164 protein-coding genes, 2 tRNA genes, 1 other RNA gene and 3 pseudogenes are annotated in these 182447 nt (G+C 64.3%); 79 read left to right on the top strand and 91 right to left on the bottom strand.

Annotated features, from left to right (window positions below; all coding sequences use genetic code 11):
• Positions 1 to 18 precede the first annotated feature (18 nt).
• The 3 genes from ACOQFP_RS14095 to ACOQFP_RS14085 all read right to left on the bottom strand — a co-directional run bounded on the left by ACOQFP_RS14095 (position 19) and on the right by ACOQFP_RS14085 (position 2188).
• Positions 19 to 1176, bottom strand: a complete 1158-nt coding sequence (locus ACOQFP_RS14095) for a hypothetical protein (protein ID WP_421584667.1) — start codon at positions 1174 to 1176, stop codon at positions 19 to 21.
• Between the two features lie 16 nt (positions 1177 to 1192).
• Positions 1193 to 1600 carry a DUF302 domain-containing protein gene (locus ACOQFP_RS14090; RefSeq protein WP_206491132.1) on the bottom strand — a complete coding sequence of 136 codons (408 nt, stop codon included), beginning with the start codon at positions 1598 to 1600 and terminating at the stop codon, positions 1193 to 1195.
• Between the two features lie 75 nt (positions 1601 to 1675).
• A complete protein-coding gene (locus ACOQFP_RS14085) occupies positions 1676 to 2188 on the bottom strand; it encodes a hypothetical protein (RefSeq protein ID WP_421584666.1) in 513 nt (170 codons plus the stop codon).
• Between the two features lie 106 nt (positions 2189 to 2294).
• Here ACOQFP_RS14085 and ACOQFP_RS14080 point away from each other — a divergent pair, with 106 nt between their 5' ends.
• A complete protein-coding gene (locus ACOQFP_RS14080) occupies positions 2295 to 3023 on the top strand; it encodes a DsbA family protein (protein ID WP_421584665.1) in 729 nt (242 codons plus the stop codon).
• Positions 3024 to 3034: 11 nt separating this feature from the next.
• Positions 3035 to 3907, top strand: coding sequence for a cytochrome c biogenesis CcdA family protein (locus ACOQFP_RS14075; RefSeq protein WP_206491129.1), 873 nt, complete (start codon positions 3035 to 3037; stop codon positions 3905 to 3907).
• A 37-nt stretch (positions 3908 to 3944) separates the two neighbouring features.
• Here ACOQFP_RS14075 and ACOQFP_RS14070 read toward each other — a convergent pair whose 3' ends face one another.
• From ACOQFP_RS14070 to ACOQFP_RS14055, 4 genes are all read right to left on the bottom strand, one after another.
• On the bottom strand, positions 3945 to 4292 hold the full coding sequence (locus tag ACOQFP_RS14070; protein WP_421584664.1) for a DsrE family protein: 348 nt from the start codon (positions 4290 to 4292) through the stop codon (positions 3945 to 3947).
• The gene (locus ACOQFP_RS14065) at positions 4289 to 4906 is read right to left on the bottom strand and encodes a class I SAM-dependent methyltransferase (RefSeq protein ID WP_421584663.1); all 618 of its coding nucleotides are present in this window, start codon (positions 4904 to 4906) and stop codon (positions 4289 to 4291) included. The genes ACOQFP_RS14070 and ACOQFP_RS14065 overlap by 4 nt, the downstream gene beginning before the upstream one ends.
• A gap of 241 nt (positions 4907 to 5147) precedes the next feature.
• Complete coding sequence (locus ACOQFP_RS14060) at positions 5148 to 5711, bottom strand: DUF6924 domain-containing protein (RefSeq protein WP_421584662.1); 564 nt, start codon at positions 5709 to 5711, stop codon at positions 5148 to 5150.
• Positions 5712 to 5756: 45 nt separating this feature from the next.
• Positions 5757 to 6740, bottom strand: coding sequence for a sugar-binding transcriptional regulator (locus ACOQFP_RS14055; protein WP_206491125.1), 984 nt, complete (start codon positions 6738 to 6740; stop codon positions 5757 to 5759).
• Between the two features lie 121 nt (positions 6741 to 6861).
• Between ACOQFP_RS14055 and ACOQFP_RS14050 the strand changes: the two genes are divergently transcribed.
• From ACOQFP_RS14050 to ACOQFP_RS14040, 3 genes are read left to right on the top strand one after another with little or no spacing between them, the layout of a single operon-like run.
• Positions 6862 to 7716 carry an MIP/aquaporin family protein gene (locus ACOQFP_RS14050; RefSeq protein WP_206491124.1) on the top strand — a complete coding sequence of 285 codons (855 nt, stop codon included), beginning with the start codon at positions 6862 to 6864 and terminating at the stop codon, positions 7714 to 7716.
• A complete protein-coding gene (glpK, locus tag ACOQFP_RS14045; protein WP_421584661.1) occupies positions 7713 to 9230 on the top strand; it encodes a glycerol kinase GlpK in 1518 nt (505 codons plus the stop codon). The genes ACOQFP_RS14050 and glpK overlap by 4 nt, the downstream gene beginning before the upstream one ends.
• Complete coding sequence (locus ACOQFP_RS14040) at positions 9227 to 10933, top strand: glycerol-3-phosphate dehydrogenase/oxidase (protein ID WP_421584660.1); 1707 nt, start codon at positions 9227 to 9229, stop codon at positions 10931 to 10933. Before glpK ends, ACOQFP_RS14040 begins: the two co-directional genes overlap by 4 nt.
• Positions 10934 to 10937: 4 nt before the next feature.
• Here ACOQFP_RS14040 and ACOQFP_RS14035 read toward each other — a convergent pair whose 3' ends face one another.
• Positions 10938 to 11498, bottom strand: coding sequence for a TetR family transcriptional regulator (locus ACOQFP_RS14035; protein WP_341243500.1), 561 nt, complete (start codon positions 11496 to 11498; stop codon positions 10938 to 10940).
• Between the two features lie 106 nt (positions 11499 to 11604).
• Between ACOQFP_RS14035 and ACOQFP_RS14030 the strand changes: the two genes are divergently transcribed.
• Positions 11605 to 13071 (top strand): FAD-dependent oxidoreductase, encoded by a 1467-nt coding sequence (locus tag ACOQFP_RS14030; protein WP_421584659.1) that lies wholly within the window; start codon positions 11605 to 11607, stop codon positions 13069 to 13071.
• Here the strand turns inward: ACOQFP_RS14030 and glgX are convergent.
• The gene (glgX, locus tag ACOQFP_RS14025) at positions 13002 to 15044 is read right to left on the bottom strand and encodes a glycogen debranching protein GlgX (protein ID WP_421584658.1); all 2043 of its coding nucleotides are present in this window, start codon (positions 15042 to 15044) and stop codon (positions 13002 to 13004) included. The genes ACOQFP_RS14030 and glgX overlap by 70 nt on opposite strands.
• Before the next feature lie 123 nt (positions 15045 to 15167).
• Here glgX and ACOQFP_RS14020 point away from each other — a divergent pair, with 123 nt between their 5' ends.
• Complete coding sequence (locus tag ACOQFP_RS14020; protein WP_421584657.1) at positions 15168 to 17549, top strand: ATP-binding protein; 2382 nt, start codon at positions 15168 to 15170, stop codon at positions 17547 to 17549.
• Here ACOQFP_RS14020 and ACOQFP_RS14015 read toward each other — a convergent pair.
• Positions 17543 to 17920, bottom strand: coding sequence for a DUF5313 family protein (locus tag ACOQFP_RS14015; protein WP_206491117.1), 378 nt, complete (start codon positions 17918 to 17920; stop codon positions 17543 to 17545). The genes ACOQFP_RS14020 and ACOQFP_RS14015 overlap by 7 nt on opposite strands.
• Positions 17917 to 18369 (bottom strand): MarR family winged helix-turn-helix transcriptional regulator, encoded by a 453-nt coding sequence (locus ACOQFP_RS14010; RefSeq protein ID WP_421584656.1) that lies wholly within the window; start codon positions 18367 to 18369, stop codon positions 17917 to 17919. Before ACOQFP_RS14010 ends, ACOQFP_RS14015 begins: the two co-directional genes overlap by 4 nt.
• Before the next feature lie 219 nt (positions 18370 to 18588).
• Between ACOQFP_RS14010 and ACOQFP_RS14005 the strand changes: the two genes are divergently transcribed.
• A complete protein-coding gene (locus ACOQFP_RS14005) occupies positions 18589 to 19596 on the top strand; it encodes an alpha/beta hydrolase (protein WP_421584655.1) in 1008 nt (335 codons plus the stop codon).
• Between the two features lie 8 nt (positions 19597 to 19604).
• Here the strand turns inward: ACOQFP_RS14005 and ACOQFP_RS14000 are convergent, their stop codons facing one another.
• Positions 19605 to 20981: a VOC family protein gene (locus tag ACOQFP_RS14000; protein ID WP_341243505.1), complete on the bottom strand. Its 1377-nt coding sequence runs from the start codon at positions 20979 to 20981 to the stop codon at positions 19605 to 19607.
• 197 nt (positions 20982 to 21178) lie between these two features.
• Between ACOQFP_RS14000 and styD the strand changes: the two genes are divergently transcribed.
• The 7 genes from styD to ACOQFP_RS13965 all read left to right on the top strand — a co-directional run bounded on the left by styD (position 21179) and on the right by ACOQFP_RS13965 (position 29175).
• Positions 21179 to 22663: a phenylacetaldehyde dehydrogenase StyD gene (gene styD / locus ACOQFP_RS13995; RefSeq protein WP_421584654.1), complete on the top strand. Its 1485-nt coding sequence runs from the start codon at positions 21179 to 21181 to the stop codon at positions 22661 to 22663.
• Positions 22664 to 22833: 170 nt separating this feature from the next.
• Entirely contained in the window at positions 22834 to 23403 is a 570-nt protein-coding gene (locus tag ACOQFP_RS13990) for a TetR/AcrR family transcriptional regulator (protein WP_421584672.1), read from the top strand.
• 88 nt (positions 23404 to 23491) lie between these two features.
• Positions 23492 to 25441, top strand: coding sequence for a primary-amine oxidase (locus ACOQFP_RS13985; protein WP_421584653.1), 1950 nt, complete (start codon positions 23492 to 23494; stop codon positions 25439 to 25441).
• Positions 25431 to 26864, top strand: a complete 1434-nt coding sequence (locus ACOQFP_RS13980; protein WP_341243493.1) for an APC family permease — start codon at positions 25431 to 25433, stop codon at positions 26862 to 26864. Before ACOQFP_RS13985 ends, ACOQFP_RS13980 begins: the two co-directional genes overlap by 11 nt.
• Positions 26865 to 26869: 5 nt before the next feature.
• Positions 26870 to 27370, top strand: a complete 501-nt coding sequence (locus ACOQFP_RS13975) for a hypothetical protein (protein ID WP_421584652.1) — start codon at positions 26870 to 26872, stop codon at positions 27368 to 27370.
• Between the two features lie 22 nt (positions 27371 to 27392).
• Positions 27393 to 27521 carry a hypothetical protein gene (locus ACOQFP_RS13970; protein ID WP_274610986.1) on the top strand — a complete coding sequence of 43 codons (129 nt, stop codon included), beginning with the start codon at positions 27393 to 27395 and terminating at the stop codon, positions 27519 to 27521.
• 136 nt (positions 27522 to 27657) lie between these two features.
• Entirely contained in the window at positions 27658 to 29175 is a 1518-nt protein-coding gene (locus ACOQFP_RS13965; protein ID WP_421584651.1) for a GMC family oxidoreductase, read from the top strand.
• 39 nt (positions 29176 to 29214) lie between these two features.
• On the opposite strand, the gene ACOQFP_RS13960 is transcribed toward ACOQFP_RS13965, so the two are convergent.
• From ACOQFP_RS13960 to ACOQFP_RS13910, 11 genes are all read right to left on the bottom strand, one after another.
• Positions 29215 to 30120 carry a helix-turn-helix domain-containing protein gene (locus tag ACOQFP_RS13960; RefSeq protein WP_206491109.1) on the bottom strand — a complete coding sequence of 302 codons (906 nt, stop codon included), beginning with the start codon at positions 30118 to 30120 and terminating at the stop codon, positions 29215 to 29217.
• A 1-nt stretch (position 30121) separates the two neighbouring features.
• Entirely contained in the window at positions 30122 to 31429 is a 1308-nt protein-coding gene (gene paaK / locus ACOQFP_RS13955; RefSeq protein WP_341243490.1) for a phenylacetate--CoA ligase PaaK, read from the bottom strand.
• A 19-nt stretch (positions 31430 to 31448) separates the two neighbouring features.
• Positions 31449 to 32543, bottom strand: a complete 1095-nt coding sequence (gene paaE, locus ACOQFP_RS13950; protein WP_206491107.1) for a 1,2-phenylacetyl-CoA epoxidase subunit PaaE — start codon at positions 32541 to 32543, stop codon at positions 31449 to 31451.
• Positions 32543 to 33052: a 1,2-phenylacetyl-CoA epoxidase subunit PaaD gene (gene paaD, locus ACOQFP_RS13945; protein ID WP_206491429.1), complete on the bottom strand. Its 510-nt coding sequence runs from the start codon at positions 33050 to 33052 to the stop codon at positions 32543 to 32545. The genes paaE and paaD overlap by 1 nt, the downstream gene beginning before the upstream one ends.
• On the bottom strand, positions 33046 to 33963 hold the full coding sequence (gene paaC, locus ACOQFP_RS13940; protein ID WP_206491106.1) for a 1,2-phenylacetyl-CoA epoxidase subunit PaaC: 918 nt from the start codon (positions 33961 to 33963) through the stop codon (positions 33046 to 33048). Before paaC ends, paaD begins: the two co-directional genes overlap by 7 nt.
• Positions 33964 to 33990: 27 nt before the next feature.
• On the bottom strand, positions 33991 to 34368 hold the full coding sequence (paaB, locus tag ACOQFP_RS13935) for a 1,2-phenylacetyl-CoA epoxidase subunit PaaB (protein WP_206491105.1): 378 nt from the start codon (positions 34366 to 34368) through the stop codon (positions 33991 to 33993).
• A complete protein-coding gene (gene paaA / locus ACOQFP_RS13930) occupies positions 34365 to 35327 on the bottom strand; it encodes a 1,2-phenylacetyl-CoA epoxidase subunit PaaA (RefSeq protein WP_421584650.1) in 963 nt (320 codons plus the stop codon). Before paaA ends, paaB begins: the two co-directional genes overlap by 4 nt.
• A gap of 129 nt (positions 35328 to 35456) precedes the next feature.
• On the bottom strand, positions 35457 to 36227 hold the full coding sequence (locus ACOQFP_RS13925; protein WP_421584649.1) for an enoyl-CoA hydratase-related protein: 771 nt from the start codon (positions 36225 to 36227) through the stop codon (positions 35457 to 35459).
• Complete coding sequence (locus ACOQFP_RS13920) at positions 36224 to 37108, bottom strand: 3-hydroxyacyl-CoA dehydrogenase family protein (RefSeq protein WP_341243488.1); 885 nt, start codon at positions 37106 to 37108, stop codon at positions 36224 to 36226. The genes ACOQFP_RS13925 and ACOQFP_RS13920 overlap by 4 nt, the downstream gene beginning before the upstream one ends.
• The gene (locus tag ACOQFP_RS13915) at positions 37105 to 37827 is read right to left on the bottom strand and encodes an enoyl-CoA hydratase/isomerase family protein (protein WP_206491102.1); all 723 of its coding nucleotides are present in this window, start codon (positions 37825 to 37827) and stop codon (positions 37105 to 37107) included. The genes ACOQFP_RS13920 and ACOQFP_RS13915 overlap by 4 nt, the downstream gene beginning before the upstream one ends.
• A complete protein-coding gene (locus ACOQFP_RS13910; protein ID WP_421584648.1) occupies positions 37824 to 39023 on the bottom strand; it encodes a thiolase family protein in 1200 nt (399 codons plus the stop codon). Before ACOQFP_RS13910 ends, ACOQFP_RS13915 begins: the two co-directional genes overlap by 4 nt.
• 110 nt (positions 39024 to 39133) lie before the next feature.
• Here ACOQFP_RS13910 and ACOQFP_RS13905 point away from each other — a divergent pair, with 110 nt between their 5' ends.
• From ACOQFP_RS13905 to ACOQFP_RS13885, 5 genes are all read left to right on the top strand, one after another.
• Positions 39134 to 39745, top strand: a complete 612-nt coding sequence (locus ACOQFP_RS13905; RefSeq protein ID WP_032380646.1) for a TetR/AcrR family transcriptional regulator — start codon at positions 39134 to 39136, stop codon at positions 39743 to 39745.
• Positions 39746 to 39821: 76 nt separating this feature from the next.
• Entirely contained in the window at positions 39822 to 41849 is a 2028-nt protein-coding gene (gene paaZ, locus ACOQFP_RS13900) for a phenylacetic acid degradation bifunctional protein PaaZ (protein ID WP_421584647.1), read from the top strand.
• Entirely contained in the window at positions 41846 to 42163 is a 318-nt protein-coding gene (locus ACOQFP_RS13895) for an EthD family reductase (RefSeq protein WP_421584646.1), read from the top strand. Before paaZ ends, ACOQFP_RS13895 begins: the two co-directional genes overlap by 4 nt.
• Positions 42160 to 42555 (top strand): hydroxyphenylacetyl-CoA thioesterase PaaI, encoded by a 396-nt coding sequence (paaI, locus tag ACOQFP_RS13890; RefSeq protein WP_421584645.1) that lies wholly within the window; start codon positions 42160 to 42162, stop codon positions 42553 to 42555. The genes ACOQFP_RS13895 and paaI overlap by 4 nt, the downstream gene beginning before the upstream one ends.
• Positions 42556 to 42585: 30 nt before the next feature.
• Complete coding sequence (locus ACOQFP_RS13885) at positions 42586 to 43695, top strand: PucR family transcriptional regulator (protein WP_421584644.1); 1110 nt, start codon at positions 42586 to 42588, stop codon at positions 43693 to 43695.
• Here the strand turns inward: ACOQFP_RS13885 and ACOQFP_RS13880 are convergent.
• Positions 43679 to 45088, bottom strand: coding sequence for an FAD-binding oxidoreductase (locus ACOQFP_RS13880; RefSeq protein WP_421584643.1), 1410 nt, complete (start codon positions 45086 to 45088; stop codon positions 43679 to 43681). The two genes, ACOQFP_RS13885 and ACOQFP_RS13880, sit on opposite strands and share 17 nt — an antisense overlap.
• 299 nt (positions 45089 to 45387) lie before the next feature.
• Between ACOQFP_RS13880 and ACOQFP_RS13875 the strand changes: the two genes are divergently transcribed.
• Both ACOQFP_RS13875 and ACOQFP_RS13870 read left to right on the top strand, forming a co-directional pair.
• Positions 45388 to 46689: an MFS transporter gene (locus tag ACOQFP_RS13875; protein ID WP_206491091.1), complete on the top strand. Its 1302-nt coding sequence runs from the start codon at positions 45388 to 45390 to the stop codon at positions 46687 to 46689.
• Between the two features lie 315 nt (positions 46690 to 47004).
• Positions 47005 to 47832 carry a hypothetical protein gene (locus tag ACOQFP_RS13870; protein ID WP_421584642.1) on the top strand — a complete coding sequence of 276 codons (828 nt, stop codon included), beginning with the start codon at positions 47005 to 47007 and terminating at the stop codon, positions 47830 to 47832.
• Positions 47833 to 47844: 12 nt separating this feature from the next.
• Here the strand turns inward: ACOQFP_RS13870 and ACOQFP_RS13865 are convergent, their stop codons facing one another.
• Complete coding sequence (locus tag ACOQFP_RS13865; RefSeq protein ID WP_206491090.1) at positions 47845 to 49014, bottom strand: GGDEF domain-containing protein; 1170 nt, start codon at positions 49012 to 49014, stop codon at positions 47845 to 47847.
• Positions 49015 to 49093: 79 nt separating this feature from the next.
• Positions 49094 to 50122 (bottom strand): Rv1355c family protein, encoded by a 1029-nt coding sequence (locus tag ACOQFP_RS13860; protein WP_341243485.1) that lies wholly within the window; start codon positions 50120 to 50122, stop codon positions 49094 to 49096.
• Between the two features lie 320 nt (positions 50123 to 50442).
• On the opposite strand from ACOQFP_RS13860, the gene ACOQFP_RS13855 reads away from it, so the two are divergent.
• The gene (locus ACOQFP_RS13855; protein ID WP_421584641.1) at positions 50443 to 51687 is read left to right on the top strand and encodes an EAL domain-containing protein; all 1245 of its coding nucleotides are present in this window, start codon (positions 50443 to 50445) and stop codon (positions 51685 to 51687) included.
• Between the two features lie 52 nt (positions 51688 to 51739).
• Here the strand turns inward: ACOQFP_RS13855 and lpdA are convergent, their stop codons facing one another.
• From lpdA to ACOQFP_RS13835, 4 genes are read right to left on the bottom strand one after another with little or no spacing between them, the layout of a single operon-like run.
• On the bottom strand, positions 51740 to 53107 hold the full coding sequence (gene lpdA, locus ACOQFP_RS13850; protein WP_421584640.1) for a dihydrolipoyl dehydrogenase: 1368 nt from the start codon (positions 53105 to 53107) through the stop codon (positions 51740 to 51742).
• The gene (locus ACOQFP_RS13845) at positions 53104 to 54363 is read right to left on the bottom strand and encodes a dihydrolipoamide acetyltransferase family protein (protein ID WP_421584639.1); all 1260 of its coding nucleotides are present in this window, start codon (positions 54361 to 54363) and stop codon (positions 53104 to 53106) included. Before ACOQFP_RS13845 ends, lpdA begins: the two co-directional genes overlap by 4 nt.
• Positions 54360 to 55364 carry an alpha-ketoacid dehydrogenase subunit beta gene (locus ACOQFP_RS13840; protein ID WP_421584638.1) on the bottom strand — a complete coding sequence of 335 codons (1005 nt, stop codon included), beginning with the start codon at positions 55362 to 55364 and terminating at the stop codon, positions 54360 to 54362. The genes ACOQFP_RS13845 and ACOQFP_RS13840 overlap by 4 nt, the downstream gene beginning before the upstream one ends.
• Positions 55361 to 56476, bottom strand: coding sequence for a thiamine pyrophosphate-dependent dehydrogenase E1 component subunit alpha (locus ACOQFP_RS13835; protein WP_421584637.1), 1116 nt, complete (start codon positions 56474 to 56476; stop codon positions 55361 to 55363). Before ACOQFP_RS13835 ends, ACOQFP_RS13840 begins: the two co-directional genes overlap by 4 nt.
• Before the next feature lie 159 nt (positions 56477 to 56635).
• Here ACOQFP_RS13835 and ACOQFP_RS13830 point away from each other — a divergent pair, with 159 nt between their 5' ends.
• Positions 56636 to 57100, top strand: coding sequence for an Lrp/AsnC family transcriptional regulator (locus ACOQFP_RS13830; RefSeq protein ID WP_206491080.1), 465 nt, complete (start codon positions 56636 to 56638; stop codon positions 57098 to 57100).
• 5 nt (positions 57101 to 57105) lie between these two features.
• On the opposite strand, the gene hppD is transcribed toward ACOQFP_RS13830, so the two are convergent.
• Positions 57106 to 58311: a 4-hydroxyphenylpyruvate dioxygenase gene (gene hppD, locus ACOQFP_RS13825; RefSeq protein WP_421584636.1), complete on the bottom strand. Its 1206-nt coding sequence runs from the start codon at positions 58309 to 58311 to the stop codon at positions 57106 to 57108.
• Positions 58312 to 58475: 164 nt separating this feature from the next.
• Here hppD and ACOQFP_RS13820 point away from each other — a divergent pair, with 164 nt between their 5' ends.
• The gene (locus ACOQFP_RS13820) at positions 58476 to 58988 is read left to right on the top strand and encodes an Lrp/AsnC family transcriptional regulator (protein ID WP_341245107.1); all 513 of its coding nucleotides are present in this window, start codon (positions 58476 to 58478) and stop codon (positions 58986 to 58988) included.
• Here the strand turns inward: ACOQFP_RS13820 and fahA are convergent.
• From fahA to ACOQFP_RS13805, 3 genes are read right to left on the bottom strand one after another with little or no spacing between them, the layout of a single operon-like run.
• Complete coding sequence (fahA, locus tag ACOQFP_RS13815; protein ID WP_421584635.1) at positions 58967 to 60160, bottom strand: fumarylacetoacetase; 1194 nt, start codon at positions 60158 to 60160, stop codon at positions 58967 to 58969. The two genes, ACOQFP_RS13820 and fahA, sit on opposite strands and share 22 nt — an antisense overlap.
• Before the next feature lie 19 nt (positions 60161 to 60179).
• A complete protein-coding gene (locus ACOQFP_RS13810; RefSeq protein WP_421584634.1) occupies positions 60180 to 61019 on the bottom strand; it encodes a hypothetical protein in 840 nt (279 codons plus the stop codon).
• Positions 60965 to 62158: a homogentisate 1,2-dioxygenase gene (locus ACOQFP_RS13805; RefSeq protein ID WP_421584633.1), complete on the bottom strand. Its 1194-nt coding sequence runs from the start codon at positions 62156 to 62158 to the stop codon at positions 60965 to 60967. The genes ACOQFP_RS13810 and ACOQFP_RS13805 overlap by 55 nt, the downstream gene beginning before the upstream one ends.
• A gap of 144 nt (positions 62159 to 62302) precedes the next feature.
• Here ACOQFP_RS13805 and ACOQFP_RS13800 point away from each other — a divergent pair, with 144 nt between their 5' ends.
• From ACOQFP_RS13800 to ACOQFP_RS13780, 5 genes are all read left to right on the top strand, one after another.
• Positions 62303 to 62512, top strand: a complete 210-nt coding sequence (locus tag ACOQFP_RS13800; protein WP_341245062.1) for a hypothetical protein — start codon at positions 62303 to 62305, stop codon at positions 62510 to 62512.
• 291 nt (positions 62513 to 62803) lie between these two features.
• Entirely contained in the window at positions 62804 to 63685 is an 882-nt protein-coding gene (locus tag ACOQFP_RS13795) for a dioxygenase (RefSeq protein ID WP_421584632.1), read from the top strand.
• A 257-nt stretch (positions 63686 to 63942) separates the two neighbouring features.
• A complete protein-coding gene (locus ACOQFP_RS13790; RefSeq protein WP_421584671.1) occupies positions 63943 to 65310 on the top strand; it encodes a lipase family protein in 1368 nt (455 codons plus the stop codon).
• Between the two features lie 54 nt (positions 65311 to 65364).
• Positions 65365 to 66006, top strand: a complete 642-nt coding sequence (locus ACOQFP_RS13785) for a TetR/AcrR family transcriptional regulator (RefSeq protein WP_421584631.1) — start codon at positions 65365 to 65367, stop codon at positions 66004 to 66006.
• 31 nt (positions 66007 to 66037) lie between these two features.
• A complete protein-coding gene (locus tag ACOQFP_RS13780; RefSeq protein ID WP_421584630.1) occupies positions 66038 to 67156 on the top strand; it encodes a CaiB/BaiF CoA transferase family protein in 1119 nt (372 codons plus the stop codon).
• Here ACOQFP_RS13780 and ACOQFP_RS13775 read toward each other — a convergent pair.
• Together ACOQFP_RS13775 and ACOQFP_RS13770 are read right to left on the bottom strand one after the other, a co-directional pair.
• Positions 67153 to 67884: an SIMPL domain-containing protein gene (locus ACOQFP_RS13775; RefSeq protein ID WP_421584629.1), complete on the bottom strand. Its 732-nt coding sequence runs from the start codon at positions 67882 to 67884 to the stop codon at positions 67153 to 67155. The two genes, ACOQFP_RS13780 and ACOQFP_RS13775, sit on opposite strands and share 4 nt — an antisense overlap.
• A gap of 38 nt (positions 67885 to 67922) precedes the next feature.
• On the bottom strand, positions 67923 to 68477 hold the full coding sequence (locus ACOQFP_RS13770) for a YceI family protein (RefSeq protein ID WP_421584628.1): 555 nt from the start codon (positions 68475 to 68477) through the stop codon (positions 67923 to 67925).
• A 65-nt stretch (positions 68478 to 68542) separates the two neighbouring features.
• Here ACOQFP_RS13770 and ACOQFP_RS13765 point away from each other — a divergent pair, with 65 nt between their 5' ends.
• Positions 68543 to 70204, top strand: a complete 1662-nt coding sequence (locus ACOQFP_RS13765) for a dihydroxyacetone kinase family protein (protein WP_421584627.1) — start codon at positions 68543 to 68545, stop codon at positions 70202 to 70204.
• On the opposite strand, the gene ACOQFP_RS13760 is transcribed toward ACOQFP_RS13765, so the two are convergent.
• From ACOQFP_RS13760 to ACOQFP_RS13740, 5 genes are all read right to left on the bottom strand, one after another.
• Positions 70188 to 70673: a GAF domain-containing protein gene (locus ACOQFP_RS13760; RefSeq protein WP_421584626.1), complete on the bottom strand. Its 486-nt coding sequence runs from the start codon at positions 70671 to 70673 to the stop codon at positions 70188 to 70190. The genes ACOQFP_RS13765 and ACOQFP_RS13760 overlap by 17 nt on opposite strands.
• The gene (locus ACOQFP_RS13755; protein WP_421584625.1) at positions 70649 to 71338 is read right to left on the bottom strand and encodes a DUF998 domain-containing protein; all 690 of its coding nucleotides are present in this window, start codon (positions 71336 to 71338) and stop codon (positions 70649 to 70651) included. The genes ACOQFP_RS13760 and ACOQFP_RS13755 overlap by 25 nt, the downstream gene beginning before the upstream one ends.
• Before the next feature lie 9 nt (positions 71339 to 71347).
• On the bottom strand, positions 71348 to 72397 hold the full coding sequence (locus ACOQFP_RS13750; RefSeq protein ID WP_421584624.1) for a hypothetical protein: 1050 nt from the start codon (positions 72395 to 72397) through the stop codon (positions 71348 to 71350).
• A 67-nt stretch (positions 72398 to 72464) separates the two neighbouring features.
• Positions 72465 to 72881, bottom strand: a complete 417-nt coding sequence (locus tag ACOQFP_RS13745; protein ID WP_421584623.1) for a very short patch repair endonuclease — start codon at positions 72879 to 72881, stop codon at positions 72465 to 72467.
• Positions 72878 to 74026 carry a DNA cytosine methyltransferase gene (locus tag ACOQFP_RS13740; RefSeq protein ID WP_421584670.1) on the bottom strand — a complete coding sequence of 383 codons (1149 nt, stop codon included), beginning with the start codon at positions 74024 to 74026 and terminating at the stop codon, positions 72878 to 72880. Before ACOQFP_RS13740 ends, ACOQFP_RS13745 begins: the two co-directional genes overlap by 4 nt.
• A gap of 255 nt (positions 74027 to 74281) precedes the next feature.
• Here ACOQFP_RS13740 and ACOQFP_RS13735 point away from each other — a divergent pair, with 255 nt between their 5' ends.
• Positions 74282 to 76075, top strand: a complete 1794-nt coding sequence (locus tag ACOQFP_RS13735) for an ABC transporter ATP-binding protein (RefSeq protein WP_421584622.1) — start codon at positions 74282 to 74284, stop codon at positions 76073 to 76075.
• Positions 76068 to 77891, top strand: coding sequence for an ABC transporter ATP-binding protein (locus ACOQFP_RS13730; protein ID WP_421584621.1), 1824 nt, complete (start codon positions 76068 to 76070; stop codon positions 77889 to 77891). Before ACOQFP_RS13735 ends, ACOQFP_RS13730 begins: the two co-directional genes overlap by 8 nt.
• A gap of 9 nt (positions 77892 to 77900) precedes the next feature.
• Here ACOQFP_RS13730 and ACOQFP_RS13725 read toward each other — a convergent pair whose 3' ends face one another.
• Positions 77901 to 78242: a hypothetical protein gene (locus ACOQFP_RS13725; RefSeq protein ID WP_206491053.1), complete on the bottom strand. Its 342-nt coding sequence runs from the start codon at positions 78240 to 78242 to the stop codon at positions 77901 to 77903.
• A gap of 188 nt (positions 78243 to 78430) precedes the next feature.
• Here ACOQFP_RS13725 and ACOQFP_RS13720 point away from each other — a divergent pair.
• A pseudogene (locus ACOQFP_RS13720) lies at positions 78431 to 78946 on the top strand (putative glycolipid-binding domain-containing protein).
• Here ACOQFP_RS13720 and ACOQFP_RS13715 read toward each other — a convergent pair.
• Positions 78919 to 79896 (bottom strand): prephenate dehydrogenase, encoded by a 978-nt coding sequence (locus ACOQFP_RS13715; protein WP_206491420.1) that lies wholly within the window; start codon positions 79894 to 79896, stop codon positions 78919 to 78921. The pseudogene ACOQFP_RS13720 and the gene ACOQFP_RS13715 overlap by 28 nt on opposite strands.
• A 56-nt stretch (positions 79897 to 79952) precedes the next feature.
• Here ACOQFP_RS13715 and ACOQFP_RS13710 point away from each other — a divergent pair, with 56 nt between their 5' ends.
• The 3 genes from ACOQFP_RS13710 to ACOQFP_RS13700 all read left to right on the top strand — a co-directional run bounded on the left by ACOQFP_RS13710 (position 79953) and on the right by ACOQFP_RS13700 (position 81119).
• Complete coding sequence (locus ACOQFP_RS13710) at positions 79953 to 80492, top strand: tRNA adenosine deaminase-associated protein (RefSeq protein ID WP_341245170.1); 540 nt, start codon at positions 79953 to 79955, stop codon at positions 80490 to 80492.
• Positions 80493 to 80495: 3 nt separating this feature from the next.
• Complete coding sequence (locus tag ACOQFP_RS13705) at positions 80496 to 80951, top strand: nucleoside deaminase (protein WP_206491047.1); 456 nt, start codon at positions 80496 to 80498, stop codon at positions 80949 to 80951.
• Between the two features lie 77 nt (positions 80952 to 81028).
• Positions 81029 to 81119 (top strand) — tRNA-Ser (locus tag ACOQFP_RS13700).
• A gap of 275 nt (positions 81120 to 81394) precedes the next feature.
• On the opposite strand, the gene ACOQFP_RS13695 is transcribed toward ACOQFP_RS13700, so the two are convergent.
• The 3 genes from ACOQFP_RS13695 to ACOQFP_RS13685 are packed head-to-tail and all read right to left on the bottom strand — an operon-like array spanning position 81395 to position 83791.
• On the bottom strand, positions 81395 to 81847 hold the full coding sequence (locus ACOQFP_RS13695) for a hypothetical protein (protein ID WP_421584620.1): 453 nt from the start codon (positions 81845 to 81847) through the stop codon (positions 81395 to 81397).
• A 22-nt stretch (positions 81848 to 81869) separates the two neighbouring features.
• On the bottom strand, positions 81870 to 82802 hold the full coding sequence (locus ACOQFP_RS13690) for an alpha/beta hydrolase family protein (RefSeq protein WP_421584619.1): 933 nt from the start codon (positions 82800 to 82802) through the stop codon (positions 81870 to 81872).
• A complete protein-coding gene (locus tag ACOQFP_RS13685; protein ID WP_421584618.1) occupies positions 82781 to 83791 on the bottom strand; it encodes a PHP domain-containing protein in 1011 nt (336 codons plus the stop codon). The genes ACOQFP_RS13690 and ACOQFP_RS13685 overlap by 22 nt, the downstream gene beginning before the upstream one ends.
• Before the next feature lie 108 nt (positions 83792 to 83899).
• Between ACOQFP_RS13685 and ACOQFP_RS13680 the strand changes: the two genes are divergently transcribed.
• Entirely contained in the window at positions 83900 to 84589 is a 690-nt protein-coding gene (locus ACOQFP_RS13680) for a YceI family protein (protein WP_206491043.1), read from the top strand.
• Between the two features lie 151 nt (positions 84590 to 84740).
• Here ACOQFP_RS13680 and ACOQFP_RS13675 read toward each other — a convergent pair whose 3' ends face one another.
• From ACOQFP_RS13675 to ACOQFP_RS13665, 3 genes are read right to left on the bottom strand one after another with little or no spacing between them, the layout of a single operon-like run.
• Positions 84741 to 84989 carry a hypothetical protein gene (locus ACOQFP_RS13675; RefSeq protein ID WP_206491041.1) on the bottom strand — a complete coding sequence of 83 codons (249 nt, stop codon included), beginning with the start codon at positions 84987 to 84989 and terminating at the stop codon, positions 84741 to 84743.
• A 9-nt stretch (positions 84990 to 84998) separates the two neighbouring features.
• Positions 84999 to 86348 (bottom strand): TRAP transporter large permease subunit, encoded by a 1350-nt coding sequence (locus ACOQFP_RS13670; protein WP_341244969.1) that lies wholly within the window; start codon positions 86346 to 86348, stop codon positions 84999 to 85001.
• Entirely contained in the window at positions 86348 to 87712 is a 1365-nt protein-coding gene (locus tag ACOQFP_RS13665) for an NAD(P)-binding domain-containing protein (RefSeq protein ID WP_421584617.1), read from the bottom strand. The genes ACOQFP_RS13670 and ACOQFP_RS13665 overlap by 1 nt, the downstream gene beginning before the upstream one ends.
• Positions 87713 to 87886: 174 nt before the next feature.
• Between ACOQFP_RS13665 and ACOQFP_RS13660 the strand changes: the two genes are divergently transcribed.
• Complete coding sequence (locus tag ACOQFP_RS13660) at positions 87887 to 88636, top strand: IclR family transcriptional regulator (RefSeq protein ID WP_341244971.1); 750 nt, start codon at positions 87887 to 87889, stop codon at positions 88634 to 88636.
• A gap of 116 nt (positions 88637 to 88752) precedes the next feature.
• Here the strand turns inward: ACOQFP_RS13660 and ACOQFP_RS13655 are convergent, their stop codons facing one another.
• Positions 88753 to 89673, bottom strand: coding sequence for a sterol desaturase family protein (locus tag ACOQFP_RS13655; protein WP_421584616.1), 921 nt, complete (start codon positions 89671 to 89673; stop codon positions 88753 to 88755).
• 197 nt (positions 89674 to 89870) lie between these two features.
• Here ACOQFP_RS13655 and ACOQFP_RS13650 point away from each other — a divergent pair, with 197 nt between their 5' ends.
• From ACOQFP_RS13650 to tgt, 6 genes and pseudogenes are all read left to right on the top strand, one after another.
• Positions 89871 to 90329 (top strand): RrF2 family transcriptional regulator, encoded by a 459-nt coding sequence (locus ACOQFP_RS13650; protein WP_421584615.1) that lies wholly within the window; start codon positions 89871 to 89873, stop codon positions 90327 to 90329.
• Between the two features lie 123 nt (positions 90330 to 90452).
• Positions 90453 to 91028, top strand: a pseudogene (locus tag ACOQFP_RS13645) (TetR family transcriptional regulator); the annotation flags it as partial.
• A gap of 143 nt (positions 91029 to 91171) precedes the next feature.
• Entirely contained in the window at positions 91172 to 93475 is a 2304-nt protein-coding gene (locus tag ACOQFP_RS13640; protein ID WP_421584614.1) for an MMPL family transporter, read from the top strand.
• Between the two features lie 79 nt (positions 93476 to 93554).
• Complete coding sequence (locus ACOQFP_RS13635) at positions 93555 to 95288, top strand: ABC transporter ATP-binding protein (protein WP_206491031.1); 1734 nt, start codon at positions 93555 to 93557, stop codon at positions 95286 to 95288.
• 8 nt (positions 95289 to 95296) lie between these two features.
• Positions 95297 to 97237, top strand: coding sequence for an ABC transporter ATP-binding protein (locus ACOQFP_RS13630; RefSeq protein ID WP_421584669.1), 1941 nt, complete (start codon positions 95297 to 95299; stop codon positions 97235 to 97237).
• 48 nt (positions 97238 to 97285) lie between these two features.
• Entirely contained in the window at positions 97286 to 98524 is a 1239-nt protein-coding gene (tgt, locus tag ACOQFP_RS13625) for a tRNA guanosine(34) transglycosylase Tgt (RefSeq protein ID WP_421584613.1), read from the top strand.
• Here the strand turns inward: tgt and ACOQFP_RS13620 are convergent.
• Entirely contained in the window at positions 98478 to 99134 is a 657-nt protein-coding gene (locus ACOQFP_RS13620; protein WP_421584668.1) for a pyridoxamine 5'-phosphate oxidase family protein, read from the bottom strand. The two genes, tgt and ACOQFP_RS13620, sit on opposite strands and share 47 nt — an antisense overlap.
• A gap of 167 nt (positions 99135 to 99301) precedes the next feature.
• Here ACOQFP_RS13620 and ACOQFP_RS13615 point away from each other — a divergent pair, with 167 nt between their 5' ends.
• From ACOQFP_RS13615 to ACOQFP_RS13605, 3 genes are all read left to right on the top strand, one after another.
• Positions 99302 to 103681, top strand: a complete 4380-nt coding sequence (locus tag ACOQFP_RS13615) for an amino acid adenylation domain-containing protein (RefSeq protein WP_421584612.1) — start codon at positions 99302 to 99304, stop codon at positions 103679 to 103681.
• A gap of 68 nt (positions 103682 to 103749) precedes the next feature.
• The gene (locus tag ACOQFP_RS13610; protein WP_206491026.1) at positions 103750 to 104226 is read left to right on the top strand and encodes a DUF2231 domain-containing protein; all 477 of its coding nucleotides are present in this window, start codon (positions 103750 to 103752) and stop codon (positions 104224 to 104226) included.
• Positions 104219 to 104938, top strand: a complete 720-nt coding sequence (locus ACOQFP_RS13605; protein ID WP_421584611.1) for a VIT1/CCC1 transporter family protein — start codon at positions 104219 to 104221, stop codon at positions 104936 to 104938. The genes ACOQFP_RS13610 and ACOQFP_RS13605 overlap by 8 nt, the downstream gene beginning before the upstream one ends.
• 9 nt (positions 104939 to 104947) lie before the next feature.
• Here the strand turns inward: ACOQFP_RS13605 and ACOQFP_RS13600 are convergent, their stop codons facing one another.
• A complete protein-coding gene (locus ACOQFP_RS13600; protein WP_421584610.1) occupies positions 104948 to 105829 on the bottom strand; it encodes a M56 family metallopeptidase in 882 nt (293 codons plus the stop codon).
• Entirely contained in the window at positions 105826 to 106203 is a 378-nt protein-coding gene (locus tag ACOQFP_RS13595; protein ID WP_206491021.1) for a BlaI/MecI/CopY family transcriptional regulator, read from the bottom strand. The genes ACOQFP_RS13600 and ACOQFP_RS13595 overlap by 4 nt, the downstream gene beginning before the upstream one ends.
• A gap of 112 nt (positions 106204 to 106315) precedes the next feature.
• Between ACOQFP_RS13595 and ACOQFP_RS13590 the strand changes: the two genes are divergently transcribed.
• Positions 106316 to 107527 (top strand): aminotransferase class V-fold PLP-dependent enzyme, encoded by a 1212-nt coding sequence (locus tag ACOQFP_RS13590; protein WP_341244784.1) that lies wholly within the window; start codon positions 106316 to 106318, stop codon positions 107525 to 107527.
• 72 nt (positions 107528 to 107599) lie between these two features.
• On the opposite strand, the gene ACOQFP_RS13585 is transcribed toward ACOQFP_RS13590, so the two are convergent.
• From ACOQFP_RS13585 to ACOQFP_RS13535, 11 genes and pseudogenes are all read right to left on the bottom strand, one after another.
• On the bottom strand, positions 107600 to 108343 hold the full coding sequence (locus ACOQFP_RS13585; protein ID WP_206491018.1) for a queuosine precursor transporter: 744 nt from the start codon (positions 108341 to 108343) through the stop codon (positions 107600 to 107602).
• Between the two features lie 92 nt (positions 108344 to 108435).
• Entirely contained in the window at positions 108436 to 109248 is an 813-nt protein-coding gene (locus ACOQFP_RS13580) for a hypothetical protein (protein ID WP_341244785.1), read from the bottom strand.
• 98 nt (positions 109249 to 109346) lie between these two features.
• Positions 109347 to 110207: a tRNA glutamyl-Q(34) synthetase GluQRS gene (gene gluQRS, locus ACOQFP_RS13575; protein ID WP_421584609.1), complete on the bottom strand. Its 861-nt coding sequence runs from the start codon at positions 110205 to 110207 to the stop codon at positions 109347 to 109349.
• Between the two features lie 181 nt (positions 110208 to 110388).
• Complete coding sequence (locus ACOQFP_RS13570) at positions 110389 to 111924, bottom strand: SLC13 family permease (RefSeq protein WP_206491016.1); 1536 nt, start codon at positions 111922 to 111924, stop codon at positions 110389 to 110391.
• 738 nt (positions 111925 to 112662) lie between these two features.
• Positions 112663 to 113607, bottom strand: coding sequence for a phosphoglycerate dehydrogenase (locus ACOQFP_RS13565; protein ID WP_341244382.1), 945 nt, complete (start codon positions 113605 to 113607; stop codon positions 112663 to 112665).
• A 228-nt stretch (positions 113608 to 113835) separates the two neighbouring features.
• Positions 113836 to 114531 (bottom strand): GntR family transcriptional regulator, encoded by a 696-nt coding sequence (locus ACOQFP_RS13560; protein WP_206491013.1) that lies wholly within the window; start codon positions 114529 to 114531, stop codon positions 113836 to 113838.
• 231 nt (positions 114532 to 114762) lie between these two features.
• Positions 114763 to 114873, bottom strand: a pseudogene (locus tag ACOQFP_RS13555) (S-(hydroxymethyl)mycothiol dehydrogenase); the annotation flags it as partial.
• Positions 114874 to 114917: 44 nt separating this feature from the next.
• Entirely contained in the window at positions 114918 to 115913 is a 996-nt protein-coding gene (locus ACOQFP_RS13550) for an ABC transporter ATP-binding protein (protein WP_421584608.1), read from the bottom strand.
• 32 nt (positions 115914 to 115945) lie between these two features.
• Positions 115946 to 116734 (bottom strand): ABC transporter permease, encoded by a 789-nt coding sequence (locus ACOQFP_RS13545; RefSeq protein ID WP_241257126.1) that lies wholly within the window; start codon positions 116732 to 116734, stop codon positions 115946 to 115948.
• Positions 116731 to 117516, bottom strand: a complete 786-nt coding sequence (locus ACOQFP_RS13540; protein WP_421584607.1) for an ABC transporter permease subunit — start codon at positions 117514 to 117516, stop codon at positions 116731 to 116733. The genes ACOQFP_RS13545 and ACOQFP_RS13540 overlap by 4 nt, the downstream gene beginning before the upstream one ends.
• 50 nt (positions 117517 to 117566) lie before the next feature.
• Positions 117567 to 118802, bottom strand: a complete 1236-nt coding sequence (locus ACOQFP_RS13535) for an ABC transporter substrate-binding protein (protein ID WP_341244385.1) — start codon at positions 118800 to 118802, stop codon at positions 117567 to 117569.
• A gap of 142 nt (positions 118803 to 118944) precedes the next feature.
• On the opposite strand from ACOQFP_RS13535, the gene ACOQFP_RS13530 reads away from it, so the two are divergent.
• Positions 118945 to 119613 (top strand): VTT domain-containing protein, encoded by a 669-nt coding sequence (locus tag ACOQFP_RS13530; RefSeq protein WP_341244386.1) that lies wholly within the window; start codon positions 118945 to 118947, stop codon positions 119611 to 119613.
• Positions 119610 to 120221 carry a CDP-alcohol phosphatidyltransferase family protein gene (locus ACOQFP_RS13525; protein ID WP_341244387.1) on the top strand — a complete coding sequence of 204 codons (612 nt, stop codon included), beginning with the start codon at positions 119610 to 119612 and terminating at the stop codon, positions 120219 to 120221. Before ACOQFP_RS13530 ends, ACOQFP_RS13525 begins: the two co-directional genes overlap by 4 nt.
• On the opposite strand, the gene ACOQFP_RS13520 is transcribed toward ACOQFP_RS13525, so the two are convergent.
• Complete coding sequence (locus tag ACOQFP_RS13520; RefSeq protein ID WP_421584606.1) at positions 120193 to 121659, bottom strand: dihydrolipoyl dehydrogenase family protein; 1467 nt, start codon at positions 121657 to 121659, stop codon at positions 120193 to 120195. The two genes, ACOQFP_RS13525 and ACOQFP_RS13520, sit on opposite strands and share 29 nt — an antisense overlap.
• 36 nt (positions 121660 to 121695) lie before the next feature.
• Between ACOQFP_RS13520 and ACOQFP_RS13515 the strand changes: the two genes are divergently transcribed.
• On the top strand, positions 121696 to 122322 hold the full coding sequence (locus ACOQFP_RS13515; protein WP_421584605.1) for a class I SAM-dependent methyltransferase: 627 nt from the start codon (positions 121696 to 121698) through the stop codon (positions 122320 to 122322).
• Between the two features lie 246 nt (positions 122323 to 122568).
• On the opposite strand, the gene ACOQFP_RS13510 is transcribed toward ACOQFP_RS13515, so the two are convergent.
• Together ACOQFP_RS13510 and ACOQFP_RS13505 are read right to left on the bottom strand one after the other, a co-directional pair.
• Complete coding sequence (locus tag ACOQFP_RS13510; RefSeq protein WP_421584604.1) at positions 122569 to 124419, bottom strand: UvrD-helicase domain-containing protein; 1851 nt, start codon at positions 124417 to 124419, stop codon at positions 122569 to 122571.
• Positions 124420 to 124790: 371 nt separating this feature from the next.
• Complete coding sequence (locus ACOQFP_RS13505; protein ID WP_421584603.1) at positions 124791 to 125591, bottom strand: hypothetical protein; 801 nt, start codon at positions 125589 to 125591, stop codon at positions 124791 to 124793.
• A gap of 555 nt (positions 125592 to 126146) precedes the next feature.
• Between ACOQFP_RS13505 and arr the strand changes: the two genes are divergently transcribed.
• From arr to ACOQFP_RS13490, 3 genes are read left to right on the top strand one after another with little or no spacing between them, the layout of a single operon-like run.
• Positions 126147 to 126584 carry an NAD(+)--rifampin ADP-ribosyltransferase gene (arr, locus tag ACOQFP_RS13500; protein ID WP_421584602.1) on the top strand — a complete coding sequence of 146 codons (438 nt, stop codon included), beginning with the start codon at positions 126147 to 126149 and terminating at the stop codon, positions 126582 to 126584.
• Between the two features lie 47 nt (positions 126585 to 126631).
• A complete protein-coding gene (locus tag ACOQFP_RS13495; protein ID WP_421584601.1) occupies positions 126632 to 127498 on the top strand; it encodes an alpha/beta fold hydrolase in 867 nt (288 codons plus the stop codon).
• Between the two features lie 44 nt (positions 127499 to 127542).
• Positions 127543 to 128160 (top strand): dihydrofolate reductase family protein, encoded by a 618-nt coding sequence (locus tag ACOQFP_RS13490; RefSeq protein ID WP_421584600.1) that lies wholly within the window; start codon positions 127543 to 127545, stop codon positions 128158 to 128160.
• A 14-nt stretch (positions 128161 to 128174) separates the two neighbouring features.
• Here the strand turns inward: ACOQFP_RS13490 and ACOQFP_RS13485 are convergent, their stop codons facing one another.
• Positions 128175 to 128897 carry a hypothetical protein gene (locus tag ACOQFP_RS13485; RefSeq protein ID WP_421584599.1) on the bottom strand — a complete coding sequence of 241 codons (723 nt, stop codon included), beginning with the start codon at positions 128895 to 128897 and terminating at the stop codon, positions 128175 to 128177.
• Between the two features lie 73 nt (positions 128898 to 128970).
• Positions 128971 to 129879: a LysR family transcriptional regulator gene (locus ACOQFP_RS13480; RefSeq protein WP_421584598.1), complete on the bottom strand. Its 909-nt coding sequence runs from the start codon at positions 129877 to 129879 to the stop codon at positions 128971 to 128973.
• Positions 129880 to 130016: 137 nt separating this feature from the next.
• Here ACOQFP_RS13480 and ACOQFP_RS13475 point away from each other — a divergent pair, with 137 nt between their 5' ends.
• Both ACOQFP_RS13475 and ACOQFP_RS13470 read left to right on the top strand, forming a co-directional pair.
• The gene (locus ACOQFP_RS13475; protein ID WP_421584597.1) at positions 130017 to 131435 is read left to right on the top strand and encodes an MFS transporter; all 1419 of its coding nucleotides are present in this window, start codon (positions 130017 to 130019) and stop codon (positions 131433 to 131435) included.
• On the top strand, positions 131432 to 132178 hold the full coding sequence (locus ACOQFP_RS13470; protein WP_421584596.1) for a 3-hydroxybutyrate dehydrogenase: 747 nt from the start codon (positions 131432 to 131434) through the stop codon (positions 132176 to 132178). Before ACOQFP_RS13475 ends, ACOQFP_RS13470 begins: the two co-directional genes overlap by 4 nt.
• Positions 132179 to 132421: 243 nt before the next feature.
• Here the strand turns inward: ACOQFP_RS13470 and ACOQFP_RS13465 are convergent.
• Positions 132422 to 132509 (bottom strand) — tRNA-Ser (locus tag ACOQFP_RS13465).
• A 95-nt stretch (positions 132510 to 132604) separates the two neighbouring features.
• Between ACOQFP_RS13465 and ffs the strand changes: the two genes are divergently transcribed.
• Positions 132605 to 132699, top strand: an RNA gene (ffs, locus tag ACOQFP_RS13460) — signal recognition particle sRNA small type.
• Positions 132700 to 132752: 53 nt separating this feature from the next.
• On the top strand, positions 132753 to 134039 hold the full coding sequence (locus tag ACOQFP_RS13455; protein ID WP_421584595.1) for an aminotransferase class I/II-fold pyridoxal phosphate-dependent enzyme: 1287 nt from the start codon (positions 132753 to 132755) through the stop codon (positions 134037 to 134039).
• A gap of 53 nt (positions 134040 to 134092) precedes the next feature.
• Here the strand turns inward: ACOQFP_RS13455 and ACOQFP_RS13450 are convergent, their stop codons facing one another.
• Positions 134093 to 135610 (bottom strand): MFS transporter, encoded by a 1518-nt coding sequence (locus ACOQFP_RS13450; protein ID WP_421584594.1) that lies wholly within the window; start codon positions 135608 to 135610, stop codon positions 134093 to 134095.
• A 105-nt stretch (positions 135611 to 135715) separates the two neighbouring features.
• Here ACOQFP_RS13450 and ACOQFP_RS13445 point away from each other — a divergent pair, with 105 nt between their 5' ends.
• Both ACOQFP_RS13445 and ACOQFP_RS13440 read left to right on the top strand, forming a co-directional pair.
• The gene (locus tag ACOQFP_RS13445) at positions 135716 to 136387 is read left to right on the top strand and encodes a TetR/AcrR family transcriptional regulator (RefSeq protein ID WP_341244666.1); all 672 of its coding nucleotides are present in this window, start codon (positions 135716 to 135718) and stop codon (positions 136385 to 136387) included.
• A gap of 122 nt (positions 136388 to 136509) precedes the next feature.
• Positions 136510 to 137805, top strand: coding sequence for a lipase family protein (locus tag ACOQFP_RS13440; RefSeq protein WP_421584593.1), 1296 nt, complete (start codon positions 136510 to 136512; stop codon positions 137803 to 137805).
• 24 nt (positions 137806 to 137829) lie between these two features.
• On the opposite strand, the gene ACOQFP_RS13435 is transcribed toward ACOQFP_RS13440, so the two are convergent.
• Positions 137830 to 138159 (bottom strand): YnfA family protein, encoded by a 330-nt coding sequence (locus tag ACOQFP_RS13435; protein WP_206490987.1) that lies wholly within the window; start codon positions 138157 to 138159, stop codon positions 137830 to 137832.
• A 100-nt stretch (positions 138160 to 138259) separates the two neighbouring features.
• On the opposite strand from ACOQFP_RS13435, the gene phoU reads away from it, so the two are divergent.
• From phoU to ACOQFP_RS13420, 3 genes are all read left to right on the top strand, one after another.
• Positions 138260 to 138913 carry a phosphate signaling complex protein PhoU gene (gene phoU, locus ACOQFP_RS13430; RefSeq protein ID WP_206490986.1) on the top strand — a complete coding sequence of 218 codons (654 nt, stop codon included), beginning with the start codon at positions 138260 to 138262 and terminating at the stop codon, positions 138911 to 138913.
• A gap of 37 nt (positions 138914 to 138950) precedes the next feature.
• A complete protein-coding gene (locus ACOQFP_RS13425; protein WP_341244667.1) occupies positions 138951 to 139754 on the top strand; it encodes a transglutaminase family protein in 804 nt (267 codons plus the stop codon).
• A 322-nt stretch (positions 139755 to 140076) separates the two neighbouring features.
• The gene (locus tag ACOQFP_RS13420) at positions 140077 to 142800 is read left to right on the top strand and encodes a helix-turn-helix transcriptional regulator (protein WP_421584592.1); all 2724 of its coding nucleotides are present in this window, start codon (positions 140077 to 140079) and stop codon (positions 142798 to 142800) included.
• 764 nt (positions 142801 to 143564) lie between these two features.
• Here the strand turns inward: ACOQFP_RS13420 and ACOQFP_RS13415 are convergent.
• Positions 143565 to 144635: a hypothetical protein gene (locus ACOQFP_RS13415; RefSeq protein ID WP_421584591.1), complete on the bottom strand. Its 1071-nt coding sequence runs from the start codon at positions 144633 to 144635 to the stop codon at positions 143565 to 143567.
• Between the two features lie 324 nt (positions 144636 to 144959).
• Positions 144960 to 145544, bottom strand: coding sequence for a DUF6461 domain-containing protein (locus tag ACOQFP_RS13410; protein ID WP_274610996.1), 585 nt, complete (start codon positions 145542 to 145544; stop codon positions 144960 to 144962).
• A gap of 109 nt (positions 145545 to 145653) precedes the next feature.
• Between ACOQFP_RS13410 and ACOQFP_RS13405 the strand changes: the two genes are divergently transcribed.
• The 3 genes from ACOQFP_RS13405 (at position 145654) to ACOQFP_RS13395 (ending at position 151022) form a co-directional block, all read left to right on the top strand.
• On the top strand, positions 145654 to 146229 hold the full coding sequence (locus ACOQFP_RS13405; RefSeq protein ID WP_421584590.1) for an HhH-GPD-type base excision DNA repair protein: 576 nt from the start codon (positions 145654 to 145656) through the stop codon (positions 146227 to 146229).
• A 52-nt stretch (positions 146230 to 146281) separates the two neighbouring features.
• Positions 146282 to 148675, top strand: a complete 2394-nt coding sequence (locus ACOQFP_RS13400; protein ID WP_421584589.1) for a helicase-associated domain-containing protein — start codon at positions 146282 to 146284, stop codon at positions 148673 to 148675.
• Between the two features lie 61 nt (positions 148676 to 148736).
• Positions 148737 to 151022: a DNA polymerase III subunit gamma and tau gene (locus tag ACOQFP_RS13395; RefSeq protein WP_421584588.1), complete on the top strand. Its 2286-nt coding sequence runs from the start codon at positions 148737 to 148739 to the stop codon at positions 151020 to 151022.
• A gap of 12 nt (positions 151023 to 151034) precedes the next feature.
• Here ACOQFP_RS13395 and ACOQFP_RS13390 read toward each other — a convergent pair whose 3' ends face one another.
• Entirely contained in the window at positions 151035 to 151271 is a 237-nt protein-coding gene (locus ACOQFP_RS13390) for a hypothetical protein (RefSeq protein ID WP_206490975.1), read from the bottom strand.
• A gap of 234 nt (positions 151272 to 151505) precedes the next feature.
• On the opposite strand from ACOQFP_RS13390, the gene ACOQFP_RS13385 reads away from it, so the two are divergent.
• Positions 151506 to 152717, top strand: a complete 1212-nt coding sequence (locus ACOQFP_RS13385) for an acetyl-CoA C-acetyltransferase (RefSeq protein ID WP_421584587.1) — start codon at positions 151506 to 151508, stop codon at positions 152715 to 152717.
• 9 nt (positions 152718 to 152726) lie between these two features.
• Positions 152727 to 154862, top strand: a complete 2136-nt coding sequence (locus ACOQFP_RS13380) for a 3-hydroxyacyl-CoA dehydrogenase NAD-binding domain-containing protein (protein ID WP_421584586.1) — start codon at positions 152727 to 152729, stop codon at positions 154860 to 154862.
• A gap of 42 nt (positions 154863 to 154904) precedes the next feature.
• Here the strand turns inward: ACOQFP_RS13380 and ACOQFP_RS13375 are convergent, their stop codons facing one another.
• Genes ACOQFP_RS13375 through mihF form a run of 4 tightly spaced genes read right to left on the bottom strand, consistent with a single transcriptional unit; the run spans position 154905 to position 157620 of the window.
• Positions 154905 to 155576, bottom strand: coding sequence for a GntR family transcriptional regulator (locus ACOQFP_RS13375; protein ID WP_421584585.1), 672 nt, complete (start codon positions 155574 to 155576; stop codon positions 154905 to 154907).
• A 13-nt stretch (positions 155577 to 155589) separates the two neighbouring features.
• A complete protein-coding gene (locus ACOQFP_RS13370) occupies positions 155590 to 156762 on the bottom strand; it encodes a cation:proton antiporter (RefSeq protein WP_206490967.1) in 1173 nt (390 codons plus the stop codon).
• A gap of 19 nt (positions 156763 to 156781) precedes the next feature.
• On the bottom strand, positions 156782 to 157264 hold the full coding sequence (locus ACOQFP_RS13365) for a cation:proton antiporter regulatory subunit (RefSeq protein WP_206490966.1): 483 nt from the start codon (positions 157262 to 157264) through the stop codon (positions 156782 to 156784).
• A 41-nt stretch (positions 157265 to 157305) separates the two neighbouring features.
• A complete protein-coding gene (gene mihF / locus ACOQFP_RS13360) occupies positions 157306 to 157620 on the bottom strand; it encodes an integration host factor, actinobacterial type (protein WP_008712632.1) in 315 nt (104 codons plus the stop codon).
• Between the two features lie 304 nt (positions 157621 to 157924).
• Here mihF and ACOQFP_RS13355 point away from each other — a divergent pair, with 304 nt between their 5' ends.
• On the top strand, positions 157925 to 158980 hold the full coding sequence (locus ACOQFP_RS13355) for a serine aminopeptidase domain-containing protein (protein WP_421584584.1): 1056 nt from the start codon (positions 157925 to 157927) through the stop codon (positions 158978 to 158980).
• On the opposite strand, the gene ACOQFP_RS13350 is transcribed toward ACOQFP_RS13355, so the two are convergent.
• The 5 genes from ACOQFP_RS13350 to ACOQFP_RS13330 all read right to left on the bottom strand — a co-directional run bounded on the left by ACOQFP_RS13350 (position 158936) and on the right by ACOQFP_RS13330 (position 164846).
• A complete protein-coding gene (locus ACOQFP_RS13350; RefSeq protein ID WP_421584583.1) occupies positions 158936 to 159874 on the bottom strand; it encodes an oxygenase MpaB family protein in 939 nt (312 codons plus the stop codon). The two genes, ACOQFP_RS13355 and ACOQFP_RS13350, sit on opposite strands and share 45 nt — an antisense overlap.
• 2 nt (positions 159875 to 159876) lie before the next feature.
• Positions 159877 to 161376, bottom strand: a complete 1500-nt coding sequence (locus ACOQFP_RS13345; RefSeq protein WP_421584582.1) for an aldehyde dehydrogenase family protein — start codon at positions 161374 to 161376, stop codon at positions 159877 to 159879.
• Positions 161377 to 161568: 192 nt separating this feature from the next.
• Entirely contained in the window at positions 161569 to 163935 is a 2367-nt protein-coding gene (locus tag ACOQFP_RS13340; protein WP_206490961.1) for an FdhF/YdeP family oxidoreductase, read from the bottom strand.
• 48 nt (positions 163936 to 163983) lie between these two features.
• On the bottom strand, positions 163984 to 164244 hold the full coding sequence (locus ACOQFP_RS13335) for an acyl-CoA-binding protein (protein ID WP_206490960.1): 261 nt from the start codon (positions 164242 to 164244) through the stop codon (positions 163984 to 163986).
• Between the two features lie 29 nt (positions 164245 to 164273).
• On the bottom strand, positions 164274 to 164846 hold the full coding sequence (locus ACOQFP_RS13330; RefSeq protein ID WP_421584581.1) for a TetR/AcrR family transcriptional regulator: 573 nt from the start codon (positions 164844 to 164846) through the stop codon (positions 164274 to 164276).
• Positions 164847 to 164869: 23 nt separating this feature from the next.
• Between ACOQFP_RS13330 and ACOQFP_RS13325 the strand changes: the two genes are divergently transcribed.
• Together ACOQFP_RS13325 and ACOQFP_RS13320 are read left to right on the top strand one after the other, a co-directional pair.
• Positions 164870 to 165802 (top strand): oxygenase MpaB family protein, encoded by a 933-nt coding sequence (locus ACOQFP_RS13325; RefSeq protein ID WP_341244402.1) that lies wholly within the window; start codon positions 164870 to 164872, stop codon positions 165800 to 165802.
• Between the two features lie 29 nt (positions 165803 to 165831).
• Positions 165832 to 166614 carry an alpha/beta fold hydrolase gene (locus tag ACOQFP_RS13320; protein ID WP_341244401.1) on the top strand — a complete coding sequence of 261 codons (783 nt, stop codon included), beginning with the start codon at positions 165832 to 165834 and terminating at the stop codon, positions 166612 to 166614.
• Between the two features lie 16 nt (positions 166615 to 166630).
• Here ACOQFP_RS13320 and ACOQFP_RS13315 read toward each other — a convergent pair whose 3' ends face one another.
• Both ACOQFP_RS13315 and ACOQFP_RS13310 read right to left on the bottom strand, forming a co-directional pair.
• A complete protein-coding gene (locus ACOQFP_RS13315) occupies positions 166631 to 167947 on the bottom strand; it encodes a class I SAM-dependent methyltransferase (protein WP_421584580.1) in 1317 nt (438 codons plus the stop codon).
• Positions 167944 to 169389 carry an FAD-binding oxidoreductase gene (locus ACOQFP_RS13310; protein ID WP_206490951.1) on the bottom strand — a complete coding sequence of 482 codons (1446 nt, stop codon included), beginning with the start codon at positions 169387 to 169389 and terminating at the stop codon, positions 167944 to 167946. The genes ACOQFP_RS13315 and ACOQFP_RS13310 overlap by 4 nt, the downstream gene beginning before the upstream one ends.
• 259 nt (positions 169390 to 169648) lie before the next feature.
• Between ACOQFP_RS13310 and ACOQFP_RS13305 the strand changes: the two genes are divergently transcribed.
• From ACOQFP_RS13305 to ACOQFP_RS13290, 4 genes are all read left to right on the top strand, one after another.
• Positions 169649 to 170083: an SRPBCC family protein gene (locus ACOQFP_RS13305; protein ID WP_421584579.1), complete on the top strand. Its 435-nt coding sequence runs from the start codon at positions 169649 to 169651 to the stop codon at positions 170081 to 170083.
• A gap of 92 nt (positions 170084 to 170175) precedes the next feature.
• Entirely contained in the window at positions 170176 to 170511 is a 336-nt protein-coding gene (locus ACOQFP_RS13300) for a YbaB/EbfC family nucleoid-associated protein (protein WP_206491410.1), read from the top strand.
• Between the two features lie 3 nt (positions 170512 to 170514).
• Positions 170515 to 171123, top strand: coding sequence for a recombination mediator RecR (gene recR / locus ACOQFP_RS13295; RefSeq protein WP_206490948.1), 609 nt, complete (start codon positions 170515 to 170517; stop codon positions 171121 to 171123).
• A gap of 126 nt (positions 171124 to 171249) precedes the next feature.
• Positions 171250 to 172272 carry a hypothetical protein gene (locus tag ACOQFP_RS13290; RefSeq protein WP_421584578.1) on the top strand — a complete coding sequence of 341 codons (1023 nt, stop codon included), beginning with the start codon at positions 171250 to 171252 and terminating at the stop codon, positions 172270 to 172272.
• An 18-nt stretch (positions 172273 to 172290) separates the two neighbouring features.
• Here ACOQFP_RS13290 and ACOQFP_RS13285 read toward each other — a convergent pair whose 3' ends face one another.
• From ACOQFP_RS13285 to ACOQFP_RS13275, 3 genes are all read right to left on the bottom strand, one after another.
• Entirely contained in the window at positions 172291 to 173001 is a 711-nt protein-coding gene (locus ACOQFP_RS13285) for a type 1 glutamine amidotransferase (protein ID WP_421584577.1), read from the bottom strand.
• Entirely contained in the window at positions 172994 to 174256 is a 1263-nt protein-coding gene (locus tag ACOQFP_RS13280) for a MurT ligase domain-containing protein (RefSeq protein ID WP_421584576.1), read from the bottom strand. Before ACOQFP_RS13280 ends, ACOQFP_RS13285 begins: the two co-directional genes overlap by 8 nt.
• A gap of 85 nt (positions 174257 to 174341) precedes the next feature.
• Positions 174342 to 175238: an EamA family transporter gene (locus ACOQFP_RS13275; protein ID WP_421584575.1), complete on the bottom strand. Its 897-nt coding sequence runs from the start codon at positions 175236 to 175238 to the stop codon at positions 174342 to 174344.
• 72 nt (positions 175239 to 175310) lie between these two features.
• Here ACOQFP_RS13275 and ACOQFP_RS13270 point away from each other — a divergent pair, with 72 nt between their 5' ends.
• A complete protein-coding gene (locus ACOQFP_RS13270; protein ID WP_421584574.1) occupies positions 175311 to 176222 on the top strand; it encodes a LysR family transcriptional regulator in 912 nt (303 codons plus the stop codon).
• Positions 176223 to 176318: 96 nt separating this feature from the next.
• Here ACOQFP_RS13270 and leuA read toward each other — a convergent pair whose 3' ends face one another.
• Positions 176319 to 178130 carry a 2-isopropylmalate synthase gene (leuA, locus tag ACOQFP_RS13265; protein WP_206490937.1) on the bottom strand — a complete coding sequence of 604 codons (1812 nt, stop codon included), beginning with the start codon at positions 178128 to 178130 and terminating at the stop codon, positions 176319 to 176321.
• A gap of 151 nt (positions 178131 to 178281) precedes the next feature.
• A complete protein-coding gene (locus ACOQFP_RS13260; protein ID WP_421584573.1) occupies positions 178282 to 179970 on the bottom strand; it encodes an FUSC family protein in 1689 nt (562 codons plus the stop codon).
• Between the two features lie 158 nt (positions 179971 to 180128).
• On the opposite strand from ACOQFP_RS13260, the gene ACOQFP_RS13255 reads away from it, so the two are divergent.
• Both ACOQFP_RS13255 and ACOQFP_RS13250 read left to right on the top strand, forming a co-directional pair.
• Complete coding sequence (locus ACOQFP_RS13255; protein ID WP_206490933.1) at positions 180129 to 181394, top strand: aspartate kinase; 1266 nt, start codon at positions 180129 to 180131, stop codon at positions 181392 to 181394.
• A gap of 2 nt (positions 181395 to 181396) precedes the next feature.
• Entirely contained in the window at positions 181397 to 182419 is a 1023-nt protein-coding gene (locus ACOQFP_RS13250) for an aspartate-semialdehyde dehydrogenase (RefSeq protein ID WP_421584572.1), read from the top strand.
• Positions 182420 to 182447: the final 28 nt, after the last annotated feature.

The raw sequence follows: 182447 nt of genomic DNA, 5'->3' as shown, positions 1-182447 counted from the left end.
GGTGCGCGGGCGGGCAGCTCAGAAATGGGGGATCACCTTGAACGCGGTGTACCCGTCGCTGCTCTGGGCCAATGCGACACCGTTCGAGGTCACTGCTGTCGGTGCGGCACTCGGTGATGTGCCGGTGACGCGGCCGGAGGTCGCATCGATGGCAGTCACCCCCGAGTCCGACGCGCCGTAGACGACGCCGCCGACCAGAGCGAAGCGGTCGGCACCAGGAAATTGATCGGCGGTGAAACCTCGGGTGCCATACTGCTCGAACAGGACAGCAATTCCGTCGTCGGTGAGGTCTGCGGTGGTGATCATCGTCGCCCCGCTACTGCTGTCGGCGGTTACCACCATCGGACTGCGACTACCGCTGATCCATCGGAGCTCGGCATCAGAGAGTCGATAGACCGCCTGGATCGGTTCGGGACGGGTCGGGATCGTCCATGCCACGACCACTGCATTGCCGGCGGTAGCGACGAATCGTGCGCTCCCGGGAACCGCTGCGGGGGGCGGGGTGAGAGTGTCGGTGGACCAGGCGGTGTTGCCGGTATCGACGGTCACGACACGCGCTGTGTCGTCGTAGACCGTGACCGCATATCCACCGGATTCGGACACCGCACCCGACAGGTCGGTCCGGTGTCCGTCGGTTGCCGAGATGGCGGCTACGGCCGAGGGCATTGCTGTCTGCGAGCAGTCGGCGTCGATCAGCAGTCCGGACCCGGTCAGGCAGCCCGCAGCGGAGACCGGACCCCACACGAGGTCGCCGGTGCGGGTATCGCGGGCGGTCATCGTGGCCGGTGACCCCGAACCGGAATCATCGATGTCCTCGGTGATCAACAGCTCACGATTGTCCGTGCCGGTCACCATGAACTCGTCGCGATCGGCGGGTACGTCCACGCCGAACCGTGGTGTGCCGGTGTCATCGAGTACCTGCACCCGGTGCGAACCGGATGCGTCCGAGGAATCGACGACTCCGACGAACCCGTCCTCGACGATGTGAGGTTGCGACAGGAACGGGATCGACCACAGGGCCGTTTCTCCGAAGCCCGGCGGCGGCGCGGACGGCGACGACGCGTGCGCCGCCGGATCGGTGCCCGTGGCGTCTCGAGCAGGCGAGGAACTGCACCCCGACACCAGCGCGACGGCGCACAGTGCAACGGTCCCGATCACCGCCCCCGCTCTGCCCATACGGTGCGCACCCACTCTATGCGGTGGTGCTGTCTCCACCGAGTGCCATGACCGCGCTCTGCAGCAGTGCAGTGGCCCGATCGGCGACCTCGGCTAGGCCCGCTCCATCCGACAGCCCCACCATCACCTGGGGGTTCATCGCTTCGACGATGGTGCTGCTGCCGTCGGCTCGCACCACCACGTTGCACGGCAGCATCAACCCCACCTGCCGATCGGTGTCGATCGCAGCCTTCGCTAACTGCGGATTGCACGCTCCGAGAATGACGTAGCGTTCGATGTCGGCGTCGATCTTGCTCTTCAACGTCGACTGCATGTCGATTTCGGTGAGCACTCCGAACCCCTGTTCGGCGAGTGCCTCACGGGTTGCGTCCACGGTTTCCTCGAACGGCATGTCCACTCGGGTACCGATGGCCAATTCGGTCATGGTTCGTTCGGTTCCTTTCGATCGGTTCGGGTGTCGGTCACTCGATGGTCGGTGCGCGGGTGGGCAAGTGCTCAGTCATACTGCGCAGGATGCGGAGGTGCAGTCGCGTTTGCGCCATCGGACGATCACCGCTGCTGTCAGCATCGCCAGGGACACCCCGGCGAGGATGGGTTGTATCGGTGCCCACAACCCCAGTGCACCCGAGGTGCCGAGTGCAAGTAGTACCAGCTTGTTGCACACCGGACACCCGACGGCGAAGAAGGTCAGTACGACACCGAGAGCGGCGGGTGTGCCGGTCCGCTCGACCCGCGCGGGTTTGTCGATCCCGAACCACAGTGCGGTCAACAGGGCAGTGGCCAGCAGAACCGGAAGCTCCCACGCCCGCACTGGCACCTCACGGCCGAAGACCGGCGTGTCGATGATGTCGGTGGGAATACCCACCACCAACACCGTGACCGCACCGGCGACGGTGCCGCGCAGCACCCGCGTACCCCAACCCCGGAATCGATCGGACTCTGCGATCATGCCGTCATCGGAACGGTCGGCAGCATCGACGTCGAGACGGTCGGAGGTTGCGGGCTCTGTCATCGGCGGGGATCTCCTACGAGTTGTAGTTGAGTGAGTAGGGTGACACCGTGAGGTTATACCCATATGGGTATCGCTGCCAGTATCGCAGACTGCCGAAAGGTATTGCATGACTTCGACATCTCGCTCCACTCGCCGACGAGACATCGTGCTCCTGGCCATCGCCGTGGTGGTGGCGGCCGTGCTCGTGGGAGCTCTCGTGCTCGGAACGACAGGTGACGGCGAGCAATCGGAGGCGGCACCGGACGCCGGGTCGAGCAGCGCGAGCGGCCCGCCGGTGATGGGACCGCTCGGCGATCTGGCGCATCGTGTGACCGATGATCCGATGGCCCTCGGCGACGTCGACGCCCCGGTGGTGATGATCGCCTTCTCGGATTTCCGGTGTCCGTTCTGCGCCCAGTTCAGCCGGGAAACCGAGCCGCAGCTGATCGACCGATACGTCGATACCGGCACCCTGCGCATCGAATGGCGAGATCTACCCATCTTCGGGCAACAATCATTCGATGCTGCCCGGGCCGGACGCGCCGCCGCCGCCCAGGGCAAGTTCTGGGAGTTCACCCGCGCCGTCTACGCCGATGCCCCCGAGACCGGTCACGCGGACCTGACACTGGAGGCACTGCAGAGCTACGCGCAACAGGCCGGGGTACCGGATCTGGCTCGGTTCACCGCCGACGCCACCGGCACCGCATTCGATGCCGCGATCACCGCCGACTCCACCGAAGCGCAGTCGCTGGGTATCCCGGCCACTCCGGCGTTCTCGGTCAACGGTGATCCGGTTCTGGGCGCGCAACCGTTCTCGGAATTCGTCGATCTGATCGACACCGCGGCCGGCGCGTAGGGCGGCCCGCGATGTCGCAGATAGGACTTCTCGGAGCATTTCTCGGCGGGCTCCTGGCACTTCTCAGTCCATGCTCGGCCCTGCTGCTCCCTTCCTTCTTCGCATACGCCTTCGACGGGGCCGGCAAGCTCGCCGGCCGCACCGGGATCTTCTACCTCGGGCTGGCAGCGGTCCTGGTGCCCCTCGGCGCCGGGGTCGGTGCCATCGGCTCGGCGATCACCCGGTATCGCGAGGTCACCACCATGATCGGCGGCCTGGTCATCATCGCCCTCGGGGTGATGATCATCGTCGGTCGCGGCTTCGCGCTGGGGTCCGCTCAGAGAGCAGCCGCGCGCATCGACGTCTCCTCCACCGGATCGGTGTTCGCCCTCGGCGCGGTCTACGGACTCGCAGGGTTCTGCTCGGGACCCCTGCTCGGCGCGGTCCTGACCGTTGCCGTCGCTGGCGGTCAGGCCGCATACGGCGGAGTTCTCATGGCACTCTACGCAGCGGGGATGGTGATCCCCCTGTTCGTGCTGGCGCTGGTCTGGGACCGATTCTCGCTCGGATCACGAACGTGGCTGCGCGGCAAGGAAATCAGCATAGGACCACTGAAGACGCATACGACTTCCCTGATATCGGGGGTACTTTTCATCGGTATCGGAGCGCTATTCCTGCTCACAGAGGGCACAGCGAACCTCGGCGGGGTCATGGGGGTCGACAGTCAGTACTCGCTGCAGGTCTGGATCAGCGATGTGGCCGACGCGGTGCCGAACACCGCAGTGCTTCTGATCGCAGTGCTGCTGATCATCGCAGTCCTGACGGTGCGCATCGTCCGTGGTCGAGGCCGCGATACCGGAGCCGAGTCCTCCGAGCTCGATGAACGCGAGAACCGAACGCTCTGAGACGGTGTGCACGCGACACTGGAGTAGGGATGTGATGTCAGGCGTAGAGCTGTGACCACCCATCTCGCTGACGTCGAGCGAGATGGAGTACTGCAGCGGGAACCACTTCGACACCCATCAGAAGATCGTCGTCACCGAGCCCTCTGCCCTCCAGACTGTTTCGGCATGCTTTCACCGAGATGGAGGCCGAATCGATCAACGCCCGCATCTCCAGGGAAATATCCGAACAACGCAGGGCCGCATCGAGACCCGGTCCGGAACACACGACCTCGAGCATCACCGGCTCGGTCGCAGCATCGAGAAGGTTGTGGATCGCCCGCACCACGGCGGTGGGTGTGGTGTTGACGGCGAACATCACACGCAAGGGAGTCGGATGATCGGTCACGTAAGAGTTCCGTTCTTCAGATCACGGTGAGCTGCGGTGCCCCACGGCTGTGCATGGAGAAGAACATCGATGGCCCGACCCTCGCCGAAAGGGCGGACCAGATGTTCCAACTCGTGGACCTGCAGTCCGCTCGCGGCGCGGGCCAGGTCGTCGATGGCGGGCAGGATCGTCGGATCCGGCGGGCCCCCGACTCCGTGAGTGAAGTTCTCGAGCGCATGACCGAGATACAATAGCCGCCCACCCGGCGCGAGCCAACTTCCTGCACCGGCAATGACGGCAACCAACTCGTCGACCGGTAGATGCAAGAAGCCGATGGCCACCAGATCCACCGTGCCGGGCGGCTCCCAGGCCCGCACGTCGGCAACGGTATAGTCGATCGACCGGTCCTCCCCGCCGCTGCGTGCGAGTTCGATTGCCACAGAAGAAAAATCGACAGCATTCACTGTCCAGCCCGCGTCGGCCAACCATCGAGCGTGGCGCCCGTCCCCGCACCCCAGATCGACCGCCCGGCCAGGGGGCAGGTCCGCAAACCGCGCAGACAGGGCAGCCGCCGGGGCCGACCCCCACGGATGTTCGACGCTGCTGTAGCGCGCATCCCAGTCCGACGAGTTCACTGATTCACGCCTTTCCACTGGTGACCACCGCAGGGTTTGTAAGACCCGACGCGTCGACGAAACTGCGACTCACTTCACTGTACCCCGGGGGGTAACGTTGGGTACGTGCAGGCGCACTCGAAAAGCAAGCAGTCGACGGCGCAGAGGTATTCAGCTCCGGAGAACGAGCGGTACCGGTCTACAGCAAACACGGATCGACTCAGCTGGGCACGTTCACCATCTCGTGATACGACCAGACGGGCTACCGATCGGTAGCCCGTCTGCTGACTCCTAGCAATGCAAACGGAACAAGGGAGTCCGGGTCGATCCAAGCAGACCAGTAGTCGCCACGGACAGGGAAGCTGAACAGCAGCGCGGAGCCGCCCTGACGGGTGCGCGCTATGGTCTCTTCGAGACCTACGACGTTCGACAGTCCGTAGCCCTCACTGTTCGCTTCGAGATAGTCGGCAGAAGTCCGCAGATCGACGACATAGGTCGCAGTAGTTGTCTCCTGCCCGCGCGCTCCTTCGAGGTCGCCGATGAATGATGTCAGAATCGGTTCTGGCAGTTGGGAAGCCGGCGCGGCAGCCAAAAGTTCCTCGATCGTCAACGTCCGCTCACTCGGTTGCGATGGCAGCCCACGGAACACTCCGTCCGCATCAGCATTTTCGACGTAGTCGATGAAGCCCAAATTGGCGATCGACAGATTGTTCTCGACGGAGGCGAGCTGTTCGGGGATCACCCAGAAACTGGTCGGCTCGTCGTCTTCCGCCTCATGAAGAAAAGAGTGACACGAGAATCGGGCGAGCGCAGAGGGGGGTCCCATGTGCACGAAACTTCGTAGTGGGCTACGAAGTTCCGCTCACATCGGTCAGCCGCGCGAGCGAAGGATCAACTGGGCTGCGCTGATGTCGTCGATGACGAGGTCGGTGATCAATCCGCCGCGCAGCGCGGCGGTGAGGGCATCGAGTTTGGATGCTCCGGCGACGATGCACACTCGGCGCGGTACCGCCTTGAGTCGGTCCAGGCTGGGCCCACTCGATCTGTCGTTCAACGCAATTCGGTCGTGGCTGCCGTCCGAGCGTAGGAATACGGTGGCGATGTCCCCGACGACGCCGTCGCGTTGGAGCTCGGCCTGATCCTCGCGCTCGAGATAGCCCGCGCTGTAGACGTGGCTCGGGACCGCACTGCTCATGACGCCGATGCTGAACACCGCCAGGTTCATGCGATTCTGCAGTTCGAGGACTCGTTTGATGCTGCGCTCGCGCCAGAGGTGTCGACGGGTTTCCGGGTAGTCGAAGAATGCAGGCACCGGAAAGCCCTGTGCCGCAGCCCCGTAGGCGTCGGCGAATGTTCTGATGATGTCGGTTGCATAGGATACTCCGGTGGTGCGGGTGTTGGCCGCACCGTTGAGCTGGACCACGGTCGAGTTGTGGGTGCGCTTGGGCGCGAGCTTGCGGCTGACCGCGCTGACCGTGGTTCCCCATGCCACGCCCATCACCATGTCCGAGTCGAAGAACCCCGTCAGCAATCGCCCGGCGAACGTGGCGACGCGATCGAGGCGCCCCAACTCGTCGACGGTTTCCGAGACGGGGACCACGTGTGCACGAATGTCGTACAGATCGGCGAACGCGCGCTCGATTCGTGGTGCCTGACCGAGCGGTGTCGAGATCTTGATTTCGACCAGTCCCGAGGCCCGGGCGAAGGTGATCAATCGTGAGACTGTCGAACGAGATACTCCCAGCTCACGACCGATCGCCGCCATCGTCATGTCCTGGAAGTAGTACAGGCGGGCAGCTTGGGTGGCGTGGCCGGTCCGTAGATCGGATTCGGGAGCGAGCTGGGGGTCTGTCACCGGGATCAGTGTACGACCGATTTGCACATATGTGCATCAGCTGTGCAACACAGTGCAGGACGTCTACCGTGGGAAACTGCACGCAATGTGGCGTGCATCACCAATTGTGTGGAGGCTGGAAATGGCACATAAGGAACCGGAATGGGGATTGCCGGCGCACATGGCCGCCGAGTTCGCCGGAACCATGATTCTCATTCTGTTCGGCGTCGGCGTCGTCGCTCAGGTCGTCTCGGGTGGTGAAGCCGGCAGTCTCGGCGGCCACGACTCGATCGCGTGGGCGTGGGGACTGGGCGTGATGTTCGGCATCTACGTTGCCGGTCGAATCACCGGTGCCCATCTCAATCCCGCAGTGACGATCGCGTTCGCGCTCTTCCGTGGGTTCAGCTGGAAGATGGTTGCTCCGTACGTTCTGGCGCAGACCGCAGGCGCGTTCGTGGCTGCGCTGCTGGTGCGCTGGAACTACAACGACATGATCAACGCCATCGATCCCGGGCACACCACCGCCACCCAGACGATCTTCTCGACGCTTCCTGGTAACGGAACTCTGCCGGTGAGCGTGTCCTCCGCCCTGCTCGATCAGATCATCGGCACCGCGATCCTGCTGTTCCTCATTGTGGCAGTGACCGATTCGCTCGGCACCGCACCGATGGCCAACATGGCTCCGCTCATCGTCGGACTCATCGTGGTGGCCATCGGCTTCGCGTGGGCGACCAATGCCGGATATGCCATCAATCCGGCCCGAGATTTCGGACCTCGCCTGGCGTCGTACATCACCGGATACGGTGGAGCGTGGCGAGATCAATACGGCGGCCTGTACTTCTGGGTCCCGATCGTCGGACCTCTCGTAGGCGGACCGATAGGAGTGCTCTTGTACGACCTGCTCATCGGAAAGAACCTTCGTAAACAAGAAGGTGCGACGCCAGAGCCGCCCTCTCGACTCCCAGCCGACACTCAGACCACAGGAGACAAGTCATGACCGAGACCGCAGGGAAGTACATCGCCGCGATCGATCAGGGAACGACGTCCTCGCGCTGCATGATCTTCGATCACGCGGGGACCGTCGTCGCGGTCGATCAGAAGGAACACAAGCAGATATTTCCCCAGGCCGGATGGGTCGAGCACGACGCGTCGGAGATTTGGGACAACGTGCGCGCAGTCGCCGCAGGCGCGATGGCGGCAGCGGATCTGACGCGCGAGGACATCGCTGCAGTCGGCATCACCAATCAGCGCGAGACCACGCTGGTGTGGGACAGGGCGACCGGCAAGCCGATCTACAACGCCATCGTCTGGCAGGACACCCGTACCGACCGCATCGCCACCGCCCTCGGCGGCGGCGACGCCAACAAGTACACCGCCAAGACCGGTCTGCCGCTGGCCACCTACTTCTCCGGCCCCAAGATCAAGTGGATCCTCGACAACGTCGATGGAGCCCGCGCCAAAGCCGAAGCGGGAGAACTGTGCTTCGGCAACATGGACACCTGGGTGCTGTGGAACATGACCGGCGGCACCGACGGTGGACTGCACTACACCGATCCGACCAATGCCTCGCGAACATTGCTGATGGATCTGGACACCCTGCAGTGGGACGAGGGCATCTGCGCCGACATGGACATTCCGATGTCGATGATGCCCGAGATCCGTTCCAGCTCCGAGGTGTACGGCAACGGCCGCGAGCGGGGGCCGTTCCGTGGAGTGCCGATCGCCGGCATCCTCGGCGATCAGCAGGCAGCCACCTTCGGTCAGGCTTGTCTGTCTCCCGGTGAAGCCAAGAATACCTACGGCACCGGCAATTTCGTGCTGCTCAACACCGGTACCGAGAAGGTCATGAGCAAGAACGGCCTGTTGACCACAGTCTGCTACAAGATCGGCGACCAGCCGACGGTGTACGCACTGGAAGGTTCCATCGCCGTGACGGGCTCGCTGGTGCAGTGGCTGCGTGACAACCTCGGCATGATCTCCTCGGCGGCCGATATCGAAACCGACGCGCGATCGGTGGACGACAACGGCGGTGCCTACTTCGTGCCGGCATTCTCCGGTCTGTTCGCCCCGCACTGGCGCGCCGATGCTCGCGGTGCCATCGTCGGGTTGACGCGTTTCGTCAACAAGGGCCACCTCGCCCGCGCGGTTCTCGAAGCCACCGCGTACCAGACGCGTGAGGTGATCGAGGCGATGAACGCCGATTCCGGTGTCGATCTCGAGGTACTCAAGGTCGACGGCGGCATGGTGGTCAACGAGCTGCTGATGCAGTTCCAGTCCGACATCTTGAACGTCGACGTGGTGCGTCCCGTGGTGGCCGAGACCACCGCACTCGGTGCGGCGTACGCAGCCGGCCTTGCCGTCGGCTTCTGGGCGAGCGAGGACGACATCCGGCAGAACTGGGCCGAGGACAAGACCTGGACGCCGTCGATGGACGAAGACCAGCGGGCCAAGCTCTACGCCGGTTGGAAGAAGGCAGTAACACGTACTCTCGATTGGGTTGATGAGGAATGACTTACAGCACAACGGCTTTGAGTCCGACAGCGCGTGCGGACGCGCTGGCGCGGATGGAGTCGGAAGAGCTGGATATCTTGGTGATCGGCGGCGGCGTCGTCGGTGCAGGAACTGCCTTGGACGCGGTGACACGTGGGTTGAAAGTGGGCTTGCTCGAAGCGAGGGACTACGCGGCCGGCACATCGAGTCGCTCGAGCAAGCTCTTCCACGGCGGATTGCGCTACCTCGAACAGTTCAACTTCGCGCTGGTGTTCGAGGCGCTCAAGGAGCGATCATTGGTGTTGAACACGTTGTGTCCGCACCTCGCTCGGCCGGTTCCGTTCATCTATCCGCTCGAGAAGGCGATCGACCGCCCGTACGTGGGGCTCGGCATCGGCGTCTACGACGTCATGGGTGCCGGACGCGGCGTTCCGAGTCACCACAAGCACCTCGGTAAGAAGAAGACCCTCGAGTCCTTTCCCTCCGGAAAGCGCTCGGCGATCCGCGGTGCGGTGAAGTTCTACGAGGGGCAGGTCGACGACGCTCGGCACACCATGATGCTCGCTCGTACCGCGGCGGCCTACGGTGCCTCGTGTGCCAACAGCACTCGTGTCACGGGCTTCCTCCGGGAGGACGACAAGGTGGTCGGCGTCGTGGCGAGCGATCTCGAAACCGGTCGGTCCTTCGAGGTGCGCGCCAAGCAGGTCATCAACGCCGCAGGTGTGTGGACCGACGAGGTGCAGCAGATGGTCGGTGGCCGTGGACAATTCCAGGTTCGCGCATCCAAGGGCGTGCACCTGGTGGTGCCACGCAATCGCATCAACAGTGCCACCGGCATCATCACCCGTACCGAGAAGAGTCTGCTGTTCGTCATCCCGTGGGGCAGCCACTGGATCATCGGCACCACCGATACCGACTGGAAGCTCGATCTGGCCCACCCGGCGGCGAGCCAGAGCGATATCGACTACATCCTGGGGCATGTGAACAAGCTGCTGGCCGATCCGTTGGACCGGACCGACGTCGTCGGTGTGTACGCCGGGCTGCGTCCGCTGCTGTTCGGCGAATCCGATTCCACCAGCACGCTCTCCCGTGAACACGCGGTGTCCAGCCCGGTGCGAGGACTGACGGTCATCGCCGGTGGCAAGTACACCACCTACCGCGTGATGGCCAAGGACGCAGTCGATTCCGCGGTACACGGCCTCGAACGCACGGTACCGAAGTGTGTCACCGAGGAAATCCCCCTCGTCGGAGCAGACGGCTACCTCGGCGCGTTCAACTCCCGCGCGCTGACGGCCGAACGCACCGGCATGCGCGTCTCCCGCGTCGAGCATCTGCTCGGTCGGTACGGCACTCTGATGGGTGAACTGCTGGACTTGATCGAGGCCGATCCGGAGCTCGGCAAGCCGCTCGAGAGCGCACCGGAGTACCTGCGCGTCGAGGCGGTCTACGCCGCAAGTCACGAGGGCGCGCAGCATCTCGAAGACATCCTGACCCGTCGTACCCGCATCTCCATCGAGGTCCCGGACCGCGGTGAGGCAGCGGCCGAGGAAGTGGCGCATCTCGTCGCACCGATCCTCGGCTGGGACGGCCAGCATGTCGCCGAGGAGATCGAACACTATCGCCTTCGCGTTCTGGCAGAACGGGATTCGCAGCAGCAGCCCGATGACGATACTGCCGATGCGGCACGGCTCGGGGCACCGGACGTACGAGCCGGAGTGAGCTGACTTCTCAGTCGAGTGGTTCGGTGAGGTAGCGGATCAGGGTCGGCCCTACCCACCGGACCAGTTGCTCGTGGCTCATGCCGACCAGGGGAGGCACTTCGAGCACGTAGCGGGCGAAGGCCAGACCGAGTACCTGGGATCCGACGAGCGCGGCGCGCTCGTCATGTCGGTCCACTGCCACCGCGGACAGTGCAGGGGCGACCTGTGTGTGGAACACCTGCTGCATCGCCGCTGCCGCCGCGGCGTTGGTGGCTGCGGCACGGAGCAGAGCGAGGAATGTCCCGTCCTGCTCCCACGTCTGGAAGAACGTGGGCATCAACGTATGTGCGAGATCCTCGGGCGCGATGCCCGACAGGTCGGGAATATCGAGGACGAAGGTGGCTGCTTCGGCGAACAGTGATTCCTTGGTGCCGAAGTAGCGAACGACCATTGCGGCGTCCACGCCTGCTGTTCCCGCGACCGAGCGCATGGTGGTTCGGTCGTAGCCGTCGACAGCGAATTGAGCCCGAGCGGCGTCGAGAATGCGCGCCCGGGTGGCGGCTGCGGATCGAGGTTGGCGTTCGCTCATCCCCGTAGCCTAAGTCAACGCCTGTTGACCACCGAGCGCGGTGGGTCTATCGTCGGAAGTCAACAGCCGTTGACTTGGAACGCTCGGACCGCAGCAGGAGGTCGTCATGAATCATTCGGACGTGATCGTCGTCGGTGCAGGGCCTGCGGGCTGCATGCTGGCGGGCGAACTCGCACGCGCCGGCCGCTCGGTGATCGTGCTCGACAAACACGCTGCGCCGTCGCCGTTGTCGCGGGCCTTCGGAGTGCACGCCCGCACGCTCGAGGTCCTCGACAGCCGCGGTCTGGCCGAGGATCTGCTGTCGACCGGGGCGCACGCCCCGGGATTGACATTGTGGAACGGGCTCGGCCTCGATCTCGGGGTACTGCCATCCGAGTTCCCGTTTCTGCTGGTCACGCCGCAGAGCAATGTGGACGCGCGACTCGAGCAGTACGCCCGAGAATCAGGTGCCGACATCCGACGCGGGGTAACGGTCACCGGTCTGAGCCAGAACGCCGACGCAGTCGTGGTGCGTGGGCACGCAGCGGACGGCGTCGAGCAGCAATGGACGGCGTCGTACGCGGCCGGAGCCGACGGGGTGCACAGTCTGGTCCGCGAGGCGATAGGCCTCGATTTTCCCGGTAAGGAATTGCTGCGGTCGATCATGCTCGCGGACGTCCGGTTGACCGATCCACCCAATGGTCTGATCAACATCGGTGCGGGCAAGGACTGCTTCGCTTTTGTCGCACCCTTCGGCGACGGGTGGTTCCGCGTGATCGCGTGGGACCGAAGCGAGGATGCGGACGAGCATGCTCCCGTCGATCGATCGCGGCTTCGGGAGGTCTTGCGGCGCGCGGTCGGAACCGATTACGGCTGGACCGACGTGCGGTGGAGTTCGCGCTTCTCCTGCGACGAGCGGCAGGTTCGACGCTATCGCGTGGGTCGGGTCTTCCTTGCAGGCGATGCGGCGCACGTGCATTCGCCTGCCGGCGGGCAAGGCATGAACACCGGAATCCAGGACGCGATGAATCTCGGTTGGAAACTGGCCGCCGTTCTCGGTGGTGCCGACGAACAGATCCTCGACACCTATCACGACGAGCGGCATCCGGTGGGCGAGAAGGTGCTGCGCAGCAGCGGGGCAACGATCCGAATGTTGCTGTTGCGTTCGGTGATCGCACAGACCGTGCGCAACCTGGTGTCCGCTCGGGTGCTCCGCAGCAAGCATGCGGTCCGTGCGATCGCGGGCATGTTCTCAGGGGTGGGGATCTCGTACCCGCACGCACTCGGTGAGCACGCACTGGTGGGGACCCGTGCGGTGGGAATCCCATTGGACCGGAGCACGGTCACCGAGCAGCTGAGGGAGCACGGGTTTGTGCTGATCGGCGAAAAGGACTGCGCACGAGAAGATATCGCGCACCGAACCGACAACGGCCCAGCCGTTCTCGTCCGGCCCGACGGCTACATCGCGTGGGCCGGACGCTCCGAGTCCGGTCAGTGGCAGCAGGTACTCGAACGGTGGACCGGTCAGCCCTGCAACAACGTGAACGAATGCTCTCGAATCAGGATGGACGGGCCACCGGCCTCGTACGCCTGATCCGGGTCGCTCGATGTAGCCAGGGTCCACGTTCCTTCGGGCAGAGTGAAGTCCACAGTCGCGGGTGAAGCATTGACCATCCAGGCGAACGACGCATCCTCGTCACCGGCGCGCATCAGGACCAGAATGCTCTGCGCGTTACCGTCGGACCAATCCTCGTCGGAGAGCTTCGCGCCGTCGGCGCGGTAGAAGTCGACGGTGTCGGGGCGGGCACCCTCCTCCTGGGAATCGCTGTCGTGCCGAAACCAGGTTGGACGCAGGGCCGGGTGCTCGGTGCGCAGCGCGGTGAGATGGGCGGTGAAGTCGATGAGGTCCTGATCTGCCGAGGCCCAGTCGAACCAGGAGACCTCGTTGTCCTGGCAATAGGCGTTGTTGTTGCCGTTCTGCGTTCGGCCGAGCTCGTCGCCGCCGAGGATCATCGGCACTCCGGCCGAGAGCAGCAGCGTCGCAAGGTGATTGCGTTGCTGGCGTGCCCGCAGTGCGTTGATGTCCTTGTCGTCGGTCGGCCCTTCCGCTCCGCATCCCCACGAGCGATTGTCGGATTCGCCGTCCTGACTGTCCTCGCCGTTTGGCTCGTTGTGCTTGTCGTCGTAGGAGTTCAAGTCCGCCAACGTGAAACCGTCGTGGGTAGTGATGAAGTTGACGCTGGCCAAGGTGGGTCGGCGAGTGCTCTCGTAGACGTCGGGGCTACCGGTGACGCGCTGAGCCAGGGCGGACAACGCCCCGCTTTCCCCACGCCAGAAGTCACGGACGTCGTCGCGGAATTTGCCGTTCCATTCCGACCAACGGGCCGGGAATCCGCCGACCTGGTAACCCTGGGTGTCCCACGGCTCGGCGATGAGCTTGACCGGGGCGAGCGTCGGATCCTGGTGCACCAAGGACAGAAAAGCGCTGTGCACGTCCAGATCCGAGTCCTGCCGAGTCAACGTGCTGGCGAGGTCGAAGCGGAAGCCGTCCACGTGCATCTCGGTCACCCAGTACCGCAGTGAATCCAGCACGAGTGCCAGGGCTGCGGGGTGTCCGACATTGAGACTGTTGCCGGTGCCGGTGGTGTCGTAGTACGCACTCCGGTCCTCGTCGACCAGACGGTAGTGCGATCCGTTGTCGATTCCCTTGAGCGAGAGCGTCGGTCCGAGGTGATTGCCCTCGGCGGTGTGGTTGTAGACCACGTCGAGGATGACCTCGATGCCGTTGTCGTGCATGGCTTTGACCAGTGCCTTGAACTCGTCCACCTGGCCACCGGTGTCGCCGCTGCTGCTGTACTCGTTGTGCGGGGCGAAGAAGCCGATGGAGTTGTAGCCCCAGTAGTTCCGGCGGCCCTCTTCGAGCAGATGCGAATCCTGAACGAACTGGTGGATCGGCAGTAGTTCCACTGCCGTGACGCCGATTCGCTTCAGGTGCGCAATCGAGGCGGGGTGTGCCAGCCCGGCGTAGGTGCCGCGAATATCCTCGGGTACCTCGGGATTGGTGGCGGTGAATCCCTTGACGTGCACCTCGTAGACGACCGTCTTGTCCAACGGCGTGCGCGGTGACTCGTCACCGGACCAATCGAAGTTCGATTGCACCGCAACGGAGTACGGCATGTACGGTGCCGAGTCCTCGTCGTTGCGGGTCTCCGGCTCCTCGTGCAGATGCGAGAAGACCGCCTCGTTCCACTCGACCTGACCGGTGATGGCGGTGGCGTACGGGTCGAGCAGCAGTTTGGCCGAGTTGTGCCGTAGCCCCGACGCGGGGTCCCACGGGCCGTCGACGCGAAGACCGTACCGGACTCCGGGCGTCAGGTCCGGAACCAGATCGTGGAAGACATGACCGGTGCGCAGCGTCAATGGTGTTGTACTGCGCTCTGTTCCGTCATCGTCGAGCACGACGACGGATACCGCATCTGCAGTTTCGGAGTAGACGGCGACGTTGGCACCGTCGTCCGACAGACGCGAGACGCCCAGGGGGTAGGGGAGACTTGATGATGAGGGCATGCACGCCCCATTACCCCCGGGAGGGTCGAGCGAAACGCCTGCGTACCGGGCATTCGGCTAAGATCGACGGCGATATCGCGCCCGTCGAGAAACGTGCGGCCGCACGCTACGAAGGGTGAGGCGATGGGTTTCGAACGACCTGGCGACAGCTCGGTCCGACTGGACGAGCTGTTTCGGGGTGACAATGCCACCGATGCTCGGTTTCGTGAACTGGACTGGACGGCGAACGATCTTGGACCGGTGGAGGTATGGCCGCAGGAGTTGGTGACGGCGGTACGTACCGTGATGCCCTCCACGATCCCGATGCTGCTCTGGTGGGGCCCGAGCCTGATTCAGATCTTCAATCACTCGTACACCGACTTTCTCGGCGACAAGTTCCCGGAGGCCGCCGGACAGCGGGCCAGTGAGTGCTGGTCCGCGGTGTGGGACTACGTCGGTGGTCTGTGTGCGCAGGTGGTGAAGGGTCGCGAGCCCGTGCACGGCGTTCGGCAGATGTTCGTCCTGGACCGATTCGGTTACCCCGAGGAGACGTACTGGACCTTTTCGTACAGCCCGATCTTCGGATCGGGCCGCACCGTACTCGGAGTCTTCGTCGCCACCACCGAGGTCACGATGCAGGTCATCGGTGAGCGCCGCATGCAGGCTCTGCTCGCCCTCGGATCGTTGACCGGCGACGACACCGATGGCCCTGTCGGCATCTGTCGCGCTGCGGTCGAGGCATTGGGTGAGGAAGCTCGCGAGTTCCCACTCGTGGCCGCCTATCTTCGACGTGATCTCGCCGATGACGGAGAACTCGACCACATAGCTACCGCTGGTGCGCGCGGCTGCGAGGGAGCGATCTGGGACCTCGACGCCGTCGCCGAGGTCTCGGACGGGCGGGCCATCCGTACCACCGTCGACGTCGACGGAACGGTCGCGAAGGCGGTGATCGTGCCGCTGACGCTGGCAGGGCGCACTCGACCCATCGGGGCCCTGCTGATCGGACTCGACGCACTGAGGGCTCGAGACGACTCGGCCACCCCGTTCTTCGTCGCCGTGGCCGAGCGGGTATCGACGGCACTGACCGCGTCGTATGCCTTCGAGATGGAACGGCGACGCGTCGCGGCGCTGGCCGAGGCCGACGAGGCCAAGACACGGTTGCTCGAGAACGTCGGACACGAGTTCCGGACCCCGCTCACCCTGCTGGCCGGCCCGCTGGAAACGCTGCGCGCAAGTACCACCTCGTCCCTGTCCGATTCCGACAAGGACTCCCTCGATGTCGTCCATCGTGCGGCGACCCGGCTCCGGCGCCTGGTCGACGATCTGCTCGACGTCGTCAGCGCAGACGCCGGCCAACTGCGCGCGCGCCTCGAACCCACCGACCTGAGCGCAGTCACGCGAGACTGCGCTTCGATGTTCTCTGCCGTCGCCTCGGTGCAGGGTCTCGAACTGGACATCGACGCAGCAGAGGACGTCGTCGTTCTCACCGATGGTGAGATGTGGTCGAAGGTCGTGTTCAACCTGCTCGCGAACGCCGTCAAATACACCCCGGCCGGGCGCATCTGCGTTCGCCTCGCCGCCGAAGAGCAGACGATTCGCTTGGTCGTGACCGATACCGGCTTGGGCATCCCCGCCGAGGACCTGCCCCGAATCTTCGATCGGTTCCACCGGGTCGAACGCTCCGGTGCGCACAGCATCGAGGGCTCGGGAATCGGACTTGCACTCGTGTCGAATCTGGTCACCGCCTTGAGCGGGCGCATCGAGGTCGACAGTGAGGAAGGTTTCGGCAGTACCTTCACTGTCGTTGTGCCGCGTCGGCCCGTCGAGGCGAGCGTGCCCGTCGCGCGACCGGTCGTTGGTGCGGACTCGGTGTCGGCGATGTTCTCCTCGATCGAAGCGGCCGAGGTCAGCACCGACCGAGCGGACATTCTGCTCGTCGAGGACAACATCGACATGCGCAACTACCTGGTTCGGCTGCTGATCGACGAAGGCTGGACCGTCACCACGGCGGGTGATGTGGACACTGCCCTCGATCGGGCCCGGGAGATGACACCGGGCCTCGTGCTCAGCGATGTGATGCTTCCCGGTCGTAGCGGCCTGGAACTGGTGCACGAGATCCGCCGCGATGCCGACGTGCAACGCGTGCCGGTGATCTTGCTGACCGCCCGAGCGGGAACGGACTTCGTGCTCGAAGGACTGGGCCGCGGTGCCGACGACTACGTCGTCAAACCATTTCACGACCGCGAGCTGGTGGCTCGTGTACGAGTGCATCTCGAGCTTTCTCGGATGCGCGAGCAGTTGATCGAGGAAAGCGGCAACCAAGCCGCAACACTGCGCACCGCGCTCGACACCCGCGGATCGATCGGCCGCGCAGTCGGAATCCTGATGTCGGTCTACCGCATCGATGCCGATGCCGCATTTGCCAAACTGACCGAATTGTCGCAGAACACCAATCGCAAGACCCGTGATCTGGCGACGATGATCGCCGAGGACTTCGTGGCGGGGCTCAACCGAGACAGTCAGTGATTGCGGCGATAGTTCTCGCGCTCGCGTTCCATTTCGGCCATCTTCTTCTCACTTCTCAGATCACCAGGAAGGCCGTGGATCTCGAGTCGTCGGGCGCGGTTCTGATCCATGTACGCGACGGTGTAGAACAGCGCGAGCAGCACGCTGAGCAGCACCATCGAGGCGCGTAGCCAAATTGCCCCTGGAAACAGAACGAAGAATCCGATGAAGATCGGCAGGAACGGAATCATCGACCGCAGGATGTGACGCGGCGTTGCTCCCGGCCCGACGAGATCGCGTCGGACCCACTCCCGCATCGAGTCGGGCAGTGCGCGTCCGAGAACCGCGTAGCCCAGCCACTGTCGAAGGGACGGCCGCGAGCGTGCGTTCATGACAGGGCTCCTGCTGCGATGGCGGCGTCGTTGACGCGGGTGAGAACCCGGCGAAGATCCTCGAGTTCGGTGAGCGAAGTGCCGAGCCGTTCGACGACGGCGGGTGGAATCGTCTCGGCCCTCGTGCGTAGCGCGGCTCCGGCAGGAGTGAGCGAGACGAGAAGGACGCGCTCGTCCTCGGCGCTGCGCTTGCGGGCCAGGAGACCCATCGATTCCAGTCGCTTGAGGAGTGGGGAAAGAGTGGGGGAGTCGAGTTGGAGTGTCGATCCGATGGCTTTGACCGACATCGGCGACTCGCCCCACAGTGCCAGCATCACCAGATATTGCGGATGCGTGAGCCCCATCGGCTCGAGGAGTGGGCGATACACCGCCAGGACCGCGCGGTTGGCGACAGCGAGTGCAAAGCAGACCTGCCGATCGAGGGCGAGTGGATCGTCGATATCGGACATGACGAACAGGCTATCAGATTCAGTTAGTGCACGAATGGTTAGTGGGCTAAGAGAATAGCTGGATGCGTCACCGAGCCTCGAAAAGCGCTGTAAAACAAGGCAAATACTCGATTCCGGCAATGTCGCAGAGTTCCGGTCGGTCTACTTCGGTGAACTTCGCTTCTGACGTTCTATCCCGTCCGAAGGTGTGCGATGCTCCGTGTCGATCGGCTGTTTTCAATGACAAAGTCCGAGAGGATCCTCATGCGTCGTCGACGTATCTTCATTCCGTTCGTCGTCGCCGCGGTGCTGTCGATGTCCACGACATCGATCGGCGTGGCCTCTGCCGATCCTGTCGAGGCTGCCGCGCGCATCGTCGATACCGCGATCGCGTCCGACACCCTGCGCACCGTGAGCGTGGACTCGCCTGCCATGGGCGGGATCGTCGAGGTGCAGGTACTGACACCGCCGGTCGACACCGGGTCGCGTCCGACGTTGTACATGCTCAGCGGCATCGGCGAAGAGGACCCGCACAACAGCATGTGGCTGCGTAAAGGCGGGGCGGCCGAGTTCTTCGCCGATAAGAACGTCAACGTAGTGCTGCCGCTGGCAGGTCCCGGCAGTTTCTACACCGATTGGCAGCGCGACGATCCGACGCTCGGCAGATACAAGTGGGAGACGTTCTTGACCCAGGAACTCCCACCGTTGATCGACGCAACGTTCGACGGCAACGGACGCAACGCGATCGCCGGACTGTCGATGGGCGCGCAGTCGGCCATGATGTTGGCCGTACGTCACCCGGATCTGTACTCCGGCGTGGCGTCGTACAGCGGGTGCTTCTCATCCTCGGACCCGATGGGCCAGGCGAATATCCGATCGATCATCGCCGCCTTCGGCGGAAACGCCGACAACATGTGGGGCGGGCCGCTCGATCCGGACTGGGTCGCACACGATTCGGTGGTCAATGCCGAACGTCTCCGCGGCACCGCGGTGTACGTGTCGGTGGGGACGGGTGCTCCGGGTCCACACGAGAGTTTCGACAGCGCAGCGGCTCTGGACATCGTCGTGGTCGGAGGTCTCATCGAGGTCGGCGCGAACTACTGCACCCACCGCCTGGCCGAACGGCTCGGCCAGCTGAACATTCCGGCGACCTTCGACTTCACCCGGACCGGAACCCATTCGTGGCCGTACTGGGTGGAGCAGCTGCCCAAGAGTTGGCCGACCCTGGCGGGATCGCTCGGTCTCTGAGCGACTGGTCAGCCGTTCCACGGGCAGGCCAGCGGTGCGGCGAGGCCGAGCTGCTTCTCCAGCTGCGTCACCGAGTCCTGTCGAATTCGCCCGTAGATCGTGTACGGATCGTGCAGCGTTCGGCCCAGCACACCAGCCATCGCGTCGGCGTCGAACGAGGTGGCTGCGTTCTCGGAGTTGCGGGTGCCGTCGGATTCGAGATTGGATCGAAAGATCCCGGCAGCAGACTTGGGCAGGAAGTCCTCGTACACGATCGGATCGGCGGCGACGACTCCCGATTCGACCAGCTCGACCAGTCCGAATGCGCGATCGGCGGACGACGGCGCGAGTCCGGTGGGACGAAAGCTGAAGTAGGCAAGGTCTTCGGTGAGCCAGTCGGCCTCGTTCTCGGGCACCAGTGAGCTCCACAGCCGACTCCGACCATCCGGTGTCCGGTCGCCCACCCGTTCCAGGTAGGCGTCGTAGCGACTGCGGCCGAGCACGGTAGCGGCCGCACCTCGCGCTTCGACCTCGCCGAACCGGACCCGCAGATGGCCCGATTCGAGGCGACCGTCCGCGTCGACGAACATCCGCTGTTCGTTCAATGCTCGAAACGACGTCTGGCGCAGAAGCAATCCCGCCCCCGAGGTGCGCGGCGGGCCCTGAATGGTGTCGATCATCGCCACCCCGCGCTCTTCCATCCGGCGATGCAGCAGGTCGATGTCGAGCACCCGTGGTGTCAAATGATTGATGTGCGTGGAGCCGACACCGCCGATATCGGCGGCGACGGCAGAGACCGACTCGAGTTCGCGGTACCACGCCCTGTCGATGGGGTCGCCGGACAGTGCGAACGACGAGGTGGCCAGGTCGAGAAAAGTCGTGGCGTCCTCCGCAGCGAGTCCGCCCTCACGCTCCGCCTGCGCGGCCAGGTCCAGTAGCAGGGGAGGGAACAGTGTTCTGCGTTCGAGGAACTCGGTGAGCCGGGCACCGAGATCCTCGTCGAAGAAGCGCCGGTCGGACGCCACCAGCATCGAGGTGAAGACCCGAAAGGGATTGATCGCGAGCTCGTCCTGGTCGAGAGGACGAAACGCCGTGGACACCACCGGAATCGAACTCGACGCTGCATCGCGCAGATCGTAGAAGCCCACCGGGTACATACCCATTGCACCGAAAATCGTTGCCACCTGCGACATCTCGCGCGCGTTTCCGACACGAATCGCGCCGTGGCGCTCAGCGGTGACGCGTTCGATCGAACCGAAGCGTTCGGCATCGGCTCCGGTCGCTCGCATCGTCTCGGCATTGATCGACGCCGTGACGTCCAGCAGCGTGGTGTAGGCGGGCACTTCCTGCCCGTACAAGGTGGAGAGCCGAACGGCGAACTCTGCGCGCAGTTGCAGCGGTGTCATGTTCACCGTTCCATTCTGCGCCTGTCGGCACCGGCCGGGAACCCCTCGGCTCCTGTGCGTGACGCGTGCAGCGGTAGTGCGCATCTACGTCAGAATGTGTGCGCGATCACACAAGACGGGCATGTTCGGCAGAGCGCAGTCTTGAGCAGACATGCCAGAGGTGCCGGTCACGGCACCCGAGAAGGAGCACGAGTTATATGACTGCAATCGAGGAATCCGTTTCGGCATCGCTGCCGACCGACACCGCCACCGAGCTCTACATCGCGGGACACTGGCGCGCCGCATCCGACCGAGGCACCTTCACCGATATCAACCCCACCACCGAACAGCCCCTGGCGGAGATCGCTGCAGCGACGGCTTCGGACGTGGACGAGGCGGTGCGTGCAGCCCGTGCGCAACTCGGCGGTCAGTGGGGTGCAACGCCGGGAGCGGTCCGTGGACAGCTACTGAACCGAGTGGCCGATCTCATCGAGCGAGACGGCGACCTTCTCGCTCGGCTGGAGGCTCTCGACATCGGCAAGCCGGTGGGGCAGCCGTCGATGCTCGATATCCCCAATGCTGCAGCCACTTTCCGGCACTTCGCAGGGTGGGCCGACAAGATCACCGGAAGCTCCATCCCCACCGCGGGATACTTCGGTCAGGCGACGCATTCCTACACCGTTCGTGAACCCGTCGGCGTGATCGGCATGATCGTCCCCTGGAACACCCCGCTGATGATTGCGGCATGGAAGCTCGCGCCTGCGCTGGCCGCCGGCAACACCGTGGTCGTCAAGCCGCCGGAGGACGCGCCGCTGTCCATCCTGCATCTCGCGCGACTGATCGGCGAGGCAGGTGTGCCCGACGGAGTCGTCAACGTCCTGCCTGGGCTGGGTGAGGTGACCGGTGATGCGTTGGTCGGCCATCCCGACGTCGACAAGATCAGCTTCACCGGCAGCCCCCGGGTCGGCCGGATGATCGCCAAGAAGGCTGCCGACACGTTCAAGCGAACCACGCTCGAGCTCGGCGGCAAGTCTCCACAGATCATTCTCGAGGACGCGGACCTCGAGGCGGCGATCAACGGAACCGCGATGGGCCTGTTCTTCAACCAGGGCCAGGTCTGTGCGGCAGGCACCCGAGTGTTGGTGCACCGCTCGCTGTACTCGCAGGTGGTCGACGGTTTGGCCGCCGCGGCGTCGGCGCAGGTTCTGGGAGATCCGTTCGATCCGTCGACGACGATGGGCGCACTGGTCAATGCCACGCAGCGAGACAGTGTTCTGGGGTACATCCAGGCCGGACGCGATGGCGGGGCGCGAGTGGCAGCCGGGGGCGGCCGACCGGACGGGCCAGGCTACTTCGTCGAGCCGACGATCTTCGCCGATGCCGACAACGGCATGAAGATCGCCCAGGAAGAGATATTCGGACCTGTCGGCACCGTCATTGCCTTCGATACGGCAGACGAAGCGATCGCCATCGCGAACGACACCGTCTACGGGTTGGCCGCGAGCATCTGGACCCGTGATGTTTCGCGGGCGCATACCCTCGCAGCTCGGGTGCGCTCCGGTGCCGTATGGGTGAACGGGTGGGCGGCAATCGATCCCGCACTCCCGTGGGGCGGGATGAAGTCCAGTGGCACCGGTCGCGAACTCGGGTGGGCCGGAATCGAGGCCAACACCGAGGAGAAGGTCGTCACCGTCGTCCTCTAGCGCCGGGTTACACGGTGTTTACCGGCGGGCACGCGATCGGTAACGAGAAGGTCGCAAGATTTAGTTCAACGGACGTAGAAGAACGTCCGAACGAATCGGAAGGCGATGATGACGATGCCTGAACCCTAGGTCCGAGCAGCAGCCGCTACCGTAGGGCTGTGCCGAAGCTCGTGGATCACGATGAACGCCGCCGCGCAATCACTGCGGCAACCTGGCGCTTGATCGCCGCCAAGGGGATCGATGCCGCGAACATGCGGGACATCGCCACCGAGGCGGGATACACCAACGGCGCGCTGAGCCACTACTTCGCCGGCAAGGACGAGATTCTCCGAACGGCATTCGAGCACGTCTTCGAGGCAACGAATCGAAGAATCGAGGAGGCGCTCGGTGAGGCAACGGGATTGGATGCTCTCCGGATCTTCTGCCGAGAAGTGATGCCGACGACCGAGGAGACTCTGCTCGAGGCGAGAATCGCAGTCTCACTCTGGCAGCGCGCGATGTACGACCAGCACATGGACGACACCAACCATCGATCCCTGGTGTCGTGGCGCACCAGGATGGCGGAGTTTCTCGAGCAGGCTCGCGCGGAAGGCGATGCCGGCGATTTCGATGTCGATCTTGCCGTCGAAATGTTGCTCAACATGATGATGGGCATGCAGATTCTCGGCGTGCTCACCCCCGACGACACCACTGCCGACCGGCAGTTCGAGATGCTCGACAGGTTCATCGCTCAGCTGTAGCCCACCCGAAGGCCCGGGGGTTGCCCGCCTCCCGCATGCCTTCGTTATTCAACATTCGTAGAACCAACACCCGATCCGAGGAACGCCCATGCCAACCCTCACGCCCCACGCAATCGACCACGCCTTGTCGCTGCCCACCGAAGACGAGATCGCACAGGTTCGCGAGATCGTCGACGCCGCCGGACTCGTCACCACCACAACCAGATTCGTCTACGTCGGACTGGAAGAACCGGACAAGGCCGAGCTGTACGTCGCCGAACCGACCACCCGACGTACGTTCCGAGTGCTGCTGCACGACATCTCGACACCCGATGCCGTCGACCTGCGAGTGTCCATCGACGACCGTCAGGTGATCGGCTCCACCCGCCTCGACGCGGTCCGTGACGGCCAGATGCCGGTGCTGGACGAGGAATTCGAGCTCGTCGAAAATGTCCTCTCCACCGACCCGGACTGGCTCGCCGCCTTGGCCGCCCGCGGACTGGACGTGGCCGATGTTCGCGTGGCACCCCTGTCGGCAGGCGTGTTCGACTACCCGGGTGAGCACGGCCGACGCATCCTGCGCGGCCTGGCCTTTCGGCAGGACTACCCGACCGATCACGCGTGGGCCCATCCCATCGACGGGCTGGTCGCCTTCGTGGACGTGATGAACCGAACGGTGGACAAGGTGGTGGACCTGGGAGTGGTTCCCATCCCGGAGGAGTCCGGCAACTTCGACGATCTGTCCGTCACCGGTCCGCTGCGCACCACACAGAAGGCGATCGAGATCACCCAACCCGACGGACCGAGCTTCACCGTTCGAGGCAATCACGTCGACTGGGAGAAATGGTCGTTCCGAGTCGGTTTCGATGTGCGTGAGGGCCTGGTGTTGCACCAGATCGGGTTCGAGGACAACGGTAGGACTCGGCCGATCATCCACCGCGCCTCGATCGCCGAAATGGTGGTCCCCTACGGAGACCCGTCACCGGTACGGTCCTGGCAGAACTACTTCGACACCGGCGAATATCTGGTGGGACGGTACGCCAATGCACTCGAACTCGGATGCGACTGCGTCGGAGACATCACCTACTTCGACGCCGTGATCGCCGACGAATTCGGCAACCCGAAAACTCTGCGCAACGCCGTGTGCATGCACGAAGAAGACTTCGGAGTGCTGTGGAAGCACACGGACCTGTGGTCGGGCTCGTCCGAGACCCGACGCCAGCGTCGACTCGTGATCTCCTTCTTCACCACCATCGGCAACTACGATTACGGCTTCTTCTGGTACCTGTACCTCGACGGCACCATCGAATTCGAGGTCAAGGCAACAGGAATCGTCTTCACCTCGGGACATCCCGGCGGCGACTACCCCTACGCGACGGAGATCGCGCCCGGCCTCGGGGCTCCGTGCCACCAACATCTGTTCAGTGCACGACTGGACATGATGCTCGACGGCAGCGGCAACTCGGTCGAGGAGATCGAGACCCGCCGAGTGCCGATGGGGCCGGACAATCTGCACGGCAATGCCTTTGCGCTGCAACACACCCCGCTCACCACCGAATCCGAGGCGCAGCGTGTCGCGGACGGCACGGTCGGCCGCGTCTGGCACGTCACCAACCCGAACTCGATGAGTCGGCTCGGAAAGCCCGTCGGATACACGCTGCACCCCGAAGGTCAGCCGCTGCTGTTGGCGGACGACAACTCGTCGATCGCCCGCCGAGCAACGTTCGCCACCAAGCATCTCTGGGTGACGCAGTTCGACCGGAACGAACGCTATGCCGCAGGCGATTTCGTGAACCAGCATCATGGCGGAGCCGGGCTGCCGGCATTCGTCGCCTCGGACCGCAGCCTCGTCGACGAGGACATCGTGCTCTGGCACACTTTCGGGCTCACCCACTTCCCTCGACCGGAGGACTGGCCGATAATGCCGGTGGACTACACCGGGTTCAAGCTCAAGCCTGCAGGATTCTTCGACCGCAACCCAACCCTCGATGTACCCAGGACGACGTCGACCCACTGCGCCTCCTCGAGCTGCGAGAGCGGTGAGACCGATGTCCGCTGACCGATCGAAGGCAAAGGCCGGTGCTCTACGTGGATCCATCGGAGTCGTCGGCATCGTGTTTCTGGTCATCGCCGCTGCGGCGCCGCTGACCGCCATCGGCGGAGCCCTGCCGGTGATGATCGCGACCGGCAACGGAGCGGGCGCTCCGCTCGCCTACATCGTCGCGGCCATCGTCCTGCTGATCTTCAGCGTGGGCTACGCGGCCATGAGTCGCCACATGGTCGACACCGGCGCGTTCTACGCCTACGTCGAGAAAGGGCTGGGCACAACGATGGGCCTCGGTGCCGCGGGTCTGGCGCTGTTGACCTACACCGCCATTCAGGCCGGCATCTACGGCCTCGCCGCATCGACCGTCGACAGCCTGGTCGTGAAATACGGTGGGCCCGATCTGCCGTGGTGGCTGTGGGCGCTCGGCCTCGTCGCGATCGTGGCGCTGCTCGGCTACCGCAGCATCGATCTCGGTGCCAAGGTGCTCGGCGTGCTGCTGGTACTCGAGATCGGCATCATCGTGATCCTGTCGATCGCAGTGTTCGCCAAGGGCGGCGCTGCCGGTATCGACGTCGAATCGTTCACTCCCTCGGCCTTCTTCAGCGGATCGCCCGGAATAGCCCTGATGTTCGCCATCGCATCGTTCATCGGATTCGAAGCCACTGCGATCTACGGTGAGGAAGCGCGCAACCCCACGCGAACCGTGCCGATCGCAACATACGCCGCAGTCGTGACCATCGGGCTGGTGTACGCGGTGTCGAGCTGGGCCGTGGTGCTCGCCTTCGGCAGCGCCTCCGTCGCGCAGGCGGCCGCCGACGACACAGCGGGATTGACCTTTGCCGCTGCCGCCCAGTACTTGGGCCCGATGTCGGCGGACATCATGGAAATCATGTTGGTCACCAGTCTGTTCGCCGCCCTGCTCGCGTTCCACAACGCAATCGGTCGGTACGTGTTCGCACTCGCCCGCAAAGGCGTCGCCCCGTCGATGTTGGCGCGAACCCACTCCAGGCACGGCTCCCCGCACATGGGATCGCTGTTCCAGACCGTCTCGGCAGCAGTGGTTCTCGTGATCTTCGCAGTAGCAGGAGCGGACCCGGTGTTGCAGCTGTTCACCTGGATGTCCGGACTGGCCACCGTGAGCATCCTGGTTCTGATGATCCTGACCGGCGGTGCGATCATCGCGTTCTTCCGTCGATCGAACGTGGACAAGCGCACCTGGCACACCGTGGTTGCCCCGGCGCTGGGAACCGTCGGACTGGTGGCGATCCTCGCCCTCGTGCTGGACAACTTCACGCTGCTCATCGGCGGTTCCGGAGTGCTCGCCGCCCTGCTGTTGATCGTTGTCGTGGCGTTCTTCGCCGGAGGTACCGCAATAGCGAAGGTGACCGGACGCAGAACCGTCGACAGCCGCCGCGATCTCGAGCCGACAGGCTGATACCGGTGGTCATGACGGTACTGATGGCGCTCGGTGCAGTGGGTGCTGTCCTGCCACTGCTCGGACGTCGCGACCACGGTGGGCGGGTTCGGTGGGCTCACCTGGTCATGGCCATCGTCATGGCCGCCATGGTGGTATTCGGCATGGATGCGACCATCGCGATTCCGGCGAGTGTCGCGCTCGTCGTCGCGGCTCTGTATGTGACCGGCGAGAATTCGCTGCGGTCTCCGCCGCGTCGGTCCGGTCCGTGCGTCGTCGACCTGACCTGCATGGCCGTCCTGCTGTTGCTCGTGCCCTCGATCCATACCCATTCGGCAGCCGAGGCAGGTGCCGCGAATGCGGTGCATCGCCACGGGGTAGGTCTCGACCCGGGGCTCGTCGTACCGGTTCTGCTGGTCGCATGGATCGGTCTGACTCTCAGCATGTTTCACCGAAGCCGCTCGGGACGCCGGGCCACGGCCGGTTCCCTTCTCATGATCATCGGGATGGCGCCCGCCGTATTCTGAAGTCACTACCCAGGAGACAACAATGACTACAGCCGACATCGTCTATCGCAACGGCACCGTGTTCGTCGTGGACCCGGACTTCACGATCGCAAGTGCTCTCGCAATTGCCGACGGCATGATTCTGGCCGCCGACCGTGGTCGGGGGTGTTGAGGTCTTCCGCGCCGCCACCGGGCTCGGCCACTGAGCGAGGGCGCATCTGACCCAGAATGTGTGCGCGCAGCGACATGTTTGTGCCCACCGATTCGGTCACTGTTGTGGCAACGGTCACAACAGAAAGAGGTAGCGCATGTCGACTGACTACGTCGTAGTGGGAGCAGGCTCAGCGGGAAGCGTCATCACGCGGCGGCTGCTCGATGCCGGGCACACCGTCCATGTCCTCGAGGCAGGTCCCGTCGATACCGACCCGGCGATTCACTCACCTCAGGGCTGGCCGACACTGCTGGGCGGGCCGCAGGACTGGGGATTGTTCACCACTGCGCAGAAGCATGCCAACGATCGCCGGATCTTCTGGCCCCGCGGGCGCGTACTCGGAGGCAGCTCGTCCCTCAACGGAATGATCTACGTGCGAGGACATTCCAGCGATTACGACGGCTGGGCGTCCGCGACCGGTGATCTCGGATGGGCCTGGGATAACGTCCTGCCGCTGTTCAAGCGTTCGGAGTCCCATGAGCTCGGTGCCAACGAGTTCCACGGCGGCGACGGGCCGCTGCCGGTGTCGATCATGGGCACCCCGCACCCGCTGGCAGCGGCCTTCGTCGATGCGGCCGTCGAGCGCGGCCACAAGCTGATCGACGACTTCAATGCCGACGAGATGGTCGGTGCAGGCTACAACCACACCACCACCCGCGACGGTGAGCGGATGAGTGCCTGGAAGAGCTTCGTCGGGCCGGTGTCGGACAACCCCGATCTGACCGTCACCACCGGAGCTCTCGTGCATCGGGTGGTGCTCGAGAACGGACGCGCGGTCGGAATCGAATACAGCTGCGGTTCGGTGCTCGAGCGGGCGTTCGCCGATCACGAAGTGATTCTGTGCGGCGGTGCCCTCGGATCTCCGAAGGCATTGCTGCTCAGTGGAATCGGGCCAGCGGCGCACCTGGCCGAACTCGGAATCGACACGGTCGTCGACCTGCCAGGTGTGGGCGAGAATCTGCACGACCACTTGCTGCTCAGCAATATCTACGAGTCGATCGAACCCCTCCCCGCGGGGACGAACAATCTGCTCGAGGCACAGCTGTACGCCCGCAGCACCGGCTGGGCCGGCGCAGCCCCCGATCTGCAGCCACTGTTCATGCACATCCCGTACCCGGCCGACGGGTACCCGGTGCCCGAGAACGGCTACACGATCGCGCCCGGCATCGTCGCTCCGCGCTCGCGCGGCACGCTCCGGTTGGCGTCCTCGGACCCGAGCGAGCTACCGCTGGCGGACCCGAACATCCTGGCCGATCCGTACGATCTCGAAGCGATGGTCGACGCCGTGGAGATCTGCCGCGAGATCGGTGCCTCCGACGCGTTCGCGCCGTGGCGTAAGTCCGAGGTGGTCCCGGGACCGAGCGCTCGCACTCGCGACGATCTGCGGGCCTACGTTCGGCAGACCGCCGGTACGTATCACCACCAGGTCGGTACCTGCAAGATGGGGGCGGACTCGGATGCCGATGCTGTTGTGGGAGCTGATCTTCGGGTACGCGGCGTCGCCGGGCTGCGGGTCGCGGACGCGTCGATCATGCCCACCGTGCCCTCGGGAAACACCAACGCACCGTCCATCATGGTCGGGGAGCGGGCCTCCGATCTGATCCTGGGACGCTAGCCCGAACAGGTGTGGCGGCGGGGTACGCGGTCCCCGCCGTCACCCGGCCCGGTACTCGCGAGGAGGCACACCGTACGCCTCCTTGAACAGTTTCGAGAAGTTCGAGGAATCGATCAAACCGTGACGCGCACAGATGGTTCCGATGCTGTCGCCGGCGAAGCGGGGGTCCCGCAGATCGCGGTGGCATCGATCCAATCGCCTGGATCTGATCCAGCCCGCTACCGTGCGACCGTCGGACTCGAAGAGTTTCTGCAGGTAGCGCGTCGAAATATGCAGGCGCGCAGCGAGAGACGCCGTGGACAGTGAGGGATCGGACAGGTGCGACTCGACGAGGGCCTTGGCCTCGATCAGCAGGGTCGAGCCTCGAGCCTCGTGCGGCGCTGCGTCGTCGAGCGCGGCACCGAGGAGGTCGAGTACAGCGTGCTCGAGCATCGGCGTGGTGGGCAGAGTGCCGTCGAGAGCGTTACGGCGCAGGGTGTGCAGAAACGGCGAGACCAACGCGCCCACTCCCTGGGCACCTTCGATGCGCCGCGCCGCCACGGTCGTCAACTCGCGGGCGTCGATGCGCAGTTCTCGACGCGGGAACATCACGACGAACATCTCGAAATCGCCGGAGAAATGCAGTTCGTACGGCGCGCTGGTGTCGTACACGGCGAAGTCGCCCGGATTCAACACGGCCTCACGATCGTTCTGTACGAGGGTGCCGGAGCCCGTCAGCTGTAGGCCCACCTTGATCAGTCCGGGGTCGGATCGCCGGATGGTCGCGCGGGTGCGCCTGACGTCGACCTCTCGGCCGGTCACCTCACTGAGCTGCAGGGTCCCCAGCGTCGACGACACCAGCGTGCCTTCGAACGACGACGGCCCGGTGGACACAGCGTCGAGTGGCACGAACGCCATCGAGACGTTCTCGCGCCATTGCTCGAAACTCTGTGCCACCGGGCTCATGTCATACGGCTGGGCGGTTGTCGATCAGCCTGCGGGCTTTGCCGATGGAACGCTCCAGCGCAGCCGGTGCGAGGACATCGACCGCAACGGACACGCCGATGCGATCCTTGACCAGCTTCTTCAGCGTCGCCGCTGCTGGTGCATGGCTGTCGAGTGACGCCTCGGGACGGGCTTCGACCAGAACCGTCATCGAGTCCATGCGCCCGGCGCGTTCGAGCACACACTGGAACTGCGGTGCCAGAGCGGGGACGGTCAGAATCAGCTCCTCGATCTGCGTCGGGAAGAGGTTGACGCCGCGCAGAATGATCATGTCGTCGGTGCGGCCGGTGACCTTCTGCATCCGACGCATTGTGCGGGCGGTTCCTGGCAGCAGCCGGGTCAGATCGCGGGTGCGGTAGCGGATGATCGGCATCGCCTCTTTGGACAGGGACGTGAACACCAACTCACCCTCCTCACCATCGGGCAGCACTTCGCCGGTCACCGGGTCGATGACCTCCGGGTAGAAATGATCCTCCCAAATGTGGAGCCCGTCCTTGGTTTCGACGCATTCCATCGCCACACCCGGTCCCATCACCTCGGACAGGCCGTAGATGTCCACGGCGTCCATGTCCAAGGTCTTCTCGATCTCCTTGCGCATCTCCTCGGTCCACGGCTCCGCGCCGAAGACACCGGTGCGCAGTGAGGTCTTCGCCGGATCGATGCCCTTGGCGACCATCGCGTCGACGATCGTGAGCATGTAGGACGGAGTGACCATGATGGCGTCGGGCTCGAAGTCCTCGATCAGCTGGATCTGCCGATCGGTCATGCCGCCCGACATGGGGATGACCGTGCATCCGAGACGTTCCGCGCCGTAATGCGCCCCGAGTCCGCCGGTGAACAGTCCGTATCCGTAGGCCACGTGCACCTTGTCCGATGGCTTGACGCCGGCTGCGCGAAGGCTGCGCGCGACGAGGTCCGCCCAATTGCCGATGTCGTTCGCGGTGTAGCCGACGACGGTGGGACGACCGGTCGTGCCCGAGGACGCGTGAATGCGCGAGACCTGGTTCTGCGGAACTGCGAACATGCCGAACGGATAGTTCTCGCGCAGATCGGCCTTGGCGGTGAACGGGAACTTCGCGAGATCCGACAGGTCCTTCAGATCGGTCGGATGTACCCCGGCAGCGTCGAAGGCCTTCTTGTAGTGCGCGACGTTGTCGTAGGCGTGCTGCAGAGACCACTGCAGTCGTTGCAACTGGAGAGTGGAGATCCGATCTCGCGACGCGAATTCGATGTCGGGGGTGTCTGTGGGGGCGGACAGCACACTGGTCATGATTGCTCTCTCGTATCTCTCAGGCGTCGAAGTCGACGGTGACGGTGTCGCTGACGGGGAAGGTCTGGCAGGTGAGCACGAAGCCGGCGTCGACTTCGTTTGCTTCGAGCGCGTAATTGCGACGCATGTCGGCCTCGCCGGAGGTGACCTTCGCCCGGCACGTGCCACACACTCCGCCCTTGCATGCGAACGGCAGATCCGAGCGCAGCTGTTCGGCCGAATCGAGGATCGACTCGTCCTGAGGTAGTGCACCTTTCACCTCGCGGCCGTCGAGGATGATCGTGACCTCACTGCTCGGGCCGGTGATACCCGGCTCACGGTGCTTCTCCTGAGGCGGGGGTACGTCGTCGACGTAGAACAGCTCCGCGTGGATGCTGGCCTTGTCCACGCCCAGGTCCCCGAGAACCTGCTGGGCATCGGTGACCATTCCGAACGGGCCGCACAGCCAGAAATGATCGATGTCCGGGGTCGCGACGACGGTGTCGAGAATCTCGCGTAGTCGTTCGGCGTCGAGTCTGCCGCTGAACAGTTCGACCTCGCGAGGCTCCCTGGACAGCACATGGATGACGTCCAATCTGCTGCCGTATCGGTCCTTCAGATCGGCGATCTCCTCGGCGAACATCACCGTTCGAGTCCGCCGATTTCCGTAGAGCAGAACAACTTCGGCGTCCGGGTTGGCGAGGACCGAGGCCGCGATCGACAGCATCGGGGTGATGCCCGAGCCCGCGGCGATCAGGACGTGCCTGCCTGCCTCGGTGGGATCGGCGTGAAACGAGCCGGTCGGGCCCTGGACGTCGATACGGTCACCGGCCTTGACGTCGTGGACCAGCCAGGACGAGAACAATCCGCCGGATACTTCCCGGACACCCACACGAGGGCGCGTGCCGACCGGTGCGCAGATGGAGTACGAGCGACGGTGCTCGACGCCGTCGACGGTGCGGCTGAGCATCAGCGATTGGCCGGGCTTGAAGTCGAACTCCGCGCGCAGTTCCTCGGGCACCTCGAAGGTGACGGCCACGGCGTCGTCACACAGCGACTCGACGTCTGCGACCGTCAGCGTGTGAAAGGGCTTGTTCCGCAGTTTTTTCTGCGCGGGCTCGGCAGTGACGGTCATCAGATTTCCTTCACGTGGTCGAAGGGCTCGAGGCAATCGTCGCACCGGTATTGGGCCTTGCACAGCGTCGCGCCGAATTCGGATGTCAGACGGGTATCGGTGGAACCGCACAGCGGGCAGGTGAGCTGCCGCGGCTTGACGGTGAGGGTGAGGGGAACCGGCCCGGACGCGCGGGACGGCGCCGGACCAGGGGTGGAATAGCCGGTCTCGCGGAGCTTGCGTAGGCCGTCTTCGGAAATCCAGTCGGTGCTCCACGGGGGAGACAGGCTGGTGACGATCTCGACGTCCGGGTAGCCGTGGTCGATGAGCTTGTGCTCGATGTCGTCGCGCATCGTGGCCATCGCCGGGCAACCCGAGTACGTCGGGGTGATGGTGACGAGCACGCTTCCGTCCTCGCGGACTTCGACGTCACGCAGCACGCCGAGATCGTCGAGGGTGAGCAGCGGCATCTCGGGATCGAGCACGGTGGCGGCGATCTCTCGTGCCGTTCGTTGCAGTGTGGTCACCAGACTCCCTCCGGATGCGCCCTGGCCACGACCTGCATCTCGGCGATCAGTGGTCCGAATGCTTCGGTGTGGATGCCGCGTCGTCCACCGCGGCCGCCGATCGTGCCGACCGACCTGCCCTCGGGTGCTTCGAGTTCTGCGGCGTGTAATACCTGTGCCAGAACGGAATCGAATTCTTCGCGGACTTCGCGCGGATCGACGGCGACACCGACCTTCGCGAGTGCGATCTCCTCGTCCGTGGGGAGGAACAGCTCGCCGATGTACGGCCAGATCCGCGACACGGCCTCACGGACACGTCGCTTCGATTCGTCGGTGCCGCAACCGAGGGTGACGACCCAACGGGCCGCGTAGTCACGGTGGTAGGTCAGCTCTTTGACACCCTTGTTCGCAACTGCGGCGAGAACGGGATCGCGGGACTCGGTCAGACGAGCGAACACGGCCAGACGCCACGTCGAGAACACCAGCAGGCGAACCTGCGATTTCGCGAAGTCGCCGTTGTCGAGCTCGGTGAGCCGTACGTTGCGGAAGTCTGCCTCGTCTCGGAAGAACGCCAGCGCGTCCTCCGACGGTGCGGGCGAGGTATCCGAGACGAACGGCACGGTCGTGCGATCCGCAGCAGCGGCACGCGCCAGCAGCAGCCGTGCCTGCCCGAGCAGGTCGAGGCCGACGTTGGCCAGAGCCACTTCCTCTTCGAGTTCCGGCGCGCGCGTGCTCCACTCGGCCAAGCGCTGCGAGCTGATCAGCGCATCGTCGCCCAGCATGAGGCAGTACGCGGCAAGGGCTTCGAGGTCGACGTCATCGGGGACGGTGGTGTCCACACCTGCGAGCGGGTCGTCGAAACTCGTCCCGAATGCCCACTGCCCGTGCGAATCCTCGTCGACGAGGCCTTCGTAAGCGTTGTCGTGATCAGTCATCAGTGCTTGTCCTCTGGGAAGTGGGTCTTACATGTGGGGGACGTTGTCGGGGATCTCGTAGAACGTCGGGTGGCGATAGACCTTGTCGCCGCTCGGCGCGAAGAACGGATCCTTTTCCGACGGCGACGATGCGACGATCGTGTTGGACGGGACGACCCAGATGCTGACGCCTTCGTTGCGACGGGTGTAGACGTCGCGCGCGTGCCGCAGTGCCATGTGGTCGTCGGCTGCGTGGAGTGAGCCGACGTGTACATGGTTCAGGCCGCGCTTGCCCCTGAGAAATACCTCGTACAAGGGCCAATCTGCTTTGACTGCTTCCCTTTTCGGCTCGACCGGGACGTTCTCGGTGGGGACTGCGCCGTGGCCGCCTTCGGCGGTGCTCGGGTACTTTTCTTGGCTCCTCATGATGCTGCGTTCCTCTGTGTTTGCTGACGGGCGGCGAATGCGGTCGCGGCCTCGCGGACCCATGCTCCGCCGTCGTGGGCTGCTCGACGGTTCGCGATGCGTTCGACGTTGGCGGCACCGTTACCCTTGATCACCTGCATGAACTCGGACCAGTCGGGCTCGCCGAAATCATGCGCCTTGCGTTCTTCGTTCCACTTCAGGTCCGGGTCGGGAAAGGTGACGCCCAGCGCCTTCGCCTGCGGGATGGACATGTCGACGAAGCGTTGGCGCAGTTCGTCGTTGGTGTGCCGCTTGATGCCCCACTTCATGGACTGCTCGGTGTTGGGTGACTCGTCGTCGGGCGGGCCGAACATCATCAGAGCCGGCCACCACCACCGGTTCACCGATTCCTGAACCATGGCACGCTGTTCGTCGGTGCCGCGCATCATGGTCGCCAGCAGTTCGTATCCTTGGCGCTGGTGGAACGACTCTTCTTTGCAGACGCGGATCATCGCTCGCGCGTACGGACCGAAGCTGCTGCGACACAAGGGAACTTGATTGCAGATCGCGGCACCGTCGACCAGCCAGCCGATGGTGCCGACATCGGCGTACGTCAGGGTGGGGTAGTTGAAGATCGAGGAGTACTTCTGTTTGCCCTCGATGAGCTTGACCGTCAGGTCGGCGCGGTCTGCTCCGAGTGTCTCCGCGGCAGAGTAGAGGTAGAGGCCGTGACCGGCTTCGTCCTGCACCTTGGCCATCAGGATCGCCTTGCGTCGCAACGACGGTGCGCGGGTGAGCCAATTGCCCTCGGGTTGCATGCCGATGATCTCGGAGTGCGCGTGCTGAGCGATCTGGCGAATGAGCGACTTGCGGTAGCCCTCGGGCATCCAGTCTCGCGGCTCGATGCGCTGTTCGCGGGCGACGGTCTCGTCGAACTCGTCCTGCAGCGTCTCGGTCGACAAGGTGGTTGACGTGGTCATAAGTCCTACTTTCATTACCGAATGATCGGTTGGTAACCAGTATGCATCGAAGTGACGCCCGGCACAAGTGCGGCGAGAGCGGCTGCGCCGCACGTGCGCGGAAATTCGTAGCAGGGGTCGAACTTCCGCTCACATGCCGACGAAGGAGGCTCTCTTTTTGGACAGGAACGCGTCGACGGCAGCCTTGTGGTCCTGCGTCTGGCCCAGTTCGGTTTGTGCCTGTGCCTCGCGGTCCAAGGCGTCGGACAGTCCGGATCGAGCGATCAGCGACTTGACCTGCTTGTAGGCCTGTGTCGGTCCGGCTGCGAGTGACGCGGCCAGTGTGCGCGCGGTCGCGAGTACCTCATCGTCCTCTACGACGCGATGCACCAGACCCCAGTCGAGGGCCTGCGCCGCGGTGACCCGGTCGCCGAGCAGCATCAGACCCGCGGCCCGGCTCGATCCCAGTGCCTCTACCAACGTGTAGCTCAATCCCGAGTCGCTGGCCAGGGCGATGCCGGTGAACGCCGTCGCGAAGGAGGACTTGGTGCCCGCGACTCGGATGTCTCCGGCGAGTGCGATCCCCAGACCTGCGCCGACGCATGCACCGGGGATGGCCACGACGATCGGCACCTCGAGGGCAGCGAGCCCTCGGATGACCGGGTTGTAATGCTCGCCGACGGTATCCATCGCTGTGGCCGGGTCGGCCTCCAGTGCAGTGACGTGCTCGCCGAGATCCTGCCCGACGCAGAAGTTCTTGCCCTCTGCGGTGATGAGCACCGCGCGCATACCCGGTGCAGCGGCGCTCTGGACCGCCTCCGCCAATGCGAGCTTCGTCGCGACGTCGAGGGCGTTGTGAGCCTCGGGGCGCGCGAGGGTGATGGTCGCGAGGCCGCCGGTGATGTCGAACCGTACCGTCATGCGTTCGTCCAATCGTGAAAGCCGCGGCCGGACTTGCGTCCGATATCGCCGCGAGCAACCATCTCTCGCAGCAGTTGCGGGGGAGTGAACCTGTCGCCGAGGGTCGACGCCAGGTGTTCGGCGATCGCGAGCCGGACGTCCAAGCCCACGAGGTCGGTGGACCGGAGCGGCCCCATCGGATGTTTGTAGCCGAGCTCCATGGCCCGGTCGATGGATTCGGCGTCGGCGACGCCCTCCTCCAACATTCGAATGGCTTCGAGACCGAGGCAGACGCCGAGGCGTGAGGTAGCAAAACCGGGGGAGTCGTTGACGAGCACCTCGGTCTTGCCGAGCAGCGACACCCACGTCCGTACTCGCTCGACCACGTCGGCGGAGGTGGCCGGGGCGCGCACGATCTCGACGAGCGTCGACGCCGGTACCGGGTTGAAGAAGTGCATGCCGATGAAGCGGCTCGGATCGCTCAGTGCTGCACCGAGTTCGGCGATGGAGATCGAGCTCGTGTTCGACGCGATGACGGTATCGGGCCCGGCGATCGTGTCGACGAGAGCGAGCACCTCGACCTTGAGCGACGGGATCTCGGGCACCGCCTCGACGATCAGATCCAGTTCGGCAGGCAGCTCCGCGGGCCCGGCGACGGTGGAGACCCGCGCGAGAATCGCAGCGGGGTCCTCGCTGAGTTTGCCGCGCTCGTGCGCCCGGTCGAGTCCGGTCGAGACCCGGCCGAGAGCGGCCTGCCGGTCACCCGATTCGGCGATGACGACGGTGGAACCGAGGGCCGCGAAGACCTGCGCGATACCCGCGCCCATGCGACCACCACCGACGACGGCCACCTGATCGGGTCGCTCCGCGGGCTCCACTCCTGCGTTCGAGGGAACTGTCATTTTCTCTTCTCCAGAAATGCCGTCATCCGGCGTTGTTTGTCTTCGGTCTCGAACAGCACGGCCTGGGCGATGTCGTCGGCCCAGGGGTGTGAACCGGGCGCATCGACAATCTTCTTCGTCAGGGTCAACGCCAAGGGGGCCTGTCTCGCAATACGATCCGCGAGGGCATGCGCGGCGGCGAGCGGCTCGTCGACGATCTCGAGCACCAGACCCGCGCGCAGAGCTGCGTTGGCGTCGAGCGTTCGGCCACCGAGCAGTACTTGCTTGGCCACCGATGCTCCCACCAGCGTCGGCAGCCGGTAGCTGGCTCCCGCGGCCGCCATGATGCCCAGTCCCGGTTCGGGATTGCCGAACACCGCCGAGGGTGACGCGATGCGAATATCGCACGCATAGGACAGTTCGGCTCCGCCGCCGAGGGCGTAGCCGCTGACGGCTGCGATGGTGGGCAGGGGCAGTGCGGCGAAGCGATCGAACAGATTTCTGTTGATGCCGCGCAATGCGTCCTCGCGGGTACGGGCCCGCAACTGGTTGATGTCGGCACCGCCGGCGAAGTGCTCACCCGCCCCGGTCAGGACCACGATCCTGGGATCCTGCTCGACGAGCGCGCACACCTGGTGTAGCTCACCGATCATCTCGGCGTCGATGGCATTGCGCTGCTTCTCCCGTGCCAACGTCACGGTGACGCGATCCGTCGATTCCTCGACGACAAGCGTGTTCACGGTGCCTCGATCAGCATCGACACGCCCTGGCCGACGCCGACACACAGCGTCGCGAGGCCGCGGGACGCGTTCTCACGTTCCATCCGGCCCAGCAGCGTCAGCAGAATTCGAGCACCGGACGAACCGAGAGGGTGGCCGAGGGCGATGGCACCGCCGTCGGCATTGACGATGTCCTCGTCGAGTTTCAGCTGGCGGATGACGCCGAGGGACTGTGCGGCGAAGGCCTCGTTGAGTTCGACGGCACCGAGGTCCTCGACCGACCACCCGGCGCGCGTGAGCGCCTTCTGTGTGGAGGGCACCGGCCCGAGCCCCATGATGTGCGGCGCGATGCCGGCGCTCGCGCTGGTGACGATGCGGCCGCGAACCTCGAGGCCGTACTTGCGCACGGCTTCCTCCGAGGCCACCACCAGCGCTGATGCGCCGTCGGTGAACGGTGACGACGTTCCGGCGGTGACGATGCCGTCCTTGCGGAAGACGGTCTTCAAGGTGCCGAGCTTGTCGAGTGTGGTTCCGCGTCGCGGAGTCTCGTCCTCGGTGACCTCACCGTTCTTGGTGCTGACGGGCACGATCTCGTCGGCGAAGCGTCCCGCATCCTGAGCGGCGATGGCACGCTGCTGGCTGCGGAAGGCGAAGGCGTCGGATTCCGCTCGGGTGATTCCCTCACTGAACGCGACCTCTTCGGCGGTTTCGCCCATCGACAGCGTGATCTTGGGATCGGTCCCTGCGTCGTGCGAGGCGAAGCTCGGATTGGTGAATCGCCAGCCGAGCGCCGTATCGAAGACCTCTCCCGGCTTTGCCCAGGCAGTTCCCGGCTTGGCCATGACCCAGGGCGCTCGGGTCATCGATTCGACGCCGCCGGCGACGATGACCTCGGCCTCGCCGCTGCGAATGGTGCTGGCAGCGTTCGCCACTGCTGTCAGTCCGCTCGCGCACAGGCGGTTGACGGTGTAGCCGGGCACCGTGTTCGGCAGTCCCGCGAGCAGGACGGCCATCCTGGCCACGTCCCGATTGTCCTCGCCTGCCTGGTTCGCGGCACCCAGAATCACCTCGTCGATGCGATCGGCGGGAACACCTGCTCGCCGGACGGCTTCGGCGACGACGAGCCCGGCGAGATCGTCGGGGCGTACTGACGCCAGGGCTCCGCCGTAGCGTCCGTGCGGGGTGCGTGCTCCGGCCACGAGAAATACTTCGCCCACTGGTGACTCCTTCGTATCGTTGTGTTATTAGTAACCGAACATTCGGTCGTTTGGCAAGACCTGCCGCGCTCGGTGCTGTGGATTCGGCCGTCGACTGCGAAGATGTGGCAATGACAACCGCACGCGCGCCGCGCAAGACCGGACAACCAGGGCGACCGGGATACGACCTGGATTCTCTCTTGGCAGTGGCGGTCAAGGTCTTCAACGACCGTGGATACGACGGCACCAGCATGGAGGTTCTGGCCAAGCGGCTCGGCATCACCAAGTCCTCGATCTACCACCACGTCTCCGGCAAGTCGGAGCTGCTCGAACTCGCGCTCTCGCGTGCGCTCAATGCGCTGTTCGCCGTGACGACCGAGGATCGGGCCACGACCGGGCGATACATCGACCGACTCGAATACCTGGTGCGACGAAGCGTGGACATCCTGTGCGCCGAGCTGCCCTACGTGACGCTGCTGCTTCGCGTGCGGGGCAACACCGACGTCGAGCGTCGGGCACTCGCTCGCAGGCGCGAATTCGATTCCTTCGTCACCGGCCTGGTGGTGGCTGCAGCCGAGGAAGGCGATCTCCGCCCAGGAGTCGACCCGGCACTGGCCTCCAAGCTGGTCTTCGGCACGGTCAACTCGCTGATCGAGTGGTATCGCCCGCGTACCGGCGGATCCGTCGAGGAATTGGCCGACGCCGTGGTTGCGCTGACCTTCGACGGTCTGCGCCGAACCTAGAAGAGTGAGTCTTGACATCTCGGCCTCCGGCGACGATGGTAATTACCGACCGAACGTACGGTGATATGGAGGCGTTGTGAGCAGACTTCTGGAGAGCTATGCCCAGGGCACGTGGTATTCCGCGACCGACGACGGAGTGCCACTGCTGAGCGCCGTCGACGGCAGCGAGATCGCCCGGGTGTCATCCAGTGGGCTCGACGTGGCGGGCATGATCGACTACGCCAGAACCGTCGGCGGTCCGGCGCTTGCCGCACTGACGTTCCACGAACGCGCAGCGCTGCTCAAACAGGTGGGCCTGACGCTGATGGCAGGCAAAGAGGAGTTCTACCAACTGTCCCGGCACACCGGAGCCACCGCGCGCGATTCCGGCGTCGACATCGACGGCGGCTTCGGCACCGTGTTGAGCTATGCGAGCAAGGCCCGGCGCGAACTCCCCAACGACACGGTCTATCTCGACGGCGCAATCGAACCTCTCGGCAAGAAGGGGACGTTCCTCGGTCAGCACATCTACACCTCACGCCGCGGCGTCGCCGTACAGATCAACGCCTTCAACTTCCCCGTGTGGGGCTTCCTCGAGAAGCTGGCCCCCGCGTTCATCGCCGGAGTTCCGTCGATCATCAAGCCTGCCAGCCAAACTGCGTATCTGACCGAGTTGGTGTTCCGCCGGATCATCGAGTCGGGACTGTTGCCCGAAGGCTCGCTGCAACTGATCTGCGGGAGCGCCCGCGATGTGCTCGATCATCTCGGGGGCCAGGACTCGGTGGCGTTCACCGGATCGGCCGATACAGCGGCAATGCTGCGCTCGCACCCCGCGGTGGTGGGCGACGGCGTGCATTTCACTGCGGAGGCGGATTCCCTCAACGCATCGATCCTGGGTTCCGATGTGGCACCGAGCGACCCGGAGTTCGAGCTGTTCGTCAAAGGCGTCTTCACCGAGATGACGTCCAAGGCCGGTCAGAAGTGCACGGCGATCCGACGCGTCCTGGTGCCGCAGAACTCCGTGGAGCAGGTCATCGAGGCGCTGACGGCGAAGCTGGAGAAGGTCGTCGTCGGTGATCCGAACGACGAAGGCGTCACGATGGGCGCGTTGGCGAGCATCGAGCAACGCGACGAGGTGCTCAAATCCATTCGTGGACTGACCAAGTCCGCTTCGGTGATCTTCGGCGACCCCGAGTCGGTCGACCAGAGAGCCGGGGCGTTCATGGCACCGGTTCTACTGAAGGCAGGCGACAAGGCTGCGAACGAACCACACGACATCGAGGCCTTCGGCCCCGTCTCCACCGTCATCGGCTACGGCGACACCGCAGAACTGTTCGATCTCGTTGCCCGCGGCAAGGGTTCACTGGTTGCGTCCTTGGTGACCAAGGACTCGGCGCTCGCCCGCGAGATAGTCCTGGGCTGCGCGCCGTACCACGGTCGAATCCTGGTGCTCAACGCCGAGAACGCCAAGGAATCCACCGGTCACGGATCGCCCCTTCCCGTGCTGGTGCACGGAGGGCCGGGACGGGCAGGCGGCGGCGAGGAACTCGGTGGCATCCGCGGCGTTCTGCATCACATGCAACGCACCGCCGTTCAGGGAACACCGGACGTTCTGACGGCCGTGGGCAACAAGTGGGTGGCGGGCTCCGCGCGCATCACCGGAGATGTACATCCATTCCGCAAGAACCTCGGCGAGCTCAAGATCGGCGACACCATCGTCGGCGGGCCGCGGCAGGTCACTCGTGCCGATATCGATCACTTCGCGGAGTTCACCGGCGACACCTTCTATGCGCACACCGATCCGGAAGCAGCGGCCGCAAACCCACTGTTCGGCGGCATCGTCGCACACGGCTACCTGGTGGTCTCCCTGGCCGCAGGGCTGTTCGTCGACCCGGCACCGGGCCCTGTTCTGGCGAACTTCGGAGTCGACAGCCTGCGCTTCCTGACGCCGGTCAAGGCCGAGGATTCGCTGACCGTCACGTTGACCGCGAAGCTGATCACGCCGAGACAGAGCGCCGACTACGGTGAAGTGCGTTGGGACGCAGTGGTTGTGAACCAGAACGACGAACCGGTCGCCACGTACGACGTATTGACTCTCGTGGCCAAGCCCGAGGCTGCGTCATGAGTATCCGAGTAGCCGTCTGTTACGGGTTGCCACAGGACACGGCCGCATTCGATCAGCACTACGCCGAGGTGCACGTACCACTCGCGCGTGCCGTGCCCGGTCTGATCGATTTCACCTGGGGCACTCTCGACTCACTCGACGACTCATCACCGCCGTACTACGCGATCGCCAGCCTGTACTTCGAGGACGAGGCTTCACTGCAGATCGGATTGGCTTCGCCCGAGATGAAGGCCGCAGGCAAGGACCTGCGTAACTTCGCCTCCGGCGGCGTCACGATGTTCACCCAGCACGAGCGATCGGTGTTGCAGCCATGACCGATTCGGCGATCGCACGAGCGCTGTTCGAGGTCGATGCCGCGTCGCGCAAGCTCGGTATCGAACTGATCGAGCTGTCACCGGGGCACGCGAGAATGTCGATGGTCGTCACCGAGGACATGGTCAACGGTTACGCCATCACCCACGGTGGTTACGTTTTCCTGTTGGCAGACACGACTTTTGCGATGGCATGCAACTCGCACGAGGACTCGGCCGTGGCGGCACGCTGCGATATCCGCTACCTCCGGCCGACGAAGACCGGCGACGTGCTGATCGCGGATGCCGTCGAGCGCGCCCGGTTCGGACGCAACGGCATCTACGACGTCTCGATCACGTGCCGGGGCGAGCAGATCGCCGAGTTTCGGGGCGATAGTCGCACGATTGCGCGTTAGCGGGCCAGCGCGCGGAAGTACGGTGAACCGGTGACGACCTCGGACCTCTCGGCTCTGGCGGATGCGACCGCCACGGCTGCGGGCGGCGCGGTGGCGGTGATGGACCCTCGGGGCTACGTGGTGGCGTACTCGTCCGTTCCTGGACAGCCGATCGACGATGTGCGACGCGACGGCATCCTGGGCAAACAGGTCCCGGCCGAATACATGGTGCACCACATCGATCCGGACTTCCGACGAAGCTCGACGGTGCATGCGGTCGACATTCCCGGGGTGCTGCCGCGTCTGGCGATCGCCGTTTCCTCGGACGGTGACTACCTCGGCTCGATCTGGAGCATCGCGTCCGGTGTCGGCCCCGGCCCACCCGATCCGCGGTCGGTGGCGGCATTGACTCGTGCGGCAGCCGCCGCAGTTCCGTTGCTGGCCCGGCATCATCGGGACGGTGCCGACAATCCACGGGTGCGCGCTCTGTTGACCGATCCCGAGGTCGTCACTGCGCCCGGCGCTCGCTACCTGGTGCTGGCAGCGAGGGTGGATTCGCCACAGCCGCAGGCACTTCTGGTGCAACTCGCCGGTCTGTTGGAACTCACGTTCGGCACTGCCACGGACTCCGGGTGCCTGGTCGAGGACGGCAGAGTGCTCCTGGTGCTGGAATCGGAGGACACCCTTGCCTTCGCCGCGGAGGCGGAGGAGGTTCGACGACGGGCGTCGGCGGCCTTCGGTGTGTCCGTGACCTGTGCGATCGGCGGGCCGCAGGACAGACCGTCGGCGGCGCGCAGTCACGCAGACTGGACTCTCGACGTGATCGAGGATGGCTCGCAGACAACGACTTTCGAATGCAGCCGGGTGCCGATCACCTTGCGGCGGGCCCGCGATGCGCTCTCGGACGTGGCACTGGCGTTGCCTGCGGTGGAGCGGTTGCTTGCCTGCGATGCGTCGGAGGGTACCGAATACGCCGCAACGGTGTTGGCGCTGTTGACGCACGAATCCAATGTCGCCGCTGCCGCTGCGTCACTGTATCTGCACCCCAATACTTTCCGCTACCGGCTGCGGCGTACCAAGGAGCTGTTCGGGCTCGATCTCGACGATGCGGACACCCGGTTGCTGGTGTGGTTGTCGCTGCGGCTCAGGACCGCGCGGTGAGCATCTTTCCTGGATTGAGCAGGTAGTGCGGATCCAGTAGCTCCTTGATCCCGCGTTGTAGTTCCGCGGCAACGGAATCGAGTTCGCTCTCGAGGAGATCGCGTTTGAGTAGGCCGACGCCGTGCTCACCGGTGATGGTCCCGCCGAGTGCGAGGGCGAAGGCTGCGATCTCGTCGAACGCCTGGCCGGCGTCCGCCGACGAGGCCGGATCCGCTGGGTCGACGATCACGGTGGGATGAATGTTGCCGTCTCCCGCGTGACCGACGACACCGATGACGAGACCGAGGCGTTCGGCAATCCGCCCCACCTCGTCGATCATCGAGGCGAGATGCGAGATGGGAACGGACACATCGTCGACCAGCGGCGAGCCGAGGCGTTCGAGTGCCGGGTACGCCAATCGACGGGCTTGGACGAGCTGCTCGGACTCTATCTCGTCCTCGGCGACTGCTACGTCCACGGCACCGGATTCGGTGCAGTGCGCGGCGATTTCTTCGAGCTCGCGCACGGCGGCCGGGCCGGCATCGGATTGGGCTATCAGGACGGCTGCGGCGTCGGTGCCGAAGTCCATGCGCGCGTACGCGTCGATCGCGGCAACTGTGGTGCGATCCAACAGCTCGAACAAGCTCGGGGTGATGCCCGCGGCCCGGATCCGGGCCACTGCCTCTCCTGCTGCGGCCGTCGAGGGGAAGGTCGCTGCCATCGTCAAGGGGGTCGCGGCCGGAAAGTCGAGTCCCACTGTGGCTTCGGTGATGATGCCGAGCGTGCCCTCGGATCCGACGAACAGCTCGGCCAGCGAGAGGCCGGCTACGCCTTTGACGGTTCGTCGACCGAGGAAGGTGGCGCGGCCGTCGGCGAGTACGACGCGTAGTCCGCGCACGAATCGTGCTGTGACTCCGTATTTCACACAGCACAGGCCACCGGCGTTGGTTGCGATGTTGCCGCCGATGGTCGAGGTCTCCCAGCTGGACGGATCGGGAAGGTACGTCAGACCATGCTGGCGGGCGGCGTCTTTGAGTTCCTTGTTGGTGACCCCGGGTTGTACGACGGCGATGCGATCGACCGGATCGAGCTCGATGATCTTGTTCATGCGCCGGGTATTGAGGACCAGGGCTCCGGCACTGGCATTCGCGGCTCCGGCCAGACCGGTCAATGCACCCTGTGGCACAACGGGAATGCGATGTGCCGAGGCGATTTTCATCATTGCTCGTACGTCCGACTCCGTGGTCGGCAGGACTGCCGCCAGCGGGAGAGTCGACTCGCACAGGGCCGCGGCGTCGCGGCGGTAGCCGGCCAGGACGTCCGGGTCGGTCACCACGGCACCGTTGCCCAGTGCACGCGTCAGCTCGTCCATGATCGGTGAGTCGAGTACGAGCGTCGACCTCGGTGCAGTCATGAGTTCGAGTATGGCGGGGCACCATTGGATGTGTCTGCGTCGTTTACGACGAACTCGAGAGCATCGATCGGTAGTTTCCGACGAAAGTGTGTTCGCCGCGTTGCTCGGACCGTCTACGCCTTGACAAAGACGGTGGCGGCGGTCACAGTGATTACCGACCGAATGGACGGTGCGTTTCCTCCGGCTTTTCGGACGTCGAAACTCCCGAGTATTCACACGTCGGACCCCTGTCCCGCACCACTGTCAACATGTCCCTCGGCGCACTGAGCGCCGAAGCCCGAACGAAACGAGACAAGTCGATGTCAACACAGGTCGAGACGCCCATCGGCGTATCGCGCGAGCATCGCCGTGCCGCGATGGCCAGCATGGTGGGAACCACGGTCGAGTGGTACGACTTCTTCATCTACGCGCAGGCAGCGTCGCTGATCTTCGCCCAATTGTTCTTCGCGCCCATGGGGTCGTCCGGGCAGTTGGTCGCCTATGTCACCATCGGTATCAGCTTCGTCTTCCGTCCCCTCGGTGCCATCGTCGCGGGCTACTTCGGTGACAAGATCGGGCGCAAGAAGGTGCTCATCGCAACCTTGACGATCATGGGCGCTGCCACCGTGGGCATGGGACTGCTACCCACCTATGCGACCATCGGGATCTGGGCCCCGATCATCCTGATCCTGCTGAGAATCCTGCAGGGCTTCTCGACCGGCGGCGAGTGGGGTGGCGCGGCATTGATGGCCGTCGAGCACGCTCCCAAGGGAAAGCGCGGAATCTATGGTGCGGCAACCCAAATGGGTGTTCCGCTCGGCATGCTCATCGCGGTCGGAACGCTGGCGCTGTGCACCGGGTTGCTCAGCGAGGAACAGTTCGAGGCCTGGGGCTGGCGCATCCCGTTCCTGATCAGCTTCGTGCTGATCCTCGTCGGCTTCTACATCAGACGCCGCGTCGAAGAGACACCGGTGTTCAAGGAGCTCGCAGAACGCAAGGAGCGCAACCACACTCCCGTCCGGTCCCTGTGGCGCACCAACAAGAAGCAGGTCATGCTCGCCGCGCTGTCGTTCATCGGCACCAACGGCAACGGCTACATCATCGTCGGCGGCTTCATCGTGGCGTATTCGACGCGCGAACACGGGCTGGCCCGAGTCGACGTCTTGGTCGCCAGTTTGTTCGCGGCCGTCGTCTGGGGCATCTTCACCCTGCTCGGCGCGCATCTGTCCGATCGCCACTCTCGGACCACCATCATGAACGCCGGAAACGCGGCAATGGTGTTGTGCGCCATCCCGTTCTTCCTGCTCGTCGACACCGGTGAGTTGCACTGGATCTACGTGGCCCTAGGGCTCTTCGCCGTCGGACTCGGGCTGTCGTACGGCCCCCAGCCGGCCCTGTACGCCGAAATGTTCCCCGCAGCAGTGCGCTTCAGCGGTGCGTCCATCGGCTATGCGATCGGCACCGTGCTCGGTGGGGCTTTCGTGCCGACCATCTCCGAGGCGCTGTTCAACGGAACAGGCACCTCGATGTCGATCTCGATCTACCTGATGATCCTGGCGGGTGTCTCCTTCGTGGCGACCTCGCGTATCGCCAACCGCAGAGACGAGGACCTCAGCGTCTGACATCGGTACCCCACAGCCCCCGAAGCCCCCGCGGTGTCGGGGGCTCTCGGCGTTTCGGGTCGAGTGAGGGCGGTTGATCAACGGTGCACCCACCACGCGCATGTGACAAGTAACAGGTCACGGCGTCAGGCGGTGCGCTTGTTCGGTGATCCTTCATAGCAGTGTGGGTAGTAAGTGAATCAAAGTATGTTTTGAATGATCTTCTGGTCCGTAGGGTTGTTTTCTGAACACAATTAGTTTGACGATTGTCCAGGAACCACCCACGCGCTCGAGACGGCCCCAGAAGGGCGTCGAGCATCACCCAGGAGCTCACCTATGCCGACCCCCCTCCGCCCCAGCACGCCCTCGACGCGGACGCTCGACAACACAGGCAGCACGGTCTACACCCGTAGCGCTCCGATCCTTCGGCCGAGCTCACCGAAGGAGCGGGTAGGCCTTGTTCGGTCCCAACGGCGAGCACTCGACTGGGGGCACCGGTCGACGCTCTGCGCAGATGGCGCACTGACGTTGATTGCTGCGACGCCGTCGGGTTCGCCCGAACTGTGGTCCCGCTACGTAGCGGGAGCATGGGAGTCCTACTCACGCCACGGCGTCACCGTTGCGCTCGACATGGACGAGGTTGCTTCGGGTGCCACGACAACCCTGTTCTACGTCGTTCTCGATGCGGCAGGCACGATGCTCGGCGGCGTTCGAGCTCAGGGTCCGTACGCGATGATCGAGCAATCGCACGTCCTGACCGAGTGGAAAGACTCACCCGGACTGCCGATGGTCACCGAGCTGCTGCAGTCTCGGCTCCACCACGGAATCGTGGAAATGAAAAGCGCCTGGGTCGATGCAGGAGCCGCTGGGCGCACGGTGTCGTCCGTCCTCGCCCGGACAGCACTGCCGACGATCGAATTGACCGGAAGCAGGTACCTGTTCGCCAGCGCGGCCGATCACGTGCTGCGACTGTGGGAGAGCTCCGGTGGGCAGATCGACCACGACATCCCCGCCGCTGCGTACCCGAGCGAGCAGTATCGGACCGTCATGATGTGGTGGGACCGGGCCACCCTGGCGCACACCGCCAGTGAAGAGGTGTGGCAGTCGATGGTCGTCGAGGCGCGCTCACTGTGCGGCGATCGCAGCGTCCCGTTCGTGGCGTAGCGGTAGGCGCGATTACTGCAGCTGACGGTTCTCCGCCGGTCCGCCCTGCGCGGTGCCCTGCCATCTGATCGTCAGAGTGCCCGCGTGGCAGGCGCGGTCTCGACCATCGGTCTTGGCTCGGTACAGCGCGGCATCGGCTGCGCGGACGACGGCGTCGAGCACCTCGTCGAGACCACCGGATTCGGTCGACGCGACGCCTGCGGTGGGTAGCGCGCTGTTGCCGGACACTGCAGCCTGCACGTCCACGGTCACCGTTCCGATGCTCACGGTGACCGTGCAATCGGACCGGACCCGGTCGAGGATCTGCCGGGAAAGCTCCTGATCCTCCCGGTGGGTGGCGAGGATCAAGAACTCTTCGCCACCGGTTCGAGCGACGACCGCGTCGGATACGCTCACCACCGCGTGGACAGCGCACGCGAGGGTGTCGGCCACCGCCGCGAGCGTTCGGTCGCCCGCGGTATGACCGGCAGTGTCGTTGACGGCCTTGAAGTAGTCGACATCGACCACCAATGCAGTCAACGGTTCTCTTCGCACGAAGGACTCGTGCAGCAGGGTCTGGGCGTGGGAGAGCAAACCGCGGCGGTTGACCAGACCGGTCAACGGGTCCGTGTCGGCCAGCTGTTGCAGTTTTTCGTTGACCGACGACAGGGTTCGACGCAAGCCGCCGATGAGTGCGACCGGCACCAGCACCGTCGTCGTGGCCGCACCGATGGCAACGGCGGTGACCGCCCACCCGGAGGAGCCGACACTGACCACCGACAGAATCGTGGCCATCGCGACCGAGATCGCCGACAGGCCGGCGGTCACCCGTGGCGGCGAGCTCGATGCTGCGATGGCCGGAACGATGGCCAGCATCGAGGTGACTGCGCGCGTGCCGGCCGGATCAGCGATCAAGTAGGCGCTGACGGCGACTCCGGCCATGCCGCCGAATCCCAGGACTGCGAATTGCCGTTCACTCAACCGCCCCACCTTGGCGGCGAAGACCACGGTGATTGCGGTGAACGTCAGCACCGCGGCGAGGATCGGAAGAGCGTTCGGCCGCAGAAACGTCGGAGACAGCACGGCAATGGCCAACAGTGGCGCAGCGCCCGTGGCACTGGCGATGACCGCGGCGGTGCGGGTATCGAGCCGTGTGGGTCGGTAGTTCGCACGCCGACGAGTCGACTGGTCGAGCACGTTCATCGGTTGATTCCTCGAATCAGGGTCGGGCGAACCCCCTCACACAGTAGCTGTCGGTGCCTGTCGGTCGGTGTGCGCCCGCTCATCCCTCTGCATGGCCTGCCACCGGGTCGAGTCCAGTGCTCACCAACCCGTCCAGATCGATTCGTCGTCGACCGGATGGCAGTGGTTCACCTCGGCCGAAGGTCCGCACGGCCGCCGTGACGGCCGCCCCGCCGAGCGCGACGTCTCCGCCGAGCTGCGGCCAGGTAGAAATCGTGCGACCGATTTCCGGCAACGATGCCGTCATTCGCGCGGTCAGTTTGCTCGGGTCGAGCAGCGTGGCGGCAATCGTGCTCTTCTGCTCGATGCTCATTCCGGCGACATCCGCCGTGTCCAGTTCTCCGAGCAGTCCGTGAAATACCGGCCGGTCGGGCTCGAGATCGAAGCGTTCGACATCGAGGACGCCTCCATCGCTGGTTTCCATCACCACCGGGATTCCCCGAGCGCGAGCATGGTGGCGGACCAGCAGTTTGGTATCGATGGAGTCGCATTCCTCCACGACGAGATCGAGCCCGTCCAGGAAGCTGTCGAGTGTGTCCGCTCGCACTCCGTCGGCGAAGACCTGCACATTCAGATAGGGGTCGAGTTCGGCGATCCGTCTGGCCGCCACGACTGCCTTGTTCACACCCAGGTCGAGTACCGAGGCCGGGACGCGGTTGAGGTTCGACAGATCGAGCTCGTCGAAGTCGGCCAGACGCAATTCGCCGCACAGTCCTTCCAGTGCGAGGGTGTGCGCGACTGCGTGACCGACGCTCAGCCCGACAATTCCGATGCGCAGCCCCCTGAGTCGAGCCTGCTCTTCGATGGTGATCTTGTTTCGGTTGCGGTCCAGTCGCAGCCGATCGAAACCCCGTGGGCCGAGGACGCGTACCAGGGTCCGGTGCCAGGGGTAGTACACCCAGCGCGGTGGTTCCTCGCCGGCGTCTGCGGCGGTGGGAAGTAGTTGCCGAAGCGAGAGCAGCTGGTCTGCAGTCGTGTCGAGCACATCAATGGTGGGGTCGTCGAACAATCCACGGACGATCGAGTCCTGATCATGCCGGGATGGGTCGAACACCGTGTGCTCTGCCATTGCTGTGCACTCCACATCTTTTGGATTGTCGGCGACGGACGCGCCGCGAGCTTCCTGCAGTCGGTGGTGACACCGGACAGCTTCACGTTACTGATCGCTGCCGAATTCTGCGGCCGCCCGGCAGCGACGGCCGCGCCGGGGAACGAACGAGGCCGATCAGGGGCTCGACCAACAGTGGGGCAGGGCGTGATCCGTGCCCTCCGGCGGCCGGGCTGTATCGGAACTATGCATGCGCAGGCGGGTCTGCTGTGGCACAGTCCGCGTATGACGGGAAGCCTCGGCGCGTGTGCAGCCTCGGAGAGGAGAACGTGGGGTGACAGTTGAGTGGCGACAGCGGCTTCGATGAGCGTTTCAGCTCGCTGACCTCAGTTTTTCAACCCATCGTCGACCTGAGGTCCGGGCTGGTCGTTGCACACGAGGCTCTCACCAGGTGGCCTGCTTTTCCGGATACCTCGCCCGAGCGGATCTTCGAGATCGCTCGTGACCTGGGTGTGGCCGAGGAGCTCGATCGCGCGTGCATAGCGGCGGCGACGACAGCGGCGACGCAGGTCTCTCCCTTCGACCAGCCGCCGCGGACGTTGTTCGTCAACGTCGAGGCCGAAGCAATGTCGTCCGAGCACTCGTCGACTTCGACCCGACGCCTCGGCGAACTGCTTCGCGCAGGTGGCCCCCGCATTCGGCCTGTCGCAGAATTTGCCGAACGCTCATTGCTCACCGACCCAGCACGATTGTTGCGATCGGCCGACCAACTGCGACGCAGCGGCATCATCATCGCTCTCGACGACGTCGGTGCCGACCCCGATTCGATGGTGGTGCTGCCCCTACTCTCGCCCGAGGTGATCAAACTCGACAGATCGTTGCTCGACGACGATCTATCCGGCGACAGACTCACAACCCTGCTCGCCGTGCTCGCGTACGCGAGCCGGTTCGACGTCGCGCTCATCGCCGAGGGTATCGAAACCGAAAGGCAGAAAGACAAAGCGATCGCATGGGGTGCCGCGTACGGACAGGGGTTTCACCTCGGTCGGCCCGCCCCGCTCGATGCCTCCCCGACGGCGTTCTTTCCCGTGCAACCGCGCCCGTCCGTACAGACATCGCTGGCCGATATTCTCGACGAACGCGCTACCGACGCGACGTCGATCTCGCTGCTCGCGGAACTGTCCGAGCACCTGCTCGACTTCGCGCTGACCACCACCGAAACCCTGACGATCGTCATCGCATTCCGAGACCCCCACTTGTGCCCAGCCGAGATGGCGCGAACGTTGCAGCAGCTCGCGGGCAAACATCCGTACGTCAAAGCACTGGACGCGCCTCGCGAACTGTTCACTGCCACCGACGGGGTGCGTCACGCTGAACTGGTTCAACCGTCCGAGCGAATCGGTGCCATCGCTGTCATCGGCCAGCGGTTCTACTGTGCGCTGGTGGCACGTCCGCTCGACACCGAGGACACCACGTCACCGTTGAGCCAGTGGATGTACTACTTCGCTGTCGATCCAGCCGAAGTCTGCGATGCCGCACACACATTGATCGTGCACAGTAGGAGCCCCAACCGTCCGCCTCCCTGATCGGCGGCGACGACACATGTTCGGGCAGCTTTCCGCTGTGTTCGAGCAGCTTTCAGCTGTGGGCGTGCAAGGGTCGTCCCGACAGCGCCATCATTGCTTCACCGAGTGCCTCGTTCTGGGTGGGGTGGGCGTGCACGAAGCCGGCGACCTCGGACGGTAGAGCTTCCCAGGCCACCGCGAGTTGGGCTTCGCCGATCAATTCGCCCACGCGGTCGCCGACGAGGTGAACCCCGACGACAGGACCGTCGTCGCGTGCACGAATCACTTTGACACCACCCGCGGTGGCCAGAATGCGGCTCTTGCCGTTGCCGCCGAGGTCGTAGACCACCGACGTCACCCTGCCGAACTTCTCCTCTGCGGCCTTCTCGGTGAGTCCCACCGAGGCCACCTCGGGGTGCGAATAGGTCACGCGCGGAACGAGATCGCCGTCGATGCGCACGGGCGCGAGTCCGGCGATGTGCTCGGCGACGAACATGCCGTGCTGGAAACCGCGATGAGCCAACTGATATCCGGCCACGATATCGCCGACGGCATAGACGCCGTCGGCGGTGGTGAGCAGATTGTCGTCCACGGTGACGAAGCCCCGTTCGGTGGCGATGCCCTGCTCGGCCAGACCGAGACCGTCGGTGCGAGGTCCACGACCGACGGCTACCAGCACGACATCGGCTGAGAGGGTGTCGCCGGATGACAGTGCCACCGAGACGTCCTCGGCAGATTCGGTGACGGTCTCGACCTTGGTGCCGGTACGAATGTCGATGCCGCGCTTGCGTAGTGCCTTGGTGAGCTGCTTCGAAGACCATTCGTCCTCACCCGGCACGATGCGATCGAGGGCCTCGACCACCGTGACCTCGGCGCCGAAAGAGGACCAGATACTGGCGAATTCGATGCCGATGACCCCGCCGCCCAGCACGACGACCGACTCCGGAACTCGGTCCAGCGACAGTGCGCTGTCACTGGTGAGCACACGGGGTCCCAGTTCGATACCCGCGATGGTGCGTGAATACGACCCGGTGGCGAGAACCAGCGAGCCACCGGTGATGCGTCGACCGTCGACCTCGACGGTGCGAGGGCCGACGACATGACCACTGCCGGAAACGATCTCGATGCCAGGCCGCTTCAACAGCCCGTGCAGTCCAGAGTAGAGGCCAGCGACCACGGTGCTCTTGTAGTCGAGCACCGCAGGCATATCCACACCGGTCAACGAAGCGGTGACGCCGACATGCGCCGCACCGCGCACCGCGTCGGCCACCTCGGCGGTGTGCAGCAGCGCCTTGGTGGGGATACATCCGCGATGCAGGCACGTTCCGCCGAGCTTGTCCTCCTCGACCAACGCAACCGACAGACCGAGCTGTTCGGCACGCAGTGCGCACGAGTAGCCACCCGATCCGCCGCCGAGGACGAGGACGTCGACATCGCTCATCGGACGGATCCCAATGCCACGACCGGGTTCTCGACGAAGTCGGCGACAGTGCGGAGGAAACCGCCTGCAACTCCTCCGTCGCAGACTCGGTGATCGAACGCCAAGGACAACTGCGCCACCTTGCGCACGGCCAATTGGCCGTCGACCACCCACGGGCGGTCGATGATGCGTCCGATGCCCAGGATCGCGGCCTCGGGATGGTTGATGATCGCGGCCGAGCCGTCGACCCCGAACACGCCGTAGTTGTTGAGGGTGAACGTTCCGCCGCTCAGCCTGGCTGCAGGGAGAGAACCGGTTCGGGCGAGTTCGGTCAACTCGCCCAGCCGCTCGGCGAGTTCCTTCAGATCGGCCTTGTCGGCCTGCGGCACAACAGGAACCATCAGTCCGCGATCGGTCTGCGCTGCAATGCCGAGTCCGACGTTCTCGTAGCGCAGGATCTCGCCGGCTGCGGTGTCGACCGTGCTGTTGAGCTCCGGGAACTTCGCCAACGCGATCATGGTGAGCTTTGCCAGCACCGCCAACAGCGTCACCTTGACTCCCTCGATGGACGCATCGAGATCGCGTCGGGCCTGCAGCAGAGCCGTCGCGTCGACGTCCACCCAGACGGTGGCCTCGGGAATCTCCGCGCGACTACGAGAAAGCTTGTCTGCGATCGCCTTACGAACACCGGTGATCGGGATTCGGGTAACGCCATCGGTCGTGGGAACGCCGGTGGCGAGTGCTCGCTCCACGTCAGCGCGAGTGATGACTCCGTGACTTCCCGCGGTAGCGATACTGCCCAGATCGAGCCCACCCTGCAACGCCATGTTTCGAACGATGGGGGAGAGCACCTTCGGTGCATGTGAGTGGAAATTCGTAGCCTGGGTCGAGTTTCCGCTCACCTGCGGCGGAGCCGCAGTCCGCTTGCGACGTCCGGTGGGACCGTGTCCGGTGCCGTAGCCGATGAGCACGTTCCCGGAGCCGGCGCGTTCTTCCTCGCGGTATTGCTCATGGGCAGCGGACACATCGGCGACGGCACCGCCGGTAATGCTGATCAGGGGAGCGCCGACGGCGAGTGAGGTGCCCTCGTCCGCATGCAGTTCGCCGACAACACCCTCGAACGGGCAGGGCACCTCGACGGACGCTTTCGCGGTCTCGACTTCGACGACGACCTGATCGATGGTGACGGTGTCGCCGGGCTCGACCTTCCACTCCACGATCTCGGCCTCGGTCAGTCCTTCACCGAGGTCAGGGAGCAGGAATACCTGCATGCTCATGCCGTGACCGCCTTGCTCAGATCGGGTGCGTCGTTCCACTGCAGTCGGTCCATCGCGTCGAGAATCCGGTCGGCGGAGGGCAGGTGGAAGTGCTCGAGTTTCGGTGCGGGGTAGGGGATGTCGAGTCCGGTCACCCGCAGTACCGGGGCGTGCAGGTGGTGGAAGCAACGTTCGGACACGCGTGAGGCGATCTCGGCGGCGACGCCGGCGAAGCCCTGCGCCTCTTGGACCACGATGCAGCGCCCCGTCTTACGGACCGAGGCCGCGACGGTCTCGTCGTCGAACGGATTGAGCGATCGCAGATCGATCACCTCGATGCTGCGGCCGTCCTCGGCCGCGAATTCTGCGGCCTGCATGGCCACCGACACCGTCGGGCCGTAGGCGAGAAGTGTGACGTCGGTACCGGCACGGCGCACGACGGCGGTGCCGATCGGCTCGGTCTTGGTCAGCTCGATGTCGTCCTTGGAGAAGTACAGCCGCTTCGGTTCGAGGAAGATCACCGGATCGGGGTCGGCGATGGCGTCGCGCATCATCGAGTACGCGTCGGCGACGGTGGCCGGGGAGACGACCTTCAGCCCCGGGGTGTGGGTGTAGTAGGCCTCGGAGGAATCGCAGTGGTGCTCGACGCCGCCGATGCCGCCGGCGAACGGAATACGAATGACCATCGGTGCGGTGAGCGAGCCGCGAGTTCTGTTGCGCAGCTTGGCCACATGGGAGACGATCTGCTCGAAAGCCGGGTACGCGAAGGCGTCGAACTGCATCTCGACCACGGGCTTGTAGCCCGACATCGCCATCCCGATCGCGAATCCGATGATGCCCGACTCGGCGAGTGGGGTGTCGAAGCAGCGATCGTCACCGAAGTCTCGGGTCAGTCCGTCGGTGACACGGAAGACGCCGCCGAGCGTGCCGACGTCCTCGCCGAACACGACGACCTTCTGGTCCTCGGTCAACGCGTCGCGCAGGGCGGCGTTGAGTGCTCCGGCCATGGTCATCGTGGTCATGACAGTTCTCCTGCAGCGATCTCGGCGGCGACCTGATTGCGTTGTTCGATCAGGCCGGGGGTGGGGGAGGAGTAGACGAACCGGAACAGATCGTCATGGTCGACGTCCTGCTCGACGTTCATTCCGGTGCGCAGCGCCGCAGCATCGGCGTCGGCGGAGGCGATCATCTGCTCGCGGAGTTCGTCGGTGAGCACTCCCTGGGCTTCGAGATAGGTATCGAGGCGGGAGAGGGGATCGCGGGCAAGCCAGCCCTGGACCTCGTCGGCTTTGCGGTAGCGACTGGCGTCGTCTGCGTTGGTGTGGGCGTCGATGCGGTAGGTGTGTGCCTCGACGACCACCGGTCCCTTGCCTGCGCGGACGTATTTCACTGCCTCGTCCATCACGGTCATCATTGCGATCGGGTCGTTGCCGTCGACCTGCTCGCTCCCGATGCCGTAGCCGACCCCCTTGTGCGACAGCGATGGTGCAGCACTCTGACGAGTCAGGGGCACGCTGATCGCGAAGCCGTTGTTCTGGACCAGGAAGATGACCGGTGCGCGGAACACTGCGGCGAAGTTCAGGGCCTCGTGGAAGTCGCCCTCACTGGTGGCTCCGTCTCCGCAGAACGCGAGCGCGATGGTGTCTCGACCCTGCTTTGCCTCGGCGTAGGCGAATCCCGTTGCGTGCAGCAATTGTGTTGCCAGAGGCGTGCATTGGGGTGCCACCCGATATGCAGTCGGGTCGTACCCACAGTGCCAGTAGCCGGCGAGCATGCCGAGCAGCTCCACCTGGTCGACGCCTCGCGCGGACAGCGCCATCGAGTCGCGGTACGTGGGGAACATCCAGTCCTGTTCGCCCAAGCACAGCGCTGCCGCGATCTGGCAGGCCTCCTGGCCGCGTGAGGACGGGTAGACGGCGAGCCGACCCTGTTTGGTCAATGCCGTTGCCTGTTGGTCGAATCGGCGGCCGTGGACCATCGATCGGTACATCTCGAGCAGGCGATCGTTCGACGGGTGCGCGTAGCGGGCGGCGCTGTCGACGCCGGTCCCGTCGGGTGCGAGATATTGCACGGGACTCTCGGCAGGCATGAATTGTCGGTAGGACGTTGCCGGGACCTTCTCGACGGTCGTCATGGGGGCACTCTCCTGAGATCGGCTTGTACGGCGATTCTGGCCGATTCGGTGAGGAAGTGGTCCGATGGTCGTAGAATTGCAGACATATGGCTGTCGATCTCCGTGTCGTAGCGGAATTTGTCCGATCGATGCAGGTAACTACCGGGTTGGAGCGGACGAATGGACGACCCCTCGCGACGGGTGCACCTGGACGACACGGATCGCCGTATCCTCGCCGAGCTCACCGCGGACGGTCGGGTATCGATGCGGGTGCTGGCGGAGCGGCTGAATCTCTCACGTGCCCATACCTATACGCGGGTCGATCGACTGAAGGATGCTGGTGTGATCGAGCGATTCACCGTGCAGGTCGACCATGCGGCATCCGGACTCGGTACCTCGGCTTTCATCGCGTTGTCCATCCGCCAGGATTCCTGGCGGACCGTCTCCGAGGGTCTGCGAGCGATGGAATTCGTCGACCATTTCAGTTTGCTGGGCGGCGATTTCGACGTGCTGGTGCTCATTCGGACCCCCGACAACGAGAGTTTGCGGCTAGTGGTGCTGGAGGGCTTGCAGTCGATCGACGGAGTCCGGGCGACGCGCACGTGGCTGATCTTCGACGAGGACCGAGGTGGTCTTGTTCGGTAGCCCGGTCAGAAGTTGCCGCGCGCGTCCTGCTCGCGCTCGATGGCCTCGAACAGTGCCTTGAAGTTGCCGATGCCGAAGCCGAGCGAGCCGTGCCGTTCGATCAGCTCGAAGAACACCGTCGGGCGATCGACCAGAGGCTTGGTGAAGATCTGCAGTAGATAACCGTCCTCGTCCCGGTCGACGAGAATTCCACGCTTCTGCAGCTCGTCGATCGGTACCCGAACGTTGCCGATGCGGGCCCGCAGTTCCGGGGCCTCGTAATACGAGTCGGGGGTGGCCAGAAATTCGACGCCCGCTGCGCGCAGGGCATCGACCGAGGACAGGATGTCGTTGGTGGCCAGCGCCAGATGCTGTGCGCCCGGCCCGCGGTAGAAGTCGAGGTACTCGTCGATCTGCGATCGCTTCTTGGCGACGGCCGGTTCGTTCAGTGGAAACTTCACCCGGTGGTTGCCGTTGGAGACGACCTTGCTCATCAACGCCGAGTAATCGGTGGCGATATCGGCCCCGACGAACTCGGCCATGTTCGTAAATCCCATGACGCGGTGATAGAAGTCCACCCACTCGTCCATCTTGCCCAGCTCGACGTTGCCGACCACGTGATCGAGGGCCTGGAAGATGCGCTTGGGATCGCCTTCCTGCCGTCGCAGGGTCGAGGTCCGCGGCACGTAGCCGGGCAGGTACGCGCCGGTGTATCCGGATCGGTCGACCAGAGTGTGGCGGGTGTCGCCGTAGGTGGCGATGGTCGCCGTCCGTACCGTGCCGTGCTCGTCGGTGCTGTCGGTGGGTTCGCACAGAACGCGCGCGCCCTGGGCTCGCGCATGTTCGATGCATCGGTCCACATCGGGGACGGCGAGCGATATGTCGATGACGCCGTCACCGTGGAGCGAGTGGTGGGCCACCAGATCGCTGTCCGGGTCGACGGCTCCCTTGATGACGAAACGCACTGCGCCCGATTCGAGTACGTAGGCGTGGTGGTCGCGTTGGCCGGTCGTCGGGCCGGAATAAGCAACGAGTTCCATGCCGAATGCGGACTGGAAGAAGTGCGAGGTCTGTGTCGCGTTGCCCACCGCCCATACGATGGCGTCCCAACCGCTGACCGGAAACGGGTCGCGCGTGTCGTCGTACTCGATGAGACCGACGAGCTGACGCAATTGCTCGGCGTCGAGATCGGCCGAACGCTCGGCGTCGTGGAGGATGTTGTCTCCGCTCATGAGGTCTCCTGTGGGAATCCGGGTGTGGGCGAACTGGCCCGCTGAGCCCAACATCGAGGCGACGGGCTGTCAATCGACGCTGTGTCTGCTAGTCCAGCTGTACAGATCGCGCAGGTACTGACGGGTTTTGCTCTACGATCGGTAGAGAAAATGAGAGGTGCACGATGGAATTCACTCTCGACCAATTGGACCGAGCGATGCTCGCCGCGCTGCACGAGAACTCGAGAATCGGGGTGCTCGAGCTGTCGCGAACGCTGGGTGTTGCGCGTGCGACGGTGACTGCTCGGCTACAACGACTGGAGGGCAGCGGGGTCATCAGGGGCTACCGTCCTCGAATCGGTTTGGCTGCAGCCGGTTACGGAGTCCAGGCGTTCGTCACATTGGAGATCGCCCAGGGAGCGCTCGGTGACGTCGTCGCCGTCCTGGAGCAGATACCCGGGGTGCTGGAGGCGTTCGCGACGACCGGGGCCGGAGATGTGCTGTGTCGGGTCGCCGCGGCGTCTCATGACGATCTTCAGCGAACGCTGATCGTCCTCAACCAATCTCGTACGGTCGCACGATCGACCAGTGTGGTGGTGCTCTCGGAATTGGTCGAGTTTCGAGCGATGCCGTTGCTCGATACCGCCGAGTCCGAAGGAACGCCCAAGGCACCGGCCTATCGACGAACGCGCGAGTAGCTTTCTCGGGCCTGCACGATTCGGCCGCGCACCTCGCCGAAGCCGATGCGAGAGCCATGAGGTCCCGGCGCACTCGCAGCGATGACCACATCGTCGCCGTCCTCGAGGAAAGTTCGGGTCTGCGCGCCGAGCCGCACGGGTTCCGATCCGCCCCAGGTCAATTCGATGAACGCACCCCGCTGATCCTTGGCGGGTCCCGAGATCGTCCCCGATGCGAACAGATCACCCGTTCGCGATGACGCGCCGTTGACGGTCTCGTGGGCCAGCATCTGGGCGGGCGACCAGTACATCGCACGGTAGGGCGGACGGGATACGACGTGACCGTTCCAAGACACTGTCAGGTCGATATCGAGTGCCCAGGAACGAGACTCGCGCAGGTACTCGAGCGGCTCGGGGTCTTGCACCGGCGTCGACACCCGCGCGTGCTCCAACGCCAGCAGGGGGACGACCCAGGGTGAAATGGAGGTGGCGAAGCTCTTGCCGAGGTTGGGTCCCAATGGCACGTACTCCCAGGCCTGGATGTCGCGAGCCGACCAGTCGTTGACGATGACGGCACCGAACACGTGCTCGGAGAACTGATCCGGCGAGATGGGACCATCAGACGGAACACCGACGACGAAGCCCATCTCGGCTTCGATGTCCAGTCGTCGACTCGGCCCGAACGTGGGCGACGGCTCGTCGGGAGCCTTACGTTGACCGTGAGGCCGGGTAATGTCGGTGCCGGAGACGACAACCGTGCCTGCCCGTCCGTGATACGCGACGGGCAGGTGCTTCCAATTCGGTAGCAGCGGTTCGGCATCGGGCCGGAAGAGTCGGCCAATATTGGACGCGTGGTGCTCGGAGGCGTAGAAGTCCACGTAGTCGGCCACCTCGAACGGCAGGTGCATCGTGACGTCGGAGACGGACACGATTGCTTCCGCGGGGGTCTGGCCACCGATGAGCATGTCGGTGATCGATTCGCGGACCTCGACCCAGCGGCTTCGTCCTCGGGCCATGAACGTATTGAGGCTCGGCGAAGAAAATTCTGGATCGCCCAGCGCTACGGAAAGATCGATCACGGTCTCGCCATAGCGGACTCCGACGCGAGGAGCCGTGCCCGGCGTGCTGAAGATGCCTAACGGGAGGTTGTCGATTCCGAACTGCGAGTCGGCGGGAAGGTCGATGTGCGTCACGAACGGCGCTCCTTGTAGGTCACAGGGGCGGGACGAGTCCGAGGCGGACGAGATCGTCCAGGGGTCGGCGGATGCTGCAGGCACCGAAGGAGGCGAATGCCCGCTGGCCCTCGATCCCGGCGACGAGCCCGGCGAGGGTATCGGCGTCTCGGATCGCCAGTATCTTCTCGAGCTCGCCGACGCGAGCGCCGCTGTGTGCGGCCTGCGCCGCGAGCACCACGTTGAGGAAGCCATGTTGCTCGAACCCGTTGTGCGGATCGGTGTTACGGGCAGCCTGGTTCAGGCCGGCGGTGGCTTTGAAGTGGACCTCGCGCTGCGCCGCCTCGTAGATGGACGCGGCGAGTTCCTGTTCGCTCGGATACAGGTCTGCGGCGACGCCGCCGGTGCTGAACGCGGCGCGATACCCGAACTCGTCGACGGCGTCGAAGATCGCGTCCCGTCTGGAGTCCCGGGGAATTTCGACGTAGATGTCGATGTCCGCAGTGATGGTGCGCAGGGCGTCGATGTTCGTGCCTTCGGGCACTGCCACGTCGACGGCAACAACGGTCACCCCGGGGGTCCGATCGGCGACCCGCAGGCCTGCCGCCACGCTGCCCGGGCCCGCAGGTGCGGTCAACGCCACGTTCATTCGAGTACCGAGGACGAGCTCGCTCACCCGGTTCATCGGAACGACCAACGGGCCGACGAGGTCTGCGAAAGCGCTGGCCCGGTACTCGAGATGTTGTGCCGCAGCAACATCGAGTGGCGCATTGCCGGGAGGGAAGACAGCGGCGTCGTCGAACAGGCGATGGTAGAACGGCGGGATCATCGAGTCGGCCCCCGGCCGGCCCAGGTCCACGCGTACCCGGTGTCCTCGCACGCGAGCGCTCCTTCGCCGAGTTCGAGCGGTCGGAACGTATCGACCATGACGGCCAATTCATCGAAGAACTCGGCACCGATGCTGCGTTCGTAAGCACCGGGTTGCGGGCCGTGAGCGTGACCACCGGGATGCACCGAAATCGACCCCTGGCCGATCCCGGAACCCTTGCGGGCCTCGTAGTCACCGCCTACGTAGAACATGATCTCGTCGGAGTCGACGTTCGAGTGGTAGTACGGCACCGGAATTGCCAGCGGGTGGTAGTCGACCTTGCGCGGAACGAAATTGCAGATCACGAAATTGGCCCCTTCGAACGCCTGGTGTGCGGGCGGTGGTTGATGCACCCGGCCGGTGATCGGTTCGTAGTCGGAGATGTTGAACGTGTACGGGTATAGGCAGCCGTCCCACCCCACCACGTCGAACGGGTGCTGCGGGTAGACGTATCGGGTTCCGACGATGTCCGTCGAACCACGATGTTTGACAAGCACTTCCACGTCGGTTCCCTCGCCGAGCAGAGGCTCGGTGGGGCCGTGCAGATCGCGTTCGCAGTACGGGGCGTTCTCGAGCAACTGGCCGTACTTCGACAGAAACCGCGTCGGCGGCGCGATGTGACTGTTGGCCTCGATGGCATAGGCACGCAGCGCGGTGTCGGGAATCCAGCGGTGCGTCGTGGCGCGTGGAATGAGAACGTAGTCGCCCTGCTGTGCCTGTAGAGTGCCGAACACTGTTTCCACTGTGGCAGAGCCGGACTCGATATAGACCATCTCATCGCCGATCGAATTGCGATACAGCGGCGAGGTTTTCGCTGCGACCACGTAGGACAGTCTGACGTCGGCGTTGCCGAGAACGAGGCGTCGGCCGGTGACGACATCGGTGTCCGCCACCGCGGATTCGGGAAACAGCTCGTGCAACTTCAGGTGCCGCGGCACGAGCGGATGGTTGGGCGTTGTCGATTGATCGGGGAGTTCCCAGACCGTGGCATCGACGATGGCCGACGGTATCTGGCGGTGGTACAGCAGAGACGAGTCCGAAGAGAATCCCTCTTCGCCCATCAGCTCCTCGAAATAGAGGTTGCCGTCGGGAGTTCGGTGCTGGGTGTGTCGCTTCGGCGGAACCGATCCGAGCTGCCGGTAGTAGGCCACGCATCCTCCCGTTCGCTGCTGTTCGACTCGTCGGGGTACGGGCGAGCATCAGGGCAACTCTAGTCACGAGTCCTTCGATCGGTACCTGGATCGAAGTCCACACCGCACGGCTCGGTCCATCCCGGCGTGGTCCATGATGGACCCATGAGCTCGAAGAACCTGTTCGGTGGCCGACGGACCCTGCTGATCGTCGCAGCGGTGGTCGTCGTGATCGCACTCGTCGCTGCCGCCGCGACGTTGATCGTTCGCGCCGTCCTCGGGCCACCTGAGGGCGAGAACAAGTTCGAGATTCAGGGGTACTCGACTGTTCAGCTCGAGCCCCAGGTCAGCGACCTCGCGCTCGCCACCGGCTAGTCGACTCCGCGGCGACACGCGGGTCGTGCGTCTGCTGACGGTGTCGGCCGCTGCGCGCGAAGGTGCGGAGCGTGGCGGCGGATACCTCGTGTTCGGGTACCTGCTCGAAACGGCCTGATGGCACTGACGTGAGTGTCCACAATTCGCTCCCACGAACGGGAAAAGGCTTTTCGGCACGAATAGTGGACGCTGAGGTCACCGGCGATCGAGGTCTACCTGCGAGGTGGCGTTGTCATGAATTGACTGGAGTGCTAAGTTGAAGATTCAACTTAAGCGCTCGAAGGACCCGCCATGACATCCGTGATCAACCCGCCCAGAGCGGGCGCAGCGTTCGACGCGTTTCTCGCCGACCTCGCACCCGCGAGCCGATCGCAGCAGGTGTGGGCCCCGAGTGATGGTCCGATGCCCGCGCTGTACATCAGCCATGGCGCACCACCGGTCTTCGACGACGCACTCTGGATGAACGAACTCTTCACGTGGTCGCAGTCGATGCCCAAGCCCACGGCGATCCTCATCGTCAGCGCGCACTGGGAGCAGGCCCCGCTGAGCTTGTCGGCATCGGCGGCCGCGACCCCGCTGGTCTACGACTTCGGCGGATTCGCTCAGCGCTACTTCTCGATGGAATACCGGACGCCCGACGCGCAGTCACTGGCCACGCGGGTTGCCGCGGCACTACCGGCGTCGGAGAGCCTGCACCGACACGCCAATCGCGGCCTCGACCACGGAGCCTGGGTTCCCCTGAAGGTGATGTATCCGTATGCCGACGTCCCTGTTCTGCAGCTGAGCCTGCCGACGCACGCTCCCGAGCGTCTGATGGCGATCGGCGCTGCGTTGAAGGAACTTCGAGCCGAGGGAGTGTTGGTCATCGGTTCGGGGTTCATGACTCATGGACTGCGGTTCCTCTCGCGGGAGAACTTCGACACCAACACCGTGCCGACCTGGTCGGAGGACTTCGATCTGTGGGCCGCCGACGCACTGTCCCGCGGTGATGTCGCGACTCTGTCGGATTTCCGCAATCTCGCACCGGGAATGCCGTACGCCCACCCGACTGTCGAACACTTCACGCCGCTGTTCGTCACCCTCGGTGCCGCCGAGAACCCGGAGGCACCGGTGACCGCTGCCATCTCCGGCTTTCGATTCGGTTTGGCGAAGCGGTCTTTCGCAGTCGCCTGACCTCTCAGGGGAGGCGGGAGCGATCCGAGGGAACGTGGGATCGGTTCACTTCTGGATTCTTTTCGATTGGGGATTGTTATCCACGCCACTTCGCTCTACAGTTCTGAGCACCATCTCGGACATCGGTGTCCAAGATGGGCGGATGCGCTCTACCAACCGTCGCCGGGCGCGCGTCCAGTGGATTCCGTCGTCCGGCGCGAAGGAGTACACCCGTGTCTTCTGCCCGATCTTGGACGCTGCGTACAGCGATCAGCGTGATGACCGCCGCAGCGGCTTTCGCCGTCATGACGACGCCCGCTGCTGCTGCACCCGATTCGCCCGAGGTGGAAATCCAGCCACCTCTTGCACCGTTCACGTGGCCGAAAATTCCGGAGTTCGACACCGATTTCTACCTTCCGCCCGACGACGTGGTGGCCGCGGCCGCGCCGGGCCAGATCATTGCCGCACGGCCCGTCGAGCTGGCCACCCTCAACGTCATCCCCACCCAGGTCGATGCCTGGCAGCTGTCGTTCCGGTCCAACAACGGCCGCGATGAGCCGATCGCTGCGGTGACCACGGTCATCAAGCCCCGTGGCGTGGCCACGGCTCCGCGGCCGCTGCTCTCCATCCAGTTGGCCGAGGATTCGCTCGCGGCATACTGTGCGCCCTCGTACGCCATGCGAGCGGGAGCCATTCCCTGGCCGGTGACCGGCGCGGTGACCTCGGGGGCACAATTTCTCGAAGTGCAGGCAGCGCTGGCCCAAGGGTGGGCGGTGTCGGTGCCCGATCATCAGGGTCCGAACAACTCGTTCGCTGCAGGCCCGGTGGCCGGTCGGATCACACTCGACGGCATCCGAGCGGCCGAGAACTTCGCTCCGATGCAGCTCGCCGGGGAGGCCACCCGGGTCGGTATGAGCGGCTACTCCGGCGGCGCGATCGCCACCGGGCATGCAGCCGAACTGGCCGAAAGCTACGCCCCCGAGCTCGATATCGTCGGCGTCACCGAGGGCGGCACGCCAGCTGAGCTCGGGGCACTGGTCGACAACGCCAACAACACCCTCGGCTCGGGAATCGTCGCGGCAGGGATCATCGGTGCAAGTCGCGAGGATCCCGAGTTGGCCGAGTTCATCGACGCACATATCGATCCGCTCGGCCGGGCATTGTTCGCGGCCAAGGACAATCTCTGTGTCGGGTACAGCTCGGCGCTGCTCCCGTTCGTCAACCTGAAGGGCTTTCTCCATACCGAGGGCGACCCGATCCAGCAACCAGTGGTGAAGAAGGCTCTATCTGCGATGCAGCTCGGCGGCACCACTCCGAACATGCCGCTCTACGTCTACCATTCCAACCCGGATTGGTTGGTGCCGATCGGACCGGTCAACGCGATGGTCGACTCGTATTGCAGCCGACCAGGTGCCGATGTGACCTACACCCGTGACCATTTCAGCGAACACATCACCCTCGAGCTGATCGCCTTTCCGAGCGCGGTGCTGTGGATGCGCGACCGCTTCGCCGGCGTCCCGGTCGAACCCGGTTGCCGAACCAACGACGTCGGCTCGATGGCACTCGACACGCGTGCACACCCGCTCTTCGTCGACGCCGTCGGCGAGATAATCGCCGGGCTGTTCGGCAAGCCGATCGGGGCGTGACCGACGCGAGAGGCGTCAGGGCGGCGGACGGTTCGTCGGCGGTAGACTCCGCCGGTGACCGACGCCGATGACCAAGGCCGCATCTACGCCGGACAATCGTCGGCCGCGCGCAAAGCCGATCGGCGCGCACGGTTCCTCCAGGCCGGGATCGAGGTCATCGGAGTACGTGGCTACGCAGGCACGTCGGTGGCGGATATCTGCACCGCGGCCGGTCTCGCGCGTAGTCAGTTCTACAGCGAGTTCGCCAACCGTGAGGCGCTGCTCGTCGACGTGTACGACCTGATTCAGGACGATGCGCTGGCTGCAGTCGTCGCGGCCCTCGACGGTCACGTCGATCGAGATCGGCGCGCGCTCGTCGCCGCCGCCATGACAGCCTTGGTCGGATCGATAGGTGGTGACCCGCGGCGCGCGCGGATTTCGTATCTGGAGATGCTGGGTGTCAGCGACGCCGTGGAACAGCACCGCACGCGCCGCCGTGCGCAGTGGGTGGAGTTCTTCGAGGCCACCCTGCGTGCGGAAATCGGGCTCGACTTCGTTCCCCCTGGCGGATACCGTTTGGCCGCAACGGCATTCCTCGGGGCACTCACCGAGATCGTCTCCGACTGGTCCCGCACGGCTCCGCCTCGCCCACCGATCGAGCTCATCGTCGAGACGATGGTCGCCGTCCTGGGAGCGTTCGTTCCCGACCTGAACTGAACCGCGGCCTGTCGACCAATACAGTGGACCGATGACAGCTGCCACCGGTCCACTGGAAGGACTCGTCGTCGCGGATTTCTCTCGCGTACTCGCAGGCCCGTACGCGACGATGATGCTCGGCGACATGGGTGCCGAGGTGATCAAGATCGAGCGTCCCGGACGAGGCGACGACACTCGGTCGTGGGCACCGCCGTACGACTCGGGCGGCACCGCAACATATTTCAACTCCGTCAATCGGAACAAGACCTCGAGGTTCATCGACCTGCAGTCGGACAGCGGTGCAGCTGAGGCCCGCGAGATCATTGCCGGCGCAGACATTCTCATCGAGAATTTCCGGGCCGGTGCCATGGACCGATTGGGATTGGGCTATTCGACTCTGACGCAGCAGAATCCCAGTCTGATCTATTGCTCGATCACCGGTTTCGGTACCGGCGGGGGCGCGGCACTTCCCGGCTACGATCTGGTGGTCCAGGCGGTCGGCGGTCTGATGAGTGTCACCGGCCCCGACGCCTCCACCCCGACCAAAGTGGGTGTGGCGATGGTCGACATCGTTACCGGTCTTCACGCGCTGAGCGGAGTCCTTGCGGCACTGCATCATCGATCGCAGACCGGTGCGGGTCAGCAGGTGCACACCTCACTGATGGCCTCGGTGCTGTCCGCCTTGAGCAACCAGTCGGCGGCCTTCCTGGGGGCGGGCGTGGTGCCGGCTCCCATGGGCAACAAGCATCCCTCGCTCGTGCCGTACGAGGTGTTCGAAACTGCCGACCGCCCGTTGGCACTGGCGGTGGGAAACGACCGGCAGTTTCGGGCGTTGGTCGAGGTGCTCGACGAGCCGAACCTGGCCGAGGACGAGCGCTTTTCTTCCAACTCCGCTCGCGTCGAACATCGAGATCAGCTGGTCGACATTCTGACCTCGGCGTTGCGCAGACGCACCGCGGACGACTGGTATCGAGCGCTGATGGACCGGAACGTTCCCGCCGGGCCGGTCAACTCCGTCGAAGAGGCCTTCGCGTTCGCGGAGTCACTCGGACTCGGGCCACGGGTCGAGGTGCCAGGAGCAGCCGCAGACGGCGTCCGAAACCCGGTGGATTTCTCAGCCACCCCGGTGAACTACCGCATGCCGCCTCCCCGGCTCGAGGGCCGACACTAGTTCAACGCCCATCGCACCGACACCGACACCGACACGGTCTGCTGCCCCGGTTCGATGGGCACCGCCATACTCGCCGCACCCGCAGAATCACGGAAGGACGTCGGCTGCTCCTGCCCGGTGATCGACTCGGTGATCGACACGACGTCGCCGAGTTCGCCGCCCGCGAGGCCGGCATACTGCTCGGCGCGATCTCTGGCATCGGCGAACGCCCTGGAACGAGCATCGGCGATCAGCTCGGAGTCGTCGTCGATCCTGAACGAGACCCCGGAGATCCGGGTCGCATTTCCGCCTGCCGAGGTGGCATCGCCCAGCACCGCAGACGCCTTCGACAGGTCGCGAACCGTGACCTGCAGGGTATTGGTGGCCTGATATCCGGATATCGTCGAGTCACCGCCCGGGAGCGCACCCGAGTACTGCGGATCGATCGAGACCTGCTGAGTCTGGATATCCGCGCGGTCGACGCCCGCTGCGACCACCGCGTCCGTGACGCTTGTAGCGGCCGCGTTCGCTTCTTCGATGGCGGCAGTGACATCCTCGGCCGAGACCTGGACACCGATCCGCGCCGTCAGGGTATCGGGCGCACCCTGGACTTCTCCCACGCCGTTGACGTTCACTCCGACAGATCCATCAGAGGACGTGGTTGCCGGACTGCTGCAGCCCGCGATCAACACCACCGCCAGCGCCAGGGTCGATGTGTACGATCCGAGCTTCCATCGATTTCGACTCACCGCCGTAGTGTCCACCATGGCAGGAAAATTGGAAAGGCTCAGGGCCGCACTCGATATTCGGCATCGAATGTCACGATCACCTCGTCCGCCACCTTCATGGCCCCGAACATCTGCGAGTACGGAGTGATCTCGTAGTCCGATTGACGCACAGCAGTTTCGGACCGGATGTGCCACCGATCGCCGTGATCGGCGACGGTGACATCCACGGCGACCTGCCTGGAAACCCCGTGAATCTCCACCGTGCCTGCCAGCCGAAACCCGGAGTCCACGGCAGTGATCTCCTCCGAACGGAACTGAATTCTCGGATAGCGATCTGCGTCGAAGCTTTTGAGCGCGTTGGCTTTCGCCACGACCTTCTCGGGGCCGAGTAGGGGCGTCAGTCCGCCCTCGCCGTGCACCACATCGAGCGAGGCCACCTCGGCGGTCAACGCGACCGTGGTCGGTGCGTCCCCGGACCACTCGACGGTGGCAGTCCAGGAGGTCACCGCAATCGTGAGCCGATGCCCCATTCTGGATGCCTTTCCCACGACATCGGTCCGAACGGCCAGCTGTCCGCCGTCCGCTGCGTCGAGCGTCCAGGATTCGGTACTCATATCCCGACTGTATCGGTCAGGCAGAACCGACGGAGGAACGCGCAGCAGGGCATTACTGTGGAGGCATGTTCTCCAATTCCCCTCGAACATTCGTCGCCGACGCACTGCGCGGCTTCGTCGCCGCCACCGACGACATCGCCTGGCATGCCGACCCAGGGTTCCTCACTCGCCGCTATCGCATCTCCGACGGTCAGGTCGCCCTGCTGTCCGGCGGTGGATCGGGTCACGAGCCGATGCACGCGGGCTTCATCGGGAGCGGCATGCTCACCGGAGCATGCCCCGGTCTGGTGTTCACCTCGCCCAATGCGCTTCAGGTGCACGAGGCATCCAAGGCGGTGGACTCCGGCGGCGGCGTGGTGCACATCGTGAAGAACTACACCGGCGACGTGATGAACTTCCGAATCGCCCGAGAATTGTTGGAGGAGGACGGCATTGTCGCCGATGTGATTCTCGTCGATGACGACGTCGCGAGCGAGAGCGAGGACGGCCCGGGTCGACGCGGAACAGCGGCCACCATCGTCGTCGAAAAGGTCTGTGGCGCAGCAGCAGAACGCGGCGACGATCTGAAAGCGGTGGTAGCACTCGGGCGTCGAACCGCGGAGAACGCGCGCAGCATGGCCGTCGCACTGAACCCGCCGACCCTGCCGGGTGCGGACGGTCCGTCGTTCGAATTGCCCTCGGACGAAATCGAACTGGGTATCGGGATCCATGGCGAGCGCGGTACCGACCGTGTGGCCGAGCTGCCTGCCCAGGAGATCGTCGCGAAGCTCGCCGAGCCCATCGTCGACTCGCTCGGGTTGAGCTCGGGTGAGTCGGTGATCGCCGTCGTCAACGGACTCGGCGCAACTCATCCGCTCGAGCTGCACCTGCTGTTCGGTGAGTTGTCGGAATATCTCTCGGGCAAAGGGATCGAGATCACCCGGTCGCTCGTCGGCAGTTTCGTTACCGCGCTGAACATGGGCGGAGCCTCGATCACGCTCGTGCGCGCAGACGAGGAGATGCTCGAACTCTGGGATGCGCCCACCGATGCGCCCGGTTGGCCCAATGCATCGAGCCGCGGAGCGAAGCCGGTAGGCGAGCGGGGAGGCTTCGGGCCGACGTACACCCCGGCCGATACCGGCGACAGATCGGCCTTCGTCTCGGAGTGGATCGGGACCTGGGCGCAGCGGGTACTCGACGAAGAACCTGCCCTGACCGAACTGGACCGGAAGGCAGGCGACGGCGACTTCGGAACCAACATGGTGGCCGCTCTCGGGCAGCTCGATCTGGATTCGTTGAAAGAAAGCTATTCGGCAGCAACAGTATTCGAGGCCGTCAGCGAGGCATACCTCGGCCACTCGGGCGGTACGTCCGGGGCTCTGTTCGGCATCTGGTTCCGGCAGTTCTATCGTGCATTCCTCGACGCCGAACCCGATACCGCGGCCATCGCTGCAGCAGCGCGCGCCGGAATGGACAGCATCACCGAACTCGGCGGTGCTCGCGTCGGCGACAAGACGATGGTCGACGCCATCGCCCCGGCCGTCGATGCGCTCGAAAAGGACGGCGGCACCCTGCAGTCAGCAGCAGATGCGGCGAAGACCGGAGCCGAATCGACGAAGGACATCACCGCCAACCGTGGCCGAGCCAGCTACGTCGGTGAGGCCGCGCGAGGCGTCGTGGACCCGGGGGCCCTGGTGATGGCCTGGTTCTTCGAGGCCGCAGCAGGTGCGGCTAGCCGAGCGAGTTGACGAAGACCGCGGCGATCGCTTCGAGGCCGGCCTGATCCTCGGCGTCGAAGCGATCCGTCACGGGGCTGTCGAGGTCGAACACCCCGATCAACCTCTCGCCCTGGTACAGCGGTACGACCACCTCGGAGCGGGTGCTGGCATCGCAGGCGATGTGGCCGGGGAAGTCGTGCACATCGGCGACGCGTTGGGTCTCACCGGTGGTGGCGGCCGCGCCGCAGACCCCTGCGCTCAGGGCGATGCGGACGCACGCAGGCTGGCCCTGAAACGGCCCGACCACGAGCTCGGTGCCGTCGTACAGGTAGAAGCCGACCCAATTGACCTCGGGCAGAGCGTGATACACCAACGCGGACAGATTGGCGGCATTGGCGACGAGATCGGACTCCTCGAACACCAGGCCGCGGGCCTGCTCGGTGAGCTGGCGGTACTGCTCTACCTTGGATCCGGTCAGTTCGGTCGCGGTGAAGGCCATGCGCCGAGTCTAAGCGCACATCCCAGCACCACCAGGTACGCCGACATCCCGCCCACCTGAACGCGTTGAGCGATGCCGAGGCTGTACTCGCCGGGGAGATTGTCCGCGATCATCAGCCACGCCGTCGCCAGCGTTGTCACCACCAGGACAGCGATGCCGAGGGTGTGAAGCAGAGGATAGATCCGGTACCGGAACGCGGCGAGCGTGAACGCGATCATGACGGTGAAGATGGCGAACACCGCGATAGTGCTGGTGAGGGCGTGCAGGTGATGCAATTGAGGAAACAGCCCGCTCGGTTCGATAGGGCAGCTCGGATCATCGGCCGCGACGCAGTCGATGGGGAGTTTCGCGTCGGCGATGGTGGAGGCACCGAAGATGCCCGACGCCACCCAGCCGGTGACGAGAAGCCGTCGACGCGGGGTGGAGAGAAAGCCGAGGACCGCGGCGACAATCATCAGTGAACCCGTCACGACGTCCGCGGTGGAGAACAGTTCGCGGTACGGCTGATCGCGGGCGTCGAGTTCGCTGAGGAACGATCGGGTCGGGTCGAGCCCGGTATCGAGGAAGAATTCGGCCACCCACGCGGAGTACAGCAGTCCGGCGAGGATCACAGACACCGCCGTCAGCACTCGGCGGACATCCACACCGTCGGTTTTCGCGCGCACCGACCAAGGCTAGCCAGTGAGTAGATCGGCAGCGGACACCGCCAGCACCACCGCCGAGTCGCAGTCGTCGGTCAGGACGGACAGCGTGGGAACCGTGCGGGCATAGCGCGCAGCGATGTCGTCCTTGTCGGGCAAGCCGAGCACGGGGTTTCCCAGCACGATGTCCGCGAAGCACGTCGAATCCGAGCCGCGTGTCTCCACGGTGTAGCCGCCCTGCCGGACGGGCACGCGGCCCGCCGAACGTGCGTCGCTGTCGACGTAGCCGAGCTCGATGTGGAGCATCGCCAGGTTGTCCTCGAACGTCGACGACGACGCCATGAAATGGCAACGGTACGGATCCGACCCTGGTCTCCACCGGTCCACCGTCCAGGTTGCGGGCAAGTGCTCGAGCACGGCGCACAAGTCCTTCGAGGCCAGCGCAATGTTGTACTTGGAATCGGCGCGCAGTGGTGGATCGTCCAGTAGACCGAGAGCGGTCTCGGCGATGGACCTCGCTGCGGCGCATGCATCCCCCACCCGGCGGGAGACCTCGATCGAGGCGTAGCTACGACCGGACGCGGCGAGGAAACCGTCCATGGTCGCCGTCGTGGCTCCGTCGAATTTCTCGCGGAGCGCAAAGCTGATACCGCACGCCCCTTGCTTGGAGTCGTCGAGGTACGCCTCGACGCCTCCGATCGTCGTCTGTCCGGCGTCCGGGTCCTCGGACGGTGGCCGATGTGTGTTCAGATCGATCGTGACGGAGTCGGTTGCGCTCGATTTCGGGGTGGTCAGGCTGGCGGAGCACGAGCTCAGGTAGCCGTCGGGGCGCAGTTGCACCACCGTGCCGAGGGCAGCGAGATCAGCCTCGACCAGAAAGCCGCAGGGATCGAGACTGCGCACGAAGTCCGCGGAGTCGGCCAGATATCGGTCCGTCTCGGACATCTCGAACCCGTACCTGTTCGATGTGGTCGGGGACGAACCGACGGCGGGTGACGCAGTGCCGAGCACTACCGCCGCGCAGCCGCTCGCCGATACCGCCACCGTCAGCGCCATCGCCGTAAGTCGCCATCTTCTGCCCATCGTCTTGTGTCCCCCCACTCGAATCGACCGATCATCGGGTTGGACGCGCGGGGGGTTGCTCTCGGTTTCACTCGGCAGCGAGTTCGTCGACGACTCGGCCCGCGGCGACGGCGGGATCCTCATGTTCCCAGATCCGAATCACCCGCCAACCCGCGTCGATCAATCGCCGGTCCGTGTCGCGATCGCGGGCGACATTGGCAGCCAATTTCTCGGCCCACCACTGCGCGTTGTTGCGGGGCTTCGTGGCGTGGACGGGGCAACTGTGCCAGAAGCAGCCGTCGACGTAGACCGCAATTTTGCGCCGGGGGAACACCAGATCTGCTCGACGCCTCATGCCCTTCACCGGAGCGCGGTCGACGAAATATCGCAGACCACGCCGGTGCAGTGCTTGTCGCAGCGCCACTTCGGGCTTGGTGTCGCGGCGTTTCTGCTTACTGAGCCGAGCGCTGGTCTCGGCGTCGGTGACGGGGCGATCTGCGCTCACACCGATACCCGCTCCGCGTACCCACCCATGCGCTCGAGGTGGGCGTCGAGGTCATCGAGGAATCCGGGCACAAAACGCAGATTGCCTGCTCGAGCACGCTTGAGAAACCCTGCCGTTGCGCGTGCCGAGAGCAGCGCCGAGTCGTCCAGGAAATCGACCAGATTCTCGGCGGGTTCGTGCACCGGCATGGTCGAGACCGGGACCCGGAAACTGCAGCGGTCACGACCCCAGGCTGCGGTGGGCCATGCTTGACCAGGAATCAAGGCCACGTCTTTCGAGTCGTCGTAGGGCTGCGGGTCGTCCAGCGCTCGCGCGGCCCACGACGCCATCCGCACGCTGACGGCGTTGCCGACGAGTTTCCAGCGGTGCCCGGCGCGTACGCCGGGTTGCTGCAGAGCGGGGAGCGTCCAGTCCGGATCGAATCCCTGCAGGCGCTCGGCCCCGACGATGCCGGGGGTGACGATCTCACCCGAGGGCAAGCGCACGGCCGGGGGACTGGCGATGCCGAGCGAGGATCCACCCTTGAGGGTGGGTATCGCGTTGACGGCCCAGCCGAGACCTCGGATGCCCTCGGTCCAGTAGAACCCGCACGGTTGCGTTGTCGGATCGCCATCGGGCAGTGGGCCTGCGTCCTGCGAGAACAACACCTCGCGGGGATCGTCGGTGCGCGAGGCCAACATCACCACGCGCTGTCGCCGCTGTGGCAACCCGAACGCACGGGCGTCGACGACGCGGTAGGCCCACATGTAACCGAGGTCCTCGAGCGCGTCGGTGATGTGCCGCATGGCCGCTCCGCGGCCGAGCTGCAACATGAACGGCACGTTCTCCATCAACAGCCAGCGCGGACCCCGCCTGCGGGTGACCAGTCGGAACACCTCGTCGACCAGACCGGATCGGGCACCGGTGATGCCAGCGGTGCGTCCGGCCTGGGAGAGGTCCTGGCAGGGAAAACCCGCTGCGACCAGTTCCGTGCCCGCGGGCAGGCTGCGCAGAGTGCTGACATCGGTGTGCAGCGGCACGTTCGGCATGCGCGCGGTGAGGACCCGTTGCGCTCCCGGATCGATCTCGCACAGCAGCTCGGTCGACCAACCCGCCTTGGCCAACCCCAGCTCGAGCCCGCCGATCCCGGCGAACAACCCGACCATCGACCGTGCGCTCACGTGTGCCCTTCCCTTGCTCGACGGTCTCACGGTACTCGAGAGTCGGTGCCCTCGGCGTCCACTGCTGCCGTTCGCACAAGGGCTTCCGAACGCGGGCACCCATGTGTGGGCACTCACCGCGGTCGGCCTTGACCTCGACCATGCTCGAGGTTTCACACTGGAATGCGCGGGACCGAAAATCGGTTGGAAACTGAGCCTGTGTAATGAAATCATCCGGGCACAGCAAAAGGAGAACAACACGTGTCCACGGGTGTGCTAGATCCCGAAGTCCGATCTGCTGATCAGCCGAACCCGAAAATGGTGCGCCCGCCCACATCACTGCAGCGATTCGCTCCGTTCCTGGCCCCATACAAATTGTTCTACATCGGTTCCATCGTGGTCTCGCTCATCGCGACCCTGACCGGTCTGGTCATTCCGCTGGTGATGCAGCGCGTCATCGACGGCCCCATCACCGACCGGAATTTCGCTGCGGTCTGGTGGCCCGCCATGCTGATCCTGCTGTTGGGCACCATCGATGCGGCCGGTATCTGGGTGCGCAGGTATTTGGTGTCCAGGCCGTCGAGTCAGTTCGAGATATCAGCGCGCGCAACAGTATTCGACAAGTTGCAGCGACTGTCGGTATCGGCTCACGAAAGTTGGGAGTCGGGCCAGCTGCTCTCGCGTGCCATCGCCGATCTCGGTTCGCTGCGCCGGTTCATGGCGTTCATCGGCCCGTTCATCATCATCAACACCGTGACACTCGTCGTGGGGATCGGTGTACTGCTCGTCCAGTCCTGGCAATTGGGACTGATCATGCTGGTGACATCGGTGCCGCTGGTGATCGCCTGCACCAAGTTCGAGACGCTCTATCGCGTCGTGGCTCGTGACGCCCAGGATCAGGCAGGTGATGTGACGACCACGGTCGAGGAGTCCATCCAAGGCATTCGAGTGTTGAAAGCCTTCGGACGAAGTGCGCATCTGGGCACACAGTTTCTTCGTCAGGCCCGCACCCTGCGCGGCACCGAGCTGAAAAAGGTTCGCTACCTTGCGATCATCTGGACCGTGATCGTCGGACTGCAACCGGTGACCATCGGCGCGATCCTGGCGGTAGGAACCTACTCGATCGTGCAGGGCACCATGTCGGTCGGCACACTCGTCGCGGCCATCGCCATCGTCACATTTCTGCTGTGGCCGATCGAATCGTTCGGCTACCTGCTGGCCGAGCTGAACAACGCACGCACGGCGGCGGATCGGTACTGGGAGATCATCGATACCCCGGAGACAGTGACCGATCCGGAAAATCCCGTCGAATTGCCCGAGACCATTCGTGGCCGAGTGCACTTCGATCGCGTCGGATTCACCTTTCCCGACGCGTCCGCGCCGCTGCTCACCGGTGTCAGCTTCGTCGTCGAACCGGGGGAGACCGTCGCCCTCGTCGGCAAGACCGGTAGTGGAAAGACTGCGCTGACCAACCTCGTACCCCGATTGTTCGACGCCACCGAGGGCACCATCTCGATCGACGGCATCGATGTGGCCTCGATGCGGTTGGCCGACTTGCGGTCCATTGTTTCGGTCGCCTTCGAGGATCCGGTGTTGTTCTCCGCCAGTGCGCGCGAGAACATCGCGCTCGGTTCCCCCGGCGCATCCGATGCCGAGGTGGCCGAGGCGTTGGAGATCGCGCACGCAACGGATTTCGTCGAGCAGTTGCCGTGGGGACTGGCCACCCGTATCGGCGAGCAGGGTATGAGCCTGTCCGGTGGTCAACGGCAGCGCCTCGCCTTGGCGCGGGCAGTGCTGGGCAAGCCGCGGGTGTTGGTACTCGACGACCCGCTGTCCGCGCTCGACGTGGACACCGAAGCACGAGTGCAGAAGCAGTTGCGGCGCGTACTGGCGCATTCGACGACAGTGCTGGTGGCACACCGGCCGTCGACCGCTGCGTTGGCCGACCGTGTGCTGTATCTCGAGAACGGAACGATCGTGGAGCAAGGAACGCACGAGGGTCTGCTGGCGTCGTCGCCGCGGTACCGCGAGGTGATGGGGTCGGTTCATGAGTGAGCAGACCTCCATCGAGGATTGGCGCGGTGTCGGCGGCGAGGACTCCGATGTCGACGCAACCGGAAACCTGGTGCTGGCAGGCCGATCTCGTCGCTTGCTGGCCTCGCTGGTGCGCCCGTACAAGAAGCAGGCGCTGCTGTCGTTGCTGATCATTATGGTCGACAACATCACCTATGTCGCCGGCCCGCTGTTCATCGCCTATGCGTTGGACAACGGCGTCGGTGCTGCGGGACAGGGAGATTGGGGTCCCCTGCTGTGGGCGGTGGGCGGCTACACCGGCTTCGGTCTGCTCGGGATGTTCACCACCTACGCATTTCTCACCGTGTCCGGTCGGCTGAGCCAGAACATTCTCTACGACCTTCGGGGGCGGGTGTTCGACCACGCCCAGAAGCTCAGCCTGTCGTTCCACGAGAACTACACCTCGGGACGGTTGATCTCCCGACTGACCAGCGACGTCGAATCTCTACAGACTCTGCTCGAGAGTGCGCTCAACGACGCCCTGACGGCCATCCTGTCGATGGTGTCGATTGCGATCATCCTGGTGTATCTCGATGTGCCGATGGCGTTGATCGTGCTGGCCGGCTTCGTCCCGCTGGTGCTCGTCACCCGCTGGTCCCAGCGGCGTCAACGCCAGGGATACCGTCGAACACGGGTGGCGATCGCCCGCGTGGTGGTCCATTTCGTCGAGTCGATGGGCGGAATCCGCGCCGTGCAGGTCTTCCGCCGTGAAGGCCGAAACGACGCGATCCTGGGCGCCGAGGATTCGGAGTATCGAGACGCCACCACCGCGGCACTACGGGGCATGGCCAGCTACACCGGAATCGTGCGGTGGATAGGCAACCTCACACTTGCGATCATCCTCGTGTTCGGCAGCTGGCGAGTGATCAACGGACACATGGATATCGGTGTGCTGGCGGCCTACGTGCTGTATCTACGGCGGTTCTACGGCCCGCTCGACGAGCTGGCGATGGTGTTCAACGCCTACCAGTCCGCCGCGGCTGCACTGGAGAAGATCTCCGGCGTGCTCGAGGAAGAACCATCGGTTGCGGCCGCGACAGACCCGGTGCCGATCGGAACAGCGAAGGGCGACATCACGTTCGACGGCGTGCACTTCGCCTACGGCCCCGAACGCGTCGTGCTGCCCGAGTTCTCCCTGCACGTGCCGGCAGGTCAGGTGGTAGCGATGGTCGGAGCCACCGGCGCAGGCAAGTCGACGCTGGCGAAGCTGTTGGCACGCTTCTACGATCCGACCGACGGTGCAGTGCGGCTCGACGGCATCGATATGCGCGAGATCGGCGACGAGGACCTGCGTCGCAACGTCGTCATGGTGACGCAGGAGTCGTTCCTGTTTTCCGGATCGGTGGCAGACAACATCCGATTGGGACGCCCCACGGCTACCGATGCGGAGGTACGTGCTGCCGCCGAAGCCGTCGGACTGACCGAGTTCATCGCCTCGTTGCCGGACGGTATCGATACCGACGTACGCAAGCGTGGTGGCAGATTGTCCGCCGGGCAAAGACAATTGGTCGCCTTTGCGCGGGTGTTCCTCGCCGCGCCGTCGGTGATCGTGCTGGACGAGGCCACCTCCAGCCTGGACATTCCGGGCGAGCGGCTGGTGCAACGCGCACTGGAGACGATCCTGCAGGGACGAACAGCGCTGATCATCGCGCATCGGCTCTCCACGGTGGCCATTGCCGATCGTGTGCTCGTCATGGCCGACGGTCACATCGTGGAGGACGGAACCCCCGAAGACCTCATCGCGGGGGATGGACGCTTCGCACACCTGCAACAGGCGTGGGAGGACTCGCTGGTCTGATTTTCACTGCTAGGTCCAGGGCGTGATGGGCGGCTTGACCCACATGATCTTCTCGTCGGAGTGCCGGGGCGTCGCGCCGTCGTGACTGGGATGCTCGGCCGCCCACGCGGACTTCCGGTCGAGCAACTCGGCCACGATCGTCCACGTTTCCATCGTGCTCGGTGGGTGCAGATCGGCGGCGCGCGCCAGTTTTCGGCGGACGGCGTCGGTGAGTTCGAGGAGCTCGCCGCCGCTGATGCCGCGATCCCAGACGTAGCGCGCCAGAGCCGTCGCCTTGTCCTGTCGACTCTTCGCGGCCTGTTCGGAGTGGGCGAAATCGAACTGCCCGCCGCCCGAGTGCTCTGTTGTCACGGGTATCACTGTAGTAAACGCGGGTAAAAGGCACGTCCGCTTGTTCTTCGGCGGGGCTTGTCGCATACCGTAGGTGGGTGATCACTCCAGCATCGGGTGCCGAGCATGCCTCCGTCCCCGCGTCTGACGCCGCCGACGCGAAAACCTGGCCCTCGATCCTGACGTGGCGAGCCCACGATGTTCCTCGTATGGAGTCCGTGCGCGTCCAGCTCTCCGGCAACCGGATCAAGGCAGCCGGACGCATCATCGGTGCCGAGTGCGCCGACCATCCCGCATTCAGTGCCTCCTACGACCTGGTGACCGACGAGTACGGCGTCACCAAACGGCTCTCGGTCCGCACCTCGCTGTCCTCCGGCGACCGGTAGGCATCGGTCAGCCGAGACGACGAGGGCTACTGGATGGTGGAGAACAGCAGCAGCCATCAACGTTCGACCTACAGCGGCGCGCTCGACGTGGACATGGTTCTGAGCCCGTTCTTCAACACACTTCCGATCCGCCGATTCGGTCTGCACACTCAGGTCCAGGACGTCGAGGTGCCGACCGTATACGTCAATCTGCTCGACCTGAGCATTCAAGAAGCCACCCTGACCTACAGCAGTGGTGCCGACGGCATCTACGTCATCTCGCCGGTCTCCACGGCGTCGGTGAAGGTCGATTCGGACGGTTTCGTCCTCGACTACCCGGCGTTGGCCGAACGGATCTGACGCACGACGCCACCGCGTCGACCCGCGTCCCGCATCTTCTCCCGCCACCCCGGCTCGCCCGGGGTGATGCCGGCGATCTCGAATCGCTCGTGCTGCTCGTACTGCAGGCGAGCGGCGTGACCGGCGTCGACCAGTGCTTTCGTCGAGGCCTCGTCCAGTTCCGCGCGGGCCGCCGACAGCGTGTCCATCGCCTCGTCGAGCGCGGTTCGTAGCGCGGCCGCATTGCCCTCGGTCATCGCGCGGACCAGATTCGGCGAGGACGACGCCACCCGAGTGCCGTCCCGGAACGAGCCCGCAGCCAGGCCCAATGCCAACGGTCCGCCGGCAGCCCCCACGATCGCGAGGGTCTCGGCCAGCAGATGCGGCAGGTGCGAGATCCTGGCGACCGCACGATCGTGTTCGTCGCTTCCAGCAGGCACCACCACCGAACCACAGTCGAGGGCGAGCCGCGCCACCTCGACCCACACCTCGGCGTCGACTCCTGCGTCCGTTCCCACCACCCACACCGCGTCGACGAACAAGGAGGGATCGGTGGCCGACCAACCCGAGGAGCTGGTCCCGGCCATCGGGTGCCCGCCGACGTAGCGTGCCTGCAATCCGCGCGCTTCGACCGCAGCAGCCACCTCGGCCTTGACGCTGACGACATCGGTGAGCGCAGCTGCGGGCGCATGCTCGCAGACAGCAGCCAGAACCGAGTCGACGGCAGGCATCGGGACGGCGATCACGATCAACGCATCCTCGGCTGCTGCCCTGCTCAGAGCCGCTGCCAGGTCGGTTCCGACGTCGTATCCATCGGCGGCAGCGCCCGCGATCGCCTCGGCCGATCTGTTCCACCCCCACACCGGACGACCGGCGCGATGGGCTGCCCGCAGAATCGACCCACCGATCAATCCGAGACCGAGAACGCACACAGACGAAGAAGTCACCCGACCAGATTGGCACAGGTACATGGCGTCCATGGGAGGTGACTTCGAATACCGGCCCCAACCGGACTACCGTTGCGCGCATGGCCGCACAGCGCGCGAAAGACAATCGTGCATCCGCATCGGAGTACGACGACCTCGAGGGATTCGGCGTCGCAGTTGTCCGAGAGGACGGCAAGTGGACCGTGACGCCACTGTCCGACGACGCCCTGACCAGTCTGTCGGCGGCAGAGACCGAACTGCGTGAACTCCGCAGCTCGGGGGCAGTGTTCGGACTGCTCGACGTGGACGAGGAATTCTTCGTGATCCTGCGTCCCGCACCGTCCGGCACTCGACTACTGCTGTCCGACGCGGTCGCCGCCGTCGACTACGAAATTGCCGCGGACGTCCTCGACGCCCTCAACATCGAAATCCCCGACCTCGACCCCGACGAACTCGACGACGTCGAACCCTACGAGGAAGGCGATCTCGCCCTACTCGCCGATCTCGGGCTACCCGAGGCCCTCCTGGGCATCATCGTCGCCGAAACCGACGACTATCCCGACGAGCAACTGCAGGCAATCGCCGAACGCCTGGGCTTCGAGGACGAGTTCTCCGCAGCGGTGAACAAGCTGCGGCGCTGACCGATGGCAGTGCCCGACGCCGACATGATCCGAGCAGCACTCTCGGCCGCGGCGCAGGCATCGGATGCCGATGTACCCGTCGGTGCCGTCGTGTTCGACGGCACGGGACGTGAGATCGCCCGGGCCTGCAACGCGCGGGAGGCGTCGGGCGACCCCACCGCGCACGCGGAAGTGCTCGCCTTGCGTCGCGCGGCCGCGGTACACGGTGACGGCTGGCGACTCGAAGACTGCACTCTGGCCGTCACGCTCGAACCCTGCACGATGTGCGCGGGAGCGTTGGTGCTGGCCCGGGTCTCGGCCGTGGTGTTCGGGGCCTGGGAACCCAAGACCGGAGCCGTCGGCTCGCTGTGGGACGTCGTGCGCGACCGAAGACTCACGCACCGGCCGCAGGTACGCGGTGGAGTGTTGGAAGCCGAGTGCGCGGAGCTGCTCACTCGATTCTTCGCGCGCCAGCGCTGACGAGCTTCTTCTCAGGTGAATAGTGCACCTGAGCAGGCGATTTAGCCTCAGGCGCTCATTCCGGTACAGTCTTCTGCGGTGGCGTGTCCGAGCGGCCTAAGGAGCACGCCTCGAAAGCGTGTGACGGGTAATCCCCGTCCGAGGGTTCAAATCCCTCCGCCACCGCCACAGCTCCCCACCTGCTCACGCAGGTGGGGAGCTTTTTTTGCGCCGGTGCCGGTGCTGGCTCCCGGTCGTCGCTCCAGGGGTCCGGCCCTGGCCCCGGTTTCGGCCCCGGCTCCGGTCCCGGGTTCGCCGCAAACGCGCGCGCATTCGTTGGACGCGCGCGGATTCGCGTCGGATTCGGGCCTATTTCGCGCGCACCTGGCGAACGCGCGCGCGTTTGTCGGGGCTCGGGCGCAGATGCGGCCACCGAGACACCCCGTGCGTAGCGACTCGGATGCTCAGCACTGCCCCGCGCCGGCGGCATCGAGGCCGCGCAGAATTTCGTTCTGATCACTCGGCGGTACGGAGCTCCAACTGGGTGAGTTGGTCATTTCGTTGCGCAGACCCTCGACCGAGGTGGCACGGTCGGACATTCCGGTTTGTTCGAGTGCATCGATCGACGGCAGAAACTGGGTGCAGGTCTGCTGGTAGAGCGCTTCGCCGGTGACGCCCGAGGTCGGATCGGTCGGGGCGGCGGGCTCGGTGGCCTGCGCCTCGGGTGACGCAGTGTCGGCCTCCGGCGCGGGCGCGTCGACCGTGGTGGTGGATTCGGCCGCGGTGGCCTCCGAGGTCGTGGTGGAAGTAGCGGCAGGAGTGGTCGACGGTGGCTCGGTCGACGAGCTTTCGCTGCAGCCTGCAGCCGAGACGGCCACGATCAGTCCGAACAGTCCAGCGGCGATTCTTCGTTTCATCGCAACTGTGTACCACCTTCGGTCAGAGCAGAGTCTGCGCCCGCCCGGAGATGGTGCTCAGCGCTGTCGCCCAGGCGAGGTTCTTCGGGTCGAGGAACGATCCGTGACCGGCTCCCGGCAACACGACGAGTTCGGTGTCGGTGCTGCCCGCCTTGGTTGCTGCGTCGACGTAGACCCGGCTCTGGTTCACCGAGACCGTCTGATCGGCGTCACCGTGCAGCGCTGTCAATGGGACGTCGAGGGGGAGGTATTCGATGGGGGACGCGATCTTGTAGCGGCCGGGTACCTCGTTCGGCATGCCGCCGAGGAACGCGGGCACGAACTTGTCGTGACCGAGGGTGGCGGCCCGCTTCATGTCGAAGACACCGGCCATGATGGTGGCACTGCGTGGCTTGATGGTCGGTTCTGCTCCGGGCGCGTCGACGGGCATGAGGTGTCGAGCGGCCACCCATGCCGCGAGTTGTCCACCGGCGGAATGCCCCGCGAGGTGGACCCGGTCGAGATCGAGCCGCCCGCCTGCTGCGTCCTGTACGACGGTGGCCAGGGCCTCGGTGGCGTCGTCGACGTCCGAGAGGGTGTTGGCCCAGTTGTTCGGCCCGCGTCGGTATTCGACGTTCCACACGGCGATGCCTTCGTTCGCGATGGCCGCTGCCATCTGCTGGAAGTACGACAGGTCGAGGCTTTCCTGCCATCCGCCGCCGTGAATCATCACCACCACCGGGAGCGAGTCGGCGGTGTTGTCGGGAAGGTAGAGGTCGCCGATGTTGTCCGGCTCGAATCCGTACTTCAACCGGACTGGATCGCCGACGGGTCCCGATACTGGTTGCAGCGCAGCCGAATACGTTTCGGCGGTACTCGGCGAGGAATCGATGTCGGTGGAGGTGCAGCCCACCAGCGCGACCGTCAATAGGCCGGAGAGGAAGTGGCGACGGTTCACGTGCGGTGAGCCGTCCATGCGAGCAGTTCATCGAGCGACCAGGTGTTGATGACGCGCTCTGCGGGCACGCCGCGGGCTTCGGCGCGAACGCAGCCGTACCCCTGCCAGTCGAGCTGGCCGGGCGCGTGCGCGTCGGTGTCGATGGAGAACAGGCAGTCTCGTTCGAGGGCGATGTCGATCAGCCGTTCGGGCGGATCCTGCCGTTCGGGCCTTGCGTTGATTTCCACGGCAGTGCCGAACTGGCGGCAGCCCTCGAACACCACGGGTGCGTCGAACGTCGACTCGGGTCTGGTGCCGCGTCCGCCTTCGACGAGCCGTCCGGTGCAGTGGCCGAGGATGTCGACGTGCGGGTTGGCGATGGCGGTGACCATGCGTTTGGTCATCGCCACGGAGTCGGCGCGCAGATTGGAGTGCACGCTTGCCACCACCACATCGAGCTCGGCGAGCAGGCCCTCGTCCTGGTCGAGCGATCCGTCGTCGAGGATGTCGACCTCGATGCCGGTGAGGATGCGGAACGGTGCCAGTTGCTCGTTGAGTTCGGCGACGATGTCGAGTTGTGCGCGCAGGCGCTCGGCGGTGAGGCCGTTCGCGACTTTCAGGCGCGGGGAATGGTCGGTCAGCGCGCAGTACTCGTGACCGAGACTGGCTGCGGTGCGCATCATCTCCTCGATCGGGCTGCCGCCGTCGGACCAGTTGGAATGCGTGTGCAGATCACCCTTCAATGCGGCGCGGAGGTCGTTGTTACCGATGGGCTCCGCGGCGCGGCGCTGCTCGCTGAGATAGTCCGGGACGTCCTGGGTGAGCGCTTGGCGGATGATCAGTGAGGTCTTCGCGCCGATGCCGGGCAACGAGGCCCAGCTGTTTGCCTTCTCGTGCTCTGATCGTTGTGTAGCACTGAGGGATTCGACGACATCCGCGGCCCGACGGTATGCCTTGACGCGGTGGGTGTCCGAGCGAGAGCGTTCGAGCCAGTATCCGATCTCTCGAAGTGCGTCCACCGGATCCATGAGTTCCATTGTGCCTGGCGACACCGACAGGCGTGCACGCGGGAAACGGACAAAACTCTCAGGGAGTTGCCAGGCGCCAGCTTGAAGCTGAAACTAGTATCGAAACTCATGAGTAAGAAATGGTGGATAACAGGCGTAACGGTCATCGTTCTGGTGGCGCTCGGGCTGTACTTCGGCCCCAAGATCTATGCCTCGTTCGAAGGCGACGACGCCCCCGCGGCGACGGTGTCCACCTCCGGTGCCGAAGCGGCAACGGTCGAGTCCATCGACGGACGATGGATCGTCACCCCTGGCGACGACGCCAACACCACGGCCGCGGGCTATACCGTCGACGAGCTTCTCAACGGCTCCGACGTGACGGTCGTCGGATCGACGACCGAGGTCGCGGGCAACGTGACCATCGCCGACGACACCCTGACCGACGGACAGATCGTGGTTCTGACGAACTCGATCAGCACGGACAGCGACCGTCGCGACAGTCAGTTCCGCGGAAACATCCTCGACACCGCCACATATCCGACGGCGACCTTCTCGATCGACTCACCGATCGACCTGTCCTCGCTGCCCAAGGACGGCACCACCGGAACCGTCACGGCCGAAGGCACATTGACTCTCAAGGATCAGACCCGTCCGGTGTCGGTCGAGATGGAGGTGCTCTTGTCCGGGGACACACTCATCACCTCGGGTTCCATTCCGACGACCTGGTCCGACTACGAGATCGAGCCGCCGTCACTCGGTTTCGTCACGGTCGATCCGTCGGGAACCATCGACTTTCTGGTGAATCTGAGCCGGCAGTAGCCGGTTCTCGTCCGGACGCAGGCGTCCATCCGGGCGGTCCGAGTAGGTATCCGACATCTGGACCCTCCATGACTGCGATGAAGGGTCCAGGTGTTGACACTCCCGACGGGCGCGGTGGTCCGTGGTGGGGGCGATCGATCGGCAGCAGGTGTCAATCTGCCTCGTCTTCGATCACCGTTTTCCCTTGGAAATTGAAGACGCAGAAGCCGAGCACACCTGCGACGACGGCGGTCACGATGGCGGGACGGAGCAGAGTATCCGAAGCGGATGCAATCCACATTCCCCGCGCGAAGAAGAGACCGGCGATCTGCGCCAGGACCAGGGTGAACGCCAGCCCCAGGAAGGCGGTCATCGCGACGGCGTACAGGCTGGTGAAGGTTCTGTTCAGTGTGTTGCGCATGCAGAGCTCCTACGTGATCGGTATCGGGATGATGCCCAAGGCGACGAGAACACCGAGCGCGGTGATGGGCAGGACGTAATAGATGATGAGTGGAACGAAGGTGCTCTCGGGTTTGGCGCCGGTGATACCGCAGGCAACGAAGATCGACCCCGAGGCCGGCGGAGAGGCCCCCTCGGTGGACGCGAAAATCAACAGCGCGATCACCGCCAACAGTGGGTTGACACCAGCCCCGACCAGGGTGACGAGGGAGACCTGCCCGACAGCGGAGAGTGTTGCGGTCGATGACAACGGTCCGGCCACCAAGACCACCAGGGCTCCCACGAGCGTCACCAGCAACCAGACCGGAATGTCCAGCCCGCTCACGATGGAATCGACATCCTCCGCCAAACCCAGCCGATCGAGCACTTCGCTCGCGGAGATGGCGAAGTACAGCAGGACCCCGATGGTGAAGAAATGCGGGACGCTGCCGGCCATGAACTCGGCCCAACCCCGCAGAGTTCGGGGTAGTTCGCGCCATGCGACGATGGCGCTGATAGCGATGATCAGCACCGGGATCCAGACGATCAGGGAGATCTCATCGAGGGACTCTCCGTAGTTTCCGGATGCGACGAGTGCGTCCGACAGCGGACCGACGGTGAGGAAGATCGGAATCAGGGCCCCGAGAATGATCAACATCGAAGGCCATCCGGTGGCCAGAGCGGCCCGCAACGTGTTGCTGTCGTGGTCGGCCTCGCGGTGGACGCCGTCGCGGCGGACGAACCACAAGGTCAGAGCAACCCGCCAGAGAACCTGATACAGACCTGCAACGAGCAGCGCCACGTAGACCTGACTTGTGGTCACCATGGTTCCGGCGAAACCGATCATGATGATCATGGAGGCGCTCGGCGGAACCGCCGCACCCAGGCCCGCGTTGCCGGCTATCACCGTGGCTGCTCGGGATTGCTTCCAGCCCGACCTGACCATCCAGGGTCCGGTGATCGAGCCGGAGGCGGCAGCGTTGCCCGTGTTGGATCCCCCGGCGAGTGCGCCCATCAATCCAGAGGCGACGACGTCGACGAAGGCGGGGCCACCGCGAACGCGACCCAGCGCTCCGGAGAGAATGCTCACCAGCTTGTCGATGACTCCCACACGCTCGACGAAGTACGTCATGAACACGAAGCCGGCAGCGGCGTAGAGAACCTCGGACTCCGTTGCGTCGACCATGGACTCCACGGCCACGGCAGGTGCGTCGAGGCCTGCGAACGGCAGGGTGGAGAGGAATCCGAGGATCATCGCCTCGCCCATGTTGCGTTTGACCACCACGTTCCACACCACGATGACCGTGATGAAAACCGCCAGGGCGATCAGTGCGGTGGGCATCAGGACTTCCCCTCTTTGCGTGCTCGAAGAATGTCGCCGCGGCGTCGCTCTTCCTCGGCCAACACGGCCTGACCTCGTCGCAACACGGCTTCGACCTCAGCAGATGGCACCACGATCACACCATCGGCATCGGCGACGACGTAGTCCCCGGGCATGCACGCCACACCTCCGATGGAGATCGGCACCTCGGTGCGACCGGGCCCGTCCTTGTACGGTCCTGCCGGAGAGATGCCGCCGGCCCACACAGGGAAACCGATCTTGGCCAGCTCGGTAGCGTCGCGAACCGCACCGTCGGTGATGAACGCACGAATCCCCTTGGAGATGGCACGCTCAGCGATGAGCTCACCCATCAGGGCACGCTCGATGTGGCCGCCCGCGGCCACCACCAAAATGTCGCCGGGCCGGGCAACATCGAGTGCCCGGTGCACCGCTGCGTTGTCGCCTGGTCTCGTCCACACAGTGAGTGCACGACCGGCTACTGGGGGGCTGTCCCAGACCTGCTTGACTTTCGCATCCAGCAAACCCAATCGGTCACCGGCATCGCCAAGTGCGGCAGTCGGAACTTCCGCGAGTCGATTCGTCAGGTCCTCGGCATCGGTCCTGGCTGCGCGTAGGTGGTACTCCCGAGCCGCGCTTGTCACCGGCCATGCAGACTCTGCACCGGGCAGGTTCGACAAGCTGTCCGAGAGTTCCTTCCCGCGACGAGCTGCATGGAGCATCGTTCCTGATCGCAGCCGGTCGACTCCGGAGGTGCCGTCGGTCAATGTCGCGGAGATCTGCTGCTGCATCCACTCTGGATCACCCACCAGGTCGGCGGCGTCCATGGACTCACTGATCAGACCGCCGAGCCCTTTCATGAAGACGCTGCGCAGGAGCTTGCGCCGCGATGCTGCTCCGAGCTCTGCACCGACCACCAGTGGAGAACCTCCCAGGAGCGTGAACCGACGGTGGGCCTCCTCGGCCGCAGGCCCGGCCAGCAGTACCTCGACCTTCTCCCCGAAACTTCTGACCGACCCGATGACTGCCCCATCGACGACCTCCACACCTGGATTCGGTCGCTCCGAGATCGCGTCTCGAACCTGTTCCTTGAGTCTGGGTGAGCCGGAGTTGAGGTCGATGTAGACCGTGTCGTTCTGCAGGTGAGGAGCCGCTTCGGCCGCTGCCGACGCGGCATGCGCAGCCGTGGTCAGACTCAGTACGACCTCTGCGCCCGTCACGGCGTCCGCGATGGACGTGCATCGAACGACGCTTGCGTCGATGTGGATATCGGCAGGGTCGAACCCCGAGACCTCATGGCCTTGCCCGGCGAAGCCCTCGGCAAAGATTTTGCCCGCTTCGCCGAGTCCGAGAACTGCAACCTTCATTTGAGAGCTCCTATCGCTCAATGCAACGAACTATCACTGGGTGAGTGTCGAAGATCATCATAGTGTTCCGAGTCACTGTGATGTCAACCACGTGATTGCCCACGCACTGTCGGACTCGCGGGGTGAGGGTTTCTTGCACAATGGGAGGTGCGTACGGCGACGGAGGAGCAATTCATGGCGGAAAGCAACAATCGAGGCAGAACCGTCGAGCGATCGTTGGACATCGTCGACTACGTGAGCACCGTGCGGAGCCCGGTGAAACTGAGCCAGATATCCAGGCAGACCGGCCTTCATCTGGCGACTACGCAACGGTTGGCGGCCACGCTCGTCCAGCGGGGGTATCTGAGAGCGTCCGAAGCGGGCTATACCGTGGGCCCATCGGTGCTCTCGCTGGCACGCGCTTTCACTCTCCAAGACCGGCTGAGCGCTGCATCGTTCCCGGTCCTGCAAAGTCTGACCGAGACCACAGGATTGACGTCCTCGATCTATGTACGCACGGGCGATACGCGCGTGCTCACCTGCCGGGTCGAAGCGCCGCACCCGATGCGTTATCAGCTCCCGATCGGACACCGTCTCGAGCTCACCCGCGGCGGCGGAAAGATCTTCTTGGCCTACCTGTCGAGCGAAGAGCTCGATGGCCTGTTACCCGTGGACTCCAACGAGGACTTGGCGGACGGACGTGCTCAGTCCCGCGACGAGCTGGTTCGAGAGCTTCAGGAAATCAGGCACCACGGCTATCATCTGAGCCTGTCCGAACGCCAACTCGGCACCGTCAGCCTCACTGCCCCGATTCGTACGTCCGACGGAGACCTCCCCGGTGCCATCAACATCGTTGCCCACGACGACACGCTTTCGGAGGAGCAGATGATGAACCTTCGTCCCCAACTGATGTCTGCGGCTCGATCCATAGGCGAACACATGTAGCGTCCGGTGCCGACGAGTTCACGACGTGTGCGCCAACGCTTTCGAGTGAGGTCGGGGCATGAGAAACCCACCCGTGGAGGTGCTCTTGCCCGGGGACACGCTCGTCGCCTCGGGAACTATGGACTTTGTGGTCGATCTGAGCCAGCAGTAGCCGGTTCTCGTCCGGCCGCGGGCGTCCATCCGGGTGGTCCGAGGAGGTATCCGACGCGTTCTTTCCACGAGTGCGATGCCGCGACATCCCGTGCGATGTTGCGGTATTCGTGTGTCTGAAGGGTCCAGATGTTGAACGTGTCGACGGGTTTGGTGAGTCCGTAGTTCGGCCGCTCGACCTCCTCGGCGTAAGTGCCGAACAGACGATCCCAGATGATGAGGATGCCGCCGTAGTTCTTGTCGAGATATTGCGGATCGCGACCGTGATGGACGCGGTGATGCGAAGGCGTGTTGAAGACGAACTCGAACGCACGCGGAAGCCTGTCGATGCGCTCGGTGTGCACCCAGAATTGGTAGACGAGGTTGATCGAGAACCCGACGAACACCATCCACGGCGGAATCCCCAGCAGGGGGAGCGGTAGCCACATGATGATCTCGCCGCTGTTGTTCCATTTCTGGCGCAGCGCGGCAGCGAAGTTGAAATACTCGCTCGAATGGTGGGACTGGTGTGTGGCCCAGATCAGCCGGGTGCGGTGTGCGATGCGGTGGTATCCGTAGAACAACAGGTCGACGCCCAGGATCAGGATCACCCAGGTGTACCAGGCGTCGGCGGGAAGATGCCACGGTGCGACGTAGACGTAGAGGGCCGTGTAGGCCACCAGTCCGAGCGTCTTCCAGAGCGTGGTGGTCGCGATGGACACCAGGCCCATGCTCAGGCTCGAGCGCGCATCCCTGGCGGAATAACTGCCGCGTTCGCCGTCCTCGAGCTTCGCGGCGGCGATCCACTCGATCGCCAGCAGTAGCGCGAACGCGGGGATGGCCAACGCAACGGGGTCACGCAGCGGTTCCGGCAGTGCGTTCCAAGCCGAACTGATCCACTCGTTCATCGAACCCCCGAATAAGCGTGACATGTAAAGGTGAACTGTAACGCAAAATTGGTGATTCTAGGATCGCTGAGTGTCGATTCGTCGTCGTTCGGATGCGGACCTTCCCGCATGTGCCTCCGTGTTGGCTGCTGTGCACGAGATCGACGGCTATCCGGCAGCCGCTCGCTAATTTCCTATCGAAATGATAGGAATCGAGCGTGCACATCACGGCCAAGGCGGACTATGCAGTGCGGACGCTCGTCGAACTCGCCGCCGTCGATGGGGGAGGGCCTGCGAAGGCGGAGGCCCTCGCCGTGGCTCAGGGGATTCCACACAAGTTTCTCGAGTCGGTGCTCTCGGATCTGCGTCGCGCGGACCTGGTGCGCAGTAGAAGGGGACCCGACGGCGGCTACTGGCTGGCGCGGGACGCGTCGGACATTTCGGTTGCCGATGTGATGAGGGCTATCGATGGACCGTTGGCATCGGTGCGTGGGCAACGGCCCGAGGATGCGGAGTATTCCGGTCCGGCGGAACCATTGACGCGGGTGTGGTTGGCGGTCCGTGCCAATCTGCGTTCGGTCCTCGAATCGGTGTCGCTGGCGGACATCGTCGACGATGATCTGCCGAACTTCGTCAACGAGCTGATCAGCGAACCGGCCGCATGGGCTCGTCGATGAGCTGAGTCACCCCGTACCGTCAGGTGTGACGAGGTCCACAAACTTGCACACTGCTGCAAACTTGCAGAAACGTGCAAGTTCCGTACGTTGGTAACCGTGACTTCCACGCCCGGCCTTCGCGACATGAAGAAGGCAGCCACCCGCGACGCCCTCGGCCAGGCCGCGGTACGTCTCGGCAAGGAACACGGCTTCGACGCAGTCACCGCCGACGCCATCGCGCACGAGGCGGGAGTCTCCACGCGCACGTTCCACAACTACTTCTCCAACAAAGAAGAAGCTGTTCTGCATCACATCGAAGTCTCCGCCCTCGAATGGTTCGAGCTCCTACGATCCAGGCCGTCGACGGAGCCCATCTGGGACTCGTTGCGGCACATAGCAATCAACCTCGTCGTCGACCCGGGACGAGACCTAGGCGACACCTTCGCCGCAGCCCGGCTGGTCGAAGCCAACCCCGCACTCATGGCCCGCAAGCTCGAAATGCACCAGTCACTGACCCGCAAACTGGGCGAAGCCATCGCCGAACGAACCGGCACCGACATCGAAACCGACCTCTACCCGAACCTGCTCCAGATGGCCGTCGGCGGAGCGGTCACAGCAGCACTGAGCATCTGGATGAACGACTCGGCCGGACAAGGACCGACGCCCAAAGCCCTCGTCGAGGACGCCTTCGACCAACTCCGCGCCGGCCTACCCGAACCACAGCGTCATTCCGCAGGCTCCACTCCTGCGTTATCCGGTCGTTCCGCAGGCTCCACTCCTGCATTATCCGGTCATTCCGCAGGCTCCACTCCTGCCCCCGAATCTCCCACCCACTCGCCCGAACACAACCGAGGAGCTTGACTGTGGCCACCTACCTCTACCGAATCGGACGATTCGCGTATCGACGCAAAGGCGTAGTCCTCGGACTGTGGCTGGCGATACTGATTCTTGCCGGAGTGGGCGCAGCCACGCTGTCCGGTCCCACCGCCAACTCGTTCTCCATTCCGGGAACACCCGCGCAGGCCGCGCTGGATCTGCAGGCCGAGCGCTTCGGCAGTGCGCAAGACCCATTGACCGCAGTCAGTGCCGAATACGTCTTCCAGGCCCCCGACGGCCAATCGCTCGACACCCCTGCATACATCTCGGCCATGAATGCAACCATCGCCGAGATCGAAAAGGTCGACGCCGCCAAGCCGGCCGAAGGCGCTCCCGCACTGGCGAACCCGGTTGCGGCCAACCAGTCGATCATCGAGCGCTACACCAACGCCGCCGCGGAGGCAGGAACCCCGGCAGACGAGGTGGCAGCCGATGCCGCGGCCACATCGCCACTGAGCCCCGACGGCAACGTCGGCACGGTGACCGTGCCGATCAACGTCGAACTTGCCGATGTCACCGACCAGATCCGCACCCAACTCGACGAAGCGGCCCAGCCCGCACGTGACGCAGGCCTGAAGGTGATCCTCGGCGGAAACGTCGCCCAGGAGAACCCGTCGCCCGGTGGCAGTTCGGAGATCGTGGGCCTCGCCGTCGCGGCAATCGTCCTTCTCATCATGTTCGGCTCCGCAGCCGCGGCCAGCTTGCCGTTGATCACGGCAATAGTCGGTATCGGCATCTCGAGTCTGGCCATCACCACAGCATCCGGATTCGCCAGCCTCACCTCGTTCACCCCGATCCTGGCGATCATGATCGGGCTCGCCGTCGCGATCGACTACTCCCTGTTCATTCTGGCGCGGTATCGACACGAACTCACGCTCACCCACAATCGCGAGGAAGCCGTGGGTCGCGCCGTCGGCACCGCCGGTTCTGCTGTCGTGTTCGCCGGTGCCACCGTCCTCATCGCGCTCGTCGCCCTGCGGGTCGTCGGTATCCCATTCCTGTCGCAGATGGGTCTTGCTGCCGGCTTCGCGGTGTTCGTCGCCGTATTGATCGCGCTGACGTTCCTGCCTGCCATGCTCGGCCTGTACAAAGGCAAGGCCTTCGCAGGCAAGGTCAAATTCGTCAACACCACCGACCCGGAGGACCCGCACGCCGCTCCCACCAACGGTCTGCGATGGGCTCGATTCCTGGTCAAGAAGCCCGCGCTGGGACTCATCGGCGGAATCGTTCTACTCGGCGTCATCGCGGGCCCGACCACCGGGCTCTCCCTCGCCCTTCCGTCCATCGCCACCGCAGACCCGTCCACGGCTGCTCGCCAGGCCTACGACGTCACCGAGAAGGCATTCGGGCCGGGACGCAACGGGCCACTGCTCGTCATCGCGGACGCATCAGGCGTCGCCGAGGCCGATCGCACTGCATCCTTCGGCAAGGTCGTCGACACCATCACACAGCAATCCGACGTCACGAATGCTCAGATCGTGGCCGTCAACCAGGCGGGCGACACAGCCCAGATTCTCGTCACCCCGTCGAGCACACCCAACAGCGACCAGACCAAAGCGCTCGTGGCCAATCTCCGCGATGCGGAGAGCGGATTGCAGCAAAGCGCCGGCGTCTCCTACGGAGTGACCGGCGAGACCGCGATCGGAATCGACATCTCCGAGCGGTTGCAGAGCGCGCTGGTTCCGTACCTGGCTGTGGTGGTCGGCTTGGCGTTCGTGCTGCTGATGCTGGTGTTCCGCTCGATTCTGGTTCCGCTGACGGCAACGCTCGGCTTCCTGCTCAGCGTGCTCGCAACGTTCGGCGCCACGGTGTTCATCTTCCAAGAGGGTGGGCTGGGCCTCGTCTCCAACCCACAGCCGATCGTCAGCTTCATGCCGATCTTCCTCATCGGTGTCGTGTTCGGTCTCGCAATGGACTACCAGGTGTTCCTGGTCTCGCGTATGCGTGAGGAGTTCGTACACGGGGCTGCCGCCAAGGACGCCGTCGTCAACGGCTTCAAGTACGGAGCACGTGTGGTCACCTCGGCCGCAGTCATCATGATCTCGGTGTTCGCCGCGTTCATGGCCGAGCCGGACTCGTTCATCAAGTCCATCGGATTCGCGCTCGCGGCGGCCGTCTTCTTCGACGCGTTCGTCGTGCGGATGGTGCTGATTCCATCGGTGATGGCACTGCTGGGCGACAAGGCCTGGTGGCTGCCGAAGTGGCTGGACAAGATCCTTCCCAACGTCGACATCGAAGGTGCCAAGTTGAAGACGGCTCCGGAGAAGGACTCGGGAGCCGAAGGGGTCTGACCGGTCGGCCGAAGATTACCCGCAACACTCGAAAAACGGAGAGACTGTCATCCATGTGTACGAGTAATCTTCGGCCGTCATGCTGATCCCGCTGTTACGCACGTATCTGGCTCCCTACAAGGTGCCGATCGTCGCGTTGATTCTGCTCCAACTCGTCGCCACGCTGGCGGCACTGTATTTGCCCAGCCTCAACGCCGACATCATCGACAAAGGTGTGACCACCGGGGACACCGGCTACATCCTCTCCGCCGGATCCTTGATGTTGATGGTCTCGGCGGTACAGATCGTCAGCTCGGTAGGTGCAGTGTTCATCGGTGCCCGCACCGCGATGGGAGTCGGACGTGACCTGCGCGGTGCCGTCCTGCATCGCGTCGGGACTTTCTCGGCGCGGGAGGTCGGCCAGTTCGGCGCACCGTCGCTGATCACTCGCAACACCAATGACGTTCAGCAGGTGCAGTTGCTGATCGTCATGGGATTCACCATCGTGGTGATGGCCCCGATCATGTGCGTCGGCGGCATCGTGATGTCGCTGCGCGAGGATCTCGGGTTGTCCTGGGTATTGCTGATCGCTGTGCCCGGGCTCGCGATCTCGATGGGCCTGATCATCGTCAAGATGGTTCCCGCCTTCCGCTCGATGCAGAAGCGCATCGATGCCGTCAACCGTGTTCTGCGTGAACAGATCACCGGAATCCGAGTGGTGCGGGCATTCGTCCGAGAGAAGTTCGAGATCGACCGATTCGGAGCCGCGAACACCGCACTGACCGAAACTGCACTGCGCGTGGGACGACTGATGGCTCTGATGTTTCCGACGGTCATGCTCATCAGCAACGTCACCAGCGTTGCCGTCATCTGGTTCGGCGGCCACGCGATCGACGAGGGCACGATGCAGATCGGCTCTCTCACTGCGCTTCTGAGCTACATCATGCTGATCCTCATGTCGGTGATGATGGCGTCGTTCATCGCGATGATGGTGCCCCGCGCTTCGGTGTGTGCCGACCGCATCAGCGAGGTACTCGCCACCGAATCCTCCGTGGTATTGCCCGCCCAGCCCAAGACGTTCGCGTCCTCGCCGGGAACGGTCGAGCTCGTGAACGCCGAATTCTCCTTCCCCGGAGCCGAGTTTCCAGTGCTCAGTGGAGTGCATCTGCGGGCCGAGGCGGGCAAGGTCACTGCCATCATCGGTGGCACCGGATCGGGAAAGTCCACCCTGGTCAACCTGATTCCCCGGCTCATCGACGTCACCGGCGGCGAGGTCCGCGTCGGCGGTGTCGACATTCGTGAACTCGATCTGGATCTGCTGCGATCGGAAATCGGGCTGATTCCACAGAGGCCGTATCTGTTCTCCGGAACCATCGCGAGCAATCTTCGATACGGCAAAGCCGACGCCACCGACGCGGAACTGTGGGAAGCACTCGAGATCGCCCAGGGAGCCGATTTCGTCCGGGCCATGCCCGAAGGGCTGGAAACACCAGTCGCCCAGGGTGGTACGACGGTCTCCGGTGGTCAGCGGCAACGCCTCGCCATCGCCCGCGCGCTGGTGCGCAGACCCAGCATCTACCTGTTCGACGATTCGTTCTCCGCGCTGGACCTGACCACCGACTCGAGGCTGCGAGCGGCCCTGAAGCCGGTGACGCGAGATGCGTGCATGATCGTTGTTGCCCAACGCGTTTCGACCATCATCGACGCCGATCAGATTCTGGTTCTCGACGACGGAAAGCCGGTAGGTGTGGGTACCCACGACCGATTGATGACCGAGTGCCCCACCTATGCCGAGATCGTCGACTCGCAGCGCGCCGTGGCAGGTGCCCTGTGACCGCGCAGGTGGAGAAGACCGAGGAGAAACAGGACGCACCCGTAGCCAAGGCGGTCGTGCCCGGTACCAAGGCTCGCGATTTCAAGGGCTCGTTCAAACGACTGCTCGGCCTGCTCGCTCCCGAGCGCGTACTGCTGTCGGTGATGCTCGCCTTCGGGATCGCCAGCACCGTGCTGACCGTCGCGGCGCCCAGCGTGCTCGGGCACGCAACGAACTTGATCTTCAACGGCGTCGTGGGTCGTAGCCTCGAGCCCGGTCAGACGAAAGAGCAAGCGATCGAAGGGCTTCGGGCAGCCGGAAACGACTCCGTTGCCGATCTGGTGTCCGGTATGAACCTCACCCCGGGTGCCGGTATCGATTTCGGTGCCGTCGGAACTGTTCTGATGTGGGTCCTCGCCCTGTACGTGCTCTCGTCGTTGCTGGCCTGGGCGCAGGGCTACATCCTCAACATCGCGTTGCAGCGTCGAATCCTGCTGCTGCGGGCCAGCGTCGAAGCCAAAGTGCATCGGCTGCCGCTGAAGTACTTCGACAACAACGCCCGCGGGGAGACGCTCAGTCGCGTCACCAACGACATCGACAACGTCTCGACCAGCCTGCAGCAGACGCTCAGCCAGTTGATCACCGGAATCCTCACCGTGCTGGGCATCCTCGGAGTGATGATCTGGATCTCGCCGCTGCTGGCACTCGTTGCGGTGCTGACCATTCCGGCGTCGTTCGCGGTCACGGCCGTCATCGCGAAACGGTCGCAACCGCACTTCGTCGCGCAGTGGAAGCACACCGGCAAACTGAACGCCCAGATCGAGGAGACCTACACCGGACACGAGCTCGTCAAGGCCTTCGGCCGTCAGGCAGAGGTGGAACGCGAATTCGGAGAGCGCAACGAGAAGCTGTTCCAGTCGAGCTTCCGGGCCCAGTTCATCTCGGGAATGATCATGCCCGTCATCATGTTCCTCGGAAACATCAACTACGTCGTCATCGCCGTCGTCGGCGGACTGCGCGTGGCCTCGGGAACACTCACTCTCGGTGAGGTTCAGGCCTTCATCCAGTACTCGCGTCAGTTCACCCAGCCTCTCACCCAGGTGGGTTCCATGGTGAACCTGATCCAGTCCGGTGTCGCCTCCGTCGAGCGCATCTTCGAAGTGCTCGATGCAGAGGAGGAGGAAGCCGATCCGGTCGATGCGGTGCGGCCGTCCGAGCGCCGAGGACGCGTCGAGTTCGAGAACGTCTCCTTCGGTTACTCCGCAGATCGTCCACTGATCGAAAATCTGTCGCTCGTCGCCGATCCGGGGCACCTGGTCGCGATCGTCGGCCCGACCGGCGCAGGCAAGACCACCCTGGTCAACCTCATCATGCGGTTCTACGAGATCGATGCGGGCCGAATCACTCTCGACGGCGTCGACACCACGCGAATGACCCGCGAGGAGTTGCGCGCCCGAACTGGGATGGTGCTGCAGGACACCTGGCTGTTCGGTGGGACGATTCGCGACAACATTGCATACGGCGATCCGAGCGCAAGCGAGGAGGAAATCCTCGAGGCTGCACGGGTGAGCTACGTCGACAAATTCGTGCACTCGCTGCCCGATGGGTACGACACCGTCATCGACGAGGAGGGCAACAATGTCAGCGCGGGTGAGAAGCAACTCATCACCATCGCCCGCGCCTTCCTGGCCAAGCCTCTGATCCTCATCCTCGACGAGGCAACCAGTTCGGTCGACACCCGTACCGAGCTGTTGGTCCAGAAGGCCACCGCGAAGCTGCGCAGTGACCGCACCAGTTTCGTCATCGCGCACCGACTGTCGACCATCCGTGACGCGGACACCATCCTGGTGATGGAGAACGGCAGCATCGTCGAGCAGGGAAGCCACGAGCAGTTGCTCGAGGCCAAGGGCGCGTACTTCCGATTGAATGCGGCTGGAGCGGCTTCGCCGCATGTGAGTGGAACCTCGTAGCAGGCTACGAATTTCCGCTCACAAGCGGCGAAGCCGCATACTGACACGGTGAGTTTTTCCAGCTTCGGCTTCGATATCGGCACCCGCCTCGACGGTGCGCTCGGGCGCACCGGCACCATCACCACCCCGCACGGGGACATCGCCACCCCGGCGTTCATCGCGGTCGGGACCAAGGCGACCGTCAAGGCGGTGCTGCCCGAGGCGATGAAAGACCTCGGCGTACAGGCGGTCCTCGCCAATGCGTATCACCTGTACCTACAGCCGGGCTCGGACGTCGTCGACGAGGCCGGTGGACTGGGCAAGTTCATGAACTGGGACGGGCCGACGTTCACCGACAGCGGAGGGTTTCAGGTGATGTCTCTCGGTGTCGGGTTCAAGAAGGTCATCTCCATGGACGCCACCCGGGTCCAGTCCGACGACGTCATCGCCGAGGGCAAAGAGCGCCTCGCCCACGTCGACGACGACGGTGTGACGTTCAAGTCCCATCTCGACGGCTCGATGCACCGATTCACCCCCGAGGTGTCGATGCAGATTCAGCACCGGCTCGGTGCCGACATCATGTTCGCGTTCGACGAGCTGACCACGCTGATGAATACCCGTGGCTACCAAGAGATGTCGGTCGACCGTACGCAGGCGTGGGCGAAGCGGTGCGTGCTCGAGCACGAACGGCTCACCGTCGAGCGTGCCGACAAGCCGTACCAGGCCTTGTTCGGGGTGGTGCAGGGCGCACAGTACGAGGATCTCCGACGCAAGGCTGCCCGTGATCTCGAAACCATCACCGGCGAAACCGGCCGTGGCTTCGACGGCTACGGGATCGGCGGCGCACTCGAGAAGCAGAATCTCGGCACCATCACCCGCTGGGTGAACGAGGAACTGCCCGAAGACAAGCCGCGGCACATGCTCGGCATCAGCGAGCCGGACGATTTCTTCACTGCCATCGAGAACGGAGCCGACACCTTCGACTGCGTCAATCCCTCACGGGTGGCACGCAATGCGGCGATCTACGTACCCTCGGGCCGCTTCAACATCAACACCGCCAAACATCGTCGCGATTTCACCCCGATCGACGACAGCTGCGACTGCTACACGTGCGCGCACTACACCAAGGCTTATATCCATCACCTGTTCAAGGCCAAGGAGATGCTGGCGTCGACTCTGTGCACCATCCACAACGAGCGATTCACGGTCAAGCTGGTCGACGACATTCGCGCATCGATCGAGCAGGGGCGCTTCGCGGAGTTCAAGTCGGAGTTTCTGGGCCGCTTCTATGCCCCGAAGACTGCGTGAGCCGCGCTTCGAGCTCGGAAATCCGTTGCAGTAGTTCCTGTTCCCGCTCTGCGGCCTTGCGTTGGTAGACCTGTGAGAGCTCCGCGAGGTAGTCGGCGTCGTAGCGGGGAATGATGCTGCGGGTGCAGTTCCAGTCGAAAGCCTCGACTGCGATGACGACACTGCGCTCGCAGGTTGCGCCTACGGTGGACTCTCCGAGGTCTTTGAGCCGATCGAGCAACTGCGGATCGTCGGCTGCCTCTACGGTGTGCGCGCGGCCGTAGAGCTTGAGGCGTTGACGCAGAGGATAATTCACCAGAAGCAATGCGACGCGGTCGTCGTGATCGAGATTGGCTGCCGTCAGGTATTGATGGTTGCCTGCAAAATCCGCGAAGCCCAGCGTGCGGTCATCGAGCACCTGCAGGAACCCCTTCGGGCCACTTCGATACTGAATGTAGGGCCAGCCGGTCTCGGCGACGGTGGCGATCTGAAACTGATCCACGCCGCGAATCAGGGCCTTCTCGCGGGTATCGAGGGGCGTCGGGCCGTCATCGGCTCGCTCGGTCTGGGAGCCGTAGGCGGTGTAGCTGCCCTCGGCCCTCTGTCGCGCGATCGCAGCAGGACCGAACATCAGATGGTGATAATGGTTGCTCGCCGGCACGAGCTCACGATACGACACGGCATGCCCGACTCCGCCCGAGATCGGCGGCCGACGCTCGAGGCAACGGCATGCCGTTGGAGCCAGGTAGCCTGGTACTACTGGGTATGTAGTAATAGGACCGCCGTGGGGGGACCACCATGTTCGAGGACGCGTTGCCTGTGAGTTCATCCCAGGCCGATATCTGGGTTGCGCAGCAGTTCATGCCGCAGGTCCCCTTCACCATTGCGTACTACGTCGACGTCGTCGGCTCCGTCGACGTCGATGTCCTGGCCGAGTGCGGAAGTAGGGCGCACCGCGAATTCTCCTCCTCGACGCTGCGTATCCACCAAGTCGACGGCACCCCCGTGCAACAGTTCGTGCCACACGAGACCGAGGCGGTCGACACCCTCGACTTCCGTGACCGCGAGCATCCGGCCGATGCGGCCACCCAGTGGATGAACGAGGACTGCCGAACCCCCTTCTCCATGGATGGGCAACTCGTGCGTCTGCGTATCCTGCGCGTCGCCGAGGATCGCGTGTTCTGGTACACCAGGGCCCATCACATCGCCCTCGACGGATACGCCTCGATGAAGGTGCTCGAGCGCGCGGCCGCCCTGTATGCCGCCGTGCGCGACGGCGTCGAGCCACCGCAGATCGATCCGACCAGCCCTGAGGCTCTTCTCGCCGAAGACGAGCGGTATCGCAGCTCCAGCCGCGCCCGACGCGACCAGGCTCACTGGGAGTCCACCGACCTGGGATATACCGAGTCGCTGGGTCGGTCGACTCAGCCGGCATCGGTGCCCATCGTCGTCGGCGAGGATCGATCGATCGCCCTCACCGCACCGGGCGCGGCCCGACACGCGACCTCGACGGTGGTGATCGCAGCGTTCGCGGCGTATCTCGCACGCATCAACGACACCGATGACGTGGATCTGTCGTTGCCGGTCTCGGCACGTCCGACAGCGGTGCTACGCCGAGCCGGGTCCTCGTTGTCCAATGTCGTGCCGCTGCGACTGCCGGGCGTCGGTTCGGCAACGGTGAACAGCGCGGTGAAGGCAACGGAAGTGGCGATCGGCGGGGTGCTTCGGCATCAGCGCAGCAGGCCGCCCGCTTCGACGAGCGGAAATGCACTGCATGCAGGCCGGTTCGGTCCGACGATCAACGTGATGATGTTCGCCAACACCGTGACGATCGGCGAGTTCGACGGAGAAATCGACATTCTGACCACGGGGCCGGTATCGGACCTTGCCGTCAACATCTACCCCGGCCGGAGCGGAGCGCGGCCGCGCATCGATTTCGAGGCCAACCCGGCCGTGTACACACGCGACGACCTCGCTCGCCATCACGATCGGTTCCTGCACTTCCTCGATCGATTCTCCGAAGCCGGACGCGGCGATACTGCGGTGGCAGAGCTCGATCTGTTCCTGCCGGACGAACCGCGTACGGTGCCTGCATCGGTGGGAGTGACCGTCACGGAGCGGGGATCGCTGAACGAGGTGTTCGATGCGGCCGTCGTGCAGCACGGCAACCGAGTTGCCGTTCACGATGCCGAGGTCGCGGTGACCTACCAGGAGTTGGCCGCGAAGGTCGACGCACTGGCGGGCACGTTGCGGCAGCGAGGAATCGGCGTCGAGGATCCGGTCGCGGTGCGCGTCGGCCGATCCGTGGCCGGGATAGTCGCGTTCTGGGCGATCGCACGAGTGGGCGCGGTCTACATCCCTATCGACCCGAACCACCCCCGTGAGCGCGCGCTGTACATGCTGAGCGACTCCGCACCGGTCCTGGGATTGTGCTCTGCAGGAGACGAACTGGGTGACCTGGAGTGGCTGCACCTCGAGGACGTGGCCGACGCGGGCGCCCCGAACCACCCTGCGATATCGGCACCGCATCGGGCGGCATATGTCATCTACACCTCCGGATCCACGGGCACGCCCAAAGGGGTCGTCGTCACCCACGACGGAATCGATGCTCTGGTGCAACAGATTCGGAGCAGCTACCACCTGCAGGCACAGTCGCGGGTCTGTCATCTCGCCTCGCCGGGATTCGATACCGCGGTGGTGGAGGTGCTCGCCGCTGCGACGGCGGGTGCAGCCGTGGTGCTCGCGCCGGCCGGTAGCTACGGCGGCACCGAGCTGACCGAACTTGTTGCCCAGCAGTCTGTTACGCATCTGTTGATCACCCCCTCGGCGTTGGCGACGATGGATCCCGCTGCGCTCGGTGGTGTCGGCACCATCATCATCGGCGGTGAGGCCGCCCCGCAAGACACCGTCGACCGGTGGTCGCAGGGCCGCCGACTCCTCAACGCCTACGGACCCACCGAAACGACCTGCAGCGTCACGATGACCGCCCCGCTGCACCAGGGCGGCAACGCCGGAATCGGTCGCGCGATGGTAGGCGCGGTGATTCACCTGCTCGATCGTGCTCTGCGGCCGGTCCCGGTGGGAGCAGTGGGAGAAATCTACATCGAGACCCCCGGCGTTGCCCGTGGCTACCTCGGCCGCACCGCCGATACTGCGGCTCGCTTCGTCGCACACCCTTTCGGCAGCAGCGGGCTTCGGATCTTCCGCAGCGGGGATCGGGCGCGGATACGCGCAGACGGAACGCTGGAATTTCTGGGCCGCACCGACGATCAGGTCAAGATCCGCGGAAATCGCGTCGAACTGGGGGAGGTCGACGCAGCGCTGCGCGCTCATCCCGAGGTCCGCGCGGCGTCCTCGTCCCTGCGCCGCAGTCGCACCGGCGATCTGCGCATCGACGGGTACGTCGTTCCCGCGCACATCGACACGGTGCTCGACACAGAGCAGATCCGCAACGATCTCAGGGATCGGTTGCCGGCCCATATGGTGCCCTCGACCATCTCGGTTCTGGACGAGATTCCGCTGACCATCAACCGGAAGATCGATCGCGCCGCGCTTCCTGCTCCTGACCTGTCCAGCCCGCCCGCAGGTCCTCGCACCGAACCGTCCGGTGCCACCCAGCAGATGGTGGCGGCAGCGTTCGCTCGCGTGCTGGGAACGGATGAGATCGATTGCGCCAGATCGTTCTTCGATCTCGGCGGTGACTCGTTGGCGGCGACAAGGGTTGTCGCGTCGCTGCGTTCGGACCACGCGGTGGATATCGGTGTGCGAGACCTCGCGCAGGCCCCGTCCGTTCAGGCCCTGGCGGCACGGATCGACGAACGGAGCCTTCTGGGGGCGCACCGGAATTCGCGTCCCGAGAGTGGGATGGCGGCCGGAGCCGAGGTAGTTCCGCTCGCTCCACAGCAGCGCTACATCGATCGAAGCGCACGGTTGCCGCTGTACAACCTGCCGTTCACGGTCTCGATTGTCGGGGCGTTCGATCTCGAGGCAGCATCGCAGGCCCTGGTCGATCTGATCGATCGGCACCGTACGTTGCGTACCCGCTACCCGGATGTCGACGGTGTTCCGGTGCAGGTGCTCGAGGTGGATCCCGTTGTGGCGGCACCGAATCTGAGCGTTGTCGATACAGGTGATGTCACGATGGCGCAGGTCCTCGAGCAACCCTTCGATGTGCGTACCGAGTTCCCGATCCGAGCTCGGCTGTTCGCTGTTGCCTCGAATCAGTACGTGCTCGCGTGCGCCGTTCACCACAGTGCGGCGGACGGCTGGTCGTTGGGGCTGTTGGCATCGGACTTCGTGCTGGCGTATCACGCCAGAACGGTGGGGGAGGCACCGTCGTGGTCCGAATTGCCGCTGCAGTACGCCGATTACAGCGTCTGGGCTGCCGAGCGGGACAGCACTGAAGCACTGGATTTCTGGCGCGCAGAATTGACCGGTGTGCCCGGCGATACCGAGCTGCCGCTCGACCACGAGCGCGGGGCGCAGTGGGATCACACGGGCGCCCGCACTGTAGTGCGCCTCGACCGGTCGACCGGTGCAGCGATGGATCATCTCGCGCAGCGTTGTGGGACAGGGCGGTTCACGGTACTGCGTGCAGCCTTGTTGATTCTGCTTGCGGAGCAGACGGAGGCCACCGATATCGTCATCGGAACTCCGGTTGCCGGTCGCGACGATCCGAGGCTCGAACAACTCGTCGGTACCTTCACCAACACCGTGGCGATTCGGACCGACATCGCAGCCGCGACGACCGTCGAGGACGTCGTGCGGTTGGCTCGCGCGAGTGAACTGCGGGCTTTCGATCACGCATCGGTGCCGTTCGAGGCGGTCGCCGCGGATCTCGCTCCCGAGTCGCAGAATTCGCGGCACCCGATCTTCCAGGTGGCGCTGTCGCTGGACGTGTTCACGGCCGCGAGCTTCGACCTCGGTGACGCTCACTTCGAGGTCGCGCCGAGGCCGATCGATATCGCCAAGTGCGATCTCCACGTGCACGTCACCGAACACCGAGACAGGGAAGGCAAGCCTACCGAGACCGGTATCGACATCGTCTATCCCACAACACTGTTCGAACCGAGCACCGTTGCCGCGTTCGGGCATCGCATGGAGCAGATCGTGCACGCGATGGTCGCAGCACCTGAGGTGCCGTGGCGGAATTCGGCTGCGTGGGAACCATCGGCGTAACTACTACACGATGTGTAGCATGGCCGATGCGTGATGTGCACGCGACTTCGAATCCAGCGGGAGAACGCATGTCCACCATCAACGGCCTTCCGGCCCACATCCTTCTGGTCCATTTCATCGTGGTGCTGGCACCACTGACAGCGATCCTGGCCATCGCGGCCAGTATCTGGTCCGGAGTGCGCACCAGGCTCGTCTGGCTCATCGCGGCCCTGGCGCTGATCACCGTCGTGTTGACGCCGCTGACGACCGACGCCGGTGAGTGGTTGGAAAAACGCGTCCCCAAGACCGAAGCAGTCGAGCAGCACACCGAGATCGGTGATTCGATGGTCTACTTCTCCATCGGTCTCGTGGTCGTCGCCGCCCTGCTCGTGTTCGTGCATCTGCGTGAGCGTCGCGGCAACCCGCCCGTCCGGTGGCAGTCGATTGGGGTGGTGGTGTTGGCAGTGCTGATCGGAGCGGCCACAATCATCCAGGTGTACAGAATTGGAGAGTCCGGCGCACGTGCGGCCTGGGACGACGTGTCGGCAACGGCCCACCATGAGTGATGTCGAGTCGAGCCTGCACGATCACGAACCCCACGGAGATCTGTCAGGTCGGCTGAACTGGCTGCGGGCCGGGGTGTTGGGTGCCAACGACGGCATCGTCTCCACCGCCGGTCTGGTCGTCGGTGTCGCCGCCGTCACCACCGACCGCGGTTCGCTGTTCGCGGCCGGCCTCGCGGGGCTCGTGGCGGGTGCGGTGTCGATGGCACTCGGCGAGTACGTCTCGGTGAGTACCCAGCGCGATGCCGAGCGTTCGCTGTTGATCAAGGAACGTCGAGAGCTCGAAGAGCAACCCGAGGAGGAACTGGCCGAGCTCGCGGCACTGTACGAGGCCAAAGGTCTGTCGGCCGACACCGCCCAGATCGTCGCTCGCGAACTCACCGACCACGATCCGTTTGCCGCACACGTGGACATCGAGTTGGGGATCGACCCGGATGCGTTGACCAATCCGTGGCAGGCGGCAGGCTCGTCCGCGGTGTCGTTCGTCAGCGGTGCGTTGCTGCCGCTGCTGTCGATTCTGCTGCTACCCGCTTCGCTGCGCGTTCCCGTGACGTTCGTCGTGGTTCTGCTGGCGCTGGCACTGACCGGAAGCATCAGCGCGCGTCTCGGCGGCGCGCCGAGTCGGCCGGCGATGACCCGCGTCGTCATCGGTGGCGCCATCGCGATGGCCGTTACGTACGCGATCGGCCATCTGGCGGGTGTCGCGGGTCTCTGATCGGGAGGATCAGCGAAAGATCGACGTGGGAGTTTCGCCGAACTCCGGTGCCACCACGTCCTGAACGACGTCGAACAACGCCGTGGAGATCACGGTGAAGGCGAGGATCAACACCAGCCCGGCCGCGAGGATCCCGCGGTCGGGGCGACGGTGTGGTGGTTCGCTGAGCGCTTGCACGCGACGCACCACGTCACCTCCGGTACTGGCGAGCACCCGCGATTCCCGGTCGAGATGGGCACGCAACAGAGCCGTTCTGGCAACGGCAGACAACGTGTCCTGACGGCCCAGTGCCGCCGCGCTCTCGTCTGCCTGCCGCTCGGCTGCATGCCGCACGGTCGCGGTGACCGGACGCAGAATCGGATCGAAATACGATGCGATCTCGCACATCTGGATCCACACGCTGTGACGGTGCCTCAGGTGGGCACGCTCGTGTTCGATCACTGCGCGAAGTTCGTTGTCCGACAGTGCCTCCACCAGACTGGTGGTGATCACGACGGCTCCGCCGCCGGACGGAACGGCGAAGGCATCGGGAACCTCGGTCTCGACCACGACGATGCCCCCGGTCGCTCGCGCCTCGGTACCGAACTCCGACGCGATGGACGCGCCCACCGCGACGCGTCGAACATGGCGAGCCACCTCGACCGAACGCCACAGGATCCACCCGCAGACGGCAACACCCAACGACACCCGGACGATCTCGCCCGATGCCAGCAGGACTGCCGCGAGCGCAGCCGCGGACGCTGCCACCGAGAAGGCAGTGACCGTCGACAGAATCGGCAGCAGAACCACGGCAGTGGAGGGATTGAGGCGGCGATCGATTCGAGAGGTTCCCCATCCCAGCAGCAGTGACAGCACCCACGGCAGCACGGCAATGATCACGAGCAGCGTCATCGATGCGGCTCGGTCGATTGTGTTTTCGCCAGCAACTCCCGCAGCGTGGCCTCGTCCTCTGGGTCGAGTGAGGCAACGAAGCTGGCCAGGACATCGGCGCGCTCGGCTCTGGCCCCGAGTTCGGTGCGCATTCGCATCGCGGCTCGAAGCGCCGGGATGTCGCGAACGGGGGCGTTGAGGCTGTAGACGAAAGACCGCCCTCGCCGCTCGCGATCGACCAGACCTTTGCCGTGCAGACGCACCAGCGCTGTCATGACCGTGGTGTGGGCTAGATCGGATCCGAGAAGCTCGCGGGCCTGTGCCACCGCCAGTTCCGTGTGCTCACCGAGCAACCCGAGGATCGACTCCTCCAACTGTCCGGACGCTCTACGCACTTCGATTCCTCACTCGATCCGACTACTTCGAGGATAGGCCACGAAGACTACGCCGTCGCACAGGAGCGCGAGGCATGCTGAAGAGGTATTCGAGAGAACGGAAAGCCGGACGATGACAGACAGCGCACTCGAGCTCGACAACGCAGATCCGCTCCGCAGCTACCGCGAGAAGTTTCTCGGTAGTGACGACCCGTCGATCACTGCGTACCTCGACGGCAACTCGCTGGGCCGACCGACCAAGGCCGGCGTCGAACGTATCAACGCCTTCATGACGCAGGACTGGGGCGGACGCCTCATTCGCGGCTGGGACGAACAGTGGTTCGATCTGCCCGTCACCATCGGCGACGCACTGGCGGACGCGACGCTCGGAGCCGCCCCGGGGCAGACGACGATCGGCGATTCGACGACGGTACTGCTCTACAAGCTCGCGCGTGCGGCCATCGACATGCGGCCGGGCCGCACCGAGATCGTCATCGATCGGGACAACTTCCCGACCGATCGATACCTGCTCGAAGGCATTGCAGCGGAGAAGAACATGACCCTGCGGTGGATCGAGACGGACCGCCGCGGTGGCGTCACGCCGGAACAACTCGCGGAGGTGGTGGGCGAGAACACTGCACTGGTGGTCATCACCCACGTCGCCTACCGATCCGGTTTCCTCGTCGATGTGGCCGAGGCGACACGCATCGCGCATGCGGCAGGCGCGCTGTTGCTGGTGGACGTGTGTCACTCGGTTGGTTCCGTGCCGCTCGAACTCGATTCTTGGGGAGTGGATCTGGCCGTCGGCTGCACCTACAAGTACCTCAACGGCGGCCCCGGTTCGCCGGCTTTCGCATACGTGCGCGGCGACCTTCTGGGCGATTTCGTCCAGCCGATCTGGGGGTGGATGGGCCGGGCCGATCCGTTCGAGATGGCGCAGGGCTACGTTCCGTCGCAGGGGATTCGACGCGTCATCAGTGGGACACCGTCGGTGTTCGGCATGATCGCGATGCAGGACACCATCGAGATGATCGCGGAGGTGGGGATGGACGCGATACGCGCGAAGTCCGTTGCGCTCACCGAATACGCCCTCGAACTCGTACGCGAGATGCTGGTTCCGCTCGGGGTGGAGATCGCCTCACCGGAGGATTCGGCGAGGCGCGGCGGTCATGTCACCATCGATCATCCGGACTTCAAGGCGATCACCGCTCGTCTGTGGGAGCAGGGGGTCATTCCGGATTTCCGAGCGCCACAGGGCATTCGCCTGGGCTTGAGTCCGTTGAGCACCTCGTACCGCGAGGTGTATCTGGGTATCGAGGCGATCCGCGACGAGCTCCGGGCGTGATACCGCGGGAGTGTTTCGCCTCGCCCCGGACCGCCTCGACTGTCGGGACGGTCCGGGATCGTGCTCGCAGGTCTAGCTGTCGATGTACGACGGCTCGCGCTTCTTGATGTACGAGATGACGCGGTACGTGATCGGCATGACGATGACCTCGGCCAGGGTCTTCCAGAGGAATCCGACGATGACGTAGTTGACGAAATCCGCCCAGGTGCTGATGCCGATGACTCCGGCCGCGATGGAGCAGAAGATCAGGGTGTCGAAGAATTCGCCGACGATGGTCGAGCCGATCAGGCGCGCCCACAGGTGCTTTTCCTTGGTGCGTTCCTTGATCTTGACCAGGACGACGGAGTTGAGGAGCTGCCCGACGGTATAGCCGGCGAGACCGGCGAGAACGAGTCGCGGCACCACGCCGACGACGCTCTCGAGGGCGGCCTGGTTCTCGTAGAACGAGGCGGCGGGAAGTTCGATGGCGATCCAGAAGCACACGGAGGTGAGCAGCAGGGATCCGAAACCGAGGTAGATCGCGCGGCGCGTGGCTTTGAAGCCGTACACCTCGCTGAGCACATCGCCGAGGATGTAGGCGAGAGGAAACAGGAAGAATGCGCCGTCGGTGTTGATAGGCAGGATCTGGAACGGTCCGAGTGTGAGGTCGGACGAGGCGAAGAAGGCGACACCTTTGCTGGCGGCCACGTTCGAGATCAGCAGCGTCGCGACGAAGAGCGCGACGATGGTGGGGTAGTAACCCCGGCTGATGTGAGCGAACGTGGCCTGCCCAGACTCTGGGCCGCCGTCTGGGGCGGTGTGTTGGGTAGTAGTCACCTCCCGATCCAAGCACCGACCGGGCGATGGGCGCGAATCCCCGGTGAGGGATGCGCGCCCATCGAGGCGGATCTCAGGTCAGCAGGTAGAGATCAGGCGACGTGTCCGTTCACGGTGACGCGGTAGGCGTAGGTGCCGGCGATGGCCGTGATCGGAACGGTGACCAGCAGACCGATGCCGATCAGCAAGAGGCCGACAATGTTGATTCCGACCAGGGCGAGCGCGAGAACGAAGAGGGTTCCGGCATTCGACGCGATCGCCTGAGCGCTCGCCTTGATTGCGGGGATCGGCTCGTCGCCGCGGTCGATGACGAACTGGAAAGTCCACCACGTGAAGAACGTGATGATGATGCCGGGGATGATCAGCAGGACGAAGCCGATGCCGGTTGCGATGCCGACGAGGACGCCTGCGATGACGACGGATGCGACATTGCCGAACTGGAAGAACGATCCGAACGCGGGCTTGACTCCGTCCACCTCGTGCAGAGCGCCGCGGACGAGAGCCGCCTGAATGAGCAGTGATACGACGCCGATGATGGCACCGAAGATCAAGCTGACGAAGAAGCTGTCCGAGCGCAACACGAAGCGCAGGACGGCCTGGATGATCGCGGCGACGATGAGGATACCGACCCATACGAGGGCGTTCTGCCAGAATTTCTGCCAGCCGTAGCTGATGGCCGATCCCACGGACAACTGCGTGGGCATCGGCGAATTACCGTACGCCGGCGGTGGCGGTGGGTAGTTGCCCTGTGGGGGTGGTGGGTAGTTGCCGGGTGGCGGGTAGTTGCCCTGCGGGGGTGGCGGGTAGTTGCCCTGCTGGGGTGGTGGGTAGTTGCCCTGGGCAGGTGGGGGATAACCGCCGGGGTTCTGGGGATCTTTGTCGGGTTCGTAGCCGCCTGTGGTCATGAAATTCGTCTCCCTCGAGCGCAGTTGTACCGGTCACTGTACGGCTCCATTGTCCCCGAAGGGCGATGTGTCGCATTGCAACGTGATCTCGATCTGGGTCACGCGGCCGCGGGATCGAACACCCAGGGCTCGCGCGGCACCAGCGTGGGCTTCCACTGTTCGAGCAATTCCTCGGAGTCCTTCGCCTCGGGCCGGCCCAGTGAAGCGGTGATGAGTGCCCACGCATCGGGGCGTTCACGAAGTGTCACCGCGCCGTCGCGTTTGGCCAGACGCCTGCCTTCGACATTGAGCGCGAGGGGCACGTGGATGTACGTGGCAGGGGTGAGGCCGAGGAGCTGGGCGAGGTATCCCTGCCGCGGGGCGGAGGTGAGCAGGTCGTCACCGCGCACGATCTGGTCGACGCCTTGCGCGCCGTCGTCGACGACGACAGCGAGGTTGTAGGCGGGCACACCGTCGGATCGGCGAAGAACGAAATCGTCGACCTGGCCCCGAAAAAGACCATGCAGCTGGTCTACGATCGTGAATTCGGTTACCTGCGAACGCAATCGGATGGCCGGTGGGCGGTCCTTCGAGGCCCTCTCGGCAGCGGTCAGGTTTCGGCACGTTCCGGGATAGGCACCGTCGGGAGAGTGCGGTGCGGATGCGGCCTGCAGAATTTCTCGGCGCGTACAAAAGCATTCGTATGTCATCCCGGCTGCAGTGAGCGCGCGGACCTGGCCGTCGTAGATTTCCTGCCGCTCGGATTGCCGCACGATTGGCCCGTCCCAGTCGATCCCGATGGCGGCGAGGTCCTCGAGTTGACGTTGCTCCGAGCCGGGTTTCACGCGGTCGAGATCCTCGATCCGCATCAGAAACCGGCGGTCGGTGGAGCGGGCGAAGAGCCACGCCAACAGTGCCGTTCGTAGATTGCCGAGATGTAGATCGCCGGAGGGACTGGGAGCGAAACGTCCGGCGGGCATGAGTGCAGTGTAGTTTTCGCGTTCGGTGAGGTGCACACGACCGGTCCGCGGTCTCGATACGAGAAGGCCCGATGCCGAATTTCGCTGTTCGGCATCGGGCCTGTGCCAGGCGAAGCGCCCGGCCTTTCTCGTCGGTGGACGAACTGGGATCCCCGGTTCGCCTATCTATTCACTCGTTCGATCACTGAAACCCGGCCGGCGCGAAGAACAGGTCGATTCCCCAAATATGTGGCAGGTACAGGAATGTCGCTGCCACGATGAGGAAGAGGGCCACGAGGTTGAGCCAGAAACCGATCCGGATCATGTCCATGATGGCTATCTTTCCGGTTCCGAACATGACCGCATTCGGCGGTGTGCCCACAGGCAACATGAAGGCGCAGTTCGCTGCCATCGCGGTCGGCACCATCAACGCGTAGGGGTGGACCCCCAACGCCAATCCGAATGCGGCCATCACCGGAAGGATCATGGTCGCTGTTGCGGTGTTCGAGGTGATCTCGGTCAGGAAGAGTACGAGTGCTGCTGCAACGAGCACGGTCAGAACGATATTGGCACCTTCGAGTACCAGGAGTTGGTCGCCGATCCACTCCGAGAGGCCCGTCTGGACGAACCCCGCAGCGATTGCCAGGCCTCCGCCGAACAGCAGCAGAATTCCCCACGGGATCTTCTTGGAATCTTCCCATTCCAGGATTCGGGACTGATCGCCGCGTGCAGTCGGGATTGTGAACAGGAGGATTGCCGCTACGACGGCAATCAGCCCATCGCTGATTCCCGGCAGGAGGTCATCCCACAAGAACCCTCGAGATATCCACATGAACGCAGTGCCGACGAAAACTGCCAGAACAGCTTTTTCCTCGGGGGAGAGTCGGCCGAGTGCTGCCTTTTCGTCGAGAATGACTTCTTTTCCGCCCGGGAGTTCCGAGAAGCCGAAGCGGAACTTGACGAAGGTCAGGTAGAACCAGGCAAAAGCGAGGAGGACGATGACGATCGGTACGCCGAAGAGCATCCACTGTCCGAAGGAGATGGTCTGACCGAAGAGTTCTCCCGAGACCGCAGCGAGTACAGCCAAAGGCGGGGTACCGATGAGCGTCCCGAGACCGCCGATGGTCGCGGCGTAGCCGATGCAGAAGATGATGCATTTCTCGAACTTGGGGACTTCTTCGAGGTGTTCACCGTTCTTGAGGGCCTGCGAAGCCTGGTAGGCGACGGCGAGCCCGACCGGAATCATCATCATCGTTGCCGCGGTATTGGAGACCCACATCGACAGGAACGCCGTGGACACCATGAACCCGAGGATGATTCGTCGTGGACTGGTGCCGATCAGCGAAACGATGGTCAAGGCGATGCGTTTGTGGAGGTTCCACTTCTCCATCGCGATGGCAAGCGAGAAGCCGCCCAGGAACAGGAAGATGATGTCGTTGCCGTACGCCGAGACGACCGTGCTTCCATCGAGTGCACCGGTGAGCGGAAGCAATACGATGGGCAGTAGCGAGGTGACCGGGATGGGCACGACCTCGGTTATCCACCATGTCGCGATCCACAGGGTGGATGCCAGGACAGCGACGCCTTCGGGAGAGAGCCCGTCCGACTCGAAGAACAGCAGTGTCAATACGAACAACACCGGGCCCAGAGCCAGGCCGACCAGTCGGGCGGGGGTGTAGCCACCGGGCGGACCGTTGTTCGGCTCTCGGTCCTCCGGCTTCTGATCGGGCCTCAGCACCGATGTCGAAGATCTTCTTTTCGATTGTGCGTCAACAGGTTCGGGAGAGGGAGAGGGTGATCCCCGTCCGATGGTTGACATCGCGAATCTCTTGATCTGCCTATGGGACTCCCACAGTTCGTCCCAGATTCGTTTAGCAGCGTACGTCGACATGTCTCACCTTCTGTGTGGTTGCCATAGATCAGCGAAGAACGGTGCGCGGTACGTCGAACACGGTTCCTCGATGTAGTGCCGAAATACTCTGCGGGTCAGTTGTGCTGTCCCTTCGACGCATTGCCGGATTCGGTATATCGCCGTCGTGTCGTGATGCTCGTTCGTGGGTAAGGCGAAGCCCACCAACGGTTTTCCGTCGACCATTCTGTAGATGACCGCTGTGGAGACGGCCGCTGCGGTGATGATCGCCGCAGCGGACTCGGGATCGGTCGTGTGCACGTCGCCGGGTGTGGTTGCTCACCGGTGACTCGCTGTGAATGGTGACGGTCGAGACGAAGCTCATCGGTGTTCGTCTACCTCCTTTGGGTCTGACCGCGGCCTTATAAGGTATTTGAACCCTACAGATGGGTGATGGGGGGCACAAGTGGAGCGCTGCTGTGACCGCTGCGACCACCGCGCCGCGTCGGCAACGGTGCGATCCACCGTGTTGCCGTCATCCTGGGTAACGGCTATCCGCACAGAGGTCGTCCCCGAGAGCGTGCATGCTCTCGGGGACGATGCGGCGGGGATTACCGGGCGGTACGACTACGGTGCGTTGACCGCGCCAAGGGGTTGACCGCCCTCCAGCACCGCCACGATGTCGCGAGCGGCGGCGACACTGGCCTCGGCCCGAGCTTCTCGGGTCTGTCCCGCGAGATGAGACAACGTGACGACATTGGACATGCTCAGGAGCGGATTGTCGACCGCGACGGGTTCGCGTGCGAACACATCCAACCCGGCTCCGGCGATCCGGCCGCCTCGTAGCGCATCGATGAGTGCGAGTTCGTCGACCAGCGAGCCGCGGGCCGTGTTGACAAGATATGCAGAGGATTTCATCGCAGCGAGGGCTGGCCCGTCGATGATCGGCGAGCCGTCGGACTGCGCGCGTGCGTGCAGGGTCACGAAGTCGGACCGGGCGAGTAGGTCGTTTCGATCGACGTAGTCGACGCCCGAGCCGGACGTCGGGTGCCCGGTCGACACGAGAACGGACATGCCGAACGCCGCCCCCAGCTGCGCTACCGCTTGCCCGCTCGCCCCGAATCCGATGATTCCCAGGGTGGCACCGCGAAGTTCACGGGTGTCGTGTCGAGGCCAGGTGCCCTTCCGGACTCCATCGAGGGTCTCTCCGATTCGCTTGGCGCACATGAGTAAGAGCGTCATCGTCATTTCTGCGACCGCATTCTTGTTCGCACCGGGAGTGTTGCATACGACGATGCCTCTAGCGGTGGCGGCATCGACGTCGACCGAGTCGTACCCGACGCCGCTGCGCGCGATCACGCGGAGCGCTCGAGCGGTGTCGAGCATCTGCGCCGTAACGGGTTCGCCTGCGATCAGCGCCCCATCTGCCGAGCGCAGCAGGTCGGCCATCTCGCCCTCAGGGCGTCGACCGGTGGCCGGGCTGTGCACGGTGCGATGACCGGCGGCACGGAGCAGATCGTCCACCTGGTCGCCGGGCTCGAGGTAGTCGGTGGTGATGAGGATCGTTCCCACTCTCGCGGTTCCTCCTTCGACTGATCTGATGGGAGGTGTTTCGTTGTCGAACCTACAGTGAATCACCATCGGTCCCCGGGACGCCGGGAAGGATCAGTGCAGTTCGGGAAGAAATCGCAGCACGCGGGCCGTGTCCTCGAAACCGATACCTGGTGTTTCGGTGAGGCCGACACGATCGTTCCCGTCCACCGCGATCCACGTCCTCACGCAGGAGGATGTGCACCTCTTTCAGGCCGAATGCTGTCGCCCCTTACGTTCGCGGTCCTCCAACGCAGCGATTGCTGCGGAAGTGAAGCTCTCGACGATGTGCCGGCGAGTCAACGCTCCCGCCGCGCGGGCATCCTGCGCCACAACGAGTTCGAGCATCCGGAAATGCTCCTCGTGGTCGATGGAGCGTGGTTGCGCGCCGGATGGCAGCTCCAGGCCGATGCGTCTGTATCGGTCCGATTTGTCCCACAGATCATCCAGCATGCGGATCAGCACATCGTTGTGCGATGCGACGTACAGCGCACGGTGGAAGTTTCGGTGGGCCACCAACTCGTCCTCACCCCACGTCTGGGTCACCGGCAGAAGGCGCTCTGCGGCCGCTCGCATGTTCGCCACGTCTTGGTCGGTACGCCGTGCTGCGGCCAACTCGACAGCAGTCGGATCCAACGACAAGCGGACCTCGAAGAGCTGACGCGCCTCGCTCGTGCTCATCGGGGCGATCCGTACGTTCTTGTGATTGTCGAGCTCTATCAGTCCCTCACTACTGAGTCTGCGCACGGCTTCGCGAATCGGGGTGATGCTCATGTTCAACCGGTCGGCAAGCTCGTACTGAGCCAGCTTCGACCCCGCATCGAGGGTTCCCAGCAGAATCGACCTGCGCAACTCGACGTAGGCAACCTCGCCCTTGCTGGAAAAGACACTCGTTGGGGTGACCATCGCCGAAACCGCCTCTCCACCGATGTGACAGCAGCTCACCCGAGCTACCGGAACCACGTTGTTCAGACTGCACTACTTTGCCACTATTTCGGGAAACTCGAAAAGCCCCTGCTCCCGAGGGCCTGCCCGTGACGTCTGTTGTCCGCGGGCGATCCGGTCCGCGAGGTGGGGTGACTCGGGCCCGGTGGTGGTGACTTCAACGATGGTGGTGGCTCGGGGTTCTTGGGCCCAGGTGAGTTCGGTGCCGTCGGAGAGGGCCATTTTCTGTGAGGCGTTGTGGGTGTCGAAGCAATACCAGGGTCGACCGCGTTCACAGGCGCGGCATTCTCCGCCGACGGCGCGCGCCTGGTTGTGCGCTCCTGGGTTCGTAGCTCAAGCCTGCGGTCTCAACCCGTGACGACAGAGCGCGCCCCACCCGGAATGTCCAACCCGACGGCATCGCCCATCCGGACCACAGATCCTGCCGCCAACTCCACCTTCACCGCCAGCGAGCCCACCGTCACCTCGGCGACACTTCGAAATCCGGTGGGCCGTAGATCAGAGACAACTCCGCGAATCCCGTTGTCGTTCAATGTGATCAGCTCATGGCGTAGTAGCAGCACCGCAGGCCCGGCGGGCAGAGACACTCCCTCGACCTCCATCTCCCCGAGCTCGGAGCGATGCATCCGAACCCCGTCCCACGTGCCCTCGATTTCGTTCATTCCGCCCATCAGACGCGAAACCGCCAGCGTGCTCGGACGTGTGTAGGCCACTGCGATAGCGGAGTGATGCTCCAATCGGCCGTCGATGAGCACGGCCACCGAATCGGCCAGCACAGCAGCTTCCTGCTGATCATGGGTGACGAGCAGCAGAGTCTGATCGAGAGTCGCATGCAATTCGCGGACGAGATCGTGCATCTCGGAGCGCAACACCGGGTCCAGTGCACTGAAGGGCTCGTCCAACAGCAATACTTTCGGGGAGCCGGCGAGGGAACGCGCCAACGCGACCCGCTGGGCCTGACCGCCCGATACCTCGGACACCGCTCGGCTCCCGATATCACCGAGATGGACGAGGTCGAGATACTCCCTGGCACGTTCGCGGGACCGCTTTCGACTCTCCCCAGCAGCGCGGTAGGCGAAGCCGATGTTGTCCAGTACCGACATGTGGGGGAACAACATCGGGCGCTGGAAGACCATCCCCACCCCGCGGTTCTCGGCCGCAACGTCGTTGATCTCACGGCCGTCGATCCGCACGGTGCCCGCACTCGGGGAATCCAGTCCGGCAATGAGCCGTAGTGCGGTGCTCTTACCCGATCCAGATGGCCCGAGTATTGCCGTACACGAACCCGGTGGGACGGTGAGGTCCACTGCGTCCAGAGCGGCAACCGATTGACCGTCGTGCACTTTCGTGAGTCTGTGGACGGACAGCTCGACGCTCATCGGCCGGCCCCACGACGCAGCCGAGCGAGCATGACCACCAACACCAACGGCGGCACCACGGCCGCCACCGACAGCGCAGCCACCACCGAATCGTTTCCGGTTCCCGCAGCGAACGAGGCGACGAGAATGGGCACGGTGACCAGTCTGCCTCCTCCTATCAGCAACGTGATCACGTAATCGCTCCACGCCACGAGGAACGCGAGCAATGCCGCTCCCGCCAACGCCGGAGCCAGCAGTGGAATGCGAATTCGCCGCAGGATCAGCGCGGGCGAGGCACCGAGGGTGCGCGCCTCCTCCTCGTAGCCGATGTCGTACGCGCCGAACGCCACTCGCATCAGATACGTCGTGTACGGAACAGCTGCGACGGTCAGCAGCGCGATGACCGCCACCGTGCTCGGAACGTGCGATCGCAGTACCAGGACATCGAGTCCGAGCGCCACGGCGAACGGAGGCAGCGCCAGCGGCGCGAGAAGGATCCCGGTTACGACGGTGGGGAAGCGGACAGCACCGCGCACGAGGGCGTGAGCAGCCAACGCGCCCAGCGGCGTCGCGATGGCAGCGACGGCGAGGGCGAGCAGGGTCGACCGGATGAACGCGTCGACGCCACCGGCGTCGAGGGCGCTGCGGAATCCGTCGAAACCCCATGTCCGGGGAAACGAGTCGGGAAACGACCAGCGATTGCTGATGGCCCACAATGCAATCGGAACCAGGGGCAACAGGAACCACAGGACCAGAATGGACCTGCCGACGGCCGGAAGTACCCGGTTCACCTCCACCTTGTTCATTTCCACGCTGCCGATCGGCGCAGATAGTGCAGGGCCACTGCAGTCACGACGACCGTCAGCGCGGTGGCGACCGTTGCGGCCGCGGCTGCTTGTGGGCGCGTTTCGAGATCGATCGAGGTGAAGAGGCGAATCGCCATGACCGACAACGGCTCCGGATACGGTCGGCCCAGAATGCGGGCCACCTCGTAGGATCCGACGGTGTACGCGAACGCGATGGCCGCCGAGGCGATCAGCGCAGGCCGAGCCAGTGGCAGCGTGACCAGTCGCAGCCGCATCCACCGGCCCGCCCCGAGGGTGGCGGCCGTCTCGTCGAATGCTGCGACTCGGGTGGCCAGTGTTCCTGCCACGACGACGGCCACGAATGCCGATTCCTTCCACGAGTATTCGGCAACAACGGCAATCCACCACCGCCCACCGACCAGCGCTGGCCAACCGCCGTCGGTCATGCCGAGCAGGCGGGGCAACATCCCCGAATCCGCCAACAGCAACGCCATCGCCGCCGCACCGATCAGGTGCGGGACCGTGATGGTCAACCCGGCGGCCACCAGTGCCGTGCGCCGACCGGACAGTGCGGTCAGGGCTACCACGAGCCCGATCACCGTGGCCAACGCCGTCGAGACAGCCGCGATGGACAGCGTCAGCGCCACCGATCGCCACAGGTCGCCGCCCAACGCGGAGTGGGCGTCGGTGGACAGCTCGGGAGTTCCGACCAGCGGCATCAAACCCAGGCTCTGAAGTACGACGGTTCCCAGGCCGCCGCCGACGACGAGCACAACCAGCACGACGGCGGGTAGCACCGCCGCGGTGCCTCGAGAATTCGTCCCGGCCGAGTTCACTGCCCGGCGAGCACGCTTCGACGCCAACCCTCATCGAGCGGGGTGACCCATTCCGCGGACAGTTCGGGATGGGCGTTCGCGGAGATCACCTCGTATGACGGGACGACCGGCGAGGAGGGAAGTTGCTCGAACTTCGCCCGATCCTCCGGCGTCAGACGCGCGATGTCCAAGGCGGTGAACTGGCCCCACACGGCGGGCTCCGATTTGGCGAGTTGCTGCTCGGGCGAGAGAGCGAGGTTGGCCACCACCTGCGCCGCTGCGGACTTCCCCGAGGTCGACGGTATGGCGAGGAAACTCGCATTCCCGACGGTTCCCTCGTCGAGAGTCAGGACGCGGGTCTCCGGCGGGTAGGTGCCGTCGGCGACGAGTTGGGTGAGGGTGGCGGGCCCGTAGGTCATGGTCATGTCGATCTGACCGCCTGCGTAGAGGTCGTCGAGTTCGGAGGAGGACTGCGGATACGTCGTACCTTCGCGCCACAGTGACGGCGCGAGCGTGTTCAGCCGCTCGAACAGGGCCGGGGCGAGTCGATCGTAGGACTGCTGATCGAACTGTGCGGGCACCTGGTCGACGCCGCCCGATACGCTCACCAGCGCCTCACGCACGAACACCGATCCGGTGAAGTCCGGGGGAGCGGGGTAGGTGAAGCGGCCGGGGTTGGCTTGCGCCCACTCGAGCACGCCGTCGAATGTTCTGGGCGGATCTGCGATGGCGGCCGCGTTGTAGACCAACGTGAACTGCGCCTTGTGCCACGGCGATTCGCAATTGTCGACCGGGGTACCGAAGTCGTTGCTCAGCAGGGGATCTGCCGGGTCGGTCCACTGCATGTTCGGCAGCTTCTGGGTCCATCCGCACAGCCACGCGCCGGCCTGCTTACCGGTGCCGAAGTTCGCGCCGTTGACCCACACCAGGTCCACGTCGCCGTCGGTGACACCGGCCTGCCGCTCGGACAGGATGCGATTGACGGCATCGGTGGTCGACTCCACCGGGACCCGGCGCAGCGTGACCCCCTCCGCCGCGGCCGCGGGGGCGAGCACATCGTCGACGTAGGCGTTGCCCTGCTCGTCGCCGCCGTACATCCACAGCGAGACCGTCTGCCCCTGCGCCTGCTCCTGGATCTCGCTCCAGGACAGGTCCTCGGCGCGCGGAGCCTCCGATGATGGTGCCGCGCACGCGGTGAGAAACAACCCTGCGCTCGCTGCAATCGCCACTGCACGCCGTACTGAGCGAATCACCGTGTGCCCTCCAGATCAACCGAGGCAGCCGTCGTCGACGCTGCCCTCACCACCGTAATCGGTCGAATGCGACAACCGCTGAACACGCGGGCACAACGGCGGTGTGCACAATGGACCGTGACCGTCGGACGAGAGGCACACCGTGACGCAGGACCGCCCGACGCGTAGTCGTCGCGGCACCACTTTGAAACTGCTCGGGGTCGCCGCGGTTGTCATCACCGTGGTGATCGTGGTCGGCACCGTCGATTTACCCGATCCGTCGTTCATCCGCGATCGAGTGTCCTCGGCCGGTCCCTGGGGCATTGCATTGTTCGTGGTGCTCTATGCAGTCCTGTCGGCCACGCCGTTCCCCGCCAGTACGTTGACCATCGCGTCGGGGTTGCTGTTCGGGCTGGCGGTGGGGGCAACCGTCGTGGTGTTCGCCGCAACGATGGGGGCCTATCTCGGGTATTGGGGAGCGCGAGCGTTGGGACGCGGCCAAGTAGCCCGCACCGAATGGGACAAGCTGCGCAGGCTCGACGCCATGCTCGGACGACGTGGGTTGCTCTCGGTGCTGCTCGTGCGTCTGGTGCCGCTGCCGTTCTCGCTGGTCAACTACGCGGCCGGAGTCAGTGCGGTGGGTCAGCGTGACTACGTGGTGGGAACCATGATCGGGATCGTGCCCGCGACGGTCGCCTACACCGCGCTCGGTGCCTACGGGACCTCTCCGTTGTCGTGGCCGTTCGCCATCGCTCTGATCGCGGTACTGGCGATCGCGGCCGGTTCGGCGCTGTTGGCGCGCCGCTTGGGACTGACCGGAGCTGCAGAATGATCGACAGTTTTCTGCGCCGCCACCTCGAAGGCCCGCTCGATCGCTGTGCCCGAGCCCTCGACCGCCCCGCGATCACACCGGACCGGATCACCGCAGCAGGACTTGTACTCGGCCTCGGTAGCGCACTGGCAGCTGGCCTGCAGTTCTGGGCGCTCGCGTTGGTGTTGTGGATCGTCTCCCGCATCGCCGACGGCCTGGACGGGCCATTGGCGCGCAGGCGAAAGACAACAGCGGGGGCAGGCGGATTCTTCGACATCACCGCCGATTTCGTGGTCTACGGCACCACGGTGGTGGGCGTTGCAGTGGGTGCCTCGGCCGGCTACGACGCCCCGTGGTGGCCGTTCCTGCTGGTGTTGTTGGCGTACTACATCAACGGCACCGCGTTTCTCGCGTTCTCCTCCATCGCCGAGCGCAACGGCCGCACCATCGACGACGGCCGCTCGCTCTCCTTCCTCGGCGGTATGGCCGAGGGTGCCGAAACCATTGCGGTGCACAGTCTCTGGTTGTTACTGCCGGGAATCTCGTGGCAGATCGCGGTGGTCTGGGCGGCAGTGGTCGCGGTGAGCTCCGGTCAACGGATCATCGCCGGGTATCGCGCGCTTTCCTGAGAATCCAGGTGCCGCGCACCGTCGCCAGTGCGGCCAGTGCTCGCGAAATGACGGGAGAACCCAACTGTGCCTTCACATCCGCTATCGCCGCGTTCCACGGACCATCGTTGTACGTCGGATACGGATGGGTGGCCCCGGCGAGATCGCGGGTACGCAGCCCCTGCTCGACGGCGATGATCAGCTCCCCGATCGTCTCGCCCGCTCGAGGCCCCACCACGCACGCCCCGAGGATGCGACGCTTGCCGTCGAGTACCAGCGTCGTCGATCCGTCGGTAGCCCCCTCGGTGACGGCACGATCGAGGTGTCGGTGGTCGAGCGTCTGCAGACGGAGCCCCCGCTGCCGTGCAGTGCGTACATCGATTCCGGCCGAGGCGATTTCCGGATCGGTGAAGATCACCCGCGGAGTTCCCGTCGTACTGACCTTGCGGCCGAGACCGAGTGCCGCATTGCTCGCGGCCAGACTGCCGTGCACACCGGCAGTGTGGGTGAACTGCGGATGGCCGGTGAGATCTCCGGCCGCCCAGATGCGGGGATTGGTGGTGCGCAGATGCTCGTCGACCCGCACGAATCCGTTGTCGTCCAACCCCACACCGGCCGATTCCAGGCCCAAAGACGCGGTGCGTGGAGTCCGTCCGGCGGCGACGAGCACCCGATCGAACCCGAGTTCGACGCCCGTATCGGTGACGGCCGAGCCGTCCTCGATCCGCACGACGGCGGCGGAAGTCAGTACTCGCACGCCCTCGTTCGTGAGCACTCGAGTCAGTATCGCCGTCGCCGACGCGTCCTCGCGGGGCGCGATGGTCGCCGAACGTCCGACCAGCGTGACTTCGGATCCCAGGCGCGAGAATGCCTGCGCCATTTCGCAACCCACCGATCCGGCACCGACGATCAGCAGTCGCTGCGGCAGGTCCTTCAGATCCCACACGGTATCGCTGGTCAGGTAGTCCACGTGCTCGATGCCCTCGATCGCGGGCACCGTGGGATGCGCTCCGGTGGTCACGATCGCCTGCCCGAAGCGGAGCGTCCGCGTCCCGACCAGCACCGTGTTCGGCCCGGTGAACACTGCGTCCGCGTCGATCACCTGCACTCCGGCCTCGGCGAGGGCCTCCGGCGAATCGACCGGAGCGATCTCGGCGATCGCACTGTGCACGTGCTGCATCACGCGCGCGAAATCCACGCGCGGTGGGTCGGTGTCGATCCCGAAACGGGACGCCGATCGAACCGTCGCTGCCACCGAGGCAGCCCCGAGCAGTGCCTTGGAGGGCACGCATCCGGTCCACAGACAGTCGCCGCCGGTGCGTTCGCGTTCGACGAGAACAACCTCGCGCCCGAATCCGGCTGCGGTCTTCGCTGCCACGATGCCTGCGGTGCCGCCGCCCACGACGACCACGTCGGCGTAGTTCTCGGGCACACTCGAAGACGAACGACGGATTCCCATACCTCCCACTATGCCCGCGCCCTGGAGAGACTCGAGATGAGACGACCGACCAAGTACACCTTCTCGGCGCGCCTGTACGACATGATCTCCTTCGAGTGGCCGGTGTATCGCGCCGGACGGGAGGCGGCGTTCGAGTTGCTGAATCTGCCTGCTGGAAGCCATGTTCTGGACCTCGGCTGCGGCACGGGCCTGAACTTCGCGGGGTTGCAGCGGATGGTCGGTCCGATCGGGTCGATCACCGGAATCGACGCCAGCCCGCAGATGCTCGAACAGGCCCGACAGAGAGCCGACCGGGCCGGCTGGAACAACGTCACGCTCGTCGCAGCCGACGCCACCGCCCTCGCCAGCGCGGATCTGGGCAAGCGCGCCCCGTTCGATGCGGCCCTGAGCACCTACGCGCTGTCGCTGATGACGCCGTGGCAGGCGGCCCTCGACTCGATGATCGCGGCGACGCGAGTGGGCGGAGTGGTGGCCGTCGTCGACATGCAGCGGCCCGTCGGACGGGCGGCGGTGTGGACCCCGCTGGCCAAGCTTGCGTGTCGACTCGGAGGGGCGGACATCGAGGCCCATCCGTGGACGGCGATGACTCCACGACTCCAGCCGCTGAACTCCGCTTCGGTGCGGGGCGGGCACATCCAGGTTCGAGTCGGGACTGTCAGTTAATAATATTGTCAAGATTGGGCACTCACGGATCTCACACGTCTGCTTCGCTTGCATCGCTCGGGGCAGTTCCGAGACATTGGCTGTGTTGGGCATTCCCAGTGAGGCGGAGCCGACACTGGCTCGAACCGCAGTTTACGCCGTCGAGATCCTCAACGCCCATGACGAACCGGCGTTCGGTGGGGCGAGCGGATAGTAAGCCAGCAACCAAATTTGTGTGGGTGTGGGTAGAGCCGAGACGTCAAAGCCTTATGCGAGGCTGCCCTGTTCGCTTTCGGTGAAGCCATTTGCGGATGCTCTGATTAGGACTTCTGGTGACCCACCGTCATCCTCATTCACAAAGATCCTGACATCCTGTTGTGCGCGACTGATGGCCAGGTAGAGGAGTGAAAGAATCCGAGAGCGCTCGTTAGCTGTGGAAAGTGCCGAACTGAAGTCCGGAATCCCGGCGACTAAAACCGTGTCGAATTGCAAACCCGCTAGATACTCGGCCGGACCGACGACAACTCCTTTGCGTCGGTACCCTAGCCCCTCGATGTCGGACTTACCTGTGATGGAGGAAACATGATACTTGGCGGACTTCCCGATATCTGAAGCTAGCTCGCTGAACCGTTGCCATTGGCGCCCATCCACGACTGCGATTGCGACCCGGCCATTCATGTAGACCTCTTGCACCGCGCGGTAGACGTCGGTCTCTTCCGCGGACCTAGTGGCTGACGTCATAACTTTAGGGAGGGGGCCTGCGTCTTGCGATGACTCAACTTTAGAAAAGTCTATATCCCATTCATGGTCCAACCCGTACGTGGGAAATTCATGGTGAATGTGCTTGACTAGCTGTAGGATTTGAGGCGAGAATCTATGAACAGTCGTCAACTCAAAATTCGCTACTTCACCTAACTCATCTTCATTTTGGACCGCAGATGCAGACATGGTGTCGTCAGCTGCGATTCCGATAAATGCCTCTGAAGGGGATTGTCTCGGGTCGAGAGCCATAAATATTCTCGGGTAGCTAGCGACGTCACGCGTGAGATAGTGTAAGACCTGCCTTTCCAGTGGGTTAAAGAGATGAAATTCGTCGACAAAGACCAAGTCGTAGCCATCTGACTTCCGTGATCTGTTCCAAGCGTGAGTCTCAAGATGGCTCAAGAAGTCAGCCAATACTTGATCGGCCGTGACCAGTGAGCGAGCTTCTAGGCTTTCCATGTATTTTGTGTAGAGATGAAAGACAACCCTCATGTCGGGTTTGGTAGTTATTGGAAGCATCCATTGAGCGCGCTGGATTTGAGAGTATCTAAGTTCTGAGCCCGCCCCCGGGAATATAGCGGCGGCACCGATGACGGAGCCGAATTCGATTAGAAGGTCCCATGCGAGCGCTTTTCGATCGGTCTCTAGCTCTGAGTCAAAGCGGTCACGAAGACCACTGCTGACAGTGGCGCGGTAGGTAACCCAATCACCCTGAATAAATTCATCTAGAAGGTCGAAGATTTCGTCGAGTTGAGCCTGTTTACCGCTCAGGCTGTCGTCGCCGACGACGCTGTAGCCGCGACTGTCGTTCACGTAACCTGGAGCAATGCTTCGAGCAATTTCCAGCAGAGGGAACACCTCTATTTCCGTCAGGTAGTTTACCCCCATAGCATCAATCGAATCTGAAATCTGCGACGCTAAGGCCCAGCTGTGCGTAACGATAATAGCTCTGAAGGGTTCTGCTTTATCTCGATATAAGAGCGCCTCGCGGACGGCCTTGAGTGTAATGGCAAGGGTTTTTCCGGACCCGGCTGGACCACGAAGCCGTATGGATTTGTCTGTTGGGGCGTTGATGAACGCTTTTTGATCGGTGCTTATCGAATCCAGCCAACGCTCGTAAGACTGGGGCTTGTTCGTCCCCTCGTTCAGCGGTGGTAGCCGTATTTCGACGTCTGCAGGTTCGGGCCGTTTACTCTCCGCGAAGTGGCGTTTCGCTGCTTCAATGCCTTCATTCCATGCGCTGTCGACAAATTTTACTTTTTCGATCGGGGGTTCACCGAACGATGCTAGATCTGTCTTGCTGTCTGAAGTCGTCGTTCTCCAGAAGGTGACGTCGGCTGCGTCGTTGGGTGACACCTCGGCGATCCATCTCACGGAGCCTGTGGTCCTGCCGGGCACAGCGAAGAATGCAACTAGGTTATGGAATTTGAACTGATGCCACCCCCGGGGCAGGGATAATGGTGTGGTGCGGGCCCGTTCGGAAAACGATGCAACCCGACTGAGAACATCGCGTCTGAATTCTCTCAAGTTGTCAGGTACGAAGGGGTCGTCCGCAAATTCTTCGCGAATGAAAATTACTCGCTGGGTTTGAGGAACGTCGCCGGCGCCTGTCAGGACGTCAACTTCTGGTGTCGAGTGCAGATGCAATATTGGTGACGTATCAACCGAATCGGATGCAAGTCCACTTGCTAGCTCGCGCAACGCACGTACGGTAGTCACTAGAGGTTTCATTGAAATTCTTCCCCGATCATGTCGGCGTGCATGTCGCGTACCTGCTCGTATTCGTCCGGCAGTCCTATTGCTGTAAAGACTTGTGCAAAACGCTGGATCAGCGAATGTGCAAAGCGGTCTTGCAGTTTAGAGATTCTGCGATATTTTATAGGAGACCTTGTTGGTCCAGTTGCAATATCCTGTTGCCAGACTTGTTCAAGATGGCGTAGATATGCGAAATATCCTTCAAAGTGATCACGTGAAAACGAACTGACGAAAAGAGCATCGCCGGGCGGGTTTGAATAGGCGCTGCGGATGGGGGACATCACACGCTGAATCGCTTTTTCGCGTTTAGGTGGATTCGGACCGGTGGTCTGTGCATCAATCAATGCGCCAATGGCCGAATTTAGGTCGGTCGCGTCCGAGTAGATTAGTCGAATGCTGTCTATCGCGATCTTAGCGTCGTCGGCGTCCTTGCCCGAGAGATTTAGTTGCTCGATTATCTCGACGGTGTCTGCTTCGCTTACCCATTCACGAATCCGCATTGGGGACGTTTGAAGTCCCTTAGATCGTTGGATTATGTTAATGACCTCAGTGATTGGCTTTTCGGCGAGTCGTTCGCGAATTCCAGGTAGTTGCATTTCGGAGTGGTACTCGTTTGCGGAGAGTAAGGGAAGGCACGTCACCCTTCCCTGATGCTTCCTGTGGGCGAAGTCGCAGTCGGCAGTGATGATAAAAAGATGCCTCTGCCACATTTGGACTCCGTCGTCGGCTGCCTCCAGCACATCGCCTTGACCAAGGGGCTCCGAGGTTGTCACGTCTCGGTACTCGATCGATGGCTCTGGCATGCTCGTCCTTCCGATATGTGTCGACGTGATGCTAGTGCAGGCTGTCGTCCTGGCGGATTCGTTTCGGAGAATGCTCCTTCAGCATCGGTCACCTCTATAAGTGATCGACCGCCGAGGGGCTGCGCGCCCAACAGAGCCCCGCGCTGCTCGTCGACCACCATGAATTGCGTCGATCACCGCCGTGGTTGTGTGGTTGATACACAGGTCGTCGGCTGCGGAAGCGGCCCGTCGGACGGGCGGCGGTGTGTACCCCGCTGGCGAAGTTTGCGTGTCGACTCGGTGGGGCGGACATCGAGACTCATCCGTGGACGGCGATGACTCCACTGCTGCGGGATCTGTCGACTCGCGCTGTTCGCGGTGGCCATATCCAGGTTCGCGTCGGGACTGTGAGCCCTCGCCCCGCAGAGCCGATTTCATAAGGGCGCACGCGTGTTGTTGCCTTCAGTGTATCGCCGGGGTGGGGGCTTGCGGCAAGACCCCGTTGGGCGTGCAGACTCTTTCGGCTACCGACACGGAGGAGCTTCTATGGCAGACATCGCCGATACACCCGAGCGTTTTCGTGTGCACGAATCCGGTTCCTACTTTCATGGCACCAAGGCCGATCTCGAGGCCGGTGACTTCTTGGTCCCCGGCTACCGCTCCAATTACCGTCCCGAGCACATCTCGAACTACATCTACATGACCAAGGTGCTCGACGGTGCCGTGCTCGCAGCCGAGATGGCCGTCGGCGAGGGGAATCCGCGGGTCTACATCGTGCAGCCGACCGGCAGTGTGGAAGACGACCCGAACGTGACGGACAAGAAGTTTCCCGGCAACCCGACCCACTCCTATCGGAGCGCGGAACCGGTGCGGATAGTCGGGGAGACCACCGACTGGGTCGGACATTCGCCCGAATACCTGCAGCGTTTCCGAGACGGTCTGGAGGCGTTGAGGCGGACGGGCACTGCGATCCTTTACGACTAGGCGACACCTTCCGGTGAGTTTTGGCTCGGACAGAGGTCCACACGACCATGACGACACAGACGGTTTCCGTTCCCGGTGCGACCCTGACCTATGACGTGATCGGTGAGCTCGAGCCCGGGGTCACCCCCTTGGTGCTCATCGGCTCACCCATGGATGCGAGCGGGTTCGTGACGTTGGCATCGCACTTCCGCGACCGGGTGGTCGTCACGTACGACCCGAGAAATGTCGGACGCAGTCGACGAGACGACGCGACCGCCGCAGTCACCTTCGGCGAACATGCCGACGACCTGCATGCAGTGCTCACCGCCGTCGGCCACGGCCCCGTCGATGTCTTCGCCTCCAGCGGAGGTGCGGTCAATGCGCTGGTGCTCGTCAGCAGATACCCGTCCGACATCCGGACGTTGGTGGCCCACGAACCACCCGCCGGAGGCACGCTTCCTGACCGCGAGAACATTGCGACGGTGTGCGCACACATGGTGGCCACATACGACGCTCACGGCCGCGGCCCGGCAATGGCCGAATTCATGTCACTGCTGATGCACGCAGGCCCCATCGACGACGCGTTCTTCGGAAGGCCTGCACCGGACCCCGCGCAGTTCGGCCTCACGACCGAGGACGACGGAACCCGCGACGATGCCCTGATGTCCAATATGCGCGGGGGAGGCGTCGACTTCGCGCCGGATGTCGACGCATTGCGTGCTGCTCCCACCACAGTGGTGATCGGAGTAGGCGAAGAATCCGGCGGCCCCGAGGACGGTCACATCGCGGCTCGCGCAGCGTATTCGACTGCGACGCTCCTCGGATCGGAGCCGATCGTCTTTCCCGGCGGCCACTCGGGATTCCTCGGCGGCGAATTCGGTCAGACCGGAAAGCCGACCGAATTTGCCGAGAGTCTGCGAAAAAGATTGGGCTGAACAAGATTTGTCCCGAAGAAGACCCCACCGAACCAGGAGACATCATGGGCCTCATCACGTTGGAGCTGTTCGCCACCCTCGACCTCGTCGCGCAATCACCAGGAAGCCCCGAGGAAGATCCCGAGAACTTCCCCTACGGTGGCTGGCAGGTTCCTCTGCTGGACGAGGTCTCCGGGGCGCAAGTCGACGCTGCATACGAGGGCACGGATGCGCTCCTGCTCGGGCGGCGCACCTATGACATCTTCGCCGCGTACTGGCCGAACCAAAACGGCCCGTTCGCAACGTTGTTCAACGCCATACCGAAGTACGTGGCCTCGCGCGGCACACCCGATCTACAGTGGGACGGTTCGACCCAACTCGGGCCGGACCTGGTCGATGCGGTACGTGAGATCCGAGAGCGGCACGAGAACATCAAGGTCGTCGGAAGCCTGGATCTGGTTCAGACTCTGTTGCGCGAGAAGCTCTTCGATCGACTTGATCTATGGGTGCATCCCATCGTTCTCGGGGTGGGGAAGAGTGTGTTCACCGACGGGACCGTGCCCAGCAACCTGACGTTGCTCGAGCCACCGGCCGTCGGCGGAAAAGGCACCGTGCACCTGCGTTACGGCCTCGATATCGGAACACCGGAAACCGGTAGCATGGACGACGTGCAGGGCGGCTGATACGGCCGAGACGATCACTTCTTCTGGCGTCGGCTCCCGCCGTGCCAGTCCTGTTGCACGCCGGCTTCGTCCTCCTGCACACCGAGCGCCTTCAACTGGGGAAGCTCACGCAGGCTGCGCTTCATCTCGGCGAATCCCGGGAAGCGAGCCAGTCCGATCACGTTGTCCCACAGCGGTACTGCTTCTTCGTCGCTGGGTAGTCGGCTGATCACCGGTCCGAAGAAGGCGACGCCGTCCGGCGGCTCGAAGGCAATGATGGGTGTGCCGACGTCCTTGCCGGTCAGGGAGAGTGCGTGATCGGTTTCGGCCTGGATCTCCTCGTCGAGAGACGAATCATCCAGTGCTGCAGTGTGATGGGTGGGCAGCCCGAGTTCTTCGAGGATCGGGCCCAGGAATTCTGCGGTGCCGCGATAGCCGTGGCTCTTCGCATCGTCGGGGACCACCTCGGTGTCGAAGATGCGCTTGCCGAGGGCCTCATACAGTGGCCCGATCGCGGCAGACCCGTGCTCACGACGAATAGAGACAGCCGCCCGCAACAGTCGCAGACCTGCGGTGTGCCCGGCCTCGTACTCGGGCGGGAAGTGCGCGTCGTAGTCGATGTGGGAATTGAGCAGTCGCAGTGAGATGACCCGCCAGTCGACGGTGTAGTCGCGCTGGGCCTGGACCTTACGAACCCATTTGCTGGTCATCCAGGCGAACGGGCACACCGGATCGAAATAGAAATCGATATCGGACATCGAGGGACACTCCTTCTCGGGCGGAATTTCGGTGCATTCGACGGTATGCCCACCGACGTCAGTTCTCACCCAACTAGTTCTCACCCAACAAGGCCGTGCGTTGTTCGCTGACCACCGCGCGAATGGCGTCGACCACCGCCGAGACCTCGGGCCGTCGCAGTGTTTCGGTACGGGTGACCAGCCAGTAGGTCAGTTTCACCGCGATGGCGTCGGGCAGAATTCTTTTCAGGTCCGGGTGGCGGTCGGCCATGAAACACGGCAACAGTCCGATTCCGGCCGAGGCTCGGGTGGCCTCGACGTGGACGAAGACGTTGGTCGAGGTGACCGACTCACGCATCGTGGGAGTGAAGTTCGGGGCCAGATCGAGATCGTCCACATGCAGCATCGAGTCGATGAAGTAGATGAACGGGTGCGCAGAAAGGTCGGCGGGCACCTGCGGCGTTCCGTGCTCCTGTACATAGGTCTGGGAGGCGTAGAGGCCGAGTCGATAGTCTCCCAGTCGAATCGCCTCGGCGCGATGAACTTGCGGTTGTCCGACGACGATCTCGATGTCCAAGCCGGATCGTTGCTGCGATGCGCGCCTGGTGACAGCGACGATCTCCACGGATACTCGGGGATGAGCGCGCTGCACTCGCGCCGCGGCCGGGGCTGCGATGTAGGCGCTGAATCCGTCCGTGGCCGAAATGCGCACGACGCCTTCCAGTGCACCTGCGTCGTTCGAGACGAGGGTGCGCAGCGCATCCTCGACGGCCTCGGCCGCAGCCAGTGCGCCGCGGCCCAGTTGGGTCAGCTCCCAGCCGCCGGCGCCACGGGTGAGAACTCGGCCGCCGAGCGTGTCCTCGAGCGCGGCGATGCGTCGGGAAATGGTCGTGTGGTTGATGCCCAGGTCGTCGGCCGCGGAGCTGTAGCGACCCGTTCGGCTGACGGCAAGCAGCACCAGCAGGTCGTCTGCACTGGGGATCTTCGCCCAACCGAGGGTCATGTGTGCATTTTTGCAGATCCCACCTGCGTTCATGGCTCTTGCGCCGACAAACATCTGCACCAATACTCAGAGCATCCCGCATATGTGTGGTCCATCACATATCGCGACGCGCAGTGCCGAGCAACACAGGAGAAGTTATGAGTGTCGACGAACAGTCGCCAGCAGGTCGATCCCAACCGGATCCAGATGCCACCCCGTCAGGTCTCAAGAAGGTCGTGGCCGCCTCGATGGCAGGCACCATCGTCGAGTGGTACGAGTTCTTCCTCTACGGCACCGCGGCGACGCTGGTGTTCAGCAAGATCTTCTTCGCCGCCGGAACCAGCGAACTGGATGCGATCCTCGCTGCGTTCGTCACCTACGCCGTCGGCTTCGTCGCCAGGCCGTTGGGCGGCATCGTCTTCGGGCACTACGGAGACAAGTACGGCCGAAAGAAGCTGCTGCAGTTCAGCCTCATCCTCGTCGGCGGAGCTACGTTCCTGATGGGTTGCCTGCCGACATTCGAGGCGATCGGTTACTGGGCACCGGCGCTGCTGGTCGCATTGCGTTTCATCCAGGGATTCGCCGTCGGCGGAGAGTGGGGTGGCGCGGTTCTCCTTGTGGCAGAACACAGCCCCAACAAGTCTCGCGGATTCTGGGCCAGCTGGCCACAGGCAGGCGTTCCCGCCGGCAACCTGCTGGCGACCGTCGTGCTGCTGGTGCTGACCACCACGCTCTCCGACGAAGCCTTCCTCAGTTGGGGCTGGCGCGTGGCCTTCTGGCTCTCCGCCGTCATCGTCTTCGTCGGCTACTACATCCGCACCAAGGTCACCGACGCCCCGATCTTCCTGGAGGCGCAGAAGCAGGCCGAGGTCATCAAGGCTGCGTCGTACGGAGTCTTCGAGGTCATCAAGCGTTATCCGCGTGGAGTTTTCACTGCGATGGGGCTGCGCTTCGGTGAGAACGTCATGTACTACCTCGTCGTGACGTTCACCATCACCTACCTCAAGGTGGAGGTCGGTACCGACACCACGACCATTCTGTGGTGGATGCTCGCCGCGCACGCCATCCACTTCTGCGTCATCCCTATGGTGGGCAAGCTCGCCGACCGCGTCGGCCGCCGCCCCGTCTACCTCTTCGGCGCACTGGCCGCCGGAACCTGGGGCTTCTTCGCCTTCCCGATGTTCAACAGCGGGCACAACGTGGTCATCATGTTGGCCATCATCATCGGCCTGATCTTCCACGCGTTCATGTACGCAACTCAGCCGGCGATCATGGCCGAGATGTTCCCGACGCGAATGCGGTACTCCGGTGTGTCCCTCGGCTATCAGGTCACCTCGATCGTCGCGGGCTCGCTCGCCCCGATCATCGCGGTGTTCCTGCTGAACCGATACGGCTCCTCGGTTCCGATCGCCTGGTACTTGGCAGGATCGGCGCTGGTCACCGTGATCGCAGTCGTCGCGGCCCGTGAGACAAAGGGATTGGCACTCGAGACGATCGATATCGCCGACGCCAAGAACCTGGCCACCGAGGCCGAGCTGGCCAAGGTGGGCCTGCTCGATCAGAATGTGAAGCGGTGACCGACCTGACCGGACGCTCCGCCCTCGTCACCGGGGGAGCGTCCGGCATCGGGGCAGCCTGTGTGCGGGAGCTCGCTTCACGAGGTGCCCGGGTCACCATCGCCGACGTGAACGACGTTGCCGCAAAGGAATTGGCGCTCGAGCTCGGTGGTGACGTCTGGTCGGTGGATCTACTCGACACCACCGCCCTGGACGACCTCCAGCTCGACGTCGACATCCTCGTCAACAACGCGGGCATCCAAACCGTCGCCCCGATCGTCGAGTTCGATCCGGGTGCGTTCCGCAGAATTCAGACGCTGATGGTCGAAGCCCCCTTTCTTTTGATTCGCGCGGCGCTGCCTGGGATGTACGCCCGCCGGTTCGGCCGGATTGTGAACCTGTCGTCGGTGCACGGACTGCGGGCATCGGAATTCAAGGTCGCCTACGTCACCGCCAAACATGCACTCGAAGGACTGTCGAAAGTGACGGCCCTCGAAGGCGCAGCCCACGGTGTGACGAGCAACTGCGTCAACCCGGGATACGTGCGAACACCCCTGGTGGAAAAGCAGATCGCCGAGCAGGCCAAAGCGCATGGCATCCCCGAGAACGAAGTACTCGAAAAGGTGCTGCTCACCGAGGCAGCCATCAAGCGACTCGTCGAGCCAGCCGAAGTCGCCTCACTGGTGGGGTGGCTGACCTCGGAGAACGCGGGCATGGTCACCGGTGCGTCGTACACCATGGACGGTGGTTGGTCGGCTCGCTAGGTTCGGTGCCCCCGCCTTCGTCAATGGTCCACTGCACATACGTCTGGGCGCGTCAATGTGCCATCGACGCGGAGTCGTGAACTGGGTGGATGGACCTTTGCATACGTCTGACCGGTGCAAGGGTCCATTGACGCGTATGGGTGGTCGCGCGAACGGGTGGGCGTGAACCGGTTGACGCGGGCGAGCGAATGGCCACACCCCGAACAGCAAGAAGCCCCTGTGACCGAGTCACAGGGGCTTCTCTGGCGGAGGATAGGGGATTTGAACCCCTGAGGGCGTTAACCCAACCCGCGTTCCAGGCGAGCGCCATAGGCCACTAGGCGAATCCTCCGTGGGGGAGCTTACCCGGTTACCCCCTCCATCCCCCAAATCGGGAGGCGCGAAGGGTGGTGATGCGTTGCCCGACGGGTGGCGGCTACACTTCTTAACGGATCCCGCGCGGCGCGCATCCTGTGAACTCCCCCAGGGCCGGAAGGCAGCAAGGGTCAATGGGCTCTGCCGGGTGCGCGGGGTCCCCTTACATTCAGTGACATCGACACTGTCCGGGGAACCCGTCACCGAGAGGCCGCTCCGCATGCCAGCGCAAACCCAGTTGGGTCTGATGAACCATGAGGAGCTCGTCTCCGAGCACGAGCGCCAGAGCGCGAAGTACACGCAGCTCAAGGCGGAGGATCTGAAGCTCGATCTCACTCGCGGCAAGCCGTCACCCGAGCAGCTCGATCTCGCTGCCGATCTGCTGACGCTCCCCGGCGCGGACTTCAAGGACGGGAACGGAACGGATTGCCGTAACTACGGCGGCCTCGCGGGCCTGCCGGAACTGCGCGCCATTTTCGGTGAGCTGCTCGGAATTCCGGTGAAGAATCTGCTCGCGGGCAACAATGCAAGCCTCGAGATCATGCAGGACCTGGTGGTGTGGGCGCTACTGCACGGGCTGCCCGATTCCCCTCGCCCCTGGTCGGCCGAGCCGAACGTTCGCTTCCTGTGCCCGGCCCCCGGTTACGACCGGCATTTCGCGATCACCGAGAGCTTCGGCATCGAGATGATCCCGCTTCCGATGGGCCCCGACGGACCTGATGTGCACGAGATCGCCACGCTGGTGGCCTCGGATCCGCAGATCAAGGGCATGTGGGTGGTGCCGAACTACTCGAACCCCACCGGTGCCGTCTACTCCGAGGAGGTCGTTCGCGCACTGGCCACGATGCCTGCTGCAGCGCCCGATTTCCGATTGTTCTGGGACAACGCCTATGCCGTGCACCCACTGGCCGAGGATTTTCCGCCGTCCTACGACGTGCTCGGTATGGCGGCCGAGGCCGGTTTCGCCCATCGTCCGTTCGTGTTCGCGTCGACCTCGAAGATCACGTTCGCGGGTGCGGGTGTCAGTTTCTTCGGCAGTTCCGAGGAGAACCTCGCCTGGTATCAGAAGCATCTGGGCAAGAAGAGCATCGGCCCGGACAAGTTGAATCAGTTGCGGCATCTGCGCTTCTTCGGTGATGCCGCAGGCGTGCGGGCCCACATGGCCAAGCATCGTGAGCTCATGGCACCGAAGTTCGCGCTGGTGCAGCAGATCCTCGAAGACCGGCTGGGTGCGTCGAAGATTGCGTCGTGGACCGAACCCAAGGGTGGTTACTTCATCAGCCTCGATGTGCTCGAGGGCACCGCGGCCCGCTCGATCGCGTTGGCCAAGGACGCTGGTATTGCGCTGACGGGTGCCGGCTCGGCGTTCCCGTACGGAAAAGATCCGGAAGACAAGAACATTCGCCTCGCCCCGAGCTTCCCGTCGCTCGGTGAGCTGGAGAAGTCGATGGACGGCGTCGCGACCTGCGTGTTGCTGGCCGCGACGGAGAAACTGCTCGAAAGCTAGTGGTGTGGTTATGTGCCGCAGGGGGCACATAACCACACCACTGCCGCAGGCACTCAGTGCCCGACGACCACTGCACCTTCGGGAGCCGTCGGCAACGGTCCCTTCTTCAGTAGCGTCGCCGACAGCACCGCGCCGAGGAGGAAGATTCCCGACGCCCACCAGAACGTGGTGGTGTAGCTGCTGATCTCCGCGTTGGCCTGCAGCAATGCTGCGTCGGTCGCCGTTGCCATGTTGGCGCTGACGTAGCCGGTGGCTGCGTTGGCGGCGACGGTGCTCAACAGGGCCGTTCCGATCGAGCCACCCACCTGCTGCATCGTGTTCACCGTTGCCGATGCGACACCGGAGTCGTCCGGATCGACGCCCGAGATGGCTCCCTGCATGGCCGGTGCCATGGTGGCCCCGAGTCCGAGGCCCATGATGATCAGGCCCGGCAGGATGTGCGTGACGTAGCTGCTGTTCAGGTCGATTTGCGTCAGCAATCCCATTCCGAGGGAGGCCACGACGAGGCCGGTCGTCATGAGGATGCGGGGCCCGAACCGGGGGAGGACCAGCGCGGTGGACAGCGTCGCGGTGAGGATGAGCGAGGCGATCATCGGCATGAACGCGAACCCGGTGGTGATGGGCGTGTATTTCAGTGTGTTCTGCAGGTAGTACGTCAGGAACAGGAACACCGCGAACATGCCTGCGCCGGTGACGAATACGGCGAGGAACGATCCCGCACGAGTGCGGTTGAGGACGATGCGCAACGGAAGCAACGGCTGCTCGACGCGCATCTGGATGGTGACGAACACTGCCAGCAGAATTGCGCCTGCGGCCAGGAATCCGAGGGTGACCGGATTGCTCCAACCGTCGGATTCGGCGTGCGCGAAGCCGTAGACGATGGAGAACAGTGCTGCCGAGACCGCCAAGGTGCCGGGTATGTCGAGCTTGGGGCGGACATCGGCTTTGTGCTTGGCCATGAACAGGATCGCGCCGACGAATGCGAGCGTCGCGAAGATCAGGTTCACGTACAGGCTCCAGCGCCAGTTGGCCCACTCGGTGAGCATGCCGCCGAGTAGCAGACCCAATGCGCCGCCGCCGCCTGCGATGGCACCGAAGATGCCGAATGCCTTGGCGCGTTCTTTGGGATCGGTGAACGTGGTGGCCAACAGAGACAGTGCAGCGGGGGCAAGAAGTGCACCGAAGACGCCCTGACCGGCGCGGGCGGCGACGAGCATGCCGAAGTTGACGGCTGCGCCGCCGACCGCCGACATCAGCGCGAAGCCGACGAGCCCGATGAGGAAGGTGTTGCGTCGGCCGAAGAGATCGCTGAGCCGTCCACCGAGCAGCAGCAGGCTGCCGAACGCCAGTGCATAGGCGGTGACGACCCAGGAGCGATCGGCGTTGTCGAAGCCCAGATCGAGCTGGGCGGCGGGAAGTGCGATGTTCACGATGGTTGCGTCGAGCACAACCATGAGCTGGGCCAGTCCGAGCGTCGCAAGAATCAGCCAACGATTCCTGTGTGCGCGTTCATCGACCGGCGTCGTGGTCGATGTCGGGTCGCCCACGTTCTCCGATGAAAGGGTGGTCATACTGTCCTCGGTTCGACTATGCGGAGGTGTATCCTCCGGTTGTAGGGCCAAGGTAGCAGCTAAGTGGAGGAATGTCCTCCGCTTATCGGGTGAAACGGACATCGAATGAATGTGAGAGCGGACACATCGGCTTCCAAGCCTCTCCGGGCGGATGCCGAACGCAATCGACGACGAATCGTGGATGCGGCCCGTGATCTGTTCGCTTCGCGAGGCATCGATATCACCCTCGACGATGTCGCGGCGCACGCCAAAGTGGGTGTGGGCACCGTCTATCGGCGTTTTTCGTGCAAGGAAGAATTGATCGACGGTGTGTTCGAGCAGCGGCTCGAGGACATGCTCGCGGCCGCGCAGCGCGCGCTGGAGGCTCAGGACGCGTGGGAGGGGCTGGTGCAGTTCCTGGCCGAGACCTGTGAGGAAATGTCCTCCAATCGCGGTCTGGGCGAGGTGGTTCTCGGTTCGGACGAGGGCTGTCGCGGCATTGCTCAGGTTCGCTCGCGCTTCGATCCGTACTTCGAGAAGGTCGTGAATCGAGCGTTGGAGTCCGGGCAACTGCGGCCGGATGTCGCCGTCAGCGACTTCTATCCCATTCTCGGAATGATCGGGGCGAGCGTCGAGTTCTCCAGCTCCGTCGATGCCGCCAACTGGCGTCGCTATTTCACAGTGGTGCTCGACGGATTGCGCGGCGACGGAGTCCCTCGATCCCCCCTGCCCGGGCGTCCCTTCACCAGCGAAGAAATAGACGCGGCCAAAGCCGCAATGCATCGCCGTCGACGTTGATCGTGGGAAATTCAATCCAGCTCTATGCGTTGTGTGATGCATCACGTAGTATGCGTCACGATAAGTGCTACACGGGGTAGCGCTCACTTGGTGACGAGTGGTCGACGTTGGGGGTTTGCGGAGTGCGTTCGAAGCGTGTGTTCGGTTCGGCTGTGGCGGTTGCAGCGCTACTCATCGGGGTGACGGCGCCGGCGGTGTCGGCCGCCCCCTCGACCGGTTCGACCATCGAATCCGATTTCTACGTTCCGCCGAGTCCGCTTCCGGCTGGTTCGCCGGGCGACGTCATCCGTTCCGAGCCTTCGCATCTTGCTCTGTCGGTACCCGGAATCGGCGGTCCGCTGCCCGGTGTTGCGACGCGAATCATGTACCGCAGCAACGATTCCAACGGCGCTGCCAATGCCGTGACCGGCACCTACATCGATCCTGCCGCGGAGTGGACCGGACCGGGTCCGCGTCCGCTCGTGGTACTCGCCCCCGGCACACAGGGGCAGGGCGATCAATGCGCACCGTCGAAGATGCTCAACAACGTCATCACCTACACACCGCCGCTGGGCGTCATGGTCGAATACGAAGTGCTCGCAGCGTATTCACTGCTGTCCCAGGGATACGGCGTCGTCATCACCGACTACGAGGGTCTCGGTACGCCCGGCGCCCACACCTACGTCAACCGCGCGTCCGAAGCGCACGCCGTGCTGGACGCGGCCCGCGCCGCCCAGAAATTGCAGGGAACCAAGATTTCCGCGGACGGCCCCGTGGCCGCCTACGGCTACTCGCAGGGTGGCGGCGCAGCCGCGGCCGCAGCGGAATTGGCTTCCGAGTACGCGCCCGAGCTGGATCTCGTCGGCACCTACGCCGGCGCACCTCCGGCAGATCTGAAAGCAACCCTCGAGCAGGTCGACGGCACCATCCTCACAGGTGTGATCGGGTACACCCTCAACGGTCTGCTCAACTCCGATCCTGATCTGCAGCCGATCATCGACGAGAACATCAGCGATGCGGGCAGAGCAATGTTGAACATGGTCGCAAATCAGTGTGTCGCAGAAACGATCTTGACCGTCGGGCTGCACCGCACCACCGAGTACACCAAAACCGGTGAGCCCTTGGCAGTTGTGCTGGACAGGTTGCCCAAGGCCCAGGAGATCTTGGCCAAGAACAAGATCGGCGAGCGGACGCCGAATGCCCCGGTGCTGATTCAGTCCGGCACGTCCGACGACATCGTGCCCCACGGACAGGCCGTCGGACTGGCCGGCGACTGGTGCGGCAAGGGTGCCACCGTGCAGCTGAGCTCCGCGCAGCTTCCGGCGATCGTTCCGGGATCGGGTGTAGGGCACCTGATTCCGGACATCCTCGGACTGGGCGAGGCACAGAACTGGATCAAGGATCGGTTCTACGGAGTGCCCGCGCCGACGAACTGCTGATCTGGTCGGTACGGCCCGCGCGCATCAGCGTGGGCCGTACATGATCACTGCGACGCCGATCAGGGCGATCGACGCGCCCGTGATGTCCCAACGATCGGGTCGGAAGCCGTCGACCACCATTGCCCAGAGCAAAGATCCAGCGACGAACACCCCGCCGTACGCGGCGAGGATGCGGCCGAAATTCGCATCGGGTTGCAGGGTGGCCACGAAGCCGTAACCGCCGAGTGCGATCACTCCGGCAGCTGCCCACAGCCATCCCCGCTGTTCTCGAAGGCCTTGCCACACCAGCCACGCTCCGCCGATCTCCAGCAGCGCGGCGATACCGAAAAGCATTGTGGACTTCAACACAGTCATGTGATCGAGAATCCCACAGCGCCGCGGGGGTGTAGAAAGATGCGTTCGGGGGTATCTCTCACATGCCCACGTGGGCTGAGCGGTAGGGGTTGAGAAATACATGCGGGATGGCTACGCAGAAACGCTGAATTTGTTGGCGTCGAATTTGTCCGATATGTCGAGAATTGCCGAAAAAGCGATGATCGATGCAACGCAGTCCTTACTGACGGCAGACATCGTTCTGGCCGAGAAGACCATCGAAAGCCGCGATGAAATCGACTTGCTGGCCGTCGAGTGGGAACACAATGCCTTCGGATTCCTGGCGCTGCAGGCACCCGTCGCCCACGATCTACGACGCGTCGTCTCCGGCATCAACATCGTCGCCGATCTGCAACGCATGGGAGGACTTGCCGTCCACATCGCAGAGTTGACCCGTCGCCGCCACCCCGCTCACGTTCTCCCTCCTGAGGTCGAGGGCGTGTTCGAGGAGATGGGCCGAGTGGCCGTCGCGCAGGCCGAGGCCACCCAGCGGGTGCTGGAGACCCGCGATGCCGAGCTCGCGGCGAACCTGCGCATTCAGGACGAGGAAATGGACGAACTGCACCGCAGTCTGTTCCTGCTGACCTCCGCGCCCGACTGGCCGCACGGAGTACCCGCCGCCGTGGACATCACGCTGCTCGGTCGGTTCTACGAGCGCTACTCGGACCACACGGTCGAGGTCGCCAAGAGGGTCATCTTCCTGGTCACGGGCGAACGGCCGACCGACGAATCATGATCTGCGTGAACGGCTCGAAGATGGCAGGATCGGCACGATGAAACGTGACGTCTCCGCGTACCTCGATGTCGACGTGACCGAGGCCAGCACCCTCGAGTTCCAGATCGCGATCGCACCGCATCCGGGAACCGACGTGTGGGAGGCACTCTCGTTCACCCTCGACGGACAGCCGATCGAAGCGCAGGAGATCAGCGGTGCTCACGGCACCCGCATCCACAAGCTCCACGCCGGCGTCGGCAAGCTCGAGGCCTCGTACTCGGCGACCGTCTACGGCAACACCGAACCGGCCCCGGTGTCCGATTACGATCTCTCGCTGTACCTGCGGCCCAGCCGCTACGCCGAGGCCGATAAGTTCTTCGGTTTCGCAGCAACGGAATTCGGCTCCTATCCACCGTCCGAGAAGTTGCTTGCCGAGGTGTCCTCCTGGGTCGGTTCACGGCTCAGCTACGTACCGGGCAGCAGTGATCCCATCGACGGTGCGGTCGATACCCTCCTCGCCGGCGCGGGCGTGTGCCGCGATTACACCCACCTCGTGGTGGCCTTGCTTCGTGCGGTCAACGTCCCCGCTCGCCTCGTTGCGGTGTACGCACCGGGCTGCGATCCCATGGACTTCCATGCCGTTGCCGAAGCATTCGTCGAAGGCCAATGGCGAGTAGTGGACGCCACATGCCTCGCACCTCGATCGACCCTGGTGCGCATCGCCACCGGACGCGACGCATCCGACACCGCCTTCCTCGACAACCACGGCGGATCGATCATCCTCAACAGCGCCGTCGTCGGAGCCGTCGTCGACGGACCGCTGCCCTTCGACGACATCACCCAGATGGTGTCGATCACCTGATCGTGTCGCGCAGCCGTATCAGGCTGCGGCCATTCGAACGAAGTCGCCCGCGTGTCTTCGACGATGATGTGCATCGGATTGCGACCAGGATGTCGAGGCCGTATCCCTAGGACTCTCTCGCACAGCGGTTCCATCGAAGATAGGGAACTCGCCCGATGTGCGGATGGGACGGCGACGCCAGAGTGGGTTCCATGTACTCCACCTACGAAGTTCTGGCCGATCATGAACGCCGAGTAGCCGATTCGCTGCGAGCGTACGACCGCCGAATGCGCAGCCGCGCACAGAGGTACGCAAGGCCACGAGAGCGGCGTAGTTTGTTGGCGTGGCTCGCACTCTGATCGGACGGGACGCCGAACTGGCGGCGCTCGAACGGGTCGTCGCCGACGCCGCCCGGGGGCTACCTGCCGCGGTCATCGTCTCCGGCGACGCCGGTGTCGGCAAAACGCGACTGCTGGCAGAACTGCGGCGCAGAGCGGAAACACGCGGAACGCAGGTGCTGATCGGGCGATGCTTGGACCTCGGTGAGGTCGGTATTCCGTACCTCGCATTCACCGAATTGTTCGGTCCACTCCCGCACACAACACGTTCCGAACTGTTCGATGCCGCCCTCGCCGCGCTGACTGCAATCGGAGCCGACCGCCCGGCGCTTCTCATCGTCGAGGACGTGCACTGGGCGGACACCTCCACCCGCGAGCTCATGACATTTCTGCTGTCGAGACTCGCCGAAACGCGGGTGTGTTTGATGATCTCTTATCGCAGCGACGATCTCCATCGCAAACACCCACTCCGACAGTCGCTCTCCGAGTGGACGCGTCTGAGCTGCGTCCGACGAGTGGACTTGACGCCTCTCGACGCCGAATCGTCGTATCGTCTCCTCGACTCCCTCCCCGCAGCGACGGACGTGGAATCTCGGAACGTCATCGTGGAGCGATCGGGCGGCAACCCATTTTTCATCGAAGAACTCGTATCTGCCGGCCGGCGTCCCGGATCGTCGATTCCGCCGAGTCTCGCCGAACTCCTGCTGGTCCGGCTCGACGCCTTGTCGCCCTCGGCGAAGTCGGTGGCCGAAACGATGGCGGTGGGTGGGCCCCGCGTCGCGCACGAAGTTCTGGCAGAGGTGACCGGCCTGGACGATGACCGGCTCGAAGACGTGATCCGCGAGATCGTCGACGCCAGGCTCGTCGAGACCACCGACTTCTACTACGTCTTTCGGCACGCGCTCCTGGCCGAGGCCATCTACGACGACGTCCTGCCCGGCCGTCGTGCGCGGTTGCACGCTCGTTTCGTCGACTCGCTCGCCGAACACCGGCATCGCGGTGCCAGTGCCGACCTGGCGCGACACGCAGGATTGGCCCACGATCTGCCGAAGGCGTTCAGTGCCCACGTCGACGCGGGCCGCGAGGCCATGACGCTGGCTGCTCCGGCCGAGGCCATGGCTCACCTCGCCGCCGCACTGGAACTGCGACAGCCGCAATGGGAGCCGACGGAAACGGCACTGGTGTTGGAGTACGCGTCGGCGGCGACGACAGCAGGGCAGAATCTGCGGTCGCTCTCCGTGGTCCGCGCCGAACTGGAGCGTGGTGGAGATGCGTTGACGATCCCCGAGCGACTCGACCTGTTGAATGCCGAGGCGACATCGGCGTTGGCGATCGAACGAGAGGATTCTGCCCTGGCGGCGGTGGAGCACGCGTTGATCATCGCGTCTGCGGAGGAATTCGCCCCGTGGAGAGTGCAATTGACCGGTCTCGGTGCACGGATAACCGAAGCGTTGGGCCGGGAAGATCAGTCCCTCGCCTGGGCTGAGGAATCTGTGCGTATCGCAGAATCCCTCGGCGATCCGGGGCGGTCGGCGGATGCTCGAATTACACTGGCGCGCCTACGCAGACGCCACGATGATCCCGCCGCCTCGCGCACGCTTCTCGTTCGGACCGCCGCGCTCGCACGGGAAAGCGGTGACATCGGGAATTTGCTGCGCAGCAAATTCAATCTCGGAATGATCGAATTCGACGACGGCAATTTCGTATCGGCGCAGGAGTCTTTCGGCGAGGCAGTCGAGATCGCTCGATCGACCGGCCGCCAGTGGACGCCCTACGGCGTAGGGGCACGGGTTCAGTTGGCCAATGTGCGGTACTACTCGGGTGATTGGACATCGGCTCTTGCCGACTTGGCGCAGATCGACTCGGCTGCACCGCCACTGGGTTCGGCTGAGCAGCTGTGTGCGGGGTTTCAGATTCGCGCCGCAATCGGCGACGAGGAACTCGCGGCCGATATCGAACGCGTCCGCGCCTTCGAGTCTCAGGACGGCTTCATCACGCTGGTGACGAGCGCAGCTGTTGCCTATACGGCGTTGTGCAACGGGCGGTTCGGTGAAGCGATCACCTGCCTCGAATCCGCTGTCGCCACCGTGGGGACGCAATGGCACAACCCGTGGTTCGGTGGACGCATCAGATTGTCGGTGCTGGCGATGGAAGCGGCGCGCCGCGGGTCGAGCGTCATCGGAGCGCGGGCTGCAATGGAACTCGGATCACGTCTGCAGTCCGACATCGAACGCACAGCCGGTTCCAGTCCGTCCTACGGCTGGGAGTCGACCGCATGGCTACGGCGAGGTCAGGCAGAGTTGGGTCACCTTCGTCTCAACTGCGGACACGGAGATGCCGCGTCCGTGGTGGCGGAATGGCGTGCAGCGGTGGATGCGTTCGAGCTCCAGCCGTTCGAGCGTGCCCGTGCCCTGCAGTCGCTCTCCGAAGCCCTCGAGGCTGCGGGCGACCGGTCGGCAGCCAGACACACAGCCGATCAAGCCATCGCGATGTTCGACCGACTCGGGGCCACCGTGAGACCCGGCGATGCGCGTCGCCCCGCGGGCGCGGACCTGTTGACTCGTCGCGAGTGGGACGTGCTGGAACTCCTCGGCGAGGGATACACCAACAAGCAGATCGCCGAGCGGCTCGTGATCAGCGTCAAGACCGTCAGCGTGCACGTGTCGAATGTGTTGACCAAACTCGGAGCCCAGAACCGCACGGAAGCAGCGCGCTTCGCGAAAGGGTGAGGACGAGTTCTCAGCCGTTGATCGGCGGTGTGCGCAGTCGGTCGGTTGAAGTAGCCGTCGAGTTCGTTGCTCGAACAACGGCACTCAGTGTCCCGGCCATCATCGAACGGTAGTGGATTGCGCCTACCCACTTCGATCCGTCGGCGGTCCCTTTCGAGAGTGAATCGGTATGGATCGCAGTACTCGTCGGGGTTGTCACCTGGCTGGTGTTCTACGCGAGCACGTTACTTCAGCACAATGGCTTCGAGCTGTATCCGCCGAAGCTGACGCTGCTCACTGCACTTATCAGCTGGTGTTGTTTCTCGCTATGTCACTGGTGAGCTCACTGGTGAGCTCACTGGTATGAGGACCGTCTCGCAGGCTCCTATCGAGCGAATCAATGTTCTTTTCGGAACCGTCTACGTAGACGACTGGTCGCAATAAATGCACACGGCCATTGCTGCGAAAACTATGGTGATGCCGTACTCATCCAATCCTGCCATTTTGCCGATGCCTGACGTAACCCATCAGTTCTTTCACGCCGTTGTGCATGAGCCATCGAACGGACCTTCACGAATATTCAGGGCACTTACGGCATCGACCGCCGCGATCTATGCTGTAAGTGCACTGTGCCCGTTGGATATCACGCTGACGTATCGACCCGCCGGCAGTACATCAGGAATCTTGTCCTCAGCTGCGGATATCGGAAATTCACCCCAGTGCTGCGCAGGCTGTCCCTCTGTGCGGGTCGTTCGAGAATTACTGCCCGTGATCGACTCGTTTCGTTACGGGTTCGGCGGTGTTTTCGGAACCAAGCGCGAGACGTCGACGGTGATGGAGGCGACGACGTCGGCGTTGGCAGGGTCGGCGAACGCATCCGGTGGTGTCGATCGAACAGTGACCGTCTCCGACTCGGCTGTCAGGTCGATATTCGACGTCGTTCCGTCGGAGTCGATGCGGCGCAACATATCTGTGCCGTCGACGCACCACTGCGTGCCGTCGACCGCGGTAGCGCGATCTGCTCGGGTAGCGCGGATGTCGTCGGGGCCGTCAGCTGGGACAAGGCGTCGAGTGGCTAAGTCCAGCAATCGAACTCGCTGTTCATCCGGGTAGGTCCTGATCACTCCGTGACGTCGGTTGCTGTTCATCGACGACCGCGTCCACCCCAGGAGATACAGCTGTCCCTCGTGGACCGCGGTGGTCCAGCTGCCTTCGGTGGTGTATCGCTCGACGTTCAGCTCACCCTCGGGAGAAATGGTGCACAGGTGAATATCGTGCTCGGAGGTGATCCAGAGGCCGTCGTCGACCGCGTGTATCCGACGCGACCAGCGGTCTGCCGAAGGTTCGATGGTCAGCGGCAGCAGGTAGCGAGTGATGACCGGAACTGCGCCCGCCGTATCGACTTGCACAAGAACCGGGTCCGACGAGTGCATGACCCAGATCGAATTTCCCCTGATCGTCACAGCTCCCGCTGCGAACGGTCCGAGCGAAGAGGGGTTGTCGTCGAGATCGATGTCGATCAGTACACCCGACGAGACGAAGTCGCCGTCTTCGGTGTCCTTGGACGGCCACCATTCGTGTGCGACGGGAATGGCATCGATCTCAGTGAGCCGGTCGGTTCCGTCGATAGTGGTCCAGCCGTTTTCTATCGGTCGAACTTGTTCGTCGACGAGATGCATCGAGCGGATGCGACCGTGAACGCGGGGTGGCGCGTCCACACCGAAGTCGTTGAGCATCGCGTTGAACGTTCCGGTCAGAGTGACCTCTCCGTTGGTGGGCGTGTCGGCCCACCACTGGGCGCTCCAGCCGTCGCCGTAGACGAGATGAAGCCAGAGGAGACGCCCGTCGCGGTGCATGCTGGGTGCTCGGCCGTAGGCGGGTCTGGCTATGGCAGTGCGTGTTTCGTCGCAAAGAGAAGGTGTATCCGTTAGGGAGTAGTGCTCGAGGGCAACGTCCGCGAGGTCACCGACCGATGCGCGGGGAAAGGAACCATCCTGTATTACCCAGCCTGCAACAAATACTCGGAGGGTGCGAGTAGAGGAAGCGTTCATGCATTTCCCGACGCAGTAGGGGAGTCCGCACGACGAGGCGTGGCGGGCGTCGGGTCACCGTGTTCCGAAGACTACATGCGGGGATCGAAACGCGGCGCACTACGACTCCCTTCCGGTGCGAGGTTCGGCTCACCCCTCATTGCATGTCTCGACTATGACTGGTTCGATCGGATCGGCTGTCAGCGCTACCACTCCGGAAAGCCGTGCCTGTAGGCAGAGACCACCGGACATCCATTGCTCCCAGTCGATTCCGTCCTCCTCCTCGAGATAGCCTTCCGGCGCAGATCGGTCTGAGGGATCGGCTTCGCGGCCGAGCTCGAACTGCCGCTCGATCACCCCGTCGACTGCATATACGAAGGTGGAGAGCGCATTGACATCCCAGTGCACGGTGATGCTGGTACCGAAAGTGTCCGACAGTCTCTCCGGAACAGGGGAGAGCACGCCCGAGACGGTGAACTCTTCGAGTACCCACACCCAGTCACCTGCGACGCCGGCATAGCGTCTGGCCATCTCACTGTCCGGCAGGGAGTCGGACCAGTCCTCGACATCCATGCCGGCCGGTTTTCGAGATTTCGTGGCATTGACCGACGCGAACACCGCGAGCACAGCCTCGGGATCCGTCGACTGTACGAGTGTGAAACTCAGACCGAGTTCGAAGCGGTCATCCTCATCGGCCCACTCGAATTGGCCTTGGGAAATCTCGTGCGTAGTCATGAGCCGAGCCTCTCATCATCGAATGCCCGGCATCGGTCCGGGGACCGGTGCGGCTTGCGGTGGCCGTCACCGATGTTCACAGTGCGAGGTGCATGGCAGGATCGAGGCCATGTCTCGCACCCTGCACCTCGTCGGCGATCCAGAGGCCGATGCACTGCTCGCCGACGATCCGTTCGCACTGCTGATCGGCATGTTGCTCGATCAGCAGGTGCCGATGGAATCGGCGTTCGCCGGCCCGAAGAAGCTCGTCGACCGTCTCGGCGACCTGAAAGTCGACACCGTCGCCGACGCCGATCCGGACGAGTTCGCCGCATTGTGTGCGCAGACCCCGGCTGTGCATCGGTTCCCGGGTTCGATGGCCAAACGTATCCAGGGCCTCGCGGCTTTCCTGGTCGAGAACTACGACGGCTCCCCGCAGCAGATCTGGACCCGCGAGGACCCCGACGGTGCCGAAGTGCTCAAACGTCTCAAATCCCTCCCCGGATACGGCGATCAGAAGGCGCGCATCTTTCTCGCGCTGCTCGGCAAGCAGATGGGCGTCACCCCCGACGGGTGGCGCAAGGCCGCCGGAGCGTACGGCGACGAGGGCGCACGTCGATCCATCGCCGACGTCGTGGACGAGAAGTCGCTGCTCGAGGTGCGGGAGTTCAAGAAGGCGGCGAAGGCGGCTGCCAAGAAGAAGTAGATCTGTCGGTGCTCGGCGGTACCTTCGGCAGAACATTCACCGGGGGGATCAGATGACCGACAGCATGGGGACGTACGAGGGGTGGCTGGCCTCGCTCGACGAGGACGCGCTGACCGGTCTGCTGCGCCGTCGACCCGACGTGGCCACCGACCCACCTCCGCGTTCGTTCGGACTGCTCGCACAGTTGCTCGGCTCCACGCGCCGAGTGTCGGCCCTGCCTCGAAAACTCGACCGAGGCGCGCTCGGTCTACTCGAATTATTCGCCCTCATGGGCGATCTGAGCCGCGCCGAGATCGGTCACTGGACGGGCGAAGGAGTATCGAGCGAGACCGAACACATCGATGCTGCGCTGGCCACTCTGACGTCGTACGGACTGATCTGGCCGTATACCGCGCCCGGCTCCGGCACTGTCGAATACCGTCCCGTCGATCTGTCCGGGGTGTTCTCTCGTCCTTTCGGACTTGCTCTTCGGCAGCGAAAGTTGTTCCTGCACTGTGCCGTCGAGCAGGATCGATTGGCGTTACTGTCGGTGCTCGGTATCGACCCCGAGCTCGATCGAGCGGCCCGTGCTGACGCCGTGGCCGCTGCGATGACCCCCGACCGTATCCGAGCGTTGTTCGACGACGGACCTCCCGAGATGCGAGAGATGTTGTCTCGCTTCGTCGATGGTCAACCGGTGTCGCTGATCTTCGATGTACCACCCGCCGCCGGCGCGGCCGCATACGAGCGCGGGTTGCTGTATCGACTGGACGGGCACCGCGTCGAGATGCCGTTTGAAGTGAGCATCGCCCTGCGAGGGGCGGGGTGGCAGTTGCCCATCGAACTCTGTCCCCCGAGCTTTGCCACTCGCACACTCTCGCAGGACGACGTGCGGCGCACGCGTTCGATTGCCCTGCTGCAGTTCTGCGAGCACACTCAGGCGTTGCTGGCAGCCGTCGACACCGATGGCCTGACGATGATGAAGACCGGCGGCGTGAGCGCCAAAGAGCTTCGGTCGCTGACCAGCAGGCTCGGGTTCGCCGACGAACAGGCCACCGCGCTGATGCTGATGCTGGCGCGTGCAGCCGGACTGATCACCGAACGAGGAAAAACCGACGTCGCGCTCACCTCCACCTACGAGATTTGGTCGACGAGCACCCGAGCCGAGCAGGCCGCTGTGTTGCTGGCGGCCTGGTGGTGCTCGCCGTCGACGCCTACCCATCGAGTGCCTCAGGCCTCCCGGAAAACCGTGCCGGTGCTCAAGAAGATGCTCGACGACCCCGCGGCAGCGGACCTGCGCACGACGGCGCTGACAGCTCTGCTCCGATACGAGGACGCCGACTCGCCGATGACGGTTCTGCACGATTCCGAGGATTTCGCCCGCTACCTCGACTGGCGCATACCCGTGGTGTCGACGAGCGCCGGGGCAGGTCATGTGCGCGCGCTCTGGACCGAAGCCACTCGACTCGGACTGCTGGCCGACGGCGCACCGACCGACCTGTGCGGCACCCTCACGGATTTTCCCGTCGGTCGAGACGGCGATCCGAGTCGGATCGGCGAGGTTCTGACGGCGCAGCTGCAGGACATGGCCGACCTGGTGCCGTTCTCGGTTCGGCTGCTGCCCGACTCGACGGCGGTGGTCACCGGACCACCGAGCACCGAGGTGGCGTCGATACTCGGCGCGGCCGCCCAGCCCGAGTCGAGGGAAGTGGCGTCGGTCTGGCGATTCACCCCGGCGACGATTCGCAGCTTCTTCGACACCGGAGGCACCGGCGACGAGCTGATCGATGCGTTGACGGAAATGGCCGATGGCGACGTCCCCCAAGCGCTGGCGTACACGATCAGAGACTGCTGGCGCACCTACGGAGCGCTGGCCGTGCGCAAGATCCCCTGCGCCGTCGTCTCCGAGGACGTCGTAATGCTGACGAACATCGAGGCCGACGAAGCCCTGGCCGTGCTCGAGTTCCAGCGACTCGCGCCCACCGTCCTGATCAGCTCGGCCACGCCGATCGACACCATCGCCGTGCTCCGCAGACACGGATACTTTCCGGTGCGGCACTCCGATACCGGCCAACTCGAGATCGCCGGACCGAGCCGGGTCCGCGCCGCTGCAGCGCGCCGATCGCATGCGAGCGTCCATGTGCCACGAGGTCGACGCGATCCATGCGAGCTGGCGCGGCTGTTACGAGCCGGTGACGTCGAGACCGTCGACGACGCACGGGTGCGGTCTTCGCTCGGCCACCACAGCCGACTGCTGCCGCGCGATCTCGATCTGTTGGCCGACGCCGCAGCCCGGGGCACACCCGTCTCGATCGACTACCAGAACTCCAGGGGTGCCATCGTGCGGTACGCGATCTCGGACGCACTGCAGGACGGCAACTGGCTGTTCGCCCTCTCGGACTCCACCGGAACGCGGGAAAGCTTCGCGATCATGAACATCAGGGCAGTGTCCGCAGGCCAACGATGACATCACTGGCAGACCGACGCGCGATGCAACTGTGTCCGTGGTCGCCGGTACCCTTTCGGGCGTGGCCCTCTACCGGAAGTACCGTCCCGCGACGTTCGCCGAAGTCGTCGGTCAGGAGCACGTCACCGAACCGATCAGCGTGGCGCTCGATTCCAACAGAATCAACCACGCCTACCTCTTCTCCGGTCCGCGTGGCTGCGGAAAGACCTCCTCCGCGCGCATCCTCGCCCGATCGCTGAACTGCGCCGAAGGTCCGACGTCCACGCCGTGCGGGGTGTGCAACTCCTGCGTTGCCCTCGCACCCGGTGGTCCCGGCAACTTCGACGTCGTCGAGATGGACGCGGCCAGTCACGGTGGCGTCGACGATGCCCGTGATCTGCGAGACAAGGCCGTGTACGCCCCGGCCGAATCGCGCTATGTCATCTTCATCATCGACGAGGCACACATGGTGACCCCGGCGGGCTTCAACGCGCTGCTCAAGGTCGTCGAGGAACCGCCCGAGCACCTCGTGTTCATCTTCGCGACCACCGAGCCCGAGAAGGTGCTCCCCACCATCCGCTCGCGCACCCACCACTACCCGTTCCGACTGCTCGCGCCGTCGACGATGCGCGTTCTGCTCGAAAAGATCTGCGACCAGGAACAGGTCCCGGTCGAGGATGCGGTCTACCCGTTGGTCATCCGCGCCGGCGGTGGGTCACCCCGTGACTCGCTCAGCGTCATGGATCAGCTGCTCGCCGGAGCGGGCCCCGAGGGCGTCACCTACCCGCGGGCGCTGTCGCTGCTCGGCGTCACCGATGTCGCACTCATCGACGAGGCCGTCGATGCATTGGCCGCAGGGGACGGCGGCGCACTGTTCGGCACCGTCGACAAGGTGATGGACGCGGGCCACGACCCACGCCGCTTCGCCATCGACCTCCTCGATCGGCTGCGCGATCTGATCCTGATGAAGGCCGTGCCCGACGCCGGAGAACGCGGTCTGGTCGACGTACCGGGCGACGTACTCGAGCGACTGCGTGACGAGGCCGATCTGCTCGGCTCGGCCACCCTGACTCGCTACGCCGAGATCGTGCACTCCGGTCTCGGCGAGATGCGCGGTGCCACCGCGCCGCGGCTGCTGCTCGAGGTGATGTGCGCCCGGATGCTGTTGCCCTCGGCCTCGGACGCGGAATCGGCGGTGCTGCAACGGCTGGAGCGGGTGGAACGTCGACTCGATGTCACCCTTCCGGTCGGCGAGCAGGCCGCCGTCGCGCAGGCATCGGCAGATCCGACGCGACCGCAACTGCAGCCGTCCGAGCAGCAGGCACCCTCGGGTCCGGCACCGGTGAACAAGTTCCAGCGACCGTCCCAACGCCCACCGGCCGCGGAGCCGGCGGCCGCCGCACCGGCACCAGCTCCCGTAGCGCCCACACCCGCTGCCTCGATTCCCACACCAGCACCAGAGCCGACACCAGCACCGGCACGGCCCGAACCCGTTCCGACGCCCGAGCCCGTTCCGATGCCCGAGCCTGCTCCCGCACCGCAGCCGACTCCGGAACCCGAGCCTGCTCCCACGCCCGAACCCGCTCCCAGGTCGGAGCCGACCCCGGATCCTGTACCTGCGCAGCAGGACCCGAAGGTGTCCGCCCCGGCGGCACACGAGGACTTCCCGCCCGAGCCCGAGGACGACTACGGACCCGAGCCGGAGCCGGTGTTCGAACCGGAACCCGAGCCCGCAGCGGTGCCGGAGACGGCATCGAACGAGCCGGACGCCGCTGCGGTTCGCGCGGTGTGGTCCGAGGTGCGCACGAAGGTACGGGACCGGAGCCGGACCGTCGAGGTGATGCTCTCCGGTGCCTCGGTGCGCGCAGTCGAGAACGGCACCATCACCCTCGGCCACGATTCGGCACCGCTGGCGAAGCGACTCGAGGAGCCGCGCAACGCCGACGTCATTCGCGACGCACTGCGTGATGTCTTCGGTGTCGAGTGGTCGGTGGTATGTCTGGTCGGCGCTGCAGCACCACCGGAACAGTCATCGGCAAAAAAAGATGAACCGGCAGCGAAACCCGCGTCGCTGCCGAAGTTCTCGAGGCCGAGCCAGGCAGGGGCTCCCCGTCCCACCTCGGACGGCTTCGGATCAGCGGGCGATGGAACGGCCGCAGACGCAGATATTCCGATGCCCGAGGCACCGGACTACCCCGACGAGCCCGAGCCGGTAGGACCGCCGCCACCGGAGACACCCGAGGACGAGGAAGAGCTGCTCAAGGCCGCGGCCGAGCCTGCCGATCCCACGGTTCGCCGGGACCCGGAAACGGTCGCGATGGAGCTGTTAGTCAGCGAACTGGGAGCGGTACCGCTCAAGGAGACCTGACAGGCGGGTGCTTCAGCCGGCAGTCAGATCCTCGTTGTCGGCGAACACGAGTCGTCCGCTGTCCAAGGCGACCGCCCAGCGTCTGGCCACTGCCCACTCTCGTGACGTCGAGTCGGATGGTTGCACACCGAAGTCCTCGACGATCGCACCCGCTTCGCGGGTTTCCTGGCCGTCGGCATCGTCGGTGGCGGGTGTCCGAATGAGTACTTTGACACGCGAACCCACGGTCAATTCGTTGTCGGTTTCCATGGTCGGTCTTCTTCCGCGCTCGGTAGATCTGATCTTTCGGTGTGTCCCCGGCGCGCGTCGTTCAAACCTGAATCAGAGCATCGGGTCATGTACAACGCTCGTTTCGGTCCTTACCCGCGCTCTTCCCGCGGACATACGCTGGCAGGAGCTGGGGTCTGTCATGGCCTCGCACCGACGCGGTCGGCCGGGACGGCGACCGCACGAAGATCGAGTATCTGGAAGGAACTGCGCGCTGTGACTACAGAGGCATTCATATACGAGGCCATCAGGACTCCCCGAGGCAAGGGAAAGAACGGCTCGCTGCACTCGGTGAAGCCGATCTCCCTGGTGACGGGTCTGATCGACGAACTCCGTCGACGTTTCCCGGACATGGACGAGAACCGTATCTCCGACCTCATTCTCGGCGTGGTCTCACCCGTCGGAGACCAGGGGGCAGACATCGCCCGCACGGCCGTACTCGCTGCGAAGATGCCCGATACCGTCGGCGGGTTTCAGCTCAACCGCTTCTGCGCGTCCGGTCTCGAAGCAGTCAATCTGGCCGCACAGAAGGTGCGTTCGGGCTGGGACGAACTCGTCATCGCAGGCGGCGTCGAGTCGATGTCGCGCGTGCCGATGGGCAGCGACGGCGGCGCATGGGCCATGGACCCCGCCACCAACTACGACACCTACTTCGCCCCGCAGGGCATCGGTGCCGATCTCATCGCGACGATCGAAGGATTCACCCGCGAGGACGTCGACGCGTATGCCGTGCAGTCCCAGGAACGTGCCGCGGCAGCGTGGTCGGGTGGCTACTTCACCAAGTCCGTCGTCCCGGTCACCGACCAGAACGGTCTGATGATCCTCGACCACGACGAGCACATGCGCCCGGGTAGCACCGTGGAATCGCTCGGCAAGCTGAACCCGGCCTTCACCGGGATCGCGGCCATGGGCGGGTTCGACGACGTCGCCCTGCAGAAGTACCACTGGATCGAGAAGATCGATCACGTCCACACCGGCGGTAACAGCTCCGGCATCGTCGACGGTTCGGCTCTCGTCCTCGTCGGCAGCGAGCAGGTAGGCAAAGACCTGAACATGGTGCCGCGGGCGCGGATCGTCGCGACCGCTACCAGCGGTGCCGATACGACCATCATGCTCACCGGCCCGACCCCGGCGTCGAAGAAGGTTCTGGCGACTGCGGGACTGACCGTCGACGACATCGATCTCTTCGAGCTCAACGAGGCGTTCGCCTCCGTCGTGCTGCGGTTCCAGAAGGATCTGAAGATCCCGAACGAGAAGCTCAACGTCAACGGCGGCGCCATTGCCATGGGCCACCCGCTCGGTGCCACCGGAGCGATGATCACCGGAACCGTGCTCGACGAGCTCGAGCGCCGCGGCGGCCGATACGCCTTGATCACCCTGTGCATCGGCGGCGGCATGGGCGTTGCCACCATCATCGAGCGAGTCTGAGGCAGAGCCATGAGCAACAACATGATCCAGTGGGACCAGGACGCCGACGGCATTGTCGTTCTGACGATGGACGACCCCAACCAGGGCGCCAACACGATGAACCAGCTGTACAAGGATTCGATGGGTGCCACCGTCGATCGCCTCGAAGCCGAGGTCGAATCCATCACAGGTGTCGTGATCACCTCGGCCAAGAAGACGTTCTTCGCCGGCGGAGATCTGCATACGCTCATCGCCGCCAAGCCCGAGGACGCCCAGCGGGTGTTCGACGAGGTCCAGGAAGTCAAGGGGCAGCTGCGCCGTATCGAGAAGCTCGGTAAGCCGGTCGTGTCCGCCATCAACGGCGCGGCGCTGGGCGGCGGGCTCGAGATCGCCCTCGCCACGCACCACCGCATCGCGGCCGATGTGTCCGGCGTCCAGATCGGTCTGCCCGAGGTCTCGCTCGGCCTGCTGCCAGGCGGCGGCGGCGTTGCCCGCATCACCCGACTGCTCGGCATCCAGACCGGTTTCATGACCGTCCTCGCCCAAGGCACCCGGTTCCGTCCGGCTAAGGCCCTCGAGATCGGGCTGGTGCACCAATTGGTCGGCAGCATCGAGGAATTGGTGCCCACCGCCAAGGCGTGGATCAAGGCCAACCCGGAGGGTGGCGTCGCACCGTGGGACGAGAAGGGCTACAAGATTCCCGGCGGTACACCGTCGAACCCGAAGCTCGCACAGATCCTGCCTGCATTCCCGTCCAATCTGCGTAAGCAGATCAAGGGCGCGCCGATGCCGGCTCCGCGCGCAATTCTCGCTGCGGCAGTGGAGGGTGCGCAGGTCGACTTCGACAGTGCGTGCACCATCGAGTCGCGGTACTTCACCGAGTTGGTCACCGGGCAGGTGTCCAAGAACATGATTCAGGCGTTCTTCTTCGATCTGCAGGCCATCAACGCAGGCAAGTCCCGCCCCGAAGGCATCGAGAAGACCACCTTCACCAAGGTCGCGGTTCTCGGCGCAGGCATGATGGGCGCGGGCATCGCATACGTGTGCGCCAAGGCCGGAATCGACGTGGTGCTCAAGGACGTTGCCCTCGAGTCCGCGCAGAAGGGCAAGGCGTACTCCGAAGGCATCGAGGCCAAGGCACTCTCGCGCGGCAAGACCACTCAGGACAAGTCCGACGCTCTGCTCGCCCGTATCCATCCGACGGCCGATGCCAAGGACGTCGAAGGTGCAGATCTGGTCATCGAGGCCGTCTTCGAGTCGGAAGAGCTGAAGCAGAAGGTGTTCCAGGAGATCGAGGATCTCGTCGATCCGGCGGCGCTGCTCGGTTCCAACACCTCGACGCTGCCCATCACGAGCTTGGCTCAGGGCATCAAGCGTCAGGAAGATTTCATCGGGATTCACTTCTTCTCACCGGTCGACAAGATGCCGCTCGTGGAGATCATCCGCGGCGAGAAGACCTCGGATGCGGCGTTGGCCAAGGCATTCGACCTGGTGCAGATCATCAAGAAGACCCCTATCGTCGTCAACGACAGTCGCGGCTTCTTCACCTCGCGCGTCATCGGTACGTTCATCAACGAGGCGATCGCGATGCTGGGCGAGGGAGTCGAGCCGTCGTCCATCGAGCAGGCCGGTCTGCAGGCGGGCTACCCGGCTGCGCCGCTGCAGCTCTCGGATGAGCTCACCCTCAACCTGATGCAGAAGATCCGCAAGGAAACCCGCGACGCCATCAAGGCGGCCGGTGGAACTCCTCCCGAGGATCCGGCAGGCGAGGTCATCGACAAGATGGTCGACGAGTTCGAGCGTCCGTCGAAGGCCAAGGGTGCGGGCTTCTACGAGTACGAGGACGGTAAGCGCGCCGGGCTGTGGCCGGGACTGCGGGATGCGTTCAAGTCGGGTTCGGCGGACATTCCGTTCGAGGACCTCAAGGAGCGGATGCTGTTCATCGAAGCCATCGAGACGCAGAAGTGCTTCGACGAGGGTGTCCTCAACACCAGCGCCGACGCCAATATCGGCTCGATTTTCGGGATCGGCTTCCCGGCGTGGACGGGTGGAGTGCACCAGTACGTCGTCGGCTACCCGGGAGGTCAGGCCGGATTCGTTGCTCGTGCGGACGAGCTGGCGAAGAAGTACGGAGATCGCTTCACTGTGCCTGCGTCGCTGCGCTGACCCGTCGTGCGCCTTTTGCGTACATATAGGTACGCAAAAGGCTCACGAGGGCGAAGCCCGATGGGCGATCAACCGATCGGCACCGTCTGTGAATTGTTGTCTCATCAATTCGCAGGCGGCGTCGACGTCGTTTCGAACGAGTGCCGAGATGAAGTCCTCGTGGTTGCGCACCGCGGCACGTCCCCAGCTGCGATCGGTGGCGTAGAGACGAGTGGGCGTGTATCGAGTGGCGTTGTTGAGGAACCATGCCAACTTCGCGGATTCGGCCAGCCGGTTGAGCACCCGGTGGAACTCGAACTCGTAGTTCTCGACGTCCTCGGGCCTGCCGTTCTCGACGGCGACGGACAACGACGCGCAGATGCCGGTCAGCTGGGCGAGTTCGGTCTCGGTGATCCTCGGGGCTGCTCGACGCACCAGTTCCACGGCGATTCGGCCCTGAAGCCAGAAGATATCGACGATGTCGTTCGGAGTGAGCGCAGACACCACGTATCCGCGATGCGGGACGAGTTCGACGATGCCTTCGCCGCGCAAGGTCAGCAATGCCTCGCGGACCGGGGTGACGCTCAGCCCGAGCTCGGCGGCGGTCTCGTCGAGTCGGATGAAGTCTCCCGGACTCACCTCGCCGGACATCACTCGGTGTCGAAGGTGACTTGCCACCTCCTCCGACAGCTGCGGCCGTCGGCGAAGAACGGATGCTCGACGCTTCTCCACCATGGCGGTCAGCCAATCACACGGCGGGCGCGCCGCGTAGTACTGCCTTCGCGACCGGCTCGGCGACGCGCGCAGCGATCGGGCCCAGGATCGCCATCAACAGCACGTACGCCGTCGCCAACGCCGCCAGTTCACCCTCCACTGCGCCGGCAGCCACCGCCAGCCCGGCGATGACGATGGAGAACTCTCCGCGCGCCACCAGGGCCGCACCCGCACGTAGTCGGCCGGCTCTGCCGATGCCCTGACGCCCCGCGGCCCACCAGCCGGTTGCGACCTTGGTGGCCGTTGTCGACACCGCGAGCACGACGGCCCAGCCCAGCACCGGAGGGATGGTCGAGGGATCGGTGGCCAGACCGAACACCACGAAGAACATCGCCGCGAACAGGTCGCGCAGTGGTTCGAGGACGCGAGTGGCGTTGTCGGCCGTCGAACCGGAGATCGCGATGCCGAGCAGGAATGCACCCACGGCCGCCGAGACCTGCAACTCCGACGCGATGCCTGCGACCAGCAGGGCAGACCCCAGGACTTTGAGCAGTACGACCTCGCGGTCGGGACTGTCGACGATTGCGGAGACGAACCGGCCGTAGCGCAGCGCAACGACCAGCACGAAGGTGATGACGAGCAGGGAGATGCCGAGGGCTTCGAGCCCGCCGAGGAAGCTGACTCCGCTCAGCACTGCGGTGAGTATCGGCAGGTAGATGGCCATCGCGAGGTCCTCGAACACCAGGATGGACAGCACGACGGGTGTCTCGCGGTTGCCCAGCCTGCCCAGATCGGTGAGGACTTTGGCGATGATGCCCGAGGACGAGATGTAGGTGACGCCGCCCATGACGAGCGCCCCGACTCCGCCCCAGCCGAGCAGCAACGCGACCACCGCACCCGGCGCGAAGTTCAGGACGATGTCCACCACTCCGGCCATCCAGGATCGGCGCAGTCCGGTGACGAGTTCGGTGGCGGTGTATTCGAGTCCCAGCAGGAGCAGCAGCAGGATGACGCCGATTTCGCTGGCGATCTCGCTGAATTCGTCGATACCGCCCAGGGTGACGATGCCGCCATTGCCGAAGGCCAGGCCGCCGAGCAGATAGAAGGGGATGGGGGAGACGCCGATGCGGCCTGCGAGTCGAGCGAGGAGGCCGAGGACGAAGAACACTGCGCCCAGCTCGGTGAGGGCGATCGCGCTCTCGGCCATCGCTCAGCCCCGACTGATCTCAGGCACTGCCGAGCAACTTGGCTGCGGCGTCGAGTCCATCCGCTGTGCCGACGGCAACCAACAGGTCACCTGCGGCGAGAGTGAAGTCGGGGGTGGGTGAGGGTTGTACCTGGCCTGCGCGCATGACGGCGACGACCGATACTCCGGTTTTGGTGCGCATGGTGGTGTCGCCGAGCGTGCGGCTGACGAACCGGGAAGTGGCGCTGATGGGAAGTTGACGGGTGTTGATTCCGGGGAGGTCTCGATGCTCTTCCCCGAGTTGGGCGATGAGTTGCGGCGACCCGAGCAGATTGCCCAGGGCCGCCGCTTCCTCATTGCTCAACGTGATCGATGCCTGCGTCGCATCGGGGTCGTCCTTGCGCGAGACGATCAGCTCGTTCGCGCCGTCCTTGAGGGTGATGACGCCTATGCGGCGCCCGGAAGCGAGGGCGAAATCTTTCCGCACCCCGATTCCGGGCAGCAGGGTCACTTCGACGTTCATGGTCGAAATGCTAGCCCTGCAGGCACCGCACTACAGCAGGATCAGGATGCGACGGCAGCCAGAAGCGCTTCGCGCTGGTTGGCACCGAGGCCACCGATACGACGGGTATCGGCGATGGACAGCTGCTCGAGCAGCTGTGCGGCGCGCACGGATCCAACACCCGGAAGGGCCTTGATCAGGGCGGACACCTTGGTCTTCTTGACGATCTCGTCGTTCTCCGCCTTGGCGAGAACGTCAGCGACGCTGAGTTCGCCGGACTTGACGGATGCGAGCAGCTTCGACCGCGCAGTGCGTGCCTCGGCCGCCTTGGCCAGCGCCGCGGTGCGCTGTTCCGGTGTCAGTACTGGTAAAGCCATGGCCTGTTCTCCTCGATTGTGGTGACCCGTCGCTCGTTGACAGGTCTCGACCCTCTTGCATCGTGCCTGGTGGCTCTTCCAATCTAACCGAACAACACGGGTGTCATTACGGTCGAGCCACCGAACCTTCCCAGCCAGGCTACGTCCTATCGGATTCGTGGTGCGCCCCGACCAGCACTTGGGCCGTGCAGAGCCGCTGTATCGAGGGTGTTCGACGCCTCAGCTCGGTGCCGGCGGGGAGGATTTCCGGGCCCGAGGACGGCGTCGTATCCGGGCGGTCGGTCCGATTGTTAGATTGGTCAGTATGGTGCGCAGAGGACGAGTGATGACAGTGCTGGCCGCGTCGGCGATGCTGCTGCTGGCAGCTGCCGGCTCCGCCGCTGGGGACCCGATCAACGTTCCGTGGTCGCCGGACGACGCGCTCGATTCCGAGGTGAGCTTCGAGTCCGATGGCATCACCTACTACGGCAGCTTTCGCGCGCCGGTAGGGGACACACGCGGCATCGCTCTGGTGCTGCCGGGCAGTGGCCCGACCGATCGCAACGGGAACTCCGGAGATCTGCAGGTCAATTCGACGGCCTACGTTGCCGACGAGCTGTCCCGGCGCGGTATCGCGAGCCTGCGCTTCGACAAGCTCGGTGCCGGGGAAACCGGGCTGGGCGGCCTGGACCCGAACGACCTTCCCGGATTCGACGCGCAGGTGGACACAGCTGCCCACGCCTTGGCGTTCCTCCAGCAGCGCACGGGCGTCGGGCCCGATCGCACCACGGTGATCGGGCACAGTGAGGGCGCGCTGACCGCATTGCGCCTGGCCGACGCGGACAGCGCGGCGTTCAGCCACATCGGCTTGCTGGAGCCGTTGGCGATCCGTTACCTCGACCTGCTCAGCGCACAGGTGAACCGCAACATCGACCAGGCGGTGGCGGTCGGCCAGTTCACCGAGGAGCAGGCCGCGTCGTCTCGGGACCGTTTCGCGCAGGCCGTCGCCGATATCCGCGCCGGTCGCACGTTGTCTGCCGAACCCGACCCGATCGTCGACGGTCTCGGACTGCGTGCCAACGCGCGGTTCCTGCGCGAGGCCGATGCCACCGACCCGGCGGATCTCGCTGCCGCGCTTCCGGGCACATACTCCTCGTTCCTGACGTGTTCCGACAAGGATCTCAACGTCTCCTGCGGGCAGGTCGAGAACGTACGAGTGGCGCTCTCGCACACTGATCTCCACTTCGCGCACTTCGCCAACAGCTCGCACACGCTGGGCGAACTCGGTCCGTTGCCTGCCGATCCGAACACCGCGCTGGCACCGCTGCCGCTCTCGTCAGAGTTTCGTGATGCGTTCGGCGCGTGGGTGGACGGTCTCTGAGTTGCCCGTCCCCGTGGGGGCGGGGCTGCTGGGTGGCCGAACGCCGAGGTCCGCAGGCGTGTACCCCTGCGGGTAGTTCGGATACGTGCGGTTGGTGCCGGAGGTCGTCTTGGACACTCGCCGTTTGGGTAGCCACCGTTCCACTCGCGCCCGGGTCCGCAAACCTCGGTGTAGCGCCCTGCGCACTGTGAGCGAACCCGCCGGGAACCCGAATGCGCGAGCCATCGATTCGTCCATCATTGCCAGTACCCCGCGCCGAACCGCGGGTCGCAGCGGGCGGGGGAACCAGGACTCGAACAGCGCGAGTGTGTAGAGCCCGACGCGATGGTTGCTCTCGGTGAACCGGAAGTGCTGCTGCTCGTAGTCGAGCTTGAAACGGGCGAACTCCTGGAACGAATCCGGAATGTTCTTGATCCCCATCCGAATTCCCACGTTCCGGTAGAAGTGGAATGCTGCGAGGCGTTCGTTGGGGTGCAGGCGTCGCCACCCGAAGCGGTCGATCCAGTCCAGCGGCTCGTAGATGAACGTGGTGAGCACGTACAGCATGTCGTCGTTGGAGATCGTGTAGCGACCGTGCATTCGGTTGACCATGCGCAGCGATTCGCGACCGCGCGGCGAGTCGTAGCCGTGTTCGAGCATCTCGGCCATCAGCAACGACGTGTCGTCGTAACGCTTCTGCGGCCGGAACTCGAATTCGCCTGTCTTCTGCAACAATTCCGAGATCGACGGCACACAGTACGTACGGAACAGTGCGAACTCGAGTGCGCGCTGATAGTCGAAGGGAAACTCGTGCCCCGCGGTGATCCGGTGGATCGTGTGGCAGTCGCGCACCGGGTCGAGTTCCTCGATGCGGGCGAGCCAGCCGAAACGTCCGCGCTTCGGTGCGATGTCCATGGTCAGCCCCGCCGCCCGTGACGAAGTTTCAGTGCCAGCACGGAGAGCTTCATGTTTCGGGCTTTGCGTCGCATCGTCAGCAGGTTCACCGGGGCCGCGAAACTCTGCACGGTCAGTGATTTGACGGTGCTGAACTCACGCAGGCCGTCGGCTCCGTGGATTCGGCCGAAGCCCGAATCGCCGGTGCCGCCGAACGGTAGAGCCGGAACCCCGGCGAATCCGAGCACCGAGTTCACCGTCACCATGCCGCAGTCGAGCTTCTCGGCTGCGCGTCGACCCGCCGCGGTGTCCCCGGTGAACACCGACGCCCCCAGTCCGTACTTGGAGGCGTTCGCTCGTTCGATGCCCTCGTCGAGATCACGTACCTTGTTCACCACCACCGTCGGCCCGAAGGTCTCCTCGGTGATCGCGGTGGATTCCTCGGGTACCTCGGTCAGAATCACCGGATCGATGTACGGGCCGTGCAACGAATCGAGGCCGCCGACCACGGCCTTGCCGCCCCTGGCCAACGCGTCCTCGATCTGGCCGCGGACGATCTCACTCTGCCTGGCCATGGTCATCGGGCCGTAGGAGGAGGTCGTCGTGCCGCCGGGTCGCAGTGCCTTGACCGCAGTGGTGAATTCGCTGACGAATCGGTCGTACACCGGAGCTGCCACGTAGATTCTCTCGACACCCGCGCAGGTCTGACCGGCATTGCCCATCGCTCCGAATGTCGCGAATTCCACGGCGGCACCGATGTCGGCGTCCGAGTCGACCAACATCGCATCCTTGCCGCCGCACTCGGCTATCAGTGGCGTCAGCGTTGTGGCGCACGTGGCCATGACCTTCTTGGCGGTGGCCGTGGAACCGGTGAATGCGATCTTGTCGACGCCCGATTCGACCAGGGCCGTGCCGGTGGAGCCGTCACCGGTGACGGTCTGGAACACGGGGTGCGGGCAGGCGAGCGAGGCCCATTTCTCGGCGAGCCAGACGCCGACGCCAGGAGTGAGTTCGCTGGGCTTGAACACGACGGTGTTGCCGGCTGCGAGTGCGTACGCGATCGAACCCATGGGGGTGTACAGCGGGTAGTTCCACGGTCCGATGACGCCGACGACGCCGAACGGGCGGTATCCCACGTACGCCTTCTGATTGATCGCCAGCAGGCCCGATCCGACCTTCCGTTGCCGAAGCGTCGTGGCCGCATTGCGCGCGGACCAGTCGAGATGTTCGACGCCGAGCATGACCTCGAGCAGCGAGTCCTCGGATGGCTTGCCTGTTTCGGCGGCGATGACGGCAGCGAGGTCCGCTGCATCGCGTGCGATGGCGGACTTGTACTCGAGAAGCCAACGCCTGCGTCCGGCGAAGCCCTGGGCGTCCCACCATCGCGCGGCCGACCGGGCGCGTGCCACGACGGCCTCCACCTCGGCGGAGTTCGCGACCGGGTAGGTGGCGAGGACGGCTCCTGTTCGTGGGTCCAGGCTTTCGAAGGTGGCCTCGGTGGTTCGTTCGATCTGGTCCGTCACGAGCTCTGCCCTCCAGCGGATCGCATCACATATATTTGATGTGACTCAATGTTACATAGAACACACTATGCGACAGATCGTCAACGGAGTGCTGCGGCCCGGTGCCTTCGTGCGGACCGACGAGGCCCACACCACGACGGGTGATTTCCGGAAGTGGGACGTCCGGTCCCACTTCCGGAAAACCGCGAACTGTCAGCTCAGATGATGCGGCTGCGGGTGCGACTTGTGGCCCTCGTCCGACCCCTCGTTGTCCTGGTGACCGTCAGCGCTGCGCTGCTCACCCGTTCCCGCTGGGACCATCGAGATGATCACGGACTTGGAGGTGGGGCAGTTGCTCTGCAGCGCAGTCGAATCCAGGGGAATCAACGGATTGGTCTCCGGGTAGTACGCGGCAGCCGATCCACGAGGGGTGTCGTACTCGACGATCCGGAACGACGGTGCACACCGATGCACATCGTCGCCGTCCCATCGGGTCACCAGGTCGACCATGTCGCCGTCGCGGAAGCCGAGTGCCGAGACGTCCTCACGGTGGACGAAGATCACTCGCCGACCGTTCTCGATACCGCGGTACCGATCGCTCAGGCCGTAGATGGTGGTGTTGAACTGATCGTGGCTGCGCAGCGTCTGCAGGATCAGATGGCCGGGCGGAACCTGCAGCACGTCGATCGGTGAGACGGCGAATTCGCCGCGGCCGCTCTTGGTTCCGAAAGTCCGGCTGTCGCGAGGCGGATGCGGAAGCACGAAGCCGCCGGGGCGTCGAACATTGACCTCGTAGCCCTCGCATCCGGCCACCACTCGCGAGATGTGCGCACGAATGTTGCGGTAGTCGTCGCGGAATCCCTTCCAGTCCAGACCGTACCGATCCCCGAGAGTTGCCTCCGCGATGCCGCTGACGATGGCGACCTCGGAGCGCAGGAACGTGCTCGCAGGTGCGAGCGGACCACGCGAGGAGTGCACCGAGCAGGTCGAATCCTCGACCGAGATCCATTGCTCACCACTGGCTTGCACGTCCTTCTCGGTGCGTCCCAGGGTGGGCAGGATCAGAGCGGTCTCGCCGCAGACGAGATGGGAGCGGTTGATCTTCGTCGAGATCTGCACCGTCATCCGCATCTTGCGCAGCGCCTCGAAGGTGACATCGCTGTCCGGTGTCGCCTGGACGAAGTTGCCGCCGAGACCGAGGAAGAAATGTGCCTTACCGTCGCGCATCGCCCGGATGGAATCGACGGTGTCCAAGCCGTGCTCGCGTGGCGGCTCGAAATCGAACTCCTTCGCCAGCGCGTCCAGGAAGTGTTGCGGGGGACGCTCCCAGATGCCCATCGTCCGGTCGCCCTGCACGTTCGAGTGGCCGCGCACCGGCAGCAGGCCCGCACCGGCCTTGCCGATGTTGCCTTGTGCGAACGCGAGATTGGTGACTTCCTTGATGGTGGCGACGGCATTGCGGTGCTGCGTCAGGCCCATGGCCCAGCAGAAGACAGTGGCCTTGGAGTCTCGCAGCATCTCGGCTGCCTGGGTGATCTGCTGCCGAGACAGACCGGTCACCTCGGTCACCAGATCGAAATCGACCTCGGCGACGTGCGCCTTCCACGCATCGAAGCCGACGGTGTGATTGTCGAGGAACTCGTGGTCGAGCGCGTCCCACTGCACCAGCAGCGAGCCGATGGCCTGGAAGAGTGCGAGGTCGCCGTTGAGCTTGATCGGAAGGTACAGATCCGTCAGGTCGGTGCCCGGCCCGACCATGCCGCGTGGAGTCTGCGGGTTCTTGAAGTTGAGCAGACCCGCTTCGCGAAGTGGATTGATGGACAGGATCTTTGCGCCGTTCTGCTTCGCCAGCTCGAGAGCCGAGAGCATACGGGGGTGATTGGTGCCGGGATTCTGGCCCGCGAGGATGATCAACTCGGCATTGTGGACGTCGTCGAGGGTGACGCTGGCCTTGCCGATGCCGATCGACTCCTGCAGCGCGATGGACGTCGACTCGTGGCACATGTTGGAACAGTCGGGCATGTTGTTGGTACCGAATGCTCTGGCGAAGAGTTGGTACGTGAACGCCGATTCGTTGGACGCGCGACCCGAGGTGTAGAAGATGGCCTCGTCCGGACTGGCGAGACTGTTCAACTCCTCACCGATCAGACGGAACGCCTCGTCCCACTCGATGGGCTGGTAGTGGCTGCCGCCGGGCAGTTTGATCATCGGGTGCGTGATCCGACCTTGCTGGCCCAGCCAGTGCTCGGTGTGCTCGTCGAGTTCGGCAATGCTGTGCTGTGCGAAGAACTCCGGGGTCGCTCGCGTCTTCGTTGCTTCCTCGGATACTGCCTTCGCGCCGTTCTCGCAGAACTCTGCCGCATGCCGATGACCCGGGTCAGGATCGGGCCAGGCGCAGCTCATACAGTCGAAACCCTCGGCCTGATTGAGTTCGAGGAGTGTCTGCGCCGTCCGCATCGGGCCCATATGGCCCAGCGCGCGCTTCATCGACACCGCGACGGCGACGGGCCCCGCCGCGTGGGTCTTGGGCTTGCGGATGTCGAGTTCGGCCTCGTCGACGTCGGTGTCGGAGCGTCTCATGTGGGTCCCTTCGTCGCGTTACCCCCGTGCTCGACAATAGCTGTCGGCTCAGCCGGCGAGGAGCCTGGTCACCAAATCCACGTACTGCTGCTTCGCCGAATCCTGGCTCGTACCTTCGAGCTTGGCCCAGGCATCGAACTTCGCGCGATTGACCATGTCCAACCGGCCCGGTCGCTTACCCGAGACATCGCCGATCGAACCCTGTTTGTACAACGAGTACAGACTCAGCAGGTCCTCGTTGCTCGGCTTGGACGTGAGCTTCTTGACATCGGTTTGGGCGTCGGCGAACGACTGGTCGAGATCTGACATGGAAGGTCTCCTTCTGTCTTCAGGTGGAGTCATCCTCGCACGGCAGCATCCGAGATCAGCCGAATACAGTGCGTCACGAGGGTTTCGCGGCTGACGGTGAGTGTGCTGTCGAGGTATCCGATGAACAGTGCCGTCAGTGCGCCGACGGTTCCCACGGCGATCAACTGCTGGTCGGCGGTCTCGGGAAGGCGGTCGTGCACCAACTCGACGAATCCGGGCAGAAGTTCGAGCCCGCGGCGGCTCAGAGCCGGTTCGGCCAGTGGCGCGATGAGCAGCACTCGTCCCGTTCTCGGTTCGTCGATGATGAGTTCGACGAATGCTCGGACCGCGGCGGGGATGGTTTCTTCCGGTGCCGCAACGTCGGTGACGGCCTCGACCAACGCGGTCCGCGCTCTCGATCCCACCCACGCGTACACCGCGCGGACGAACGTGTCCCGATCCGAGAAGCTCTCGTAGAAGTATCTCTCGGTCAGCCCGGCGGTACGGCACACGGCGCGCACGTTCACCGCGGGCCCGTCAGGGGAGCCGAGAAGCTCGACCCCCGCCGCGAGCAACGCGTCGTACCGCTTGGATCTTCGCTCCTCCAACCGTTGACTACGCATGTTGTCGATCCTATTCTGACAACATGCGTAGTCAGGGCGATCGCCCGGTCCCGCTCGGCCCCGAGTCGCTCACGTGGAAGTACTTCGGTGATTGGCGAGGGATGCTGCAGGGAGTGTGGGCCGGTTCGATGCAGAACATGCATCCCGGGCTCGGCGCTGGGGTGGAGCAGCATTCGACGTTCTTCGACGAGCGCTGGCAGCGGCTCTACCGTTCCCTGTATCCGATCGGCGGGGTGGTGTTCGACGGCGACCGCGCCGAGGAGACCGCACTGCAGGTCCGCGGATATCACGCGAACATCAAGGGAATCGACGCCAAGGGCCGCAGGTACCACGCACTCGATCCCGACACGTTCTACTGGGCGCACGCCACCTTCTTCATGGGTACGGTGCTCACCGCCGAGAACTTCATGGGCGGTCTGACCGAGGCGCAGAAAGTGCAACTGTTCGACGAACACGTCCAGTGGTATCGCCTCTACGGCATGAGCATGCGACCGGTGCCGGCGACCTGGCCGGATTTCCAGCAGTACTGGGAACGAATGTGCGGCGACGTGTTGGAGGACAACATGGCCGCCCGTGGAGTGCTTGACCTGTCGAGACTCGGACCACCGCCGTATGCGTCCTGGCTACCGGAGCGAGTGTGGGCCGTGTTGCGTCGCCCGGTGGCGTCGCTGTTCGTCTGGATCACCGTCGGGCTCTACGAGCCCTCGGTGCGCGAGCTGCTGGGCTACAGCTGGTCTACACGGGACGAGAAGGTCTTCACGCTGTTCGGTAAGGCCGTCGACCTGGTGTTCGGGCTGGTGCCACCGCGCCGCCGGCTGCATCCGCGGGCTCGCGCCGGGTGGGACCGCGAACAGGGCCGAATCCCGCGAACGGCACCGCTGGTCCACACACCCGCGCGCAATCTTCCCCCGGTTCAGCGACGCTCGGACCCGTCGCATTACGCCCCGAATGTGTAGTTCGGTGGGCCCGGGGTACATCGAACGGTATGCACAGCATCAGAACCGGAACCGGAAAGCCGTTGATCCTCGTCCACGGGCTCGGGTCATCCCACCGAAACTGGGACCCCATCGTTGCGGCCCTCGCCGCACACCGCGAGGTGATCGCCCTCGATCTGCCCGGATTCGGCCAGACTCCACCGCTTCCCGAGGTCAGCATCGCCACCCTCACCGACGCACTGCGCACGTACCTCGACGACGAAGGACTGGCCGACGCAGATCTCGTCGGTAGCTCCATGGGCGCACGCATGGTGGTCGAGCTCGCTCGCCGCGGGCATCGAGGTTCGATGGTGGCACTCGATCCCGGCGGATTCTGGAACGACCGACAGGTCAAGATCTTCGGAGCCACGATCACCGCATCGCTGGCGCTGATGAAGCACGTTCAGCCGCTGGTGCCCTTCCTGGCAGGCAATCCGGTCACGAGAACGGCTGCGTTGGCTCAGTTCTCGGCTGCGCCGTGGAAACTGCCGAGCGGACTCGTCGAACGCGAGCTCAGGGGCTTCTCGACCAAGGCATCTCCGTCGCTCGACGCCGCTCGCAAGGCGCTGATCCACGGGCCCAAGCAGATGGGGGCCACCCAAGGGTCTCTGCAGGGCTCGCTGCTCATCGGCTGGGGTCGGCAGGACAAGGTGACCACGCCGAGCCAGGCAGCGGTGGCGATGGAGCGATTCCCCGATGCCACCCTGCACTGGTTCGACAAATGCGGTCATTTCCCGCACTGGGATCAGCCTGTCGAGACGGCGCGAGTGATCCTGCGTGCGACGGGTCGGTAGCCGTTTCGGCCTCGAGTCAGCCGTTCCACCAAGGCCGCAACGGTAGACCGGCCTGCCCCTTCGGTCCGAGCTTGACGGCCAGAACCTGGTGCAGCTGAACTACATTGCGCTCGAATCCCAGGCGGGATCCGGCCATGTACAGGCCCCATACCCGGGCCGTTCCTTCGCCTGCCTCGGCAACACACGCGTCCCAGTTGTCGACGAGGTTCTGGCACCATCCGGCGAGAGTCAGTGCGTAGTGCTCGCGCAGGTTCTCCTCGTGGCGGACCTCGAGTCCGACATCCTGGATCTCGGTGATGATCCGGCCGGAGCCGGTGAGCTCCCCGTCGGGGAAGACATACCGGTCGATGAAACTGCCTGCCTTGGCATGCGACCGGTTGTCGGGACGAGTGATCGAGTGGTTGAGCAGTCTGCCGCCGTCACGCAGTTTGGACTGAATGAAGGTGAAGTACGACGGGTAGTTGTGCACACCGATGTGCTCGGTCAGGCCGATGGACGAGACGGCGTCGAAGTTGGTCTCGGCCACATCGCGGTAATCGGAGAAGCGCACCTCGGCGAGTTCGGAGAGCCCTTCGTCGACGATGGCCCGCTGCGCCCACGAGGCCTGCTCCTGCGACAGCGTCACGCCGATCACGCGGACGCCGCGTCGAGCGGCGTAACGCACCATCGAGCCCCACCCACAGCCGATGTCGAGCAGACGATCTCCCGGTTGCAGTCCCAGTTTGTCGAATACCAGGCGGTACTTGTTCTCCTGTGCGGCTTCCAGAGACTGATCGGCGCGCTCGAAGGCGGCGCAGGTGTACGTCATCGATGGTCCGAGCACCTTCTCGTAGAAGGCGTTGGACACGTCGTAGTGGTGGTGGATCGCATCGGCGTCGCGAGTCTTGGAATGGCGCAGGCCCTCGGCGATACGACGCCACCGCGGAATCGCTTCCTGAGGTGGGGGAGCGATCGGCCGCAACACATCCCAACCGAGCGAACGAGTGATCGACGCCAGTGTCATGGCCGACGGGCGACGGAAGTGCAGTTCGTCGCCCATCAGTGCAAGCAACTCGTACGGATCGCCCGGGTGGACGCCGATGGCTTCGAGATCGCCGGACACGTAGGCGCGCGCCATACCGAGATCGCCGGGAGCTGTTGCCAGGTAGGTGGTTCCGCGCGGGCTCTTGAGGTTGAGCCCGATCTTCGCGTCCTCGGGGCCGGCCGCGCTGCCGTCGTACGCGGTGAAACGCAGCGGGATGTTGCCATCGGAGATCAGTTCCAGAATCTCGGAGATCTTGAGCTTCTGGGCACCGTTCACCGTGCGATTGCCGGAGTCCTTGAACGTCGTCATCTGCGTTGCACCGCCTTCGAGTACAAATCCAGCAATCGGGATTCGGGATCGTATTTCTTCTTCAGTTCTTCGTACTTCTCGCCGCCGTACAGCTCGGCGAATTCATCCTCGGTGTAGTAAGCATCCGAGTACAGCGATTTATGCCCGTCGAAGTCGGTGACCTTCTTCTCGATGGCGCGGTTCGCAGCACCTTCGGGTTCCCCGGCGACGATCGGGACCGAGGACCAGAAGCCGATGTTGACGTAGGTGCGTTTCGGTTCGAGCGGGTACAGCGGCCACGGCCGAGCAGCGTTGGCTCCTGGAGCTGCCGGTTCGCGAAGGCGCAACGGGCACAACCACAACGGCTCGATGGGGATCTCACCCAGGAACCAGTGCACGAAGGCTGCGGTGTGTTCGATGGGAACCTCGACGTCCTGTACGACGCGTTCGCGCGGCGGGTTTCCCTTGCGCTTCTCGAGTCGGTCGGCGATGTCGTACTTGCGATCGAGGGCGATCAACTTCCAGTAGAAGCTGCTGCGTCGGTATTTGCGCGGCCAGAAGCGGCGAATTCTCGGGTTCTGTGTCCCGAATGCGCGTGAGCACCAGAACCAGTCGGTGTCCCACCGCCACAGATAATCGTGAATGGTGAGCCGGTCGGTCTTCGGCATCGCCGAATCGTGTTGGATCGAGCGGTAGAAGATCTCGGCACCGGTGTAATCGCTGACCGGTCCGGGCTCGTCGGTCTGGACCCCGAGCGTGAGGTAGCTTTCGTCGGCGCTGAAGACCACGCCGTCGAGGTACTGGACTTCGATTCCCTCGTACTCGCGCCGGGTGACGATGGCGTCCATCGTGGCCTGCAGCGAGTCCAGATCGTGGAATCGTAGGTGGCGCAACGCAACATAGGGCAGTACCGGCTCGAGCTGAATTCTCAGTCGCGTGGAGTAGCCGAGGGTGCCGTACGAGTTGGGGAATCCCCAGTAGAGGTCCGCGTGCTCGCCCTCGGGCGTCGCGGTGATGATCTCGCCGTTGCCGGTCAGTACGTCGATCTCGAGCACCGACTCGTGCGGGAGCCCGCTACGGAACGATGTCGACTCGATACCGAGGCCGGTGACGGCCCCGCCGAGCGTGATGGTTTTGAGCTGCGGGACGACGAGAGGGGCCAACCCGTAGGGGAGCGTCGCATCGACGAGATCCTCGTACGTGCACATTCCCGCGACATCGGCGGTGTGGTTGTCGGGATCGACGGAGATGACCTTGCTCAGGCCGGACACGTCCAGTCCGGGTGTCGTCGATGTGGTCCTGGCCCGAAACAGGTTGGACGTCTTCTTCGCCAGACGCACCGTCGCATCGGTCGGGATCGCGCGATAGCTGCGCAGCAGCTGCTCGACGCCCGACCGGTGCGCTGCGTAACCACTCTCCCTCGGTTCTGGCCGTCGTCCGAGGAAAGCACTCACTGAAGCCACATACAGACGCTATATCTCGTACCGGCTGGTATCCAGCGGCGGAGGCAATCGAGCACGGAAACTTCACGTAACTGTTGCCGAGGAGCTCGGGTGAATCCGAGCAAATCGGACAAATGGTTGCATCATGCATGCATTTTGTTCGAGGCTGCGGGTGTCGTATGAAGCACGTCACATATTCCTCGACGTGATGCCGAACGCAGCCGCCGGGAAGTGCAGGATGGATGTACAAACTAATTCGCTATCGAAGGAGAACAGTTCCGTGGGTCAGGTCAGGGCATCCAGTTCCGCAACCATTGCTGCCACACCGGATCGGGTACTCGCCGCCCTCTCCGACTACGAGACCGTGCGTCCACGCATCCTGCCTCAGCAGTACCGCGACTACGAGGTCGTCGAGGGTGGGCAGGGAAATGGAACCGTGGCCAAGTGGACCCTGCAGGCCACCGAGAAGCGAGTACGCAACGTCGCAGCGACCGTCACCGTCGACGGCACCACCATCACCGAGCGTGACGCCAACTCCTCCATGGTCACCACCTGGACGGTAGCTCCGGACGGCAGCGGCAGCACCGTCACCACCACCACGGAGTGGAAGGGCGCGGGCGGAATCGGCGGATTCTTCGAGAAGACCTTCGCGCCCCTGGGCTTGAAGAAGATCCAGGCCGCGACGCTGGAGAACCTGCGCCGCGAACTGATCTAGGCGGAAGTCCAGTCGCGTCGTGGGGTCGAGCGTCGCCGATGACCGTGCGACTACGCTGGTGTTCGCTTCGACCCACGCGAGAGGACGGCACAGTGCAACCCGGTGAGCAGCCCGACATGGCATCGATCCTGCAGCAGGCCCAGCAGATGCAGCAGCAGCTGATGGCGGCGCAGGCCGAGATCGCGGAAACCGAAGTGACGGGCCAGGCAGGCGGCGGGCTCGTCGTCGCCACCGTCAAGGGAACCGGTGAGGTGGTCGGACTGACCATCGACCCCAAGATCGTCGACCCGGACGATGTCGAGACCCTGCAGGACCTGGTGATCGGTGCCATCGCAGATGCAGCGAAAGCAGCTCAGGCCGTGACGAGCGAGAAGCTCGGCCCCCTCGCCGGTGGACTCGGCGGCATGCCCGGCCTGCCCGGGTTCTAGCCGGTGTACGAAGGTCCGGTACAGGATCTGATCGACGAACTCGGCAAATTTCCCGGCGTCGGTCCGAAAAGTGCTCAGCGCATAGCCTTTCACCTGCTCGCCGTCGAGCCGCCCGAGGTGGACCGGCTCATGCGTGCGCTGCAGCGTATTCGCGACGGCGTGCAGTTCTGCATCGTGTGCGGCACGGTCTCGGACAAGGAGCTGTGCCGAATCTGCGCTGATTCACGCCGCGACAGATCCATCATCTGCGTCGTCGAAGAACCCAAAGATGTTCAGGCCGTGGAGCGTACGCGAGAGTTCAAAGGCCGCTACCACGTCCTCGGCGGAGCGCTCGATCCACTGAACGGAGTGGGCCCGGATCAGCTTCGCATTCGAGAATTGTTGACTCGTGTGGGAACTCAGGACGACGGCGTCGACGTCACCGAGGTCATCATTGCCACCGACCCCAACACCGAGGGCGAAGCCACGGCCACCTATCTGGTGCGCATGATGCGCGATTTCCCCGGCCTGTCCATCACGCGCCTGGCCTCGGGTCTACCCATGGGCGGGGATCTCGAATTTGCCGACGAGTTGACGCTCGGGCGCGCGTTGACCGGGCGACGGCGTATGTAGAGCGGCTTCGCCGCACGTGCACGAAACTTCGTAGCAGTGGTCGAGTTTCTGCTCACGACCCGAAGTTGTACACAGCCTGTGGATAGATTCTGACGCTGTCACCTCAAACCGGCCATCCTGAGGTCCATGAGGACGAGACCAGTCGGTGCGTGGCAGCGAATGCTGGACGATCAGCACGGAATCATCACCACAAAACAGATGCATGCGTTTGGCGTCAACAAGGACTCGATCGGCCACTGCGTGGAAAACGGGCAGTGGCTGAGAGTGTTTCGGGGAGTCATCTCGGTCACCAATGGGCCTTTGACACGTGAGATGCATTTGTCTGCAGCATTGCTGTACGCAGGGCGGGGAGCACTACTCAGTCACACCACCGCCGCTGAGGAGTGGGGGTGGGTTCGGCCTGGTCCAGGCCCGGTTCACGTCACCGTTCCCTACGGCTGCTCCGCCACCAGCAGACCACCGACGATGCGCCACGCCAAGCGGAACGTCACTTCGGAGAGCAACGCGCAAATCCATCCCGGCGTGATCGTGCACCGTTCCCGAGCCATAAGCCACATCGGTGTCGAGACGAATCCGGCGCGAACGAGCATTGCCGATACGGTCCTGGATCTTGTTGTCGCAGAGTCGACGTCGCGGCAAGCGACTATCACGTTGGTCTCGGCGATGTCCTCGGGCGGTGTGAACGTTGAGGCCATGGCGCGCAAGGTCCAGGTTCGGCGACCGATGCGCTACCTGAAACCGATTCTGCACACACTGACTCTCATGCGCGACGGGGTCCATTCTGCACTCGAGCACCGCTACGCTCTCGACGTGGAGCAGGCGCACGGGCTTCCGGCCGCCCGGCGACAGGCCCCGGTCTTCGTCGATGGCCGGCAACTTTTCGAGGATGTTCGTTACGCGACCTGCGACCTCATCGTCAGGCTCGACGGCCAGGCCTTCCACTCCGCCAAGCAACGTCGTTTTCGAGATCGGCGACGCGACAATGCCGCCGAGCTACGGAACCTGCCGCGCTTGATGTACGGCTGGCACGAAGTAACCGAGGACCCGTGCGGTGTGTACCGAGAGGTCCGTGAGGTGCTGGTGAGAGAGGGATGGAACGACTCGTCGTACCCGTGCGAGCAGTGCACCCTTGTGAGTGGAAACTCGTAGTGGGCTACGAGATTACGTTCACGTGCGGCGAAGCCGCTCCCTGCGCAATTGCGCAACCTCGGGCAGCTCGAGGGGAGCGAGGGTCGTCCCCAGCGCACGCTCGAGCAGGTAATCCGCCAGCTCGGGGTTTCGGGCGAGGACCGGCCCGTGCATGTAGGTGCCGAGCACAGACCCCTGTACGACGCCCTCGCGTCCGTCGCCGACGCCGTTACCCACGCCGTGGGTGACCTTGGCCAAAGGCGACGCATCGAGTCCGAGTGTTGTTCCGCCGCGGTGGTTCTCGAAACCGGTGAGTTTATGGGTGAGTCCGTCGAGTGCGGGTTCGGTGACGACCTCACCGATCGAGCGCGTGGCCTGCGGGGCGGTGGTGACGTCGAACAACGAGATGCCGTCGACGCGTTCGCCTGCGGAGGTCTCGTACCAGTGGCCGAGTACCTGGATCGCGGCGCAGATGGCGAGCACCGGAGCGCCGCGGGCCGCGGCGTTCTGCAGACCCGGGTATCGAGTGAGGTGACGCGTGGCCAGGCGCTGTGCTGAATCCTCGGCTCCGCCAAGGGTGTACACGTCGAGTGAATCGGGAACCGGATCGCTGAGGGTGATCTGCACTACCTCGGCGTCGATGTCTCGCATGCGGAGCCGCTGCCGCAGGATGAGCGCATTGCCGTTGTCGCCGTAGGTGCCCATCACGTCGGGCAGGACGAGGCCGATACGAACGGTGGACTCAGACATCTCTCGTCTCCCGGGCCAGTGCGCGTCCGAGATCGCGGAACGCGGTGTAGTTGGCGAGTACTTCCACGCGTCCTGGCGGGCAGGAAGCGATGGCCTGCAACGGATCTGCAACGGTGGTATGCGGCGAGCCGGCGTAGAGCAGCCGCACCCCCAGGTCGGTCGCACGTTCACCGGACGCGACCACGGCGACGTTCTCGAAGTGCTCGAAGCGAACGTCCCACAACCACGAGAGATCCTCGCCGTCCGGTACCTGACCGTTGACGGCGATGACGAGGCCGTCGACCGTGGGGTCGATCATCGACAACGCTTCCTGCCATCCGGCGGGATTCTTCGCGAGAAGCATACGGACGGAATGCGATCCGTACTCGATCGTGGAGTAGCGTCCGGCCACTTCGTCCACGCCCGACGCGGCGGCGACGGCATCTTCAGGTGTCGCGCCGAGTGTCACCGCGGCGGCTACGGCTTGAGCCGCATTGCCGCGGTTGGCTTTTCCGGGCAGAGCCAACGACATCGGCAGGACGAGCCCGTCCGGCCCGTAGAGGTTCTCGTCGTCGAGCCACCAGTCCGGCGTCGGACGCTTGAAGTCGCTACCGGTGCTGTACCAGTGCTCGCCCTCCCACAGAATGGGCTCGCCCGTGCGGGGGCAGCTGACCGAGTCGCCAGCCCACCCGCCACCGGCGGCCACCCACACGACATTCGGGGCGTCGAATGCAGCCGAGGTGACCAGGACGTCGTCGCAGTTGGCGATGACAACGGTCTCGGGGTGCCGGGCCAGTCCGGCGCGCAGCTTGCGTTCGATCATGTTGATCTCGCCCACCCGGTCGAGCTGGTCGCGACTGAGGTTGAGCAGCACGATGGCGGCGGGGTCGACGGCGTCGGCCACATGAGGCACGTGCAGTTCGTCGACCTCGAGGGCAGCGAGCGCGGCATCGAAGTGGGCGTGCAGGGCGGCGACGATGCCCGCGTCCATGTTCGCGCCGTCGGCCTGGGTGGCGACATCACCGAGCGTGGACAGTGCGGCCGCTGTCATTCTGGTGGTGGTGGATTTTCCGTTGGTGCCGGTGACGATGACGGTGCGTCGGTCGCGGCCGAGCTCGCCGAGGATGTTCGGATCGATCTTGAGTGCGACGAGTCCGCCGATCATCGAGCCCTTGCCCCGGCCTGCCTTGCGGGACGCCCAGGTCGCCAGCTCCGCCGCGCGCAGTGCCACCCGGCCACGTGCGCCGATACGTCTGCGCTCACCCACTTCAACCATCCGCCGAGTCTGGCACAGAAGACTGCACAGTTTCACCTCGGCGACCACGACTCTTCGGCCCTTCGGCCCGCTCGTGTCGCTGCCCTCACACCGGCACTTTCTCTCGGGCTTCGGCAGGTCGCCGAACGGACATGCCGCCGAGGCAACCGCCGATCACGACGACACCGCCGATCAGTGCCAGCACCGACGGGGTCTCGCTCAAGAAGATCCACGCGGCGGCGATGCCGACGACGGGAACCAGCAGCGAGAACGGCGCGACAAGTCCGGCGGGATTGCGGCTCATCAGAACGGTCCACAGTCCGCTGCCGATGATGGTGGCAGGAATCACGATGTAGGCCAACGCGACCAGACCGGGCCAACCCTGCGGGCCGAAGGCGTCGGACACTGCGTGCCACCCGGCGCTCGGGCCTTCGACGGCAGCGGACAGCGCCAGCATCGGGATCGGCGGTACGACGGTCATCCACAGCATCAGCCGCATCGGAGATTCGGCCTTGGCGAGTCGGTTTCCCAGGTTTCCGAAGGCCCAGCCGAGTCCGGCGAGGAGGGTCAGGATCACCGGAAGCAGGGTGGCGTTGTTGGCGCGATCCCAGCCGATCAGCACCATGCCGAGCACTGCGACCGCGATGCCGATCGCTTGCCTGCGGGTGACGTGTTCGCGCAGCAGGACGGCCCCGAGTACGACGGTGAACGGGGCGGACGACTGCAGCACGAGCGAGGCCAATCCGGTGGGCATACCGGCCGCCATCGCTGCGAACAGGAAGGCGAACTGGAGGAAGCCGAAGCCGAAGCCGTAGAGCAGCAGCCACTTCAGCGGCACCCTCGGACGGGGGATGAACAGTACGACCGGAACGGCGATCACCAGGAAGCGCAGAGCTGCGAAGAAGAACGGCGGAAAGTGGTCCAGTCCGACGCGTATGGCGAGGAAGTTGAGCCCCCACAGCACGACGACGGTCAGTCCGAGGAGGCGGTCGCGAGTGGTCATGCTGCTCATCCTGAAGGGCGTAAACAGTCAGCACAATCGAATAAAAACGCATCAACAGTTAAGATTTACTGCATGAATGTGGAGCGGCTTCGGATCATGCGCGAGCTCGCCGATCGCGGCACCGTCGCCGCTGTAGCCGACGCGATGTCGATGACACCATCGGCGGTATCCCAGCAACTCAAGCTGCTGGCCCGAGAAGCCGGTGTCTCGCTCCTCGAACCCGATGGACGCCGGCTCCGGCTCACCGACGCCGGGCGTGCATTGGTGCTCAGGGCCGACGACGTCCTCGCCGCCCTCGCCCGCGCAACGGCTGAAATGGAGCGATATCGAGCGTCCCCGCGGGGACGCGTCCGAGTCGCGCTGTTCCCCTCCGGAGCCGCGCTGCTGCTGCCGGGGGTGCTGACGAGGCTGGCGAACTCGGACGTGGACATCGATGCGCGCGACGAGGACCTGCCGGCATCCTCGGTGCCGCAGCTGCTCGCCGACTACGACGTCGTGCTCACGCACCGGGATGAGCGAGCTCCGTCCACCGAAGGTCCGCGCATCGAGGTGACACCCCTGATGCGGGAACCCATCGACCTGGTGCTGCCGCCCGGGCATGCTCTGGCACAGCACGACACGGTGGACCTCCGAGAATTGGCCGACGAGCGCTGGATCAGCGTTCGGGGTGGATTCCCGGTCGACGACGTACTGCTCTCGGTGGCCGCTGCGACCGGCGTAGAACCGCGAGTAGTTCAGCGCGTGAACGACTTTCGCGTGACCGAGACTCTCGTCGCCGCGGGCCACGGCGTGGCGCTGATGCCCCGATACGCCGTCGTGCATCCGGGTCTGGTGCGCCGAGAACTGTCCGGCGTGCGGGCCGGACGGATCTACGAACTGGCGACGCGACCGGACGCGGGCAGGCTACCGGCGATCGCCGCTGTGCTCGACGCATTCCGGGCGGAAGCGGACTACAGCACGGCGCAGTGGCCTTCGGTGTCCTGAACCAGTCCCGATCCGCTTCCAGCAAGGGTGCCTCGTGAGACCGCGAAAATGCCGCCCGTTCGTGATGAACAGGCGGCATCTCGTCGAGCGGAGAACTTACTTCAGCGCGCGGTTCACGGCCGAGACCACGGCGCGCAGCGAGGCAGTGGTGATCGACGTCGCGATTCCGACTCCCCACACCGTGCTGGCGACTCCGGCAGGGGAGGTGACCGAGGCCTCGACATAGGCCGCGGCCTGGGCGTCGTCGCCTGCGGACATGGCGTGCTCGGAGTAGTCCAGGACGCTGACGTCGAATCCGATGGTCGACAATGCGTCGACGAACGACGCGAGTGGGCCGTTGCCGGATCCGGAGATCTCCTGCTCCACGCCGTCGACCTTGACCGTCGCGGTGATCGTGTCGGTTCCGCCGTCGTGCTCGGCTGCCACCACCGACTGCTTGATGCGCTCGAGCGGGCGGATCGGGGTCAGGTACTCCTCGGCGAAGACGTCCCACATCTCCTTGGGCGAGACCTCACCGCCCTCACCGTCGGTGATGCGCTGCACGGCCTGGGAGAACTCGATCTGCAGGCGACGCGGCAGGTTCAAACCGTGGTCGGACTTCATGATGTACGCGACGCCACCCTTGCCGGACTGCGAGTTGACGCGAATAACGGCCTCGTACGTGCGTCCGACGTCCTTCGGGTCGACAGGCAGATAAGGAACCTGCCAGGTCACATCCCCGATGTCCGAACCCTGTTCGTCCGCAGTGACTTTCATGGCGTCGAGGCCCTTGTTGATGGCGTCCTGGTGGCTGCCGGAGAAGGCGGTGTAGACCAGGTCGCCGCCGTAGGGGTGGCGCTCGGCGACGGGAAGTTGGTTGCAGTACTCCACAGTTCGGCGGACCTCGTCGATGTTGGAGAAGTCGATCTGCGGGTCGACGCCACGAGTGAACAGGTTCAGGCCGAGGGTGACCAGGCAGACATTGCCGGTGCGCTCGCCGTTGCCGAACAGGCAGCCCTCGATCCGGTCTGCGCCGGCCTGGTATCCGAGTTCTGCTGCGGCGACACCGGTTCCGCGGTCGTTGTGCGGGTGCAGTGACAGCACGATGCTGTCGCGGCGGTCCAGATTGCGGCTCATCCACTCGATCGAATCGGCGTAGACGTTCGGTGTCGCCATCTCGACGGTGGCCGGCAGGTTCAGGATCAGCGGCTTGTCGGGTGTGGGATCGATGATCGCGGTGACCGCGTCGCACACCTCCTTGGCGTAGCTGAGCTCGGTGCCGGTGTACGACTCGGGGGAGTACTCGTAGCGCCAGTCGGTATCGGGGAACTTGGCCGCTTCCTCGAGCACCTTGGACGCGCCATCGGTCGCGATCTTCTTGATGACCTCACGATCGGCCCGGAACACCACTCGGCGCTGCAGGATCGACGTCGAATTGTAGAAATGCACGATGACGCTGCGCGCGCCCTCGCACGCGACGAAGGTGCGCTCGATCAGCTCGGGACGGCACTGCGTCAGGACCTGAATGGTGACGTCGTCGGGGATCGCGCCGTCCTCGATGATCTCGCGGACGAAATCGAAATCGGTCTGACTTGCCGAAGGGAAGCCGACCTCGATCTGCTTGTAGCCCATCCGCACCAGCAGATCGAACATCCGGCGCTTGCGGGCGGGGCTCATCGGATCGATCAGCGCCTGGTTGCCATCGCGCAGGTCCACCGCGCACCACTGCGGGGTGCGGTCGATGACCTTGTCCGGCCAGGTGCGGTCGGGGAGGGTGATGGCTTCCACTTCCTCGGCGAACGGCCGATAGCGGAACGTGGGCATCGAGGAGTTCTTCTGGGTGTTCCAGGCAGGCTGATCGCTGGGCGCGGGCCGCGAGGGCGGGGTGATGGTGCGAGTTCCCGAGGTGAAAGCGTCGGCTGGTGACATGGTCTTCGTCTCTCCGTACAGATCAAAGCAATGTGTTCGACCGGCGCAACGAACCCCGCGACGGGAAGCCAGTCTGGTCTCAGACCCCGTCGCGGCTGTTAAGAAGGAGAGCTCGCAGCATGTGGTGAGTGTACTACCGCGCGCTCACGGTCTACCCGAGGGTTGAGGAGTCGAATTTTCCCGCCACGATCTCGTGTTTGCGCTGCCAGAGCTCGATGTCGTTCAGTCGTCCGACATCGGCGTCGGTCCAACACTGCGCGAGCAGTTCGTAACCGAGGCGATCGACCTCCGCATGCTGCGGCCACACGCGATGTGCCCACCGTCGATCGTTGTGCGCCGCTTCTACTCCCGCAAGCGCCGCACCCACCAACTCGAATTGCACATCTCGTTGAAGCGCCAGAGTTTCCGGTGCCGTGACCGAGTGCGTCTGCAGCCGCGTCAACAATGCGTCGGTCAAGCGGAGAACCTGCCGATCGGCTCGCAGCAACGCGCGGCGAAAGGCGCCCGGCAACAACAGCCACAGAGTGGCGAACGCGACGGCGACACCCACCGAGGTCTCCACGACACGATCGACGACGAGGCCGCCGAGCGGGGCACCCGGGTGCGAGATGGTGCCCATCAGCAATGCGAGCGGAGTGATGAAGGTGACCGCAAGCCCGTAGTTGCGCGGCACCGAGATCTCGATCGCGAACTGCAGCAGCATCATCAGCGCGATCACGGCGAGGCCCCCGAGAGGCGAGAGATAGATCGCGGAGAACACCACAACACCCGCCAGGGTCCCGCCGAGCCGTTGCAGCCCCCGATACGTCCCGTGCAGTCGATCAGGGCCCTGCTGCAGCACCAGAACCGCGCCGAGGATGGCCCAGTCCGGTCTGCTCAGATCCAGCGCCACACTGATCCCGCCCGCGACCGCTGCCGCGCAGAACACCCGAATCGCGGTGGACGACGCATGCGAATCACGATGCAGCGAGCGGCGCAACCGGTACCCGACCCCCGGCCGAGCCAACGGCAACTGATCGCGCGGTGATTCCACCGCACCGTCGGGATCCGGCACCGAACCGGCGCGCGCCGAGGTTGCTGCCGCAAACGCCCGATGCGCGTCGAACAAGGTCTCGACCAGGTGGGGCCTCGATGCCAACCGAGCAGAGCCTGCGTCGTAGAGCGCGGCCCAGGCACCGTGCAACCGGGCGGCGGCGGTGTGACGATCGGCCGCCGACGGCGTCGGCGCGCTCGTGTACTTCTCGATCGCTCCCACCGCAGCGGCGACGGCCGAGCGTTCGGGTCCGCGCGGATCCCACAACACTCCCGACATCGCCACCACCAGCGCCGACGCGACCCCCAGGGCGGCGAACGCGGCCCCACGTTCGGCGCTGATGCCCGCAGCGGGCAGATACGACGACACCGCGCACACCAGGACGAAGAAGAACGCGCCCGGTGGTCCCAGCCGCAACGCGGCAATGACGTAGACCGCTACGAGGGCGAGCAGAGACAGCGTCGCGACCGGAATCATCCGTGCTGCCGGCGTCTGACCCAGATCGAGGGCGATCTGCCCGGACATCGCACCCAACCAGACCGAGCTGACCAGTGCCGCGCCCGCGATCAACACCACCGACCAGCGCGACCGATACGGCCGCCCCTCGCCGTAGATGACCGCAAAACTCCCGGAGACCAGTAGCAACGCCTCGGAATGGAATCCCAGAATCCACGCCGTGATCGCCGGAATTCCGAACGCCAGCGCCGAACGCACACCACCGGGCCACACGCGACCGACGGGAGGCAACCCGAACAGCACCCGCAGACCTCTCGGAGGCGGGGGCGGTTGGTGCTCGGGAAAACTCACCCGATCATCGTAGGGCAGGCGTATCCGCAGGCGAGAGGGGCTAAAGTCCCAGCTCGGAGCCACCCGGGCCACGACACGAGGTGCCAACTCGGTAAGGTGACCGCGAACGAACTCACGATAATTTTCCGATAGTTGGCTATCCAGCGGAGGTAAGACGCGTGGCTCTGATCGTCCAGAAGTACGGTGGGTCGTCGGTGGGAACCGCCGAACGCATCCGACGCGTCGCTGAACGAATCGTCGAGACCAAGAAGGCAGGCAACGACGTCGTCGTGGTCGTGTCGGCCATGGGCGATACCACCGACGAACTGCTCGACCTGGCACAGCAGGTGTGCCCGGCCCCGCCTGCCCGCGAGATGGACATGCTGCTCACCTCGGGTGAACGCATCTCCAACGCGCTCGTCGCGATGGCGATCCACTCGCTCGGCGCCGAGGCGCGGTCGTTCACCGGATCCCAGGCAGGCGTCGTCACCACCAGCGTGCACGGCAACGCCAAGATCATCGACGTCACCCCCGGTCGCGTGCGGAGCGCACTCGACGAGGGCTCGATCGTGCTCGTCGCCGGCTTCCAGGGCGTCAGCCAGGACAGCAAGGACGTCACCACCCTCGGTCGTGGCGGCTCGGACACCACCGCCGTTGCGCTCGCCGCAGCACTGAACGCCGACGTGTGCGAGATCTACACCGATGTCGACGGAATCTTCACGGCCGATCCGCGCATCGTTCCCAACGCCCGCCACCTCGACACGGTCTCGTTCGAGGAGATGCTCGAGATGGCGGCCTGCGGCGCGAAAGTGCTGATGCTGCGCTGCGTCGAATATGCCCGTCGCTACAACGTTCCCGTACACGTGCGCTCGTCGTACACCACGAAACCCGGAACGATCGTCTCCGGATCTATGGAGGACATTCCAGTGGAAGAAGCAATTCTCACCGGCGTCGCGCACGATCGCAGCGAGGCGAAGGTCACCGTCGTCGGGCTGCCCGACACACCTGGCTATGCCGCCAAAGTGTTTCGCGCCGTGGCAGATTCCGAGATCAACATCGACATGGTGCTGCAGAACGTGTCCAAGATCGACACCGGCAAGACCGACATCACCTTCACCTGCCCCAAGGCCGACGGCCCAACGGCAGTGGAGAAGCTCACCAAGCTGCAGGCCGAGATCGGCTTCACTCAGGTGCTCTACGACGACCACATCGGCAAGGTCTCGCTCGTCGGTGCCGGCATGAAGAGCCACCCCGGCGTCACCGCGACGTTCTGTGAGGCCCTCGCCGACGCCGGCATCAACATCGACCTCATCAGCACCTCGGAGATCCGTATCTCGGTGCTGTGCAGCGACACTCAGCTCGACGACGCGGTACGCGCCCTGCACGCCGCTTTCGATCTGGGCGGCGACGAAGAAGCCGTCGTACACGCAGGAACAGGACGGTAGAGATGACCACAGTTGCAGTCGTAGGAGCCACCGGCCAGGTCGGTGCCGTCATGCGAACCCTGTTGGAGGAGCGCAACTTCCCCGCCGACACCGTTCGATTCTTCGCTTCCGCCCGGTCGGCGGGCAAGAAGCTGCCGTTCCGCGGCGAGGAGATCATCGTCGAGGACGCCTCCACCGCCGATCTCACCGGAATCGACATCGCCTTGTTCTCGGCCGGTGCCACCCTTTCGCGTGAGCAGGCACCGCGGTTCGCCGCAGCAGGGGCGACCGTCATCGACAACTCCTCGGCGTTCCGCAAGGACTCCGACGTGCCGCTGGTGGTCAGCGAGGTCAACCCCGAGGCGGCGAAGAACCCGCCCCGCGGCATCATCGCCAACCCCAACTGCACCACCATGGCCGCAATGCCCGTGCTCAAGGTGCTGCACGACGAGGCGGGCCTGCAGCGCCTGATCGTCTCCAGCTACCAGGCCGTCTCCGGTAGCGGACTCGCCGGTGTCGAGGAACTCGCCACCCAGGCGCGCGCCGTCATCGGCGACGTCGAAAAACTGGTGCACGACGGTTCCTCGGTGGATTTCCCGGCCCCGAACAAGTACGTCGCACCCATCGCCTTCAACGTTCTGGCGCTCGCCGGTGCGTTGGTGGACGACGGCTCCGGCGAAACCGACGAGGACCAGAAACTGCGCAACGAATCGCGCAAGATCCTTGGACTGCCGGACCTGCTGGTCAGTGGCACCTGCGTCCGCGTTCCGGTGTTCACCGGTCACTCGCTGTCGATCAACGCCGAGTTCGGTTCACCGTTGTCGGTGGAGCGGGCCCGTGAGCTGCTTGCGTCCGCCCCCGGTGTTTCGCTGGTGGACGTGCCGACGCCGCTCGAAGCAGCAGGCAAGGACGACTCTCTTGTGGGCCGCATTCGCCAGGACCCGGGTGTTCCCGAGGGCCGTGGACTCGCGTTGTTCGTCTCGGGCGACAACCTTCGCAAGGGTGCCGCACTGAACACGATTCAGATCGCCGAACTGCTGGTCTGACGTCGTGCGCCTTTTGCGTACCTGGAGG

The organism is Rhodococcus sp. MALMAid1271, from assembly GCF_049195265.1.
Classification (GTDB): domain Bacteria; phylum Actinomycetota; class Actinomycetes; order Mycobacteriales; family Mycobacteriaceae; genus Rhodococcoides.
This window is presented reverse-complemented; position numbering and strand designations above follow the sequence as displayed.

Coding starts and splice junctions, on each gene's coding strand:
- ACOQFP_RS14095 (WP_421584667.1), bottom strand. CDS start 1,176: ATGGGCAGAGCGGGGGCGGTGATCGGGACCGTTGCACTGTGCGCCGTC.
- ACOQFP_RS14090 (WP_206491132.1), bottom strand. CDS start 1,600: ATGACCGAATTGGCCATCGGTACCCGAGTGGACATGCCGTTCGAGGAA.
- ACOQFP_RS14085 (WP_421584666.1), bottom strand. CDS start 2,188: ATGACAGAGCCCGCAACCTCCGACCGTCTCGACGTCGATGCTGCCGAC.
- ACOQFP_RS14080 (WP_421584665.1), top strand. CDS start 2,295: ATGACTTCGACATCTCGCTCCACTCGCCGACGAGACATCGTGCTCCTG.
- ACOQFP_RS14075 (WP_206491129.1), top strand. CDS start 3,035: ATGTCGCAGATAGGACTTCTCGGAGCATTTCTCGGCGGGCTCCTGGCA.
- ACOQFP_RS14060 (WP_421584662.1), bottom strand. CDS start 5,711: ATGGGACCCCCCTCTGCGCTCGCCCGATTCTCGTGTCACTCTTTTCTT.
- ACOQFP_RS14050 (WP_206491124.1), top strand. CDS start 6,862: ATGGCACATAAGGAACCGGAATGGGGATTGCCGGCGCACATGGCCGCC.
- glpK (WP_421584661.1), top strand. CDS start 7,713: ATGACCGAGACCGCAGGGAAGTACATCGCCGCGATCGATCAGGGAACG.
- ACOQFP_RS14040 (WP_421584660.1), top strand. CDS start 9,227: ATGACTTACAGCACAACGGCTTTGAGTCCGACAGCGCGTGCGGACGCG.
- ACOQFP_RS14035 (WP_341243500.1), bottom strand. CDS start 11,498: ATGAGCGAACGCCAACCTCGATCCGCAGCCGCCACCCGGGCGCGCATT.
- ACOQFP_RS14030 (WP_421584659.1), top strand. CDS start 11,605: ATGAATCATTCGGACGTGATCGTCGTCGGTGCAGGGCCTGCGGGCTGC.
- glgX (WP_421584658.1), bottom strand. CDS start 15,044: ATGCCCTCATCATCAAGTCTCCCCTACCCCCTGGGCGTCTCGCGTCTG.
- ACOQFP_RS14020 (WP_421584657.1), top strand. CDS start 15,168: ATGGGTTTCGAACGACCTGGCGACAGCTCGGTCCGACTGGACGAGCTG.
- ACOQFP_RS14015 (WP_206491117.1), bottom strand. CDS start 17,920: ATGAACGCACGCTCGCGGCCGTCCCTTCGACAGTGGCTGGGCTACGCG.
- ACOQFP_RS14010 (WP_421584656.1), bottom strand. CDS start 18,369: ATGTCCGATATCGACGATCCACTCGCCCTCGATCGGCAGGTCTGCTTT.
- ACOQFP_RS14005 (WP_421584655.1), top strand. CDS start 18,589: ATGACAAAGTCCGAGAGGATCCTCATGCGTCGTCGACGTATCTTCATT.
- ACOQFP_RS14000 (WP_341243505.1), bottom strand. CDS start 20,981: ATGACACCGCTGCAACTGCGCGCAGAGTTCGCCGTTCGGCTCTCCACC.
- styD (WP_421584654.1), top strand. CDS start 21,179: ATGACTGCAATCGAGGAATCCGTTTCGGCATCGCTGCCGACCGACACC.
- ACOQFP_RS13985 (WP_421584653.1), top strand. CDS start 23,492: ATGCCAACCCTCACGCCCCACGCAATCGACCACGCCTTGTCGCTGCCC.
- ACOQFP_RS13980 (WP_341243493.1), top strand. CDS start 25,431: ATGTCCGCTGACCGATCGAAGGCAAAGGCCGGTGCTCTACGTGGATCC.
- ACOQFP_RS13970 (WP_274610986.1), top strand. CDS start 27,393: ATGACTACAGCCGACATCGTCTATCGCAACGGCACCGTGTTCGTCGTG.
- ACOQFP_RS13965 (WP_421584651.1), top strand. CDS start 27,658: ATGTCGACTGACTACGTCGTAGTGGGAGCAGGCTCAGCGGGAAGCGTC.
- ACOQFP_RS13960 (WP_206491109.1), bottom strand. CDS start 30,120: ATGAGCCCGGTGGCACAGAGTTTCGAGCAATGGCGCGAGAACGTCTCG.
- paaK (WP_341243490.1), bottom strand. CDS start 31,429: ATGACCAGTGTGCTGTCCGCCCCCACAGACACCCCCGACATCGAATTC.
- paaE (WP_206491107.1), bottom strand. CDS start 32,543: ATGACCGTCACTGCCGAGCCCGCGCAGAAAAAACTGCGGAACAAGCCC.
- paaC (WP_206491106.1), bottom strand. CDS start 33,963: ATGACTGATCACGACAACGCTTACGAAGGCCTCGTCGACGAGGATTCG.
- paaB (WP_206491105.1), bottom strand. CDS start 34,368: ATGAGGAGCCAAGAAAAGTACCCGAGCACCGCCGAAGGCGGCCACGGC.
- paaA (WP_421584650.1), bottom strand. CDS start 35,327: ATGACCACGTCAACCACCTTGTCGACCGAGACGCTGCAGGACGAGTTC.
- ACOQFP_RS13925 (WP_421584649.1), bottom strand. CDS start 36,227: ATGACGGTACGGTTCGACATCACCGGCGGCCTCGCGACCATCACCCTC.
- ACOQFP_RS13920 (WP_341243488.1), bottom strand. CDS start 37,108: ATGACAGTTCCCTCGAACGCAGGAGTGGAGCCCGCGGAGCGACCCGAT.
- ACOQFP_RS13905 (WP_032380646.1), top strand. CDS start 39,134: ATGACAACCGCACGCGCGCCGCGCAAGACCGGACAACCAGGGCGACCG.
- ACOQFP_RS13895 (WP_421584646.1), top strand. CDS start 41,846: ATGAGTATCCGAGTAGCCGTCTGTTACGGGTTGCCACAGGACACGGCC.
- paaI (WP_421584645.1), top strand. CDS start 42,160: ATGACCGATTCGGCGATCGCACGAGCGCTGTTCGAGGTCGATGCCGCG.
- ACOQFP_RS13880 (WP_421584643.1), bottom strand. CDS start 45,088: ATGACTGCACCGAGGTCGACGCTCGTACTCGACTCACCGATCATGGAC.
- ACOQFP_RS13875 (WP_206491091.1), top strand. CDS start 45,388: ATGTCAACACAGGTCGAGACGCCCATCGGCGTATCGCGCGAGCATCGC.
- ACOQFP_RS13870 (WP_421584642.1), top strand. CDS start 47,005: ATGCCGACCCCCCTCCGCCCCAGCACGCCCTCGACGCGGACGCTCGAC.
- ACOQFP_RS13865 (WP_206491090.1), bottom strand. CDS start 49,014: ATGAACGTGCTCGACCAGTCGACTCGTCGGCGTGCGAACTACCGACCC.
- ACOQFP_RS13860 (WP_341243485.1), bottom strand. CDS start 50,122: ATGGCAGAGCACACGGTGTTCGACCCATCCCGGCATGATCAGGACTCG.
- lpdA (WP_421584640.1), bottom strand. CDS start 53,107: ATGAGCGATGTCGACGTCCTCGTCCTCGGCGGCGGATCGGGTGGCTAC.
- ACOQFP_RS13845 (WP_421584639.1), bottom strand. CDS start 54,363: ATGAGCATGCAGGTATTCCTGCTCCCTGACCTCGGTGAAGGACTGACC.
- ACOQFP_RS13840 (WP_421584638.1), bottom strand. CDS start 55,364: ATGACCACGATGACCATGGCCGGAGCACTCAACGCCGCCCTGCGCGAC.
- ACOQFP_RS13835 (WP_421584637.1), bottom strand. CDS start 56,476: ATGACGACCGTCGAGAAGGTCCCGGCAACGTCCTACCGACAATTCATG.
- ACOQFP_RS13830 (WP_206491080.1), top strand. CDS start 56,636: ATGGACGACCCCTCGCGACGGGTGCACCTGGACGACACGGATCGCCGT.
- hppD (WP_421584636.1), bottom strand. CDS start 58,311: ATGAGCGGAGACAACATCCTCCACGACGCCGAGCGTTCGGCCGATCTC.
- ACOQFP_RS13820 (WP_341245107.1), top strand. CDS start 58,476: ATGGAATTCACTCTCGACCAATTGGACCGAGCGATGCTCGCCGCGCTG.
- ACOQFP_RS13800 (WP_341245062.1), top strand. CDS start 62,303: ATGAGCTCGAAGAACCTGTTCGGTGGCCGACGGACCCTGCTGATCGTC.
- ACOQFP_RS13795 (WP_421584632.1), top strand. CDS start 62,804: ATGACATCCGTGATCAACCCGCCCAGAGCGGGCGCAGCGTTCGACGCG.
- ACOQFP_RS13790 (WP_421584671.1), top strand. CDS start 63,943: ATGACCGCCGCAGCGGCTTTCGCCGTCATGACGACGCCCGCTGCTGCT.
- ACOQFP_RS13780 (WP_421584630.1), top strand. CDS start 66,038: ATGACAGCTGCCACCGGTCCACTGGAAGGACTCGTCGTCGCGGATTTC.
- ACOQFP_RS13770 (WP_421584628.1), bottom strand. CDS start 68,477: ATGAGTACCGAATCCTGGACGCTCGACGCAGCGGACGGCGGACAGCTG.
- ACOQFP_RS13765 (WP_421584627.1), top strand. CDS start 68,543: ATGTTCTCCAATTCCCCTCGAACATTCGTCGCCGACGCACTGCGCGGC.
- ACOQFP_RS13760 (WP_421584626.1), bottom strand. CDS start 70,673: ATGGCCTTCACCGCGACCGAACTGACCGGATCCAAGGTAGAGCAGTAC.
- ACOQFP_RS13750 (WP_421584624.1), bottom strand. CDS start 72,397: ATGGGCAGAAGATGGCGACTTACGGCGATGGCGCTGACGGTGGCGGTA.
- ACOQFP_RS13740 (WP_421584670.1), bottom strand. CDS start 74,026: ATGGTCGGGTTGTTCGCCGGGATCGGCGGGCTCGAGCTGGGGTTGGCC.
- ACOQFP_RS13730 (WP_421584621.1), top strand. CDS start 76,068: ATGAGTGAGCAGACCTCCATCGAGGATTGGCGCGGTGTCGGCGGCGAG.
- ACOQFP_RS13715 (WP_206491420.1), bottom strand. CDS start 79,896: ATGTACCTGTGCCAATCTGGTCGGGTGACTTCTTCGTCTGTGTGCGTT.
- ACOQFP_RS13710 (WP_341245170.1), top strand. CDS start 79,953: ATGGCCGCACAGCGCGCGAAAGACAATCGTGCATCCGCATCGGAGTAC.
- ACOQFP_RS13705 (WP_206491047.1), top strand. CDS start 80,496: ATGGCAGTGCCCGACGCCGACATGATCCGAGCAGCACTCTCGGCCGCG.
- ACOQFP_RS13695 (WP_421584620.1), bottom strand. CDS start 81,847: ATGAAACGAAGAATCGCCGCTGGACTGTTCGGACTGATCGTGGCCGTC.
- ACOQFP_RS13690 (WP_421584619.1), bottom strand. CDS start 82,802: ATGGACGGCTCACCGCACGTGAACCGTCGCCACTTCCTCTCCGGCCTA.
- ACOQFP_RS13685 (WP_421584618.1), bottom strand. CDS start 83,791: ATGGATCCGGTGGACGCACTTCGAGAGATCGGATACTGGCTCGAACGC.
- ACOQFP_RS13680 (WP_206491043.1), top strand. CDS start 83,900: ATGAGTAAGAAATGGTGGATAACAGGCGTAACGGTCATCGTTCTGGTG.
- ACOQFP_RS13675 (WP_206491041.1), bottom strand. CDS start 84,989: ATGCGCAACACACTGAACAGAACCTTCACCAGCCTGTACGCCGTCGCG.
- ACOQFP_RS13670 (WP_341244969.1), bottom strand. CDS start 86,348: ATGCCCACCGCACTGATCGCCCTGGCGGTTTTCATCACGGTCATCGTG.
- ACOQFP_RS13665 (WP_421584617.1), bottom strand. CDS start 87,712: ATGAAGGTTGCAGTTCTCGGACTCGGCGAAGCGGGCAAAATCTTTGCC.
- ACOQFP_RS13660 (WP_341244971.1), top strand. CDS start 87,887: ATGGCGGAAAGCAACAATCGAGGCAGAACCGTCGAGCGATCGTTGGAC.
- ACOQFP_RS13655 (WP_421584616.1), bottom strand. CDS start 89,673: ATGAACGAGTGGATCAGTTCGGCTTGGAACGCACTGCCGGAACCGCTG.
- ACOQFP_RS13635 (WP_206491031.1), top strand. CDS start 93,555: ATGCTGATCCCGCTGTTACGCACGTATCTGGCTCCCTACAAGGTGCCG.
- ACOQFP_RS13620 (WP_421584668.1), bottom strand. CDS start 99,134: ATGTTCGGTCCTGCTGCGATCGCGCGACAGAGGGCCGAGGGCAGCTAC.
- ACOQFP_RS13615 (WP_421584612.1), top strand. CDS start 99,302: ATGTTCGAGGACGCGTTGCCTGTGAGTTCATCCCAGGCCGATATCTGG.
- ACOQFP_RS13610 (WP_206491026.1), top strand. CDS start 103,750: ATGTCCACCATCAACGGCCTTCCGGCCCACATCCTTCTGGTCCATTTC.
- ACOQFP_RS13605 (WP_421584611.1), top strand. CDS start 104,219: ATGAGTGATGTCGAGTCGAGCCTGCACGATCACGAACCCCACGGAGAT.
- ACOQFP_RS13600 (WP_421584610.1), bottom strand. CDS start 105,829: ATGACGCTGCTCGTGATCATTGCCGTGCTGCCGTGGGTGCTGTCACTG.
- ACOQFP_RS13590 (WP_341244784.1), top strand. CDS start 106,316: ATGACAGACAGCGCACTCGAGCTCGACAACGCAGATCCGCTCCGCAGC.
- ACOQFP_RS13580 (WP_341244785.1), bottom strand. CDS start 109,248: ATGACCACAGGCGGCTACGAACCCGACAAAGATCCCCAGAACCCCGGC.
- gluQRS (WP_421584609.1), bottom strand. CDS start 110,207: ATGCCCGCCGGACGTTTCGCTCCCAGTCCCTCCGGCGATCTACATCTC.
- ACOQFP_RS13560 (WP_206491013.1), bottom strand. CDS start 114,531: ATGGTCACCCCAACGAGTGTCTTTTCCAGCAAGGGCGAGGTTGCCTAC.
- ACOQFP_RS13545 (WP_241257126.1), bottom strand. CDS start 116,734: ATGAACAAGGTGGAGGTGAACCGGGTACTTCCGGCCGTCGGCAGGTCC.
- ACOQFP_RS13525 (WP_341244387.1), top strand. CDS start 119,610: ATGATCGACAGTTTTCTGCGCCGCCACCTCGAAGGCCCGCTCGATCGC.
- ACOQFP_RS13520 (WP_421584606.1), bottom strand. CDS start 121,659: ATGGGAATCCGTCGTTCGTCTTCGAGTGTGCCCGAGAACTACGCCGAC.
- ACOQFP_RS13515 (WP_421584605.1), top strand. CDS start 121,696: ATGAGACGACCGACCAAGTACACCTTCTCGGCGCGCCTGTACGACATG.
- arr (WP_421584602.1), top strand. CDS start 126,147: ATGGCAGACATCGCCGATACACCCGAGCGTTTTCGTGTGCACGAATCC.
- ACOQFP_RS13495 (WP_421584601.1), top strand. CDS start 126,632: ATGACGACACAGACGGTTTCCGTTCCCGGTGCGACCCTGACCTATGAC.
- ACOQFP_RS13490 (WP_421584600.1), top strand. CDS start 127,543: ATGGGCCTCATCACGTTGGAGCTGTTCGCCACCCTCGACCTCGTCGCG.
- ACOQFP_RS13485 (WP_421584599.1), bottom strand. CDS start 128,897: ATGTCCGATATCGATTTCTATTTCGATCCGGTGTGCCCGTTCGCCTGG.
- ACOQFP_RS13480 (WP_421584598.1), bottom strand. CDS start 129,879: ATGACCCTCGGTTGGGCGAAGATCCCCAGTGCAGACGACCTGCTGGTG.
- ACOQFP_RS13475 (WP_421584597.1), top strand. CDS start 130,017: ATGAGTGTCGACGAACAGTCGCCAGCAGGTCGATCCCAACCGGATCCA.
- ACOQFP_RS13455 (WP_421584595.1), top strand. CDS start 132,753: ATGCCAGCGCAAACCCAGTTGGGTCTGATGAACCATGAGGAGCTCGTC.
- ACOQFP_RS13450 (WP_421584594.1), bottom strand. CDS start 135,610: ATGACCACCCTTTCATCGGAGAACGTGGGCGACCCGACATCGACCACG.
- ACOQFP_RS13445 (WP_341244666.1), top strand. CDS start 135,716: ATGAATGTGAGAGCGGACACATCGGCTTCCAAGCCTCTCCGGGCGGAT.
- ACOQFP_RS13435 (WP_206490987.1), bottom strand. CDS start 138,159: ATGACTGTGTTGAAGTCCACAATGCTTTTCGGTATCGCCGCGCTGCTG.
- phoU (WP_206490986.1), top strand. CDS start 138,260: ATGCGGGATGGCTACGCAGAAACGCTGAATTTGTTGGCGTCGAATTTG.
- ACOQFP_RS13425 (WP_341244667.1), top strand. CDS start 138,951: ATGAAACGTGACGTCTCCGCGTACCTCGATGTCGACGTGACCGAGGCC.
- ACOQFP_RS13415 (WP_421584591.1), bottom strand. CDS start 144,635: ATGCACCGCGACGGGCGTCTCCTCTGGCTTCATCTCGTCTACGGCGAC.
- ACOQFP_RS13410 (WP_274610996.1), bottom strand. CDS start 145,544: ATGACTACGCACGAGATTTCCCAAGGCCAATTCGAGTGGGCCGATGAG.
- ACOQFP_RS13405 (WP_421584590.1), top strand. CDS start 145,654: ATGTCTCGCACCCTGCACCTCGTCGGCGATCCAGAGGCCGATGCACTG.
- ACOQFP_RS13400 (WP_421584589.1), top strand. CDS start 146,282: ATGACCGACAGCATGGGGACGTACGAGGGGTGGCTGGCCTCGCTCGAC.
- ACOQFP_RS13390 (WP_206490975.1), bottom strand. CDS start 151,271: ATGGAAACCGACAACGAATTGACCGTGGGTTCGCGTGTCAAAGTACTC.
- ACOQFP_RS13380 (WP_421584586.1), top strand. CDS start 152,727: ATGAGCAACAACATGATCCAGTGGGACCAGGACGCCGACGGCATTGTC.
- ACOQFP_RS13375 (WP_421584585.1), bottom strand. CDS start 155,576: ATGGTGGAGAAGCGTCGAGCATCCGTTCTTCGCCGACGGCCGCAGCTG.
- ACOQFP_RS13370 (WP_206490967.1), bottom strand. CDS start 156,762: ATGGCCGAGAGCGCGATCGCCCTCACCGAGCTGGGCGCAGTGTTCTTC.
- ACOQFP_RS13365 (WP_206490966.1), bottom strand. CDS start 157,264: ATGAACGTCGAAGTGACCCTGCTGCCCGGAATCGGGGTGCGGAAAGAT.
- mihF (WP_008712632.1), bottom strand. CDS start 157,620: ATGGCTTTACCAGTACTGACACCGGAACAGCGCACCGCGGCGCTGGCC.
- ACOQFP_RS13355 (WP_421584584.1), top strand. CDS start 157,925: ATGGTGCGCAGAGGACGAGTGATGACAGTGCTGGCCGCGTCGGCGATG.
- ACOQFP_RS13350 (WP_421584583.1), bottom strand. CDS start 159,874: ATGGACATCGCACCGAAGCGCGGACGTTTCGGCTGGCTCGCCCGCATC.
- ACOQFP_RS13340 (WP_206490961.1), bottom strand. CDS start 163,935: ATGAGACGCTCCGACACCGACGTCGACGAGGCCGAACTCGACATCCGC.
- ACOQFP_RS13335 (WP_206490960.1), bottom strand. CDS start 164,244: ATGTCAGATCTCGACCAGTCGTTCGCCGACGCCCAAACCGATGTCAAG.
- ACOQFP_RS13330 (WP_421584581.1), bottom strand. CDS start 164,846: ATGCGTAGTCAACGGTTGGAGGAGCGAAGATCCAAGCGGTACGACGCG.
- ACOQFP_RS13325 (WP_341244402.1), top strand. CDS start 164,870: ATGCGTAGTCAGGGCGATCGCCCGGTCCCGCTCGGCCCCGAGTCGCTC.
- ACOQFP_RS13320 (WP_341244401.1), top strand. CDS start 165,832: ATGCACAGCATCAGAACCGGAACCGGAAAGCCGTTGATCCTCGTCCAC.
- ACOQFP_RS13315 (WP_421584580.1), bottom strand. CDS start 167,947: ATGACGACGTTCAAGGACTCCGGCAATCGCACGGTGAACGGTGCCCAG.
- ACOQFP_RS13290 (WP_421584578.1), top strand. CDS start 171,250: ATGAGGACGAGACCAGTCGGTGCGTGGCAGCGAATGCTGGACGATCAG.
- ACOQFP_RS13285 (WP_421584577.1), bottom strand. CDS start 173,001: ATGTCTGAGTCCACCGTTCGTATCGGCCTCGTCCTGCCCGACGTGATG.
- ACOQFP_RS13280 (WP_421584576.1), bottom strand. CDS start 174,256: ATGGTTGAAGTGGGTGAGCGCAGACGTATCGGCGCACGTGGCCGGGTG.
- ACOQFP_RS13275 (WP_421584575.1), bottom strand. CDS start 175,238: ATGACCACTCGCGACCGCCTCCTCGGACTGACCGTCGTCGTGCTGTGG.
- ACOQFP_RS13270 (WP_421584574.1), top strand. CDS start 175,311: ATGAATGTGGAGCGGCTTCGGATCATGCGCGAGCTCGCCGATCGCGGC.
- leuA (WP_206490937.1), bottom strand. CDS start 178,130: ATGTCACCAGCCGACGCTTTCACCTCGGGAACTCGCACCATCACCCCG.
- ACOQFP_RS13250 (WP_421584572.1), top strand. CDS start 181,397: ATGACCACAGTTGCAGTCGTAGGAGCCACCGGCCAGGTCGGTGCCGTC.